Source organism: Rhodococcus sp. WS3 (genome assembly GCF_003797085.1).
GTDB classification, from domain to species: domain Bacteria; phylum Actinomycetota; class Actinomycetes; order Mycobacteriales; family Mycobacteriaceae; genus Rhodococcus_F; species Rhodococcus_F globerula.
This window is the reverse complement of record NZ_RKMA01000003.1, coordinates 1,030,707-1,215,000: the sequence shown is the minus strand read 5'-3', so window position 1 is coordinate 1,215,000 and position 184,294 is coordinate 1,030,707. Positions and strand designations below refer to the sequence as shown.

Here is a 184,294-nt window from a genome sequence, read left to right as displayed (position 1 = left end):
ATTATCGCCTTTAGGGGTTGGTGGTTTCGGTTGGTGTCTGCGTGAGGTGGTTGTTTGTGTGTTGTTTGAGAACTGCACAGTGGACGCGAGCATCTTTGTTGTAAGTAATGAAGAGCGTACGGTGGATGCCTTGGCACCAGGAGCCGATGAAGGACGTAGGAGGCTGCGATAAGCCTCGGGGAGCTGTCAACCGAGCTGTGATCCGAGGATGTCCGAATGGGGAAACCCAGCACGAGTGATGTCGTGTTACCCGCGCCTGAATATATAGGGCGTGTGGAGGGAACGTGGGGAAGTGAAACATCTCAGTACCCACAGGAAGAGAAAACAACCGTGATTCCGTGAGTAGTGGCGAGCGAAAGCGGAAGAGGCTAAACCATGGGTGTGTGATAGCCGGCAGGTGTTGCATTCGTGGGGTTGTGGGGTTCATTTTGTCAATACTGCCGTGTTGGCCAACAGTAAGAAATCATGAGGTTAGTGGAAGTGGTCTGGAACGGCCTGTCGTAGAGGGTGAGAATCCCGTACACGAAAACTTTGTGACTGTTGTAATGGAAACCCAAGTAGCACCGGGCCCGTGAAATCTGGTGTGAATCTGTCGGGACCACCCGATAAGCCTGAATACTCCCTGGTGACCGATAGCGGACTAGTACCGTGAGGGAAAGGTGAAAAGTACCCCGGGAGGGGAGTGAAATAGTACCTGAAACCGTGCGCTTACAATCCGTCAGAGCCTTCGAACAGACTTGTCTGTTGGGGGTGATGGCGTGCCTTTTGAAGAATGAGCCTGCGAGTTAGTGGCATGTCGCGAGGTTAACCCGTGTGGGGTAGCCGTAGCGAAAGCGAGTCCGAATAGGGCGATCATAGTGGCATGCTCTAGACCCGAAGCGGAGTGATCTACCCATGGCCAGGTTGAAGCGACGGTAAGACGTCGTGGAGGACCGAACCCACTTAGGTTGAAAACTGAGGGGATGAGTTGTGGGTAGGGGTGAAAGGCCAATCAAACTCCGTGATAGCTGGTTCTCCCCGAAATGCATTTAGGTGCAGCGTCGCGTGTTTCTCACCGGAGGTAGAGCTACTGGATGGTCTAGGGGGCCCACAAGCTTACCGAAATCAGCCAAACTCCGAATGCCGGTGAGTGAGAGCGCGGCAGTGAGACTGCGGGCGATAAGGTTCGTAGTCGAGAGGGAAACAGCCCAGATCGCCAGCTAAGGTCCCTAAGCGTGTACTAAGTGGAAAAGGATGTGGGGTCGCGAAGACAACCAGGAGGTTGGCTTAGAAGCAGCCACCCTTGAAAGAGTGCGTAATAGCTCACTGGTCAAGTGATCCTGCGCCGACAATGTAGCGGGGCTCAAGTACACCACCGAAGCTGCGGCATTCACGCAATAGCCCCCAGTTGATCCAAGGATTTTCTGGCAGGTGTGTGGATGGGTAGGGGAGCGTCGTGTGGCCATGGAAGCGGCAGGGTGACCTAGCCGTGGAGGCCACACGAGTGAGAATGCAGGCATGAGTAGCGAAAGACGAGTGAGAAACTCGTCCGCCGAATGACCAAGGGTTCCTGGGCCAGGTTAATCCGCCCAGGGTGAGTCGGGACCTAAGACGAGGCCGACAGGCGTAGCCGATGGACAACGGGTTGATATTCCCGTACCCGTGTGAACGCGCCCATGGTGAATCAGTGATACTAACCGTCCTGAAGCCACGAGAAGACCTTCGGGTCTCGAGTTGGTGGATGCACGGGACCTGATCTGGTAGTAGCCAAGCGATGGGGTGACGCAGGAAGGTAGCTGGGCCGGTCAGTGGTAATACCGGTGTAAGCGTGTAGGGCGTGACCTAGGCAAATCCGGGTCGCATTAAGCCTGAGACGTGATGCGTAGCCGATTGAGGCGAATTCAGTGATCCTATGCTGCCGAGAAAAGCCTCTAGCGAGCTTTCACACGGCCCGTACCCCAAACCGACACAGGTGGTCAGGTAGAGAATACTAAGGCGATCGAGATAACTATGGTTAAGGAACTCGGCAAAATGCCCCCGTAACTTCGGGAGAAGGGGGGCCCTGTCTGGTGACGACATTTACTGTCTGAGCTGGGTGGGGCCGCAGAGACCAGTGAGAAGCGACTGTTTACTAAAAACACAGGTCCGTGCGAAGTCGTAAGACGATGTATACGGACTGACGCCTGCCCGGTGCTGGAAGGTTAAGAGGACCGGTTAGTTCTTCGGAGCGAAGCTGAGAATTTAAGCCCCAGTAAACGGCGGTGGTAACTATAACCATCCTAAGGTAGCGAAATTCCTTGTCGGGTAAGTTCCGACCTGCACGAATGGCGTAACGACTTCTCAGCTGTCTCAACCGTAGACTCGGCGAAATTGCATTACGAGTAAAGATGCTCGTTACGCGCGGCAGGACGAAAAGACCCCGGGACCTTCACTACAGCTTGGTATTGGTGTTCGGTTCGGTTTGTGTAGGATAGGTGGGAGACTGTGAAACGGTGACGCCAGTTATCGTGGAGTCGTTGTTGAAATACCACTCTGATCGAATTGGACCTCTAACCTCGGACCATGATCTGGTTCAGGGACAGTGCCTGGTGGGTAGTTTAACTGGGGCGGTTGCCTCCCAAAATGTAACGGAGGCGCCCAAAGGTTCCCTCAGCCTGGTTGGCAATCAGGTGTCGAGTGCAAGTGCACAAGGGAGCTTGACTGTGAGACTGACAGGTCGAGCAGGGACGAAAGTCGGGACTAGTGATCCGGCACCGGCAAGTGGAAGCGGTGTCGCTCAACGGATAAAAGGTACCCCGGGGATAACAGGCTGATCTTCCCCAAGAGTCCATATCGACGGGATGGTTTGGCACCTCGATGTCGGCTCGTCGCATCCTGGGGCTGGAGTAGGTCCCAAGGGTTGGGCTGTTCGCCCATTAAAGCGGCACGCGAGCTGGGTTTAGAACGTCGTGAGACAGTTCGGTCTCTATCCGCCGCGCGCGTAAGAAACTTGAGGAAGGCTGTCCCTAGTACGAGAGGACCGGGACGGACGAACCTCTGGTGTGCCAGTTGTTCCGCCAGGAGCACCGCTGGTTAGCTACGTTCGGAAGGGATAACCGCTGAAAGCATCTAAGCGGGAAGCCTGTTCCAAGATGAGGTTTCTCACCCCCTCGAGGGGGTAAGGCCCCCGGCAGACCACCGGGTTGATAGGCCAGAACTGGAAGTACAGTAATGTATGCAGGTGACTGGTACTAATAGGCCGAGGACTTACCACAAAGAAGCTACGCGTCCACTGTGCGGTATCTGAAACAACACACAGATACCTTTTGAGAGAACCTTGTTTTCTCCATCCCCCAACACCAGAAACATTGGTGTTGACGGGTGGTGAAACACATGGTGATCGACAAGGTGAGGTTACTGTGACAGTTTCATAGAGTTACGGCGGTCATAGCGAAGGGGAAACGCCCGGTCCCATTCCGAACCCGGAAGCTAAGCCCTTCAGCGCCGATGGTACTGCACTCGACAGGGTGTGGGAGAGTAGGACACCGCCGAACACAACTTGAGAAAGCCCCCCAACATTGTTGGGGGGCTTTTTCGTGTCCCCGAAACACCCCCCCGGGATCGAGCGAACGGTACACCCGTCGCCTCGGATCGACCGAACGTACCGTTCGCACCATCACGGGCGGGGCAATCGAGGCGAACCGGACGCTGTTACAGCGCTGATTCCAATGTCTCGCAGAGCATTTCGAGTGCCCGAGGGTACTGGGACGGCGAGGGTGTGCTGTATCCGACAACGATGCCGTCAGAGCCGGCGGAAGACGCGTCGGGGTGCCGGAATGTTGACAGCCCTTCAAGGCCGAGGCCGCGCGAATTCGCGGCAGCCATTACTGCTTGTTCGCTGCCACGGGGCAATCGAACTACGGCATGAAGTCCCGCGGAGATCCCCTCGACCCGAACTTCGGGTACTCGCGCAGAGAGGATCGCAACCAGCTGATCGCGTCGTCGTCGGTAGGAAACCCGCATCTTCCGAATGTGAGTGTCGAACCGTCCTGACTCGATGAAGTCTGCCAGCGTCAGCTGATCGGTTGAACTGACCCAACGCTCGTACGGCCCTTTGACTGCGAGCACGGGTTCGATCAATCTGTCCGGCAACACCATCCAGCCGATACGAATGGCCGGCGAGAGCGTCTTGCTCGCGGTTCCGAGGTAGGCGACGTGTTGTGGGGCGATCCCCTGTAGTGCGCCGACGGGCTTTCTGTCGTAACGGAATTCACCGTCGTAGTCGTCTTCCAGTACTACTCCGCCAGTGCTCGACGCCCATTCGACGGCAGTTGCCCGTCGTGCGGGTGTGAGCGGTCCGCCGAGTGGAAACTGGTGCGTCGGCGTCAGAAGTGCGGCTCCGGCGGTAGTGGATGCCAATTCGTCTGTGCACGTGCCTGATTCGTCAACCGCGATAGGAACGGTTCGTACGCCCTCGTCGATCAGTAACTTCCGGTGTAGATGAAGACTGTAAGCATCCACTGCAAATGTTCCGCCGAGGGTGCGGGCTAGAAGCGCGATCCCGTGACCTGAACCGGCGCTGACCACTATTCGATTCGGGTCTACCCGCACCCCTCTGGTTCGGCCCAGGTATCCGGAGAGGGCGTTGCGAAGTTCGACGCGACCTCGGGGGTCGGTGGCGCCAAACGCGTCGTTAGGTGCTGCGGTTAAAGCCCGTCGGGCAGACGAAATCCAGGCAGAACGAGGAAAAGCTGATATGTCAGGCGATCCGGGCATCAAACTGTGTGTGAAGCGCACTGTCGATGGTGCGGGGGCCGCGTCATTGCGGGAGTCCGCGAGCGAGGCGACGACGGTGCCGGAGCCCTGACGTGTCGCGAGCCACCCGGCTGCGGCGAGTTCGGCGTAGCAATCGGCCACGGTGTTTCGCGCTATGCCGAGGTCGTGTGCAAGAGTGCGTGACGGCGGGAGTCTGGTGCCAGGCTTCAAGACACCGCCGTCGATCGCGTCGCGAAGTGCCTGCAGAAGCGCTGCTTTGACGCCGACGCCGTGCGGCAGTTCGATGTGCAGATCGAAACCGAGATTGGCCCACGAATTCACTCGCAAATTGAACCATGTTCGAGGGGCATTGCGAGATTATCGTTCTAGGTATGACAACAACAGGGCAACGACTCAACATCGCACAGCTGGCACCCGACGTTTACAAGGCCATGGTCGCGCTGGACAGTGCTGCACGTAAGGGCCTGGATCCGACACTGGTCGAGTTGATGCTGACGCGTGCGTCGCAGTTGAATCATTGTGCGTGGTGCTTGGACATGCACACACGTGATGCGCGCAAAGCCGGCGTGACGGAGCAGAAGCTGTACCTGCTGAACGCCTGGGAGGAAGCCCGGGATCTCTACTCCGACAAGGAGCGCGCAGCCCTCGCATTGACGGAGGCCGTCACAGTTCTCACCGACGGGTTTGTCCCCGACGCCGTGTACAACGAAGCGGCTGAGCACTTTGCCGACGCCGAGCTGGCTCAGCTCATCAGTGTCATCTTGACCATCAATGTATGGAACCGCATTGCCGTCACTTCGCGTATGGCACCGCCTGTCCGGGACTGATTCCCCTCGTGTGGATAGTCTCGCGGCATGGATCTTCGACTTTCGGGAAAACGCGCAATTGTTGCTGGTGGTAGCAAGGGGATCGGGCTTGCGATCGCCAGAGGTTTAGCCGAGGAAGGCGTCGATCTCGCGATACTTGCCCGAACAGAACAGTCAGTGACCGACACGGCCCGAGAACTGGCGTCGGAGTTCGGGATTCGAGCAATCGGTGTGGCCGCCGATACGCGAGACGACGACGCAATTCAGGCGGCGGTACGTGAGGTTGTCGCGACGTTGGGTGGCGTCGACATTCTGGTCAACTCTGCGGCAACCCCGTGGAGCGCTGGAAGGCCAACGGATTTCTGGTCGACGACCGATGATGTCGTGCGGGGAGAAGTCGAGGTGAAGGTTCTCGGCTATCTCCGTACGGCCCGGGCAGTCGCCCCGCACATGGTGGCGCAGGGCTGGGGCAGGATCATCAACATCAGTGGCCTGGGCGCGCGTACCGCCACCTCGATTGCGCATACGGTGCGCAACGTCAGTGTCTCGGCGCTGACGAAGAACTTGGCCGACGAGTTGGGCCCCAGTGGAATCAATGTAACGGTGGTTCATCCTGGAGTGACTCGAACCGAACGACTGAATGCACGGATCGAAGACGAGATAAATCTGACGGGGCAATCGCTCGCCGAGGTGGAAGCGGGGATTGCCACCAACTCGATTCGCAAGATCGTCGACGCCGCCGAGGTGGCCGACGTCGTCACGTTCCTGGCGTCGCCGCGCAGCGTCGCGATCACGGGTGACGCGGTTGCTGTCGGCGGCGGTATTCCGGGGCCGGTGTACTACTGACCTGCACGGAAGAGTATAAATACATCTTGTGTCTATGTTGCATTCCACTGCGGAGTCGGTATTCCGCGAAGTGAAGGAACTCATCCTGTCCGGGGAGTTACCCGGTGGTGAGCTCATCAGCGAGGGCGAGATCGCCAGTCGAATGGAGTGCAGTCGTACTCCCGTGCGTGAGGCGTTTCTGCGGCTCGAAGCCGAAGGGTGGATGCGCCTGTACCCGAAGAAGGGTGCATTGATCGTCCCCGTGGCGGACGGCGAGGCCGAGCATGTGGTCGCGGCGCGGCAACTGGTAGAGACGCAGAGTGTGCGTGTTGTAGCTGACCGACCGCAGGCTCGCAGCGGACTGATTGCAGCTTTGCAGGCGAGCATGGCCGAGCAGCGCGAGCTAGCCGACGGCGGCGACGTCGCAGCATTCAGCGCCGCCGACGCAGATTTCCATAAGATGATCGTTGCTGCGGGTGACAACCCTCTGCTCGATACCTTCTACGCCGGTCTGCGGGATCGACAGCGGCGCATGACGGCACGATCGATCTCGCTCGACCCCGGCAAGCTCCCCAGGATTCTCGAAGACCATGCCGAACTGGTCAGCCTTGTCGAGGCCGGCGATGCCGATGCATACAACGACGCGGTGCTGGCGCATATGCGTCGTGTTCATGGTCTCGGACTGCGCGGGGGCCTGTGATGAGCGTCGAAACCCTGTTGTCGAACAGGTCAACGGAAAACCGTTCTGCCCGAGCCTGGCTCATGGTTGCCGCCAGTATGTTCGCAGTTGCCTGGGGCGGCAACGAATTCACACCGCTGTTGGTGATGTACCGAATCGACCACGGCTATTCGCCCGTGATGGTCGACTTCTTCCTCTTTGCCTACGTAGTAGGGATCGTTCCTGCGCTCTTGCTCGGTGGCCCGCTGTCCGATCGGCTGGGTCGACGCCCGATCATGCTCCCGGCCCCGTTCATCGCGATCGCAGGCTCGACGCTGCTGGCTTTCGGAGCAGATTCCGCAGCCGTCCTGATTGTCGGACGTATTCTCTGCGGTATCGCGCTGGGAATCGGCATGGCCGTCGGCGGTTCCTGGGTGAAGGAACTATCTGCAGCTCCTTGGGATCCGGATGCCACCGAGGGCTCGGGTGCCAGGCGTGCCGCGATGAGTTTGACCGCCGGTTTTGCGTTGGGTGCGGGCTTCGCCGGCGTGTTGGCACAGTGGGCGCCACTGCCCAGCGCGTTGGCTTATGTCTTGCATATCGTGATCACTGTGCTTGCGGGAGTTGCCTTGTGGCGCGCACCTGAGACTCGCGCCGCGCAACCGAAGACCGAGCGTCGACGGTTGATCGACGACCTGAAGATTCCGTCGGCAGGTCATCGCCGATTCCTGTACGTAGTTGTTCCGTTGGCGCCGTGGGTGTTCGGAGCAGCAAGTGTCGGGTACGCAGTCATCCCCGCGCTGATGACCGGCCACAGTGGCAATGCGCCGGTCGCCTTCTCGGCGTTCCTCTGTGTTGTTGCCTTGGCCTGCGGATTTGCGATCCAGTCCCTCGGACGCAAGATCGACACGAACAGCAGTGCACGTGGCGCCGTCGTCGCGCTGGTGTTCCTGGTAATCGGAATGGCTGCAGCGGCCTTGGTGGCGTCGACGCTGACAGTTGCCGCCGCGATTGTCGCGGCTGCGATCCTGGGCTGCGGGTACGGAATGGCGTTGGTGTCCGGCCTGCTCGAGATTCAGCGCATAGCCGGGCCGGATGACCTCGCCGGCCTGACTGCGGTGTTCTACTCGATCACCTACATCGGGTTCGCGGTTCCGGCGGTCTTGGCGATGCTGTCGGAAAGCATTCCGGCGCTGAGCTATACGGCAACCCTGTTGTTCGGCTCTGCGGCAGCTGCGGCCTGCCTCGTACTCGTACTGTTCAAATCCCGGTCGCATCTCCCGGCGGATGAATCGGCTATGGTCAAGGCGGGCTGAGCCTGGCCCACGAATCAGGAGGAATACTCAATGGGGACTTGGGGTTCGGGACCGTTCGAAAACGACGCGGCCGGCGATTTGCTTGTGGCGGTTCGGGCCGGTGAGTTCGACATCGCCGATTTCACCAGCCATGTCGACGACGAGTACGTCGAGGTGGATGATTCGCAGGCAGCAATCGCGATCGCTGAGATTGTTGCGGTGGCACATGGACTCCTGCCGGCCCCTGAGCAACTCGACGGTATCGATGCCGTTGCCTACACCGCGTCCTTGACCCCGGAGCAGCGCGAATGGATTCTCGCGACACTCGAGCGCACGATTGCCGACCCCGAAACTTCCGAACTCTACGAGTTGTGGGCCGAGAACGGTCCGGAAGATGTCGAGGAATGGCGGGCGCCGATCCTGAAAAGGTTGGAGAGCCTCAAAACCCTGAGCTGAGGTGGACCGATCGATGACTCAGGTCCGGCGAGGTAGGGGTTTCTGATTGAGCCACGCGTCCCACAGTGGACGCAGCGGGATGTCGGTGAATCGTGATGCCAGATCTGTGAACTGCTCGGTGCTGACAGTGCTGTGGCGGTGCTTGGTAGTCCACTGACGGAGGAGCTCGAAGAACTTGTCGTCTCCCAGAACCCCGCGCAAAGTGTGCAGGGTAAGTGCGCCGCGTTTGTAGATTCGATCGTCGAACATCATGGCCGGCCCGGGATTGCCGAGGATGAGATCCTGAGGCTTGCGCATCAGTCCTTGATAAGCGTTGGCCGCAAGGGCTTCGGACGACGGGCCACCAGAGTTCTCGGACCAGATCCACTCCGCGTAACAGGCAAAACCTTCGTGTAGCCAGATGTCGCACCACGCGCCGATCGTGAGGCTGTTGCCGAACCACTGGTGTGCCAACTCGTGTGCGACAAGGCGTTCGGAGCCGCGTCGGCCGGTGCAGTGATTGGCGCCGAAAATCGAGAGCCCCTGTGCTTCGATGGGAATCTCGAGTTCGTCGTCGGTGACCACGGCGGTGTAGTCGGCAAAGGGGTACGGGCCGAACAGTTTGCCGAAGACGTCGAGCATTTGCGGCTGGCGTGAGAAGTCGACGTCGAACTCGTTGTGCAACCGGGGTGGATGAACCGCGAAGATCGGGACCCGGCCGGAGCTGACCTGCCGATGCTCGTACTGCCCGATCTGAATGGTCGCCAAGTAGGTGGCCATGGGCTCGGTCTGCTCGTACACCCAGGTGGTTGCGCTGGCGCGGGTTTGCTTGCGCACCAATGCGCCGTTGGCGAGTGCGTAGAACGGTGAATCGGTGGTGATCGAAATGCGGTACGACGCTTTGGAACTGGGGTGGTCGTCGCACGGGAACCACGACGCGGCCCCGTTGGGCTGGCTGGCGACGAGGGTTCCTTCGGTGAGTTCTTCCCAGCCGACTTCACCCCAGAGACCTTTGATGGGTTCGGGATTTCCGGTGTACTGAACGGTGACCGAGAGCGCTCCGCCGGCGGGAATCTTGGTGCCGGGCGTGACGATCAGCTTGTTGTTCTGGCGGGAGTACTTGGCGCCGCGGGCGCCGTTGACCGACACCTTGGACACCTGCAGGTTCTGGGCAAGATCGAAGCTGAACTTGGATCGGTTCTCGGTGGTGACGGCGGTGATGACGGCTTTGCCGGCCAGACGGTTACTGAAAACCTTGTAGGTCAGTTCCAATTCGTACCGGGATACGCGATATCCGCGGTTGCCGTTCTGCGGCAGGTACGGATCGATCGGCTCGTCGAGCATCTTGTTCGGCTTCACGAAGCCGCCCATGGGGCAATGGGGTTGCCCTGCCACCGGGTCGACGGCGGAACGGTGTCACCTCGCATGACCAATGATGCAGGTCCGACGGTTGCGCCTGCGCCGATTCCGGCTGCGGGTAGCGCGACACAGTGTGGTCCCAGCGTTGCTCCTGCTCCCAAGGTGACGGTGTCCATGGCCATAATCCGATCATGGAAGAGGTGAGTTTGCACGACGCACCCCCGTTCGACGGTTGCCCCGTCACCCAAAGTCACGAGATCTGCTTCGGGTAGCCAGTACGACTCGCACCAAACCCCTTTGCCTATTTTGGCGCCGAGTCCGCGCAAGAAAATGTTCAGTACGGCAGTGCCAGTTGCTGCTCGTGCGAACCAGGGAGCGGCAACAGTCTCGACAAAGGCGTCAGCAACCTCGTTGCGCCAGACGAAGGAACTCCAGAGTGGATGCTCCACCTTCTTGATCTTGCCGACGACAAGCCACTTGGCCGCGACGGTGATCGTCCCGGCAACGGCGCCCGCGATCAGCAGGACGACGCCGCTCAGCAGGGCGGCAAACCAGAATCCGACGGCTCCGGCGAGGGCTTCGAGTGCAAACAGCACGCCAAGGCCGATGCCGAAGGTGACCATGACGGGGATGAGTCGGCAGGTTTCCACGACGCCGCGGGCGATCTTGAGACGCGTCGGGGGATTGAAGGTGCGGGCAGCGTCGGTGTCTCCGACTGCACGACGCAGGCGCACGGGCGGGCTACCGAGCCAGGAGGATCCGGACTTCGCCTTCGACGGCGTCGCGGACAACACCGCAACAAGCCCGTTCTTGGGGACGCGTCGGCCGGGGGCGGTCATTCCGGAGTTGCCGAGGAATGCGCGCTTGCCGATCTTGGCGTGCTCGATGTGCATCCAGCCGCCGCCGAGCCCGTAGCTGGCGACCATGGTGTCGTCGGCGAGGAACGCGCCGTCTGCGACGGTCGTGAACTTGGGAAGGAGCAGGACGGTGGACGCTTCGACGTTCTTGCCGATCTTGGCGCCGAGAAGGCGCAACCAGCCGGGCGTGAGCAGGCTGGCGTACAGCGGGAAGAGGAAGGTGCGGGCGGAGTCGAGCAGACGCTCGGTGGCCCAGACCTGCCAGCCGATCCGGCTGCGGACGGGGTGGTATCCCTCGGTCAATCCGATCGACAACAGGCGTACTGAGACTAGCGTGATGACGGCAAAGACCAGCAGGCTCAGAATCGTCGCGAAGGGAAGCATGATGAGCGACTGGGCAATTGCGCTACCGAGGGTTTCGGTGTTGCGAATCCACCAACCGATCAACACGATTCCGGCCACGAGAGCAAAGATCGGGACACCGGCAAGGAAGACGGACGTGATGCCGTACACCGGAACCCAGCCGGGGGCGCGCTTCGGATGTTCCGACGGCCAAGGATGATTCGCTTTGCCGACCTTGGTGGCTGGCGAACCTGCCCACTGCTGATTGGCTTTCACCCGGCCGAACACAGCTGATCCGGGTTCGACGACGGCGCCGCGTCCGACACGGGCACCGGGCAGAAGTGTGGAACGCGATCCGATAGAAGCACCGGCCCCGATCTTGATCTCGCCGATATGAATGAGATCGCCGTCGATCCAGTGACCGGACAGGTCGACTTCGGGTTCGACGGAGCACCCGTCGCCGAGTTCGAGCATGCCGGTGACGGGCGGCAACGTGTGCAGGTCGACGCCGTGGCCGATGTCGGCTCCGAGGGCTCGCGCGTAGTACAACATCCACGGTGCGCCCGAAAGATTTGCTGCGCCACTGGCTTCGGTGAGTCGCTGGGCGATCCACAGTCGCATGTGTTCACTGCCGCCGCGCGGGTAGGTGCCCGGCTGTAGGTTGCGCAGCAGGGCTCGGGTGCCGATCACCGCGATGGTCATACGGCCGATCGGCGTGATGAAGACGAGGAACGCCAACAGAATCCACCACCACGAGACCGTCGGCGCCCAGCTGACGTCGACGAACCACGCGAGAACGTTGTTCGCGATCGCGATCCAGGTAACCCACTGGAGACCGGCGAGGGTCGTGATCGGAACCGTTGCCGCAACCTGAGCCAGTTGGGTTTTCAGAGGCGTGGGCGTGACGATACGTGGTTCGACGGTTTCCGTAGGAGCCAATTCGTCGAGGTATTCGGCCAGGGACCCCAACCGTGGATGATCGTAAAGCTGGGCGACGGTGACCTCGGGGAAGCGTTCGCGTAGTGCCGTCACCAGCTGGGCCGCGGAGAGTGATCCGCCGCCCACTTCGAAGAAATCGTTGTCGAGGCCGGTGATCTGGGCGCCGAGGATGGAACCCCACAGTCCCGCGACCCAGGCCGCGGTTCCGTCGAGTCCGAGTGCGGCTCCGGCATCTTCGCCGGCGCCGGGCAGGGGCCATGGGAGAGCGTTGCGGTCGACTTTGCCGGAGGTGCGTGTCGGGAGTTCGTCCATCAACGCCAGACGCGGGACGAGCGCTGCCGGCAACTGTTCGCTGAGCGTCGCGTGTGCGGCCTTGAGGTCGAAATCGGGGTCGGTACTCGCGATGTATCCCACGAGTATTTGGTTTCCGGCCGCAGTCTTCTTGACCGCGGCTGCGGCACCACTGACACCGGGAAGGTTCTGCAGCGCGTTGTCGACCTCGCCGAGTTCGATCCGTCGGCCACCGAGCTTGACCTGATCGTCGGCCCGGCCCTGGAACATGAGCCCCTCGAGCTCGAGTCGGACGAGGTCGCCACTGCGATAGGCACGCTCCCAACCGAGTGAGGGCATCGACGCGTACTTCTCGGCGTCTTTTGCCGGGTCGAGATAGCGGGCGAGGCCGACGCCACCGATCACCAGTTCGCCCACCTCCCCGACTGCGACGGGGTTGTTCTGAGCGTCGACGACTGCGAGGTCCCAGCCGTCGAGGGGGAGACCGATGCTGACGGGACTCTTGCCGTCCATCAAAGCCCCGCACGCAACAACCGTCGCTTCGGTCGGTCCGTACGTGTTCCACACCTCGCGGCCTTCGACGGCCAGGCGTTCGGCCAACTCGGGCGGGCAGGCTTCACCGCCGAAGATCAGGAGGCGGACAGCTTCGAGGGCCTCGGCCGGCCACAACGACGCCAACGTGGGAACAGTGGAGACGATGCTGACGTCGCGGGAGACCAGCCACGGCCCGAGGTCCATGCCACTGCGCACGAGTGATCGCGGTGCGGGAACCAGGCAGGCGGCATGACGCCACGCGAGCCACATTTCCTCACACGACGCGTCGAAGGCGACGGATAGTCCCGCGAGAACACGGTCACCGGGCCCGATCGGCTCGTCCTGAAGGAACATGCGGGCCTCGGCGTCGACAAATGCTGCGGCATTGAGGTGGGTGACGGCGACGCCCTTGGGTGTGCCGGTGGACCCGGAGGTGAAGATGATCCAGGCGTCGTCTTCGGGCAGGGGATCGCGCACGGGTGGGTGCTCCAGCCGCTTCGGTGCCGTGCCAGGCCCGATGCCGTCACCCGTGATGATCGCGGCTACCTGGGCTTCACCGAAAACGAGTTCGGCGCGCTCTTCCGGATCATCGGCGTCGACGGGTACGTAGGCGGCGCCGGCCGCGAGGATCGACAGGATTGCCACGTACAGCGAACGCGAACCGGACGGCATCCGGATGCCGACGCGATCACCCGCGCCGACTCCGGCATCGGCGAGCCAGCGCGCGCCCTGTTCGATTTCGCCCAGCAGTTCGGCGTACGACAGCGTCGTCTCACCGTCGTCGATGGCAGGTGCTTCGGGGTTGGCCTGCGCGGATGCCCGCACGATGTCGATGAGGGTGCGCGGCGCAGGTGCCTGCGTCGAGCGGAGAAATACGGACGGAATCCCGAAAGACGATTCCGTTTCCGCGTGCGGCTGGAGTGGCAAACCCGTTGATCCTGTTCTGCTCATGAATCTCAGTCGTGCGACCTGTCGAGTTGTTATCTCATGACAAGTTTGCGAGTTGGTGAACAGTTCTGCCTAATGCAACATGCCGACGCGGCGCTTATTCCGAGTTTGTGACGCTCTGCAGGTGCCCTTCAGCCGAATCGGCGAACTCCGGAGTGTCGAATACCTCGCCGCCCAGCGGATCGACGGCACGAGAATCTGCGGAGATGTCGACGACGCCGGTATCCGGGTTGATGTTGACCGCGTGCTGCGGGACTTCGTGGACTGCGACGAACATGTGGGTGTCACTCGGATCAGTGGTGATTCCTGATTGCGACGGCGTCAGCCCGGCGAAGCTCGACGAGATGTTCAGGTCGCGCAATCGCTTGGTCGACGGTTGTGGCACGTCGACCGAGCTGTTGGTGGTCGAGATCCGCAAGTACCGGGGAGCCGCGGCAACCTCGTATCGGAACGCCTTGAGCATCGACAGGCACGCCAGCACCATGATGATCGAGAACGGAACCGCCGTCGCGATAGCCACGGTTTGCAGGGCGGTCAGTGATCCACTGCCGCCGACCAGGAGCAGAACAGCTGCGGCGGCGCCGGACAGGAAGGTCCAGTAGACCCGGGTGATCTTGGATGTCTCGAGATTGCCGCCCGTCGCGAGAATGTCGATGACGATCGAACCCGAGTCGGCCGACGTCACGAAGAAGAACACGATGACAACGATCGCGAGAACACTCGAGATAGTGCCGAGCGGAAGACCGTCGAGCAGCGTGAACAGTGACGTGTTGGTATCGACGGCGCCGGACGCGTCGAGCATGGTGCCCTCGTTGCGCTGACGCAGGATGCCGGAGTTGCCGAAGATCGTGAACCACAGCGAACCGACGAGTGTGGGCGCGAGCAGAACACCGAACACAAATTCACGGATGGTGCGTCCACGCGAAATGCGGGCGATGAACATGCCGACAAACGGCGCCCAACTCATCCACCATCCCCAGTAGAAGATCGTCCACGCGCCGGCCCAGCCGTCGTCGGCAAACGGTGAGGTGCGCAGCATCAGTTCCGGAAGAGCCTGAACGTAGCCGCCGAGGTTCTGCACCCAGGACTGCAGGAGGAACAGCGTGGGGCCGAGGATCAGCACGAACAGAGCCAGAACCGCGGCCAGGATCATGTTGATGTTGGAGAGCCACTTCAGTCCCTTGGTGACGCCGGAGACCACGGAGAAGGTAGCCATACCCGTCACGATCACGATGATGGCGATGACCAACCAGTTGTCGGTCTCCACCCAGCCGAGGTAGTCGAGGCCGGCGGTAATCTGCTGAACACCGAATCCGAGCGAGGTAGCGACGCCGAACAGGGTGCCGACGATCGCGACGACGTCGATGGCGTGCCCGATCTTGCCCTCGATGCGGGCGCGTCCGAGTAGGGGTTCGAGGAGCCAGCGGATCGACAGCGGGCGACCCTTGCGGTAGGTCATGTACGCCAGTCCGAGGCCGACGACAACGTAGATTGCCCACGCGTGCAGGCCCCAGTGGAACATCGTCAGTTCCATTGCCTGATTTGCGGCCGCGTCGGTCGATCCTGCTACCCGGCCCGCGACCGGCGGGTCCACGTAGTGCGAAAGTGGTTCTGCCACTCCGTAAAACACCAGACCGATGCCCATGCCTGCACTGAAGAGCATGGCAAACCAGGACATCATGCCGAACTCGGGTTGTTCGTCGTCGCGGCCGAGTCTGATGTTGCCGATCCGGCTGATCGCGCAGTAGAGCGCAAAGACCACAAATCCGGTGGCAGACAGGATGTACCACCAGCCGACACCATCGGTGATGGCGTTGTTGAGGCTCTGGAAGGCGTCGGACGCGGTCCCGGAGTAGATCACAGCAAAGGCGATCAACCCGAAGATCACTATCGATGCCGGGACGAATACGGGTTTCCGTAGTCCCCTCCACGCGTTTTTGACCGCAGTCATCTCGCTCCTTCATACAGTTCAGCGTTCTTGTCGCACTCCGGCGACATCGTCGACGCGCTCAGCCCTCGTACGGCGGCCACAGGTCACGTAGGTGGGCATGCGCTCGCACCATCGCAGTAAAGACCGGGCTATTGCTTTGCAATTCAACGTAGCTGCGCAGTTCTGTCGACTCAAATGAATGAAAGATGGTGCAGTGTTGACGAATCTGCCGGTCTTGTTCGACTATCGATCTGTATTTTGTTGCTGTTTAAGGATTCTCGCAATCGTTTGCTCGAAATCTGTTCGAATCTCTCTGGAATACAAGGAATGAAGGGTCATTGCGAGATTCGGAACGAATCGTATTTGTCAAACTCGGTGAATGATTCTGTAGGTCAAGCGCTTATGGCCCGTGAATGCTCCTCGGAAGGTTGCGGTGCCACGGAGGCCGAAACGTTACCGTGATGGTGGTCACCACGAAGAGATGTCGGGCGATTTGTCGGAGTCGAGAGCGTGTTCCGCGTTGGGGTTGACAAGCCGGTTGACTCCTGCCATTCTCGTTTGCAGGTCACGAGTACCAGTGTTCAGCCCCGGCTTGCTGGTCGGCAACCCTCCTCCGCGGTGGGGTGCTCCGGGTGACGACCCGGCTGTATCCGAAAACGGATTCGGCAAGCGCGGACTCTTCCGGGGACATCACCCGAACGAATGAGTCCTTGAACGTGAGGATTGTCTTCGATGACTGCTGTTCTGAGTGCCGATACCTGCACCGCTCCCATTGCCAAGGTTTCTGGTGCCGACCTACAGGTTCCCCTGGTCCAGGGTGGCGAGTGTTCCTACGCGAACTTCGACTACGCAGCGAGCGCGCCGGCATTGGCCCAGGTCACCGACCGCATTGCAGAACTTCTTCCCACGTACGCCAGCGTCCACCGTGGTGCCGGATACGCCTCCCGCATCTCCACGCTGACCTACGAGAACGCTCGCGAATCGGTTGCTCGCTTCGTGAACTGCGCTGACGATCAGGTTGTCGTCTTCACCCGCAACACCACGGACTCGCTCAATCTTCTCGCTCAGTCCGTGCCGGGCAGCACCGTCGTTCTCGACGTCGAGCATCACGCAAACCTGTTGCCCTGGAACGACGCTCGCATCGTCACGGCCGCCGATACCGTCGAAGAGACCATCGAGCGCCTGATCGCGGAACTGTGCACCAAGCCCGCCGCGCTCCTCGCCATCACGGGAGCGTCCAACGTGACCGGCGAGATCCTGCCGATCGCACGCCTCGCGGACATTGCACATCGTTGTGGTGCACGCATCCTCGTCGACGCCGCTCAGTTGGCTCCCCATCGTCGTATCGATCTGCAGGAATGCGGAGTCGACTACCTCGCGTTCTCGGGTCACAAGCTGTACGCACCGTTCGGTGCCGGCGTCCTCGTCGGTCGCCGCGACTGGCTCGACGAGGCCAAGCCGTACCTCGCCGGTGGCGGCGCTGTCCGTGAGGTGACGCTGGAATCCACCGAGTGGGCCTGTGCTCCCGCCCGTCACGAGGCCGGTTCGCCCAACGTCCTCGGTGCTGCTGCAATCGCCGCAGCCTGCGACGCACTGACCGCGCTCGACTTCGACGCCATCTCGGAGCACGAGAAGGCGCTCACCGCTCAGCTGACCGACGGACTGGCCGCCATCGCCGGCGTCAACTTGCTCCGGTTGTGGGCCGATGCTCCCGACGCCGTCGGAATCGTCACCTTCACGGTCGACGGCTACGAGGCCGGCGAGGTTGCCGCATTCCTCTCCGCAGAACACGGCATCGGCGTCCGCGACGGACGCTTCTGCGCGCACCCGCTGCTCTCACGTCTCGGCCTGTCCGGCGGTGCCGTGCGCGCCAGCCTCGGGTTGGGCAGCAGCTCCGACGACGTCACCCGCCTGATCAACGCCGTGAGCATCCTGGTTTCGAATCAGCGTGATTGGAACTACGAAAAGACCGCCGGTGCATGGAATCCCGTGCCCGAGACCCGCACTTTCCTTGGTGGCACCGCAGGCGACGCCGGCGCGGCCGAATGCGTCTGAGCCCACATCCGGATGCACTGATCGAAATAGGCAACTAACATGGCAGACATGACAACTGCGACGTTTGGAATGTGTACGAGCTGACGATCGTCTCGCGCTCACCCCTCCCTCCATACTTTCGGAGAAACACATGTCTTCTATCGCATCTCATTCCCTGCATGTAGCTGTTGAACTCACCGGATTCGGCCACCACCCCGCTGCCGAAGGAGCTCCCGGAAACCTTCCGCTCATCGGCGCGGATTACTGGGTGGATCTCACCGAAGGTGACACCCTTCTCGATCTGACGGCCTTCCCTGTCAATGTCATTCGTATCCGGGCCAGCGACCTGCGCGATGCGCAGGCTCAGCGCGCCCAGATTCGTGCAGCGATCGCCGAGGACGGCCGCGATCCCGACTCTGTTGCAGTGTTGGTCGATCTCGAAGTTCTGATCGCTCCGGAAGCACGGGCCGCGCGTAAAGAGTTGGCGCAGTTGGACAGTGCGCTGAACGTCCCGCGAGTCCCGGCGTCGCTGCATTACGTCGGTACGCCGTCCGGGCTCGGCAGTTTGATTGCCGATATTCGAGCTGCCGACGTCGCAGACGGTGTGACTTTGCTCCCGTTGTCGTTGCCTCGAACCCTCGAACATCTTGTCGGCGAAACCATTCCGTGGCTGCAGTCGCGGGGATTGGTGACTCCGGCCACCGCTGTCGACGAAGTTCTCGGTCGCTTCGGATTGCCCCAGCGTCAGCGCACTCTCGCGTCCTGATCACCGATTGCATCTGCGTACAGGTGGAACAGCGAGGGTAGTTGGTCGGCGCCGTCCACCTGCGCCAGAAGTGTCCAGCACTGCGCAGTGATCGACCGCGCTCTCTTGCCGATCCAGTTGGTGGGCAGTAGTTCCGGTGGCAGGAGCGGATCGGGTTCCATTGCTCGCGTGAATTCAGCCGCGAGTTCGACGGTCATCGTGACGGCGTCGGTGGCAGTGAAGGCTGAGGTGTTCCGCAGTTTTTGCAGGCGCGAGGTCGCCACGTTCAGTAGCTGATCGTATCCGGCCACGATCTGATCCAGCGGCCACAATTGTGCGGCAATCTTCGACGGGTCTTCGAGGGTGCCCACTTTCAGATCGCGAGTGGTAAGCGAAGACAGATACTGTTCGACGTCGAGTTGGGCGGCCGCATCGAGAACATAGGGTTCCCACGCGTGCGGCGAGACGTACAAGCCGCCCTGCACCAGGGCTCCACCGAGATAGGTCACCCTGGTGCGCAGTGCATCTCGCGCTTTCCGCGACGACTCCGGAATTGCGAATCCCACCACATGCCAGCGCCCATCCCACGGCGCCTCGGTGCCTCGATCTTGTTGAAAGGCGAGCCGAACGAACTCGACGTCGGGTTCCATCTCCCGCACGGCTTTCGCGGTTGCCCGCAGCGTGGCCTTGCGCCCACGCCCCTCCTGTGTGAACTTTCCCTCGGCGACCAACCGCTTGATGCACAGTCGAACCTGCTGGTCCGTCATGTCGAGGGCGCCGGCGGTGGCATACAGGGTGTGCCCGTCGACAGTTCCGTCTGCGCGCAGAAGTCCCTCGATCAGAATCCGCGTGGGTACGTCGACAGCTGTGTCGGTCATTGCCCGGCCCTTTCTTTTCTTATCGACATCTTCGCCCCTAACTGTACTATCCAATTAGAAACGATCGTTTGACATTCGTACGTTAGGGCGGGGAGATGGCGGTGCAATCGGTGAGCGAGAGGACGAACATCCCACGTTTACGCAGGTGGGTGATCACTTCTCTGGGGGTGGTCGTTCTACTGATCATTGGTCTAGTCGGCTGGACCCTGTACCAAAACACCTACGACATCCGTGAGGAAAAAGTGACGATCACCGGGGGATTGGCGCCGCTTCAGGGAGTCCTGGCACTTCCCGATCGCGGTGACGGTCCCTTCGGGCTCGTGGTTTTTGTCCACGGAGACGGACCGATCGATGCAACACACGAGACCTTCTACCGGCCGCTCTGGGAGTCGTTCGCGCAGGCAGGCTACGCGTCACTTTCGTGGGACAAACCGGGGGTCAACGGGGCGCCGGGCAATTGGCTGGATCAGAGCATGGATGATCGAGCCGCGGAGACAGAAGCGGCGATCGAGTGGGCGCGGGGACGCTCGGATATCGATCCGGCTCGCATCGGCCTGTGGGGTGCAAGTCAGGCAGGCTGGGTGATGCCCAAGGTGGTAAACCTCGATTCGGACATCGCGTTCGTCATTGCTGTGGGTCCCGCGATCAACTGGCTAGAGCAAGGTGAATTCAATACTCGTGCAGAGCTTTCCGAACGGAATGCGTCGGCCGACGAGTTCGGGAAGGCCCGGGCCGACCGAGCGAAGAATTTGGAACAGTTGGCCAGGGACGCGTCGTTCGACGATCTCGTGGTGTCCGGTGAGGCTGACGGTCTCACCGAAGATCGCTGGAACTTCATCCGGAAAAACTATCGGTCTGATGCCCGAGCCGATCTCGAAACCGTGGATGTTCCGGTGCTCTTGATTCTCGGCGGACATGACGTGAACGTCGACGTGGCAGATACGGAATCGGTGTATCGCGAATTGCTCGACTCACCAGGGCAATTGGTGGTCAAGAAGTACCCTGAAGCGACTCATTCGCTGGTGGAAAAGAACCTCGAAGACTCCGAACTGATGTCGACCCTGGTGGCCGTCCTTGCTCCTCGTTCGCTCTTCGCGCCCGGGTATCTGGCGGATCAAACCGCATTCTTGGCGGGAATTCAGGGCTGAGTGAAGTGACGGACTGTGATGCCGTGCTCGTCGATCCGGACGGTTCCGTCCTCGTACATACGCTCAGATGACCATGTGGCAGTAGATGCGGTCGCCGCGGTGTAGTGCCCCGGTTGCCAGTTCGGCAAGCTCAGTGAGAAACGGCACGGAATCTTCGGAAGGTTCGATCGTCTCGTCGATTGCCCAGGCGCGAGCCGCTGCCATCACACCTTCGGCATCCAAACCGGCTAGCGCATCCCGTAGTTCGTCGGCGACGGTCAGGACGTAGGCGTCGCCGTCGTCGTTGACAGCAACCAACGATCCTCGCCTGGGTCCGGCTGTGATCTCGTCATATGCCTTGCCGGTGAGCACCGACTCGAGGCGACTGAGGGAGACGATCGGGTCGACACGCTTGGCTTGCACAGGGTCGATCGGCCCGTCGTCCAATGCGGTGGCTGCGGCGGCATCCGAGGGGGCTGCGAAGTAATCGGTGATGGCAGACATACGCCGCATATTCTCACATCTGTCTGACCGCCGGTGGGCCTGGAAACTAGGAAACCGTCGGCACCTGATGGTGTCGACGGCTTCGCAAGTGTCAGTGCCCGCCTTGCGCCTCTCGGCAAGTGGCCGCTCGAAGCGGCATTTCTGGGGTGGTACCCGGGGCAAAGAACCGAACACCGACAGCCAGTACAACGACCGGGTCCTGGAAGTTATTCCGCAGCCGTCACCTGCGGGTATTGATCATCCGAAGCGCAAAACGGAACAAGACCGCAGCGCCAAGGCCGACAGCGAGGCCCGCAAGAACGTCGGTGAGAAGGACTCCGATACCAACACCGAGGACCGTCGCGGCCGCGACGGCAAGGGCGACATCAGCGCGAGGAGCGGCTATCGCGAGGTCCTTTCCCGAGAATCGAACGAGTGCCGGTCCAGCGGAGCATGCCATAAATCCGTTCTCTGTGGGTGTGACGCGGCGGGCGAGGCCGACTCCGACTTCTCTGAGACAAACGCGAAGCGGGACGCAGTCCGAGTCGCGTAGGCGTCATTTGCTGTTTCGGCAAGGAACGTTGCACCAACCGTGGAGATTACTCATCCTGGAATGCATGAGCCACGAACACCATGACCCCGAACACCATGACCACGCACACCAGAACCACGACAACCACGCTGACGCGACCGAGAACCCGTATGCCAAGGCGGATGCCCAATTCTGGAACTCGCTGTATGAGGAACGCCCAGCACGGTGGAGCGGAAACCCCAACCCGCAGTTGATCGCCGAGGCTTCCGACCTCGCACCGGGTACCGCACTCGACGTCGGCTGCGGCGAGGGCGCCGACGCTCTGTGGTTGGCACGCCGCGGGTGGAAGGTCACGGGCACGGATATTTCGTCGGTGGCGCTCAGTCGCGCTAAGGCCCACGTCGAGGGCTCTGGCGTTGATATCGAGTGGCTGGAAGCAGACCTGACCAAGTGGGATCCGCAGGGCCGTTCGTTTGATCTGGTGTCCGCGCAGTTCTTCCACATGCTCGAACCCGCACGCGGGGAACTGTTCCGAGCTCTCGGTGAACTGGTTGCACCGGGTGGTCATCTGCTGATTGTCGGCCACTCGCCCCACGAGTCGCCGACGGAGCACCATCGAGCAATGCTGCATACCCCGGACTACGTGGAGTCGCTGTTCACGGATGGGTGGAAGGTGTTGGTCTCGGAGTCGCGGGAGCGCGATCTTCCCGCGAACCCCGAGATGCATCACACCACGGATACCGTTGTGCTGCTTCAGCGATTGAGTGCGAGTACCGACAGCAGCTCGTAAGCGACGTGAGCCGCTGCGATACCGGTGATCTCGGCGTGGTCGTATGCCGGCGCGACCTCGACGATGTCGGCGCCGACCACGTTGAGGCCTACCAAACCTCGCAGTGTGTTCAGCAATTCGCGCGACGTCATGCCGCCCGCTTCCGGTGTTCCGGTACCCGGAGCGTGGGCGGGATCGAGTACGTCGATGTCGACGGAGACGTACACCGGGCCACCGTCGAGGCGCTTACGCATGCGCTCGACGATGCTGGCGACGCCGTCGACCTCGTAATCGTCGCTGCGAATCACCTGGAAGCCGAGCACTCGGTCGTCCTCGAGGTCCTTCTCGCTGTAGAGCGGTCCGCGGATGCCGATGTGCTGTGAGCGCTCCATATCGATGAGGCCCTCTTCGCTGGCGCGGCGGAAAGGTGTTCCGTGCGTGAAGGGTTGGCCGAAATAGGTGTCCCACGTATCGAGGTGGGCATCGAAGTGCAGCACGGCGATGGGTCCGTGATCGCGTGCGAGTGATCGCAGGATCGGCAGCGCGATGGTGTGGTCGCCACCGAGCGTGAGCACCGAGGAGCCGTCGGCGCGCAGGTCGGTGACCGCGGATTGAATCGTCGTCAACGCTTCCTGGATGTCGAAGGGATTGACGCCGATGTCGCCGAAGTCGGCAACCTGCTGGTTGGCGAAGGGGGAGACCTTCAAAGCCGGGTTGTACGGACGCAACAACTTCGACGCAGCGCGGATGTGACCAGGGCCGAAGCGCGCGCCGGGACGGTAGCTGACCCCTGAGTCGAAGGGGATTCCCAGGATGGTCACGTCGGCGCGCGACACCTCGTCTAGGCGCGGCAGGCGCGCAAAGGTGGTTGGTTCGGCGTATCGGGGGACTCGAGTCGCGTCGACTGGTCCGATGAATGATCCGGCGTCGTTGGTGGCCATGTGTGGGGTCCCTGCTTGTGAACGGCACATCGGTGATGTAGCTCTCTGTGCAAGTATGGTTTCTTCAAGAAGCCTATTTGTCAACTCTTGTTTCCTATAGGGGACAGATTGTGTTGAAGGAGTTACCGCGTGGTGAAGATGAAGGACAGTTCGGAGCCTGGTGGGCCGCAGATCGGGGCCAGGCTCAAGGCTGCCCGTCAGTCGAAGCGGTTGACCCTCGACGACCTGGCCGCTTCGTGCGGAGTGACCAAGGGATATCTGTCGAAACTCGAGCGCGATCACGTCAACGCGTCGGTGGCGACCCTGATCAATGTGTGCGCTGCACTGGAGATCCCGGTCGGCTCGCTGTTCGAGAACGCGACAGCAGGCGAGGTGGTCCGCGCCGACGCTAGGCCACAGATCAGCTTTGGCGGCGAAAAGATGGCGGAATTCCTGCTCACGCCGTCGAATGAGCGTCGCATCCAGGTGCTGATGAGCGAAATCGAACCCGGTGGGGGAAGTGGGCGGGAGTACTACAGTCTGCCGGCCGATGTGAACTTCGTTCACGTCCTCGAAGGTGGTTTGCGGGTGTCGTTCGAGGGCGGGAGAACCGACCCGGAAAGTGAGTCCGTCGACGCGGAGGACGTGGTCCTCCAAGTGGGGGATTCGTTCACCTTTGCTCCGCGTCACAACCACAGTTTCTCGGCTGAGGGCACCGTGCAGGCCAAGGTTCTGTGGGTGTTGAATCCGGCTTTGCCTGAGGGTCCACGCGTTCCCGCCTGATTTCCCAGGTTGAATTTTAGGAAACTCTAGTTGACAGATTGGGCGTTGCCGATCACCCTTTGTAGTCGTCCCCGTCGCATACTGACGTCACGGAACTTCTCGAGGAGCGCACGATGAAGGTCGATTCCCTCCGCGTCGGACTGTTTCAAGGCCCGCTCACGTCGAAAGATGCCATTGCGTCGGTGGAGTGCAATGTGGAGGCGATCGGGGCCGCAGCACGCGCAGTGGCGGCGTCGGGGGCATCCATCCTGGTGACGCCGGAGATGTCCGCAACGGGATACAACATCGGTGGACTGGTCGGAACGCGCGCGGAACCGGCGGACGGACCGATCTTCGACGCGATTGCGGCGGTCGCGATCAGCACCGGAATCACCATTGTCTACGGCTATCCCGAACTCTCCGGCAGCGATGTCTACAACAGCGTGCAGGTAGTAGGGCGCAACGGCCTCTCGCTTGCCAACTACCGCAAGACGCATCTCTTCGGGGCGCTCGATCGTGAGAATTTTGTGCCAGGTGACACTTTGGTTATCGGATTCGATCTCGACGGAATCCGGTGTGGTCTGTTGATCTGTTACGACGTCGAATTCCCCGAAGCTGTTCGTGCCCATGCTGATGCCGGAACCCAGTGGTTGATCGTGCCCACCGGACTGATGGCTCCGTACGAACACATTGCACAGCAAGTTGTTCCGGCTCGTGCCTACGAGAGCCAGATGTTTGTGACCTACGTCAATCGCTGTGGTTCGGAGTCCGAACTCACCTATTGCGGGTTGTCGTGTGCGATCGATCCGACCGGTAGGGAACTGGCCCGAGCGGGTGCCGCGCAGGAACTGATTCTTACCGATATCTCCGCCGCGGTTGTCACTCGATCACGTTCGCTCAATACACATCTCGATGATCGTCGACTCGATCTGTATCCCGACTATCGCTCCCAGCGAGAGGGCCGCCGATGACCGTTCCCGTAGCTCCGGACAGTTCCTCCGAGCCGGGGCCGTTGCCTCCGCTGACGATGTTCGGCCCCGACTTCCCCTTTGCCTACGACGATTACGTTGCCGACCCGGCTGGGTTGGGATCGGTGCCCGACGTCGCGTTCGGTACCGAAATCGCGGTGATCGGCGGCGGGCTTGCCGGCATGATCGCGGCGTACGAGCTGCTCAGAATCGGACTCAAACCGGTTGTCTACGAGGCAGATCAGATTGGCGGCCGAATGCGCTCGGTCGAATTCGACGGCTACCCGGGCGTAGTCGCGGAGATGGGTGCGATGCGATTCCCGCCGTCGTCGACAACGCTCTTCCATTACCTCGACGAGATGGCGCTAGAGACCCAGGAGTTCGCCAACCCGCTGGCGGAGGTGACCCCGAGTACCGTCATCGACCTCAAGGGCGAAAGCCACTATGCGCACACACTCGAGGATTTGCCGCCGATCTTCACCGAGGTCGCACAGGCGTGGGCACGCACTCTGGAAGACTACGCCGATTTGATTCCCATGCAGCAGGCAATTCGGGACCGCGATACCGCTGAGATCAAGCGGATCTGGAACGAGTTGGTGGTGCGATACGACGACCAGACGTTCTACGGATTCCTCGCCGCGTCGAAGCACTTCAAGTCCTTTCATATGCGGGAAGTGTTCGGGCAGGTAGGATTTGGTACCGGCGGCTGGGATACGGATTATCCCAATTCGATCCTCGAGATCCTTCGTGTGGTCATCACAGCAGCCGATGACGATCACCGTGGCATCGTCGGTGGATCGCAGCAGTTGCCGTTGCGGCTGTGGGACCGAACCCCCGCGCAGATGAGGCACTGGCCGGCAGGCACAACGGTTTCTTCGCTGAATGGCGGGAAAACGCGGCCCCGTGTCACTGAACTGCGACGTACCGAACCGTGTCGGTTCACGGTTGTCGATGCCGAGGGTTTCATCCGAACATATGCGAGTGCCATTGTGACTGTGCAGAGCTGGATGCTTCTCAACAACATCCGCTGCGCCGACGATCTGTTCCCGATCGATCACTGGACTGCGATCGAGCGAACCCATTACATGGGCTCGACCAAGGTATTTGTTCTTGTCGATCGTCCGTTCTGGAAAGACAAGGATCCCGAGACCGGTCGCGATTCGGTGTCTATGACACTGACCGACCGCATGAGTCGCGGCACGTACCTCCTCGATCAAGGGGAAGGGAAACCCGGCCTGATCTGTCTGTCGTACACGTGGTCGGATGATTCGTTGAAGTTGTTGGCGCTGAACGCTACCGAGCGCATGGAGATCATGTTGCGCTCCTTGGAAGAGATCTACCCCGGCGTCGATTTCCGTAGTCACATCATCTCCAGTCCGGTCACGCTGTCCTGGGAAACCGAACGCGACTTCATGGGTGCCTTCAAGGCAAATCTGCCCGGGCATTACCGGTACCAGGAGCGGCTGTTCTCGCACTTCGTGCAAAGTGACCTGGAACCGCGTCATCGCGGAATCTTCCTCGCGGGCGATGACATCTCCTGGACGGCGGGCTGGGCCGAGGGAGCGATCCAGACGGCGATCAACGCAGTGTGGGGCGTCGTCCACCATCTGGGCGGTTCTACGCCGTCCGGGAATCCTGGTCCTGGGGACGTCTTTGCGGATCTGGCGCCGATCCGGCTGGGTGACTGACCCGAGATTTGCAACTGCCGGATTGTCGTGTCCGGGGAGGGTTTGTACTCCTATCGGGCACGAACTTTATTCGGTGATGCACGTAACACTGGAAAGTGTTCGGATCCAATACTTTCCAGGAGGGTGTTCAATGGCGAGCACATCAACGGCAACCAAGTCAGAATTCGCGGACTCAGCGGATCCAGCGTTGGGACTGGTTGCCGAGTTGGCAGCAGCAGGGCAACGACTGGTATTTCGTCAGGGCGACGAACTGACCGGCGTGGTTCTGTGGCCCTCCGGAGAGCCCTCCCTCTCCGATCTGTGCGAGAACTTCGAATCCCTCGGACTTCGAGTGTCGACGCACCGCCCGCTTCCGACAGTTCTCGGATCGGCGCATCATTTCACCTTCGAGCCCTGCGCCTTCGACGGCGGTGCACTCGAGAAGATGGCCTCGGCTTTCGAAGCTGTTGTTGCCGGTAGGACCCGGATGGACAACTTCTCCAGCCTGATCGGCCGAGCCGACATCACGTGGCGTGACGCAGAGTTGCTGCGCGCGGCGTGCCGGTTCCTCGCGCAGGCACGCATCGGGCTGTCCGAAGGCTACATCGTGGGAGTATTGCAAGCGAAACCCCTATTCGTTCGGGCGGCACTCGGACTGTTCACTGCGCGATTCGACCCGGCAGTGCCGAAGCGCAGTGTGGCGGTTGCCGCCGCGATCACCTTGATCGACGAGTTGGTCGACAGCGCAGACACTCTCGACGAAGATCGGGTTCTCCGCGGTGTTCGCTCGTTTCTCCAGGCAACATTGCGGACCAACTGGTACCTGCGCGACGGCGCCGGCAATCCGCTGTCGTATGCGTCGTTCAAGATCGACTCCCAGGTTCTGTCGACGCCGCAGAAAACCGTTCCGTTCCGCGAGATCTACGTCAGCGCACCCAACGTCGAGGGCGTTCACCTGCGTAGCTCGTCGGTGGCCCGTGGCGGCCTGCGATGGTCCGATCGCTTCGAGGACTTCCGCACCGAGGCCTTGAGCCTCATGAAAACCCAGAGTGTCAAGAACTCGCCCATCGTTCCGACCGGAGCCAAGGGCGCTTTTGTCGTGCGCGGAACATCCACGCCCACACCGGACCAGGTGCAGGAGTCGTACAGCACGTTCATTCGCGGACTGCTCGACGTGGTGGACAACATCGTCGACGGCTCGCCGGTACATCCGGCCGAAGTGATCGCCTACGACGGTGAAGACTCGTATCTTGTCGTGGCAGCGGACAAGGGAACCGCCCGGTTCTCCGACGTGGCGAACGGCATTGCGATCGAGCGTGGTTTCTGGCTGGGCGACGCCTTTGCGTCGGGTGGTTCGGCCGGCTACGACCACAAGGCCATGGGCATCACCGCCCGCGGCGCGTGGGTGGCTGTGCGACGCCATTTTGCCGAACGTGGTGTGGACGTCGACACTGATCCTTTCACCGTCGCGGGGATCGGCGACATGTCCGGCGACGTGTTCGGCAACGGAATGTTGCTCTCGCACAAGATTCGTCTGGTTGCGGCGTTCGACCACCGCCACATCTTCATCGACCCGAACCCTGACCTGGAGGCCACGCTGCGCGAACGCGCCCGACTCTTCACCGTGCCGCGCTCGTCCTGGGACGACTTCGATCGCACCGTGATATCGAGCGGCGGCGGCGTGTGGCCGCGCAGCGCAAAGTCCATCAGTCTTCCGCGCGAGGCCCGCGACGCACTCGGAATCACCGAGGAGAAGCTCACCCCGCAGGAATTGATCCGGGCGATCCTGTGTGCGCCGGTCGACCTGTTGTGGAACGGGGGCGTTGGCACCTACGTGAAGGCGTCGGGCGAGAGCAACGTCGACGCGGCCGATCCGTCCAACGACGGTGTTCGTGTGAGTGCGGACGAATTGCGTGCCGGCGTGGTGGGGGAGGGCGGCAATCTCGGTTTCACACAGCGCGCGCGGATCGAATACTCTGCCGGCGGTGGACGAATCAACGCCGACTTCATCGACAATGCGGCCGGTGTTGCGACGTCGGACCGAGAGGTCAACATCAAGATCGCTCTTGCAGGGTTGGATTCCGGCTCACGAAATGCGCTTCTGGCGTCGGCCCAGGACGAGGTAGCCGCGTCGGTACTGAAGGCCAGCGAGGATCAAACCCTTGCCATCAGCCTGGCCGAGCATCGGGCACCGGCACTTCTCGACCAGCACGAGCGGCTGATCGAGAATCTGATTGCGGCGGGCGCCATGAAACGCGTCGAAGAATCGCTGCCGGATGCCAAGTCGCTTGCCGTGCGGGCCCGGGCAGGTCAGGGGCTTCTTCGCCCCGAACTTGCTGTGCTGGTTGCTCAGTCGAAGAATGTGCTGACTGCCGAGTTGGGTGCTTCCGAGGCCCCTGACAACAAGATCTTTGCCGACCGGCTGACGCAGTACTTCCCGCCGTCGGTGGTCGAGGCAGCGCCAGAGGCTGTGCAGGCGCACCGACTCGGACGCGACATCATCATCACTTCGGTGGTCGACGAACTGGTCAACCGCGTAGGGCCGGGTGTGCTGTTCCGGCTGGAAGAGCACTTGGGTGTGCGCAGCCCGGAAGCGTCGTTGGCGTATGCGGTGGTCAGTGAGGTGCTCGGCACCGAGGGTCTGCGCCGCGACATTCTGAACTCCGATCTTGATGCTGCCGAACAACTTCAGGCACTTGATCGACTGCAACAGTTGCTTGAGTCCGAAATGAGCTGGGTGCTGCGACGGCCAGGAGCGGCCGGACGGTTTGCGGTGAACCCGCGGGCAGACATCGATCGATGGTCGGGGCCGGTGCGCGAACTCACGGCGGGGCTGAACTCGAGCGAACGTATCGAGGTGTCCTTCGGAGCTCTGGCGTTGGCCGACCTTGCACTGCAGGAGAATACGTCGGTCCAGGCGGCTGCGACCGTCTACCGTGAGCTCGCTGCAGAGCTTGATCTGGGTGACGTACTCGGCGGCGTCGACGTTGCCGTCGGAGCTTCACACTGGGAGGTCATGGGCAGCGCTGCCGTTCATGCTCGATTGACGACGCGATTCGCGGATCTGGTATCAGGTGCTCTCGACGACGATCGCGACGGTGTGGTGCAGCGGTGGTCGAGCGCCAATCTCGATGCTGTGCACCGATTTACGACGTTGATGTCCAGTGTTCGCCGCAGCGGTTCGCTCGACACTGCGCGACTGTGCACCGTCGACGCGGAACTCGAACTGCTGATCCGCGGCACATCGTCGTTCTTGTCAGCGGCTCTCCCAAGCGAGTAGCGACAGCAGCAGTTCAGCTCTGACCCTGGCCTCGCCGAGGTCGCATCGCAAGAGTTCTTCGACGCGGGTGATGCGACCTCGGAGAGTGTGCCGGTGGATACCGAGTTCGGAAGCGGCAGATTCCCATTGGCCGTTGGCCTCGAGGTAGGCGCGGAGCGAGATCGCGAGGGCTGTTCCGTGTTTGTCGTCGTGTTCGGTCAGCACGGGAATCGTGTCGGCGGCCATGGCAACAAGCGCTTCTCTTGCGGGTTCGGACGCAAGAATCGTCGAACCCGTCAGTGCATCGAATTCGAGAATGCGCGCTGTAGCCGTTGTGAGGTTGGCTGCAGCGCGGGCTTGGACAAGTGCGCGCGCAGCGTCGAGGATTGGGTGCGGCGTGCTGATCCCGGCGCGAACAGCTTTGGATTCGCTCGGAGACAGCTGCGCCAGAAGCGCTTGTGCGGTGTCGACGGTATCGGTGCCACGAAGCAGCACGGTGAGTGCGGTGTTCTCCACTTGGGCAAAAAGAGGTCTTCCTGCGCGTGCAAGTGCGCTGTCCAGCTCGCGTAGAGCAGGTCCCAGCGCTGATCCTCGGATGTGGACGACGCGTACCAATCCGTTGGTGTCGCTTGCTTCGCCGAGATACGACGGCACGGCGTCTTCGGCGATTCGTCCGTCGAGTAGCAGTCCGAATGCCATCGAGTTCAGCTTGGATCGTTCGGCCCGCAGGCGCACTGGCTTCTCGAGTTCCAGGGTCAACAGTGAAACAGCATGTCCGAGAAGCACTCTGTCGATGTTGCTCAGTGGTCCCGAACCGGCCAGTGCAAGGTAGCCGTGCCAACTGTCGGTCACACCGACCGGGGAGAGCGTAAGCGTCCGCTCGGGGGTGCTCTGCGAAATCGATGCCGGTGCATTGGGATCGCGAGTGGTCGTGGCCACGGCACGCACCTCGGCGATCAGCGACTTCTGATTTGCGGGATGTACGGCGGTAATGCGGTCGCCGACAAACGCAACCGAAGTTTTTGTCGCCGTGGCCAGTTCGCGCACGATCGCGGAGACACCGCCGCGCAGCGCAACCCGGGTGATGCGCGTCTGTACTTCTGCCGCGCGCAGGACGGACTCGTACTCCTGCTGACTCAGCCGGGTCATCACCGCGCGGGTGACTGCCGCGAACGGGGTGGTGAACGGAACGTCGAGCAGGGGAAGTCCGCGACCGCGGGCAGCCGCGAGAAGTTCCGGCGGGACCTCTTTGTGAGAAAGTCCCGTTCCGAACCCCAGTGCTGACACTTCCGCCGACGCCAAACGGTCGACGTAGTCGGCAAAATCAGCGGCAGTAGAGCCCACGAATGCAAGCCCGGTAGTGAGCACCAGTTCCCCGCCCGAGAGCCACGGAGTGGGGTCTGTCAGCTCTGTGGCCTGTGCAAACGTGACCGGCTGAGTGGATGACGACGGGTCGGTCAGCAATGTCAGCGACAGGTGCTTCTGACGCAGTAGCCAGGAGATCGGAACGGTCACGAGTTCAAGGCTAGCGGGAGCTGCCGATATGGAGTAGGCCTGAGTATGTAGATATCCATTTCGGCACTGCTCGATGGTGCTCGCGCGTCGCATACTCGAATGCAATACACAACCGAGAGGGTGGTCACATGAGTGCAATCGAATACCGGCTTCCGCAGGAACGTCGCATCGTCACGGAGTTCCCGGGCCCGCGCTCGGCTGCGCTCGCAGAGCGTCGTAAGAAGGTTGTCGGAGCAGGCGTCGCGTCCACCCTTCCGGTGTACGTCGCTGACGCGGACGGCGGAGTGATCGTCGATGTCGACGGCAACTCGCTCGTCGATCTCGGTGCCGGTATCGCCGTGACCAGCGTCGGTGCATCCAACCCGGCTGTTGTGGCCGCAGTTCAGGATCAGGTTGCACACTTCACCCACACCTGTTTCATGGTCGCTCCGTACGAGGGCTACATCGAGGTCGCCGAGCGCCTGGCCGAACTCACCCCCGGTGACCACGAGAAGCGTTCCGTTCTGTTCAACTCCGGCGCCGAAGCCGTCGAGAACGCCGTCAAGATCGCGCGTCACGCAACGGGTCGCGACGCCGTTGTGGTGTTCGATCACGCGTACCACGGCCGCACCAACCTCACGATGGCACTGACGGCAAAGTCCATGCCGTACAAGAGTGGCTTCGGTCCCTTTGCCCCCGAGGTCTACCGCGTTCCGATGTCCTACCCGTACCGCGAGGGCCTGAACGTCGACGGTTCGAAGATCACCGGTGAGCAGGCCGCACAGCGCGCCATCACGATGATCGAGAAGCAGATCGGCGCGTCGAACACGGCAGCCATCCTCATCGAGCCCATCCAGGGTGAGGGCGGATTCATCGTTCCCGCAGAAGGATTCCTCCCGACGCTCGTCGCGTGGGCCAAGGAAAACAGCGTCGTCTTCATCGCCGACGAGGTCCAGGCAGGCTTTGCTCGCACAGGTGCCTGGTTCGCCAGCGACCACGAGGGAATCGTCCCGGACCTGGTCACGCTTGCCAAGGGCATCGCCGGCGGTATGCCGCTCGCAGCTGTCACAGGCCGCGCCGACCTGATCGACGCAGTCCACCCGGGCGGCCTCGGCGGCACGTACGGCGGTAACCCCGTCGCCTGCGCCGCGGCGCTGGCATCCATCGACCAGATGCACGAGCTGGACCTCTGTGGTCGCGCCCGCACCATCGAGACCACCGTCGTCGGTCGAATGAACGCGCTGGCAAAGGAACTCGACGTCATCGGCGACGTTCGTGGACGCGGCGCCATGCTCGCCATCGAGCTGGTCAAGCCCGGCGGACAAGAGCCGGATGCCGACATCACGAAGGCCATCGCAGCTGCGTGCCTCGCGGCAGGCGTTGTGATCCTCACGTGCGGCACTTACGGTAACGTCATTCGTCTACTCCCTCCGTTGGTCATTTCCGAAGAGCTGCTCGACGACGCCCTGACCGTCCTCGAGTCTGCTATTCGCACTGCAGCACAGGAGAACTGACATGTCGAACGTCTCGGAACTTCTCGATTCCGTACCCCAAGGTCTCTGGCTGGGCGGCAAGCTCACGCCGGCCGAGAAGACCTTTGCGGTCTACAACCCGGCAACCGGCGAAGAGTTGGCTCAGGTAGCCGACGCCACTGCAGCTGACGGTATCCGTGCCCTCGATCTCGCTGCTGCGGCACAAGATGATTGGGCCGCGACGCCTGCTCGGAACCGTGGCGAGATCTTGCGTCGCGCGTTCGAGTTGTTGCACGCCCGCGCCGAGGACTTCGCGCTGATGATGACCCTGGAAATGGGTAAGTCGTTGGCCGAGAGTCGCGGTGAGGTCAACTACGGTGGCGAGTTCCTGCGTTGGTTCAGTGAGGAAGCCGTCCGCATCGGTGGACGTTTCACACAGGCTCCGGCCGGTAACGGTCGCATCCTTGTCACCAAAGAAGCCGTCGGACCGGTTCTGGCGATCACGCCGTGGAATTTCCCGTTGGCCATGGGAACCCGAAAGATCGGACCGGCACTTGCGGCCGGCTGCACCATCATCGTCAAGCCGGCCGAGGACACTCCGCTCACCATGCAGCTTCTCGGCCAGGTATTTGCCGACGCCGGCCTGCCTGACGGTGTGCTCTCGATCCTCCCGACCTCCGACGCCGCAGCTATCAGCGGACCGCTGATGGAAGACGCACGTCTGCGCAAGGTTACGTTCACCGGTTCCACCGGCGTCGGAAAGCTGTTGGTGCGCAATGCCGCTGACAAGCTTCTCCGCACGTCCATGGAACTGGGTGGCAACGCTCCGTTCATCGTCTTCGACGATGCCGACATCGATGCAGCTGTCGACGGTGCGATGCTTGCGAAGATGCGTAACGGCGGCGAGGCGTGCACCGCAGCTAACCGCATTTACGTTGCCAACTCGGTGCGCGAAGAATTCACCGACAAGTTCACCGCCAAGGTTGCGGCCTTGAAGGTGGGCGCAGGTGACGCCGAGGGTACCAACATCGGCCCGCTGATCAACACCAAGCAACTCGCCACCGTCACCGGACTCGTCGACGACGCCGTGTCCAAGGGTGCGCGCGTTCGCACCGGTGGATCGGCGCCCGAAGGCCCGGGGTTCTTCTTCACCCCGACCGTTCTCGACCAGGTGCCCGCCGACGCGCGCCTGCTGAAGGAAGAAATCTTCGGACCTGTTGCAGCCGTAGTCGGTTTCGACACCGAAGACGAAGCCATCGCCGCAGCGAACAACACCGAGTTCGGGCTTGTGGCGTACTTCTACACCCGTGACATCGATCGCGCGATGCGCGTCTCGGCGAAGCTGGACACCGGCATGGTCGGCGTCAACCGCGGCGCGATCTCCGATGCCGCAGCACCGTTCGGTGGTGTCAAGGAATCAGGCTTCGGTCGCGAAGGCGGAACCGAAGGTATCGACGAGTACCTCGACACCAAGTACGTAGCGCTGTAAGTTCTTCCGCGAACAACGAAGGCCTCGCCGGATTCCCGGCGAGGCCTTCGTTGTTCGAGGTTATTGTCCCAGCGGAGTGGGGCGGTAGTACTTGCCCTCGTGATAAAGAAGCGGCGCCGCGGCGGAATCATCGTCTTCGTCGGCGTGAACTCGGGTGACAAGCCCGACAACAAGGGTGTGGTCGCCCACCGGAATCAACTGATCGACCGTGACGCGCATCCAACTGGGCGTGCCGTGCAGAACCGGCTCGCCGGTATCGAGGACAGCCCAGAGTGATTGATCGGCAAAACGCTGATCGGCGCTGCGCGCAAAGCGCTGGGCCAAATGTTGTTGGTGTTCACCGAGAAGATGAATCACCAAGGACTTTGCGGCCTTCAGGGCGGTGATGCTCGACGACGTCTCCGCGATGTTGAACGACACGAGCGGCGGCTCGAGCGAGAGCGACGAGAACGAGGTCGCCGTGAACCCTACCGGTCCGGTGCCGGAGTCGAGGGTGACAACAGTGACTCCCGCGGGGTGACGGCCCAGTGCGGCCCGGTAGTCGGCGGCGCAGATGCCGGTGGACAACTCGGGCGCGGTGGTCGCGTCGGGTGTGGTTGGGTTGGAAATATCGTTCGGCGTGTCAGTCAACGGGGCTCTCCGGTGGGAAATTTGGTCTTTCGACCCACTATAAGCGCGCGTCTGACCGTCCTTAGTCCATATCCACGGCAAGGCCGGCCGTGATGCGCAGCAGTTCCGGATACGTCGTGCGGAAGACTGTGTTCGGATGGCCCGCCGCGGCCCACAGGATCGGATACTGCTCGAGCGCGGTGTCGACGTACGTCGGCAGGTTGGTGGGGTGCCCGAGCGGCGCCACTCCGCCGATGGGTTGACCCGTTGCGGCCTTGGCCATCTCCAGCGGAGCCCGGGTCAGTTTGCCTTCGAGGCGCTCACCCGTTGCCTGCAGATTCACCTGGTGCGCGCCTGAGACCAGCAACAACACTGGATCGTCGTCGAGTAGGAAGACGAGTGACTTGGTGATCGCGCCCACCTCCACCCCGACAGCTGCCGCTGCTTCTTCGGCAGTGTGCGTCGCGTCGGCTTGCGTGACGATGACGCCGTGATGACCGCGAGCGATCAGGGTTTCGGCGACGTGCGAGGCGTTGGGGTGGAGGAGGCTCGTCATGAATTCAAGAGTAGGACTAGTCGGCGATTGTCACAGCCGGAGTTGGCACTGTGTCGGCGGACTTTCGGTTCTTCCTGATTGTAAATCCGAACAACATGGCGGCGCCGACCACGGCGTACAGGAAAAGCGTCAGCACGGGCTGGCCGACTCCGACGTTGCCGAAGTACACGATGCTTCGAACACCCTCGGTGCCGGCGCCCGGAGTGATCCACCGGCCGATCGCGGCATAGAACGACGGGAGCACATTCGAGCCGAAAGCGCCTCCGGCACTGGGATTGCCGAGGATGACAAACACTGCGATCGCCAACGGGACGGCGAGAACGCCGATTGCCGCGCGGAGTCCGACCGTGAACATTGCCGTACCGAACACGACGGCACTTCCCAGCAGTGAGAGCGGGAGCCAGTGCCCGGCAAAGGTCCCGAGAACATGCGACGTGATGAGTGCGCCAAACGCCCCGGAAATCACCGAGTACACAGCGATCACACCGGTATGTGCAGCTGCCTGGCGAAGCGTCTTCGGTGCACCGATGAACAGGCCGATTGCTGCGGCAAAGAGGTAGCCGCCCACAACCCAGCCGATCGAGAGGTAGAAGCCGGACAGGCCGCGGTTGTCGTGAGTACCCACCGGGATCTCGTCGCGCACCACGAATTCACGGTTCTGGCTGCTCTCGACCTGGGTAAAGATCGATTCGAGTGACGTTGCAATGGAGCTACCGCCCGCACTGGCGGTGATCAGGGTGTCGGCTCCCGCCGGATTGATGACAAACGCACCCTGGATCTCGCGATCGTGGAGCATCCGACGCGCTGCGGCGGTGTTGTCGCCAACGCGCGCGTCGAGCGGGCTGCCGTCGATGGCGTTGAGCTTGTCGGCGATCTGCTGATCCATGCCGGCCGGTGTGCCCTGATCTGCGATGACCACAATCTCGATGTCACGTGGCGTCGGCTGATGGAACGCGGCGACATAGCTGAGGATGAAGCCCATCTGGAGCAGGATCATGCCGACGAACAGCGCGACCATGACTTTCGGGGCGCCGTATTTGGCCAGCAAGTTGTCGCTGGGGTGTTCGTGCGGAGGCGTGGGTGTTTCCGGTGCGGCGTGTGCCGGATGCGTTGTGGTCACGATGAGTCCTGATCTTGTCGAAAGTAAAGAGCTTGTCAATACCCGAGGTATTGAATACTCTAGGTATCGTGACCGAATCCCGTCAACCGGACTTCGTGCCGGTAACCCGCCCCGGACGCGACGTTGTGCGGCAAAGACTGCTCGACGCTGCAGCGGAAGAATTTGCGGAGCAAGGATTCAGTGCTGCACGTCTCACCGAAGTGGCCCGCCGAGCGGGCTTCACGAAGGGCGCCGTCTACTCCAACTTCGAGTCCAAGCAAGACCTGTTTGCCGAACTATTTGCGCAACGGTCACTCGAACTTGCCGGGAGGGTGCTCGCCGAGATCGCGGGCATGAGCCCCACCGATGCCGCCGGCAAAAGCGGCGAGGCAATCGCGTCGTGGATGGCGGGCAACCCCGGGTGGTTGCTGCTCGTCCTCGAATTCGGGGTCCTCGCCGGACGTGACCCCCAGATCGCCCAGGCATACCTCCGAGAGCGTCGGCACCTACGCAGTCAACTAGTGGAATTGATCGGTGCGCGAGCCCGGGAATGGGGCGTCGAGGATGCCTTCGATGTGCGGACTACCGCAATCTCGTTGATGGCCTTGATATCCGGATTGGTTCTCGAACACTCCGTGGACCCGGAAGAAGTCGATCAACAAGCAATGGGCGCCGCAGTGACCGCTCTATTTGCAGGCGCAGTCGCGCGGGCCGGTTTGCCCACCAGCTAACGCATCGGCGTCTGGTGGCGTCGCGGTCGTGGATATTCGGCGCCGCGCGCCAATTGTGCGCCCGCAGGGACAACTGGCCGCGCGGCTGAACATTAGCCGCGCGGCAACCACATCAATTCCGGCATATCAAACAAAACGCCCGCGACCGGAATCGGCCGCGGGCGTTCGAGCAAAGAAACTCAGACTGTTGCTGGAGTGTTCTCGTCGAGTTTCGGATCTTCGTTCGCGATCCGCTTGTTTCGGATAACGCTGCTGATAAAGGCCGCGCCGATCAAGAAGACACCAACAAGGCCGGTGATGATCTCGTTGATGTGAACACCGATGGACACCATCAGGATGACGGCCAGAGCGCCGATGGCCCAGTGAGCGCCGTGCTCGAGGTAGACGTAATCGGACAGCGTGCCCTTGCGGACGAGGAAGACGGTGATGGAGCGGACGAACATCGCGCCGACAAAGCCGAGGCCGAGAGCGATGATGATCGGGTCCGAGGTGATCGCAAACGCGCCGATGACGCCGTCGAAGGAGAAGGACGCGTCGAGGACCTCGAGGTACAGGAACAGGAAGAATCCGGCCTTACCTGTTGCCTTGGCCAGCTCGGTGGGTCCGCCGGACCTGACGGTCTCTTCGTCTTCGTCCTCTTCGGGAAGGTTGAAGAGTTCACCCAACCCGTTGACGGCGATGTACGTGATCATGCCGAGCACGCCGGAGATCATGACCGTCGTGACCTTGTCGTCTGCGGCGAGGAACGAACCTGCCAGAACCAGAGTGAGGCCGGCAACGACAACTGCGAGCTGATCCAGCTTGCCGATCCGCGCAAGGGGCTTCTCGAGCCAGGACAGCCAGGTGATCTCACGCTCTTCGAAGATGAAGCCGAGGAACAGCATCAGCAGGAACATGCCACCGAAGGCGGCGATGGTCGGGTGAGCGTCGGTGATCAGTGTTTCGTAGCTCGGATCGCCGTTGGGGAAGTAGGCGGCGTCGTCGGCCGGCGGGTTCAGCGCGAGGTCGAGTGCCGCGATCGGACCCAGGCCCGATGCCGCCCACACGATGACAAGCGGGAACACCAGACGCATACCGAACACCGCGATCACGATGCCGACGGTGAGGAAGATCTTCTGCCAGAAATCACTCATTCTTCGCAGAACGGTGGCATTGATGACGGCGTTGTCGAAGGAAAGCGAAATTTCCAGAATTGACAGGATGACAACGAGGAACAGAGCCTCGGGTCCGCCGTAGATGAACGCGACGATCATCGCGATGATCGAAATGCCGATCGATAAACCGAATATTCGCAGTACCACGGAGCGTGGCCCTTTCTAGTTGGTCAGTGCGCAGTGGTTACTGCAGCGGTTATCTCACCGCAATCGATACGAAGCCGGGGAGAGTTCCACAGCGTACTGCGGAACTCTCCCTTTGGTCAGCTCGACGGTAGGTCGACTATCAGACGTTGACGCCGTAGTCGCGTGCGATGCCCGCGAGGCCCGAGGCGTAGCCCTGGCCGATAGCGCGGAACTTCCACTCTGCGCCGTTGCGGTACAGCTCGCCGAAGACCATGGCGGTCTCGGTGGAGGCGTCCTCGGACAGGTCGTAGCGGGCAAGTTCGTTGCCGTTGGACTTGTCGACAACGCGGATGTACGCGTTGCGGACCTGGCCGAAGGACTGCGAGCGTGCTTCTGCGTCGTAGATCGAGACGGGGAAGACGACGCTCTCGATGTTGGCCGGAACAGCGGCGAGGTTCACGTCGATCTGCTCGTCGTCGCCTTCGCCTTCACCGTCGGTGTTGTCACCCTTGTGCTCGATCGAGCCGTCGGGCGAACGCAGGTTGTTGAAGAAGATGAAGTGCTGGTCGGAGACGACCTTCTTGTCTGCACCTGCGCCGATTGCGCTGGCGTCGAGGTCGAAGGCTGCGCCGGTGGTGGAACGTGCGTCCCAGCCCAGGCCGACAACCACTGCGGTCAGGTTCGGGGCCTCCTTCGTGAGAGAGACATTGCCGCCTTTGGTCAAGCTGACGCCCATTCAGGGGTCCTTTCAAGAGAAGAGACATGGCCCGCGACGACGATTGGCCGTCTTGGGAATGTGTTTACCTCCTCCACCCTAACGGCACTTCGGGTGTGGCTGCGGTAACAGTGGAAATCGAAACGGAAGCGCAAGCAGTCGGCCCCGTAGGATTCAATCGTGGTAGGCAGATGGTCGGAGCGCTTCAATCGGGGGGTGAGCGTGGAGGAGTCGATCAGTCGTGCGCGGGAGGCGCAGACTGCGATGGTCTCGGCGTTTCTCGACATGGACAAGCGTCAGACGATTGCTTCCGCTGCTGTCAAAGCGTCGACCGAGCTCTTCCCCGAGCGTGGTCTGGGCGAGGCCTGGAAACCGGTGAGGGACAAGTGCTACGTGGCGGTGTCGAACTACCTGTCCACGAGCGAGCAGTACGGGAACGACCAAGCTCTCCATCGTGATGCGCGCACTGCCACTGCGGCCTTCGAGAAGTCGGTGGCCGAACTGGTATCCGCAGCTCAAAGCATTGATGCCTTCTACAACGGCAATCGAAGCCACCTCGAGCAGGCCACGGCGACGATGTCCACGATTCCGGTTCTCGGTCAGCAGGCGCGCGCGGCTGCCGAAGCCGCTCGCCGCGCGTTGAGTGATACCGATCGGCGCTATTGCGAGTACCCGTCGGTGGTTGCGTCGTCGGAGCATCTGGACGCGTCCGTTGCCGCGCTCGCTCGGGCGGAACACGGTGAGCGGGCAGACGAAATCCGGGTCGAAGCCGAGCGGGTCAACGCCGCGGCAGCAGCACTCACGGAAGCATTGGCCCAGGCACCGTCCACACAGCGACATGCGCAGACGACGGTGTCGGCCGTGTCGACGAGGCTGGCTGCGGTGCGAACGCGGGTGGACCGCCTCGACCCTGCGTATTCGGCATTGCTCCGGGAGTTCAATGCCGCGAGTTCAGCAGATCTGGTCAACAACAGCAGTCGGAGTCGTGAACATATCGATAACGCCGCTGCCGATTTGAACGAGGCAATGCAGGCTTTGGATGTGGGCAATCCGGAGCATGCGTTGGCGTTGATGGCAGATGCGCGTCTTCATCTTGCCGAGGCGGAAGCCTGCGTCGATGCTGTGACGGATCGTTTGACAACACTTCGGGCAGTTCGGGCAGATCCGACAGAAAAAGAGCGTCAGGTCCGTTTTCGTTTGAAAGACGCGCAGATGTTTGCCGTCAATCACGGTTTGGTGGCGGAATGGGGGTCCGTGCTCGATGCGCAGTTGGCGCGGATCGAACGGGCGGCTGCGTCACTGACGGGAACTCATCCGGACTACTGGTCGTATGTCATGCAGTTGGATTCGGTTTCGGCGTTCATCGCCGAAGTCGTCGAAAAGATGCGGACGCAAGCAGGAAGACGCTGACCAAGAACTGAATATGCAGGTCGGGGCCGATCGGGGGATCGGGATGGACACCCGAAAAATCAAGTGGGGGATGAAACGTGGAATTGCCATCGGTCATAGAGAGAAGAGACATGCAGCACTTTCAACACCTCGAGGATGATGTGCGGGAGCAATTGTTCCTGCATGCTCCCCGGACCTTCAGCGACTCCGACGAGCGAGACCTGCTGGCGATCGCTTTGGGCGCGACTCTCTACGTTCCCGCCACGCGGGCAGGGTTGGCCGAGATCGTGGAGAAGCGCGCTGGCGAAGGTGTCAGTTCGATGGTTCTCGATCTCGAGGACGCCGTCGCGGACGACGAGGTGGAAACTGCGCGGGCCAATGCCGTGGCCGCGCTCGACAAGATCGCGGCAACGGATGCGGTCGGCATGTTGCTCTTCGTCCGGGTCCGTGAAGTGTCCGACATCGCGGACATTGCACAATCGCTGACGATTGGGCGCGCTGCGCTGACCGGATTTGTCATCCCGAAATTCGGGAGTGAATCCGGCGAGTCATTCCTCGATGCCATCGCTGACGCGTCGGAAGCGCTCGGAAAGCATCTGTACGCCATGCCCGTCCTCGAATCGCCGGAATTGGTACACCGTGATACCCGCGATCATGAATTGCGCAGTGTCCAAGAGCTTCTGACTCGTCATCGGGATCGCATTCTCGCGGTTCGCATCGGTGCCACCGACATGTGCAGCACGTTCGGTATCCGCCGTGACCGCGACTTGACGATCTACGACGTGCGTGTAGTTGTCGATGTCATCGCCGACATCGTCAATTACCTTGGCCGAGCCGATGGTTCGGGTTTTGTCATCACCGGGCCGGTGTGGGAGTACTTCGCGGACCACGAGCGTATGTTCCGCCCGATGCTGCGTGCGACGCCGTTCGAGGAGCACGACGCGGTGCGGTTCCGGCAGCACTTGGTGAGCCGCGACCTGGACGGTTTGTTGCGGGAAATCGCTTTGGATCGGGCCAACGGCATTCAAGGTAAGACGGTTATCCACCCGTCGCACGTTGCCGCGGTCAATGCGTTGTCCGCAGTCACCCATGAGGAGTACCACGACGCTCTCGACATTTTGGGCGTCGAGGTGGGTGGGGTGCAGGCGTCCGGCTACCGGAACAAGATGAACGAGATGAAGCCGCACCGCAACTGGGCTAGGCAGACAGCCTTGCGTGCACGTGTTTTCGGCGTGACCAACAAGGGGATCACGTTTGTCGAACTGCTGACGGCGTTGGTTGATCGATGACCAGCAGCGTGGGGTCGGTTCCCTGGGCCACAGAAGAATTCGGATTGGATCTTGTACACGGCGACTCCGCTGTCGGACGGACGGTGCCGGAGTTGGTGATTCCCGGACTGCGTCGCAATCCGCGCCGTGCGCACCTGTTGGTGTCGACGGTACTCGGCAAGCACATCCCGACGCCGCCATCGGTTGTCATCGGGGCCGCCGACGATCTGGGTGATCTGGTGCGCGAGCGCCTGGGCGTCGGCGTTGACGTTGTTGTGCTCGGATTTGCCGAAACTGCAACAGGTTTGGGCCATTGTGTTGCTGCCCGCCTGCATGCTCACTGCTACTTGCATTCGACGCGCCGCGACGTACCAGGGGCTACTACGTTGGCCGGGTTCGAGGAGGGGCACTCGCATGCGACAAGTCACCTGATGCAACCGACGTCGGCGGAACTGTTCGAGAACAATTTGCCCCTGGTGTTGGTAGACGACGAAATATCGACCGGTGCAACAGCTATCGATGCCATTCGCGCACTGCACGGCCAGTGCCCGCGCGAGCGGTACGTCGTGGCCTCGCTGGTGGACATGAGAACCGACGAGCATCGCGCGGCCAGTGAGGCTGCCGCGGCAGAATTGGGAGTGGCTATCGATTACGTCAGTCTCGCATCGGGTTCCACTGTTCTGCCGCTCGGTCTGACGGAACGAGTGACGGCGCTGGATGCTCCCACTCTCAATATTGCCGGTACCGATCGCGGTTCGGTCACCAGAGTGGACATTCCGTGGCCGGCGGCAGTACCGGACGGAGGCCGTCACGGATTCCTCGACGCGGATTCGGCAGGTTTCGACAGCGCGGTCGAAGCCGCTGTCAGGGTTCTGGATTCGACGGTGGCACCAGACCGTGCACTGATCGTGGTCGGTCACGAAGAGTTGATGTATCTCCCTCTTCGCATTGCGAGCGGTCTCGAACGCGGCGGCCGCCAGGTGCGGTACCAGACGACCACGCGGTCTCCGGCATACGTCATGGACCATGTGGGCTACCCGCTGCGTCGTGGATTCACCTTTGTCGCACCGGAATCCGGCGAGAACGAGCCGCGCTTTCTGTACAACGCGCAGTGGCCGGACGTGGCCGTCGACGCACTTGTCGTGCTGATCGTGGACGAACCTGCCGACACCGATCGCCTGATGGCGTCCGGCGGTGTCGTGGAGGCACTGAGAAATGCCGGGACCGATGTTGTCGTGGCAACGGTGCGCGGCGCAGACCCGTCGACGTTGCGGGATTCGAGAGAAGGTGAAGGCACATGACGGCGCCTCTGGTCGGACCGGAGTTCGGTTCGTATGCACCCGACGAAGTGACGTGGTTGCTCAAGGATCTGTCTCACGTGGACCTCGAAGCGGATGTTGCGCTGCGGGAGAAACGTATTCAGTCGGGTGAAGCACATTATGCCGAATCCCTTCCCATCGAGTACCAGCCCGATGCCGCGTATCGCGAACTGTTCGAAACCGTGTTGTCGGAGAGTGCGCCCAGGTTGGCGCGTGCGGTCGGAACGGTTACAGACCTGGTGCTGGCCGAGCGCGGCTCCGACGTCGTATTGGTCTCGCTGGCGCGTGCGGGTACTCCGGTCGGAATTTTGATGCGTCGGTGGGCGCAGCACGTTCACGGATTGACCTTGCCGCACTACGCCGTGTCCATCGTGCGAGGTAAGGGCATCGATTCTGTCGCGCTCGATTATCTTGCGCGCCATCATGATGCGTCGAACATCGTCTTTGTCGACGGCTGGACGGGCAAGGGTGCTATTGCCCGGGAACTCGAGGCCGCTCTCGCCGAATACCATGCGGAGGGCGGCGCCGAATTCAATCCGGACCTCGCTGTTCTCGCGGATCCCGGATACTGTGTTCGGACCTACGGCACCCGAGACGATTTCCTGATCGCGTCGGCGTGCCTCAATTCGACTGTGTCCGGTCTGGTCTCACGGACGGTTCTCAACGACACCCTCATCGGACCCGGGGACTTTCACGGCGCGAAGTTCTACGCCGATCTGGCCGACGTCGATGTGTCCAACCGTCTACTCGACGTCGTCTCGGCGGAATTCGACAACGTACGGAGTGATGTCGCGGATTCACTTGCCGCTGTGCGCGCTTCGGATCGGACACCGACCTGGGCAGGCTGGGAATCGGTGGAGAAGGTGCAGGCGGAATACGGGATTTCGACCGTGAACTTCGTGAAACCGGGTGTCGGCGAGACCACCCGCGTGCTGCTTCGCCGACTGCCCTGGAAGGTGCTCGTTCGCGAGAGCAGAGCACCCGAACACGCACACATCCGTCTGCTGGCCGAAGCTCGCGGCGTCCCGGTCGAGGAAGTACCCGATCTTGCGTACTCCTGCGTCGGATTGATCAAGGACATCACATGAGTGCGTCACCGGTACTGGTTGCGACCGATCTGGATCGCACGATGATCTATTCGAAAAACGCGATCGGCGGGGATCCCACCGGCACCGATCTGACCTCGGCACAGCACTACGTGTGCGTCGAGTACTACGACGGCGGTCCGCTGTCCCACATGAGCACCGAGACCATCGATCAGCTCCGGGCGCTCAGCGCGGCAACGCCGGTGATTCCCACGACCACCCGGACTATCGCGCAGTTCCAGCGCATCGACCTGCCGGGCGCTCCGTGGAAATACGCGATCACGAGCAACGGCGGCAACATCCTGGTGGACGGAAAGCCCGATCTCCGCTGGCGCAGCGAGATCGACCGATCGACCCGCACTGCCGGGATGGAGCTGGCGCACGTTCACAGTGAACTGGAAACCCGCATCGACGTCAGCTGGGTCAGTTCCATGCGGGTGGCAGACGAGCTGTTCCCGTACTTGGTAGTGGACTTGTCGACCATCCCGGCCGATTTCGAAGCGGACTGGAGTGCCTGGTGCACCTCACGCGGTTGGAACGTCTCGCGACAAGGCCGGAAGATCTACACGATGCCGGACGCGGTCTCGAAATCTCGAGCCCTCGCCGAGGTGCGAGCCCGCCTCGTCGACGCGGGCGAACTCACGCCGGACGCCACTGTCCTGTCGGCCGGAGACGGTGCACTCGATGCGGACATGCTCGAATATGCGGACTTCGCGATCCGGCCCCGGCACGGTGAGCTGGAAGAACTCAACTGGCAACGGCCGACCGTTACTGTGACAGAAGGATCCGGTATCGCGGCGAGTGCGGAGATTGTGCGTTGGTTCTCCGCCCACGTTGCCGCGATGACGGTCGGAACACCGCAAGAGTCCGAGCAGCTCTCTAAGTAATGCACGCTCTGAAATGAAGGAGATGTAGTTGTCTGTATCGCTTGCCAAAGGTCAGAACGGTCCGTTGGATGTGCCGGAGGTGATTGTCTCAGTGCAGTTGGCCGCCGCCGCTGACCTCTCCGCACTGCTCGTGGCCGGCAACGGCAAAGTGCGCTCCGACGCGGACTTCGTCTTCTTCAATCAGCCCACCGGGCCAGGCGTGCAGTTGGTTCCCAACCCGGGTGGCATCGCGTCGCTCAAGGTTTCGCTGGCCGGTGTGCCTGCCGACATCGAGCAGGTTCGTGCGGTGATCACTCTCGACGACACTTCCTCGAATTTCGGGCGCACCGCGGCGCCGACGGCTCGGGTATCGGATGCCGCCGGAAACGTGCTGTACGAGTACGTGATCGACGGGCTGTCCAGCGAGTCCATCGTCATCGCGCTCGAGGTGTACCGACGTCAGGGCGCGTGGAAGGTCCGCGCCGTCGGGCAGGGCTATGCCGGTGGATTTGCAGCGTTGGTGACGGATCACGGTGTCTCCGTCGACGACGCACCAGCACCCGCTGCCCAGGCCGCACCCCCGCAACCGGCCTACAGCCCGCCGCCGCAGCAGCAGCCGGTCTACAACCAGCCTCCCCAGCAGCAGCCGGCCTACAACCAGCCGCCGCAGCAGCAGCCGGTCTACAACCAGCCGCCGCAGCAGCAGCCGGTCTACAACCAGCCGCCGCAGCAGCAGCCGTCGTACAACGCGCCGCCGGCCCCGCCCGCGCCGCCGGTGTACAACCAGCCTCCTGCCGCACCGGCTGAGGTGAGCCTGGTGAAGGGTCGCCCCGTCAGCCTCACCAAGGGGCAGAAGGTCACGCTCCGCAAGGAGGGCGGCGTTGCACTCACTCTGATCCAGATGGGGTTGGGCTGGGACCCGATCAAGAAGAGCGGCATGTTCGGCAGCCGCACGGCCAATGTCGACCTCGATGCGTCGGCGCTCCTGTACGCCGACGGCAATCTGGTCGACGTCTGCTACTACGGACAGCTCACGTCGAAGGACGGGTCGGTGCGTCACATGGGTGACAACCTGACCGGCGACGGTGATGGTGACGACGAAGTGATGACGGTCGATCTCCAGCGCGTGCCTGCGCACGTCAACGCGGTGATCTTCACGGTTACGTCGTACCGCGGGCACACTTTCGAGCAGGTGCAGAATGCGTTCTGCCGTTTGGTCGACAGCACCACCAACTCCGAATTGGCTCGGTACACGATGCAGGGCGGTATGGCGTTCACCGGAATGGTGATGGCAAAGGTGTACCGGCAGAACGGTGAATGGAAGCTGCAGGCGATCGGCGAGGGCATCCAGGCAAAGCACGCCGGCGAAGCCGCACCACAGCTGGGCCGTTTCCTGATGGCGTAGTGAGTGAAATTCGGTTGGGGTGTGAAAGGGCTTGGCTCGGTAGATGATTAATCGTGGGATTCGGTTCGGTTCAGTTGCGGCCACCGTGGTGGGACTGGTTCTGACGTTGGCGGGTGCCGGCGCCGCACACGCGTCGGTTCCCGTGGACTCCGGAGAGAACGCAGGCATCAAGTACACCGCTCTCGGAGACTCCCGGGCGTCGGGACCACGCTTGGAACCGATGTACCCCGACGGGTGCTCGCGGTCGTACGAGAACTTTGCGGGCAAGATATCGCGCGAACTCGGAACCTCGGAGTTCGCGGACGTGTCATGCAGTGCTGCTCGTAGCGAGAACATCATCTCCACACCCCAACTGATTCCGACGCAGTGGCCGGTCCAATTGGATGCAGTACACCCGGACACAAATCTGATCACCCTCTCGGTCGGGGGCAACGACTCGAACACCCTGATCGTGGGGGCACTGTGTGCTGCTCCCGCACCGGGCGTCGATCGCGGATGTCGCAACGATCCGCTCACCGAGTCCCTTGCGCAGTCCGGCATCGATCAGGCTGCCGATTCGCTCGACAAGACTCTGGCTGCGCTGACGCAGCGGGCTCCGCAGGCGCGGATCTACATGGTCGGAGCAGGCGGGATGATCGGTGCCAGGGCGTGCTGGCCCAATGTTCCGTTCTCGGACGGTGACGCGGCGTGGTTCATGAACTACTACGCGCGTTTCAACACACAATTTGCCGCGATCGCCGGCCGGTACGGCGTTCACGTCATCGACATCGCCACGGACGCGGTAGCGGGTGGACACGACGCCTGTGCTGCGCCGGAGCAGCGGTGGTTCGAGGGCATGTTCTCGGAGTCGACGGCGCAACGACTGCACTTCACAGCGAGCGGAATGACCGAAGTTGCAGGCCGAATTGTGGCAGATCTGCGAGCGAACCCCATCGGCGTGGCATAGTTCTCGGCTGTGACTGTGGAGTTCGTTCCTGGACAGAATGCGCCGCTGCAAACATCCGTCGTGACGTTTCGTGCGTCCAGCCAGACGCCGTTCGACGTGTCTGCGATGGTGACGGATACGCGCCTGCAGGCCCTGTCGTCCGACGCTTTTGTCTTCTACAACCAGCCGTCGACGGCCGGCGTGCAGCTGACAGGCGACGTCGTCCGGGTCGATCTCGATCGTCTTCACCCCGATGCGGCAGCGGTGCTGTGCATCGTGAGCGTCGATCCGAGTGCCGCCACAGCCGGGGCCTTTCGGGTTGCCGGTTTGTCTGCGCGGCTGAGCGATGAATCCGGTTCGGTACTCGGCGAATTCGACATTCCCACCGCAGGTTCGGAGACCGCAGTCATCTGCTGGGAGTTGTACCGGCGAAACGGCGCGTGGAAGGTTCGAGCAGTCGGACAAGGCTATGCGGGCGGTTTGGCCGAACTCATCGGCGTTCACGGAGTCGAGGTAGACGACGCGCCGGCAAACGCGGGAAGCCCTACTGCGCCGGTGCGCGACGATCAGGTTGTGGAGCCCGTCGAAGAGGGCCGCGCACTCGAACGTATGTGGATGATCTTCGAAGACGCATCGAGGTCGGCGGCGTCGCTGATATCGAGCAGCGAATACGCGATGACGAGGTTGGACGAGGAACTGTCGGTAGCGGTAGCTGACGCGAGCACCCGCAACTCGCCGGCCGGTATTGCCGCCCGTGAAGCTGCGCAGAAGCGTCACGACGAACTGGTGGCGACAGCCCGCGAGAGCCATACGCGAGATTCCGCGCAATTGGCCCATGAGCTGACCGTCGTGGATTCGGTGATTCCGCGGGCGATGGCGTCCTGGGAATCACCGGTATGGGCGGCGGGTTCGGCGAGGGAATCTCTGACGTCGAGTGATGGTGTGCGACTTGGCATGTTGTCCGCACCCGACCGAAGTTCGCTGAGCGTGCCCTACTGCATGCCGCTCCCACTGCCACGGCCGATCTGGGTGGACAGCACCTCCGGGGCAGCGGCGGTCGCTGTGGTCAGTGCGTTGACGCTGCGAATCATGGCTGCCGGGCCGATGCCGTTGCTTGACGTCGTCGATCTGACCGGGTCGTACACGTTGCTGACGGATCGTTTGTCCGCGCAGTTGGCCGGCCCGGTGATTCGCACGCATCAGGAGATTTCTGCGCGGTTGACGGAGTTGGCCCAAGCTGTGGATTTGGCGGGGCTGGCAAGAAACAGCGGCCAGGAGTTTGCGATGTCTCACGACGCCGGCCCGAGCACTCCACGACTACTGATACTCGGCGACTTCCCGCACGGGTATTCGGCGCAGGACGCCGAGGCGATCATGTTTCTCGCCGAGCACGGACCGATGATCGGATTGTCGATACTGCTTGTCGGAGATGACGAGTCGAGCTCGACCGAGGAGAGCATCGTGGCCTTGGCACATGGGTGCCGCCACGTTCCGGCGGCCGGTGAGATCGACGTCCACGATCCGTGGACGGGCTCGCACTGGGTCTTGGTCCCGGACACCCTCAATCCGGCCACGCAACCGCAACTCTTTGCCGCGTTCGACAAACTCTGACTCGATCAGAGTTCGTCGAGCGTAATAATCCCGTCCTGCAATGCACGTGCAAGCAGGCTCATCTTCGTGGGGGCTCGCCGACCGACGGCCGCGTATTTCCCTCGAATTCGCATCAGATGTGTGTTGATTGTCCCGATCGAGATGAGCAGCTGCGCGGACACGACGGTCTTACTGTCGGATTTGAGCCAGTGCCGGAGCACTTCGATTTCGCGGCTGGAGAGACCGGGATCGCGTGGCGGCGCAGCGGGTTGTTCGGGCGACCCGGTCACGGAAGTGCTCCTCGATCTTGACTGATTGCAGGGCCGCAAGCATATAAGAACCTACCGGAAGGTTTTAATTGCAGGGGTGGATGGCAAAATTCGGGGCTCCCAGGCAAAGTGGTTGGTACGACTACGCGCGGTGCGTGGCGGCTCTACCCGAGGAGACTCATGGCATTCTGGGATCAGCTGAAGGCTAAGGCTCAGGAAATGAACAGCCAGCTCAAGACCAAGACGAGCCAGTTCCAGAACAAGGAGTTCAAGAACGCAAGTATGGCGATGTGCGCGTTGATCGCGGCCGCAGACGGCTCGATCGACCCGGCGGAGCGTCAGAAGACGTCGGCATTGATCATGAGCAACGAGTCGCTGGCGGTCTTCCCGCCGGCAGAGTTGAGTCAGCAGTTCGATTGGTACTGCAGCAAGCTGACGTCGGACTTCGAGTTCGGAAAGCTAGAGGCAACCGCGGCAATTTCCAAGCTCAAGTCCAAGCAGGATCAGGCTCGCGCGGTCATTCAGATCGGCATCATCATCGGCGGCGCCGACGGCAACTTCGATCAGCATGAGCGCGCAGTAGTGCGGGACATGTGTTTTGCGGTCGGAATTGCTCCCTCGGAATTCGATCTCTGATAGTTCCCTTGCAGAAAGCGGGTGCGGTGCCACTGGCACCGCACCCGCTTTTGTCTCGTCAGTACTCCGGGTAACCGTCCTCGGGGCCGAGCATGCGCTCGATCCGGGTACATGTGATCTTTGCCAACTCGTCGACGCAGATCTTGCGTTCCACGGATGCCGGATTAGTCAGGCGGACGCGGATGTTCTCGAGGAGATCCTGGGCATCGTGCCCGTGTGAGCACCAGATGTATCGGAACGCGAAGGTCGACTCGTATTCCTCACCGGCTCGGCGGATGGTGGCCATCAGTGACTCGTCGGAATCCCAGATCGCGCATTGTTCGAGGTGGGATGGCACACTTTGGGCGCGGACGCCGACGGGCGGATGGCAGTGCAGGGCATTTTCGACATCTGCGTCGGACAGGTTGAGCAGTGCGTTCTCCGCTCGGGCCAGGATCTCCGCGTAACTGGCAAACGGGCGACCGTCGCTGACCCATCCAGCCCACGTCATCGAGCAACAGCATTCGTACAGCGCATGGATTGCCTTCGGGCGGGGCAGTTCGTTGAAGCGTTCCAACCCGATCGACTGATGTAGCAGCATGTGCCCTCCCGGTCGGTTCCTGAGGCAGTGTTGGGCGTCCTGCCACGGGTTAGCCAGATGTGCGATCACCATCGATGATCCGACGTTTACCTGCGAATGGGAAGGTTTGCCAGCTCGAATTTTCAGGTTCTTAACACGTGGGAAATCCGTTCAACCGACGTGAACATGGGGCCGGCGGGAGCGTCGACGTTCGGCGCGGCGCAGCACTTCGCGGGTTACCGGAGCGGTTTCGCCTTCGCCGATGAACAGGAAACGAAGCAGGTTGGTCAGAGGATTTCCCTCGGACCATTCGAAGTAGACATCCGGGATCACGCCAGTGAGATCGCGAGCCTTCAGGAGAACGGCGGCGATGGTGTTCGGCACTGCCGGACTGTCCACTCGCAGGACTCGGTGTCTGCCGCGGCGTCGGCCGTGGACAACAAGATCGGTGCTGAAATCGGAGGAGTCGGTGACATTGACTTCCATGAAGATGATCGATTCACCTCTGGGGATGTTGCTGTGCACTCGTTGCTGGAGTTCCTTGACTCGATACTCCTTTTCGCTGAGGTGGGCGGCGTCGTGCGCGACAATTGCGAGATAGCCCCGGTGCGTGGCTTCGTTGATGAATTGCACAGCGGTGTCGTCGAATTCGACGGATTTAGCGCGCAGCTCGAACGCGCGTGTCACCCTCGACAGGAGGGATACGACCATGATCGCAGCGATGAAGAACGATGCAACTTTCACCCCGTCCGGTCGTTCGATGATATTGGCGATGGTTGTGTAGACAAAGAGAGCTGCAACAAAACTGAAGGCTACGAACAGTTTTCGATTTCCACGTCTGCGCACGGACAGGGTGACTGCCACCGCCGCGGAGGAGATGAGAACCAACACGCCGGTTGCGTACGCGGAACTCTGGGCGTCGACGCTTGCATCGAAGTAGAACGTCACGGTGATCGCGATGACGCTGAACACGAGCACGAGTGGGCGGACCGCGCGAGCCCACGACGGGGCCATTCCGTACCGGGGGAGATATCGGGGAACAAGATTGAGGAGACCGGCCATCGCGGAAGCGCCGGCAAACCACAGGATGAGGATCGTGCTGAGGTCGTAGACGGTGCCGAATATCTGCCCGAGATAGTCGTGAGCAAGAAACGCCAAGGCACGCCCATTTGCAGCGCCACCCGGCTGAAACTCGTTCTCCGGGATGAGAATTGTTGTCACCAGGCTCGACGTCAGCAAGAACCCACTCATGATCAAGGCGGCCGCGGTGAGTAGATGTTTAGTGCCGCGGATACGGCCCTCCGGCTGCGCTTCGGTATCGCGTGGCCCGCCTTCGATCTGCGGCATCACGGCAACACCGGTCTCGAAACCCGAAAGGCCCAGAGCAAGTTTCGGGAATACGATCAGAGCGATCAGGATCATCATCGCGGGATTGCCGTGTTCCGTCGACATGGCTCGGGTCCAATCGGTGACCAATGCGGGCGCGCTCACGATGTGCCACAGGCTCACGCCGATCACCACGAGATTCAGCGTCAGGTACACCGCGACGAGTCCGACCGCGATGCCGATGGCCTCGGTGAAACCGCGAAGGAACACCGCTGACAGCAGTGCCAGGAGAACCAGCGTGATGACAACGGTCTGTCCGGAGAGAAATGTTGGCGCAAAAGGATTTTCGACGAGGTGGGCGGTTGCATCCGCAGCCGAGAGCGTCATCGTGATCATGAAGTCCGTTGCGGCAAATCCCAGTAACACCAAGACGAATATCTTGCCGCGCCACTTCGGAAGCAGTCGTTCGAGCATGGCAATCGAACCTTCGCCGTGCGGACTTTCCCGCGCCACGCGTCGGTAGACGGGTAGTGCGCCGAACAGGGTGAGAAGGATGAGCACAACCGTGGCCAGCGGGGCCAAGGTGCCGGCTGCGAGGGCGGCGATCCCAGGTTGGTACCCGAGCGTCGAGAAGTAATCGACCCCGGTCAGGCACATGACTTTCCACCACGGGTGGCGATGTTCCTGCTTTGACGTGATGCGGTGTGGACCCAGGTGCCCGCCGGGTTCTTCGGTGATGTCTGCGAGCATCCACGACCTCAGCCGACGTCTAGGAGTGTTCGGTTCGGCGGTCGTCGCCATAGTGATCGCTCCTCGTGCGCAGGCTCGATCAACCGGGTACCCGTTTTCCGGTTCTCAGCATTTCCGGTTCTCAGCGGATTCGCAGGAATCTCGAGCTGAATTCTTCGGGAAGCGGGTCTACATTGAAGTAGTCGAACTTCGCCGCAGGCTTGACTTTTGGAACCTGCGACGAGAATGCGGAGTCGAGAGGATCGCGTAATGGCTACTACTGTGGAGACCAGGAATCCGAGAAGTTCGAGCGTGCGGACCGTCCCGCTGGCTCAGTACATCGAAGAGCACCCGACGGTGCGGGTTTTTCCTCCGACGAGCGAACGCGCCGCGCGGATCGCGATGCAGACGATGTGGGCGCTGATTGCCGTGTCGCTTGTGATCTTGGTGCTGGATGAGGCCGGGCTCTTCGGCTGATCGCAACTCGAGGTTACTCTTGAGTAATGAGCGAACAGAAGAGCTGGAATGCGTTCACCGTAGAGCGCGAAGACCACATTGCCCAGGTCACGTTGATCGGCCCTGGCAAGGGCAACGCGATGGGCCCGGATTTCTGGAGTGAACTTCCCGAGATCTTTGCGGACCTCGACGCCGATCCCGATGTGCGCGCTGTCGTCATCGCCGGTTCCGGCAAGCACTTCTCGTTCGGTCTTGATCTGCCGGCGATGAGCGGTGAATTCGGTGCTGTCCTCGCGGACAAGGCTCAGGCCGGTCCGCGAACCAAGTTCCACGACATGATCAAGCGCATGCAGTCCGGCATCAATGCAGTCGCGGATTGCCGCAAGCCGGTGATTGCCGCAGTTCAGGGTTGGTGCATCGGCGGCGGCGTCGACCTCATCACGGCAGCAGACATTCGCTACGCAAGTGCCGACGCCAAGTTCAGCATCCGTGAGGTCAAGGTCGCCATCGTTGCGGACATGGGCAGCCTCGCCCGTCTGCCTGCGATCATCGGCGACGGACACCTGCGCGAACTCGCGTTGACCGGAAAGGACATCGACGCTGCGCGCGCCGAGAAGATCGGCCTCGTCAACGACGTGTTCGACGACGCAGACGCCGTGCTTGCCGCAGCCCGCGCAACTGCCCAGGAAATTGCGCTCAACCCGCCGCTCGTCGTCCACGGCATCAAGGACGTGCTCGATCACTCGCGCAGCGCGAGCGTCGACGACAGCCTGCGCTACGTCGCAGCCTGGAACGCGGCGTTCCTGCCGTCGCAGGACCTGACGGAAGCCATCACCTCGGTCTTCCAGAAGCGCCCTCCGGTCTTCACCGGGGAGTAGGTCAACGGGGAGTAGGCAAACGAAAATCCCCGCGCACCGGAAGGTGAGCGGGGATTTTTTTGAGCGCAGATCTTTCAGTGACCGCCGTTGGCAGCGAGACGCTTGATCGAAGCCTCGACCTCGGCCTCTGCCTCGGCGCGGCCGACCCAGTTTGCAGCCTCGACGTGCTTGTTCGGCTCCAAGTCCTTGTAGTGGACGAAGAAGTGCTTGATCGCGTCAAGCTCGAACTGCGAAATGTCGCTGAGGTCCTGGATGTGATCCCAACGCGGATCACCTGCAGGAACGCACAGGACCTTGTCGTCTCCGCCGGCTTCGTCGACCATTTTGAACATGGCAACGGGACGAGCTTCGACGATTACGCCGGGGTACACCGACTCGGGCAGCAGAACCATGGCGTCCAGAGGATCGCCGTCCTCGCCGAGGGTGTTCTCGATGTATCCGTAGTCAGCCGGGTAGCCGAAGGCGGTGTAGAGGTAACGGTCCAGCTTGACGCGGCCGGTCACGTGGTCGACCTCGTACTTGTTGCGCTGACCCTTGGGGATCTCGATGGTGACGTCGAACTCCACGCCGATTCCTCGCTGTCGTGTCGGTAATGATTCGTCCGGAAGGATATCGGGTCAAGGATAAGGTTGGCTGACCACCCAGCAGGGCGAGCACAGACGGAGGGGCGTTGGCGGGCCAGGGAAAGAAAAAGATCGGCTCGTTGGAAGAGCGCAAACGACGCACAGTGCGCATTCTGCTGGCGGTGTGTGTGGTCGCGGTAGTCGCGATCGCGGCAGTGTTGGTTGTCGCACTGGGAACTTCCGAAGAACCCACGCAGAACGCGATTGTCACGACATCGCCACAACCGAGCCCGGTGACGCCGTCGCCGCAGGTAGTTCCTGTTCCGGCAGACGCGCCGATACCGTCGGAGGCTGGAATTGCCGCGGCCATCGGACCGGCTGTCGCGAACCCCGACCTGGGGAAATTCACCGGCGTTGTCGCTGATGCGCTCACCGGGCAGGTTCTGTGGAGCGCCGACCCGTCGACGCCCATGACACCGGCATCCACCACCAAAGTGCTGACGGCAGCTGCTGCGCTGCTGGCATTGCCGCTCGATCATCGACTGTCGACGACAGTGGTCCAGGGTGCTGCGCCGGGGCAGTTGGTGCTGGTCGGTGGCGGTGACCCGACATTGACCGCAACGCCGAAGGGGCAGAGCGGGTACTACGCAAACGCTGCGCATATTGCCGATCTTGTCGATCAGATCAAAGCGTCGGGAACGCCGGTGGACAGCATCGTCGTCGACAGCGGTCTGTTCAAAGGTGACACCATGGCGCAGGGATGGTTCCCGGCCGATATCGCTGCGGGATACATCACACCCATCGAATCGGTGATGATCGAGGGCGGTCGATTCGACGGCTCCATGGACGAATCACCGCGTTCGGAAACTCCCGCATTGGACGCGGGGAAGGTTCTGGCACAGGCACTGGGCGTCGACGTGGCCAAAGTCTCGGCAGGAACTGCGCCCGCCGGCGCCAAGGCGATCTCGAGCGTGCAGTCCGCACCGCTCAGTGACCGTCTGATCCAGATGATGGAACATTCCGACAATGTGCTTGCCGAGACCATCGGGCGCGAGGTGGCGATTGCGTCAGGCACCGAAGCGTCGTTCGCTGGGGCAGTGGAGGGAACCGCCAAGACTCTGCGCGCCGCCGGCTTCGATTACACCGGTGTGACGCTGTTCGACTCGAGTGGACTCTCCGTCGACGATCTCATTCCCGCGGAGGTTCTCGATCGAGTGATGACCGCCGCAGCGGGAGACGGCGACCCGAAGCTGCGGCCGTTGCTCGACTATCTGCCTGTTGCCGGTGGAACCGGCAGCTTGTCCGACCGATATGCGTCGGGCAACCGAACCGGCGCAGGCTGGGTGCGTGCCAAGACGGGAACTCTGTCGACGGCTAGTGCGTTGTCAGGTTTTGTGGTGGATCAAAACGGACGAGTGCTCACCTTTGCGCTCATGTCGAACGATCGGCCACCGGAAGTCAGCCGTCCGGCTTTGGACGCCATCGCCGGAGCATTGAGGAATTGCGGGTGCCAATAGTGGCAGCAGAGAACGACTCGACAACTCTGGGTGGAGCGGTCGACTGGAGTCTCGCGACCAAAGCCGGCATCAGATTGGCGCGCGGTGGTCCGGCCATGTCGCGCTACACCGCCGAAACCGCAACCGCGGAGCTGGCTGACGCGTCGAAGCGCGCCGAACTGCCGGTGCGCGATGTCACCGGTCTGGCCGACGGCCTGCCCGTCCCGGCAGCGGACGTTCTCGACCGAGCCGGCTGGATCACTGCGGCGTCGCGGTCGATGGCCCATCTCACCGGCGCCGATCCGGACGGCAACGGAAATCTGCTGGTCGGCAAACCCGCGGGTTTGCAGGCAGGTGCGATGCTCGCCTACCTGTCGTCGGCGATTCTCGGGCAGTACGACCCCTTCACCGGCGAAAACGGCACACTGCTTCTGGTCACGCCGAACATCGTGTCCGTCGAGCGTTCGCTCCGACTCAACCCGAGTGATTTCCGGCTATGGGTCTGCCTGCACGAGGTGACGCACCGCGTGCAATTCTCGTCGTCACCGTGGTTGGCGGATTACATGAAGGAATCCGTCGAAACATTGAGCGCGAGCGTCGACGAGTCGATGACGGATGTCGTTGGGCGTCTCACCGCCGAACTGCGGTCCAGGAAGAACCCTGCAGCCGACGGTGACGACGCCACCCCCGGCGGAATCATCGGGCTGCTGCGTGCGTCGCAGGCGGAGCCGCAACGCGAAGCACTTGATCGCATGCTGGTTCTCGGCACTCTGCTCGAAGGTCACGCCGATCATGTGATGGACGCGGTCGGGCCAGCTGTGGTGCCGTCCGTCGCTACGATTCGCGCCGCCTTCGACAAGCGCCGGCAACGCAAGTCCAATCCGGTCCAGCGCATCATCAAGATGCTGCTCGGCATGGACGCCAAGATGGCGCAGTACGTCCGAGGCAAGGCGTTTGTCGACGCCGTGGTTCTCAAAGTCGGGATGGAGCAGTTCAACACCATCTGGACCGGCCCGGAAACACTGCCGTTGCTCGACGAGATCGACCATCCCGACGCGTGGGTGACACGCGTGCTCGGTTAGACGGTGCTGCCTGAAACTGCGTCACTGCTGGAAATGCGGCTGGCGCTGCGGGGGTGGCTGCGTCGCTACCACTCCCACGGCCGGGTGTGTGTGGCGCTGTCCGGTGGTGCTGATTCCTTGGCGCTCACTGCCGCTGCGGTGGCCGAAGCGGAGTCGGTGGACGCGCTGATCGTCGACCATCGTCTGCAGGAGGGCTCGGACGTGGTCGCTCGTGCCGCCGCTGACCAGGCACTGGCTCTGGGAGTTCGCTCGGCGCGGGTACTCACTGTCGACGTCCACGGCAACGGCAGCCTGGAGGCCGCCGCCCGTGATGCGCGCTACGAGGCACTGGACGGCAGCCGGGGAGATGCACCGGTTCTGCTCGGACACACCCTCGACGACCAGGCCGAAACGGTTCTTCTCGGACTCGCCCGCGGATCCGGTGGTCGATCCATTCAGGGAATGCAGGCCTTCGACGATCCGTGGGGTCGGCCGCTGCTCGGCGTGCGACGCGGCGTGACCCGAGCCGCCTGTGAGGACCTGGCGATCACGCCGTGGGAGGACCCGCACAACACCAACGACGAGTTCACGAGGGTTCGATTGCGGCACGAGGCCTTGCCGCTACTCGAAGAAATTCTTGCGGGCGGAGTTGCCGAAGCACTGGCCCGCACTGCCACACAATTGCGTGAGGACGGGCAGGTTCTCGACGCGCTTGCCGGCGCCGTATTGCTTCGCGTTGTTGTCGACGGGGAAGTGGAAGTGGACACACTTGCCGAATCGGCCGGCGCGATCCGGCGACGCGTTCTTCGGAGCTGGCTTCTCGGCAGTGGTGCAAAAGCGTTGACGGACAAGCAGTTACGAGCCATCGATGCCTTGATTGCCGATTGGCGGGGGCAAGGTGGTGTCGCGATCGGTGGCGGAACCCCGGAGTCGAGGTTGGTGGTGGTTCGTCGACGTGGCAGGCTGACCGTCGGATTCGAAGACCGACGAAGGGTTTGACGCGTGTACGAGGGTGACATCGCATCGGTACTGATTACCGAGGAACAGATTCGTCAGCGAACGGCCGAACTCGCGGAGGAGATCGCGGCGCGTTATCCCGTCGGTGCACCCGAGGGTGACCTGCTTCTGATCGGTGTTCTCAAAGGCGCAGTCTTCTTCATGACGGACTTTGCCCGGGCTCTCCCGATTCCGTCTCAGATGGAGTTCATGGCCGTCAGCTCTTACGGGTCCTCGACCTCGTCTTCGGGCGTCGTCCGCATTCTCAAGGACCTCGACAAGGACATCGCCGGCCGTCACGTGCTGATCGTCGAGGACATCATCGACTCCGGTCTCACGCTTTCCTGGCTGATGCGCAACCTCAAGACCCGGAACCCCGCGTCGCTCGAGGTCGTCACGCTGCTCCGCAAGCCCGACGCCGTGAAGATCGACGTCGACGTTCGTGACGTGGGCTTCGACATTCCCAACGAGTTCGTCGTCGGTTACGGACTCGACTACGCCGAGCGTTACCGCGATCTGCCGTACATCGGATTGCTGGATCCCGAGGTTTACGGCGGCTGAACTCGCTGCCGCGCGTGAGGTAGGAGTGCGTGTTCGGTCGCTGAGCACGACTTTGGAGTGCGTGTTCGCTTACAGGGAACTATGCGCTGTGGTTGCTCGGGAACCTCGTGGTCCTGGTCGTCGTTGAAATTGCAGACGATCGTTTCGATCGACCTCGACGGCTGCTGACGGGCACAGACAGGACCGACCACGGTAACCTGCAGGTGTCCGGTTGACAGCCGGCGGCGACCGGCAGACCCGCACTCCCGAAAGGACCGGCCACTTCGGCCGACCTGTATGAACCGTAAGACTGTGTTCCGTAACGTGCTACTCGTAGCCGTCGTGCTGATGGTGATCTACGCCTTCAGCTACTTCGGTAACGACACCCGTGGCTTCAAGACCGTCGATACGTCGGTCGCGATCTCCCAGATAGACGCCAAAAACGTCACGTCTGCGCAGATCGACGACCGTGAGCAGCAGGTTCGCCTGTGGCTCAAGGAAGGTAACGACGCGACTGGTGGCCAGACGCAGATCTTGGCGAAGTACCCCGAGAGTGCGTCCCAGCAGATCTTCCAGGACATCGAGGGTGCCGGGCTCGAGAAGTTCAACACCACCGTCACCACTCAGAGTTGGCTGACGTCGATTCTGTTGTTCGTCCTGCCGATGATCATTCTGTTCGGCATCTTCTTCTTCGTCATGAACCGCATGCAGGGCGGCGGGGGACGCGGCGGTGTGATGGGCTTCGGTAAGTCGAAGGCCAAGCAGCTGTCCAAGGACATGCCCAAGACCACGTTCGCCGATGTCGCCGGTGCGGACGAAGCTGTCGAAGAGCTGTACGAAATCAAGGACTTCCTCCAGAACCCGACGCGCTACCAGGCCCTCGGTGCCAAGATCCCGCGCGGTGTCCTGCTGTACGGGCCTCCCGGTACCGGTAAGACGCTCCTCGCTCGCGCTGTTGCAGGCGAAGCCGGTGTCCCGTTCTTCACCATCTCCGGTTCCGATTTTGTCGAGATGTTTGTCGGTGTCGGCGCGTCGCGTGTTCGTGACATGTTCGAGCAGGCCAAGCAGAACAGCCCTTGCATCATCTTTGTCGACGAGATCGACGCCGTCGGTCGTCAGCGTGGCGCAGGCCTCGGCGGCGGGCACGACGAACGTGAACAGACTCTTAACCAGTTGCTCGTCGAGATGGACGGTTTCGGTGACCGCACCGGCATCATCCTGATCGCGGCGACCAACCGCCCCGACATTCTCGACCCGGCTCTGCTCCGTCCGGGCCGCTTCGACCGCCAGATTCCCGTGGGTGCCCCCGACCTCGCCGGCCGACGCGCCATCCTGCGTGTTCATTCGCAGGGCAAGCCGATCGATCCCAACGCAGACCTCGAGGGTCTCGCCAAGCGGACCGTCGGTATGTCGGGTGCAGATCTGGCCAACGTCATCAACGAGGCCGCACTGCTCACGGCGCGCGAGAACGGCACCGTCATCACGGAAGCCGCACTGGAGGAATCCGTCGACCGCGTTGTCGGTGGACCGCGGCGCAAGAGCCGCATCATCAGCGAGCACGAGAAGAAGATCACCGCGTACCACGAGGGTGGACACACACTCGCGGCGTGGGCGATGCCCGACATCGAGCCTGTCTACAAGGTCACCATTCTCGCTCGCGGTCGCACTGGCGGCCACGCGATGACGGTGCCAGAGGACGACAAGGGTTTGATGACGCGCTCCGAGATGATCGCTCGCCTCGTGATGGCGATGGGTGGACGCGCCGCGGAGGAATTGGTCTTCCACGAGCCCACCACCGGAGCGTCGTCCGATATCGACATGGCCACCAAGATCGCTCGCGCGATGGTCACCGAATACGGCATGAGCGCCAAGCTCGGTGCAGTCCGCTACGGGCAGGAGGGCGGCGATCCGTTCCTCGGCCGTTCGATGGGCGTGCAGTCCGACTACTCGCATGAGATCGCCCGCGAGATCGACGAGGAGGTGCGCAACCTCATCGAGGCCGCGCACACCGAAGCGTGGGCAATTCTCAGCGAGTACCGTGACGCCCTCGACCTCATTGCCAGCGAACTGCTCGAGCGTGAGACGTTGACCCGCAAGGATCTCGAGAAGATTCTTGCCGGCGTCGAAAAGCGTCCGCGCATCACGGCTTTCAATGATTTCGGCGGCCGCACGCCGTCGGATCGTCCGCCGGTCAAGACGCCTCGCGAATTGGCGATCGAGCGTGGCGAGACGTGGCCGGAGCCGGCTCCGGCGCCCGTGCTCGTGAAGTCGGGTGCGCCCGCTGCCTCGAGCATCGGCGGTTCCAACGGTTACGCGCAGCCCAATGCTCCGCAGCAGCAGCCTGCGGCCCCCCAGCAACCCGCACCCGCGCCGGGTACTCCCGACTACGGAGCACCGGCCGGTTGGTCGGCTCCGGGTTGGCCGCCGCGCGAGAACGAGACGCAGGCGTACCCCGGCCAGCAGACCGGCGGATACCAGGGCACGCCCAACCAGGGCGCTCCCAACCAGGCACAGCCTGCGCCGGGCCAGTACGGTCAGCCGGCACCGGGTCAGTACGGCCAGCCCGCACCGGGTCAGTACAGCCAGCCCGCACCCGGTCAGTACGGTCAGCCGCAGAGCCATCCGGGTGAGCAGGCCTATGGTCAGCAGAATTCGGGCCAGCAGCAGAATTCGGGCCAGCAGTACCAGGGCCAGCCTCAGTACCCGACCCAGCATTACACGGGTCAACAGGGTCAACCGAGCTACCCGGTGCAGTACCCGGACGGTGGGCCGTTTGCCGATCCGAACCGTGGAAATGCCGGTGGAAACACGGGCGTCGAGGGTCAGGATCAGTGGCTGGCGCCGGAGTCGGATCCCAACGCCGCGTCGAGCGACGACGGACCGAGCACCATGCGCTGGGACGGACCGGACGGATCTCGCTGACCAACCGCCGTTAGGCTCATGCGGCGGGGTATGAAACAAACTCTCGAGGAGCGTTCGGTTGTCGGTGAATGAAGTGGTCAGTGAACTGGTATCGGTTGAAACAGGGCGGCCGTTCGATCAGGCCCGTGCAGAAGCAGCGGTCCGTGAACTGTTGATCGCGGTGGGCGAGGATCCGGACCGTCCCGGTTTGCTCGATACACCCGCACGGGTGGCTCGGTCGTACAAGGAGATTTTTGCCGGGCTGTACTCCGAACCGGATCAGGCGCTGAACACCACGTTCGACGAAGGACACCAGGAACTGGTGCTCGTGCGAGACATTCCGATGTACTCGACCTGCGAGCACCACTTGGTCTCGTTCCACGGAGTGGCACATGTCGGCTATATCCCGGGTAAATCCGGCAAGGTCACCGGACTGTCCAAGTTGGCGCGAGTTGTCGATCTGTACGCGAAGCGGCCGCAGGTCCAAGAACGGCTGACAAGTCAGATCGCCGATGCGTTGATGCGCAAGCTCGATCCGCGCGGTGCCATCGTCGTCATCGAGGCCGAGCATCTGTGCATGGCGATGCGTGGTATCCGCAAGCCCGGTGCGAACACGACGACCTCGGCTGTTCGTGGGCTCCTGCAGTCCAGCGCGGCCTCGCGTTCCGAGGCTCTGGACCTCATTCTTCGTAAGTGAGCGCAGTGAACTCCGCGGGCGGCGTGTCGACGGATCCGGGTCGGACGCTGGTGATGGGGGTCCTCAACGTCACCGCTGATTCATTCTCGGACGGTGGCCAGTTCCTCGATCGAGATGCGGCGCTTGCCCGCGGACTGGAACTGAAAGCTCTGGGCGTAGACATCGTCGATGTCGGTGGCGAATCGACCCGGCCGGGAGCCTCGAGGGTTGATCCGAAAGTGGAAGCGGGACGGGTAGCGCCGGTCATCGAGGAGTTGGTGGCCGCGGGCATTCGCGTCAGCGTCGACACCATGCGCGCATCGGTTGCCGCTGCCGCGATCGAAGCCGGCGTCGACATCGTCAACGACGTATCCGGCGGTCGCGCAGATGCCGACATGGCGTCGGTGGTTGCCGATGCCGGGATTCCGTGGGTTCTGATGCACTGGCGTTCGGCGAGTGACTACGTTCACCGCGGCAGCGCCGATCACTACGACGACGTTGTCAGCGACGTTCGTGACGAACTGCTGACTCAGGTCGACCTCGCGCTGAAAGCGGGTGTCGATTCCTCTGCCATCATCCTCGATCCGGGCTTGGGGTTCGCGAAGAACGCCGACCACAACTGGGCACTGCTGCGGGCGTTGCCGGAGTTCACGGCGTTGGGATTTCCTGTTCTGGTGGGGGCGTCGCGTAAGCGTTTCCTCGGGTCGCTGCTCAGCGATTCCGGCGGGACGCCGCGGCCGCCGGCCGGCCGTGAAACTGCGACGGCGGTGGTCTCCGCGCTTGCCGCACGTGATGGCGCGTGGGGTGTTCGTGTTCACGACGCCCAGGCGTCACTCGACGCTATCGCTGTTGTGGAAGCGTGGTCTCGTGGACGGGAAAGGGACTGACATGGGCGATCGGATCGAGTTACGAGGATTGAAAGTCCGTGGCAATCATGGTGTTTTCGACCATGAGAAGCGTGACGGTCAGGACTTCTTCATCGACGTCACGGTGTGGATGGACTTGGCCCCGGCAGCCGCGTCGGACAATCTCGAACACACGCTGCACTACGGCGAGTTGGCCGAGGCTGCCGCAGCGATTGTCGGTGGACCGTCACGCGATCTCATCGAAACCGTTGCTGCCGAGATCGCCGACAACGTCATGACGGATACGCGGGTGCAGAGCGTCGAAGTTGTTGTCCACAAGCCGTCGGCACCGATCCCACTCGTGTTCGCAGACGTTGCTGTCGTTGCTCATCGGACGAGGCAGAAATGACTCGGGCCGTTCTGTCGATCGGCTCGAACATCGGCGATAGCCTGGCCCATTTGCAATCTGCGGTCGACGGTCTCGGAGACGCCGTAGTGGCTGTGTCACCGGTGTATTCGACCGCGCCGTGGGGTGGCGTCGAACAGCAGGATTTTCTCAACGCCGTCCTACTCGTGGATGATCCGACGGCCGGAAGCTACGACTGGCTGCTGCGGTCGCGCAAACTCGAGGAAGACGCCGATCGGGTGCGTGATCAGCGATGGGGTCCGCGGAGCTTGGACGTCGACGTGGTGGATTGTGAAGGAATTGTCAGTGCTGATCCGGAGCTGACGCTGCCGCACCCGCGGGCACATCTGCGGGCCTTTGTACTCATTCCCTGGCTTGACGTCGAACCAGGTGCAACCCTGATGGTCGATCAGGAGGTTCGGGCTGTTGCGCAGGTGCTCGCGAACCTCGATCGCTCGGAGCGCGACGGAGTGCGCGTCACGGATTCGGTTCTGATTCGGTGACCGAACAGGATCGGGGCATGAAACCGACAAAAATCAGCGAACTACTGGTTTTGACCGGAGTGGCCGCGGTTGCCACCTGGATTCTGATTCGTGTGTTCTACGGTTCGATGCCGCCCATCCCGGTGTACGCGGGCGCGTCGCTGTATCTGGCCGCGATCGCCGAGGTGATCCTCGCGTTTGTCATTCGGTCCCGGATCAAGGGAAGCCAGATCGGCGACGGTTATCGACAACTGCACCCAATCGCTGCTGCACGCGCCCTCGCGCTCGCAAAAGCGTCAGTACTGGTCGGTTCAGCTACCACCGGGGTGTGGATCGGAGCACTGGTGTATCTGATCCCACAACGATCCGTTTTGAAAGCTGCCGCCGAGGACACGCCGGGGGCGTGGGTCGGACTTGGTGCAGCAATTGCGCTGGTAGCAGCCGCGCTGTGGCTCGAACACTGTTGTAAGACGCCAGAAGATACACCTGACGAACCGGCGCACTGAGCGCTGCGGTAGGCGAATCGCATGGGTAAGGTCCATGGCACCTGCGCTCTCGACAAGTACCCTGGCAACCATGACGAATTCTGGTCGATCGAAGTCTGCGCGCCGTAGCAAGCGCAGCGCGAGCCAGATGATCGTTGCCGGTCTTCTTGCTCTCGCCGTCATCGCCTCACTGTTTCTGATCTTCAGTAACAGTGTTCAACTCCTTCGTGTCGGACTGGTGGTGGCGCTCTGGGCAGCCACGCTGGGTGCGATCGCGATGACGAAGTACCGCCGCGAATCGGCGCTCGACAAAGCAAAGGTCGCGGACTTGCAGACCGTGTACGAGCTGCAGCTGGAGCGTGAGATTTCCGCTCGACGCGAATACGAGTTGAGTGTCGAAAGTCGTATCCGCCGCGAAGTCGGCACCGACTCGGCAGAACTGTCGGCGCTTCGCGAAGAATTGGTGGCGCTGCGACGCAATCTCGAAGCGCTCTTCGACGGTGGATTACTCCCCGAACGCCCGGCTTTGAAGGCCGACTCGACGCGCGTTGGAGAACTCGGCGGCGGTTCCTACAGCGCATATCAACCCGCAGCATCGGGCCTGTACGTACCCGGTGCCGGTCAGAACGCCACCAATTCCCCGAGCCCTCAGGTAGGTGGGTTGGCGTCGCCGAACGACGGTCCGGTCACCGCCGAAACCACCGTCGTGTTCGAGGAAGTCGCGTGGCGCGAGGCAGCTGCGAAGAATGCGGCAGTGAAAGATGCTCAGGTCAAACGCAATTCGCAGCAAGCGCAAGGCGCGCAGCGCGGCGAAAACCGTGAGCCTGCTGTTGCCGCAGTGAAGCCTGTGGTTGTCACGCCGCCGATCGCGAAGCCTGCAGTTGTGAAGCCTGAGACCGTCAAGCCTGTCGCCAAGCCGGTCGCCAAGCCGGTCGTTGACGAGCCAGTAGTCGAAGAAGTGGTCGAGGTAGTCGCCGAAGTAGTCGAAGAGCCAGTGGTCGCCGAAGTTGTCGAAGAGCCAGTAGTCGCACCTGCAAGCAGTGCTCCTGAGCCAATCGTCACACCTGCAAGCAGTGCTCCTGAGCCAACATCCGAACCCACGGAGGAACCACGTCGTCGGCGTCGCGCAGTCCCGGACAGCGCCGACAGCGGTGCTCACTCCAACGGTTTGACGGTGGCCGAGATCATGGCAAATCTCAGTTCTGCGAATCCGGCGGAAGGCTCAGGGCGTCGTCGGCGCCGTGAAGATTGAGAGCCGTTGAGTCCTAGATCACTCGCTCGTCCATAGCGTCGCGTCTGGCGCGGGGGATATCCTCGTCGAAGAACGTCTGGTACCCGCAGAGCGGGACTGGAACGAACGAGAGGAATCCGGTGACTTCCTTCGGGATCACTAACGGACCTGTGCCTGCGCGATTGACGGTTGGAATTGTCTCGGCAGGGCGGGTCGGAACTGCTGTAGGCGCCGCACTCGAGCGCGCTGGACACATTGTCGGCGCATGCTCTGCTGTCTCTGCGGCATCAGTTGCGCGGGCGGCTAAACGACTGCCCGATTCCGAGATCCTGCCTGCCGCCGATGTTGCAGCTCGTTCGGAATTGTTGATCCTTGCAGTTCCGGACGATCAACTGGCGGATCTGGTCAAGGGCCTGGCAGCTACGAACGCAGTCAAGCCAGGGACACTTGTGGCCCACACATCCGGTGCCAACGGGATTTCGATCCTGGCTCCGTTGACGGAACTGGGCGCGCTGCCATTGGCTATCCATCCGGCGATGACGTTCACCGGGCATGACGAGGACACCGCACGGTTGTCGTCGGCGTGCTTCGGGATCACCGCTGCAGATGACATCGGGTACGCGATCGCTCAATCGCTGGTCCTCGAGATCGGCGGCGAACCGGTTCGGGTCCGCGAGGAGAACCGTGCGCTGTACCACGCTGCATTGGCGCACGGCAGTAATCACCTCGTCACGCTGGTGGTGGATGCCGTCGAGGCGCTGCGCGCGTCGTTGCAGGGAGATGAGTTGCTCGGTCAGCAGTTGATCGACGGCGATCCCGGAGGAGTTGCAGAGCGGGTTTTGCAGCCACTTCTCTCCGCTGCCTTGGACAACGCATTACGACGCGGCCCGTCGGCATTGACGGGTCCGGTGGCTCGCGGTGATGCCGCGGCTGTCGAGACACATTTACGAGTACTGACGGATCTCGACCCGGAGCTTGCAGCCGGATATCGAGCGATGTCCTTGCGATCGGCCCAGCGGGTGGGCGCCCCCACCACATTGTTCGACATCTTGACTGAAACGGGAGGTGACCGTCGTGAGTGATTTGCAGGGCGGATACAAGCGCGGCGAACTGACAGTGCACCACGAGCCGGACATGATTCGGCGTGTGTCGAAGGCCTTGCGCGGAGTGGGTCGCCAGGTGGCGTTGGTTCCGACGATGGGCGCTCTCCACGCGGGGCACATCGAGTTGGTTCGTCAGGCCAAGATCACCGGAGCGGTTGTCGTCGTCTCCATCTTCGTGAATCCGCTGCAGTTCAGTGCGGGCGAGGACCTGGACGCGTACCCGCGCACTCTCGACGCGGACCTCGATCTGCTTCGGGCCGAGGGCGTCGAGTTGGTATTCGCGCCGAGCGCGAAGACGATGTACCCGCGCGGTCAGCGCACGACAGTCATGCCGGGTCCGTTGGGCAGCGAACTCGAAGGCGGCGCCCGCCCGACGCACTTCGCAGGCATGCTGACGGTGGTGGCGAAGCTGCTGCAGATCGTGGCTCCCAACCACGCGTACTTCGGGGAAAAGGACTACCAGCAGCTGACGCTGATCCGTCAGATGGTGTGGGATCTCAACTTCGACGTGCAGATCATCGGTGTTCCGACGGTCCGCGAGTTCGACGGACTCGCATTGTCCTCCCGTAACCGGTACCTCGACGAGAGCCAGCGGACCGCGGCCGTGGCACTGTCGGCGGCGCTGATCGCCGGCGCTCATGCTGCCGCCGGTGGTGCAGAAGCGATCGTCGAGACTGCGCGCGCCGTTCTGGCCGCAGTCCCCGAGATCGAGGTCGATTACCTCGAAGTTCGTGGTGTTGATCTCGGACCCGCCCCGGAGCGCGGCGACGGCCGACTGTTGGTGGCCGCCAAGCTCGGCACCACCCGGTTGATCGACAACGTGGGAGTCGCGGTGGGAACCGGATTCCTCGAACGTGACACCGACCCTTCCGCCGACGCTGTTGACGACCTGCTGTCTCACTGAGCCCCCTCACGAGTAAAGGACCTTGGATATGTTTCGCACCATGATGAAGTCGAAGATCCACCGCGCGACGGTGACTCACGCCGATCTGCATTACGTCGGCTCGGTCACGGTCGACGAGGATCTGATGGATGCCGCCGATCTGCTCGAAGGTGAGCAGGTGTGCATCGTGGACATCGACAACGGTGCCCGCCTCGAGACCTACGTCATTGCGGGTGAGCGCGGCAGCGGTGTCATCGGAATCAACGGTGCGGCAGCGCATCTGGTCAAGCCGGGCGATCTCGTGATCCTCATTGCGTACGGCGTGATGAACGCGCAGGAAGTCAAGGAGTACAACCCGCGAGTCGTGTTCGTCGACGCCGACAACAACCAGGTGGAACTTGGTTCCGACCCGGCACACGCACCCGAAGGTTCCGGTCTGATCACTCCTCGTATGCTGTCGACCTTGGACGCCGAGCGTGAATCCAGTCTGGTCTAACCGTGCTGCTCACGGTCGACGTGCGGAACACCAACATCGTTCTGGGATTGTTCTCCGGGGTTGGTGAGTATTCGAAGTTGTTGCAGGACTGGCGGATGCGTACCGATCCGCGGATGACGGCTGATGAATTGGCGTTGACCTTCCGCGGGCTGCTGGGGCAGCATGTCGATCAGATCACCGGTGTTGCGGCGTTGTCGACGGTACCGTCGGTGCTGCGTGAGATTCGCGTGATGCTCGGGCGGTACTGGGGACATGTTCCGCACGTTGTGGTTGAACCAGGTGTGCGAACCGGAGTGCCGCTGCTGGTGGACAATCCCAAAGAGGTGGGCGCCGACAGGATCGTGAACAGCCTTGCGGCGCATTATCTTTACGAGAGCCCCTGCATCGTTGTCGATTTCGGAACGTCGACGTGTATCGACGTAGTGTCGGGCAAGGGTGAGTTTCTGGGCGGCTGTATTGCGCCGGGGCTCGAGATCTCGACCGACGCCTTGGCGTCGCAGTCTGCCGCACTGCGGAAAGTGGAATTGGTGCGTCCGCGTTCGGTGGTCGGAAAGAACACCGTGGAGTGCATGCAGTCCGGAGCGGTGTTCGGCTTTGCCGGTCTTGTAGACGGATTGGTACGACGCGTTCGTGAGGAGTTGCCGGAGTTCGGTGGCTTGGACGTCGCGGTGATCGCCACGGGAGACAGTGCACCGCTGATCATTCCGGAGTCCGCCACCATCGAGCACCTCGAACGGGATCTCACGCTCGAGGGGTTGCGGTTGGTGTTCGAGCGCAATCAGGCGCGTAGGGGATCGGGTCGACGGCCGATAGCGTGACCGTCCATGTGTGACGTAGGGAATTCTCTCCACAGGTTTCGCGATCGCAGAAGTTGTGCCACAATGGTCAACGTGAATCGCTGCATGAGTGCTCAGGAGTGTTGTCGAGGCTGACCGCTGCCTTGACCAATTCACATCTCCTTGGAGCTAGCTCGTGCTACCCACACATTCTGCAGATCTCTCTGTTTTGACCCCTACTCTTGCATCTGGTCGTGGTGTTTCCGCAGGTAACGGTGCTAATCGCGGTTCGTCCGGACGACGTCAGAACCGGGCTTCGTTGCCCACCCGCTTGCGTCCCGCTGATCTTCTGCGCCTCACTGACGAGGGTGCAAACGGTGTTCTCGACGGACGTTTCGATCACCTCATTCCCGAGGCGTTCCCGACCGTCGAGCGGTGGTCCACTCGCTTGTATGCCGACGACGACGTCGACGTCTGGCTCATCAGCTGGGTTCCGGAACGTAACACCGAATTACATGACCACGCAGGTTCTTTCGGGGCCCTCACGGTTCTCAGCGGTTCGCTCACCGAATATCGCTGGGCAGGTGAAGAATTGGTGGAGCGTCAGCTCGACGCCGGCGATCAGGCGGCATTCCAGCTCGGGTGGGTACACGACGTCGTATGGACACCGCCGCAGCCCGGATCGAAGATCGAAATAAGCTCTGATTCACCGACTTTGAGCGTCCATGCCTACTCGCCGCCATTGACGGCAATGTCCTACTACGAAGTCACGGACAACAACACACTTCGTCGCACACGTACCGAGCTGACCGACCAGCCCGAGGGAGTTTGAAAATGACTATCGACCAAATGCTCGACGACGCTCGCGCACAGATCGATCGTATGTACGTCTTCTCGCTCACCGAAGCCTTTCATCGCGGGGCGATCTTCGTCGACATTCGCCCGCAGGCGCAGCGCGCCATCGAGGGAACTCTTCCCGGCGCACTCGCGATCGAGCGGAACGTTCTCGAGTGGCGACTCGACCCCACCAGCAGCGCACACCTCGCGTTGGCCACCGACCACGACGTCGAGTGGGTGATCGTCTGCTCCGAGGGCTACACCTCCAGCCTGGCCGCTGCGTCGTTGCAGCAACTCGGCCTGCGTAACGCCACCGATCTGGTTGGCGGATACAAGGCGATCAAGGCTGCGGGCTTGCTCGGTGCGCTCAGCGGAGTGCGTCATTGCACCCGTGAGTTGGCGGCGGTTTCCGCCCACTGAGGCGGCCGGCGGGTTTGCCGGAACGCTTTCGGGCTCACCCCGTGATGTCGGGTGAAGGCGGTTGTGAGGGCAAAGGGGCTCGAGTAACCCACTTCTCGCGCGATCGACGACACCGTTCGTGCCGGGTCTGCGAGCAGATCTGCCGCCACCGACAAGCGCCACTCGGTCAGGTAGCCAACCGGTCCGATCCCCATGAGACCGGTGAACCGGCGCGCGAAGGCCGCTCGCGAACAGCCGGCCTCCTGGGCCAAAGCCGCGACCGTCCAGGGGTGTTCCGGCCGATTGTGTATGAGCCGCAAGGCATGTCCGATGATGGGATCCTCGTAGGCCTTGATCCATCGCGGTGATCGATCCGGGTTCGCCGCGAACCAGGTACGGACCGCCGAGATCAGAACCAGGTCGAGGAGCCTGTCCAACAACACTTCCTGTCCTGGCCCGTCCGCGGCGATTTGTTGTTCCAGAAGCGTCGTCATCGGCGTGGTTTCCATGCTGCGACGGACTACCGCGACGGGTGTCAGGCTGTCGAGAATCTGCCCGCTGACGTAAGAGTCCAAACGGTATGTGCCCGTGAGCATGATGGTTTGGCCGCTGGTCGAGTTGCCCCACGTGCGAACGCCGAGAACCGACATGTCCTCGAGTGGTGATCCGTCGACTGCGGCGCAGTTTTGTGCCTCGTCGATGAGTACGTGGATCGGGGTGCTTAGGTTATCGGCGACCGTATAGGGATCGGGGCCGCGCAGGAGTGCAATGTCGCCGGCCTCGAGGTTCTCGGTCTGTCCGGTGTCCGAGACGACGACTGCGGTGCCGCGAACCAGAATCAGCACGGTGACGGGTGCGTGGTCCTCGATACGTAATGACCAGGGCGGATCGAGCAGCGAGCGCAGCAGAAAAGCGCCCTCCGCCCGCGATCCGGCCAGCATCATCGACAATGCATCCATGTTTCGACGGTAGACGCTGACGTATGTTTTTGCGACCTTCAGCTATGGATCGTATTGCCGCCGCGCGATCGAATGAGTTCATGACTACAACAAGTGACATTCAATCGGCAGTAGTGATCGGTGGTACCGGCAAGACCGGTGCGCGCGTTGCGCAGAGGCTGACGGCGGTGGGAATCCGTACCCGAATCGCGTCGAGAACATCCGGGACGCTTTTCGACTGGAACGATCAGACGACGTGGCAGCCCGCAGTGTCCGGCGTCGAAGTGGCATACGTGACGTATGCGCCGGATCTGGCTGTTCCGGGATCGAGCACACACATCGAGGAGTTTGCGAATCTCGCGGATCGCGAAGGGGTCAGGCGCATGGTGCTCCTGTCCGGGCGCGGTGAACCTGCGGCGCAGAAAGCCGAGCAGGTTCTGGCCGACAGCGGTCTGGAATGGGCTGTGGTGCGGGCCAGTTGGTTTGCCCAGAACTTCAGCGAGGGGTATCTACTCGATCCGATTCGGGAAGGCCACCTGGAACTTCCGGTAGGCGAGGTGGGGGAGCCGTTCATCGACGTCGACGATCTCGCCGATGTGGCGGTGGCCGCATTGACTCGGACCGACCTCCTCGGCCGAGTTCTCGAGGTGACGGGTCCGGAGTTGCTCACCTTCGTGGAGGCCGTTGAGGCGATTTCGGCGGCGTCGGGGCGTGCGGTGTCATTCGAAAGAATTGGACTGCAACAGTTTTCCGACGGCATGGCGGAAGTCGGAGTCCCGAGTGATGTCGTGGAGTTGCTCACGTACCTGTTTGCCGAGGTTCTCGACGGACGAAATCAAAGTGTGACCGGCGTCGTCGAAGAGGTCCTGAAACGACCCGCTCGAGATTTCACCACTTTTGCCGCCGAGGCTGCTCGAACGGGGGTCTGGTCGTGAAGAAATCCGAGATCTTTCTGGAGTTGCTGGTCGGCGTGACTGCGTTCGGTGCACTGGTCGCCGGCGGTGCGCTGTTCGCATTCTCCGCCTTCGTGATGCCGGCCCTGCGCTCGGTGGATGCACATACCGCGATTACGTCGATGCAGGCGTTCAACGTGGAAGCACCGCGGAGTGCCTTGATGCTGCCCCTCGTCGGATCGGCGCTCACCGCGATCGCCGCCGGAATCTGGGCATCGATCTCGAGACCGGACGGTTGGGTGCTCGCTGTTGTCGGTTGCGGCGGGGTGCTCGCGTCCTTCGCGGTGACAGCGATCTACCACGTCCCACGCAACGACGCTTTTGCCTCGGTCAGGGCTACCGACGCAGGCGCATGGTCGTCATACGAGGCCGCTTGGACGATGTGGAATCACGTCAGGGTTGGGCTGTACCTCCTGTCGGGAATCGTGCTCGCGGTGGCCGCGGTGCTACCAGCAACAAACGCGGTGGACACGGCCCAGTAGTCTTGTACCCCGTGAGTGATGTAGAAGCCCAGCCAGTCGACGACACCCCCGAGCAGCTCCGTATCCGGCGCGAGAAGCGTGAGCGGATCCTGGCGCAGGGGCAGGAGGCGTACCCGGTCTCGGTTGATCGCACGCATACTTTGGCGCAGATCCGTGCCGAGTTCCCGGAACTCGAAGCTGACACCGCTACCGGCGTGATTGTCGGCGTCGTCGGCCGCGTCATCTTCATGCGCAACACCGGCAAGCTGTGCTTCGCGACTTTGCAGGAGGGCGACGGTACCCAGCTGCAGGCCATGATCAGCCTCGCCGGCGTCGGCGAAGAGGCATTGGCCGCCTGGAAGTCCGACGTCGACCTCGGCGACTTCGTCTTCATCCACGGTGAGGTCATCAGCTCCCGTCGGGGTGAGCTCAGCGTGATGGCCGACGCGTGGCAGATCGCGTCCAAGGCGCTGCGTCCCCTGCCGGTCGCTCACAAGGAAATGAGTGAAGAGTCCCGTGTGCGTCAGCGCTACGCGGACCTGATCGTTCGGCCCGAGGCTCGGGACAACGCCCGCAAGCGTGTCGCTGTTGTCCGTGCGCTGCGTAATGCGCTCGAGAGCCGCGGCTTCCTCGAGGTCGAGACGCCGATGCTGCAGACGCTGCACGGCGGCGCGGCAGCTCGCCCGTTCGTCACGCACTCCAACGCCCTCGACATCGACCTGTACCTGCGTATCGCGCCGGAACTGTTCCTCAAGCGTTGCGTCGTCGGCGGTATCGAGAAGGTCTTCGAGATCAACCGCAACTTCCGCAACGAGGGCGTCGACTCCACTCACTCGCCCGAGTTCGCGATGCTCGAGACGTACGAGGCCTACGGCACGTACGACGATTCCGCGAAGATGATTCGTGAGCTCGTCCAGGAAGTTGCGCAGGAAGCATTCGGCACGCAGGTCCTCACCCTCGCCGACGGTTCCGAGTACGACGTCAGTGGCGAGTGGCAGGTTCTCGAGATGTACCCGTCGCTGTCGGCTGCCATCGGCACCGAGGTCACGCCGGATACGACGGTCGACGAGCTTCTCGCCTTGGCGGAGAAGGTCGGCCTCGAGGTTCCCAAGGACAAGGGTTACGGCCACGGCAAGCTTGTCGAGGAGCTGTGGGAGCACCAGTGCGGCGATCAGCTGTACGTGCCGACGTTCGTGCGGGACTTCCCGGTCGAGACGTCGCCCCTGACTCGTGATCACCGCAGTAAGAAGGGTGTCACCGAGAAGTGGGACCTCTACATTCGCGGATTCGAGCTGGCGACAGGCTACTCCGAGCTGGTCGACCCGGTCATCCAGCGTGAGCGTTTTGTCGATCAGGCGCGCCTCGCGTCGGCCGGCGATGACGAAGCAATGGTGCTGGACGAGGAATTCCTTGCCGCCATGGAGCAGGGCATGCCGCCCACCACGGGAACCGGCATGGGTATCGATCGACTACTGATGGCGCTCACCGGCCTCGGAATCCGCGAGACGATCCTGTTCCCGATCGTGCGTCCTTCTGCTCGCTAGATTTTCCTGAAAAGGGTTCGACCGCACACTGTTGTGGTCGAACCCTTTTTCTGTTCCCCGACGGATTCGGGCCCGCCAGTTCAACGAACTGTTGCGTCCGTGGTCTCCGACTTTCGGATCGTCGAGATGATCTGGTCGATCGCTGCCTTGTCGAGGGACTCGGGGTGACCCTGATCTGACTGGATCAGGAAGATCATCACTTCCGCCGTGGCGTATCCAGGTGTGGCGACGATGTCGAATGTTGCTGATGACGGGTCGCATTCGTTGTCTGGGGGGATGTTGGTGGCGGTTACGGTGTATCGGACAGCGGGGCGTCCGGAAATGGTGAAGTGAGTTGGTTCTCTGTAGGCGATGGTGGCGTGGGTGCCGTGCTTGTCGGAAAAATGAGATCGGCTTTGTGGACCCATTCTTGTGCGACGGTGTCGATGTCGACGCCGTTGCGACCGGTTGTCCCCAAGTGCGCCAAAGATAATGGTGTCCTCAGTGGTGGTCCACCCGGCGACTGAGCCTGAGTTATTTCGCCAATCGGGTGGAATGTCATAGGTGAGACCGAATTTGGTGGCGATAGGCTGAGGTTGGCCGGGTTCCACATCGATCTTCGGTGGTGGCCGATCCAGAGGGTGGAATCAGCACATTGTGGGCGCGTTTTCCGAAAAGCGATTGATAACGCGTTCTAGTTTGTTAGCGTCTGCACGGTTTGTATCTGCCGTCAGAGGAGTCGATCGTGCGCAGAACTGGGATTTTCGGGGGAGTTGTACTCGCGGCGGCGATCCTCGTCGGGATGGGGTCGACGGCGTCGGCGCAGGCACCGTTGCCCGTTCCCAGCGCGTTTCTTGCCGGCGTTCCCCAGGAGTTGGGGAATCCTGGTGGTTCGGCTCCCGGATCCAACGACTTTTCGTGTAAGCCGACTGCTGAACATCCGAATCCCGTTGTGCTCGTGCATGGTACGGCCGGCAACAGGGCGACCAACTGGGCTACCTATTCGCCATTGCTCGCCAATGAGGGTTACTGCGTTTTCGCGCTGACCTACGGCAATTTTCCGGAACAGCCGTGGCCGCTGTCGGCGATCGGTGGAATGCAGGAAATACCTTCCAGTGCAGCGCAATTGTCGAGTTTTGTCGATCAGGTTCTTGGTGCTACCGGAGCGTCGTCTGTAGATCTGATCGGACATTCGCAGGGCACGATCATCAACGGGTATTACGCGAAGTTCCTCGGTGGCGCCGACAAAGTGGACAACATCATCTCGGTTGCGCCGCTGTGGAAGGGAACGCTCGGAAACGAGCAGGTCAGCATCGGGCGCACCATGCGTGATCTCGGGGTGTCCGAGGCAGCGCAGGCCGGATTCCCGATCTGTAAAGCCTGCTTGAACATGGGCGCGGGATCGGAGTTCATCGAGAATCTTCGTGCCGGTGGCGTCTACGCGTCGGGTGTTCACTACACGAACATCACGACGCGTTACGACGAGCTGGTTCTTCCGTACACAAATGGTCTCGAGCCTGGGCTGAACGCCACCAACATTGTTGTCCAGGACGGTTGTGAGCAAGACATCTCCGATCACCTCGCCATCGCGGCATCGCTGCGCGCTGCGACATTTGCTCTCAATGCGCTCGATCCATCGCACCCGCGACCGGTACCGTGTCATCCGGTGTGGCCCATCGTGGGTTGAGCAGAGCATGGAGGCGTGCGATGGGCATACGGGCAGTAGCCTGCGCGGCGGTTGCGGCAGCAGTACTGGGGGCTGCTGCCGCGCCGGAACGTGCGTCGGCGGATACGCCGCCCGTGACTACACCGTCTGTCACTTCAACACTGCCTGTTCCGTTCGGTTTCGCCAGCGGGATTGCGCTGGAAGCGCTCGACCCCGGGGGATCAGTGCCGGGAACCAACAACTACTCGTGCACGCCTTCGGTGGCGCATCCGGATCCCGTGGTCCTCGTCCACGGAACCGCGGCAAACCGTCAGACCAACTGGGCGGTACTTGCGCCGGTTCTCGCGAACGAGGGTTATTGCGTTTTTGCACTCACGTTCGGGAACCGATTCGACCTGCCATGGCCGTTGTCGGCTGCAGGTGGCCTCGCGCCGCTGCCGGAGAGTGCACAGCAGTTGTCGGACTTCGTCGACGGAGTATTGGAGGCGACGGGTGCCTCGAAAGTCGATCTCGTCGGACATTCGCAGGGGACGACCGTCAGTGGGTACTACGCCAAGTTCTCAGGCGGTGACGACAAGGTCTCGAAGATCGTGTCGATAGCCCCGCTGTGGAACGGTTCCGACGTCGGTCCGCCGAAAGGCGTCGGCGGTCCGGATTTCGACAACGTGAGCTTTGTGTCCGAGCTGCGTGACGCCGGCGTGTACGCGGACACCGTCGAGTACTCCAATATCGTGACTCGCTACGACCAAGTAGTGGTTCCGTACACCAGCGGAATACTCGCGGCGTCGAATGCGTCCAACATTGTGGTGCAGGATGGTTGCCCGCAGGACCGGTCGGACCACATTGCCGTGGTGGCGTCACAGAGAACGGCAGCGTTGACGCTGGCGGCACTCGATCCGTCGACGACCCGTGAAATCCCGTGTGATCGAGTGCTCCCGATTATCGGCTGATCTCAGCGCCGAACTCGATATACGTACCTGTTCGCTTCAGGCGTACAGGAAGTGGGAAACGATTGCCGGAGCTGCGACGTTGTGAGATGTAAGTAAGCCGGTATCCCCTGCCAATCGGGTGGAGGAGCAGCAGGTGGACTTCGCGCCCTCTAGAGTAATAAGTGGGGTCGTGCAACCTCAGTCGATTCGTAGACGCCATGTCTGCTGACCGGCGAGGCGATCAGTCTGTAGTGCCGGAGCGAAACGCGGCGACCAGGGACGAGACATCCGGTCTCGAACCTGCCCGCCGGAGAGTGTGAGGGAGAGCGATGTTCGAGAGGTTCACCGATCGCGCGCGGCGCGTTGTTGTCCTGGCTCAAGAAGAAGCCAGGATGCTCAACCACAACTACATCGGTACGGAGCACATCCTCCTCGGCCTCATTCACGAGGGCGAAGGTGTTGCCGCCAAGTCGTTGGAGTCGTTGGGTATCTCCCTCGAGGGAGTCCGCAGCCAGGTCGAGGAGATCATCGGCCAGGGCCAGCAGGCTCCGTCCGGTCACATCCCCTTCACACCGCGCGCCAAGAAAGTCCTCGAGCTGAGTCTGCGCGAAGCGCTGCAGCTCGGACACAACTACATCGGTACGGAGCACATCCTGCTCGGTCTCATCCGCGAGGGTGAGGGCGTTGCAGCCCAGGTTCTGGTCAAGCTCGGTGCCGATCTCAACCGTGTCCGCCAGCAGGTCATCCAGCTGCTGTCGGGCTACCAGGGCAAAGAGCCCACCGAAACCGGTGGCACTCGCGGAGAGGCCGGCACGCCGTCCACCTCGCTCGTGCTCGACCAGTTCGGTCGCAACCTGACGCAAGCTGCCCTCGAAGGCAAGCTGGACCCGGTCATCGGCCGCTCGAAGGAAATCGAGCGTGTCATGCAGGTTCTCTCGCGTCGTACCAAGAACAACCCGGTCCTCATCGGTGAACCCGGTGTCGGTAAGACCGCTGTTGTCGAGGGCCTGGCTCAGGCAATCGTCAACGGTGAGGTCCCCGAGACCCTCAAGGACAAGCAGCTGTACACGCTCGACCTCGGGTCGCTCGTGGCCGGCAGCCGTTACCGCGGTGACTTCGAAGAGCGCCTGAAGAAGGTTCTCAAGGAGATCAACACCCGCGGCGACATCATCCTGTTCATCGACGAGCTGCACACTCTCGTGGGTGCGGGCGCGGCTGAGGGCGCTATCGACGCGGCCTCCATCCTCAAGCCCAAGCTTGCCCGCGGTGAGCTGCAGACCATCGGTGCCACCACTCTCGACGAGTACCGCAAGTACATCGAGAAGGATGCCGCACTCGAGCGTCGTTTCCAGCCCGTTCAGGTGGGCGAGCCCACCGTCGAGCACACCATCGAGATCCTCAAGGGTCTTCGTGACCGCTACGAGGCTCACCACCGTGTGTCCATCACGGACGGTGCTCTCGTGGCAGCTGCGACGCTCGCCGACCGCTACATCAACGACCGCTTCTTGCCGGACAAGGCGATCGACCTCATCGACGAGGCGGGCGCGCGAATGCGCATCCGTCGGATGACTGCACCGCCGGACCTGCGCGAATTCGACGATCGCATCGCCGACGCGCGTCGCGAGAAGGAGTCCGCGATCGACGCGCAGGACTTCGAGAAGGCCGCGAACCTGCGTGACAAGGAAAAGACCCTCGTTGCTCAGCGCGCTGAGCGTGAGAAGCAGTGGCGTGCGGGCGACCTGGACGTCATCGCCGAGGTCGACGACGAGCAGATCGCCGAGGTTCTGGGCAACTGGACCGGCATCCCCGTCTTCAAGCTCACGGAGGAGGAGACCACTCGTCTGCTCCGTATGGAAGAGGAACTGCACAAGCGGATCATCGGCCAGGAAGAGGCAGTCAAGTCCGTCTCGAAGGCGATCCGTCGTACGCGTGCAGGTCTGAAGGATCCCAAGCGTCCCTCGGGCTCCTTCATCTTCGCCGGCCCGTCCGGTGTCGGTAAGACGGAGCTCGCGAAGTCGCTCGCCAACTTCCTGTTCGGCGACGACGACGCTCTGATCCAGATCGACATGGGCGAGTTCCACGACCGCTTCACCGCTTCGCGTCTGTTCGGTGCCCCTCCCGGGTACGTCGGATACGAAGAGGGTGGCCAGCTCACCGAGAAGGTCCGTCGCAAGCCGTTCAGCGTCGTGCTGTTCGACGAGATCGAGAAGGCACACCAGGAGATCTACAACACCCTCCTGCAGGTGCTCGAGGACGGCCGTCTCACCGACGGTCAGGGTCGTACCGTCGACTTCAAGAACACGGTGCTGATCTTCACGTCCAACCTCGGTACGTCGGATATCTCCAAGGCTGTCGGCCTGGGCTTCAGCTCGGGAACGGGCACCGGCTCGAACTACGAGCGGATGAAGCTCAAGGTGCACGATGAGCTGAAGAAGCACTTCCGCCCCGAGTTCTTGAACCGTATCGACGACATCGTCGTGTTCCATCAGCTCACGAACGAGCAGATCGTTCAGATGGTGGACCTGATGCTTGCTCGCGTCGAGAAGGCACTCAAGAACAAGGACATGGCCATGGAGGTCACCGACAAGGCCAAGTCGCTTCTGGCCAAGCGCGGATTCGATCCGGTACTGGGTGCGCGGCCGCTGCGTCGCACCATCCAGCGCGAGATCGAGGACCAGATGTCCGAGAAGATCCTCTTCGGAGAGATCGGACCGGGACACATCGTGCTCGTCGACGTCGAAGGCTGGGACGGCGAAGGCTCGGGCGAGGACGCGAAGTTCACGTTCACGCCTACGAAGAAGCCGATCGACGTGCCGGACGCACCGCCGATCGAACTGTCCAAGGCAGGCGAGAGCGAAAGCGCCGCAGAGTAAGTAGTACAGAGCTGTAAACGAAAACGGGCGGCACCCTTACCGGTGCCGCCCGTTTTGTGTATCACGGGGAGAGAGCATATTCATGAACGAGATCGAGATGGGCCATCTGCGACGTTGTGTCGAATTGGCGCGAGAGGCATTGGACGAAGGCGACGAACCGTTTGGATCGGTACTTGCTGCCGCTGACGGGACTTTCCTCGCGGAAGATCGAAACCGAATTGCGGGAGGCGACAGCACACGACATCCGGAATTCGAGTTGGCGCGGTGGGCCGCGCAGTATCTGACGACGGAAGAGCGCTCTACGGCAACGGTATTCACCTCCGGCGAGCATTGTCCGATGTGTTCGGCTGCTCATGCCTGGGTGGGATTGGGCCGGATCGTGTACGTGTGTTCGTCTGCGCAGTTGAGTGAATGGCTTACGGAGTGGGGAGTGGCCTCGGGGCCGGTACGATCCCTCCCGATCAACGAGGTTGCGCCGAATCTTCCGGTGGAAGGGCCGGTTCCGGAGCTGGTCGATGAGGTCCGCGAACTGCACCGCATGCTGCACTCACGCGGCGCCTGACGACACGCAAACGGGCGGCACCTCTCGATCGAGATGCCGCCCGCTCTATGACGTTCAGGACATGACGTTCAGGACACTACGTCTACAGCCCGAGCCTGTTCACGCAGTTCACCCTTGACTACCTTGCCACTTGCATTGCGCGGCAAGGCTTCCACGACGATGATGTCCTTAGGGTGCTTGTACCGTGCCAGGCGATCATTGAGGAAGGTGCTCAGCTCCTCGATGGTCAGGTCCACGGTTGAACCGGGGGTCATCGCGATGATCGCTACCGGAACCTCGCCCCACTTGGCGTCGGGACGCCCGACGACTGCGGCTTCGACTATCAATTCGTGTTCGTACAGAACGTTCTCGACCTCGGCGCAGTAGATGTTCTCACCGCCGGAGATGATCATGTCCTTCTTGCGGTCGACGACGTACACAAATCCTTCGTCGTCGACACGGACCAGGTCGCCGGAGTGAAACCACCCGCCGTGGAAGGCATCTGCGGTGGCCTGGGGGTTATTCCAGTACTCACTCATCATTGTGGGTCCGCGGTAGACAATTTCCCCGATTTCGCCGGGTGCCACGTCATCCATGTTCTCGTCGACGACGCGAGCCGAGATGGTGGGGATGACCCGGCCGACTGAACCGAGCTTACGGATGGCGTCATCGCCGTCGAGTACGCAAGTGATGGGAGACATTTCGGTTTGCCCGAAGACTGCGACGTTGAACGCATCAGGGAAGGTTTCGGCCATTGCCCGCAAGATCGTGTCCGACGACGGGGCGGCACCCCAGGAAATGTTCTTGAGCGAGAGGGCTCGAGGTTGGGCTTTCTGAACTGCACACACCGCCTGCCACTGCACGGGCACGAGGAACAAGCTGGTGACCTTCTCGGCTTCGAGGATATCGAGAAGCTGACCCGGGTCGAATGCGCCAACCGGGTGGATCACCGTGGTAGTGCCCAGTTGCAGGCTTGGGGCGATGGAACCGAGGGCAGCGATGTGGAACATCGGCGACGCACAGAAGCCGATGGAATCCTCGTTGAACAGGTGGAAGGCACGAATGCAGGTCAACGCTTGTGACGAGAGATTGGAATGCGAGAGCACGGAACCTTTGGGGCGTCCTGTGGTTCCCGAGGTGTACATGATGAGAGCCGGTGTGTCGTCCGGGATGTCGATCAATGCATGAGGTTCACCCGGTTCGCTGATCAAGTCCTCGTAGTTCAAGCTGTCGCCCTCAGCGGGTGCGCCCACCGTGATGGAGATGTCGATGCCCTCGGACGCTGCGCGGGCTGCGGCGGCCAACGGAGCCAACGGGCCCTCCGCGACAATGACTTTGGAGCCCGAGTCGTTGACAAGGTAGGCGACCTCAGGTGGGGTCAGTCGGAAGTTCACCGGGACAGCGATCGCGCCCAACGCATTGGTCGCGAGAACAATCTCGAGGTACTCGGGGCGGTTCAGCATCAGGATCAGAACGCGGTCACCAAAACTGACGCCGCGCCGGGAGAGCGCGTCTGCCAGTTTTTCGACGCGCTCGTTCAGCGTGCTCCAGGTGATGGAATCGCCCTGGAATCGCAGCGCGATGCGGTCCGGGATCATCTGCGCGTGGCGGGCAACCTGATTGTTCCAGTTGGTGCGTCGCAGGCGCTGTACCTCGGACGCTGTATCGGTGGAGGGCATCTACTGTTTCCTCTCAATCACTTGAAGTGGGGTGCGCGTTTCTGAAGCATTGCGGTCGCGCCTTCGGCGAAGTCGGCTCCGACAAGAAGTTCTGCTTGACCGGTCTTTTCGAGTTCCAGAGCGGAGTCGATGCGATCGAGTGTTGCGGCGTTCAGTGCGGCTTTGGTGAGTTGGAGAGCACGACGGGGCGCTGCGCTGGTGCGCTTCGCGACGGACTCGATGTGTGCAGCGAACTGATCGTCGGGAAGGGTTTTGGAGACGAGCCCGAATTGCGCTGCATCTGTAGCGGATAGACGCTCACCCAGCAGAAGCATCTCGGCTGCACGCGCCCGGCCGATCGCTGCCGGAATCAATGCGCTGGCGCCGCCGTCTGACATCAGTCCGATGTTGACGAAAGACATGAGGAAGTAGGCACTTTCGGCAGCATAGGTCAGGTCTGCGGCGAGGGCGATGGAGACGCCTACACCTGCGGCAGGTCCGTTGACTGCGGCGATCACGGGCACGGAGGTGCTGGTGATGGCGCGAATCACGGTGTTTGCGGTGTCCATGACGATCTGGGGATCTGTCGGATTGGTTGTGATAGCTGCGAGGTCTGCTCCCGTACAGAAGGCGCGGCCTGCTCCGGTGATGACGATGGTGCGCACATCCGGGTTGTCGCCGGCGTCGGTAACAGCGTCGATGAGACTTTTCATGGTCTCGAAGTCGGCTGCGTTCATGCGTTCGGGGCGGTTGAAGGTCAAACGCAGAATGCCGTTGTCGAGTTCCGTCAGGAGACCCGCTGTGGACGAGGTCATGACGAACTCGGGGAAACGGTACAACACATGCGAATCATCAGCACACAGCTTCCTTCTCACGGTTGATCTGGCGAAATGTGTTCCCTTGGCGTAGGCCGTAACTCGTGCCGCAGGAGGGTCTCTTCAGTGGTGAATCTATCTGCGAGATTGTGCGAATAGCGGTTAACATAACACCTCGAGTGGCAGTGTCAAGGGTGTTCGGAGAATCCGATACGGTAGCTGTGAAACGAATGGAGGGATTCATGCCCGGACGGACACGCGTCGTCGCACGTGGCGATGAATCCACTTCGCGCACGCGGCCGAAGAATCGCAAGGCTCAGATCGCGGCGGTTGCAGCCGAGGCGTTCAGTGAGCGCGGGTACCACGCGGTGGGTATCGACGACATAGCGTCTGCCGTCGGCGTGTCCGGTCCCGCGCTGTACCGCCATTTCCCCACCAAATACGCACTGTTCGTTCACGCGGTCGAAAACTTGTCTCGGGCACTGCTCGATGCGGCCGATTCCGCGCACTGCGAGAGCGACGATCCGCGGCAACAGTTGCAAGCCGTCATGGTCGCAGTCATCGGTGTCACTCTCGAGAATCGGCGTCGGGGCGGGCTCTATCGTTGGGAAGGCCGCTACCTCGAGAAGGTGGATCGCGAGAACCTGCGCCTGGACGTGGTGGCCTTGCGCCTGCGGGTGTCAGAGCCGTTGGCTGCGGTCCGCCCGGAGCTCGGTCGTGCCGATCTCGACCTCGTCACGGCAGCGATTCTGAGTGTGATCGGCAGTGTCACGGGGCATCGATCGACGTTGCCGCCCAAGCAGATCGAGTCCTTGATGCTCTCCGTCTGCTGGTCTGTGATCGATATGGAACTCCCGCGGCGAGTCTCGTCGGTAGCGCCTTTGCAAGGCGTCAATACGATTCCAGGACTCGAACGTACATCGAAACGTGAAGTGCTGCTTCACGAAGCGGTGCTGCTTTTCCATGAACGTGGGTATCACGAGGTCAGCATCGAGGAAATCGGAGCCGCCGCCGGGATCACCGCATCGAGTGTGTACCGGCATTTTCCGAGCAAGGCAGACCTACTGGCCGCAGCCTTTCATCGGGTGTCCGAACAATTGACCGTCACGTTGGGCTCCGCCCTGGCAGAATCCGAGACTCCGCGCCAGGCTGTGCACACACTTGCTGAGCTGTACGTTGCCGTCTTCTTCGCTCAGAGTGAGTTGCTTGCCGTCTATTTCGCGGAAGTCGGAAATCTCCCTGCCGATGCCGGCAAGGAGCTACGGAAGATTCAGCGACGCAATGTCGAGGAGTGGGCGCACCTGTGCGTCGACGCCCGGCCCGAACTCACTGTCGCGTCGGCTCGATTTCTTGTTCACGCGGCGCTGGGACTGGTTCTCGATGTCGGCCGCGTCGTCCGATTCGCGGAAGCCGAACGCGTCGCGGCACTTCTGTCGGCGACACTTCTCGGATAGTCGCGGGTAAGTTCGAGTGGCAAGGCGTTTCACACAATCCGCAGACGGAAGTAGGGACACCCAATGCCAACTCGTACCGCACGCACGGCCTGGAACGGCACCTTGGAAGCCGGATCGGGGCAGGTGGAACTCACCAGTTCCGGAGTCGCGACATTCGACGTGTCGTTCCCCAAACGAGCAGCTGAGGAAGCCGGCGGAACCACCAGCCCAGAAGAACTGATCGCCGCGGCACATTCGTCCTGCTACGCGATGCAATTGTCAGCGCTCATCGCCGAGGCCGGGGGAACTCCGCAGAGCCTCGACATCACGGCAGATGTCTCGTTGGGCCCCGACACGGTCGGCTTCAAGCTGACCGGAATCAAGCTCACCGTTCGCGCCGAGGTCGACGGCCTCGACGCCGACGGTTTTGCCAAGGTAGCCCAGGCCGCAAAGGAAACATGCCCGGTCAGTAAGGCTTTGACAGGCGTCGACATCACATTGGATGCAGCGCTGGACTGATCTTCTCGTGCTCGGGCGCCGTTTTCGGCGCTCGAGCACCTCTGATCACCAGGTAGCTCGCGAGCAGTATCGGGAGCACCCACAGATCCGAAGGATCGCGGACGACGAGGATCGGCAAGAGGTTTCCGCGTAATCCTGCTGCGGCCCAACGGAGAAATCCGATCACCCACTCGTACGCGTCGCCAACCGGCGCAACCATTTTCACGGCGGCAAAGCCTATTCCCGTGACTGCGATGGACCAGGCGATCGCTGCTCGCCCCACCAGGCTGCGTCTGGGCACCTCGAGAACCGAGAGCAGAAGCAGTGGAAACAGGAACACACCGGCTATGTCGGACAGCTTGCCCGTCATCGTGTTTCCGAAGGCGTCCTTGAGCACGTGGTCGTTGATCAGAATGATCGCCACCGAAACCAGGGCCCACGGACTCAGCAGCAGATCGCCCGGACGCCTCACGACAGGTTGATGGTTGCCGAGCCGGACGAGAACAGATCGCATTTGAACTGCAAACGCAGACCGGTGGCGGCTTCGGGGACCTCATACGACAATTCACCGCGCTTGGCCGCACCCGGCGCTAGCTCTCCGTCGACGCTCGACGTGTTGCTGTCGGTGAACGTGATGTTGTACGACTTGTTTGCCGAGTCCTGCAGTTCGAAGCACATCATCGACGACACCGCGGCGGGCTTGTCACTGTTGTTGGTGACCTCGGTGTCAACCACGACGTAGCGGTTTCCGGGATCAGCGGTGATGAACTGATTGGTCGAGACGTACGGATCGACAACGCCGTGTACCTGAACGCGCCAGTCACCGAGTTCGACGACGTCACCGATACCGAAAGCGGCAGCGGGTGCGGCGGACGAACCGTTGTCGTCGACCTTCTTCGCTTCATCGGTTTCGCCTGACGCGATGGTTGCGAACAGGGCTGCGCCGACGGCGAGGACGGCGAGGGGAGTGCGGAGTGATCGCATGATGGGTGCCTTTCGAGAGCGGGTATGGCACTAGTCAACGATGTCCGGGATGCCTTTCGCGTCAGCCGAAAGATCGGGTGATCTCCTCCTTTCGGTCGTTGTTTGCGCGCGTGGTGGTCCAATCGGCTGATTCGAGGAGTCGGTGGTGGTCTATACGCTTACTCGGTGATCACCACCCGAGGAACTGCAGTGCGACGACGCGTATGGACAACTGTCGCCGTCGCATTCAGCATTTTCTGCTCGATCATGACGGCGACTATCGCCGGCTCGTCGGGAAATGTGCCACCGGTGCTGGTCGGAATCGGCTTTGTTCTCGGCGCAGCTGGTGGGATATCGCTGGTGTGGCGGCGTCAACGTCCCTGGGCGGTTCTGGCGATCACGCTGGTCGGTCCTCTGTTCTTTCCGACAGATGCCACGGCGGCGCTCATCGCTTTGTTTGCAGTTGCTCGAATCGCGCGCGGAAATCAATTGGCGGTCGCGGGCGCGGCGGTGTACGTCGCATGCGGAATCTCGTTGACCTACGACGCCTTTCGGGATCGCGAGTTTTCGGTGCTGACGATCGGAACTGCTGCGCCGAAGGACGGCACAGAGCTCGCGCAGTACAACCTGGCGCTGTGGATTCCATGGCTGGTCGCAGCCGTCATGGTCGCCGTCGTGGTGGCGCTCTCGCTTCTCGTTCGTACCAAAACCGAACTCGTCGAGGCCGAGCACGTGCGGGATCTGGCGACGGAACAGACCGATGCGATGCGCGACGAAATGATTCGCACCGAGGAACGCACCCGGATCGCCCGCGACATGCACGACACAATCGCGGCCAGCTTGAGTCGAATTTCGTTGTTTGCCGGCGGGTTGCAAGTCAGTGCTGCAGACAATCCGGAGAAGGTCGTCAATACCGCAGCCATGATCCGAACTACCGCACACGAGGCTTTGGACGAATTGAAGGGCATCGTCGGAGTGCTCAGGGGAAGTGGTGATCGTCGTGAGCACGGTGGGCATCAGGGCATCGATGCGATCGGTGATCTGGTCAACGGTGCTCGTGCGGCCGGCATTCACTGCCGTCTGGAATCGGAACTGCTTCCGGGTGACGTGGGAATGTTGGCTGGTCACGTGTGTTATCGCGTAGTGCAGGAAGCGCTCACCAATGTTCAGAAATACGCGAGCGATCAAATGCTCGTCATTTCCGTCACTGGATCACCGCATGACGGAATTCGCATTCTGGCACGCAACAAGCTCAGCGATCTGCCTCCGATGACGTCGATCGGTTCGCGTTCGGGGCTCCGCGGATTGGCCGAGCAGGCACGCGAGATCGGCGGCAAGGTCGAGGCCGGCGCGCTGGGGGAGGACTTCCTCGTCAGTTGCTGGGTGCCCTGGTTCGCATAATTTTGTCGGTGGCACTCGGTAGTCTTGCGCCCACCATGAACACAGACTCGCGGGTGACGACGCTGATTGTCGACAACGACGCCTGGGTGAGGCGCGGGATGAAGGACATCCTCGAAGCCACACCCGACATCGTGGTGGTTGCAGAGGCCGAGGACGGCGACCAAGTGCCGGCCAAGGTCACTCGATTTCGTCCCCACGTCGTACTGATGGACCTCAAAATGGTCCGCGTCGGGGGCTTGGAAGCAACTCGCCAGTTGATGTTGATGCCCAACCCTCCCAAGGTCATCGCAATGACGGCTTTCGACGTCGACGGCCTGGTGATCGAGGCGGTCGAGGCCGGCGCACACAGCTTCATGCGGAAAGATGCTGCACCCGAAGCCTTTCAGCAGGCCGTGCGCGTCGTTGCATCCGACCATGCGCTGTTCAGCCGGGATTCTCTGCGGGCTATCGCCGAGTCCACTCCCCGTGAACCTGTTCGGGACCAGACGGCATTGGCGGTGCTCACCGACCGTGAGCGCGAAGTTCTGGTGCAGTTGGCCACAGGTCTGGGAAACGGTGAAATCGCGGAGCGTATGTACCTCGGTGAAACAACGATCAAATCGCACGTCTCGTCGTTGTTCTCGAAACTCGGAGTGAACAATCGGGTGCGTGCATCGCTGGTTGCGTACCGGTGCGGTCTCGTCGTGTGATGTAAGGACTAATCTCGCCGCTGCTGTTGTTGCACCTTCGGTGACTGATCAAATCGTGATTGACCAAGACGTGACCATCGAAGTGTGGTCGGACGTTGCTTGTCCGTGGTGCTACATCGGAAAGACCAGGTTCCTCTCGGCCCTGGATCGTTTCGAGAACAAGGACCGCGTCAACGTCATCTGGCGCTCGTACCAGCTTGCGCCGGAGACTCCGGTGGGAGAGGGCCGCACGGAACTCGACGCCTTGGTCGAGATGAAGGGAATGGCGCCTGATCAGGTACGCCAGATGTTCTCGCATGTGAGCGCGACGGCCGCCGAGGTCGGATTGACCCTGGACTTCGACACCGTGATCGCCGCCAACACTTTTGATGCGCACAGACTGCTACATCTCGCCGGTGAGCGACAGAACGAACTCCTCGAAGCACTGTTCAAGGCTCACTTCAGCGACGGAAAGGTGATCGACGATCGTGAGGTGCTGGTAGATCTGGCTGTGAGCGTCGGCCTCGACGCGGACACCGTGCGTGAGCAGCTCAACTCCGATGCCGCCGCCGAGTCAGTGCGCGAGGATCTGTCCATGGCCCGCCAGCTCCAGGTCAGCGGCGTTCCGTTCTTCGTCGCCAACCGTGCGGTCGCTGTGTCCGGCGCTCAGCCCGAAGAGGTGTTCCTGCAGCTGCTCACGCAGGCTTCCGAGCCGGCCTGACAGCGAACATCCCTGACAGCGCGTGCGCAGAGGCGCTGTCAGGGATGGGTCACGGCCGCAATACGCAGCGAGTTCCCCCGTAGATCGTGGTAATACATTTGTTGCAGTGAATACAGAGCGTCTGCCCGTGGCCTTCTTCCTCGATCGTCTTGATCAAGTTCGGGTCGCTGAGCAGTGCGCGGCCCATTTGGACGAACTCGAATCCCTCACGCATGGCGAGGTCGATCGATTCCTTGCCCGTGATTCCGCCGAGCAACACCAGCGGGAGGTCTACTGCGTCGCGGATCTGGCGCGCGTGATCGAGTAGGTAGGCGTCGGTGTACGGGTAGGTGCGCAGGAAGTGTTTTCCCACGAGTTTGATTCCCAGCTTCTGTGGCTGCGGCATGAGTGCCCCGAATTCCCGTAGCGGTGCGTCACCTCGGAACGTGTAGAGGGGGTTCTCGAGTGAGCTTCCGGCTGTGAGGACCACCCCGTCCAGGGTTCCGTCTTCTTCGAGCCAGCGCACAACTGTGATTGCCTCTTCGAGCCAGAATCCACCAGGCACGCCGTCATCCATGCTGACCTTGGCGATCACGGCGATTTTCGTACCGACCGCGTCTCGGACGGCGCGTGCGGTTCGACGCGCGAAGCGTGCTCGATTCTTCAGGCTTCCGCCGTAGGAATCGTTGCGGTGGTTCAGTTTTGGGCTCAGGAATGAACTGATGAGGTAACCGTGACCGAAATGCAGTTCGATGGCGTCGAACCCTGCTTCGGTGGCGGCTCTGGCAGCGTGGGCGTGGGCCTCGACGATCCGATCGATGTCGGCCTCGGAGGCGGCTTCGGCGAAGCTGAGGGTTGTCAGGTGAAAGTGTCTACTCGATGTAATTGCCTTGTGGCCGTTTGATTTCGGGTTTGCGACGGCACCCGCATGGCCGATCTGTGCTGAGACGGCCGCGCCTTCGGCGTGAATCGCGTCGGTCAGCCGACGTAACCCGGGTGCGGTTTCCTCGGTCCACTGGAGCTGCCCTGCGGAAGTACGACCCTCCGGTGCGACGGCGCAGTAGGCCACTGTTGTCATACCGACGCCGCCGGCAGCGAACTTGCGATGAAAGTCGATCAGTTCGTCGGTGACCACACCTTTGGGTGTCATTCCCTCGAACGTGGCCGATTTGATGATTCGGTTCCGGAGCGTCGCCGGTCCCAACTTCGCAGGCGCGAAGGCCTCTAGTGTGGTCATCGGCTCGTATCCAACTCTGCGACAGCTGCTTCGAGCTTCTTGATCTGGTGTGCCAGCCACCCGGATTCCCAGAAGTTCGCCTCGGTGGACGGCTGTGTCAGCAGTTCCCGGTGGCAGGCCAGGAGGACGCGGGTAGCAGGTCCGTTATCGGGCTCGAATGCGAGAGCAGCCTCGGACAGCGCGGTGGCCTCGACCACTGCTCCTTCGGCGAGTCTCGTTTCGGCGAGTTCGATTGCACGCTCCACTCCGGCCAGTTCGACGAGATCAGCCAGAGTCTTCGTTCGGGGCAGATCGTAGAGCGCTGTGGTGGAGTCGTGATGGAACCATCCCAGGTAGGTTTCCCAGATGGTCTTGACTCCCCACTTGACCTGACCGTAGCCCTGTCCAACGTAAAGGTGTGGCGGCAAGTTGATTTCGCGCATCAGCGATTCGACGGACTTACCCGCGTTGATTCCGGAGAGCGTCGTGCGGTGAACGTAGTCGACGGCGTCGTACATCCGTTTCAAGACGGCGTCGATGAGTTCTTCGCCCTCGATGGGCTCGCCGCGGCCGGTGATCAGGGTCTGCGGTCGCAGGTCGCGCAGCGTGCGAATTGTCTTCAGGTACGGCTCGACAAAGCGGTATCGCTGTCCGCGGACGGTATTGAGATTGGGGAAGTGGCCGAAGAGGGGGCCGAGCAGGTTGCTGATCATCGCGATGCGATGCTGTGGAAGCCACACCATTGCGCCGTCGACTGTTTCGCCGACACCGGAATGTAATTCGACATCCAGTCCGCCGACCGTGAGGTCGAGACAGTCTGTGAAAGTGAGATCCGGGACCGGCTCGTCCTGTGCATTGGACACGGATGGGAATTCGGCGGCAAAGCGGGCGACGGTGTCGGCGTCCCGGCCGAACCATACGGGTGCCCATTGACGCATCCGCTTGATGACACGAGCATCGTCGAGCTGAACGGACTGGTTCAGCTCGTTGGCCACGTAGACGGCACCCGGCTCACGAAAGGCGTGAACTCCACCGACGTGGTCGGTATGGCCTTGAGTGGTGATGATGTACCTGGTCGGCCCGGAGTAGATGTCGTCGAACAGCTTTCGATGATGCGGTCCTTCGAATCCGCAGCCGGTGTTGACGATGATCCGGCCGGCCGGCGTGACGATCATGTACGCCGAGCTGGTGCCGCCGCTGCGGTAGATGAAATCGTTGATCGTGATCGCTTCGTCGGTGTACTCAGGTTCGAGCAGGGTCTTTCCCGGTCGTTGTGCGATCAGAGCGTCGACTTGATCGGAGATGTGCTGGTTCACAGAACCTCTACTTTCACAGAGAAGGCGTCAAAATAGTTGGCAAATCGAGTGCGCAGTTCGGCCGGTTCTCGGCCGAAGTCTGCTCGCAGGTCGTACACAACCTGACCGTTGGAACCGCGTTTGTGACTGGACATGTACTCGCGGATCTCTCCTCGCGCCTGCTCGGTCATCTCGAGGCCGGCGCGGTTGTAGATGTGCTCGACAGTTCCGATGTCGTTCGCCATGAATTGGTCGAAGTACACATCCACTCGCCGCTCGTCGGGGATCAGGGCGAGATCGCGGGTTCCCGCATCGAGCAACCGGCTGACGCGGTCGATCCAGTAGTCGCACACCGCATCCAGGTCGAGCTCGTGAAAGTTCATCCGGGCACCGTAGCCGACCATCGTCGCTGCAGACTGGACTACCGACACCGGATCGCGGTGTGTCATGACGACGGTGGCGTCGGGGAAGGTGTCCATGAGTGGACCGAGTTGCTCGAGGTGCTGCGGGCACTTGAGAATCCAACGGTTCGGACCACGTTGCCACTGAAGGAGTTTGAGCATCGTCTTGATGAACTCGTAATGGGGGCGCTGATCGTGGGCGAGATAGTAATCGCGCCAGCGAGGTGCCATCGACGACATCCACTCGAAGTTGTAACTCGAGAAATCGAGGCTTTCGAGTTCGAGTTCCTCGTGAATATGTTCCGGGGTCATCGGATGCATTGCTGCCACCAGAGGGCTCTTGGCCTGCATCTGGTTCCAACGTTCTTGGCTCCGAAGCAATCTCGGGTCGACGCCGTCCACGCCGAGTTCGTCACCCGCGAAGGGGACGGGTTCCTGACTTTCCCAGAGTGGCAGCGACCGGAAACGGGAATCAGCCGACATGAGGTTCAGGAGATGCGTGGTACCCGAACGCGGCAGTCCCACAACGATGATGGGAGCCACGATCTCCTCGTCGTGAATCTCGGGGTGGCGACGCAGGACATCCAGTACTCGAAGTCGGTTGGCCGCGTAGCGGGTGCACGCTGCGTGAGTAGTCATCCGGGAGACCGGTGAACGGTTGGGATCGGCGTCGATCTCGTCGAGCCACAACGCCAGTCGCTCGCGGAAGTCGTCAGGACCGAAATCGCCGAGGCCTGTTTGTTCTCGCGCGGCGGAGAGAACGCTGTCCACGGACAGGGTTATCGGGTTCGCTTCGGCGTAGGCCCACGTCTGTTGCTGGGATTCGGTGAGTACGGGGTAACGGAGGTCGGTGATGCGCACGCGTTTCGGTGAGGTTGCTTCAGGTTGCGCAGTGGACGACGGCATCGAAGTCATCCTCTGATCGAGAATCCGCCGTCGACGGGCAAGGTCTGTCCGGTAACGAATTGTGCGGCCGGGCTGGCAAGGAACAGTACGACGGGAGCGACGTCCACGGACGGGTCTGCCCACCGGGCCATCGGTGTGCGATCGAGTGACGGTTTGCTGTGTTCAGGGCGCTGCTGGAGTCCTGCCGTCATTTTTGTTGCCGTCAGTCCAGGGGCTATGGCGTTGACTCGAATGCCGTCCTTGGCCCAATTCGATCCCATCGTCTTGGTCATCTGGACGACGGCGCCCTTCGATGCGCCGTATCCGGGCACGACGTCAACGGCGAAGTACGACGCCATCGATGCGACGTTGATGATAGAAGCGCCTCCGCTCTGCGTGCTTTCCTTGAGCAGTGGCAGGACAGCGGAAGACATTCGGAACCCACTCACGACGTTCACCGCGAGCGATTCCTCGAATACCTCCGGGTTCCATTCGCCTTTCTGGGTAAGCGTTTGACCTGCGTTGTTGACCAAGATGTCCAGCGTGGACAGTCCTGCGGCTACGTCGGCGATCTGTTCGCGATCAGTCATGACGCACTGCCGGTAGACGAATGCCGAGAGGTCGTGCTCGTAGTCGTCGGCCGACGCTTTGGTTCCGGTAATCGTCACGTGTGCGCCGGCGTCGACGAAGCGATGTGCAATCGCAAGTCCGAGGCCGTTGGACCCTCCGGTCACGAGAACTCGGGAGGAAGAAAAGTCGAATGCCACAACACTTTTCGCAATAGAATCAGTTGCGCTGTCTTCGGTGCTTGATGTCATGAGGTGTGACAGTAGCCAGTTTGTGAACAATGTTCAATAGCTGTTGAACATTGTTTAACGAGCAGCTAGTGTGTGTGGATGAACGCAACGAACACCACATCTGTCCGCGGAGATACGGAAGCACGGCGCCGAGGGATCCTCGATGCTGCAGCAGCCATCCTGGATGTGGGTGGCTACGCCGCACTGACGATTCGGAGCGTCGCCAAAGAAGCCGGTATGAGTCCCGGACTCATCTACCAGTACTTTGTCGACAAACGCGACATCTTTGCAGCTCTCCTCTTCGAGAGTCAGCAGGAGTTGACCGCGTTCATTGCCGAATTGCCACGCAATCAAGGCATATCGGCCCTGATCGCAGCTATCGTGCCTGAAACCACCAAGCAATGGGCCCGAGTCGGGCACGTGGCATCTGTGTGGCGAACGACCGAAGACGCTTCGAACTCCGACGGGCAAGCGGTCCAAGACTTACGACATTCCACCGAAGCGCAATTCGCCGAGTTGCGGACAGCTCTCGAAGACGCAGCGGGTGCACAGGGGCTTTCACTCCGTGAGGGACCTTCCCTGATCCCCTTCGTCTGGGCCGGCCTCATGGGGCTGGCCGACACCATCGTCAACAACTGGGCCCAAGACCTCGATCCGACGGAGTACATCACGTACTCGGCAGACGGGCTAGCGAGGGCAATTACACACTGACTGGAGCATCGATGACGCGAACTACCCCGCAGCATGACGACCCACCCGAAATGACGTGCGATACAACCGCTGCCATCGATATCAGCACTGCCGCAGGAGAACTGCTCCTCCGGTATCGCGAAGCGTTGACTTCCGACGACGTGGAGCCCGTCGCATTCCGAAAGGGTGCAGACCGAGTCAGTCAGGCATTCATCGCTGGGGAACTGGCTCGCCGATTCAGCGACGACGCGGTGCTCTCGGAAGAATCACCTGACAATGCTGTGCGGCTCAGTGCGTCGCGCGTCTGGATCGTCGACCCACTCGACGGAACCCGCGAGTTCGGTGAGATCGGCCGCAGTGACTGGGCTGTGCACGTTGCATTGTTCGAGAACGGCTCTCTTACAGCAGGAGCCGTGGCACTCCCAGGTCTGGGAATAACGCACTCGAGTAAAGACCCGATGCCGCAGTTCGGCGTTGTGCCGTCCAACCCCCGCGTTGTCGTGAGTCGCACCCGCAGGCCCGAGCCGGTGATGGCACTGGCGCGCGCGTTGGATGCCGAGTTGATCGAGATGGGTTCGGCCGGAGCCAAAGCCATGGCGGTGGTGCGCGGCGACGCGGACATCTACGCTCACTCCGGTGGACAGTACGAGTGGGATTCTGCCGCTCCTGTTTCCGTGTCTCAGGCTGCAGGCCTGCATGTTTCACGAATCGATGGCTCTGCTCTGCACTACAACCAAGAGAATCTCTGGTTGCCGGACTTGTTGATCTGCCGCCCCGAGCTCGCGGCTACCGCATTGGAGGTGCTCAACCGATGACTACCACGCTGACGCATCTCGAACGGCTCGAAGCCGAGAGTATCCATATCATGAGAGAAGCCGTCGCCGAGAGTGAAAACCCGGTGATGCTGTACTCGGTGGGTAAGGACAGTGCTGTCATGTTGCACTTGGCCCGCAAGGCTTTCTATCCGTCGAAACTGCCATTCCCGCTACTGCACGTCGACACGACGTGGAAGTTCCGCGAGATGTACAAACTCCGCGACGAGACTGCAGCCGCAACTGATCTCGATCTCCTCGTGTACAAGAATCCCGAATGCGTGGAGAAGGCAATCAACCCGTTCACTCACGGATCCGCGGTGCACACCGACATGTGGAAGACCGAGGGCCTCAAACAAGCTCTTGATCACTACAAGTTCGACGGGGCGTTCGGCGGCGCCCGGCGTGACGAGGAAAAGTCCCGGGCGAAGGAACGGATCTTCTCGATCCGATCAGCAGCGCACCGCTGGGATCCGAAACAGCAGCGGCCGGAGCTGTGGCGGATGTACAACGTCCGAAAATCGCCGGGAGAGAGCCTGCGCGTGTTCCCGCTCTCGAATTGGACCGAGCTGGATGTGTGGGAATACATACGCCAGGAACAGATTCCGATTGTTCCGCTGTACTTTGCTGACAAGCGCCCCGTCGTCGAACGCGACGGTGCACTGATCATGGTCGACGACGACCGGATGCCGTTGCTACCGGGAGAAACCCCGGAACTCAAGAGTGTTCGTTTCCGCACCCTCGGCTGCTATCCGCTGACCGGCGCTGTCGAATCGACCGCCACCAGCTTGACCGACATCATCCAGGAGATGTTGTTGACCACCACTTCTGAACGCCAGGGGAGAGTCATCGATCACGACTCGAGCGCGTCGATGGAGAAGAAGAAGCAAGAAGGGTACTTCTGATGACTCATCCATCCGAACTCATTGCCAACGACATCGAGCAGTATCTCGAGTTGCATGCCAACAAGACGATGCTGCGCTTCATTACGTGCGGTAGCGTCGACGACGGCAAGAGCACGCTCATCGGCCGGTTGCTCTATGAGTCGAAACTGGTGTTCGAAGACCAACTTTCAGCTCTGGAGAACGACTCGCGCAAGGTCGGCACCCAGGGCGAAGGACTCGATTTTGCCCTCTTGGTCGACGGTCTGGCGGCCGAACGTGAGCAGGGCATCACGATCGATGTCGCCTACCGTTACTTCGCGACCGAGCGTCGTAAGTTTGTTGTCGCCGATACTCCCGGCCATGAGCAGTACACCCGCAATATGGTCACCGGTGCGTCCACAGCCGATCTCGCGGTCATCCTCATCGACGCCCGCAAAGGTGTGCTCACTCAAACCCGCCGCCATTCGTACCTGGTCTCACTGCTCGGTATTCGACATGTAGTCATCGCCGTCAACAAACTCGATCTTGTCGACTACTCGCAGGAGGTATTCGACAACATTGTCGCCGAATGCCGTGCTTTTGCAGACGAAATCGGTTTGAAGAACGTCGTTCCGATTCCCATGTCGGCATATATGGGGGACAACCTCACCGAGCGCAGCGCGAATACCCCGTGGTACGACGGTCCGATACTTATCGATCACCTCGAAACCGTCGAGATCGACGATGATGTGCAGCAACGCCCGTTCCGTATGCCGGTGCAATGGGTCAACCGCCCCGACCTCGATTTCCGCGGCTTCTCCGGCCAGGTCACTTCCGGCATCATCCGCCCGGGTGATCGGATTCGAGCGCTTCCCAGCGGAAAGGAATCGACCGTCGCGCGCATCGTCACGATGGACGGTGATCTCATCGAAGCCATCGCTGGCCAATCCGTGACCATCACACTGACCGACGAGATCGACATCAGCCGCGGCGACATGCTCGCTTCATCGGATGCGCTGCCCCCGGTAGCCGATCAGTTCGAAGCCCACGTGGTGTGGATGGGTGAGCATGAGATGCTCCCGGAGCGGCCGTACCTCTGCCAGATCGGCACTATGACGGTCCAGGCTCGAATCACCAAGCCCAAGCACAAGATCAATGTCAATACTATGGAGAAGACGGCGACCGACACGCTTGCACTGAACGAAATCGGTGTCTGCAACCTGAGTTTCGACCGTCCGGTGCCATTCGACCCGTACGCCGACAACCGTGATACCGGTGGATTCATCCTCATCGACAGGTTGACGAACACCACCGTCGGCGCCGGACTCATCCAGCATTCTCTTCGGCGTTCGGACAACATTCACTGGCAGGCCGTCGATATCGACGAGAAGGCGCGCGAGACGCTCAACAGTCACAAACCGTGCGTAGTGTGGTTCACCGGGTTGTCCGGCTCGGGTAAGTCGGCGATTGCCAACGAGTTGGAGCGTAAACTCCATGCGCTCGGCTGCCATACCTATCTTCTCGACGGCGACAACGTTCGCCACGGACTCAACCGTGATCTCGGATTCACCGAAGCTGATCGTGTCGAAAACATCCGCCGTGTAACAGAAGTCGCTAAACTTATGGCCGATGCCGGACTGATCGTCCTCGCTTCGTTCATCTCACCGTTTCAGATCGAACGTCAATCGGCCAAGGAAACCATCGGCGCCGATCAGTTCTTCGAGGTGTTCGTCGACACCCCGCTGGCTGTCGCCGAAAAGCGAGATCCCAAGGGGTTGTACAAGAAGGCGCGCAGTGGTGCGTTGAAGAACTTTACCGGCATCGACTCACCGTACGAAACTCCGGTCTCGCCGGAAATTCGTATCGATACGACGTCATCGTCGACTCTCGATGCCGCTGATCAGATAATCCGGCATCTGCTCGAACGCGGAATCATTCATTGATTTCTCGATCTGCTGATAACTCAACCCTCAATTAAGGAGTCCTACATGCCTTCTCGTGACGAGATCTGCGCCGTTGTCGACAGCTACGTTAAGCTGCTCGGATCGCACCAGATCGATGAGTTGATGGAATTGTTCCATCAGGGTGCTGTGCAGCACGAGCCCGTCGGTGTTCGCACCAATCGGGGTTTTGACGAGATTCGGGCATTCTTCGCCGAGAGTGAGGACACGCCGTTCACCGTGAGTCTGCTGACCCCTGTCACTGTTGTGGGCAAGTTTGCTGCGATGCAAATGCGTGTCGAGCGCGAAGGTTTGGAGGATTTTGCGTCTACAGATCTCTTCGAGTTCGATGACAACTGCAAGATTCTCTCGATCACTGCAGTCCCCGACATCAAGGCCCTCATTCCCTGATTCGGGCGGCCCGGACGGCTGGAGCGTTCGAGAACGGGAGCAGATGTGCACCGATGTCGGGGCAGGAGAGCGTGACCTGCGCTGCATCGACAAACCGATACGGTTGTGCTGCAACTACTCCAGCAAGATTCTTGCGTAGGCGGGACATCTCGGCCCGTACGGTCACCGTGCGGGCTGGGTCGTCGAACAGGTCCTGAGCTAATTGCGACGCGGTGCGCCCTCTTCGCTCCGATCCCAGGAGAAACAGAATTTCCGCATGGCGCTGAGTGGGGGAGTATGTCCATTCGCCCAACTCCGAAGACACTGTTACCGACATGTTCTCGGAATCGCGCAGATCGACGTGCACTGTGGGAGCGGCGACGTTGCTACCGGTGGAGGTCGGCCTGATCAGCCAACCTCCTGGTAGTGGATCCAGTTCGCACACCCCGAGGGCCGGGAACCACGTCCGACCGGGAGCCAGCGCCGAGGGCAGCAGGATTCGAGTGCGATGTGGCAGAGAATCGACCGCCGCAACCCAGCCATGAGCGTCGGTGACCAGTGCGGGTGATCCGCCGCGTGCGAGCATCGGCGCTGCAACAGAACGTAATTGGTCGAGGTTGTCGCGGTGCTTGTCACGCAGGTGTGATTGGGCAAGACGTGCGACGGCGTCGACTAAGGCGAGTGTGGTGGGGTGAATGGTCTTGGCCGGCCCGCTGATGTCGACCACGCCGATTACCCGATCGTCTCGTGGATCTCGAATAGGTGCACCCGCGCAGGTCCACGGATGATGGCTGCGCGCATAGTGTTCCGCCGAAAAGATCTGAACGGCTTGATGCGAAACCAATGCGGTACCGATGGCATTGGTGCCGACAGAGTCCTCCGCCCAGTTTGCGCCCTCGATAAACCCGAGCCGCCCCGCCTGATCCAGTACCCGATTGGATCCGCTGCGCCACAGCACTGTTCCACGTATGTCCGCGACAACCATGATGTTCTCGCCGCTCGCAGTCACCGATTCGAGTCCGCGGGTCACGTCGTCGAGTACGTCGTACAGGCCCGATTCACGGCGACGTAGGTCGAGTTCTGCCACATCCATCGACGGTTCGATTCGGCTCTGTTCAGGATCGACTCCCAGCTCTCTCAGTCGTTGCCAGGACTTGCGGATCACGTCGCGGGGACGAGCGGGGGATCGATCACCGGCCATCGTGGCGTCGTACACCGCGGCGAGGGTCCTCGCGTAGTTGCGAGGATCCTCACCGGGTGGCATCGCGGGCTCGGGCAACCGTGTTGTGGGTGTGGCCATGTCAGCGATATACCAACCCTCCGTCGATGAGTCCGGCTTGGCCGGTCATGTAATCAGAATCCGGTCCGGCCAGATAGGAGACAAACCCCGCCACGTCGTCGGGAGTCTCGGCTCGACCCAGAGCAATGCCGCCGACAAACTTTTCGTAGGTCGCACCTTCCGGTGCCCCGGTGAGTTCGGAGAATCGCTTGTCGATGGTGACCCACATGTCGGTTCCCACAACTCCGGGGCAGTACGCGTTGACTGTGATGCCGTCTGATGCGTATTCCTTGGCCGCAGCTTGAGTGAGTGCCCGGACGGCGAATTTTGTTGCGCTGTACACACCCAACATGGCAAAACCGTCGTGGCCGGCAATGGACGATGCGTTGATGATTTTCCCGCGCTGACCGAGTTCCTTGAACTTCGCGGCCGCGGCTTGAATACCCCACACCACGCCGTCGACGTTGACGCTCCAAATCTTGGAGACTTCCTCGGGGGTGACGTCGGACAGGGGGCCTACCAGTGCAATTCCGGCATTGTTGACGATGATGTCGAAGCCGCCCAACGTTGAATGTGCGTGTTCAATGCTTGCCTGCACCTGGTCGCGGTCGCTGACATCCGCGATGAACGTGGTTGTCCGACGGCCGATTTCGCGAATCTTGTTGGCTACGGCGTCCAGCTTGGTCTGGTCGAGATCGACTAGCGCGATGTCTGCGCCGTCGTGGGCGAGCCGGAGTGCGATTCCACGTCCAATCCCTTGGCCTGCTCCGGTGACCAGTGCAACTTTGCCGGTGATGCTCATATTCAGTGTCTCCTCGTTGGCGGGTAAGCCGATGAGTGAGTTATATGTGATGACGACCACACTATAGAAGGGTTGCATCGCGTTGCAAACCCGAACAATCGGACATCGATTGCAACTGTCGGCAACTCTCCCTGTGTCCGGTTCGGCGCCTTCATAGTTGCGCGACCACTTCGCGAATTGCTTTGTGGCACAAACCGGGAGAAGAAGATATGACTGCAACAGTCGATGTTCCGAAGGGTTCGGCGACGCCGAGCCGTCGACCCTCGCGCCGCTGGATTCCGTTCGGTGCTGCAAATCTTGTGATCGTTCTGGTTCTGGCTCTGGCGAGTTGGTATCTTCTGGCCGATCCGGTGACCAGCCCCTGGAATTTCTATCCGTTGCCGTTCAATGCAGCGCTGTTCTGGGCCATACTTTTTGTGGTGTTCATCGGCTTCAACTGCGAGTTTGCTGGATTCGATCGACTGTCGCAGCCGGCCAGGGGCGTTGCAATCATGGCAGCGACAGCCGTGTTCGCGGTTGTGGTGACGTGGTTGCTCGCCAACGGAATCGGGAGTCTGTATCCGGACTTCGCGGCAGGCCGCGCCGGCGGTCTCGGCTACTTCGCCGGTGCGCTGTTTGTGCTGTTCGGGTTCGGAACCTGGGTGATGGTGGTGCTGAACTGGCAGCATTGGCCGTGGGTCTCCATCGGGATGAAGCAGCCGTTGGTGGGTCTGTGCGAGATCGCGTTTGTCGCGGTACCGACGCTTGCCCTGTATTTCGTTTTCGGGCTGCCGTCCGTATCGCTGTCCGCAACCAATCCATTGATGACCGTCGACACCGTGCTCGGGTGGTTCTACTGCGTTGTGGTGGTCGTGATCTTGACCGGTCAGACTCTGGAAAATTGGCCGTGGCGGCTGTTCGGTGGTGGACGGAAAACCGCACTCGCGGCTACGGTGGGCAATTTTGCACTGGGAACCGGGCTGTACTTCGTGGCACTGTCTGTTGTGAAGGTTCTGCTGGGAAGTGCTGCGGTTGCCGAGTTGGGTGGCGTCGTGAATCAGTTTCCGGCCCAACTCGGTGTGTGCTGGGCCTTCTGGATGATCTTCTGGGCCAATGCATTCGGAAACAGGCCGACTGGGTTCGCTGACGGGGTGAACCTGTTGATCCGCGCAGTGCTCACGTTGGGGCTGGCAGTGGTGACGTTCCTCTTCTACTACCGTTTTGCTGCCGAGCACATTCTTCACGAACCCGCAGTGGCCGACGGATTGCACGGCAATGCACTGGGTTTCGTGGACTGGGCGGTGCTGTGGACGTTGTTCTACGTTGTCGGTTTCCAGTCGCTGGGGCTTGGCCGATTGAAGCCTGAATCCGTGTGAACTGGTTGCCCGCAAATGTATGCGGGCAACCAATCGCGTAGGTCAGACTTTCGTGAGGGGTGCTGACTCTGCGGCAGTTTCCTTCTGCGCCGCGTTCTTTCGTGCGGGAATCAGCAGCGTGATTGCGCCGGCGATCAGTGCGGCACCGCAGGCGATGAGCAGACCTGTACGGAACCCGGCTTCCGTCGGGAGGGTGTGACCGGCGAAGTCCATACTCATCTGAGCCAGGACAACGCCAACGACAGCGGCGGAGATCGAGGTGCCGACGGACCGCATCAGGGTGTTGAAGCTGTTGGCCGACGCCGTGGCGGACGGAGGAACCGCGCCCATGATGAGGGCGGGCATCGAGCCGTAGGCAAGGCCGATTCCAGCGTTGCAGATGCAGGTCACGATCAGCAAGCCCCAGGTCGATCCCATGAGAAGCATCGAAGATCCGTAACCCAGTGCGATGACCAGGGTTCCGAGAAGCAGCGTTACCTTGGGGCCGCGGGCGGCGGAGAGCTTTGCCCCGGCGACGGAGACGGCCATCATGACAAACCCGCCGGGCGCCATCCACAGACCCATTGCGAGCATTGATTGACCCATGCCGTAGCCGGTCGCGGCGGGCAACTGAAGAAGCTGGGGCAGGATCAGTGCCTGGGCGTACATCGCAAAGCCGACGGCTACGGAGGCGGCATTAGTGAACAGCACCTGCGGCCTGGCGGTGACGCGGAGGTCCACCAGCGGATCGTCGGTCTCGAGTTCCCACCAACCCCACGCCGCGAGGACGATGACGGTAGTCGCGAAGAGGCCGAGCGTTGTTCCGCTGCCCCAGCCCCAGTCCGCGCCCTTGGACACAGCCAGCAGAAGCGAGACCAACCCGACTCCCAGTCCGAGTGCCCCGATCAGATCGAAGCGTCCGCCGGTGTTGTGTACCGGGGTGGCGGGAACGAAGAACCAGATCAGCACGGCGATGATCACGCTGAGAACGGCGGAACCCCAGAAGAGGACACGCCAGTTGGTGTGCTCGGCCACGGCAGCTGCCATTGGCAACCCGAGTGCGCCGCCGATGCCCATGGACGAACTCATCAGCGCAATGGCTGAATGCAGCTTCTCCGGCGGGAGAAGGTCGCGTAGGGCGCTGATGCCCAGCGGGATCATGCCGACGCCGATGCCCTGAAGTCCGCGGCCGATCACCATCGGCATCAGTGACGACGCGGTAGCGGCGACAACTGACCCGGCAATAAGCGGTATCGAGCAGATCAGGATCATCTGTCGCTTGCCGTACAGGTCGCCGAGGCGGCCGGTGATCGGTGTAGCAACAGCACCGGCCAGCAGTGTTGCGGTGATGACCCATGACGCGTTGGACGCCGTGGTGTTCAGCAATGCGGGGAGATCTGCGATGAGCGGTACGACGATCGTCTGCATGAGTGCAGCGACGATGCCCGCGAACGCGAGCACTCCGACAAGTCCGCCTGCGCGGACGTCGGGTTGTGGTGAATTTTCCACAACCTCCCCCTTCTACTAAAGTAAAGAATTGTTTACTAAACAAACGAGTTGCATCATGCAAGAGATGTGCAGCATACATATTTGTTGTTCGATGCATCTAGTCGTGCGTACCGTCGTGTCGAGATTCGGTGCGCGGATCGAGAACGGATCGGTAGAAGGACTGGCATGGACAAGCCCACGCATTTGATCGAGTTCGAAACCATGCTGCTCGGGCGATACGTCGGCCTCCATCCGCCGCAGTACAAGCATGGTGGCAATCACCTCGATCGAAGTGCGTACACGTTGCTCAGTCGCATTGACATGCAAGGCCCTATGTCGATCGGTGAACTCGGCGAGGCCTTCGGGCTGGATACATCGACACTCAGTCGCCAGACGTCCGCAATGGTGAATTCGGGTTTGGTTCAACGTATTTCCGACCCTGATGGCGGTATGGCGCGAAAGTTCCGCATCACCGACGAGGGGATGCGCCGACTCGGTGCGGATCGGGCTAGCAACGTGGACGGCCTGGATCGGGTCGTGGCCGATTGGGAACCTGAGGATGTGGCGACGTTTGCGATGTGGCTTCGGAGGTTCAATTCCGACGTCGAGAAACTAGCCGGACGTCCCTGGCCGCGAACGTAGCGGGGCACAGTCCGGGAGAACTTCAACGGCCCGGGGATTGCAACGGATTGCAACGCTTGTGACCCGGGCCACTTATGCGATGTGCTGTGTATCACATTCCCAAAGAAGGAGAAGTGATGACGCAAACCATCGATTCCGCAGTCGTAGCCGCGGAAAGCTCGACGGCTGTGACACCTCAGGAGCGCGTCGACGCCTGGCTGGCGGATTTCGAGTCGGCGCTCGCCGCTCGTGACATCGAGCGGGTCGCAGCAAAATTCGCCCTCGACAGCTTCTGGCGAGACTTGGTTTCGTTCACCTGGAACATCAAGACCGTCGAAGGTCGCGAGCAGATTGCCGACATGCTCTCCGAGCGTCTCGACGACACTGATCCTTCAGGATTCCGGACCACCGAGACCCCCGACGAAGCCGACGGCGTCACGTCGGCCTGGATCGAATTCGAGACCTCGACGGGCCGCGCGCACGGACACCTTCGGCTTAAGGACGAACTCGGCGATCCTGTTGCTTGGACACTGCTGACGTCATTGCAGGAACTCAAGGGACACGAAGAGGGCAAGGGCACCCGCCGGCCACGCGGCGCGAAGCACGGGGCAGACCCGGACCGCATCACCTGGGCCGAACAGAAGGAGATCGAGGACCGCGAACTCGGCTACACCACACAGCCTTACGTCGTGATCGTCGGCGGCGGCCAGGGCGGAATCGCGCTCGGAGCGCGCATGCGTCAGCTCGGAGTTCCGGCCATCGTGATCGACAGCCACGAGCGGCCGGGGGATCAGTGGCGCGGACGCTACAAGTCCCTGTGCCTGCACGATCCGGTTTGGTACGACCACCTGCCCTACATGCCGTTCCCCGACAACTGGCCGGTGTTCGCGCCCAAGGACAAGATCGGCGACTGGCTCGAGATGTACACCAAGGTCATGGAGGTTCCGTACTGGAGTTCCACGACCTGCACGTCGGCGTCATTCGACGAGAAGGCCCAGGAATGGACCGTCGAGGTCAACCGCAACGGCGAGAAGCTGACCCTGCGTCCCAAGCAGTTGGTGATGGCAACCGGGATGTCCGGCAAGGCAAACGTTCCGACGTTCCCCGGTCAGGACAAGTTCCTGGGCGATCAGCACCACTCGAGCAAGCACCCCGGCCCGGATCAGTACGTTGGCAAGAAGGTTGTGGTCATCGGGGCGAACAACTCCTCGCACGACATCTGCGGCGCTCTGTGGGAGAACGGCATCGACGTCACGATGGTGCAGCGCAGTTCGACGCACATCGTGAAGTCGGATTCGCTGATGGATTTGGGCTTGGGCGATCTGTACTCGGAGCGAGCACTGGCCGCGGGCATGACGACACACAAGGCAGACCTCACGTTCGGTTCGCTGCCGTACCGGATCATGCACGAGTTCCAGATCCCGGTGTACGACGCAATCCGTGAGCGCGACAAGGACTTCTACGATCGCCTCGAAAAGGCCGGCTTCGAGCACGACTGGGGCGACGACGGTTCTGGCCTGTTCATGAAGTACCTACGACGCGGCTCGGGCTACTACATCGACGTCGGTGCTGCCGAACTGGTCGCGAACGGGGACATCAAGCTTGCGCACGGCAACATTCGTGAGCTGACCGAGAACAGCGTGATTCTCGAAGACGGAACGGAACTACCGGCCGACGTGGTGGTCTACGCAACCGGCTACGGCTCGATGAACGGCTGGGTGGCCGATCTGATCGGTCAGGACACTGCCGACAAGGTGGGCAAGGTCTGGGGTCTTGGGTCGAACACCACCAAGGATCCAGGACCGTGGGAGGGCGAGCAGCGCAACATGTGGAAGCCGACGCAGCAGGAAGCGCTGTGGTTCCACGGCGGCAATCTGCATCAGTCTCGCCACTACTCGCTGTATCTGGCGCTGCAGTTGAAGGCGCGCTACGAGGGCATTCCGACGCCGGTGTACGGACTTCAGGAAGTGCATCATCTGAGCTGAAAACAAACTGCTGTGCGCCTTTGTTAACCGCCCGCGGTTAACAAAGGCGCACAGCAGGGTCAGCGCAGGGCGAACTTTTTCGCGACGTCGGCATCCTTGGTCGCGCGCTCGGTGAGGAAGGCAAATGCCAATCCGAGTGCAAGCCACAAGGTTGCCTGTGTAGCGAGGGACGAGAGGCGGAACTCCCACAGCAGAGTTGCCGGGAAGTCGTCGCCCACCTCGTTGATCGTGGGCAGCGAGAGGTAACCGATTGCCACGATGACAAGGAACGCAGCCACCGGAGCGGCGACGCGCACACTGAGGAACTCGTGGGCGGATACAGCTTTTGCCGCCGCGGCGGCCGCGGTGACGGCCAGCAGTCCGAGGATCACGGTCGCGAGCCACAGCCAGGTTCGCTGGTTGATCGTGTCGGGATCGCCGACGGCTGGTGGGTTGGCCGGGTACTTGAAGAAGGGCACCGCCTCGATGGCGAGCCAGCCTCCCAGTGCGATGGCCATCGCCAACAACGGTCCGGACATGGTGGTGATCCGCCGCGCGTAGTTGGCGACTACGGCGAAGATGGCACCGAGGGCCAAGCCCGCGAGCGACGTTGCGAGGAAGAGTCCAGCGCGTTGACCGTCACGACTGACGAGTGGAGCTTCTTCGTCGCCGTGCGAGTGTCCGGCAGTTTCGCCGGCGGCACTGTTGGCTTCTTCGATCGCGATGGCAGCGTTGACGTGCGGTTCACCCAGCACAAATGCAACTCCGCCGGCAAGGATGCCTGCGATCAAACCAGCCAACAAGCCACGAATCAGAAGCTTCGTGAAATTGTCGACTAGTGGCACGGGAGGCCCATCAAGTGGCGTCCGTCGTGCATCAGCTCATGCATGTACATGCCTGTGCGTGAGATTGCGCCCTGGTCGAATCCGACCAGGTAGAGAGCCAGCATCGCGAACAGCACAACAGCTGCGGCGAGGAAGGCAAGACGAGTCGAATCGATCGACGAGTCGGGAGAGTAGGCGAGTGCCATCGAAGCCTCCTGGGATTTTCGCGTCCCCTAGGTCAAATGCGATGGCCGGAGTGTCTGGCTGTCGAGGTGGTTTCACCTCGAATTACAGTGGCGCGACCGCTCCGGGCTTTCACCGGATTCCTGTCGACCATCGCGTGTACAGAGCGCACTTTAGCAGTGAACACACGAAAATCGTGAAGGGTTTTGTTCGCTAGGCGAGCAAAATCCTTCACGATCACGGATCAACTCTTGGCGGGGACGTCCAGAACGACCTCGAACTCGAGCAGCGACGCTCCCGAGGCGACGGGCTTGGCGCGCTCACCTGAGTGCGCTGCGCGAGCCGGGCCGTCACGCCAGTCGGCGAACGCCTCCTCGTTTTCCCACTGCGTGACCACGAAGTAGCGGTTCTCTCCGGCGGTGGGGCGCAGGAGCTGGAATCCGAGGAATCCGGGAGAGTTCTCCACGGCATGAGCGCGTGCTGCGAAGCGCTTTTCCAGTTCGGGGCCCGCGCCCTCGGGGATTTCGATTGCATTGATCTTCACGACTGCCATGTAAGCGACATTACCGCGCGGCTCCACCGCGTACGGTGACATTCGTGTTGCATGACGAAGGTGGTACCGGCCAGCCGATTCTGTTGTTGCACGGCCTCATGGGTAGTGCCGGGACGTGGCGCCGCCATGTGCCCTGGATTCGCGAGTTCGGCCACGTCTACACGTTCGACGCGGCTGGTCACGGACGGCCGGCGCCCGCAGAATTGACGACCGAGGCCTTTGTCGAAGACCTTGCGTCGGCCGTCACGATCATCGACGAGCCGATGATCGTGATCGGGCACTCGATGGGTGCCCTGCACGCGTGGTGTTTTGCCGCCGCACATCCGGACCGAGTGCGTGCGTTGGTTCTCGAGGACATGGCACCGGATTTCCGCGGGCGCACTGCGGAGGACTGGGCTCAGATGGTGTCGTCGTGGCCGCAGCCGTTTGCCACCGATGACGCGGTGAAGGAATTCTTCGGTCCGGTTGCGGGACAATACTTTCTGGATTCGTTCGACCGCCGCGACGACGGGTGGTACCTGCACGGTGACGTGTCGACCTTCCGCGATATCTCGGAAGAATGGGGCACGCGACATTTCTGGGATCAGTGGAGTGCAATCGAGGTGCCCACCCTTCTCGTCGAGGGTGAGTTCACGATTACCCCGCAAGGCCAGATGCGCGAGATGGCAGAGCGTCCGGGGACTCGGTATGTGCGCATTGCCGACGCCGGTCACCTTGTCCACGATGATCAACCAGACCGGTACCGCGACGAAGTGACGGCGTTCCTGGTTGATCAGAGCTGACTTCGGATCGACGCTCCCGCTTCTTCGAGTTCGACGGCTCGCCTCGCCAGGAGCCCGGCTGCGAACTTGGCTTTGTCTCCGCTGTGTCGCGGCACGACGTGCAGATGGGAGTGAAAGACGGTCTGACCGGCAGCACGACCGTCGTTGACCAGGATGTTGACGCCGTCTGCGGCGATGTCGCAGCTCCGCAGCGCGCCGGCGATGAGTGTGCCTACCCGGAACATCTCTGCGCCCTCGTGGTTTTCGAGTCCGTCGAGGTTGGTGGCGTGGCGTTTGGGCACAACAAGGGTGTGTCCGCGACTGACCGGGCGGGCGTCGAGAAAAGCGAGCACGGTTTCGGTTTCGAAAACACGAATTGCGGGCTCGTCTGCCGAGATGATGTTGCAGAAGACGCAGGAATGGCTCATGACTACAGAATGTATCCCGTCGGTGGATCAGAGCAGACGTAGCTCCCGTCCGCGTGCGAGTGCTTCGCGTCGATTGTGGACTTGAAGCTTTCGGTACAGCGTGCGCACCTGCGTCTTGACCGTGTTGACGGAGATGAAGAGTGCGTTTGCCATCTCCGTCAAACTGGCGTCGGACGCGATCAGATCAAGAACTTGTCTTTCTCGCTCGGTCAAGGTGACCAGGTTCAGTTCGTGTGGAAATGTCTCTCCTGGAGCAAGTTTCAGGAATTTGGCAAGTGCGCTCGATCCGGTACCCGCTATGGATTCAAGGTGATCGACGTCGTGTCGAGATATGGTCGAGAACGATCGGAGATTGCCGGTTTGGTCTGCGATGCTGCACGCATTCGACCAGGCTTCGGCGGCGCGTCGCGGCTCGCCACCTCGCGAATGCGCGACGGCTTGAATCAGGAGTGCCTCGATTTGTGGGCGTGGGTACGACTCTCGCGCCCAATCGAATTGGTGGCACAGCGCGATTGCAGATTCATTCTGACCGGCCCGCTGATACAGGCGCGCGACGGAAACCAGTGTCCAGGGGTTGGCGGCCGGCTCGGCAATGTCCGACGACAGTGCCATTGCCAAGTTTCCGTCCCCGAGCGCGAGGGCGAGATCGATTTTGGTGGAGCGCAACAACGGTAGCGCAAACGAATCGGGTTTCAGCTTTGTGGGGTTGTCGGAAATTGCCTTGCGCAGCAACGTGATAGCTGCGGCTTCTTCACGGCAGGCGAGTGCGTACTGGCAGTGCGTGTAGAGGACAAATGCCCACAGTTCCTCGTTGTTGTCGGGCTCTCCCAGGGTTGCGACGGCCTCACGTGCATCCTGGAGGTCGAGAGTGCACAGTGCAGTCAACGCACGGGCTACCAGTCCTGGCGTTCGTACCATCGAGTGGAGCCATCCATATGTGTTCGGATGTTTGCGCTCGAGCCGTGACCATCCCTGCGACAGAGTGGGTTCCCCGACAATCGCCCAATTCATGGCTACACCTCCCGCCGCATTGCGGGCGATGAAGTCGATGCCTTGTGATTCACCGCCCCAGTACGCCATGCGCATCTCGGTGGTGGATTCGGCGAACCGTCCGCTCAGTTGAAAGGTGATACCCCATTGCACGCGCATCAACGGGAGTTGCGGGCTGATGTCGTCGGGGTTCGTAGCGAGTGCGCTTCTGCTGATCTGGGCCAGGCGGCGGGTCGTTTCGGCTGCAGGCCCGTATTTTCCGGCGACGCGCAGCATGATCGAGTGAACACAGCCGACATTGAGTACGTCGCGGGCGTCCTTGCTTGCGCCGATCGCTCGGAGTTCTTCGGCAGAGCGAGGCAGCGCGGTGATCGGCTTGGGGATGTCGCCCGGCTGCATAGTGAACAGGTCGCGGCCCGCCAGAGCAATCGAACTCTTCTTCGCCGTTGCGGGCGGTATCTGTTGCAATGCGCGGCGTACGATATCAAAGCTTTCGGAAAGCATTGTTACCCAATTATTTTCGATAATATTGATGGCAAGATCCCAGTCACCGCCTTCGGTCGCGTACTTCAGCGCCGACGCGTGTCGGCCGGAATCGAGTCGAAAATGTGCCAGCGAGGACAATTGCTCTGTCGGATCAAGTCCGAGCTGTGGTTGCGTTGCCATCAGTGACGCGCGAACTGCCGCTGGAAGTTCCCAGCTTTCGTCAGTTCCGATTTCGATCCGGGAGAGTGTGCCGGCCGATTCCAGCTCGAGTAGACGTTCACGAATCCGGTCACGGGATTCGGGGGAGGCGAACAGGTGCGCTGCAGTACTCACATCGAGGGTTCGCGCTGTCGAACAGGATACGAGGAAGTCCCGATGGTCAGCGATGTCGGTGTTATCGAGGGTCGTGCGCCGGGTGTACTCGTCGATCGTCTGTTGCAGGTTCAGCTCGAGGAGTTGATCTCGATCATGTTGTGTGGGTAGTAATTCGACGACCGCGGCGCCGGCATGTACGAGAGTTGGTAGGCCGCCGGTCATAGTCGTGATCTTCTCGGCTTCGCCGGGAAGGGGATTCGACCCGATGAACGTCAGTAGGTTTGCCGTGTCGGCCGAGTTGAAGAGTAGTTCCTCGGCACGGATCAGTTCGTGATCTACCTCGAGGAAATATGGTTCGGCAAACAGGGTGAGTCCCGACAATGTCACGGCGATGTCCAACTGGTGGCAGCGGGTGACTAGTTCGACAAGTTGCTCTTCGAGTGCGTGGTTTGGGATGAGATCCGGCCGAATCAATACCAGGAGAACTGGATTGGTGACGGCGGAGAATGCGGCGGCGAGGTCGGTGAACGGATCGCCGGATACGTGTGGGGCAACAATGCCGGACTGCCTGCTCTGGCGGAGGATCGTGGTGAGGTATTCCGATGCGCTCGAATTGAGCGGTGGAGCCGGAACCCACACGAGATCGTGATCCGAGGTGTCGGAAGATTCGAGCCAGGATTTCAGGAGGTCGGATTTACCGTATCCGTTCGGGGCGCGCACAATTGTCAGGGGAGTCCGGCGATCCAACTTTGCAAAGAGCGCCTGACGGGGGAATGGTCTGGCGATGGCAGAGTGATTGACGCCCTCGACAGTTGCGTCCCCCTCCCGCCCCGACATCCTTGTGTTCCTAATCCCCGTTGTGCTCGTGCTTGCAATCTTCGGACCGACAGGCACAGAGAGATTGGGTGAAATGTCCAATTTTTCGTGTGCTTCCGAAATAGTAACTGGTACGGAGAATTGATGCCCTAATTAGGGCAATTCGGGCACAATTCTTCTCGGGGGAATCTGGTGTCCGGCCGATAATCCAGCCTCACCACGGGCTTTTGTGCCCAGAGAGTGAGGACGTAGGGCCATAGCTCGAGATTCGCCGGAGTGTTAGCGCTCAACCCGCTGTCAGCGGTTGCCCTCACCGGCCAGTGCAAACAGGCCGTCTTCGGTTTGTTCCACCAATCCGTCGACAAGCAGTGAATGCAGTGCGCGGTCGCGTTGACCGGGGTCGGTGAGCCAGACGATGTCGAGGCGCGCACGTTCGACGGGATGGTGGGTCTCTCGAAGAACAGCCATCAACTTGCCGCGGACCTGGCGATCGGTACCGGCGAATTTCTGCACTTTCTTCGGTGGACCGGTGTGTGCCGGTTTTCCGGAGGCAACCCAAGCGCAATTGGGCAGCGGGCAGTTGTCGCAGCTGGGTGTACGCGCCGTGCAGATCACGGCGCCGAGTTCCATCAGCGCAGCACTGTAGGTAGCCGCTCGTGCGCGGGTGCGGGGCAACAGTGCGGCGACGTCCGCGAGATCGCGCGTGTTCGACGGATTGCCCGGCTCTGCGTTGCCGTGCACGGCACGGGCAACAACGCGGCGAACGTTGGTGTCGACGACGGGAACTCGTTGTCCGTAAGCAAAGCACGCCACGGCACGCGCCGTATAGGAGCCGATACCCGGCAGTGACAGCAAAGTGTCCACGTCGCTGGGGACCACGTCGCCGTGTTCGGTGGCCAGGACGCCGGCACACTCGTGCAGGCGCAGTGCGCGTCGTGGGTAACCGAGCTTGCCCCACGCCCGCAGTACCTCAGCCTGGCTCGACGCCGCCATTGCCGACGGAACCGGCCAGCGCTGGACCCATTCCTCCCAGATCGGCGCGACCCGTACCACCGGCGTCTGCTGGAGCATGATCTCGCTCATCAGAATCTGCCAGGCACTGACTCCGTCGCGTCGCCACGGAAGATCACGGGCGCTATCGGCATACCACTTCAGCAGCACCGAAGATTCCACTGCCACCTTGACTGACACACTCCTAGGGCCTGGTTACGCGCTCGGCGACGTTCACCAAGACCCTATCGTTACGCTCCGACATCCAACATGCGCACCTGATGCAGAGAAAACGGTGGGTGGGCGGTATCAAGAACCGCCCACCCACCTCGTCGTTTCGATCAGGACGCGTACTGTGCATCCGTTCGTGTCGCGGTCGACGCGGGCATCGACGTTCCCGAGTACCGGCGAACGATGATGTAGAGGCAGATCAGTCCGATCGCTCCGGCAGCGGCAAGGAATGAACCGACCTTCCACGCATTGTCCGGATTACCGTTGATCAGCATCACCATGATCATCGGCGCAAAACCGCCGATGATGGCCGAGATCTGATAGCCGAGCGACGCTCCTGAGAATCGGATCTCCGGCGGGAACAATTCTGCGAAGAGTGTTCCCTGAGTGCCGGTTTGGAGCGACATCGCAACGACGCCGACGATCACGGCCACTGCGAACGGCCAGATCGTGTCCGGACTGGAGCCGCCGATCATCAGCCACATCGGAATGCCCCACAGCATCATCGCCGCGGTGCCGAGACCGAAGACGAGCTTGCGGCCGTACAGATCGGAGAGGTAACCGGCCAGCGGGACCAGGGGAATCTGAATGGCGCAGGCAATCAGGATGTACGTCAATACCGTCGACCGGGGGATCTCCAGATACGTCGTCGCGAACTGCACGGATCCGGTGATCATCGTGTAGAAGAAAATCACACCGATTGCATTGGCGCCTGCCGCGGCAAGAACCGTGCCCGGGTTCTTCTTGAGGACCTCGAGAATGGGGGACTTGCGGACAACCGGCGATTCTGCGAGCTTCGCGGCAATAGCCTTGAATTCAGGCGTCTCCTCGAGATAACGGTGAATGAGGAACGCGACCGGGAGCATCACCAAACTGATCCAGAACGGGATGCGCCAGCCCCAGGCGAGGAACGAATCCGCGGCGAGAGTGGCTGTAAGAATGAGGAAGACGATATTTCCGAGCACGACGCCAATCGGAACGCCCAGTTGCGCAAAGCTTCCGAACAATCCACGACGGTCGGCTGGGGCGTTCTCGGTTGCCAGCAGCACTGCGCCGCCCCACTGTGCGCCGACGGCCAAGCCCTGGCAGATTCGCAGAGTGACAAGGATAGCCGGGGCCAGCCAGATCACATTGGTGTTCGGGACGAAGCCGACCAGCGACGTGGCAATGGCCATCAGGACAACCGCGGCCACCAACACCGGCTTGCGGCCGTAGCGGTCACCAAAATGTCCCGCGAGCACGCCGCCGATGGGGCGAGCGATGAAACCGACTGCAACGGTGGCAAACGAACTCATTGCTGCAACCACCTCGCTGTCGGTGGCGAAGAACGTCGAGTTGAACACGAGTGCCGCAGCAGTCGCGTAGATGAAGAAGTCGTACCACTCCAGGGAAGTGGAGATGGCCGCTGCGAAGGACGCGCGCCGGGACCTACCCTGGCGCTGCACCGCTGATTCGGGGTTGTTGGTCATCACGATTCACTCTCTGTGGGATCGTTCACTTGGGTTCGTTGAGGACTGGAGTTGCGGCGAATTCGGCGCGAGCGAGCGAGCGACGGTGGACTTCGTCCGGGCCGTCCGCGATCTGCAGGAACCGTGCCTGCGCATACAGGACCGGAAGAATGGTGTCCTGCGACAGCCCGGCGCCGCCGAACACCTGAATGGCGTTGTCGATGATGTCCTTGACTGTCAGTGGAACCAGAACTTTGGCCGCTGCAATGTCATGGCGCGCAGCCTTGTTCCCCTCGACGTCCATCCGCCAGGCGGCGCGCAGAACGAGCAACCGGGCGGCGTCGAGCTTGATCCTGGAATCAGCAAGGTTGGCCTGTACAACACCGAGATCGGCGAGGGGAGACCCGAAAGCGACTCTGGTCCTAGCACGTTCGGTGAGCAGTGCGATTGCGCGCTCTGCCATACCGATCAACCGCATGCAGTGATGAATGCGTCCTGGACCCAAGCGTGCCTGAGCGACTGCAAAACCCCGACCGCGGGGACCGAGCAGGTTTTCCCTGGGGACACGAACACTGTCGAAGACGATTTCGCCGTGTCCACCCTCGTGGCGGTCGTCGAAGCCGAGAACCGTTGTGGAACGGACGATCTGCAGGCCGGGGGTGTCCATGGGTACCAGGACGATGCTATGGCGGCTACCGACCGGAGCATCGGAGTCGGTCACGCCCATGACCATCGCAACCTTGCAGTCTTCGCGAAGAGCGGCAGTGGACCACCACTTGCGTCCGGTCAGCACCCACTCGTCACCGTCCTCCGCGATATCGAGACACACGTTGTTTGCATCGGAACTCGCGACCTCGGGTTCGGTCATCGAGAAGCACGATCGGAAATCGCCGTCGAGAAGTGGGGTCAGCCACTCGGCCTTCTGCTGCTCGGTGCCGTAGAGATGGAGCAGTTCCATATTGCCGGTGTCCGGTGGATTGCAGTTGACGGCTTCGGGACCGATCAACGGACTCCAGCCAGTCAATTCCGCCAACGGTGCGTATTCGAGGTTGCTCAGGCCGGCGCCCTCGCGGGCCGGGAGGAAGAGGTTCCACAGGCCCGATTCCTTGGCCGTTGCCTTGAGTTCGGCCATGATCGGTGGTGCGCCCCAGTGGCTGGGGTCTGCCGCCAATTGCTGCGCTGCAACGGCTTCGGCGGGTAGGACGTGCTCTTGCATAAAAGTCGTCAGCTTCTGTTGCAGCTCTTTGACTTTCGGACTGTATTCGAAATCCACGTCGGTGGTTCCAATCTCGGGGCGCGTCGCACAAAAAGTCAGCGGCGCAGTTCGTGAACAGAGGAAGTGCGGGTCAGATCGAGCGCACGCTGTAGAAGCGGGCCGACCATGTCGGCGACGTCGTCGAATCCTTCGCCGACAGTGTCGCCCTTGGCGTGTCTGGCATTGATGCCCTCGAGGATGACGGCAATCTTGAAGTCGGCGAACACCGTGTACCAGTCGATATCCGGCAGATCGATGTTCCGGCGGTCGGCATATCGTTCGAGTAACGCAGCGCGACTGGGAAATCCGTCCAATCGAGCAAGTCCGCGAGTGATCGGGTTGTCTACGGCTCCGGGTTGATCCCAGAAGCTGAGCATGATGCCGACGTCGGCGAGTGTGTCTCCGAGTGTTGCCATCTCCCAGTCTAGAAGGGCAACAATCTTTCCGGGATCGGAGCGGGAGTAGAGAACATTGTCGAGTTTGACGTCCCCGTGCACGATCCCGGGTAGGGATGTGGTGGGAACGGCACGGCGAAGTTTGTCGAGGAGTGCCGCGACCTCGGGGCGATCAGTGGTTCGAGAGGCGTCCCATTGCCGCGACCATCGGTCCAGTTGTCGCTCCAGGTATCCGTTGGTTCGCCCGAAAGTGTTGAGTCCCACTGAATCAGGATCGACAGAGTGAAGATCGGCGAGGACATCGGCAAAGGCAAGTCCGGCGCGTTCTCGATCGACCGGCAACAGGGCGGCGGCGGATTCCGGGGTGCCGATGGAATTGCCGTCGATCAGTTCCATCAGATAGAACGTCGCGCCGAGTACATCTTCGTTCTCGCAGAGAAGGAACGCCTCAGGTACCGGCACCGACGTGGATGCGAGCGCGTCGATGACGGTGAATTCCCGAACCATGTCATGTGCGCTCGGAAGTACGTGACCGAACGGGGGACGGCGCAATACCCAGGTGTTCGACCCGTCTGCGACGCGATAGGTGGGGTTGGATCGCCCGCCGCTGATGAGTGACGCCGTGATCTCTCCGTCGATCCCGCCAGCGAGATGCGTCGACAGGTACGTGGAGAGTGCGTCGAGGTCGAGTCCGGAGACGACGCGGCCTGCGTCGGACGTCGTCGATGATGCCGCGGACATTCGATGCACGCTCCTTTCGATGGAAACACAGCCGAACGATCGTTCGGCTGTTGATCATCATCAATGGAACGATCGACAAATGTCAACCATGAAAAAATATCGAACTTCCTGCGAACATTGATGTGGGAGCAACGATGATCGAACCGCTTGCCAAACGATCGTTCGCCTGACATTATGGGAATTTAGTGACGCAGGTCTCACGGATGTTGGAGGTGTGGATTCCGGTGAAACGCGTGGAAAGGAAGGAGTGTTCGGGCCGGTCAGGCCGGTTCGACCATCGCGGTGGCCAAAGCGCAGTAGCGATCCGCAAGGTCCTGCGCGCTCAGTGGGCCGTCGGCACGCCACCACACGCAGACCTGCTGCCCCATGTTGATGATGGCGCGAACGGCATCACGCGGATACGCGGTGCGAAACGCGCCTTCTTCCACTCCGCGTTCGATGACATCCCGGAAGATGTTCTCCTGCTCGTCGCGCAGTGCGACTACCAGGCGGTGCCCCGGCTCATCGAGACTGCGCAGCTCGGTTGCTCCGACAAGAGCGTCTTCGCGCCGCGTCGTGTGGAACATGACCCAGGCGCGAACCAGCGCTTGCAGTTGGTCTTTCGGCTCTCCGCCCGAGCGGAGCAGCGCGCTACGCGTCATGCCGTGAGCGTCTCGCAGTGCCTGGAGCATTATTTCCTGCAGAATGTCCTGCTTGGATTTGAAGTGGTGATAGATGGATGCGACTGTCAGATCGGCGCCTGCAGCGATGTCGCGCATGGATGTGCCGTGGTAGCCGCGTTCGTTCATGTTTCGGACGGCGGAATCGAGAATGAGCTGCCGGACTGCGGCAGTTTTTGCCACGCTCATTTTTCGAACTCCTCGCGTTCTGCACGTCTTCCGGTATCCGGACACAGCGTAGTAGCCGAACGATCACAAGGTTCGACGGGCAGCAAATATCCGCCGTGAACTGTGAAGATCCACGTCCTGTGAGCTTATCGTTCGTTAACAAGAGGAGAATTGCCTGTGCAGCACATATCGCTGACCGTGGACGATGGCATTGCCGTCATTACTCTCGATCGACCGGACAAGCTGAACGCCTTCACCACAATCATGGAAAACGAGCTGATCGAGGCGTTCAACAACACCGATGCTGACGACTCCGTACGCGCCGTGATTCTGACCGGAGCAGGCCGAGCGTTCTGTGCCGGCGCCGATCTGTCCTCCGGGCCGGATACCTTCACCGCATGGAGCGCCGAGCAGAACGGCGCAGAGGAGAGTAGTGCCGGCGAACGGCGCGATGGCGGCGGTCGTGTGGTGTTACGGATGTTCGACTCGCTGAAGCCGATCATCGCGGCGATCAATGGTCCTGCGGTCGGCGTCGGTATCACCATGACTCTCGCAGCGGACTTCCGATTGGCGGCCGACGACGCCCGGATGGGGTTCGTCTTCAATCGCCGAGGCCTTGTGCCGGAATCTTGTTCCTCATGGCTGCTGCCGAAGTTGGTTCCGCTGCAACGAGCGCTCGACTGGATTTACTCCGGGCGCATCTTTCCGGCTACCGAAGCCCACGCCGCCGGATTGGTCTACCAACTCTATTCTGCCGACGATCTGCTTGGCGAGGCTATTGCCCTCGCGCGCAGCCTTACTCGCCACAGCGCTCCGGTTTCTGTTGCTCTCTCGCGTCAGATGGTCTGGCGCCTGCTGGGCGCCCCACATCCCATGGTGGCGCATCGGATCGAGAGCATCGGGATCAACGCCAGAGGGGCGCAAGAGGACGTCCGGGAAGGCATCAGCGCCTTCCTCGGCAAGCGTGACGCGAACTTCCCGGATCGGTGCAGCGACGCGATGCCTGACCTGTTCTCGGAACATCTCCCGCGACCGCAGTGGTGATGGAACCACAGTGGTGACGGAAACCCGTACCCGCCACCGGAATCGAGGATTCCGGTGGCGCATAGGGAACGGCTCAGCGGCCGGTCCAGACAGCCGGGCGCTTCTGTGCAAAGGCCAGCGGGCCTTCCTGTGCGTCGGCGCTGGTGAAGACCACCTTCATTGCAGCGGCGTTGGCTGCCCACACATCAGGCTCCCAATCCGATGCCGTTGCGGTTCGATGGATCATCGACTTCGACTCCCGCACCGACAGCGGCGCGTTTGCCGCAATCTGCTCCGCCAATTCGAGTGCAATGTCCAGTGCGGTTCCCGCCGGTGCCACTCGGTTGACCAGGCCGAGTTCCTTGCCCTGAGCGGCCGTGATCGGTTCGCCGGTCAGGGCAATTTCGAGCGCCACCTTCCGTGGGACTTGTTGCTGCAGCCGGATTACACCGCCGGCAGCGGCGAACAATCCGCGCTTGACCTCGGGCAGGCCGAGCTGCGCGTTCTCGTCGACCACTGCAAGGTCGCTCGCGAGCACCAGTTCGGTGCCACCGCCGAGTGCAAATCCGTTGACCGCGGCTATGGTCGGCTTGCTGATCCAGTGCTGTACGTAACCTGCGAAACCCCATTCGGGATGGCCGTCGGCGTCGGTGCTCTCTCCCGCCGACAGCGCCTTGAGGTCCGCGCCGGCGCAGAACGCGCGGCCGGAGCCGGTGATCACGACGACGCGCACGTCGGCGTCGGCTTCGGCCTGTTCCAGCAAGGTGCCGACCGCGGTCGACAGAGCCGCGTTCACCGCGTTCAGGGCCCGCGGCCGATTCAGGGTGATGATCGCAACCTGCCCACGAACCTCGTACAGTGCTGCTGCTTCGGATGTCTGGTGCTCGGGCGTGATTGCCATGGACTGCCTCTCGTCGTAAAGTCTTACCTAGCGCTCGTTAAACTGTTACCACGGGCGTGCCCGAACAGTCAAAGATGTCGGATCACCACGAGGAGCATGTATGCGCGCGGTCCAGCTAGCCGAATTGATCGGACCGGAAGGGTTGCGTTCGGTGGATATCGCCGAGCCGACAGACCCGACGCGGGTAGTGGTGGATCTGCATGCCGCCGGAGTGTGTTTTCCGGATCTTCTGCAGACCACCGGCAGTTATCAGATGGCGCGTGACTTGCCATGTGTTCTCGGATTGGAAGGCGCGGGAGTTGTTCGTAGTGTGCCGGCAGGGTCGGATCTGTCCCCGGGTGACCGCGTAGCTGTGTTGTCCACGGAGGACGGATCCTGGCAGCGTACTGTGGCCGTGAAGCCGTCCTCGGTCTTCCCGCTCCCTGATTCCGTTTCTCTCACAGCAGGATCCGGATTTCTGGTCAACTACCTGACTGTGCATTTCGCGCTCGACGAGCGAGCTCGGTATCGAGCTGGTGAGACGGTGTTGGTTCACGGCGCTGCTGGTGGAGTGGGTATTGCCGCATTGCATGTCGCTGCCGCGCTCGGGCTCGAAACCATTGCGGTCGTGAGCACGCCGGAGAAGGCCGCACTGGCTGCCGAGTCGGGAGCATCGCATGTCGTCTTGGTTGACGGCTGGAAAGATCAAGTTCGCGAGATCACGAACGGTCGCGGCGTCGATATCATTCTCGACCCCGTCGGTGGTGATCGTTTCACGGACAGCTTGCGCAGTCTCGCTCCCAACGGTCGCCTGATCGTCTTGGGCTTCACTGGCGGTGAGATACCGACTGTCAAGGTCAATCGACTTCTGCTGAACAATATTTCGGTGATGGGCGCCGGATGGGGTGAGTATCTGCGAACCGATCCCGGATACCTTGCCCGTCAATGGAATGTGCTTTACCCTTTGCTCGAGTCCGGAGTTCTGCGAGTGCCCGAACCGACTCTCTATCCGTCAGATCGTGCCGTGGATGCGTTGACATCCCTGAAAGACCGGTCTGCTGTCGGAAAAGTGGCTCTGTCCTTCGAATGAGCTGGAACCATTCATCTTCCGTGAACGAAACCTTGGAGTGAAAACCATGTACCCCGGAGCCTATGTCGCAACAACCCCGGACAAAGCTGCTGTCATCGTCGCGGAGACCGGTGCGGTGGTGACGTTTGCGGAGTTGGAAGCGAATTCGATTCGCATCGCGCGTGTTCTGCACGAATTGGGTTTGCGACGCGGCGACAATCTGGCGGTACTCGCGACCAACAACATTCAAGTTTTCGACATCTACTGGGCCGCCATGCGGTCGGGTGTTTATCTCACGATGGTGAACTGGCATTTGACCGCTCCCGAGGGTGCCTACATTGTCGAGGATTGTGACGCCAAGATTGTCATCGTCGATTCAGCGCTACCCGAATTGGCGGGAACATTGGCCGATCTCATTCCGGCGAATGTGATTCGGTTGTCCTTCGGCGGCGAGCTCGAGGGATATGCCTCGCTCGACGCGGCGGCGGCGCTCGAGTCCGATGTGCCGTTGCCGGATCAGCCTCGTGGTGCCGACATGTTGTACTCGTCGGGAACGACCGGTCGGCCCAAGGGGATCAAGCCGGCGTTGCCTGATCGTCAGATTCAGGATGCCGGTGATCAGATGACGGTGATGAATCAGACTGCTTGGGGCGTTACGGATTCCGATGTCTATCTTTCGCCGGCTCCGCTGTATCACGCTGCACCGCTTCGTACCTGTGCATCGGTACAGGCGTTGGGCGGAACCGTCGTGGTGATGAACAGGTTCAATGAAGAGAAGGCACTCGAGTACATCGAGAAGTACCGCGTGACGTACAGCCAGTGGGTTCCGACGATGTTTGTTCGGATGCTCAAACTTCCACAGGAAACGCGAGAGCGTTACGACATTTCGTCGTTGCGTCTGGCGGTGCATGCTGCGGCGCCGTGCCCGGTTGACGTGAAGCGTCGGATGATCGAGTGGTGGGGCCCGATTCTCGACGAGTACTACTCGTCGACGGAGTTGAACGGTATGACTATCGTCCATTCCGACGAATGGTTGCGGAAACCGGGAACGGTGGGCCGGGCGGCCTTGGGTGTTCTGCATATCTGCGGCGAGAACGGTGAGGATCTGCCTGTGGGAGAGGTGGGCACCCTGTACTTCGAACGTGATGCACTTCCCTTCAACTACCACAACGCACCTGAAAAGACCCGGGAGGCACAGCATCCCGAACATCCGACATGGACAACGACGGGTGATGTCGGATATGTCGACGAGGACGGCTATCTGTTCCTGACTGATCGTAAGTCGTTCATGATCATCTCCGGTGGTGTGAACATCTATCCGCAGGAAATCGAGAACGCGCTGATCGAACATCCGTCGGTGTTGGATGCGGCAGTGATCGGTGTTCCCGACGACGAGATGGGCGAGATCGTGATGGCAGTTGTGGAGCCTGTTCCCGGACTGGAAGCAGATGATGCGCTTCGCGACGAATTGCTCGATCATCTGCGGGGGCAGATTGCGAAGTACAAGCTGCCGAAGCGGCTCGTGTTCAGCACCGATCTTCCGCGCACCCCTACCGGAAAACTTGTCAAAGGCACACTGCGTGCTCGTTATTCAGACAATGCCGGCGCACGATGAGCGGCCCGTTGCATGGAGTGCGCGTACTGGAGTTCGCCGGCCTCGGGCCGGGACCGCACGCTGCGATGATGCTGGCCGATCTAGGAGCCGATGTCGTCCGCGTCGAACGTCCGTCGGGCGGGCTGGAAATCTCGCCCAAGGATCAGGACCAATTGTTGCGCGGTCGCCGCTCGATCGAGGCTGATCTCAAGACCGACGCGGGACGGGAACTCGTCAGGGCCCTCATTGCGAAAACCGATGTGTTGGTGGAAGGTTTCCGCCCCGGCGTTACTGAACGGCTGGGGTTCGGTCCGGACGACTGCAGGAAGATCAACGACCGACTGATCTACGCCCGCATGACGGGTTGGGGGCAGGACGGCCCACTCGCTCAGCGCGCGGGGCACGACATCACCTACCTTGCGCTGACCGGTGTCCTCCATACGATCGGCCCAGCCGACAAGCCCGTCGTCCCGTTGAATCTCGTGGGCGACTTCGGTGGTGGCTCGATGTTCTTGATCCTGGGAATCGTCTCCGCGCTGTACGAACGCGAGAAGTCCGGTAAAGGCCAGGTGATCGACGCGGCCATAGTCGACGGAACGTCAGTACTGGCACAGATGATCTGGTCGCTGCGGGGCAGCGGGCAGTGGAGTGATTCTCGCGCAACCAATCTGCTGGACGGTTCGACTCCGTTCTACGACACGTATCGCTGCTCGGACGGCAAGTTCGTTGCTGTCGGTGCACTCGAGCCGCAGTTCTACCGAGCGCTGCTCGACGGTCTGGGATTCGATCCCGCGTCATTGCCCGAACAGATGGATCAGGATGGCTGGCCTGAACTGCGCGAGCGATTCACAGAAGCGTTTGCCGCACGTACACGTGACGAGTGGACGGCGCTCTTCGAATCGACGGATGCGTGCGTTGCGCCGGTGCTGAGTCCGGCGGAAGCTGCAACTCACCCACACCTGGCGCACCGTGGAACTTTGGTCGAAGCCGACGGAATAGTGCAGTCGGCGCCGGCACCGCGATTCTCCCGGACAGCAACGACTCAGCCCGCGGGGGCGCCCAAACCCGGCGCGGATACAGCAGCCGTGTTGAGCGACTGGCTTGGGGCCTGAAGTGGCGGGCACCTGAAATGGGGGGGACCTGAAGGCAGGTTCCCCCCAGATCGTCAACGCCGCCGGTAGGTCGGAGCCCGCTTATCGAGAAATGCCGCAGTAGCTTCTGCAGCGTCCTCGGTGAGAGCGGTAATGACCTGCTGGCGGTTCTCGAACTCGATCGCCGCATGCAGGGTCGGGGTTTCCAGTGCCAACCACATGCCCTTCTTTGTCATCTCGACCGAGACCGGCGGATTGTTCAGGATCTCACCGGCGATTCGAAGTGCCTCGGTGAGAAGGTTTTCCGAGTCGACAACTTGGGAAACGAGCCCGATGGATCGCGCATGCGCGGCGTCGAATCGACGCCCGGTCAGCATCAGTTCGTGTGCATTGCCGGCCCCGACGATGCGTGGCAACAACCACGAGACGCCGATATCGCACGCCGAGTATCCGGCGGTGATGAACGAGACCGCAAAAACTGCCTCGGGTGCGGATATCCGGATGTCACTGGCGCAGACGAGTGCTAGTCCGCCACCCGCCGCCGGCCCGTTCACCGCGGCGATCACAGGCTGGGGGAGTGAATTGATTCGCTCGGTCAGATGTGCAATGTCCTGCTGTCGTCCGAACGCCGCAAGGGTTCTGCCTTCTGCCTCGTCTCGCTCGGAGTCGCCGTAGCCCTTGAGGTCGAGCCCAGCGCAGAACGCTCGTCCCGCACCGGTGATGACCACGACACGACATGTTCTATCCGACGCGATGTCGTCCAGCGCTGCAGTTAGTGCCGCGACCAGATGGACGTCGAGCGCGTTGAGTCGTTCGGGTCGATTGAGAGTGAGCAGGGCAATGCCCGGCGTCGGTGTACTGATTTCGAGTAGGTCGGACATAGTCTGTTTCTCCTTGTTACTTATCGCTCGCTAAGGTATGAATGTCAGTGAATCGCTTACTTCGGCAAGACCCTTCCGTCGCCGCTTCCTGCCCCGACCGGACGACTGCCTGAACGACAAGGACCCGACATGACTGCAACACGACCAGACGTCTACTCGACCCATGACAACGGCGTACTTCGTGTTGTGATCAACCGCCCGCATCGAATGAATGCGGTGAACACCGAAGCGTTGCAGAATCTCTCTACGATCTTCGACGATCACGCGCGTCGCGGCGACGTACGGGTAGCGGTACTCGAGGGAGCAGGCAGAGCATTCTGCACCGGGGCGGACCTGGCCGATGCAGTGTTGTCGGGTCCGCCCTCCGCGGACACCATCGATGCCGCCAACGACCTGGCGCGTGCCATCAGGTCGTTCCCCACCCCCGTGATCGCAGCGGTGCGAGGTCCCGCTGCAGGAGTGGGTGTTTCACTGGCATTGGCGTGTGATCTCACCCTAGCTGCGGAGTCCAGTTACCTCCTGCTCGCCTTCACCAAGGTGGGCTTGATGCCTGACGGCGGTGCAACAGCTCTTGTTGCGGCGTCGATCGGCCGGGCTCGGGCCATGCGAATGGCACTCTTAGCGGAAAAACTTTCGGCACGAGACGCTTTCGACAGTGGACTGATCTCGCAGGTCTGCCCGGACGACGCATTCGACGACGAGCTTGCGGAGCTGATTCGTCGCCTGGGTAGCGGGCCGGGCAAGGCATTCCAGCAGACCAAGGACGCGATCAACGACGCCACCCTGACCGAACTGGACTCTGCCTTCGAGCGTGAGCGTGCCGGACAGATCTCACTACTCGCCGGTGCTGATTTTGCGGAAGGTGTTGCGGCGTTCCAAGGCAAGCGGGCGGCGGTGTTCGGTGGGTAGCAGTAGGCCGGGTGAACTGAGCGACGGGTTGCCGTCCGTGAATATTTGCAATACATCTCAGCTTTGACGTGGCACACTGGGTGACTCACAGCCGACGCACACGATCAGGAAGGACGCTCGAATGCACGCCAGCTTGTACTCGTACCGCAAGTCGCAGTCGATGATTCGTTTCCTGGACCGGCTGGCCGAAAACTCCGGCACGGCCGCCGGATTCCGCATGTGCTGAAGCCCCACCACTCGGGGCGTGCGCGTCCCGATACCAGCTCACCCAACGGGTGACCTCACGGCCGACCTCGGCCACCCCGGACGTCACACCTCGAGAACCACCACTCCCTCTGTGAGAGAACAAGGTTGTCGATTGTCATGCCTCGCCCACCCATCGCCATCACCACCCGCACCTGGATGAACGCGCACGTGCGAGTCCTCAACGCCACCTACGAGGACTTCGACCTCGTACCAGCCGCTCGCGCGATCGTGCTGCTCGTCGAGGATCTTGCACTCACTCTGGTCGAGCACTCTCCGCGCTTCGTCGTGCGCTCCCAGCATGTGGCAATCCCGCTGCCGCGGACGATCCAGCTGTTCGAGTACGTGCACACCCCGCCACGTCCGACGATCGACGACGACACCCGCGCGAGTTTCGCCGGCGTTCTGGCGCGAGACCACTATCGGTGCGCGTATTGCGGCGCGGCGGGGGCGACGACGGTCGACCACGTGTACCCACGTAGCCGAGGCGGAAACAACAGCTGGTCGAACCTCGTAGCGTGCTGCCTGACCTGCAATAACGCCAAGTCCGATCAGACCCCGGAAGAGTCAGGCATGCCGCTCCTCTGGGTACCTCGAACGCCTCGCACCGACCGCAAACGCCAACACACGATCTGGCGCGAATTGACTCCTCATCTCTGAATCGCCTTGGAAGGAGGCACATCCCATGACTACGATGATGACCTTGGCTGACCTGCTGCCTGTCTCGGAGGAGGTCGGAGACTGGGCCGTCGCCGCCTGCCGAGGTGATCGGCACCCAGACCGGTGGTTCCCCCACCCGAGTGAGGCGTTCGACTACGCGGCCGAGACCTGCGCCCGGTGCCCCATCACCATTGCATGCGGCGCCTATGCGGCCGATACTGCGCAGACCGGGGTCTGGGGCGGCTGTGAGTACCGGCAGGGCAAGATTGTCCGCTGACTGCACGTCGGACCCATACCAGTGGTGGTGTGGGTCCGACGGTTTCGATCGTCTCAACGCCTGTCAGTTCTTGGCGATGTCCCGACCGATGATCTCCTTCATGATCTCGGTGGTCCCACCGTAGATCGTTTGAATTCGACTGTCGACGTAAGCTCGCCCAATCGGGTATTCCATCATGTAGCCGTACCCGCCGTGCAATTGGACGCATCGGTCCACGACACGCTTTTGTAGTTCACTTGCCCACCATTTTGCCTGCGCCGCTTCGACGGCGGAGAGTTCCCCGTCGTTGATCGCCAGGACTGCATTGTCGACGTAGGCCTGTGTCACGTCGATTTCGGTGAGCATCTCGGCAAGCGCAAATCGTGTGTTCTGGAAGTCGCCGATGGGCTTTCCGAAGGCACTGCGGTCGAAGGCATAGGCCTTGGTCCATTCGTAGGCTGCACGTGCCACGCAGATTGCGCTGACGGCAATCGAGAGTCGCTCGCGGGGAAGTCGTTCCATCAAATGGATGAGTCCGCCGCCCTCTGTGCCGAGTAGGTTGCTTGCCGGAACACGGACGTTCTCGAATGACAATTCGGCTGTGTCCTGGCCTGCAAGACCCACTTTGTGGAGCTTGCGACCGCGGGTGAACCCTTCCATCCCACGTTCGACGACCAGGAGGCTGAAGCCGCGCGATCCTGCGCTGGGATCGGTACGGGCAGCGACGATCACGATGTCGGCATGGATACCGCTCGTGATGAATGTCTTCTGGCCGTTCAAGATCCAGTCGTCTCCGTCACGAACGGCAGTGGTCTTGATGCCCTGCAGATCGCTACCGGTTCCCGGTTCGGTCATCGCAATGGCGCAGATGATCTCTCCGGCAGCCATTCCCGGAAGCCAGCGTTGTTTCTGCTCGTCGGTACCGAGATCGGCGATGTACGGGATGACGATATCGTCCTGGAGTCCGAGCCCGGCGCCGAACGAAGTGGTGGCGCTACGGGCGATCTCTTCGGCAACGATGTAACGGTAGCGGTAGTCGAGTTCTCCTGACCCGCCGTACTGTTCGGGTACGGCCAAGCCGACGATGCCCATCTTACCGGCGGCAAGCCATGCCGATCGGTCCACGAGACGGTTTTCTTCCCAGTCGTCGTAGTGTGGGCTCACCTCACGGGCGATGAACTCGCGGACGGAATCTCGATAGGCTTCGTGATCTTCGGTGAAGAGTGTGCGACGCATACTTCCCCTCCTGTCCTAGACGGAAACGCGTTCGGTCATCGAGCGCAGACGCGCTCCGATGATGTCCTCGGCTTCGGAGACCATGCGCTGCACCATGTCGTCGACGGTAGGGATGTCGTGGATCAGTCCCTGCGAGGTTCCGACGGTCCAGATGCCGGCGTCGGGATCGCCCTTCTCGTAGACGGTGCGTCCGCGGGCGCCGGCGACCAGTTCGCGGACGTCTTCGAATTGTCCTCCACGTGAGAGGATGTCGACCACCTCGCGGCTGACCGTGTTGCTGGCGACGCGAGCGGTGTTGCGCAGTGGCCGGAAGATGAGTTCGGTCTGGGTCTCGTCGGCGGCGACGATGGCTTCTTTGATGTTCTGATGAATCGGCGATTCGACGGTGCACATGAAGCGTGTGCCCATGTTGATGCCGTCGGCGCCGAGAGCCAGGGCGGCGACGAGTCCGCGGGCGTCGGCAAATCCGCCGGAGGCGATCATCGGAATCGAAATCTTCTCTGCCGCTGCGGGGATCAGAACCAACCCGGCTACGTCGTCTTCGCCGGGGTGACCGGCGCATTCGAAGCCGTCGATGCTGATGCCGTCGACACCGAGGTCCTGAGCCTTCACCGCGTGGCGCACGGTGGTGCACTTGTGGAGCAGCTTGATTCCGGCGTCGTGGAACATCGGCAGGTGCGGTCCGGGGTTGGAGCCGGCGGTCTCGACGATCTTCACGCCCGAATCGACGATCACCTGGCGGTACTCGTCATATGGCGGCGGTGTGATGGACGGCAGGATCGTGAGGTTGACGCCGAAGGGCTGATCGGTGAGGTCACGGCAGCGGGCGATTTCGTTGGCCAGGTCCGCGGGTGTCGGTTGTGTCAATGCGGTGATGAATCCGAGTGCGCCGGCATTGGCTACGGCAGCAACGAGTTCCGCTCGCCCTACCCACTGCATACCGCCCTGCACGATGGGATGGCGAACACCGAACGTTTCCGTGAATGCTGTTGAGATCATGAGGGTCCTTGCTGTTGCGTCGGAGTGGAAGTCGGTCAGAGGTGGCTGATTCCGGCCAGGTCGCTGACGTAGTTTCGTGCCTTCGTGGAATCGAAGGAGCGTGCGATCTGCAGTTTCTCGGCTTCTAGTGAGCCTTCTGCGTGGGTTGCGAGTACGGATTGGTATCCGCCGTAGTCGCGGGCGGTGAGGTCGGCGATGAAGTTGAGTAGCCTCAAACGCTTTTCGGCAGGAACTGCAGCAGCGTAATACTTTTCGAGTACTGCGCGAATGTCGGGGTTGTCCCAGTCTTCGCCTCCGGGACCGGTGGCGAGCAGGCCGCCCGAGAGGTCGGTGAGTATTGCGACCGCGTTGTGAAATCCGTGGGCGAAGTGGTATTTGGCCATGTTGACGGCGAGCGGATCGGGCTGCTGAACGCCGTGCGCACCCGGCTTGGACCGGACGGCGGCCAGTTGCGCCAGCCCACGGACGGTTTCGCTCCAGGTGATCAGTTCCGTGATCTTGCCTTTGACGTGGCCGGCTTTGCTGATGCCGTTGGCTTCGGCGATCAGCGATGCCGCGCCGACCATGATGTCGAGCAGTGGCAGTTTGTAGTTGATGGCGGTGAAGCGGTGGTAGTCGACGAAGGCCAGTGCGAGCGGTCCGGCGAGTTCGGGTTGGCGGTTGAGGAAGACCCGATTCTTCGGTACGCGTACGTCGTTGAAGACGGTGAGCGATTCGAGCAGCTTGTGCTTCGTGGAGATCGGGAACTCGAACGAGTTGCGTTCCCCGGCAGCGTACGGGGAGACGTACAGTTCGAGGCCCGGTGTGTCGATCGGGATGGCGAAGGAGACCGCGTAGTCGGCGTCGTCGGGTCCCATGGCGCGGGTGGGCAGCACGATGAGCTCGTCGGCGTTCGCAGAGAACGAGGTGTGGCATTTGGCGCCGCGCACGGTAATGGAGTCGGCGTCTTCGTCGACGATGTGCAGGTAGAGGTCGGGGTCGGCCTGTTGACGCGGCGCGAGTGAACGGTCGCCTTTGACGTCGGTTTGGGCGACGGCCAGGGACAGGTCGCCTTCGCACACCCGCTGGTAGAAGGCGCGGGCGTTGTCGAGCCCTTCGCCGGTGGTGGCGCGTAGGAGTGCAAACAATGCGTCGCTGCCGACCTCTTTGAGGACGATGGTTCCGCCGCCGCGTCGTGATACCTCTTCGATGAGTGCTCCGCGGCGCACGAGGTCTTCGGCGGAGTTCGGTGCGACGTAGAACGCGCTGACTGGTTCGCCATCCACTTCGGTGATCGCGAGGTCGGGTCGGTCGTCGGCGATGTCGTAGCACAGTGCCGAATGATCCACTGCAAGAGTCAGTTCAGGCTCCGCGTAGACGTCGGATATCTTCTTCCCTCGGTAGAAGACCCGACGGTCGTCGTTGAGGCCTTTTCGGTACTGGTCACTGGACCGTATGCCCACGGGATACTTCCTTGCTCTTCGGTCGCGGTTATTGCTCTGAACATAGCTTAGCGATCGCTATATAAGCTATGTTGCACGGTCTTCAGATGTCAATGGGTTGGGTGAACGGCCATGCATCAGCGTGGTGACCCGTTCGGCGGCTTCGCGCACAAGTACGCCGAGTTCGGTAATGCGTTCCCCGGTTACGGATGACGGTGCGTCGACCAGGCAGAGAATCAGTGCGGGTGATGTGTCTTGATCGAATGCGGTCGCGTTCACGGACAGCAGTTGGTAGTGCGCGTTCGGGTCGATTGTTCCCACGGCAACGTCCGCGGACAGCAGTCGACGTGCCTCTCTCAGTGCGAGCGCGGCCCGCTGTCCGCCAACCCCCGGTGTGCGCAACTCTGCGACCGCATCGGAGATCGAACGGTCCTGTTGCCAAAGGCATTCCACGGCAAATCCGCGCTCCCGGACAGTGTCGAGGATCGGTTCGTACTCTGCCTGTAAAAAGTCGGTCTCCGTGCTCAGGGCTTTTGTACCGAGTTGAAGCCACTCGTCGAGTTGATCCTGCCCGTACCAAGCTGCCAGTGCGGCGCCTAATGGTGGTGCCATCAACACCTTGTCGCCGACGCGTAGTCCGAGCGTTCCGCTGCGTCCGGAGATCGGTTGAACAACTTCTGCGACAACCAGATCGGCGCCTGACCGGATGAATCCCAGGCATGCCAGTTCTGACGTGTCGGCCAATTCGTGCATGACGGTTCGGGCGAGATCGACGACATCGGTTGCGCGAGAGGCGGCCTGACCGATCGGGACCAGGGCGGGGCCGAGTTGGTACGTCTTGCGAACGGGATGGCGGACGAGCCAGCCCGACTCCGCCAGCGCGACGACCATGGGATAGCAGGTTGCCTTTGCGACCCCTAGGTGCCGAGCAATGTCGGCGAGGCTTCGCCCAGTTTTGGGATCGGATGCCAACAGTTCGGTGAGCATGACGATGCGATCGGTCTGCGGTGAGTTACGTGCCATGTGTTCGCATAATGCCACTCTGGCGCCGCACTGTGACCCACGCTACTGTTCAGATACTTAGCGATCGTTAATCAAGCGCCATGATTTCCGGAAGGACAACACATGACTGTCAATGGTGGCGAACTACTTGCCAGAGCCCTGGCCGAAGCTGGAACTACCGAGGTATTCACCCTGCACGGAGGGCATTTGGATGCTTTCCTCGTTGCCTGTCGGCGAAACGGCATTCGCCTCACCGACACCCGTCACGAAGCCACTGCCGGACATGCCGCCGACGCCTACGCGCGGGTGACCGGGACGTACGGCGTTTGTGTCGTCACGTCCGGTCCTGGCTTTACCAACGTCTACACCGCGCTGACAAATGCGCTCCTCGATCGCACCCCGACCATCTTCGTTGTGGGCGCTCCGCCGATGCGCGAGACCGAGACAAATCCGCTGCAAGGTGGGTTCGATCAGATAGCAGCGGCCACACCGGTGACCAAGTGGGCCTATCGCATCACCGACCCCGCACGCGTGCCCGAAATCGTTGCACTGGCTATTCGTAAGGCTACGACCGGAATTCCGGGTCCGGTGCTGCTCGAAGTTCCGATCGACGTGATGTTCGGCGAGGCCGACGAAAACGCCGTGAGATTCCCCGCGAACTACACAGTCGACGCCCGGCCCGGTCCAACTGCCTCGGCCGTCGAAGCCGCACTCGATGTTCTTGGCGAAGCGAACAATCCTGCGATAGTCATCGGCGGTGGTGTCACGTTCTCCCGCGCCGGCGAGGCTCTGGTGGCATTCGCGGAAGCAGTGGATGTACCCGTGTTCTACCCGGGAAAGTCGGATGGAGCGATACCCGCAAGTCATCGTCTCGCCGGCGGTGGACTGTTGGCGATCGGGTCTTTGCCTGCGCTCGGACAGCCCACTCCCGACGTAGTGCTGATAGTCGGAGCCCGGGCCGGAATGTTCACCGGCGGGCGCACCAGCTTGTTCCCTGGCGCGCGATTGATACAGATCGACGTCGACGCGTCCGAAATCGGACGTATGCAGGATGTCGAGGTTCCGATCCTCGCCGACTGCCGCGAGGCGCTCGTTGCGTTGAAAACTGCTGCTGATCAACGTCAATGGCCCGACTGGAGGACCTGGGTCGAGGCCGCCACCAGTGCGAAGCACGCACATCGTCATGGATTCACGGATGAGCAGACGCAGACCGGCAAGGCGCATCCGTACTTTGCGGCGCGCGCGATCGTAGAGGCTTGCCCTCCCGGCACGACCTTTGTCATGGACGGTGCCGAGGCGCCGTCATGGGGTGAATTCTTCACGACGACAGAACAAGTGGGTGGCGTTCTGCGCCTCGGATATCTCGGTTGTCTGGGAGTCGGGCCGGGATTTGCCATCGGCGCACATCGTGCGCGCCCGGAATCGCCCGTCGTGCTGATCACCGGCGACGGTGCTGCAGGATTCCACATCCAGGAATTCGACACCATGGCCCGTCACGGAATACCCGTTGTGACAGTGGTATTCAACAACGCAGTGTGGGGGATGTCGATCCATGGTCAGGAAGCTGTGTACGGGGATGAAGGTATCGTCGTCTCAGAGCTCGCGGACAGCGCATATGAGAAGGTTGCCGAGGCCTTCGGCGGGTACGGCGAGCGAGTGAAGGATGTTGCATCTATCGCCGACGCGATGAAGCGTGCATTCGACGCTGGGGTGCCCGCATGCATCAACGTCGAGGTGGATCCACACGTCGTCCACCCCATTACGACAATGATGCTCGGCGACGTCACCAGCACGGACGAAATCGTGGTCCCCTACTACGAGAACATTCCTCGCTGATGTCGACACGTGTTGCGGGGAAAGTGGCGGTCGTCATCGGCGGAGCATCCGGCATCGGTTGGGCAACAGCACAATTGCTGGCGTCAGAAGGTGCAACTGTCGTGATCGGAGACATCGATGTCGAAGGTGGACGGTCCCGCGCCGTCGAACTCGGCAGGGGAGCCGAAGCCGTGTGCGTCGATGTTGTCGACGAGGAATCGGTTCGCACGGTCTTCGAAGAAACTCGGGCGAGGCTCGGTCGGGTGGACATTGCGGTCAACTGCGCCGGCTTGAATCTGCCCGGATTCATCACCGAGTTGGACGCCGATACGTGGAGGCGCACGGTGGATATCTGCCTGACCGGTGGGTTCTTCGTCATCAAACATGCTGCCCGAGCGATGGAGGCCGGGGGAGCGATCGTCTCGATCACCTCTCTGAACGCACGCCAGGCTGCCGCAGGGTTTGCGGGATACTGCTCCGCCAAAGCAGGTCTCGCCATGCTCACCGAGGTTGCAGCGCTCGAGCTCGGTGAGCGCGGAATCAGGGTTAACGCCGTCTCACCCGGTCTGGTCGAGACACCCCTTGTCGAGGGGCTGACATCTGTCCCGGTCATCCAGGCAGATTTCACGGAGAACACCCCGCTCGGACGTAACGGGTCGCCGCGCGATGTTGCGGAAGCTGTGCTCTACCTGGCCTCCGACGCGTCGTCGTGGACAACGGGGGAGGTTCTCGACGTCAATGGCGGTGCGCATTTGCGTCGGTACCCCGATGTCATGAAACACCTCGGGGCCCTGTCGTAGCGGCAAGCTTCGAGGCTGCCCTGCCGCAATGAATCCGCTCCTTCGAACTGAGAAAGATCTACTCACATGATTACGGAGTACCGCCTCGCCGACGAGAGTCGTCGTCATGCTCTTGCTCGCCCCGACGCCCTTGCTCTGACTGGCCGTGATGGTTCGATCACTTTCGCGGAGTTGGACATTCGAACAAACAGGCTTGCGAATGTCCTGATCGCGCTCGGTTGTGGTCCGGGCTCTCGGGTGGCGGTCGTGGACAGAAGTTCCACGCAGGTAGTCGAGGCAGTGCTGGCCGCGGCGAAGATCGGGGCAGTGACCATCCCGGTGAATTGGCGATTGTCCGGTGCGGAGGCCGCCGAGGTGCTCGCCGATTCGGAAGCGCAAGTGTTGTTCTTTCACAGTGAATTCGACGGGGTGGTCTCCGCAGTCCGGGAATCCGGAGCGCCGATGCAGCGGTGGGTTCAGATCGACGGCACCGGCCCATTGGACTACGAAGCTCGATTGGCTGGTGCGAGCGCGGTGGATCCCGGTTGGCGTGGAGGCTCGGATGACGTTGTTCTGCAACTCTATACGTCCGGTACGACGGCAAAGCCCAAAGGCGTTCTCACGTCGAACCGGAACCTCGGGGCGTGCACACAGACCGGTGGCCCGTGGGGATTCGACGAATCATCCGTCAGCTTGTGTGCGATGCCGCTGTTTCACATCGGTGGATTGGGTTGGGTCCTCGTCGGTCTCGCGAACGGCGCGCACAACGTGATTCTGTCGGAGTTCACGCCGCCTGACCTGCTGGACGTGTTGGAGACCATGAGCATCACGAATACATTCCTGGTGCCTTCCGTGATCGGGATGATGGTCGAAGTACCGGGCGCGCGAGACCGAGATTTTGCAGCGCTCAGATCTATCGCCTACGGGTCCTCGCCGATCACACCGGCAGTGTTGAGGCGAGCTCTCGACACATTCGACACCCCGCTGTTTCAGGTCTACGGTTTGACCGAAACGCACGGAGCTGTAACACAACTCGATGCGGCCGACCATTCAGTTGACGGAGAGAGAGTCTCGCTGTTGCGGTCGGTGGGCAAGCCGTACCCCTGGGTGGAGTTGAAGGTTGTGGGCGCGGGAACATCCGAAGGAATGCTTGGAGAGTCGGTAGCACTTGGAGAGTCGGGGGAGATCTGCATCAGATCCGAGCAGACTACGCAGGGCTACTACGAACGTCCGACTGAGACGGCGGCTGCGATCGATGCAGACGGTTGGTTTCACACCGGCGATGTCGGACGGATCGACGACGATGGATACGTCTACATCACCGATCGGATCAAGGACATGATCATCTCCGGTGGCGAGAACGTGTACCCCGTCGAGGTCGAATCGGTGATCGCCGAATATCCCGGCGTTTCACAGGTTGCCGTTGTCGGAGTGGAGGATCCGGTCTGGGGTGAGGCAGTCAAGGCGGTGGTGGTCGCTGCTGCAGATCACGAACTCGATGCCACCGCGATACTCGCATTCACGCGAGCACGTCTCGCCGGATACAAGTGCCCGAAATCGATCGACGTCGTTGCTGAACTTCCACTTGGCGCTACCGGAAAGATACTCAAGCGCGAACTTCGAGCGCAGTACGCAGCACTGTGAGAACTAGCGAGTCCGCTTGCGGCGAGGCTTGTATCCCACCGTGTTCAGGGCGATCTCTGCGTATTTCTTGGCGACTTCCTCCGGGCTGAGTTCGCCTTCCGCGTGGTACCACCGCGGAATGGACTGACACATGGCGAGTAGTGCGCGAGTGGTCTCGGCTGTATCGGCGACAGAGAACACTCCTCGTTCGACGCCATCGCTGACGATGCCGAGGGCGAGTTCCTCGATGCCCTTGCGGACAACGCGGTATCGCTGCCGGTTCTCGGGGCTGAGGTACCGCACCTCACCTTCGAGGGCAGCCAGGCGCGATCGGGTTGTCATGCGCAGCACGATTGCTTCGACGACATTCGTGAGCTGTTCGCACGGGTCGTCACCGCCGTCGGCCGATGCGGTGTGTGCACGCGCGAGCACGTCGCCGGTCGAGATCTCCAAGAGCGCGAGGAGGATCCCTTCCTTGCTCTGATGGTGGTAGTACAGCGCAGGAATCGTGACACCGACGCGACGCGCGATGTCTCGCACGGAGGTGCCGTGGAAGCCGTTGTCGTAGAATCCTTCGAGGGCAGCTTGGAGGATGGGGCTCAGTTCGAGTGGCTCGATCCGTCGCCAACTGGCCTCGGTGGTGGCGATTTTCGCCGAATTCTTCGTGACCATGACTTCTCCATTAGCTATCGTTCGATAAGGCCTGGGGGGATCGTACGCTGCGGAGGTCCATGCTCCTTCGTGCGCCGGACTACGGACAAGGCGGTTGGTTTCCGCGACCAGGCCCTTCCCGATGTGTCGGAAAATCGCGGCGGGTGCACAATATTGAAATGCCGAATTCAAGTCCTAAGTCCGCCTGGAAGTCCCTCCGTGAGGGAAACGAGCGATTTGTGGGCGGCGAGTCCATCCATCCCAGCCAGGGAATCGCGGATCGCGCGAAGCTGGTCAACGAACAGCACCCCACCGCCGTGCTGTTCGGTTGTGGTGATTCACGTGTTGCCGCCGAGATCATCTTCGATCAGGGGTTGGGTGACATGTTCGTCGTCCGCACTGCAGGTCACGTGCTCGACGATTCCGTTCTCGGCTCCATCGAGTACGCCGTCCATGTTCTCAACGTGCCTCTCATCGTTGTGCTCGGGCACGACGGCTGTGGCGCCGTCAAAGCCACGCTCGACGCTCTCGACAAGGGCGCAGTGCCAGACGGTTTCATTCGCAGTGTGATCGAACGCGTTGCGCCGTCCATTCTCATGGGACGCAACGAAGGCCTGAAGACTGTCGACGAACTCGAGGGCCGGCACGTTGTCGAGACGGGCTCGCTCATCATGCAGCGGTCACGAATCATTGCCGACAAGGTGGCCAAGGGAGAGTGCGCGATCGCAGGTGTCACCTACACGCTGTCCGACGGACACATGCGCCTGCAGGGCGTAGTAGGCGAAATCGGCGAGTAGGCCGGGATAATCCCCGCAGTCCTTCGTCACACGGTGCCGACACGCCGTCTCAGCTGACCGTTTGTGAGCCTTTCGCCAACTACCGTTGAGACCGTGTTGGAACCGAATGGACCACTGCCCCCTCAGATCTACTGGCGTCGCCGGGCTCTGGCCATCGGTGCTGCCGTTATCGCCCTGGTGTTGCTGATCTGGGCGATTTCGGCACTGGTCGGTGGGGGAGACGATCCTGCCGAAGCAGATGCCGCGGCCGTGACTTCCTCACTGACGTCGGAGGTGTCGTTCACGCCGAACCCGTCAGGAAGCAACAGCTCCGGCGGCAACGGTGGCGGCGGCAGTGGTGATTCCGGTTCGAATGGTTCTGCGACGTCCGCTGCTGCGAGTTCGACAACCTCGGCGACCAGTGCGGCTCCGGTGCCTGCTGGGCAGTGCGCCGACTCGTCCCTCGCAGTCAAGGCAACCGCAGACAAGCCGACCTTCGCCGGTGGTGAGGAACCGACCTTCACGATTGTCATCACGAACATCGGTTCCGCCGCGTGTGACCGCGACCTGGCCGGCGGACTCCAGCAGGTGCTTGTCTACAGCATCGACGGTAAGAACCGACTGTGGTCCAACGTCGACTGCTACCCGCAGCCTGCTCCGGATGTGCGCAACCTCGAACCGGGTGAGCAGGCCGCCTTCAAGGTTGCCTGGTCTGCCACGACGTCGACTCCGGACTGCGCCACTTCGCAGAATCCGCAGCGCAATCCCGTGGGTCCCGGCGCGTACACCGTCGTCGGCCAGCTCGGTGCACTACGTAGCGGCGCGGAGCCGTTCAATATCGCCTAGTAGCGGCGCGGAGCCGTTCAATATCGCCTAGTTGAACGAACCGGTGATCGAAGATTCGGCGAGCCGTGACAGACCTTCGCGGATGTGACGAGCCCACAGCCCACCGATACCTTCGACTGACTGAAGGTCGGCCGCAGTAGCAGCCAACAGAGCTTGCAAGGTGCCGAATGATCCGACCAATCGGTGGATCTGATGGAACTGAAGCCGCGGTACCCGCATGAGAACCCGGTATCCGCGGGGTGTCATCGGGGTATCGAGGGCTTCGATCGTGCCCGGGTAACCGAGCACTCGGGCGAGTGTTGTCAGGTCGAGGAGATCGGCATCGGTGACACGGTCCAGGGCAGCGAGCACATTGTCCATCGCGGCGGTTCCGACCGGCTCGGGGCCGGCAAGGTAGTCGCGAACGATGAGCTGACGCGCAATGTCGTTGTCGCCGACCAGTTCTTCGAGCTGAAGGGCGAGTTGGCGACCGTCGGTGCCGAGTTCGAGGACGTCTTGTTCGATTTCTAGCGATACGCGTCGAACCATCTCGAGTCTCTGCACCACCGTCAATGCGTCGCGCAGAGTTACGAAGTCCTCGATCTCGACGACGGACAGTGATCTGGTGACCTCGTCGAGACGCGCCTTGTATCGCTCGAGTGTCGCAACGGCCTGATTTGCCCGGGAAAGGATCGTGGCGGAACCTTCGATGACGTGTCTGATGCCACCGACATAGACGCTCACGATCGACATCGACTGACTTACCGACACGACCGGGTATCCGGTCTGGATTGCCGTGCGTTCCGCCGCCCGGTGCCGAGTGCCGGATTCGACGGTCGGGATCTTGTGGTCCGGAACGAGTTGAACGTTTGCGCGGACGATGTGCGAGCCGTCCGTGGACAGCACCACGGCACCGTCCATCTTCGAGAGTTCCCGAAGGCGGGTGGGCGCGAACTCGACGTCGAGGTTGAAACCACCGTCGCAGAGCGCTTCGATCTCGTCGTCGTAACCGAGGACGATCAGGGCGCCGGTGCGACCTCGAAGAATGCGTTCGAGGCCGTCGCGCAGCGCGGTCCCGGGGGCCAATCTGGCGATGGTTTCTCTCAACGCCGGCGACGACTGGGGATCCGCCATCGCACTGATCATTGAGAAACTCCCTGCTGAGGTCGATGTCACTAAGTCCGGGTCCGATAGCTGGTACTGGCAGATCCTTCGATTAGATTACCTATCCGTGAGTAGCACCTGGACTTTGCCTGACGACCTGACCGTGCCCGTGCCCGTCGAATTCTTCCCGGCGGCGGGTGAGAAGTTGCCTCAGCACTGGTCGAAGTGCTTCGGTTGCGGCGACGATCAGCCGGCCGGGATGGCGATGAGTTTCAAGGCGGGCGAGGGCCTCGAAGTGACCGGACGCCTCGAAGTCGCGAAGAAGTACCAGGGTGGACCCGGAGTCATTCACGGCGGAATTCTGTCCACCGCTTTCGACGAGGTGCAGGGCGTGGCATGCATGGTCCTCGGCACTCCGGTGGTGACCGGTCACCTCGAGATCGACTTTGCTCGGCCGATCCCGCTTGGTTCGGTTCTCGAGTTTCGGGCTCGCGTCGAGGGCACTGTCCGCCGCAAGGTCTACACCAGCGCAGAAGCTGTCATCGTCGAAGGTCCGGCGGCTGATCCGGACGTCATTGTCGGAACGTCGCGCGGACTGTTCCTGACCATCACGGCCGAGCATTTTGCCAAGACCCAGGAATTTGTGGACGGCGTTCCGACCTCGCCGTTCGGCACCTCGTCCGTCTGATTGCCCTGCGCTGATCACCTCCGTCATTTGACGGGGGTGAGCTTGGGGCGAGGCGCGCCCTGCTTGCCACCGAGCAAACCGGCGTAGGTCAATGCTTCGGCGATGTTCGTCACTTCGTTGACTCGCATGCCGGGAATGTTCGGCCCCGAGTCGACCGGCACTATTGCGCTCGTGAATCCCAATCGGGCAGCTTCGATCAGTCGTCGGTTGACGCCGGCAACTCGGCGAACCTCACCGGCGAGTCCGACCTCGCCGAGGATCACCATTCCCTTGGGAACTGGCTTTCCCTTCACCGCGGACGTCACGGCGATGGCGAGGGCCAAATCGGCACCCGGTTCCGTCATTCGCATGCCGCCCACCGTTGCCGCGTAGACGTCGGCTTTGGCGATCGACACTCCGGCGCGTCGCTCGAGTACCGCCAGAACCATGGCGACGCGCGCGGTGTCCAGGCCGCTCACAGCGCGGCGGGGAGTGGGGAGTGGGGTAGGCGCCACTAATGCCTGTACTTCGCCGAGCAGCGGGCGTTTGCCGTCCATCATCACGGTGACAGCAGTGCCCTCCACCATCTCTTCCCGATGGTGGAGGAACAATCCGGACGGATCGCTGATTTCGTTGATGCCTTGTTCGGTGAGTTCGAAACAACCCACCTCGTCGGCTGCTCCGAATCGGTTCTTCACGCCGCGGACCATGCGAAGCGTGGAGTGTTTGTCTCCTTCGAAATGTAGGACAACGTCGACGAGATGCTCGAGCGACCGTGGGCCGGCCACGGCTCCGTCCTTGGTGACGTGGCCGATAAGGAGTACAGGGATTCCGCTGGACTTCGCCAACGACGTGAGCGCGCTGGTGACCGCTTTGACCTGTGTGACGCCACCGACAACGCCGTCGACGTCGGCCGCGAGCATGGTCTGCACGGAGTCGACGATCACCAGGGTGGGTTTGACCTGCTCGACGTGGCCGAGGATGGTCGCGAGATCATTTTCCGCGGCCAGATACATCCGTTCGTGGACGGAATTGGTGCGATCGGCCCGGAGCCTGACCTGCCCGGCCGACTCCTCTCCGGTGACGTACAGCGCGCGGTCTTGCGGACTCCGCATCGCCCACCGGTAGACGACCTCGAGCAGCAGCGTGGATTTGCCGACGCCAGGTTCCCCGGCGAGCAGGACGACCGACCCGGGAACGACACCACCGCCGAGAACTCGATCGAGTTCACCGATCCCGGTGGGCTTGGCCTTGGTGCTCTGGCTGTCGATCTGGGTGAGCGGAGTGGCGGGTGTGGTGGGCAGGACAGCGGCCGATCCGGCCTTGGCGAGCGATGCTCCCGCGCGACTGGCGACCGGAGCGACGACGGACACTTCGGACATGGAGCCCCACGTGTCGCACTCGGGGCAGCGACCGACCCATTTGGGCACGACGGATTTGCATTCGGAGCACCGGTAGTTCGATTTCGCTTTGGCCACCGGAACAGACTAGAGGCGAGGTCCGACATGGACCCCGCCTCTAGTGTGGCAATTCGTGACCTTGGCGAAACGCAGTGTCCGCCTGAGGTTTACAAGCTCAGTGTCCTGAGCCCTCGACCGGTGACTTCTCGGATACGTCACGCTCGAGTTGTGGGCCCGCATCGACAGGAACCTGAACCGTGACGGGGCCGGCCTTCTCGAAGGTGAAGGTGATCGGGATGGTCAGGCCCGGGCGAACGCCGGCCTTGATGTCTTCGAGGACCACGAGCACGAGCGCTGCGGGAGCGTCTGTGTTCTGGTCCTTGTTCTCGATCTGCTTCTCGGCTTCGGCCTCAGCGGACTCGCCTGCGGGAAGCTCTCCGGCCTGCAGGGATGTCTGCGGCTTGAGCACCAATCCGGCGACCTCTTCACCGGCGACAACGCTTGCAGCGTAGTCAGTGGTGATGCTCACCAGCTTGTCGGTCGTCTCCGTGCTCTCGTTCACGATCGTGAAGGCCAGCACGGCCTTTCCGCCGGGTTCGATGCTGTATTCCTCGGACGAGGGGTAAGCGATATGCACGTTGCGCAGGGCGATGTCACCAACGGTGGCACTGTTGCCGTTCACGGCGGCCTGCTGGACGGCAGTCTGGCTCACCTGTCCCGAGCCGCATGCGGACAGCGCGATGGCTGCGCCTGCAGCCAGTGCAATGGCGGTAGCGACTCGGCGAGTCGGCTTGCGGATAGCAGTCACGGTTTGTCCTCCAGGGCGTCAGGTTCGCACTCCACTAGGCAGAGTAGTAGTCAGCTCTCGCGGGCCGGTCGCTGGGTAGCCACAACGGTTGTCCGCGTGGGCTTTCACGCCGCCGTGAACAGGCCGTCGACGCTGGTTGAATGCACGTCCAACAGGCACTGTCAACCCCTACGCTCAAGCAAGGATGCCCCTGACCTGCGCCGTTGATGCATGGCTGGTTCTTCGACGTGTTAAACTAGTGGAATCGAAAGGGGCACGGGACACATGATTTTCAAGGTCGGAGACACCGTCGTATACCCCCATCACGGTGCGGCGCTGATCGAAGCTATCGAAACCCGCACCATCAAGGGTGAGCAGAGGGAATATCTCGTTCTGAAGGTTGCTCAAGGCGATCTGACAGTTCGAGTTCCCGCAGACAACGCAGAATACGTCGGAGTTCGCGACGTCGTCGGCCAGGAAGGCCTCGACAAGGTTTTCCAGGTTCTGCGTGCACCGCACACCGAAGAGCCCACCAACTGGTCTCGTCGATACAAGGCGAACCTCGAGAAGCTTGCTTCAGGTGACGTGAACAAGGTCGCCGAGGTTGTTCGTGACTTGTGGCGTCGTGAGCAGGATCGTGGACTTTCTGCTGGTGAGAAGCGCATGCTTGCCAAGGCTCGTCAGATTCTCGTCGGGGAGCTCGCGCTCGCCGAGGGCACTGACAACGAAAAGGCCGAGATCATTCTCGACGAGGTCCTCGCGACCGCGTCCTGAATCAACACCACAACAAAGCTGACAGTGTCGGTAGTCGCACTGGTTCCTGCCGCAGGTCGGGGATTGCGCTTGGGTGAGCAAATACCCAAGGCATTCGTCGAACTCGGTGGGCGCACCATGCTTGCACGCGCGGTTGACGGGCTCCGGAAATCCGGAGCGGTCGACCGCGTTGTTGTGATTGTGCCGCCTGAACTTCTCGGATCAGTCAAGGCTGATCTCGGGCGTAGCGACGACGTCGACGTGGTTGCAGGTGGAGCAGAGCGCACGGATTCCGTGCGGGCCGGGCTCGAGGCGGCCGGAGACGCAGAGTTCGTACTCGTGCACGATGCTGCGCGAGCTTTGACTCCGCCGGCGATGATTGCGCGGGTTGTCGCAGAACTGAAGGCGGGTAGCGCTGCGGTCATTCCCGTGCTGCCGGTCACGGACACCATCAAGTCCGTCGATGTTGTCGGCATGGTTACCGGTACCCCGCTTCGCAGCGAACTTCGTGCGGTACAAACTCCCCAGGGCTTTTCCGCGCAGGTATTGCGCCAGGCCTACGATGCCGGTGATCTGGCGGCAACGGACGACGCGTCGTTGGTCGAGCGACTCGGCGTTTCCGTACAGACCATCGCCGGTGAAGCTCATGCCTTCAAGATCACGACGCCACTCGACCTGGTACTTGCCCGAGCACTTCTGGACGCGGATTCGTAAGGACGGAAACTAGATGCGGGTCGGTCTGGGGACGGATGTTCATCCCGTCGAGGTAGGACGGCCGTGTTGGATGGCCGGTTTGTTATTCGAGGATGCTGACGGCTGCTCCGGGCATTCCGACGGCGATGTTGCCGTTCACGCGTTGTGTGACGCTCTTCTCTCCGCGGCGGGATTGGGCGACCTCGGATCCGTCTTCGGTACCGGGAGGCCGGAATGGGACGGAGTGAGTGGCGTCCGGATGCTCGCCGAGGTTCGGCGGTTGCTCGAGGAAAACCAGTTCACGGTGGGCAATGCCGCAGTTCAGGTCATCGGGAATCGCCCCAAGATCGGTCCGCGTCGCGATGAGGCGCAGCGGGTCCTCTCCGAGGTTCTTGGTGCCCCGGTTTCGGTCTCCGCCACCACCACCGATGGACTCGGTTTGACCGGGCGCGGCGAGGGGATCGCCGCCATGGCCACCGCGTTGGTCATGACAACCGGCAACGACAGGTAAGATCGCTGGTCGTGACCCTGCGCCTATACGACACCGGTACGCGGGCCCTGCGGGATTTTGTTCCGTTGGTCCCCGGACATGCATCGGTGTACCTGTGTGGGGCGACAGTCCAGGGTGATCCTCACATCGGACACGTGCGTAGCGGCGTCGCATTCGACGTGCTGCGCCGGTGGTTGCTGGCGCACGACAACGACGTTGCATTCGTGCGCAATGTGACGGATATCGACGACAAGATATTGAACAAGGCTGCCGACGCCGGCCGTCCCTGGTGGGAGTGGGCCACGACGTTCGAGCGTTCCTTCACGTGGGCGTACGACCAGTTGGGTGTATTGCCGCCGTCGATCGAACCGCGGGCCACCGGTCACGTCACGCAGATGGTCACGATGATGGAGCGTCTCATCGCGAACGGTCATGCGTACGCCGCGGGCGGTGACGTCTACTTCGACGTGCAGAGCTACCCCGAATACGGCGCTCTCTCCGGGCACAAGCTCGACGACGTCCATCAGGGTGAGAGTGCTGCCGAGGGCAAGCGTGACCCGCGTGACTTCACGCTGTGGAAGACGGCCAAGCCTGGCGAACCCTCGTGGCCGACTCCGTGGGGACCCGGCCGTCCCGGTTGGCATCTCGAATGCTCGGCCATGGCGGAGTTCTATCTCGGCGCCGCATTCGATATTCACTGCGGTGGAAGGGATTTGGTCTTCCCTCATCACGAGAACGAGATTGCCCAGGCAAAATGCGTCGGCGACGATTTTGCTCAGTACTGGCTGCACAACGGCTGGGTCACGATGAGTGGCGAGAAGATGTCCAAGTCGCTCGGCAATGTGCTGTCGGTGCCGAATGTCTTGAAAAAGGTTCGCCCGCAAGAACTTAGGTACTACCTCGGTAGTGCTCACTACCGTTCGAATCTCGAGTACTCGGACGAAGCCCTCGAAGAGAGTGCCAAGTCGTACCAAGGACTCGAGGCGTTTGTCCTGCGTACGCACAAGCGCGCAGGTGGCGTCGAACTCGGGACGTGGACAGAAGGTTTCGCGGAAGCGCTCGACAACGACTTGTCGGTCCCGATCGCGTTGGCCGAGATTCACGGCAAGGCGAGTGCGGGCAATACCGCGCTCGCAGCGGGAGACCTGGGCGCGGCGCGCGTGGCGGCAGGTCAGGTGCGAGCGATGCTCGCCATCCTGGGCGTCGACCCCCTCGACGCGCATTGGTCGCAGTCCGGTGGCGACACCGAGGCGGCAATGGAAGCTTTGGACGTGTTGGTGCGCGCCGATCTCGATCGGCGGCAGCAGGCACGGACGGAAAAGAACTGGGCGGTGGCGGATGAAGTCCGTGATCGCCTCATCAAGGCGGGTATCGAAGTAACCGATACTCCCGACGGACCCGAATGGTCCCTGAAGGCAGGGCAGTAACAATGGCTGGAAACTCGAGCAGGCGCGGCGCAGTCCGTAAGGGCGGCACCAAGAAGGGCCAGGTTGCCGGTTCCGGCGGTAAGCACCGTCGCGGTCTCGAAGGGCGTGGCGCTACGCCACCCGCCGAGGCACGCACCAAGCATCCCGCGGCGAAGCGTGCAGCGCGCGCCGCACGGGCCGACGAGAAGCAGGGTCGTGGTGGCCGTCCGGGTCCGGGCCGCAAGGTTCTCGACGGTCCCGAGACAGTGCTCGGACGTAACCCGGTGGTCGAGTGCCTGCGCGCCGGCGTTCCGGCGACGGCGCTGTGGGTTGCCGTCGGCACCGAGAGCGACGATCGCCTGAAGGAATCCGTTCAGCTTGCCGCTGATGCCGGAATCTCCATTCTCGAAGTACCGCGCACCGATCTGGATCGCCTGAGTGCCAACGGTCTTCACCAGGGCATCGCGCTGCAGGTTCCGCCGTACCGCTACGCACATCCGGACGATCTCCTGTCCGAGGCGCGTAAGCACGCCGAGCCGCCGTTGCTCGTCGCGCTGGACAACATCACCGACCCCCGCAACCTGGGCGCCGTCGTGCGCTCGGTCGCGGCTTTCGGTGGCCACGGCGTCGTGATTCCGGAGCGTCGTAGTGCCAGTGTCAGTGCCGTCGCTTGGCGTACCAGCGCCGGTGCTGCTGCTCGTCTGCCGATTGCTCGCGCCACCAACCTCACTCGCACGCTCAAGGACTGGGCGTCCAAGGGTGTACAGGTTGTGGGCCTCGACGCCGGTGGCGACACCACTCTCGACGATTTCGACGGCAGCGGTCCAGTGGTGATCGTGGTCGGTTCGGAGGGCAAGGGACTCTCACGTCTCGTCCGCGAGAACTGTGACGCGATTCTGTCCATCCCCATGGCTGGACCGGTCGAGTCGCTCAACGCTTCGGTTGCTGCCGGAGTTGTGTTGGCCGACATCGCGCGTCGTCGCCGTAGCAGCTAGGGCCTTCGGCCCGGTGCGCGTTTCCGGTAGTGGGAACGACCAGAAACGCGCACGGGGGGCTTAGCCGAATTCGATTGACGTGTTGATTTCCTCGACCTGGTCGGAGAGCGCCATGTCTTCCTTATCGGTGAACTGATTCGCGAAGCTCACCAGGTACACGGGAGACGATTCGTCAGCCTGGTAGGCGATGACGGTCATGACCGCCAACAGGGGAACGTCAACGTTCGGCGGCGACCAGGTTCCGGCGATGCGGATCGCCTTCTGTCCGTCGATGTCGAGGTCGACCTTGTTCACCTCGGTCCATCCGTTGAGCATGCCGAGCGACGCCTGGGCGCCGGCAAGAACGTCGTCGGGGCTTGCGGTGCCCTGGCTTTCCACCGTCAATGTCGTGTTCGGCATGAAGCCGTTTGCATCGGCCTGGTTGCTGGACAGGATGTCCGTGACGCTTCCGGTGGTGACTTTCTGGGTCTGCGACCATCCGTCCGGAAGGCTGACGCTGATGGCCGGTGCGTCGGCGTCGGTGCCGGAGTTGAGGGTGACACGTTCGCCGCTGAAGCTGATGCTGTCATCCGACGTTGTTGCCGCGGCGGCCGAGGTAGTTGCGGAGGTCGCTACCGAGGTGGCCTCCGAGACAGCCTCGCCGTCGTCGGAGCTGCTGCATCCCGAGAGAACAAGTGCTGCGGTGATCAAACTGGCTGCGCTCAGAGCGATTGTGCTGCTCTTCATACTCATATGTCAGTTTCCTTCGGCTTATTCACGACGGCCGTGCGCCGACGCCAGCAGTGGCTGAGACTATCAGCGCCGCCTACGCCACCCGGAAGGTAACCGAACTTCCCGGTCTCATTTGCGCCAGCGTGGCGATTCCGGGGTCGGTGACCACTGCGATCACCGGATACCCGCCGGTTACGGGATGATCAGCCAGGAATATCACGGGGTGACCGTTCGGGGGCACTTGAACCGAGCCGGAGACGACGCCTTCGCTGGGCAATTCGCACGTACGTGAGCGATGCAGCGGTCCGGGGCCGCGTAGCCGAACGCCGACTCGATCGGTGTCTTCGGTGACGGTCCAGGCGTGGTGCAGCAATGCGTGGACGGAGGCGGGTGTGAACCAGTCGTCGCGCGGTCCGAGGGTGATGCCGAGCGGAACGGGGCATGGGGTGGGCGCCGGCGGTGGGATGAAATCCTCGATCGGCCACTCGGCTTCGCCAACTCCGACGAGCAGGTGATCGCCCGCGCGGACGGGCGCTGGGCCGAGTTCGGCGAGTGTGTCGGTGGAGCGAGAGCCGAGAGTTTCCGGGACGTCGATGCCGCCGCGGACAGCGAGATATGTGCGCAGTCCGGTTGTGCTGTAGCCGATTTCGAGGAGGTCGTCGCCATCGAGTCGGAGGGTCGAGTAGTCGGCAACGGGACGTGCGTTGACTGTCACCGGTGCCCTCGCGCCGGTGACTGCAACGGTCAGCGGCCCGACGGCCTGTGCGGCGAATCCACCTGTCGTGATTTCGAGCGTGGCGGCATGAGGTGCGTTTCCTACCAGCCTGTTTGCCGCGTCGTGGGAGATCAGATCAACCGCGCCGGAGCGGCCGACGCCGCTGGCCGCGCAACCTACCCGTCCATGGTCCTGGACGGTGGTCAACGGGCCGGGGCGAACGACATCGAGCCATGCCATGAAGCCATTGTCCCTCAGCGAGGAGTGCGGGCGCAGGAATCAGGTGAAGGGCGTGATCGTCACGTCGGACGCGGTGAGCAGTCTCCGGATTTCGGTGGCCATGTCGACGGCGGCCGGGGTATCACCGTGGACGCACACCGAGTCGGCGCGGACCGTCACGCGGCTGCCGTCAATGGCGTCTACGACGCCCTCGAGCACTATCCGGCGCACGCGTTCGGCAATGGCAAGAGGGTTGTGAAGCACTGCCCCTGGCTGGTTTCGGGGCACCAACGTCCCCTCCGGCGTGTACGCGCGGTCGGCAAAGGCCTCGGTCACAACTGTCAGACCGGCCGCTTCCGCTTCGGCCAGGAACACCGAACCCGGGAGCCCGAGAACGGGGAGGGACGCGTCGTAGCTACGAACGGCGTCGACAACGGCGCGCGCTTGTTCACGGTGATGCACTATCGCGTTGTAGAGCGCGCCGTGAGGTTTGACGTACGTGACGCGGGAGCCGGCGACACGGGCCAGTCCGTCGAGTGCCCCTATTTGATAAATGACATCGGCCGCGAGATCGGTGGGTGAGACGTCGATGAAGCGTCGGCCGAATCCCGAAAGATCGTTGTATCCGACCTGCGCGCCGATCCGTACGTTCTGCGCCACAGCGGAGCGGCAGGTCGCCAACAGTGTGGTCGGGTCACCGGCGTGAAACCCGCACGCGATATTGGCGCTGGTGACCACGGTCAGCATGGCGTTGTCGTCACCGAGCGTCCAGGCGCCGTATCCCTCGCCGAGGTCGCTGTTGAGGTCGACGCGGATCGTCATGCGTGCGCCGGAATCCGTCCGGCATTCTTGCGTCGCGCAGAACCGGTGAGGCGGCACACCAGGTAGATGACAAACGACACCGTGGTGACAAAGCTGGACACCGGAACTCCGGGTGCGAGGGAGAGCAGGATGCCGCCGACAGCGGCGAGTTCTGCGAAGACCACGGACAAGATGGTGGCCTTGAGCGGGCTCGCGGTGACGTAGGCGGCCGCAGCGGCGGGCGTGATGAGCAACGACATCACCAGCAGCGCGCCCACGATCTGCACACCCAGAGCGGCCGTGATGCCGACCAGAACCGCAAAGACGATGGACAGCGCGCGTACCGGAACACCGCGTGCCGCAGCCACTTCGGGATCGGTGCTGGCGAACAGCAAGGGGCGGTAGATGAATCCCAGCGTGCCGATCACGATGACTGCGCACAGAAGAAGCAGTTCGAGTCCGCTGTTGCCAGGTGCCACGATCTGACCGACCAACAACGAGAAGCTGGTTCCGGTGCGGCCGTCGTACGCCCAGAGGAACAGCACCGACAGTCCGAGCCCGAAGGCCATGATCACGCCGATCACCGAATCGCGGTCTCGCGCTTTGGCTCCCAGTAGTCCGAAGAGAACTGCCGCGACCACCGAACCCACAATTGCTCCGGCGCCGACACTCACTCCGACCAGCAGGGCGGCCGACGCGCCGGTCAGCGACAGTTCACTGGTTCCGTGAACGGAGAACGACATCTGCCGGCTCACGATCAGCGGGCCGATGATGCCGGCCAACAATCCGAGGATCGCGCCGGCAATCAATGCCTGCTGGACGAAGTCGTACTGCAGAAGGTCGACAGTGGCGGACACGTCGAACATCCGCGACATCGCATCGGTGAATTTGTTGCTCACGCGTGATCCTCATCGCTGTGGTGGACGCCTTCGCCCGGACGCAGGCCGCCCGCGCTGCCGAGAGCGTCGATGGCGTCGCCGGTGCCGACGACAACCAGGCGGCCACGAACCTGCAGTACCTCGACGTCGGTGTTGTACAGATCCGAGAGAACCTCGGACGTCATCACCTCGGCCGGCGTTCCGATGCGGAACTTGCCGTCGACGAGATACAGCACCCGATCGACCAGCGGAAGGATCGGATTGATCTCGTGGGTCACGAACAGTACGGCCGTGTTGTGGGTGCGTCGACGCTTGTCGATCAACGTGGACACCAGATGCTGGTTGGCGAGGTCGAGGCTGAGCAGCGGTTCGTCGCACAGCAGAATCTTCGGATCGCCGACCAGTGCCTGCGCAATACGCAATCTCTGTTGCTCACCGCCGGACATGGATCCGATGGGGGCGTCCGCGAACGCTTCGGCGCTGACCTGCGCGATGGCGTTGTCGACAATCGCGCGCCGACGCCCCCGCCGAAGCAGGCCGGTGCCCCACTGATGTCCGTCGACCCCGAGACCGACAAGGTCGCGCCCGCGCAGCGGAAGTCCGTCGTCGATGGATTTCTGCTGCGGGATGTACCCGACGTGCGAGTTTCCGGCGCGGGCCGGGGTTCCGGCGATTTCTGCGCTGCCGCCGCTGAGTTGTAGCTGCCCCAGCAGAATCTTCAGAAGTGAGGTCTTGCCGGAGCCGTTAGGGCCGAGCACTGCGATGAACTCGCCGGGCTGAACCTCGAGGTCGAGGCCGTCCCAGAGGGTGCGGGCGCCGAAGGACAATCGGGCGTCTTTCAGGGCGACTGCTGGCACGGCGTTTGTTGCCGGCGCCGTTGGATTCGCGGAGGTTTCTGTCACAAGCCGATCGGTTCTTCTCGGAATTGAGTGGGCAAGAAATTACTGGGCAGAGAGGGCGTTGGCTAGCGACTCCGCGGTCTGCGTCTGCCACTGAATGTAGTCCAGGCCTTCGGGGAGAGTCTCCGTAACCTCGACGACGGGCACGCCTGCTTTCTCGGCGGTGGAGCGCATGTCCTGCGTCACTTTGTCCTGCGTCTGAGTGTTGTAGACGAGGGCCCTTGCAGCCTTGTCCGACAGCAATTGGCGCGTTGCGGCGATCGCGGCCGGTGACGGATCGTTGCCGTCTTCGATCGCGCTGGTGAATTCCTCGGGGGTTGCGTCCTTCAGCTCGGCGGCAACCAACAGGTAGTGCGCGATGGGTTCGGTCTGCGCGACCGACTCGCCGCCGTGGGCAGCGGCAATCGAATCGGTGACGGCGGTGATGCCGGCCAGTTTCTGGCTGTATGCCTGTGCGTTTGCCTCGTACGTCGACGCATTGTCGGGGTCGAGTGCACTGAGTTGGTCGGCGACGGAGTGGGCCACTGCGTCGACGGTGGGGATGTCGAACCAGACGTGCTCGTTGACGGCGCCGTGCGTGTGACCGTCGTGCGATTCTCCCGAGGTCTCGCCTGCGTGGATTCCACCGTCGAGCAGGTCGTACGCGTTGACGGTCTTCTGGTCGCCCTTGCCTGCGTCGAGGATGTCGGTGACAAATTGGTCGTAGCCACCACCGTTGTAGACGACAAGGGAGGCGTCGGTGATCTTGGCAGCCTGAGCCGGGGTGGCTTCGAAGGAATGCGGATCCGCGGACGGCTCGTCGATGATGGAGGTGACGGTGAGAACGTCACCTGCGACGGCCTGCGCAACATTGCCCCACACGTTTGTGGAGGCGACGACGGAGATGCCATCGTCCCCGGTCTTTTCGGAGCCGCAGGCCGTCAGTGCCATGGCCGCTGCGACCGAGATGGTGGCGAGGGCGGCGATGCGGATTTTGGACGACGAGCGCACGAATTTTCTCCTGAACGAAGGGTGGGCTAAATGCTATTGGAAACCGTTACCGTTACACATTAGCGCATAGTCGCTGGTAGGTCATGTTCGGTTCAGCCCCGTCGTGCCGACTTTGAGGGGTACCGATAACGTCCGTCTATGCCCCGGTCCCGTCAGCCACGCCGTCAAGCCACTTTGGCGTCGCTCGCCGCCGAGCTCAATGTGTCGAGAACAACAGTCTCGAACGCGTACAACCGACCCGATCAGCTCTCCGTCGAGCTTCGGGATCGAGTGCTCCAAGCGGCCAAGCGACGCGGATATCCCGGACCCGATCCGGTCGCCCGTTCCCTACGTACCCGTAAAGCCGGTGCCGTGGGACTTCTCCTCACCGAAGCGCTCAGTTACAGCTTCCGTGACCCGGCTGCCATGAGCTTCCTGGCAGGCCTCTCGGAATCCTGCGAGGAAGCTGGGCAGGGGTTGCTCCTGATTCCTGCCGGACCAGGGCGAGACGACGTGGATGCCGCCGCGGTCGTGCAGCAAGCCGGCGTCGACGGTTTTGTCGTCTATTCGGTTGCCGACGACGACCCGTATCTTGCCGCCGTCCTCGAACGTCACATCCCGATCGTGGTGTGCGATCAGCCGCGCGAGATTCCCGGAGCGTCTCTCGTGGGCATCGATGACCGCGCTGCCATGCGCAAGGTTGCCGATTACCTCATCGGTCTGGGCCACACCGAGATCGGTGTGCTTTGCATGCGGCTGGGGCGAGACCGGATGGATGGTGTTGTCAGTCAGGAGCGCCTGAAGTCGCCGCATTTCCACGTTCAGCGTGAGCGGATCGAGGGAGTGCGCGACGCGATGTCGACGGCGCAGATTGATCCGTTTTCTCTGACTGTGATCGAGCGGTACGTCCACACCACGCAGTCCGGGCACTCCGCGGCGGCGGAAGCGCTCGCGACGAATCCGAAGATCACGGCATTGATCTGCACTACCGACGTACTTGCCCTCGGCGCTTTGGACTGGGCGCGCTGGCAGGGCATCGACGTGCCTGGTCAATTGTCGATCACCGGATTCGACGGCGTGGGCGAGGCGCTTCGTGAATCGCTGACCACCGTGCGCCAGCCTCAGGAGGAGAAGGGCCGGCGCGCGGGTGCACTGCTGATGTCACCGTCCGGCTCCGGTGTGCCGATCATCGAGATGCTCGAGACGGAACTACTGGTCGGCCGTACGTCGGGTCAGGCCAAGATCTGAGCGGGTAAGTCCAAGAGCTGAGCGCAGCGTAGTAGGCCGAGATGGCTGTAAGCCTGGGGATGGTTGCCAAGTGACCGTTCTGCGACCGGGTCGTACTCTTCCGCGAGAAGACCGGTAGGACCTGCTGCTGCGACCAGTTGGTCGAACAGCGCCTCTGCTTGCAGGCGTTGTCCGATCAGCAGGTACGCCTCGACCAACCAGGCCGCGCAGAGGTGGAATCCACCCTCGATGCCGGGCAGGCCGTCGTCGTGGTGATAGCGGTACACCGTTGAACCGCTACGCAATTCGGCTTCGGTGGCGACTACCGTCGCGGCAAATCGCGGGTCCTCCGGATCGATCAGCCCGGACAGTCCGATGTGCAGGGTTGCGGCGTCGAGATCTACGCCGTCGTATGCGGCGGTGTACGACTGGACGTCGTCCTTCCATCCCTTGTGGCGCACCTCGTCGGCAATCTGATCGCGCAATTCGGCCCACTCGGGCAGTGCCGTTCGGCCGAAGCGGTCGGCCAGTTTCACTGCGCGGTCGACGGTCACCCACCCCATCACCTTGGAGTAGACGTGATGGCGCGGGTTGTCGCGGATCTCCCAGATGCCGTGATCAGGTTCGAACCACCGTCGTTGCACGGCTTCGACCATTGCGCCTACTAGTTCCCAGTCGCGATCGCTCAAAGGCTCGGCAGCTCCGGCCTTTTCGCGGGCATCGGCAAGGTGGACGATCAGTTCGACGATGGGGCCGAAGACGTCGAGTTGGACTTGCTGATTGGCAGCGTTGCCAACCCGCACCGGGCGGGAGCCGGCGTACCCGGGCAGGGAGTCGATGACGGCCTCAGGCGGCAGTGACGTGCCGTTCAGCGTGTACAGCGGGTGTAGACGCTCGGGGCCCGGCAATGTTTCGAGGACACGGTGGACCCAGTCGAGGTACTCCTCGGCTTCGTGCGTCGACCCGACACTTACGAGAGCTGTTGCGGTGAGCGCGGCGTCACGCAACCAGCAGTAGCGGTAGTCCCAGTTTCGGACGCCGCCGATCTCTTCAGGCAGTGACGTGGTCGCCGCAGCCATGATGGAGCCTGAGTCGGCGTGGACGAGTCCACGCAGTGTGAGAGCGGAGCGTTTCATCAAGTCCGGCTTGAGTTTCGGCAGCTCGAGGGTTTTAGCCCAATCGGACCAGTAACTTTCCGACCTGGCGCGCCGGTCTGCTTCGGGCGCCGGTGACGGGTCCATATCTGTTGTGCCGCAGCGCAGTTCGAGAACGATATCGCCGGCTGACGGCGTGACGATTGCATGGGCGGTCTGCTGGTTGCCGTCGGTGGCGATATTCCACTGCACACCGGGGGATCGCAGCACGTACGGTTCGTTGGTGCCCAGGACGCGGATGCCGTCCTCCACGATCTCGAGGGTGACTTGAGCTTGGCCGAACTCCGGGCGCGGTGCAAACGAGACCACAGCGTCGGCTCTACCGGAGATGATGCGGGTGAAGTCGGTTCGGCCCTGTTGCACGTCGTGGGGGAGGTAGTCGGTGACAGACAGGCTGGCCCACCGAGTTTGAACGGTCATGGTGCCGTCGAGGTACTTCTGGCTCAGCGGTAGCGCAGTCCGCCGTGGCCCGACGCTGAAGTGCCCGGCGGCGGTCCCGCCGAGCAGGTGGGCGAATACCGCTGCGGAGTCGGGTTCGGGGTGACACAACCACGTCAGGGTGGCGTCGGGCGTCACGAGGGCAACCGTGCGGGGGCTGGCAAGCATGGACAGGCGCTCGATGGGCGGCGCGTCTGCACCTGAAAGCCACGTGCGGCGCTCTTCGAGCAGAAACGCCAACGCGGCCGCGACGTCCTCGGTGCTGTCGACGCGGAAGGCGGCCATGGTGTCGCCCGGGCCGACCTTGACGCCGATGTCCGGGCCGGACAGCCTGGCGAACGCCTTTTCATCGGTGACGTCGTCGCCGATGAACACGGCAGCGGTTGCGCCGTCCTGGTGCCGGATGAGATCAAGCGCTTGGCCTTTGTCGGTGGCGATGACAGCCAGTTCTACGACGGACTTGCCTTCCGTGACCTGCACCCCCGGCCAGAGCGCGGATTCCGTTCGCACCGCGATCAGGGCTTTTTCGGCGTCGTCTTCGGGGGAGTTTCGAACGTGTAGAGCGATGCTGGCAGGTTTCTTCTCGACGGTCGCACCGGGAGTGCGGGACGCGATCCGGGTCAGTTCGGTGCTGATCTCGCCGAGCAGTTTCTTGGCGTCGGCGTCGATGGCGTGAACAAATCCGATGTCGAATTCGGAGCCGTGACTACCGACCAGCTGTACTTCGGCGGGGAGTCGGGAGAGCGCGGCGAGGTCTTTGAGGGCACGTCCCGAGATGACGGCCGCTGTCGTGGAAGCCAGGCTGGCGAGCGAGCGAAGGGCGCGGACCGATTCCGCGCGTGGATACGCCTTCTCCGGATCCGCGACGATGGGCGCCATGGTCCCGTCGTAATCGGAGGCAACCAGCAACCGTGGCGTCTGCGCCACGGCTGAGAGGGCTCGACGGAGTTCGATGGGGAGATCCTGTGCGCTCACCTCTTCAAATCTAGGTGATTGCGAGCGTCCTGGCTCGGTACGTCGGCTCGACAGGTGCCCAGAACCGATTATCGATCCGGATTATCCCTATGCAGGTCTGCGGGATCCGTCGCCGAGCAACAGTTCAACGGTCAATTCGAGTCGATTGGCGACGTCGGTGGCCGATGATCGGCGTGTGAGCCAAGCCACGAGGTTGGACAGCCACACATCGGAGATGACGCGGGCGATAGCCAACTGTTCGTCGTTCGGTTCCTCTTCGGTCATCGCGCGTGCAAACAATCGGTCCATCAGTTGGCCCACGTGATCGACCTCGGCAGCAGCAGATGCGTCGGCGAACATGAATGCGCGGGTCATTGCTTCGGTGAGCAGTGGATCGCGTTGCATGGCTCGGGTGATCAAACTCAGGATCAGCTGCATGCGCTCGAGCGGGCTTGTTCCGGGCGGAATCTTGCCTCTGGAGTCGATCTTCTCGAACTCACGCGCCAGAGCGGAAACCAGGAGGTGCACCTTCGACGGAAAATATCGGTAGAGCGTTCCGACGGCAACATCCGCACGCTCGGCCACCGCGCGCATCTGAACGGCTTCGTATCCGCCCTTGGACGCCAATGTCAATGTGGCATCGAGAATCCGCTTGCGACGTTCGCGTTGCGCGTTGGAGCTGAGATCGTCCTCTCCGAGCGTCGCGGATGCGACGGCAGTGGAGCGGGATCGAGATGTTGCGGTCATCGACAAATTCCTTCGCGCCTTGACTCATGGCCAGGTGTCATATTAGAACACGTTCTAAACAATTGTGTCACTAATGGAGAGGTGGGAACCAGTTGTGACTATCGCCACGACCGATGAACAACGGGCAGTCCAGGAGTCGATCGAGGCGTGGGCGCGATCAGCAGCGCCGATGGACATGGTACGCCGTGGACCAGCGAATTCGTGGCGCCAGGGTTGGCCGGATTTTGCCTCGTTGGGGCTCTTTTCCGTTGCTGTGCCCGAGTCGGTTGGCGGTTCCGGAGCTGAGATCGTAGATCTGGCGGCGATGCTCGAGCAGGCTGCGATTGAACTCGTTCCGGGTCCTGTTCTCACTACGGCACTGGCCGCGTTGGTGGTCGGCCGCAGTGCAACTCCCGCGGCAAAGCGCTGGTCGGAGGCGCTTGCAGACGGTGCGATTCCCTGCGCCGTCGTATTGGACGAAAGACCAGTTGCCGCAACGGCTACCGAATCCGGCGGGCTCGAACTTCACGGTGACGGAGGTTTCGCGTGGGGCGCAGATGCCGGCGTGTCAGTACTGGTTTCCGCCGACAACGGCAATGGCGTCGTGTGGGTGCTCGTCGACGGTGAATCGAGTGGAGTCACGTATGACGCGCTCGACACGCTCGACAAGTCCCGTCCGTTGGCGAAGGTCTCCTTCGATCGTGTGGTCGTGGATGCTGATCGGATCATCGGCGACATAGCGATGGGATCGGTGGCTGATCTCGCTGCGACGCTCGCGTCGGCAGAGGCTGCCGGAATTGCCGCGTGGAGCCTGCGGACTGCGGTGGAGTACGCAAAGATTCGTGAGCAGTTCGGCAAACCGATCGGTTCCTTTCAAGCGATCAAGCATCTGTGTGCCGAGATGCTGTGCCGGGTTGAAAACGTCGGTGCAGTCGCCTGGGACGCTGCCGTGGCGGCAGAGTCGGGTGACGAACTTCCGATCGCCGCAGCAGTAGCCGCCGCGGTCTCCCTGGACGCGGCAGTCGACACGGCCAAGGACTGCATCCAAGTGCTCGGCGGCATCGGGTTCACCTGGGAGCACGAGGCGCATTTCTACCTTCGTCGCGCCGTGTCGCTGCGCCAGATGATGGGCGGCTCGTCTCGTTGGCGCGCCAGGGTGGCGGAGTTGACGCTCGCGGGATCGCGTCGTCACCTGCAGATCGATCTCAGTGCGTTGGAGTCCGATCGCGCCGAAATTCGCAGTGAAGTAGCACAACTGGTCGCTCTGCCGGAGTCCGAGCAGCGCACTGCCTTGGCTGAATCGGGTTACCTCGCGCCGCATTGGCCGGTGCCGTACGGCAAAGGGGCGAAGGCAGCTCAGCAGATTTTGATCGAGGAAGAGTTGGCCGCGGCAGGCGTCGGCCGACCTGACCTGGTCATCGGATGGTGGGCCGTGCCAACCATTCTCGAGCACGGTAGTGTCGAACAGATCGAACGGTTTGCCGTCCCCACTTTGAAGGGGGACATCACGTGGTGTCAGTTGTTCAGCGAGCCGGGAGCTGGATCCGACCTCGCCGCGCTGCGCACCACTGCCGAGAAGGTAGACGGTGGATGGAAGCTCAACGGGCAGAAGGTGTGGACTTCGCTTGCGCGTGAGGCTGATTGGGCGATCTGTCTGGCGCGTACCGATCGTGGTGTGCCCAAGCACAAGGGCATCACGTACTTTCTGCTCGATATGAGAACGCCGGGGATCAGGATTTCGCCGCTGCGGGAGATCACAGGCGATTCGCTGTTCAACGAGGTGTTCCTCGACGACGTGTTCGTCCCGGACGACTGTGTCGTCGGAGAGCTCGGTGGTGGTTGGAAACTGGCCAGAACCACACTCGCCAACGAGCGGGTCGCGATGAGCGGTGGCTCGTCACTTGGTGGTGCGATGGAGGAATTGCTTGTTCTGGCAGGAAGTCCCGATCCTGTAGTCGCGGACAAGCTGGGCGGTTTGATCGGCACCGCGATGGTGGGATCGCTTTTGGAGTTGCGAACCACATTGCGGCAGTTGGATGGCCAGGATCCAGGACCGGCGTCGAGCGTCCGCAAACTGGTCGGTGTTCGGCAGCGTCAGACCGTCGCGGAATTCGCGATGGAGTTGGGCGGTCCGGCTGGTTGGGTCGAGGGGCCGTTGTCCCGGGAGTTCCTCAATACGCGTTGTCTGTCCATCGCCGGTGGTACGACGCAGATCCTGCTGACCGTCGCGGCTGAGCGAATTCTGGGGCTACCGCGGGAGTAGTAGGTCTACAAATTTGGTCCCGTTGGTGATACAACTAGAACACGTTCTATATCGACGACGGGAATTTGCCAGCGTGGACTTCACCAGAGATGAAACCCAGGATGCGGTAGCCGAGGTGGCTACCGCACTCCTGGCCCGCGAACTACAGCCGGATGCCTTGTGGGCGGCCTTCGCCGAGGCGGATCTGCTCACGTTGGCGCTACCGGAGCGACTCGGAGGGGAGGGTCTGTCCGTCACCGACGTGGGCGCCTTGCTCACCGAAGTCGGCCGAGCGGCAGCGCCGATTCCAGCGCTGGCCACACTCGGATTCGGGGTGCTGCCCATAGTCGCGCTGGGCAGCGACGCACAGCAGGACGAACTTCTGGCCGGTGTTGCCGCGGGACGGGTGTTCACGGCTGCCTTGGCTGAGCCGGGCCGCCAGTTTCCCGAGCAGCCAGCCGTTACGGCAAGGAAGACCGGTGAGAAGACCGGTGATCGGTACCGCGTCAACGGGACTGTGCTCGCGGTCCCCTTCGCTGCGAGTGCGCACCGCGTATTGGTTCCGACAGACGTCGGTGTTGTGTTGATCGACCCGAACTCGGCAGGTGTGACGCTTACACCGACGCCGAGTTCGTCCGGCAGTCCCGAGTTTGCGATCGTTCTCGACGACGCCACAGGTGAGCTGCTGGGCGCCGGTACGGAAGCCCTGCAGACGCTCTATCGCATCGCGTTGGCGAGCATCGGAGCTGTGGTCGACGGATTGGTTTCCGGAGCCGTGGATCTCACTGCTGCCCACATCGGATCCCGCGAGCAATTCGGTAAGCCGCTCGCGACCTTCCAGGCCGTCGCACAACAGATCGCCGACGCCTACGTCACGTCCCGGACACTGCACGTTGTGTCGCTGTCGGCATCGTGGCGCGTGTCGGAAGGGCTTGACGCGCAGTCCGATCTGGATGTGATGGCGTACTGGATAGCTCAGGAAGTTCCTGCGACCATGCAGGTTCTCCATCATCTGCACGGCGGTTTGGGAGTGGATGTCACCTATCCGCTTCATCGCTATTACGGGGCAGCAAAAGACTTGGCGCGCCTGCTCGGTGGCGCTTCGCATCGACTCGACCTCGTGGGGGCCCGGTGTTCATCGATCTGACCGACAGTCAGCGCGCGTTGCAGGCTGAACTTCGTCGTTACTTCTCGACTCTGATCTCGCCAGACGAGGCGAAGATCATGCGTACCGAACGGCACGGACCCACCTACCGCGACGTGATCCGCCGAATGGGCAAGGACGGGTGGCTCGGTGTCGGCTGGCCGGTCGAATACGGCGGGCGAGGCTTCGGCGAGGTGGAGCAGCAGATCTTTGTCAACGAGGCTGTGCGAGCAGATGTTCCACTGCCGTCGGTTACGTTGCAGACGGTCGGACCGACGTTGCAGAAGTACGGTAGCGAGGAGCAGAAGCAGAAGTTTCTTCCCGCCATCCTGGCCGGCGAAGTGCATTTTGCCATCGGATACACCGAACCTGAGGCCGGAACCGACCTTGCGGCTTTGCGTACCGGTGCCGTCCGCGCGGGTGACGAGTACATAGTCAACGGTCAGAAAATCTTCACCACCGGTGGACATGATGCGGACTATGTGTGGCTGGCTGTGCGAACGGGAGCAGCAGACTCGCGGCACCGGGGTATCTCGATCCTGATCATGGACACGAAGGATCCTGGGTACACCTGGACGCCCATCATCACCTGCGACGGCGCCCATCACGTCAATGCCACCTACTACGAGGACGTTCGCGTTCCGGTGAACATGCTTGTGGGCGAGGAGAATCAGGGCTGGCGCCTCATTACCACCCAGCTCAATCACGAGAGAGTCATGCTCGGACCAGCAGGCCGCGTCGGTGGCATCTACGATCATGTCTTCGACTGGGCTCGCCGCGAGAATCTTCTCGATCACACCGACGTGCGACGCACGCTGGGGGAGATCCACGCAACCTACCGACTGAACGAACTCCTCAATTGGCAGGTGGCATCGAGTGATTCGGACTCGGTTGATGTTGCCGACGCCTCCGCGACCAAAGTATTCGCCACCGAGCGTATTCAGCGAGTCGGCCGACTGGCCGAGGAAATTGTCGGTCGATACGGCAACCCTCTCGATCCGGAGACGGCTGATCTCATGGAGTGGTTGGACATGCAGATCAAGCGCAATCTGGTGATTACCTTCGGCGGCGGGGTCAACGAGGTGATGCGTGAACTGATCGCGACCGCCGGCTTGAAGCTGCCAAGAGTTCCGAGATAGGAATTGACTGTGTCAGATCCCATTCTTACTGCTGCAGAGCAGGTTCGCGCCGCCGGACCGAGCGCGCCACGCACCGGCCGAGATCCCGTAAACGTGCCGATGGTCCGCAACTGGGTCGAGGCGATCGGCGACAAGAACCCGATCTATGTCGATGAATCCGCAGCACTCGCCGCCGGGCATGGCGGGCTGGTCGCTCCGCCGGCCATGGCGCAGGTGTGGACGATGCGAGGACTGGGCGCTGTACGCGAATCCGATGATCCACTCGGCCGTATGACGGAGATCCTCGACGAAGCCGGCTACACGTCGGTCGTTGCAACCAACTGCGATCAGACCTACCACCGCTACTTGCGACCGGGTGAGGACGTGACGATCTCGTCTGTCTTGGAAGACGTTGTGGGGCCCAAGAAGACGGGCCTCGGTGAGGGCTGGTTCTTCACAACTCGAAGCCTGTGGCACGTCGGTGACGAATTGGTGTCCGAGATGATGTTCCGGATCCTGAAGTTTGCTCCGGCGGCCGGTGAGACGGTTCCATCGGATGTGCCCGAAGATCTGGATTCTTCTCGAATGCTGCGCCCCACGCCGTCTCTGGACACACAGTTCTTCTGGGACGGAGTTGCCGCGCACGAGCTTCGGATTCAACTGCGCCCTGACGGTAGCGTTCAGCATCCACCGGTGCCCGCGATCTGGAAGGACAAGTCGGCGCAGACCGACTACCTCGTGGCTTCCGGGCGGGGAACCGTATTCAGCTTTGTCGTCCATCATGCGCCCGCAGTGCCCGGTCGCTCACTGCCGTTTGTGGTTGCACTCGTCGAACTACCGGAAGGCGTGCGTATGCTCGGCGAACTTCGAGGTGTCGCACCTGTCGATGTCTCGATCGGGATGTCCGTCGAAGCAACGTATCTCGATTTTCCGGGAGATGAAGAGACTGGCGGAACTCCGTGGACTCTGTATGCGTGGGTACCGGTTTCGCGGCAGGAGGAAGCTCGATGACTTCGGTTTCGGACATCACTGTGGGAGAGCAGCTTCCGGCGTTGGAGATCTACGGCGACCCGACGTTTGTCGTGTCCGCCGCTTTGGCAACGCGCGATTTCCAAGACGTGCATCACGATCGCGACCTGGCGCAACAGCGCGGCTCGAAGGACATCTTTGTCAATATCCTCACCGACACCGGGTTGGTGCAGCGATTTGTCACTGATTGGGCGGGGCCCCGTGCCGTCATCACCTCGATCAAGCTCCGCCTCGGGGTGCCGTGGTACGCGTACGACACTTTGTCGCTCAGCGGAACCGTCACCAGCTTCGACGAGGCGCTGGTGACGGTTGCCGTGGTGGGCAAGAACAGTCTGGGTGATCACATCACCGCCCAGGTCATGCTGACATTTACCCCGCTGACTTCCACGACGGCCGGAGATATCGAATGAGTGCATTGTCGGGGAAAGCCGCAATCGTCGGTATCGGCGCGACGGATTTTTCGAAGGACTCCGGCCGAAGTGAACTTCGCCTGGCGGCGGAGGCCGTCCAAGCAGCTTTGGACGACGCGGGCCTGACCCCTGCCGACGTCGACGGGCTCACCTCGTTCACGATGGATACCAATACCGAAGTAGCCGTGGCACGTTCGGTCGGAATCCCGAACCTGAAGTTCTTCAGTCGCATCCACTACGGCGGCGGGGCTGCTGCGGCTACGATCCAGCAGGCTGCAATGGCTGTCGCGACCGGAGTCGCTGACGTCGTTGTTGCCTACCGTGCTTTCAACGAACGCTCCGGTGCCCGGTTCGGCCAGGTGAACTCCGGTCTTGTGGCACAGGTCAATTCATCGGGAACGGACAACGCCTTCTCGTACCCGCACGGATTGGGAACTCCCGCTTCGTTTGTCGCGATGGTGGCGCAGCGGTACATGCACGTCTACGGTGCGTCGAGTGAGGACTTCGGCCGCGTTGCCGTTGCTGATCGCAGGCATGCTGCCACAAACCCGAAGGCCTTCTTCTACGGAAAGCCGATCACACTCGAGGACCACCAGAATTCCCGGTTCATTGCCGAACCGCTACATCTACTGGACTGCTGTCAGGAATCCGACGGCGGTGTTGCCATCGTGGTCACCTCAGCCGAACGGGCCAAAGATCTCAAGAACACCCCGGCCGTCATCGCGGCCGCAGCTCAGGGCAGCGGGGCCGATCAGTACATCATGACCAGCTATTACCGTGACGGTCTGACCGGACTGCCGGAAATGGGGCTTGTGGGTGATCAACTCTGGGCGCAGAGCGGTTTGCGGCCGGCGGATATGCAGACCGCGGTTCTGTACGACCACTTCACGCCCTATGTGCTGATGCAACTCGAAGAACTCGGCTTCTGCGGTAGGGGAGAAGCCAAGGACTTCATCGCCGGTGGCGCGATCGAACTCGGTGGGAAGCTTCCGATCAACACTCATGGCGGTCAACTGGGCGAGGCATACATTCACGGGATGAACGGCATAGCCGAGGGTGTCCGTCAGATCCGCGGGACTTCCGTGAACCAGGTCGACGCTGCCCAGAACGTATTGGTCACTGCCGGTACCGGCGTGCCGACGTCGGGACTGGTTCTCACTCGGTAGGCATAGTCTCTCTGCTGTGTCGTTGTCCATCGGGACAGGTGACCCGATCCGGTTGTGGTGCGATACTCGGAACATGTTCGAGAATGCCTTGCTGATCGACGCGGCGGGTCGGCAGACCCAGCGGCACCACCAGGCCTTTTCTCAGGACTGGGACCGCATCAAGGAGTGGTCCGACAACGTCTACATGCCGTATACGGTCACGCCCATCGGTAGTCGATTGCGTCCGGCGTCAGACATGTATTCGGCTACCGTCGGTCGGATCGACGTCACCCGGTTCTGCTACGGCATTCCGGTCACGGTGGGTGAGTGTTCGCCCGAAGCTGGGAACATTCTGGTTCTGACGACGATTCGCGGGAACGGGCGGCATGCCCTTGGTGGGGGTTCGTCCGTGAATACCGCTGTCGGAGAAACGTTTGTGGCGGACTGCAGTCGGACGGACTACTTCGTGGAGTTCGACGAGGATCATCTGCAGTTGAATCTGACTGTGCCGCATCAGCTTGTCGCCGATCACGCCCAACAGTGGTACGGCCGGGCGCCGGATGATCGTCTGTGGCAACACAAGTGCTCGATCGGTGGGCGCGGATCGAGCTGGCTGGCACTGATGGATTACGTGGTGCGGGCGGTCGCAGAGTCGCCCGAAGCCTTGTCGCGCGAGCGGTTGGGGGCGCGGGTGCAGGAACTGATCACTGCGCAACTGCTCGAGGAGTGGGCGGCGCAGGCCGGTATCGCACTCGGTGCGGGTATCGATTCTGCGGAGCCCGTGTATGTACGAGCGGCGGAGGAGTACATCGACACTTTCGCTCGTTCGGTTCCGACTGCCTCGGAGATCGCGGCTGCGGTCGGAGTCAGCGTTCGGGCACTCACCGCGGGCTTTCGCCGATACCGTGACACAACACCCGGCCAGTTGTTGCGAGAGCGTCGGCTTACCGGAGTGCGAAGTGAACTCCTGTTTTCGGACGGAAGAACAATTTCCGATATCGCCAACGCCTGGGGGTACGTCAACCTGGGCATTTTTGCTGCCGGATACCGGAAGCGATTTGGGGAATTGCCGTCGCAGACCAGGTCGCGAGTCTGAACGTGTGGTCTTGGGGAAGCCGTGACACCCCGTTTGCCTCTCCGAGGATCTAGGTCGATCCGTTGTTTCTTGTCGGAGCCTTCTGCAAGGATTGACGGTGAGAGTGACAGCAGGCCCGGAACATCAATCAGACCTCGCATTAGGAGCTCAGTCATGGCATCTCGACTCAATCCGTACATCAGTTTCAACGGCGACGCCCGTGAAGCGATGGAGTTCTACAAGAGCGTTTTCGGTGGCACGCTCGCGCTGAACACCTTCGGCGAATTCGGCCAAGAGGGCGCCGGCTCGGACAAGATCATGCACGCAATGCTCGAAACCGACGAGGGCTACACCGTGATGGGCTCGGATACTCCTCCCGGCATGCCGTACAACCCGGGTGACAACATCACGGTCAGCCTCAGCGGCGACAACGGCGATGTACTGCGCGGCTACTGGGAGAAGCTGTCTTCCAGCGGAAACGTGTCGATGCCGCTCGAAAAGCAGATGTGGGGCGACGAGTTCGGAGCCTGCGTCGACAAGTTCGGAATTAACTGGGTCGTCAATATCGGCACTCCGCAGAGCTGAGTGATCCGGTCCGGTTCTGCCGAAATCAGACGGAACTTCTGCCGTTTCGAGGCAGAGCCGGGCATGTGATCGTCGTTACATTCTCTCTGACAGAAGAGTTTTCAGTCGGATGGAGAAGTGTGATGACGATCGAAGATGTTGCAGGAAAGGCTTTTTCGAAGGAGCGTTTCGACGGTCTGTTGGCAGATGCCGTGCGCGGACCCGCTGGCGTCCCCGGTGTAGTTGCCATGATCACCGATCGTGACGGCAACGTCTACGAGGGTTCCGCAGGCGAGCGCGCTGCAGGCTTCGGAGACCCGATGTCCACGGATTCGGTCTTCGCCCTGTTCTCGACAACCAAGGCCATCACCGGAACTGCGGTACTGCAGTGCGTCGAGGAAGGTTTGCTCGATCTCGACGCGCCGGCGGCCATGTACGTTCCGGATATCGGTGAGCTGAAGGTTCTCGACGGATTCGGCGATCAGGGTGAGCCGATTTTGCGGGAACCGAAGCGAGAGATCACAACTCGCATGTTGATGCTTCACACAGCCGGATTCGGCTACGACTTCTTCAACGAGTCGTACAACCGCCTCTCGCAGGACCATGGTCAGCCCAGCGTGATCACCTGCACCAAAGCTGCGCTCACCACTCCGCTGCTGTTTGATCCGGGCGAGAAGTGGGAGTACGGAACCAACATGGACTGGGCCGGTCAGGTCGTGGAATCCATTCGTGGACAACGACTCGGCGACGTCATGCGAGAGCGGATCTTCGAACCGTTGGAGATGGCGGACACCGCATTTTCGATGACTCCGTCGATGAAGGACCGCCTTGCAACCATTCATCAGCGAGAATCCGACGGAACGCTCACTCCGCTCGTAGGATTCGAACTGCCCGCAGAGCCCGAGGTACACATGGGTGGACACGGGTTGCACGGCACCGTCGGTGACTACATGAAGTTCATCCGGATGTGGCTGAACGACGGTGCCGGCAATCAGGGGCGGGTGTTGTCGCAGGAAACGGTGGCAGCAGCAACCAAGAACGGCCTCGAAGGCCAACATGTCGGTCTTCTGCCTGGCGTCATCCCGACATTGTCCAACGACGCCGAGTTCTTCCCCGGAGTGCCCAAAGGATGGGCGTACTCGTTCATGACAAACGAGGAAGTGGCTCCCACCGGGCGACCAGCGGGTTCACTTGCCTGGGCGGGACTGGCCAACCTCTACTACTGGATTGATCGGCAGAGCGGCGTTGGTGGATTCTGGGCCACGCAGATCCTGCCGTTTGCAGATGCGGGTTCGGTTGGCGGGTACTTGGATTTCGAGTCGGCCGTGTATCGCTGACGGCAGAGCTCCCGCTGTTCGGGATCGGAGACGGGAACGCTTGGAGTTCGGAGTACTCATGCAGTAAGCGAATGTGTACAACGAACTAGGAGATGGCATGAACAGCCTCGAGGGTAGTTTCGAAGGCAAGGTTGCACTGATCACCGGTGCCGCTCGCGGGCAGGGACGAGCTCACGCAGTTGCGTTTGCCGAGCGCGGCGCCGACATCGTGATCTGCGATCGCTGCGAGAACAGTGACGCCGTCGCCTACCCTCTTGCGACCGAAGCTGATCTCGCCGAAACAGTGCGTCTCGTCGAGGCCACGGGGCGTCGTTGCATCGCGGTCAAGGCAGATACCGCCGACCGTGAGGCAATGGACGCCCTGGTGGCCCGCGCGGAAGCCGAGTTCGGCAAGGTCGATATCGCTGTCGCCAATGCCGGTGTATCCGTTCCAGCCCCCATTACGTCGATGACGTCGGCGCAGTGGAACGAAGTCATTTCCTCGAACCTCACGGGTGTTTTCAACACCGTCGCCGCCGTGTCCGGCGGAATGGCAAAGCGTGGTTACGGCCGTATCATCACGATCTCCTCGATGATGGGTCGATCCGGTGGCACTCAGATGGCCGCATACGGCGCCTCCAAGTGGGGTGTCATCGGACTGACCAAGAGCGTGTCCCTCGAGCTCGCGAATTCCGGCGTCACAGTCAATGCGATTGCGCCGGGCAATATTTCGACGCCGATGATCCACAACGACATGATGTACCACATGATGCGTCCGGATCTCGAAGAACCGACCATGGCTGACGTCGAACCGGTATTCGCGACATTGCACGCGCAGCCCGTGGGGTGGCTTGATCCGTTCGAGATTACGCGCGTCATTCTGTTCCTCGCGGCTGATGCCAGTGCCCACATGAGTGGCATCGTTGTTCCTGTCGACGCCGGAGTCGCTGCTCGTTCGAACGCTTGACCACAGTGTCGTCCCGCCGACATGTGCGGGCGTCGTGGGTTGTCGGAGTCTTGAGTCTGAGCGGTGTGGTGGTCGCACTGCAACAGACTTTGGTTGTTCCGCTTCTCCCTGAGTTCGCGACGGCATTGGGAGTCTCCAACTCGACTGCGTCGTGGTTGGTGACATCAACTTTGTTGACCGGTGCCGTCGCAACTCCACTTATCGGCCGGCTTGCCGATATGTACGGCAAGCGGGCCATGATGTTGCTGTGTCTCGGCGTCATGGTCGTGGGCTGCTTGATTGCCGCGACCAGTCAGAGCTTCCTCGTTCTTGTACTCGGTCGATCGATGCAAGGATTTGCCTCGGCGTTGTTGCCCGTGGGAATCAGCATCATGCGCGACGCACTGCCGCCCGAAAAGCTCAGTGGTGCAGTTGCTCTCATGAGTGCGACCGTGGGTATCGGCGGAATGGTCGGCATGCCGATGGCAGGGGTGCTCTCGGCGCATTGGGGCCTGTCCTCGCTCTTCTGGGTGACCGGTGCCGTCGGAATTGCTGTCGCAGTTGTACTGCCTTTTGTCGTACCGGAATCGGCGGTGAAAAGCCGCGGACGCTTCGACTTCCTTGGCGCAATAGTCTTCACGGCGGCTATGACCAGCCTGCTTCTTGCCATCTCCAAGGGCACGGAATGGGGTTGGGGAAGCCCGGTCATTCTCGTGCTCATTGCGGCGGGAATTGTGTTGCTGAGTTCGTGGGTACCGTGGGAACTGCGCGCGTCGGCGCCGCTCGTGGATCTACGAACATCGGTCCGCGCCCCGATCCTGGTATCGAATATCTGCGCGCTGCTGCTCGGATTTGCCATGTTCATCAGTTCCCTGGCTGCTACGCAGGAACTGCAGCTCCCCGCGGAATCCGGATTCGGACTCGGGCTGTCTGCGTCAGCAGCGGGACTGGCAATGTCGCCGGGTGGGCTCTTGATGGTCCTCCTCGCGACGGTTTCACCTAAGGTCACTCGCCGCTGGGGGGCCAAGACAACATTGGCGACCGGTGCCATCGTCATCGCTTTCGGCTATGCCCTGCGTGTATTCCTCGCTCCGACGCTGTTCACCATCATTCTCGGCACAGCGATTGTGTCTGCAGGCGTCGCATTTGCCTTGGCGGCGATGCCCACGTTGATCACCGAGTCGGCTCCGCTCGACCAGACTGCTTCCGCGAACAGCGTCAACAGCCTGCTCCGTTCCGTGGGTACTTCGACCGGAAGTGCAGTCGCTGCTGCGGTGTTGGCTAGCTCGACCGTGTTGATCGGCACTGCGGTTGTGCCGACGCTGCATTCGTTCGAGGTTCTCTACTCGATCGGTGCGGGAGCTGCGCTCCTTGCTGCGGTAGTGACAGTCGCGGTTCGTGTCGAACGGAAAGGCGATGTTCAGCGGGATCGCTCCGCAGAGAACGTTCAGTCCGGAGAAGCTGTCCGCGAGTAATTCCGTAGAAATCTGTCGGGGCTCTGCGTCACACTGGGGTCTCGGGTTGGATTCGTGCTGACGCGGGAGGACGCATGACCGGAGCGATTGTGGCCGAGGGACTGGTCAAGAAGTACGGCGAGCTGACGGCGTTGGGCGGCGTAGATCTGGAAGTGCGCGAAGGCTCGGTGATGGCACTTCTTGGACCCAATGGCGCGGGAAAGACTACAGCGGTTCGCATATTCACCACGCTGCTCACTCCTGACGCCGGCCGCGCCGAAGTCGCCGGGCTGGACGTCGTCCAGGATGCGCGGGCACTGCGATCCAAGATCGGGGCGTCAGGTCAGTACGCCGCAGTCGACGAATACCTCACCGGGTACGAGAACCTCGAGATGGTCGGACGGCTGTATCACCTGGGAGCAAAGAAGAGTAAGGCGAGGGCGCGCGAGCTACTTGACCAGTTCGACCTGGTCGAAGCCGGTGATCGCCCGGTCAAGGGCTATTCGGGCGGTATGCGCCGACGCCTCGACCTGGCCGGTGCCTTGGTGGCCCGGCCGCAGGTTCTTTTTCTCGACGAACCGACAACAGGACTCGATCCGCGAGCGAGGCTTGGCCTCTGGGATGTCATCGAAGGACTGGTGGCACAAGGCACGACACTGCTGCTCACGACGCAATACATGGAGGAAGCCGAAAGGTTGGCCGACCAGATTGCGGTGATCGACCGCGGTGTGGTGATCGCGCGTGGAACGTCCGATCAACTCAAGGCACGGGTTGGTGGCGAACGTATCGAACTGAGCGTGCACGAGAACGAACATCTCGACATCGTCCGGGAGGAATTGAGGGCACTGGCCGTCGGGGAGATCCAGATTCAGGAGAACGTCCGACGCATCACCGTGCCGGTCGACGACGGAACCGATGCATTGGTCACGGCCCTCAATCTGCTGTCGGCTCGCGGAATCAAAGTATTCGATGTCGGGTTGCGTCGGCCGACACTCGACGACGTTTTCCTCACGCTGACCGGGCACCAGGCTGAATTGGAGGACCAGAAATGACGGTGCAGATGGCACTCGAAGACGGCCTGACCATTGCCAAACGAAACCTGATCAAGATCAAGCGGGTTCCCGACCTTCTGGTGTTCACGACACTCTCGCCGATCATGTTCGTGTTGTTGTTCGCGTACGTGTTCGGCAGTGCGATCTCCGTTCCGGGGACGTCGTACCGCGAGTTTCTGATCGCCGGAATCTTCACGCAGACAGTTATATTCGGTTCCACCTGGACTGGTCTGGGTATGGTCGAGGATCTGCAGAAGGGGATCATCGACCGCTTCCGTTCCCTGCCCATGGCTCCTTCAGCGGTGCTGATCGGCCGCACGTCCAGCGATGTCCTGATCAACGTGATCAGCCTGGTGGTCATGTCGATCACCGGTCTGCTCGTGGGGTGGCGCATTCACTCCAGTTTCTTCGAAGCGCTGGCCGGATACCTACTTCTCTTGTTGTTCGCGTACGCGTTGTCCTGGGTCATGGCAGTGGTCGGCCTGTGGATCAGGACGCCGGAAGTGTTCAACAACGCCAGCTTCGTCGTCATTTTCCCGCTCTCCTTCATCGCGAATACATTTGTCGAAACCACCAACCTGCCAGGGCCTTTGAAGGTGATCGCGGAGTGGAATCCGGTGTCGGCCGTGACTCAGGCGGTGCGCGAGCTTTTTGGCAACACCAACCCCGCAATGACGGTTCCCGATGCATGGCCACTGCAGAATCCGATTCTCGCGTCGCTGTTGTGGACGGCCGGCTTGCTGATTGTCTTCGTGCCGTTTGCAATCCGTCGATATCAGAAAGCCGTCAGTAGGTGACTCGTGCTGCGGGTTTGGTGCCGGTCACCACTGTCGACGAGGTGGCATCGTGTGCGGAAATTTTCACGAGAAGTCCTCCGTGAGTGAATGATTCCACGGTGCGGTCCACCTGTTCGTTGCTTGTTTCGACAAGCAGGTGCCCGCCGGGTTTGAGCCACGTCGCTGCCTCGTCGGCAATCCTTCGTTGGATATCGAGTCCGTCGACACCGCCGTCGAGGGAGACACGGGGTTCGTGGAGTCGCGCTTCGGGTGGCATGAGACGGATCGAATCGGTGGGGACATACGGGGCGTTTGCCGCTATGACGTCGATCCGTCCGCGGAGTTGGGTGGGCAGCGGATCGTAGAGATCGCCAGCGAGAACCTGGCCAGGCGCGGCGATGTTGCGCCGTGCGCAATGAACCGCAGCGGGTTCGATGTCGATGGCGTACAACTCGATCGCCGGGACGTTCGCCTGCAGGACCGCCCCGACTGCACCCGAGCCGCAACAGAGATCCACGGCAACACCGCCAGGGGCAGTCAACGAACATGCCTGCCTGGCCAAGAACTCAGTGCGTCGGCGTGGCACGAATACCCCGGGTTCCAGCACTATTCGCAAGCCGCAGAATCCTGCCCAGCCGACAATGATCTCGAGTGGTTCGCCGGCCACCCGCCGAGCGATCATGACGTCAAGCTCGGCGGGGGATTGTGCGGCATTCAGTAGAATTCGCGCTTCGTCCTCGGCAAATACACATCCTGCGCGGCGCAGGACGTCGGTGGTGGATTTTTGCCGAGGACGAGAGTGCATCGGTGCGGACATAGGAGAGTGCCTTTCGGGAATTACCGTATGGGCGCTCTCGACCGCTACCGGAAGCTGAACGGAGGAGGCGGCGCCACTACTGACCTAGCGGTAATGGGACTCACCTCCTGAGTGTCTGCGTATCGACTGTGTCTGCATGTCGACCTGCGCGTATTGAACGTCGATACTCTATCGAATCATGGTCGTCTGCGCGCGCCATTAAGCGCATTCACTGTGAATTCGGCGGGGATTTCCGGGTTGTCGAGCGGCCGAACCATCTGTTCAGACGGGTATTCAACGCTGACTGTTCGTCTCCAACCCAGGCCACATGGCCGTCGGGACGAAGCAACACGGCGGGAGCATCCAATTCGGTACTGGTGTCGACGATGCGGTCGACGCGATCGTTCCATCCATCGACCGACAGTTGACCACCCTGGTCGATCAGCAATCCGCGGCCGGAGTGCATCAGGTCGTAGAGGTTGCCGCGGGTCAACGCGATGTTCTTCAGCCGCCGGCCGAGTAGGTCATGGTCGTCGCCGAAGTCGTAGCGAATCGAGATCGCCGTGATCTTCTCGGTCAGGTAGCGGTTGACGTCGTCGAAATCCATCAGCTCGGAGATCAAGCGCCGCACAGCTTGTGGGCCCGCGGCGGTGGAGATCAACTCCGCCTGTGCGCGCGTGTTGTCCAGTACGTCGGAGGCCACCGGACGCCGTTCGGATTCGTAGGTGTCGAGCAGGCTTTCCGGTGCCCATCCGTTGATCTCTGCGGCGAGCTTCCAGCCGAGGTTGAACGCGTCCTGGACGCCGAGGTTCAGACCTTGCCCGCCCATCGGCGGGTGGATATGGGCGGCGTCGCCCGCGAGAAATACCCGGCCACGGCGGTAGTGATCGGCCAAACGTGTGGCGTCACCGAAGCGCGAGAGCCAACGCGGCGAGTGCACCCCGAAGTCCGTGCCGGCGATGACACGTAGCTGTTGTTTGATGTCGTCGAGGGTGGTCGGGACGGCACGACCGTCGGCAATATCGGCTGCGGGCACCACGACGCGATGGGCACCATTGCCGGCCGGGCCGATTCCGAATCGCTTGTGAGTTTCGCGGATCTTGGCGACGACGGCTGCCAGTTCGTCCACCGGCATCGTCACGTCCATTTCGCCGATCAACGTGTCGGCCGTCGACGGCTCGCCGGGGAACCCGACGTCGATCAGCTTGCGCACGGTGCTGCGCCCACCGTCACAGCCGACTAGGTAGCGCGCCTGAAGTGTTGTGCCGTCGTCTAATTCGGCAGTTGCGCCGTTGTGGTCTTGCCGGACCGCGACGACGCGCTTCCCACGCCGAATGTCCGCGCCGACCTCGATGGCGTGTTCGGCAAGAATCCTGTCGATCTCGGGCTGGGGTATGCCCAGTACGTAACCGTGCTCGGTATCCAAGTAGGTAGGTGCGGGTTTGGAAATGCCCGCGAAGAATCCGCCGAGTGGATACTTTCGGCCGTGTGCGAGGAATCTGTCCAGCAGCCCGCGCTGCTCCATGATCTCGATACTGCGCACATGGATGCCGAGGGCGCGGACAAACGGGGCCGGTGCTTCGTCTTGGTCCAGCACCACGACGCCGACACCCTGAAGCCGGAGCTCACCCGCCAGCATCAATCCGGTTGGTCCGGCACCGACAACGATGACGTCACTCATGTAGACCCCTCCTGCGGGCAAGGCATGCGCTTGCTCGCAGCGGCGAGTCTGCACCATCACCCGGGCCTTGCCGCAAGCCCCGGGGTACGCGATATGGTGAAAGGGGCGGAGGTTCGAGGGCCCGGAAGTTCGACGATTCAGTGCCGAGCGGTTGCGGTGTCCTTTCCCGCGGTCCCTCGACTCATGGCCAGAACCGCGTCACGGCGGTCGATGCTTCCGAACGGTGACCCGCCGGTCGGGTTCTCACTTCCGAACAGCCAGGTGGGTCCGTCGGCCAGATGGTCGAGAGCTTCCCGGGCAACGTCGGCGGGATCGGCAAGGTCGGCACGCGATGTGGCCCGCGCGCCGAGCGCACGATGGAGAGATGGGGTGTCTGTTGCGCCAAGCACGAGGGACAGAACGTCGACGCCCTTCGAATGCCATTCCGCCCAGAGACTTTCGGCGAGAATGAGATCGAATGCCTTGGTGGCGCCGTACGTGGCGTATGTTGCGCCCCCGGCCCAGGCTGCTCCGGAGGTCAGTAACACCACGGCGCCCCGTCCTCGGGCGACCATCGGCGCGCCGAAGCGGTAGGTGGCCTCGAGCACGCTGGTGCAGTTCCGATGAACGAGAGACAGATGGTTGTTCAGATCCTTGTCGAGGAATTCGGTGCTGTAATCGTCGCTACCGGCGTTGTACACAAAGAGTCCGACCTCGAGATCGGCTGTTATCCGTTCCAGTTCGGAGATTGCGGCCGCTGCGCTGAGATCTAGTGCAACCGTGCGTACTTCGACATCGTGCTGTGCGCGGATGTCGTCGGCGAAAGATTCCAAGACGAGCGCTCGCCGGGCGACAAGAACGATGTTCACGCCGCGAGTGGCCAGTTCGTGAGCGAATGCGGCACCAACCCCGTCGGATCCGCCGGCAATGATCGCCCACGGTCCGTACTTCTGTGCGAGATGTGTTGGCATTGTGTGATTCCTTTCAATGTGGACTCTGTTCGACGTGTGTGGTCAAAGCGCGAATTGTCGTGCTGGTGCATCGCTCACGTCGAGGGCGCCAGCATGTTGCGGTGCTCGGGCGTCCCGTCCAGGTTGGCATTGATTCGCTCGACGGTTCGCCAACCCTCCGCGGTGCGCACCCACCGCCAGGTGTTGGCCGAGACGCGAGCCACCCAGAAGCGGTCCGCGTCACTGTCCCAACGGATGTTGAGTGCGTAGTTGCGTCCCGTCGCGTTGTCGCCGTCGATCTCGATGTGCGGTGCGGTCAATACATGACCGCACCCGTTGCGGATCAGACTCTGGTGACCGTCGCCGAGCACCATCTCGGCGATTTCTTCTCGACCCTTCATGTGACGTTGGGGGACGGCGTCGAAGGTGCCGTCTTCGGTCCAGAGTGCCGCAGCAGCCGCACCGGAACCACTGTCGACGGCCGGACCGTACTGCGCGACGAGTTGCATGATCTCGACCTGGTCTTCAAGAGCGCGAACTCGGTTCGTCAGATTCGTCACCGCGGTCCGAAGGTCTTCGTTCTCAACCATTTTCACTCCTTTCCAGGAACGACGACTATGCGTGCCGGACCGTTGGCGTCGCGCGACGCATCGAGTGCCTCCGCGACTTCGTGGAGCCCGACCGTCCGGCCGAGCATCGGGCTGATGTCGACCTCGCCGGAGCACACTGCATGGAATGCCTCGTCCCAGTGGGCAGGTAATGGGCCTCCGCCGAATTGGATGTTGAGGCCCTTGCGCTTTGCAGTGAGTGTATGGAGGTGATCGCCCTCCGGCGGTCCGCCGGAGGAGAATATCCTGGTTCCACGCTCGCATCCTTTGACGATCGAATCGAGAACACCTGGTATTCCGACACATTCGAAGATGACGCAGCCTGGTAGTGCGGCTATCGCCATCATGTCCTTCGTTGTATCCGGCGATCCGTGTGCCACATCTCGCCAGGCTTGGTACGGGGAGATTTCGGCGGGATCTATGACAGCGTCAGCCCCCATTGCCGTCGCGGTCTCGCGGCGAGACGCAATGAAATCCACGGCAATGATCGGGCCGATTCCGAGACGTTTGAGGTTCGCAATCGTAGAAAGGCCGATGGCACCGCAACCGATGACCAGGGGAACCTCGCGGGTACCCATCTGCGCGCGTGCTGCTGCAGACCATCCGACCGAGAGTGCGTCGGCAACGCAGATCACCTCGCTCGGAAGGTCCGAGCGCACCACGCGTGTAATCGATTCGTCGAGGAGTAAGAACTCGCCGAAACCGCCGGGCGATTCGGGATTCTGCCCGATGATCTTGCGGCCCATGGGGGTGGCGAGCACCGGGAGGGAACTTACTCGGGTGCCGATGGGGATTCGTCGGTCGGTGCCGGGTCCGTAGTCGACGACTTCGGCGCAGTATTCGTGGCCCATGACGATGTCGACGTTCTGATCGTAGGTGGACATCCCGCTGTCGTCGTCGATGCCGGCGTCCGGGTTGTCCATGTAGTGAAGGTCCGACGCACAGATTCCGCAGGCCAGCGAACGAACAAGTAATTGGCCGGGGCCGGGAACCGGATCGTCGACCACTCCGACTTCTACGGTGCCTTCTCGCAGTACTGCAGCGCGCATTCGATTCTCCTCCGTGAATATGTAGTTCTCATTCTGTGGGTGAACTGTATCCATGGATTGGCACTTACGGAAGACTCTCTCCTGTAAATCTAATAGAGCAATATCTCCTGTAAAGGCGCTGCGCACTTGCTGGTGGTCACTACACTCACTGGCATGTCAGAACCTCATCGCCGGCTGGGGCGACCCCGTGACATCAGCATTGACGAGCGAGCTCTCGAGGCGACGCGGGCACTCTTGATCGAACGAGGCTTCGAGGCGACGACGATTCACGCCGTTGCCAGTCGTTCGGGCGTGCATTCGTCGGCGATCTACCGCCGATGGTCGTCGCGGATCGAGTTGATCGAGGAAGCTGCGTTCCCTCGATTCACCTTTGCCGGCATCGTGCCGAGTGGGGATCTTCGACGCGACCTTCGCAGGTTCATCCGTGCGTACGTCGCGGCCTTCAGTGCGCCGGCGGCGCGAGCGGCCGCTGCGGGGCTTCTTGCTCATCACCAGAAGCCGGATCGCGATGCGCCATCGGAGGTATACCCGAGGATGTCGGTGCGGCCGCTGTTCGAGGACATTCTGCGCGCAGCAGCTCCCGGAAGTGTTGATCCCGCAGTCGATCCCGACGACGCCTTCGACATGCTTCTCGGTGCAATTCTCACTCGCACAGTGGTATTCACGCCGACGTCGAGGCAGCGTCCCATTGAGCGCACGGTCGAGATGATGGTGCGATTGTTACGCCCGGTCGACTGAAGGTCCCGTCGCTAGCGGGCGCCGCGCAGATATGCATCGATCGGGATCCTCAGTTGAAGAACTAATTCCGACGATTCGGCGTGATGGGTCGGGGTTGATCTCGCTCCGATGCATCGATCGAATAGCAGTCCTTCCAGCAAGCTGACAAGATCGGCTGCTGCGCACTCCGGATTCTTCACGCCGTGACGTACGGAGATCTCTTGCGCTCTGGCCGTGGAGAACAGGCTTTGCGCGAGGGCGTCATGCAATTCGCGATTGCTTCGCGTCTCGAGGAGAAGTGCGTACCGGGCGATCAACTCGTCGCGGCGACGGGACAGGAGATCGCCGAGATATCGGGCGATCAGAGTTGCCGGATCGGAGTTCGTCTCCAGCAGTTCGTCGAATGTCGATTGTGACCGTTCGACGATGTGTTGCACTGCAGCTGTCAGCAGCGCTTCTCGGGTTCGAAAGTAGTACGAGGTTGAACCCTGCGGGATACCCAGGGCGGCATCGACGGCGCGATGAGTCAATGTCCGCGGACCGTGTTCAGCGATGATCGTGACAGCGCACGCTCCGATGAGGTGTCTGCGATCTCCAGTCATGCCTATCCCGTTCTGCGTAGTGCGGATCACGTTGACTTGGCTCCGAGCCGGTCTCTAGCCTCAACTCTACAGATGTAGAGGAGGGTCATGCGACTGGACGAAGAGCAGTTGTCGGCACGTGCATCACTCGACGCCCTGCGGGCCCGGATTGCGATCGGCGGCATCGGGGGTGGGATCTACCTCTGGGGTGGTGTCGGACGTGGAAAGACCATGCTGATGGACGAGTTCTACAACAGTGTTCCAGTGGCGAAGCGGCGCATTCACTTTCACCAGTTCTTTGCCGATCTGCACACCCACGCGCACAGTCTCGGGTCGATGGGCGAGGCGCTGGATCAGGTGGTCGCCGGGATTCGGCTGCTGTGCTTCGACGAGTTCCACATCGACGACATCGCTGACGCACAGTTCATGGCGAGAGTTCTGGAGAACATTGTTGCGAAAGATGTGACTGTTGTTGTCACGTCCAATGTTCCGCCGTGCGATCTCCTTCCCAACCCACTTTTTCACGATCAGTTCGTGCCGTCCATCGAGTTGATCGAGAGGGTGTGGGAGGTGATCGAGTTGGGTGGAGCGGTTGACTACCGAATGGTGGGGGAACCGCGTCAGCAGGATCGACGGTTTGCGTCGGGAGTTTTCCACTCGAGTGCAGGCACCGTTGACGGTGAACCGGTCGAATTAACAGTGGGGTCACGCACATTGATGTGCTCTGCGCTTCGCGACGGAGCTGTCTGGTTCGATTTCGATGTGCTGTGCGGTGGTTCGACGTCGGCGGCCGACTACCTCGATCTTGTCACCCGCTTCGATGAATGGGTGATCCACGGTGTGCCGATCCTCAGCACCGCAACGGAATTCGCAGTGCGGCGTTTCGGGAACGTCGTCGATGTTCTCTATGACGCCGACGTGCGGTTGACATTGTTCGCCGAAGGAGGCCTCGAGGACGTAGCCGGCCACCTTCGTGGCGCCGCGGGGCTTGCCCGGCTGTTCAGTAGGTTGTCGCTGCTTCAGTCGATGGGCGTCATGGTGCGGTCAGAACAGTAGTCAGCGCGCTCGACAGTGCTGCCTTCACGTATGGCGTGAGGTTCTCGACGAGCCGCGACGCGATCGCAGTGGCTACCTCCGCCGGCTGTAGCGGAACAGCCGGTGATTCGGGAAGGCCAGGCTGCGGCGGCGGAGTGCTGTTGGTCATCATCGGTTGATACGTACCGTGTTTCGTGAAGTAGCCGAAAACCGAGTCCACAAACTCTTCCGGTGCATCGCGTGGTTTGGGCATGTTGCAGATGCCGTCTCCTTCGATACATACCTCCTGGACGGGTATGTCGCCGAAGCCGGCGCGCGTCCCGGACATCGTTGCACCGGGAACAACATTCGGGATCACGGTTTCGATGCCGCCGTGAGAGTTTCGCGGGTCTGAATACAGGACGCCGGTCACCTGGGATTGGGGAATTGACCCGTCGCGAGCGATGTCACCGAGAACGTCGCCAGCAATCCGTGCACCTTGGGAGTACCCGGTGATGACAACGTCGCTCCCGGGGCACTGGCTGTGAAAGGTATCAACTTCAGCATGAAGTGCTTGGACGCCCACAGCCACGCTGGCGTCGTAGGTCTGGTCGCCGAGAGGCCAGAAACTGGCGGGGTAGCTCACGGGTTTTGCGACGTATCCCTGGGCGGCATAGCGATCGGTGACGGGTTGTGTGGTCTGGCCGGTCGGGTCCCAGGTTCCACCAACTGCGAATACCGCGCCGGTCGGGCATGAGTTCGGTGATGCCGTCGCAGCATTGGCGGACAGCAGCGCGGTCCCCAGGGCGAATGTGCACACCACTGACAGCGAGTATTTCCTCATCGGGCCGTCCCAATCCATCTTTTGCTCTCGTAGCTCCACTGGGAAGCTCGCGGTCCGACGCGGGTTGTTCGGTACTGAGCGCAATGGTGACGGTGTGATGAGTCCTGGAGGTATTCCTCAGGTAAATACGACGTTGCCAGTCACAAGAATGGCAGTGACAGAGAAAACTCGATCTTACGGCCCTGGCACCTGCGGCGGGTTGTCCGGAACCATGACAGCACCGATGGTGTTGCTGATGGGGACAGCGTTGTTGCCGTTGGCGTTGGCTGTGGGGCCGAGAGTGGCATAGATGACAATGGTGGTTTCGGACTTCGGTTCGTAGAGTGCAACACCGTTGTATCCGCCGTACGACGGGTTCATGACAAGCCACCCGTCGAGGTGCGCCGTTCCGAACGTGAAGAACTTGTCGTCGGTCAGAGGTCCGAGACCTGCGGTTGTCGGGGCCATCTGTTCGTCGAAGACTGTGTCGGAGAGCAGCTCGCCGGTTCCGAGGGCGCGAACCCATTTCCCGACGTCGGTGACTGTCGAATTCATATTGCCGCTGTGTAGGAAGGCTGTGGGATTCCAGAACGTCGAGTCCTCGAAGACACCGCGTTCAGTGGTGTAGCCGTGCAGGACGGGATCCGGGATTTGCGGGTTGAGCGCAACCCGACTGTCGGTCATGCCGAGTGGGTCGAAAATACGCTGTTGCAGTAGGTCACTCAAAGATTGCCCGGCCGCCTTCTGGACAACTTCACCGAGCAGGGTCAGGTCGCTGTGTGAGTAGGCAAAACTCGTTCCGGGCGCGAACAGCGGTGGACGGGTGTTGGCGAGATCGAGGATTTCCTGTGCGGTCCACCCCAGGATCGGGTTGGCGTAGAAACGCTTCTCGAATTCGGGGTTGGTCACGTAGTCGGAGATTCCGGTGGTGCTGTTGGCGAGCATTCGCGGTGTGATCTGGTCGGAACGCGGAAAGCTCGGTTCCCACTTGGCAATCGGTTCGTCGAGTGGGAGAGTGCCGGACTCGTCGAGTTGGAGGAGGACGGTCGACAGCATCGGTTCCATGGGCTGTCCGACGCGTAGTTGCATATCGGTTGTTGCTGGCACGCCGAGTGGGGATTCGCCGACAGCGCCGGTGACCACGTTGGTGTCACCGCGCCACACCCCGTACACCGCGCCGCTGAGGCCGAGTTCGGTGACCTGGGTGCGGACAATGTCATCGATCTTCTGTGATTCGGGGCTGACGGTGCTGGACGCGGGACTACTCGTGCCAGTGGTGGTGTCCTCGTTGGATCCGCAGGAGGCAAGAGCTGTCACGGCGAGTGCAATCACGGCCAATCGAGTTCGTCGCTGTCGCGAGATGGACTTCATCGGTGGCGATCCCTTCGTGTCCTCAGCGGAAAAGGATGTCGCAATTGACTGAATCTACCGCGACCGAACAGTGCTCGTCGCTGAATTAAACGGGTGGAGTCAACAGAAAAGCCCGGCACCTTCGTAGAAGGTGCCGGGCAGTGCTGATCGAGGGCTTGTCGGCCGAAAATTACGGAAGTAGTTGGTCGAGGAAGGTGTTGCTGAAGACCTTGTGCGGGTCCAGTGCGTTGAAGGCGGCGTTGGCAGTGTCCCAGTTGTCGCTGGTGGGGACGCCGTCGCGGTAGGTCTGGGGGAGGGCGTTTTCGATGATCTGCGTGTCGGTGTACGGCTTGTCGGAGCTGAATGCCCAGCCCTTGGACCATTCAGGGCGGAAGGTGGCGTCGTTGTTGTTGTAGTGGCCGCGCATCCATTGCTCCATTTCGCGGTAGAACGCGAACATGCCGGGTGTTCCGGGGACTCCGAGGACGTTGAGCCAGATGGCGGTGTCCCATTCGGGGTGGTCCGGTCGCGGACGCATAGCGGAGATCGTGGGGGCGCCGGCGGATGCGACTTCGACGTCGGATGACTCGTCGAGGCCGCAGCATCGGATTTCGACGGGTCCGTTGAGAGGGAATTGCCCGATGGAGCGGTAGTACTCCATGCGGCCGTTGAACCACTGCGTGAAGTCGTGGATGACCTGGCCGATGTTGGCGCGGGACGTGATGACGGCGCCACCGCCTTCGGTCAGGCGCAAGGTGGTGGCCCGGATGTAGAACTGAACGTCCTTGGACCATCCCCATAGGTCGTTGGCGAAGGTCGCGGCAAGGCCGGCGACGGTGGTGGCGTACATAATCTGCCCGAATGCGGGTGCGATGCCCGGGTTTCCGGAGTTGATCTGTCCGATCATGTCGGTGATCGGTTCGGGGAGGTTGTCGGAGAAGATGTAGTTGTACGGTCCGGTGACTTCGCGGGAGAAGCGAGGCTTTTCAGGAGCGAGGGACCACACCTTCATCCACGGGCGTTCGGTGAAGGGGTACCAAATTGCCTCTGCGCGACCGTTTTCGCGGACGAACTTCTCGAAGGTACGTCCGGAAGCCCCGCGAGCGCCGAAGAGTTCCTGCCAACCGATGTCCGTGTGGCTGACGCAGCGCATGCGGTAGTTGGGCGCAGCCTGCAGTGTGACTGAGGTGAGGAAGGTGCGGCCGAGGTGAGTCAGGAGTGGCTTGATGGCGGTATCGGCCCGCGAGTACGTCTTCAGTGCGTATTCGTTGCCGTTCCAGACCACTGCGGTCAGGGAGGTGACGAGGTTGGAGAGTGAACCGAAAGTTTGTCCGGGAACGTGTGCTTCGCCTTCCGCGGGAAGGGCTGCGCCGTGGGCGTCGACGGCGAGGCAGCCTGCGATGGACAGGACGCCGGGCGCGGGGAGATTAGCGAAGCCAAGGCCCTGGGCCTGAAGTGCTGTGGTGATGGCGTCGAGGGTGGCACCTGGTCCCGCGGTGACCGTCGCCGGTGACCCGCCGGCGTCGACGTTGACCCAGTTCAGATGAACCATGGTGTCGGCGAGAATGACCTTGTCGATGGAAGCGCCGTTCACCACGGTCAGGGGTGTCCAGCCGTGCATGGCTCCGCGGGGCCGGATGGTGTAACCGTTGGCATGTCCCCAGTTGGCCAGGCGTACTACGTCTTCGGGTGTCTTGGGAGCGCAGGTCCAGATGGTGTCGAGCATGATCTCTTTGGACCAGTTCTGGTATGCCTGCTGGTAGAGCGCGATGCCTTCCGGGAAGGCCGGGGGTGCAGCGAGTGTGGGTACTTGTCCGCCACTGGATCCGAACGGAATTGCGTAGGCGGGGGTCCAGCTGCCGGCAAGGGCGGTGGCGGCGACTGCGCCGGCTCCGGCGGCGAGGAATCCTCGTCGGGACAGTCGGGTTGTTTCGTCTTGGGCCGTCATCTTCGGGCTGCTCCATCGGGGGTTGGGAACTGCAATGAGTTCGACAGGTGAATCTCAGGCAAGAGTGAGAACTACGTCAGCTAGGGCGGGGGCGTCGCGCTCTGCGACAGATGCGGAGATCAAGAGTTGCCCTTCGCCTTTCCAGATTCGGATGCTCAGGTTCTCACCCGGGAATACCACCCCGGCAAAGCGTGCACGGAACCCGGCCACCTGCGTGCTGTCGCCGTCGAGCATTGTGTCCACTGCGGCCTTGCAGACCATTCCGTAAGTACACAGTCCATGCAGGATAGGCGCTGGAAAGCCTGCAGCGGAGGCGAATTGCGGATCCGAGTGCAATGGATTGCGATCGCCGCACATGCGATACAGCAAGGCCTGCTGCGGAAGTACCGGTATCACGACCTCACCGTCGGGCCTGTGATCAGGCAACGGAATCGACTCCGACGGCCCGCGCTGCCCGCCGAATCCACCTTCGCCGCGCGCGAAGATCGACGAACGGGCAGTCCACAACGGGTTGCCCTCCACGTCGACGGTGACTGATTCCTGCACGATGACTGCAGCTTTGCCCTTGTCCCAGATCTCGGCGATCCGAGTTGTGGTTCGTCCGGTGCCGCTGGCCGGAATCGGCTGATGGACCGTGACTTCCTGGCTTCCGTGAACAACTTTCGCGAGATCGATCTCGACACCGGGGAACGAGACCTTCGGTGCTTGGGTGGCGTGAAAGTTGGCCGCGACGGTGGCGAAGGTGGGCAGCACTTGTGGCTTCTCGTCGTCGAGGTATCGCAGTTCGTTCGGATCGAGCGGACGAGCCCCAGCGCCGAGCGCCAGGTGGTAGTGCTGCACGTCCGACGGCGTCCACGAGAACTCCTGTGGCGCAAGCTCTGCGCCGAGTGCGACAGAAGGATCAATTGGCATGATCGACCGCCGTGTTTGCAGCCTCGGAGGCCTCAGGGGTCTCAGGGGTCTCGGCGGCCGTTGCGGTTTCTGTGACCTCGGCGGTCTTCACGCGCTCTGCGATGTCCAGCACTGCCAGGTAGCCGAAAGTCATTGCGGGACCGATGGTCGCGCCTGGTCCGGCGTACGTGTGACCCATGACCGGTGCGCTGGCATTGCCTGCGGCGTAGAGACCCTCGATGACGCTGCCGTCTTCACGCAGTGCTCGGCCGTTGACGTCGGTGCAGATTCCGCCCTTGGTACCGAGGTCGCCCGGAACCATCTTGATGGCGTAGAACGGGGCCTTGCTGATTTCGGCGAGGCTCGGGTTCTTCAGTCTCGGATCGCCGTAGTACGCGTCGTAGCCGCTGTCGCCGCGCCCGAAGTCCTCGTCCTTGCCGTTGCGCGCGAAGCCGTTGAACCGCTCCACCGTTTCGGTCAGGGAAGCGACGGGAAGTCCTGTCTTCTCGGCCAATTCGGCGATCGTTCCCGCCTTGACCACGATGCCGGCCTTGAGCCAGCGGCTGGGGAAGGGGGACCGGGGAGTGATGCCGGCAAACGTGTAGCGGTTGCGGTAGCGCTGATCGAGGATCATCCAGGTCGGGATGTTCTCGCCGGGGCCTTTGCCCTGGCCGTACTCGCCGCCGTACATCGCATGCGTTGCCTCGACGTACGGCGCCGCCTCGTTGCCGAAGCGCTTGCCCGACAGGTTCACCATCATGCAGCCGGGAAGAGTGCGCTCGGACAGGGCGAACCACGGTCCACCGGTGAGTGGGATGGACGGGCCCCACCAGGCGTCGTCCATGAAATCGACTGCGGCGCCGATCTCTTGGCCCGCTCGGATGCCGTCGCCGGTGTTTGCCTTCGCGCCGACGGTCCATTCGGTGCCGATGGGCCCGCGCTGGTACTTCTCACGCATTTCCTTGTTGTGCTCGAATCCGCCGGAGCCCAACACGACTCCGTGGCGAGCACGGATGACCTGAGCTTCGCCGTCGACGAGAACATTGACGCCGCGAACCACGCCGTCTTCGGTGTAGAGGGACGTCAGGGGTGTGTTCAGCAAGATGGGAACACCGGCGGACTGAAGGCCGAGTCGAATGCCGGCGACGAGTGCCTGGCCGCGAACCAGCAGATCCTTCTTGGTGGCCTTGGCTGCGAGGAATCGCATGCCTACCTTCATGGCGCGCAGAGGTCCGCGAGGATTGCGCATCAGCAGGTTGAGCCACTTGTAGTCGGCCTGGGTGATGACAAAGTTCTTGGGTGCCTTGACGTAGTCGGGTTCGAGATTCTTGCGATCGGCACCCAACTTGTTGCCGTCGAAAGGGGTGGGCTCGACACTGCGTCCACCGAGGCGTCCACCGGGAGCTTCCGGGTAGTAGTCGGAGTAGCCGGGTACCCACTGCAGTTGGAGCGGAGTGTTCTTCAGAACGAACGAGAGCATCTCGGGCCCACGCTCGAGGTAGGTGTCGATGCGCTCGGGAGCGACGACGTCGCCGATGATGCTGTGCAGGTAGGAACGTGCGGCATCGGGTGTGTCGGTGACACCGTCTGCCTGCAGTGCCTCGTTGTTGGGGATCCAGACTCCGCCACCGGAACGGGCGGTCGATCCGCCGTAGTGGGCGGCTTTCTCCACGATGACCACACTCAAGCCCTGATGGGCTGCGGTCAAGGCCGCTGTCATACCTGCGGCACCACTGCCGACGACGACGATGTCGTATTCCTGCTTGCTCATGTAGAACACGTTATAGAATGATGGGGGTGTCAGTCCATGCTTTCTGCCAGGAAGTATTTACGAACGTTGCCTTCGATAACGAAACGCGTTGCAGTAAAATTGAGGATGGTGCAGTGTGACCTGGGATACTTCGGTTGATGTCCTCGTTGTCGGATTCGGCGTGGCGGGGGCAAGCGCCGCACTCGAAGCGGTGGCGGCCGGTTCATCGGTGATGGCGATCGACCGGGCATTGGGAGGTGGCGCCAGCACCATTTCCGGTGGAATCTTCTATGCCGGTGGCGGCACCGCGATTCAGAAAGAAGCCGGTATCGAGGACACTCCGGAAGCCATGCTCGCGTACCTGAACCGCGAGGTCGGTGATGCGGTGACGCCCCAGACCTTGCGTCGGTTCGTGGAGGAGAGTCCGGCGACAATCGACTGGCTGCGCGGTCACGGTGTGCCGTTCGAGGCGTCGCTGTGCCCGTACAAGACCTCGTATCCGAGCAACAAGCACTACCTGTACTTCTCGGGCAGCGAATCGGCCGGCGGGTTCCGGGACATCGCCAAACCTGCTCCGCGTGGGCACCGTGCCAAAGGCCGAGGAACGTCGGGGAAGATGCTCTACGGCCCGCTTGCGAAGTCGGCCCAGGCCAAAGGTGTGCGGTTTCTCGGTCAGACCCGAGCAGATCGGTTGATCATCGAGGACGGCCGGGTGATCGGCGTCGAGGCGCTGACGCTTCGGGATGCACCCGCCGGGGTCCGGCGGCGTCACGCTGCGCTCAGTTCGATTTCCGCCAAACCGGGTGTGTATGCGCCCCAACTGCGTTCGATTGTCGACGCCCAAATCAGCAAGATCGAGAAGAAGTACGCCAAGAAAATCCGCATAAAGGCGCGTGGCGGCGTGATCCTCAGCGCGGGTGGATTTGTATCCAACCGCGAGATGATGCGCACTCACGCACCCGCGTACAAGGGTGGGATCCCGCTCGGCACGTCGGGCGACGACGGCAAGGGAATCAACCTCGGAATCGAGGCGGGCGGCGCCACCGACAAGCTCGGTAACGTTTCCGCATGGCGGTTCATCGTCCCGCCCAGCGCTTTTCTCGGTTCGATACTGGTGGGCGAATCCGGAGCGCGAATCGTCGACGAATCGCGTTACGGTGCGGCGCTGGGGCAAGCAATGGTCGAGAAGAGCAACGGAATCGGTTGGCTGCTGGCGGATTCCGACCTCGTTCGTGAAGCGAAAGCGCAAATCCCCGATCAGTCCATGTGGTTTCAGCGGGTGCAGACCGCCGGCATGATGCGTACCGCAGTACACGGCAACACGATTGCCGAAGTGGCGCACAAGGCGGGAATCGATGCAGCCGGCCTGTATGAAACGGTCGATGCGCACAATACTGCTGCGGCGAACGGTCAATCCGATCCGATGGGCAAGCCGTCCGACTTCATCAGACCGATACTCAACGCCCCGTTCACGCTGTACGACGTCTCGATCAAGCCCAACATGATGAATCCGTGTCCCATGCTCACACTTGGTGGATTGGTGGTCGACGAATCGACCGGCCTGGTGAAAAATGAAGCCGGGGAACCAATCCTGGGACTCTATGCAGCCGGACGCACAGCCGTCGGTATTTGTTCCAATTCGTATGTGAGTGGCTTGTCGCTCGCTGACTGTGTGTTCTCCGGCCGTCGCGCCGGACTTCATGCGGCCA

171 protein-coding genes, 2 rRNA genes and 2 riboswitches (1 of these 175 running past the window's edge) are annotated in these 184,294 nt (G+C 61.7%); of the genes, 102 read left to right on the top strand and 71 right to left on the bottom strand.

The genetic code is table 11. From position 1 onward, the window contains the following. The first annotated feature begins 98 nt into the window (after positions 1–98). Both EEB13_RS26860 and rrf read left to right on the top strand, forming a co-directional pair. A 23S ribosomal RNA gene (locus tag EEB13_RS26860) occupies positions 99–3,233 on the top strand. A gap of 162 nt (positions 3,234–3,395) precedes the next feature. After that, a 5S ribosomal RNA gene (gene rrf / locus EEB13_RS26855) occupies positions 3,396–3,512 on the top strand. A 157-nt stretch (positions 3,513–3,669) separates the two neighbouring features. Here rrf and EEB13_RS26850 read toward each other — a convergent pair. After that, entirely contained in the window at positions 3,670–5,055 is a 1,386-nt protein-coding gene (locus EEB13_RS26850; RefSeq protein WP_141486604.1) for a PLP-dependent aminotransferase family protein, read from the bottom strand. A gap of 50 nt (positions 5,056–5,105) precedes the next feature. Here EEB13_RS26850 and EEB13_RS26845 point away from each other — a divergent pair, with 50 nt between their 5' ends. Genes EEB13_RS26845 through EEB13_RS26825 form a run of 5 tightly spaced genes read left to right on the top strand, consistent with a single transcriptional unit; the run spans position 5,106 to position 8,774 of the window. Next, entirely contained in the window at positions 5,106–5,561 is a 456-nt protein-coding gene (locus EEB13_RS26845) for a carboxymuconolactone decarboxylase family protein (RefSeq protein WP_141486603.1), read from the top strand. Positions 5,562–5,588: 27 nt separating this feature from the next. Beyond that, a complete protein-coding gene (locus EEB13_RS26840; RefSeq protein WP_033236277.1) occupies positions 5,589–6,386 on the top strand; it encodes an SDR family NAD(P)-dependent oxidoreductase in 798 nt (265 codons plus the stop codon). Between the two features lie 34 nt (positions 6,387–6,420). Further along, complete coding sequence (locus tag EEB13_RS26835; protein WP_092805972.1) at positions 6,421–7,065, top strand: GntR family transcriptional regulator; 645 nt, start codon at positions 6,421–6,423, stop codon at positions 7,063–7,065. Further along, on the top strand, positions 7,065–8,339 hold the full coding sequence (locus tag EEB13_RS26830; RefSeq protein ID WP_045068247.1) for an MFS transporter: 1,275 nt from the start codon (positions 7,065–7,067) through the stop codon (positions 8,337–8,339). Before EEB13_RS26835 ends, EEB13_RS26830 begins: the two co-directional genes overlap by 1 nt. A 30-nt stretch (positions 8,340–8,369) precedes the next feature. After that, positions 8,370–8,774 carry a DUF4259 domain-containing protein gene (locus EEB13_RS26825; protein WP_141486602.1) on the top strand — a complete coding sequence of 135 codons (405 nt, stop codon included), beginning with the start codon at positions 8,370–8,372 and terminating at the stop codon, positions 8,772–8,774. A gap of 18 nt (positions 8,775–8,792) precedes the next feature. Here the strand turns inward: EEB13_RS26825 and EEB13_RS26820 are convergent, their stop codons facing one another. The 3 genes from EEB13_RS26820 to EEB13_RS26810 form a co-directional block, all read right to left on the bottom strand. Then, positions 8,793–10,124 (bottom strand): M1 family metallopeptidase, encoded by a 1,332-nt coding sequence (locus EEB13_RS26820; RefSeq protein WP_095888122.1) that lies wholly within the window; start codon positions 10,122–10,124, stop codon positions 8,793–8,795. Next, positions 10,109–14,026 carry a Pls/PosA family non-ribosomal peptide synthetase gene (locus EEB13_RS26815; protein WP_116538774.1) on the bottom strand — a complete coding sequence of 1,306 codons (3,918 nt, stop codon included), beginning with the start codon at positions 14,024–14,026 and terminating at the stop codon, positions 10,109–10,111. Before EEB13_RS26815 ends, EEB13_RS26820 begins: the two co-directional genes overlap by 16 nt. Positions 14,027–14,120: 94 nt before the next feature. Then, positions 14,121–15,974 (bottom strand): BCCT family transporter, encoded by a 1,854-nt coding sequence (locus tag EEB13_RS26810; RefSeq protein WP_095888124.1) that lies wholly within the window; start codon positions 15,972–15,974, stop codon positions 14,121–14,123. 542 nt (positions 15,975–16,516) lie between these two features. Continuing rightward, positions 16,517–16,631: riboswitch (SAM riboswitch) on the top strand. 54 nt (positions 16,632–16,685) lie between these two features. Between EEB13_RS26810 and EEB13_RS26805 the strand changes: the two genes are divergently transcribed. Together EEB13_RS26805 and EEB13_RS26800 are read left to right on the top strand one after the other, a co-directional pair. Next, positions 16,686–18,008: an aminotransferase class V-fold PLP-dependent enzyme gene (locus EEB13_RS26805; protein ID WP_033236282.1), complete on the top strand. Its 1,323-nt coding sequence runs from the start codon at positions 16,686–16,688 to the stop codon at positions 18,006–18,008. A gap of 130 nt (positions 18,009–18,138) precedes the next feature. Beyond that, a complete protein-coding gene (locus EEB13_RS26800; protein ID WP_033236283.1) occupies positions 18,139–18,753 on the top strand; it encodes an LLM class flavin-dependent oxidoreductase in 615 nt (204 codons plus the stop codon). Here EEB13_RS26800 and EEB13_RS26795 read toward each other — a convergent pair. After that, positions 18,732–19,610 (bottom strand): PaaX family transcriptional regulator C-terminal domain-containing protein, encoded by an 879-nt coding sequence (locus EEB13_RS26795; RefSeq protein ID WP_141486601.1) that lies wholly within the window; start codon positions 19,608–19,610, stop codon positions 18,732–18,734. The genes EEB13_RS26800 and EEB13_RS26795 overlap by 22 nt on opposite strands. A 149-nt stretch (positions 19,611–19,759) precedes the next feature. Here EEB13_RS26795 and EEB13_RS26790 point away from each other — a divergent pair, with 149 nt between their 5' ends. Then, positions 19,760–20,758 (top strand): alpha/beta hydrolase family protein, encoded by a 999-nt coding sequence (locus EEB13_RS26790; protein WP_410055784.1) that lies wholly within the window; start codon positions 19,760–19,762, stop codon positions 20,756–20,758. 63 nt (positions 20,759–20,821) lie between these two features. Here the strand turns inward: EEB13_RS26790 and EEB13_RS26785 are convergent, their stop codons facing one another. Both EEB13_RS26785 and EEB13_RS26780 read right to left on the bottom strand, forming a co-directional pair. Then, the gene (locus tag EEB13_RS26785) at positions 20,822–21,241 is read right to left on the bottom strand and encodes a hypothetical protein (protein WP_045068261.1); all 420 of its coding nucleotides are present in this window, start codon (positions 21,239–21,241) and stop codon (positions 20,822–20,824) included. A gap of 220 nt (positions 21,242–21,461) precedes the next feature. Further along, complete coding sequence (locus EEB13_RS26780) at positions 21,462–21,680, bottom strand: hypothetical protein (RefSeq protein ID WP_033236287.1); 219 nt, start codon at positions 21,678–21,680, stop codon at positions 21,462–21,464. Between the two features lie 157 nt (positions 21,681–21,837). Here EEB13_RS26780 and EEB13_RS26775 point away from each other — a divergent pair, with 157 nt between their 5' ends. Then, positions 21,838–22,542, top strand: coding sequence for a class I SAM-dependent methyltransferase (locus tag EEB13_RS26775; protein WP_052683568.1), 705 nt, complete (start codon positions 21,838–21,840; stop codon positions 22,540–22,542). Here EEB13_RS26775 and speB read toward each other — a convergent pair. After that, positions 22,506–23,462 carry an agmatinase gene (speB, locus tag EEB13_RS26770; protein ID WP_033236289.1) on the bottom strand — a complete coding sequence of 319 codons (957 nt, stop codon included), beginning with the start codon at positions 23,460–23,462 and terminating at the stop codon, positions 22,506–22,508. The two genes, EEB13_RS26775 and speB, sit on opposite strands and share 37 nt — an antisense overlap. A gap of 138 nt (positions 23,463–23,600) precedes the next feature. On the opposite strand from speB, the gene EEB13_RS26765 reads away from it, so the two are divergent. From EEB13_RS26765 to EEB13_RS26750, 4 genes are all read left to right on the top strand, one after another. After that, entirely contained in the window at positions 23,601–24,224 is a 624-nt protein-coding gene (locus EEB13_RS26765) for a helix-turn-helix domain-containing protein (protein ID WP_045069599.1), read from the top strand. A 113-nt stretch (positions 24,225–24,337) separates the two neighbouring features. Next, complete coding sequence (locus EEB13_RS26760) at positions 24,338–25,174, top strand: carbon-nitrogen hydrolase family protein (protein WP_141486599.1); 837 nt, start codon at positions 24,338–24,340, stop codon at positions 25,172–25,174. Then, positions 25,171–26,859, top strand: a complete 1,689-nt coding sequence (locus tag EEB13_RS26755; RefSeq protein ID WP_045068264.1) for a flavin monoamine oxidase family protein — start codon at positions 25,171–25,173, stop codon at positions 26,857–26,859. Before EEB13_RS26760 ends, EEB13_RS26755 begins: the two co-directional genes overlap by 4 nt. A 130-nt stretch (positions 26,860–26,989) precedes the next feature. Beyond that, a complete protein-coding gene (locus tag EEB13_RS26750) occupies positions 26,990–30,118 on the top strand; it encodes an NAD-glutamate dehydrogenase domain-containing protein (protein WP_141486598.1) in 3,129 nt (1,042 codons plus the stop codon). On the opposite strand, the gene EEB13_RS26745 is transcribed toward EEB13_RS26750, so the two are convergent. Then, entirely contained in the window at positions 30,095–31,612 is a 1,518-nt protein-coding gene (locus EEB13_RS26745) for a PucR family transcriptional regulator (RefSeq protein WP_141486597.1), read from the bottom strand. The genes EEB13_RS26750 and EEB13_RS26745 overlap by 24 nt on opposite strands. Before the next feature lie 128 nt (positions 31,613–31,740). On the opposite strand from EEB13_RS26745, the gene gabT reads away from it, so the two are divergent. Together gabT and EEB13_RS26735 are read left to right on the top strand one after the other, a co-directional pair. Further along, complete coding sequence (gene gabT / locus EEB13_RS26740) at positions 31,741–33,105, top strand: 4-aminobutyrate--2-oxoglutarate transaminase (protein WP_116104175.1); 1,365 nt, start codon at positions 31,741–31,743, stop codon at positions 33,103–33,105. Position 33,106: 1 nt separating this feature from the next. After that, on the top strand, positions 33,107–34,552 hold the full coding sequence (locus tag EEB13_RS26735) for an NAD-dependent succinate-semialdehyde dehydrogenase (RefSeq protein ID WP_033236295.1): 1,446 nt from the start codon (positions 33,107–33,109) through the stop codon (positions 34,550–34,552). A 60-nt stretch (positions 34,553–34,612) separates the two neighbouring features. On the opposite strand, the gene dszD is transcribed toward EEB13_RS26735, so the two are convergent. From dszD to EEB13_RS26720, 3 genes are all read right to left on the bottom strand, one after another. Further along, positions 34,613–35,182: an NADH:FMN oxidoreductase DszD gene (dszD, locus tag EEB13_RS26730; protein ID WP_033236296.1), complete on the bottom strand. Its 570-nt coding sequence runs from the start codon at positions 35,180–35,182 to the stop codon at positions 34,613–34,615. A 61-nt stretch (positions 35,183–35,243) separates the two neighbouring features. Further along, complete coding sequence (locus EEB13_RS26725; protein WP_033236297.1) at positions 35,244–35,717, bottom strand: YbaK/EbsC family protein; 474 nt, start codon at positions 35,715–35,717, stop codon at positions 35,244–35,246. A gap of 16 nt (positions 35,718–35,733) precedes the next feature. After that, positions 35,734–36,837 (bottom strand): hypothetical protein, encoded by a 1,104-nt coding sequence (locus EEB13_RS26720; protein ID WP_116104173.1) that lies wholly within the window; start codon positions 36,835–36,837, stop codon positions 35,734–35,736. A gap of 68 nt (positions 36,838–36,905) precedes the next feature. Between EEB13_RS26720 and EEB13_RS26715 the strand changes: the two genes are divergently transcribed. Further along, positions 36,906–37,547: a TetR/AcrR family transcriptional regulator gene (locus EEB13_RS26715; protein ID WP_116104172.1), complete on the top strand. Its 642-nt coding sequence runs from the start codon at positions 36,906–36,908 to the stop codon at positions 37,545–37,547. A 179-nt stretch (positions 37,548–37,726) separates the two neighbouring features. Here the strand turns inward: EEB13_RS26715 and EEB13_RS26710 are convergent, their stop codons facing one another. Beyond that, entirely contained in the window at positions 37,727–38,848 is a 1,122-nt protein-coding gene (locus EEB13_RS26710) for a DUF475 domain-containing protein (protein ID WP_033236299.1), read from the bottom strand. A gap of 139 nt (positions 38,849–38,987) precedes the next feature. Beyond that, on the bottom strand, positions 38,988–39,563 hold the full coding sequence (locus EEB13_RS26705; protein ID WP_033236300.1) for a TerD family protein: 576 nt from the start codon (positions 39,561–39,563) through the stop codon (positions 38,988–38,990). A 243-nt stretch (positions 39,564–39,806) separates the two neighbouring features. On the opposite strand from EEB13_RS26705, the gene EEB13_RS26700 reads away from it, so the two are divergent. From EEB13_RS26700 to EEB13_RS26665, 8 genes are all read left to right on the top strand, one after another. Next, a complete protein-coding gene (locus EEB13_RS26700; protein ID WP_141486721.1) occupies positions 39,807–40,952 on the top strand; it encodes a hypothetical protein in 1,146 nt (381 codons plus the stop codon). Positions 40,953–41,062: 110 nt separating this feature from the next. Continuing rightward, complete coding sequence (locus EEB13_RS26695) at positions 41,063–42,220, top strand: HpcH/HpaI aldolase/citrate lyase family protein (RefSeq protein ID WP_141486596.1); 1,158 nt, start codon at positions 41,063–41,065, stop codon at positions 42,218–42,220. Beyond that, a complete protein-coding gene (locus EEB13_RS26690) occupies positions 42,217–43,500 on the top strand; it encodes a phosphoribosyltransferase family protein (protein WP_141486595.1) in 1,284 nt (427 codons plus the stop codon). Before EEB13_RS26695 ends, EEB13_RS26690 begins: the two co-directional genes overlap by 4 nt. Beyond that, complete coding sequence (locus tag EEB13_RS26685; protein WP_141486594.1) at positions 43,497–44,606, top strand: cysteine protease StiP family protein; 1,110 nt, start codon at positions 43,497–43,499, stop codon at positions 44,604–44,606. The genes EEB13_RS26690 and EEB13_RS26685 overlap by 4 nt, the downstream gene beginning before the upstream one ends. Beyond that, a complete protein-coding gene (locus EEB13_RS26680; RefSeq protein ID WP_033236304.1) occupies positions 44,603–45,490 on the top strand; it encodes a haloacid dehalogenase in 888 nt (295 codons plus the stop codon). The genes EEB13_RS26685 and EEB13_RS26680 overlap by 4 nt, the downstream gene beginning before the upstream one ends. A 28-nt stretch (positions 45,491–45,518) precedes the next feature. Next, complete coding sequence (locus EEB13_RS26675; protein WP_141486593.1) at positions 45,519–46,874, top strand: TerD family protein; 1,356 nt, start codon at positions 45,519–45,521, stop codon at positions 46,872–46,874. A gap of 43 nt (positions 46,875–46,917) precedes the next feature. Then, positions 46,918–47,820 (top strand): SGNH/GDSL hydrolase family protein, encoded by a 903-nt coding sequence (locus EEB13_RS26670; RefSeq protein ID WP_033236306.1) that lies wholly within the window; start codon positions 46,918–46,920, stop codon positions 47,818–47,820. Positions 47,821–47,829: 9 nt separating this feature from the next. Further along, on the top strand, positions 47,830–49,410 hold the full coding sequence (locus tag EEB13_RS26665; RefSeq protein WP_261984650.1) for a TerD family protein: 1,581 nt from the start codon (positions 47,830–47,832) through the stop codon (positions 49,408–49,410). Positions 49,411–49,415: 5 nt separating this feature from the next. Here the strand turns inward: EEB13_RS26665 and EEB13_RS26660 are convergent, their stop codons facing one another. Further along, positions 49,416–49,679 (bottom strand): helix-turn-helix transcriptional regulator, encoded by a 264-nt coding sequence (locus tag EEB13_RS26660; protein ID WP_033236308.1) that lies wholly within the window; start codon positions 49,677–49,679, stop codon positions 49,416–49,418. 159 nt (positions 49,680–49,838) lie between these two features. Between EEB13_RS26660 and EEB13_RS26655 the strand changes: the two genes are divergently transcribed. Continuing rightward, positions 49,839–50,294 carry a tellurite resistance TerB family protein gene (locus EEB13_RS26655; RefSeq protein WP_033236309.1) on the top strand — a complete coding sequence of 152 codons (456 nt, stop codon included), beginning with the start codon at positions 49,839–49,841 and terminating at the stop codon, positions 50,292–50,294. A 58-nt stretch (positions 50,295–50,352) separates the two neighbouring features. Here EEB13_RS26655 and EEB13_RS26650 read toward each other — a convergent pair whose 3' ends face one another. Then, positions 50,353–50,874 (bottom strand): 2-oxo-4-hydroxy-4-carboxy-5-ureidoimidazoline decarboxylase, encoded by a 522-nt coding sequence (locus tag EEB13_RS26650; RefSeq protein WP_045068284.1) that lies wholly within the window; start codon positions 50,872–50,874, stop codon positions 50,353–50,355. 150 nt (positions 50,875–51,024) lie between these two features. After that, complete coding sequence (locus tag EEB13_RS26645; RefSeq protein WP_045068286.1) at positions 51,025–52,980, bottom strand: amino acid permease; 1,956 nt, start codon at positions 52,978–52,980, stop codon at positions 51,025–51,027. 198 nt (positions 52,981–53,178) lie between these two features. Here EEB13_RS26645 and EEB13_RS26640 point away from each other — a divergent pair, with 198 nt between their 5' ends. Together EEB13_RS26640 and EEB13_RS26635 are read left to right on the top strand one after the other, a co-directional pair. Beyond that, on the top strand, positions 53,179–53,385 hold the full coding sequence (locus tag EEB13_RS26640) for a hypothetical protein (protein WP_092806021.1): 207 nt from the start codon (positions 53,179–53,181) through the stop codon (positions 53,383–53,385). Between the two features lie 26 nt (positions 53,386–53,411). Continuing rightward, positions 53,412–54,242, top strand: a complete 831-nt coding sequence (locus tag EEB13_RS26635) for a crotonase/enoyl-CoA hydratase family protein (RefSeq protein WP_095888142.1) — start codon at positions 53,412–53,414, stop codon at positions 54,240–54,242. 74 nt (positions 54,243–54,316) lie between these two features. On the opposite strand, the gene EEB13_RS26630 is transcribed toward EEB13_RS26635, so the two are convergent. Continuing rightward, entirely contained in the window at positions 54,317–54,808 is a 492-nt protein-coding gene (locus EEB13_RS26630) for an inorganic diphosphatase (protein ID WP_033236312.1), read from the bottom strand. A 104-nt stretch (positions 54,809–54,912) separates the two neighbouring features. Here EEB13_RS26630 and dacB point away from each other — a divergent pair, with 104 nt between their 5' ends. The 11 genes from dacB to EEB13_RS26575 all read left to right on the top strand — a co-directional run bounded on the left by dacB (position 54,913) and on the right by EEB13_RS26575 (position 65,945). Continuing rightward, a complete protein-coding gene (gene dacB / locus EEB13_RS26625) occupies positions 54,913–56,322 on the top strand; it encodes a D-alanyl-D-alanine carboxypeptidase/D-alanyl-D-alanine-endopeptidase (RefSeq protein WP_141486592.1) in 1,410 nt (469 codons plus the stop codon). After that, complete coding sequence (locus EEB13_RS26620) at positions 56,313–57,383, top strand: zinc-dependent metalloprotease (protein WP_371851354.1); 1,071 nt, start codon at positions 56,313–56,315, stop codon at positions 57,381–57,383. The genes dacB and EEB13_RS26620 overlap by 10 nt, the downstream gene beginning before the upstream one ends. A gap of 33 nt (positions 57,384–57,416) precedes the next feature. Further along, the gene (gene tilS / locus EEB13_RS26615) at positions 57,417–58,361 is read left to right on the top strand and encodes a tRNA lysidine(34) synthetase TilS (RefSeq protein ID WP_141486720.1); all 945 of its coding nucleotides are present in this window, start codon (positions 57,417–57,419) and stop codon (positions 58,359–58,361) included. 3 nt (positions 58,362–58,364) lie between these two features. Next, on the top strand, positions 58,365–58,919 hold the full coding sequence (hpt, locus tag EEB13_RS26610; RefSeq protein ID WP_033236316.1) for a hypoxanthine phosphoribosyltransferase: 555 nt from the start codon (positions 58,365–58,367) through the stop codon (positions 58,917–58,919). A gap of 276 nt (positions 58,920–59,195) precedes the next feature. Beyond that, positions 59,196–61,820: an ATP-dependent zinc metalloprotease FtsH gene (gene ftsH, locus EEB13_RS26605; protein WP_095888144.1), complete on the top strand. Its 2,625-nt coding sequence runs from the start codon at positions 59,196–59,198 to the stop codon at positions 61,818–61,820. Positions 61,821–61,878: 58 nt separating this feature from the next. Next, entirely contained in the window at positions 61,879–62,496 is a 618-nt protein-coding gene (gene folE / locus EEB13_RS26600) for a GTP cyclohydrolase I FolE (RefSeq protein ID WP_033236318.1), read from the top strand. Between the two features lie 53 nt (positions 62,497–62,549). After that, the gene (gene folP / locus EEB13_RS26595) at positions 62,550–63,362 is read left to right on the top strand and encodes a dihydropteroate synthase (protein ID WP_141486719.1); all 813 of its coding nucleotides are present in this window, start codon (positions 62,550–62,552) and stop codon (positions 63,360–63,362) included. A 1-nt stretch (position 63,363) separates the two neighbouring features. Next, positions 63,364–63,729 carry a dihydroneopterin aldolase gene (gene folB / locus EEB13_RS26590; protein WP_095888145.1) on the top strand — a complete coding sequence of 122 codons (366 nt, stop codon included), beginning with the start codon at positions 63,364–63,366 and terminating at the stop codon, positions 63,727–63,729. Continuing rightward, positions 63,726–64,229 (top strand): 2-amino-4-hydroxy-6-hydroxymethyldihydropteridine diphosphokinase, encoded by a 504-nt coding sequence (gene folK, locus EEB13_RS26585; protein ID WP_033236320.1) that lies wholly within the window; start codon positions 63,726–63,728, stop codon positions 64,227–64,229. Before folB ends, folK begins: the two co-directional genes overlap by 4 nt. Positions 64,230–64,246: 17 nt before the next feature. After that, a complete protein-coding gene (locus EEB13_RS26580; RefSeq protein WP_033236378.1) occupies positions 64,247–64,714 on the top strand; it encodes a DUF3180 domain-containing protein in 468 nt (155 codons plus the stop codon). A 70-nt stretch (positions 64,715–64,784) separates the two neighbouring features. Beyond that, complete coding sequence (locus EEB13_RS26575; protein ID WP_187328625.1) at positions 64,785–65,945, top strand: DUF6779 domain-containing protein; 1,161 nt, start codon at positions 64,785–64,787, stop codon at positions 65,943–65,945. Positions 65,946–65,958: 13 nt separating this feature from the next. Here the strand turns inward: EEB13_RS26575 and EEB13_RS32125 are convergent, their stop codons facing one another. Then, positions 65,959–66,084, bottom strand: a complete 126-nt coding sequence (locus EEB13_RS32125) for a hypothetical protein (protein WP_255285245.1) — start codon at positions 66,082–66,084, stop codon at positions 65,959–65,961. Here EEB13_RS32125 and EEB13_RS26570 point away from each other — a divergent pair. The 6 genes from EEB13_RS26570 to EEB13_RS26545 all read left to right on the top strand — a co-directional run bounded on the left by EEB13_RS26570 (position 66,065) and on the right by EEB13_RS26545 (position 70,439). Next, positions 66,065–67,006, top strand: coding sequence for a Rossmann-like and DUF2520 domain-containing protein (locus tag EEB13_RS26570; protein WP_033236322.1), 942 nt, complete (start codon positions 66,065–66,067; stop codon positions 67,004–67,006). The genes EEB13_RS32125 and EEB13_RS26570 overlap by 20 nt on opposite strands. Beyond that, positions 66,999–67,931: a pantoate--beta-alanine ligase gene (panC, locus tag EEB13_RS26565; protein WP_187328624.1), complete on the top strand. Its 933-nt coding sequence runs from the start codon at positions 66,999–67,001 to the stop codon at positions 67,929–67,931. Before EEB13_RS26570 ends, panC begins: the two co-directional genes overlap by 8 nt. A 28-nt stretch (positions 67,932–67,959) precedes the next feature. Continuing rightward, entirely contained in the window at positions 67,960–68,406 is a 447-nt protein-coding gene (panD, locus tag EEB13_RS26560) for an aspartate 1-decarboxylase (protein ID WP_033236324.1), read from the top strand. 2 nt (positions 68,407–68,408) lie between these two features. Next, positions 68,409–69,224, top strand: a complete 816-nt coding sequence (locus EEB13_RS26555; protein WP_033236325.1) for a type III pantothenate kinase — start codon at positions 68,409–68,411, stop codon at positions 69,222–69,224. Between the two features lie 277 nt (positions 69,225–69,501). After that, positions 69,502–70,014, top strand: a complete 513-nt coding sequence (locus EEB13_RS26550) for a cysteine dioxygenase (RefSeq protein ID WP_033236326.1) — start codon at positions 69,502–69,504, stop codon at positions 70,012–70,014. A 2-nt stretch (positions 70,015–70,016) separates the two neighbouring features. Continuing rightward, complete coding sequence (locus EEB13_RS26545; RefSeq protein WP_033236327.1) at positions 70,017–70,439, top strand: rhodanese-like domain-containing protein; 423 nt, start codon at positions 70,017–70,019, stop codon at positions 70,437–70,439. Here the strand turns inward: EEB13_RS26545 and EEB13_RS26540 are convergent. Beyond that, complete coding sequence (locus tag EEB13_RS26540; protein ID WP_141486590.1) at positions 70,400–71,377, bottom strand: AraC family transcriptional regulator; 978 nt, start codon at positions 71,375–71,377, stop codon at positions 70,400–70,402. The two genes, EEB13_RS26545 and EEB13_RS26540, sit on opposite strands and share 40 nt — an antisense overlap. Before the next feature lie 80 nt (positions 71,378–71,457). On the opposite strand from EEB13_RS26540, the gene EEB13_RS26535 reads away from it, so the two are divergent. From EEB13_RS26535 to lysS, 3 genes are read left to right on the top strand one after another with little or no spacing between them, the layout of a single operon-like run. Further along, on the top strand, positions 71,458–72,291 hold the full coding sequence (locus EEB13_RS26535; protein ID WP_045069603.1) for an NAD(P)H-binding protein: 834 nt from the start codon (positions 71,458–71,460) through the stop codon (positions 72,289–72,291). Then, on the top strand, positions 72,288–72,791 hold the full coding sequence (locus EEB13_RS26530; protein WP_141486589.1) for a DUF1772 domain-containing protein: 504 nt from the start codon (positions 72,288–72,290) through the stop codon (positions 72,789–72,791). The genes EEB13_RS26535 and EEB13_RS26530 overlap by 4 nt, the downstream gene beginning before the upstream one ends. An 11-nt stretch (positions 72,792–72,802) precedes the next feature. Next, positions 72,803–74,314 (top strand): lysine--tRNA ligase, encoded by a 1,512-nt coding sequence (gene lysS, locus EEB13_RS26525; RefSeq protein WP_033236329.1) that lies wholly within the window; start codon positions 72,803–72,805, stop codon positions 74,312–74,314. 80 nt (positions 74,315–74,394) lie between these two features. Here the strand turns inward: lysS and EEB13_RS26520 are convergent, their stop codons facing one another. Then, on the bottom strand, positions 74,395–74,721 hold the full coding sequence (locus EEB13_RS26520) for a hypothetical protein (RefSeq protein WP_141486588.1): 327 nt from the start codon (positions 74,719–74,721) through the stop codon (positions 74,395–74,397). Positions 74,722–75,038: 317 nt separating this feature from the next. Here EEB13_RS26520 and EEB13_RS26515 point away from each other — a divergent pair, with 317 nt between their 5' ends. The 4 genes from EEB13_RS26515 (at position 75,039) to EEB13_RS26500 (ending at position 80,323) form a co-directional block, all read left to right on the top strand. After that, entirely contained in the window at positions 75,039–75,980 is a 942-nt protein-coding gene (locus EEB13_RS26515) for an esterase/lipase family protein (protein WP_045069608.1), read from the top strand. A gap of 20 nt (positions 75,981–76,000) precedes the next feature. Then, on the top strand, positions 76,001–76,909 hold the full coding sequence (locus EEB13_RS26510) for an esterase/lipase family protein (protein ID WP_141486587.1): 909 nt from the start codon (positions 76,001–76,003) through the stop codon (positions 76,907–76,909). Between the two features lie 308 nt (positions 76,910–77,217). Next, positions 77,218–79,761, top strand: coding sequence for an ATP-dependent Clp protease ATP-binding subunit (locus EEB13_RS26505; protein ID WP_033236331.1), 2,544 nt, complete (start codon positions 77,218–77,220; stop codon positions 79,759–79,761). Positions 79,762–79,843: 82 nt separating this feature from the next. Next, positions 79,844–80,323: a nucleoside deaminase gene (locus tag EEB13_RS26500; protein WP_033236332.1), complete on the top strand. Its 480-nt coding sequence runs from the start codon at positions 79,844–79,846 to the stop codon at positions 80,321–80,323. Positions 80,324–80,391: 68 nt separating this feature from the next. Here the strand turns inward: EEB13_RS26500 and fadD5 are convergent, their stop codons facing one another. Then, on the bottom strand, positions 80,392–81,981 hold the full coding sequence (gene fadD5, locus EEB13_RS26495) for a fatty-acid--CoA ligase FadD5 (protein WP_141486586.1): 1,590 nt from the start codon (positions 81,979–81,981) through the stop codon (positions 80,392–80,394). 17 nt (positions 81,982–81,998) lie between these two features. Continuing rightward, positions 81,999–82,775 (bottom strand): enoyl-CoA hydratase, encoded by a 777-nt coding sequence (locus tag EEB13_RS26490; RefSeq protein WP_033236383.1) that lies wholly within the window; start codon positions 82,773–82,775, stop codon positions 81,999–82,001. 242 nt (positions 82,776–83,017) lie between these two features. On the opposite strand from EEB13_RS26490, the gene EEB13_RS26485 reads away from it, so the two are divergent. Then, the gene (locus EEB13_RS26485) at positions 83,018–84,229 is read left to right on the top strand and encodes a TetR/AcrR family transcriptional regulator (protein WP_141486585.1); all 1,212 of its coding nucleotides are present in this window, start codon (positions 83,018–83,020) and stop codon (positions 84,227–84,229) included. Between the two features lie 63 nt (positions 84,230–84,292). Continuing rightward, positions 84,293–84,727 carry an OsmC family protein gene (locus tag EEB13_RS26480; protein ID WP_007726950.1) on the top strand — a complete coding sequence of 145 codons (435 nt, stop codon included), beginning with the start codon at positions 84,293–84,295 and terminating at the stop codon, positions 84,725–84,727. On the opposite strand, the gene EEB13_RS26475 is transcribed toward EEB13_RS26480, so the two are convergent. Together EEB13_RS26475 and EEB13_RS26470 are read right to left on the bottom strand one after the other, a co-directional pair. Continuing rightward, a complete protein-coding gene (locus EEB13_RS26475; protein WP_045068321.1) occupies positions 84,702–85,178 on the bottom strand; it encodes a hypothetical protein in 477 nt (158 codons plus the stop codon). The two genes, EEB13_RS26480 and EEB13_RS26475, sit on opposite strands and share 26 nt — an antisense overlap. After that, the gene (locus EEB13_RS26470) at positions 85,175–85,690 is read right to left on the bottom strand and encodes a DUF4352 domain-containing protein (RefSeq protein ID WP_141486584.1); all 516 of its coding nucleotides are present in this window, start codon (positions 85,688–85,690) and stop codon (positions 85,175–85,177) included. Before EEB13_RS26470 ends, EEB13_RS26475 begins: the two co-directional genes overlap by 4 nt. A 165-nt stretch (positions 85,691–85,855) precedes the next feature. Between EEB13_RS26470 and EEB13_RS26465 the strand changes: the two genes are divergently transcribed. From EEB13_RS26465 to EEB13_RS26455, 3 genes are all read left to right on the top strand, one after another. Continuing rightward, complete coding sequence (locus EEB13_RS26465) at positions 85,856–87,070, top strand: sensor histidine kinase (protein WP_045068327.1); 1,215 nt, start codon at positions 85,856–85,858, stop codon at positions 87,068–87,070. Positions 87,071–87,105: 35 nt separating this feature from the next. Continuing rightward, entirely contained in the window at positions 87,106–87,759 is a 654-nt protein-coding gene (locus tag EEB13_RS26460; RefSeq protein ID WP_033236385.1) for a response regulator, read from the top strand. A 70-nt stretch (positions 87,760–87,829) separates the two neighbouring features. Beyond that, the gene (locus tag EEB13_RS26455; protein ID WP_245005902.1) at positions 87,830–88,459 is read left to right on the top strand and encodes a DsbA family protein; all 630 of its coding nucleotides are present in this window, start codon (positions 87,830–87,832) and stop codon (positions 88,457–88,459) included. Positions 88,460–88,508: 49 nt separating this feature from the next. Here EEB13_RS26455 and EEB13_RS26450 read toward each other — a convergent pair whose 3' ends face one another. From EEB13_RS26450 to EEB13_RS26435, 4 genes are read right to left on the bottom strand one after another with little or no spacing between them, the layout of a single operon-like run. After that, positions 88,509–89,675, bottom strand: a complete 1,167-nt coding sequence (locus EEB13_RS26450) for an NADH:flavin oxidoreductase (protein ID WP_045068329.1) — start codon at positions 89,673–89,675, stop codon at positions 88,509–88,511. After that, positions 89,672–90,970 (bottom strand): alkyl sulfatase dimerization domain-containing protein, encoded by a 1,299-nt coding sequence (locus tag EEB13_RS26445; RefSeq protein ID WP_141486583.1) that lies wholly within the window; start codon positions 90,968–90,970, stop codon positions 89,672–89,674. The genes EEB13_RS26450 and EEB13_RS26445 overlap by 4 nt, the downstream gene beginning before the upstream one ends. After that, positions 90,967–92,256 carry a sulfotransferase family protein gene (locus tag EEB13_RS26440; RefSeq protein ID WP_045069616.1) on the bottom strand — a complete coding sequence of 430 codons (1,290 nt, stop codon included), beginning with the start codon at positions 92,254–92,256 and terminating at the stop codon, positions 90,967–90,969. The genes EEB13_RS26445 and EEB13_RS26440 overlap by 4 nt, the downstream gene beginning before the upstream one ends. A 5-nt stretch (positions 92,257–92,261) precedes the next feature. Continuing rightward, on the bottom strand, positions 92,262–93,053 hold the full coding sequence (locus EEB13_RS26435; protein ID WP_045068331.1) for an SDR family NAD(P)-dependent oxidoreductase: 792 nt from the start codon (positions 93,051–93,053) through the stop codon (positions 92,262–92,264). Between the two features lie 78 nt (positions 93,054–93,131). Between EEB13_RS26435 and EEB13_RS26430 the strand changes: the two genes are divergently transcribed. The 5 genes from EEB13_RS26430 to EEB13_RS26410 are packed head-to-tail and all read left to right on the top strand — an operon-like array spanning position 93,132 to position 97,748. After that, positions 93,132–93,743: a TetR/AcrR family transcriptional regulator gene (locus tag EEB13_RS26430; RefSeq protein ID WP_045068334.1), complete on the top strand. Its 612-nt coding sequence runs from the start codon at positions 93,132–93,134 to the stop codon at positions 93,741–93,743. A gap of 11 nt (positions 93,744–93,754) precedes the next feature. Beyond that, positions 93,755–94,537 carry a 3'(2'),5'-bisphosphate nucleotidase CysQ gene (locus tag EEB13_RS26425; protein ID WP_410055781.1) on the top strand — a complete coding sequence of 261 codons (783 nt, stop codon included), beginning with the start codon at positions 93,755–93,757 and terminating at the stop codon, positions 94,535–94,537. Continuing rightward, a complete protein-coding gene (cysD, locus tag EEB13_RS26420) occupies positions 94,534–95,439 on the top strand; it encodes a sulfate adenylyltransferase subunit CysD (RefSeq protein ID WP_141486582.1) in 906 nt (301 codons plus the stop codon). Before EEB13_RS26425 ends, cysD begins: the two co-directional genes overlap by 4 nt. Continuing rightward, a complete protein-coding gene (gene cysN, locus EEB13_RS26415) occupies positions 95,439–97,340 on the top strand; it encodes a sulfate adenylyltransferase subunit CysN (protein ID WP_141486581.1) in 1,902 nt (633 codons plus the stop codon). The genes cysD and cysN overlap by 1 nt, the downstream gene beginning before the upstream one ends. Positions 97,341–97,385: 45 nt before the next feature. Next, the gene (locus EEB13_RS26410; protein ID WP_033236342.1) at positions 97,386–97,748 is read left to right on the top strand and encodes a nuclear transport factor 2 family protein; all 363 of its coding nucleotides are present in this window, start codon (positions 97,386–97,388) and stop codon (positions 97,746–97,748) included. Here EEB13_RS26410 and EEB13_RS26405 read toward each other — a convergent pair. Next, positions 97,738–98,991: a GAF domain-containing protein gene (locus EEB13_RS26405; protein ID WP_095888653.1), complete on the bottom strand. Its 1,254-nt coding sequence runs from the start codon at positions 98,989–98,991 to the stop codon at positions 97,738–97,740. The two genes, EEB13_RS26410 and EEB13_RS26405, sit on opposite strands and share 11 nt — an antisense overlap. A gap of 37 nt (positions 98,992–99,028) precedes the next feature. Then, positions 99,029–99,808 carry an acetoin reductase gene (locus EEB13_RS26400; protein WP_141486580.1) on the bottom strand — a complete coding sequence of 260 codons (780 nt, stop codon included), beginning with the start codon at positions 99,806–99,808 and terminating at the stop codon, positions 99,029–99,031. 209 nt (positions 99,809–100,017) lie between these two features. Between EEB13_RS26400 and EEB13_RS26395 the strand changes: the two genes are divergently transcribed. Next, positions 100,018–101,163, top strand: coding sequence for a hypothetical protein (locus EEB13_RS26395; RefSeq protein ID WP_141486579.1), 1,146 nt, complete (start codon positions 100,018–100,020; stop codon positions 101,161–101,163). A 42-nt stretch (positions 101,164–101,205) separates the two neighbouring features. Here EEB13_RS26395 and EEB13_RS26390 read toward each other — a convergent pair whose 3' ends face one another. Continuing rightward, positions 101,206–102,651, bottom strand: coding sequence for an MFS transporter (locus tag EEB13_RS26390; RefSeq protein WP_141486578.1), 1,446 nt, complete (start codon positions 102,649–102,651; stop codon positions 101,206–101,208). Between the two features lie 165 nt (positions 102,652–102,816). On the opposite strand from EEB13_RS26390, the gene EEB13_RS26385 reads away from it, so the two are divergent. Both EEB13_RS26385 and EEB13_RS26380 read left to right on the top strand, forming a co-directional pair. Continuing rightward, positions 102,817–103,272: a MarR family winged helix-turn-helix transcriptional regulator gene (locus EEB13_RS26385; protein WP_141486577.1), complete on the top strand. Its 456-nt coding sequence runs from the start codon at positions 102,817–102,819 to the stop codon at positions 103,270–103,272. A gap of 116 nt (positions 103,273–103,388) precedes the next feature. Beyond that, positions 103,389–105,236 carry a flavin-containing monooxygenase gene (locus EEB13_RS26380; protein WP_116104149.1) on the top strand — a complete coding sequence of 616 codons (1,848 nt, stop codon included), beginning with the start codon at positions 103,389–103,391 and terminating at the stop codon, positions 105,234–105,236. Between the two features lie 59 nt (positions 105,237–105,295). On the opposite strand, the gene EEB13_RS26375 is transcribed toward EEB13_RS26380, so the two are convergent. The 3 genes from EEB13_RS26375 to mhuD all read right to left on the bottom strand — a co-directional run bounded on the left by EEB13_RS26375 (position 105,296) and on the right by mhuD (position 106,775). Further along, positions 105,296–106,060: a CbtA family protein gene (locus tag EEB13_RS26375; RefSeq protein WP_141486576.1), complete on the bottom strand. Its 765-nt coding sequence runs from the start codon at positions 106,058–106,060 to the stop codon at positions 105,296–105,298. Next, entirely contained in the window at positions 106,051–106,245 is a 195-nt protein-coding gene (locus tag EEB13_RS26370) for a CbtB domain-containing protein (protein WP_033236349.1), read from the bottom strand. Before EEB13_RS26370 ends, EEB13_RS26375 begins: the two co-directional genes overlap by 10 nt. Positions 106,246–106,270: 25 nt before the next feature. Next, positions 106,271–106,392: riboswitch (cobalamin riboswitch) on the bottom strand. Between the two features lie 74 nt (positions 106,393–106,466). Continuing rightward, on the bottom strand, positions 106,467–106,775 hold the full coding sequence (mhuD, locus tag EEB13_RS26365; protein WP_033236389.1) for a mycobilin-forming heme oxygenase MhuD: 309 nt from the start codon (positions 106,773–106,775) through the stop codon (positions 106,467–106,469). A 44-nt stretch (positions 106,776–106,819) separates the two neighbouring features. On the opposite strand from mhuD, the gene EEB13_RS26360 reads away from it, so the two are divergent. Further along, on the top strand, positions 106,820–107,557 hold the full coding sequence (locus tag EEB13_RS26360) for an alpha/beta fold hydrolase (RefSeq protein WP_141486575.1): 738 nt from the start codon (positions 106,820–106,822) through the stop codon (positions 107,555–107,557). Here the strand turns inward: EEB13_RS26360 and EEB13_RS26355 are convergent. The 7 genes from EEB13_RS26355 to EEB13_RS26325 all read right to left on the bottom strand — a co-directional run bounded on the left by EEB13_RS26355 (position 107,548) and on the right by EEB13_RS26325 (position 116,479). Then, positions 107,548–107,964, bottom strand: a complete 417-nt coding sequence (locus tag EEB13_RS26355) for an HIT family protein (protein ID WP_141486574.1) — start codon at positions 107,962–107,964, stop codon at positions 107,548–107,550. The two genes, EEB13_RS26360 and EEB13_RS26355, sit on opposite strands and share 10 nt — an antisense overlap. A 27-nt stretch (positions 107,965–107,991) precedes the next feature. Next, complete coding sequence (locus EEB13_RS26350) at positions 107,992–110,592, bottom strand: helix-turn-helix transcriptional regulator (protein WP_141486573.1); 2,601 nt, start codon at positions 110,590–110,592, stop codon at positions 107,992–107,994. Positions 110,593–110,868: 276 nt separating this feature from the next. Further along, a complete protein-coding gene (locus EEB13_RS26345) occupies positions 110,869–111,750 on the bottom strand; it encodes an A/G-specific adenine glycosylase (RefSeq protein ID WP_033236392.1) in 882 nt (293 codons plus the stop codon). Positions 111,751–111,902: 152 nt separating this feature from the next. Beyond that, complete coding sequence (locus EEB13_RS26340; RefSeq protein WP_141486572.1) at positions 111,903–113,261, bottom strand: MFS transporter; 1,359 nt, start codon at positions 113,259–113,261, stop codon at positions 111,903–111,905. Between the two features lie 25 nt (positions 113,262–113,286). Then, positions 113,287–114,513: an acyl-CoA dehydrogenase family protein gene (locus EEB13_RS26335; RefSeq protein ID WP_033236352.1), complete on the bottom strand. Its 1,227-nt coding sequence runs from the start codon at positions 114,511–114,513 to the stop codon at positions 113,287–113,289. Positions 114,514–114,551: 38 nt separating this feature from the next. Next, positions 114,552–115,631, bottom strand: a complete 1,080-nt coding sequence (locus EEB13_RS26330) for a phosphotransferase family protein (protein ID WP_141486571.1) — start codon at positions 115,629–115,631, stop codon at positions 114,552–114,554. Between the two features lie 260 nt (positions 115,632–115,891). Beyond that, positions 115,892–116,479, bottom strand: a complete 588-nt coding sequence (locus tag EEB13_RS26325; protein WP_141486570.1) for a TetR/AcrR family transcriptional regulator — start codon at positions 116,477–116,479, stop codon at positions 115,892–115,894. A gap of 156 nt (positions 116,480–116,635) precedes the next feature. Between EEB13_RS26325 and EEB13_RS26320 the strand changes: the two genes are divergently transcribed. Further along, positions 116,636–117,502, top strand: coding sequence for a crotonase/enoyl-CoA hydratase family protein (locus EEB13_RS26320; RefSeq protein WP_141486569.1), 867 nt, complete (start codon positions 116,636–116,638; stop codon positions 117,500–117,502). Between the two features lie 73 nt (positions 117,503–117,575). On the opposite strand, the gene EEB13_RS26315 is transcribed toward EEB13_RS26320, so the two are convergent. Next, complete coding sequence (locus EEB13_RS26315; protein ID WP_141486568.1) at positions 117,576–118,382, bottom strand: crotonase/enoyl-CoA hydratase family protein; 807 nt, start codon at positions 118,380–118,382, stop codon at positions 117,576–117,578. Between the two features lie 100 nt (positions 118,383–118,482). Here EEB13_RS26315 and EEB13_RS26310 point away from each other — a divergent pair, with 100 nt between their 5' ends. From EEB13_RS26310 to EEB13_RS26300, 3 genes are read left to right on the top strand one after another with little or no spacing between them, the layout of a single operon-like run. Further along, complete coding sequence (locus EEB13_RS26310) at positions 118,483–119,451, top strand: NADPH:quinone oxidoreductase family protein (protein WP_141486567.1); 969 nt, start codon at positions 118,483–118,485, stop codon at positions 119,449–119,451. A 46-nt stretch (positions 119,452–119,497) separates the two neighbouring features. Continuing rightward, the gene (locus EEB13_RS26305; RefSeq protein ID WP_095888164.1) at positions 119,498–121,045 is read left to right on the top strand and encodes an acyl-CoA synthetase; all 1,548 of its coding nucleotides are present in this window, start codon (positions 119,498–119,500) and stop codon (positions 121,043–121,045) included. Continuing rightward, a complete protein-coding gene (locus EEB13_RS26300) occupies positions 121,042–122,136 on the top strand; it encodes a CaiB/BaiF CoA transferase family protein (RefSeq protein WP_045068371.1) in 1,095 nt (364 codons plus the stop codon). Before EEB13_RS26305 ends, EEB13_RS26300 begins: the two co-directional genes overlap by 4 nt. A gap of 53 nt (positions 122,137–122,189) precedes the next feature. Here the strand turns inward: EEB13_RS26300 and EEB13_RS26295 are convergent, their stop codons facing one another. Next, a complete protein-coding gene (locus EEB13_RS26295; RefSeq protein WP_033236360.1) occupies positions 122,190–122,996 on the bottom strand; it encodes an enoyl-CoA hydratase/isomerase family protein in 807 nt (268 codons plus the stop codon). 129 nt (positions 122,997–123,125) lie between these two features. Here EEB13_RS26295 and EEB13_RS26290 point away from each other — a divergent pair, with 129 nt between their 5' ends. From EEB13_RS26290 to EEB13_RS26280, 3 genes are all read left to right on the top strand, one after another. After that, on the top strand, positions 123,126–123,905 hold the full coding sequence (locus EEB13_RS26290; RefSeq protein ID WP_033236361.1) for an enoyl-CoA hydratase: 780 nt from the start codon (positions 123,126–123,128) through the stop codon (positions 123,903–123,905). A 363-nt stretch (positions 123,906–124,268) separates the two neighbouring features. Continuing rightward, the gene (locus EEB13_RS26285; protein ID WP_033236362.1) at positions 124,269–124,808 is read left to right on the top strand and encodes an HNH endonuclease; all 540 of its coding nucleotides are present in this window, start codon (positions 124,269–124,271) and stop codon (positions 124,806–124,808) included. Between the two features lie 25 nt (positions 124,809–124,833). Continuing rightward, positions 124,834–125,085 (top strand): WhiB family transcriptional regulator, encoded by a 252-nt coding sequence (locus tag EEB13_RS26280; protein WP_033236363.1) that lies wholly within the window; start codon positions 124,834–124,836, stop codon positions 125,083–125,085. A gap of 63 nt (positions 125,086–125,148) precedes the next feature. On the opposite strand, the gene EEB13_RS26275 is transcribed toward EEB13_RS26280, so the two are convergent. From EEB13_RS26275 to EEB13_RS26260, 4 genes are all read right to left on the bottom strand, one after another. Further along, the gene (locus EEB13_RS26275) at positions 125,149–126,300 is read right to left on the bottom strand and encodes an acyl-CoA dehydrogenase family protein (protein WP_045068381.1); all 1,152 of its coding nucleotides are present in this window, start codon (positions 126,298–126,300) and stop codon (positions 125,149–125,151) included. 15 nt (positions 126,301–126,315) lie between these two features. Continuing rightward, a complete protein-coding gene (locus tag EEB13_RS26270; protein WP_141486566.1) occupies positions 126,316–127,299 on the bottom strand; it encodes an NAD(P)H-dependent flavin oxidoreductase in 984 nt (327 codons plus the stop codon). Positions 127,300–127,334: 35 nt separating this feature from the next. After that, a complete protein-coding gene (locus tag EEB13_RS26265; protein WP_033236366.1) occupies positions 127,335–128,741 on the bottom strand; it encodes a 4-hydroxyphenylacetate 3-hydroxylase N-terminal domain-containing protein in 1,407 nt (468 codons plus the stop codon). Between the two features lie 66 nt (positions 128,742–128,807). After that, positions 128,808–129,743 carry an IclR family transcriptional regulator gene (locus EEB13_RS26260; RefSeq protein ID WP_045068383.1) on the bottom strand — a complete coding sequence of 312 codons (936 nt, stop codon included), beginning with the start codon at positions 129,741–129,743 and terminating at the stop codon, positions 128,808–128,810. 102 nt (positions 129,744–129,845) lie between these two features. Between EEB13_RS26260 and EEB13_RS26255 the strand changes: the two genes are divergently transcribed. The 3 genes from EEB13_RS26255 to EEB13_RS26245 all read left to right on the top strand — a co-directional run bounded on the left by EEB13_RS26255 (position 129,846) and on the right by EEB13_RS26245 (position 133,960). Continuing rightward, positions 129,846–131,558 carry a thiamine pyrophosphate-binding protein gene (locus EEB13_RS26255; RefSeq protein WP_045068385.1) on the top strand — a complete coding sequence of 571 codons (1,713 nt, stop codon included), beginning with the start codon at positions 129,846–129,848 and terminating at the stop codon, positions 131,556–131,558. Continuing rightward, positions 131,558–132,337, top strand: coding sequence for an SDR family NAD(P)-dependent oxidoreductase (locus EEB13_RS26250; RefSeq protein ID WP_033236369.1), 780 nt, complete (start codon positions 131,558–131,560; stop codon positions 132,335–132,337). The genes EEB13_RS26255 and EEB13_RS26250 overlap by 1 nt, the downstream gene beginning before the upstream one ends. A 66-nt stretch (positions 132,338–132,403) precedes the next feature. Continuing rightward, positions 132,404–133,960 (top strand): long-chain-fatty-acid--CoA ligase, encoded by a 1,557-nt coding sequence (locus EEB13_RS26245; protein ID WP_141486565.1) that lies wholly within the window; start codon positions 132,404–132,406, stop codon positions 133,958–133,960. 3 nt (positions 133,961–133,963) lie between these two features. Here EEB13_RS26245 and EEB13_RS26240 read toward each other — a convergent pair whose 3' ends face one another. Next, positions 133,964–134,611: a TetR/AcrR family transcriptional regulator gene (locus EEB13_RS26240; protein WP_141486564.1), complete on the bottom strand. Its 648-nt coding sequence runs from the start codon at positions 134,609–134,611 to the stop codon at positions 133,964–133,966. A gap of 158 nt (positions 134,612–134,769) precedes the next feature. On the opposite strand from EEB13_RS26240, the gene EEB13_RS26235 reads away from it, so the two are divergent. Together EEB13_RS26235 and EEB13_RS26230 are read left to right on the top strand one after the other, a co-directional pair. Further along, a complete protein-coding gene (locus EEB13_RS26235; protein WP_033232570.1) occupies positions 134,770–135,387 on the top strand; it encodes a carbonic anhydrase in 618 nt (205 codons plus the stop codon). A gap of 93 nt (positions 135,388–135,480) precedes the next feature. Then, entirely contained in the window at positions 135,481–136,212 is a 732-nt protein-coding gene (locus tag EEB13_RS26230; RefSeq protein WP_045068394.1) for a DUF4232 domain-containing protein, read from the top strand. 27 nt (positions 136,213–136,239) lie between these two features. Here EEB13_RS26230 and disA read toward each other — a convergent pair whose 3' ends face one another. Continuing rightward, positions 136,240–137,325: a DNA integrity scanning diadenylate cyclase DisA gene (gene disA, locus EEB13_RS26225; protein ID WP_033232701.1), complete on the bottom strand. Its 1,086-nt coding sequence runs from the start codon at positions 137,323–137,325 to the stop codon at positions 136,240–136,242. Between the two features lie 97 nt (positions 137,326–137,422). Between disA and EEB13_RS26220 the strand changes: the two genes are divergently transcribed. After that, on the top strand, positions 137,423–137,983 hold the full coding sequence (locus EEB13_RS26220) for a PaaI family thioesterase (RefSeq protein WP_141486563.1): 561 nt from the start codon (positions 137,423–137,425) through the stop codon (positions 137,981–137,983). A gap of 23 nt (positions 137,984–138,006) precedes the next feature. On the opposite strand, the gene radA is transcribed toward EEB13_RS26220, so the two are convergent. Then, positions 138,007–139,440, bottom strand: a complete 1,434-nt coding sequence (gene radA / locus EEB13_RS26215) for a DNA repair protein RadA (protein ID WP_033232563.1) — start codon at positions 139,438–139,440, stop codon at positions 138,007–138,009. Between the two features lie 97 nt (positions 139,441–139,537). Next, a complete protein-coding gene (locus tag EEB13_RS26210; protein ID WP_033232562.1) occupies positions 139,538–140,170 on the bottom strand; it encodes an LpqE protein in 633 nt (210 codons plus the stop codon). Positions 140,171–140,434: 264 nt separating this feature from the next. On the opposite strand from EEB13_RS26210, the gene EEB13_RS26205 reads away from it, so the two are divergent. From EEB13_RS26205 to rlmB, 5 genes are read left to right on the top strand one after another with little or no spacing between them, the layout of a single operon-like run. Beyond that, positions 140,435–140,923 carry a CarD family transcriptional regulator gene (locus EEB13_RS26205; protein ID WP_033232561.1) on the top strand — a complete coding sequence of 163 codons (489 nt, stop codon included), beginning with the start codon at positions 140,435–140,437 and terminating at the stop codon, positions 140,921–140,923. A 24-nt stretch (positions 140,924–140,947) separates the two neighbouring features. After that, positions 140,948–141,616, top strand: a complete 669-nt coding sequence (gene ispD, locus EEB13_RS26200; RefSeq protein WP_116104129.1) for a 2-C-methyl-D-erythritol 4-phosphate cytidylyltransferase — start codon at positions 140,948–140,950, stop codon at positions 141,614–141,616. Between the two features lie 13 nt (positions 141,617–141,629). Then, the gene (gene ispF / locus EEB13_RS26195) at positions 141,630–142,106 is read left to right on the top strand and encodes a 2-C-methyl-D-erythritol 2,4-cyclodiphosphate synthase (protein WP_095888172.1); all 477 of its coding nucleotides are present in this window, start codon (positions 141,630–141,632) and stop codon (positions 142,104–142,106) included. Positions 142,107–142,117: 11 nt separating this feature from the next. Then, positions 142,118–143,512, top strand: coding sequence for a cysteine--tRNA ligase (gene cysS / locus EEB13_RS26190; RefSeq protein WP_033232556.1), 1,395 nt, complete (start codon positions 142,118–142,120; stop codon positions 143,510–143,512). A gap of 2 nt (positions 143,513–143,514) precedes the next feature. Next, positions 143,515–144,486, top strand: a complete 972-nt coding sequence (gene rlmB, locus EEB13_RS26185; protein ID WP_033232555.1) for a 23S rRNA (guanosine(2251)-2'-O)-methyltransferase RlmB — start codon at positions 143,515–143,517, stop codon at positions 144,484–144,486. A gap of 60 nt (positions 144,487–144,546) precedes the next feature. Here the strand turns inward: rlmB and EEB13_RS26180 are convergent, their stop codons facing one another. The 6 genes from EEB13_RS26180 to EEB13_RS26155 form a co-directional block, all read right to left on the bottom strand. Continuing rightward, positions 144,547–145,218, bottom strand: coding sequence for an LpqN/LpqT family lipoprotein (locus EEB13_RS26180; protein ID WP_033232551.1), 672 nt, complete (start codon positions 145,216–145,218; stop codon positions 144,547–144,549). Between the two features lie 73 nt (positions 145,219–145,291). Then, on the bottom strand, positions 145,292–146,152 hold the full coding sequence (locus tag EEB13_RS26175; protein ID WP_141486562.1) for a biotin-dependent carboxyltransferase family protein: 861 nt from the start codon (positions 146,150–146,152) through the stop codon (positions 145,292–145,294). Between the two features lie 39 nt (positions 146,153–146,191). Then, positions 146,192–146,953 (bottom strand): LamB/YcsF family protein, encoded by a 762-nt coding sequence (locus tag EEB13_RS26170; RefSeq protein WP_095888175.1) that lies wholly within the window; start codon positions 146,951–146,953, stop codon positions 146,192–146,194. After that, positions 146,950–147,831, bottom strand: coding sequence for a metal ABC transporter permease (locus EEB13_RS26165; RefSeq protein WP_033232545.1), 882 nt, complete (start codon positions 147,829–147,831; stop codon positions 146,950–146,952). The genes EEB13_RS26170 and EEB13_RS26165 overlap by 4 nt, the downstream gene beginning before the upstream one ends. After that, on the bottom strand, positions 147,828–148,712 hold the full coding sequence (locus EEB13_RS26160) for a metal ABC transporter ATP-binding protein (protein ID WP_261984649.1): 885 nt from the start codon (positions 148,710–148,712) through the stop codon (positions 147,828–147,830). The genes EEB13_RS26165 and EEB13_RS26160 overlap by 4 nt, the downstream gene beginning before the upstream one ends. 39 nt (positions 148,713–148,751) lie before the next feature. After that, the gene (locus tag EEB13_RS26155; RefSeq protein WP_033232543.1) at positions 148,752–149,699 is read right to left on the bottom strand and encodes a metal ABC transporter solute-binding protein, Zn/Mn family; all 948 of its coding nucleotides are present in this window, start codon (positions 149,697–149,699) and stop codon (positions 148,752–148,754) included. A gap of 138 nt (positions 149,700–149,837) precedes the next feature. Between EEB13_RS26155 and EEB13_RS26150 the strand changes: the two genes are divergently transcribed. Further along, on the top strand, positions 149,838–150,926 hold the full coding sequence (locus tag EEB13_RS26150; protein WP_033232541.1) for a LacI family DNA-binding transcriptional regulator: 1,089 nt from the start codon (positions 149,838–149,840) through the stop codon (positions 150,924–150,926). On the opposite strand, the gene otsB is transcribed toward EEB13_RS26150, so the two are convergent. After that, a complete protein-coding gene (gene otsB, locus EEB13_RS26145; RefSeq protein ID WP_045068411.1) occupies positions 150,911–153,472 on the bottom strand; it encodes a trehalose-phosphatase in 2,562 nt (853 codons plus the stop codon). The two genes, EEB13_RS26150 and otsB, sit on opposite strands and share 16 nt — an antisense overlap. Positions 153,473–153,559: 87 nt before the next feature. After that, on the bottom strand, positions 153,560–154,198 hold the full coding sequence (kstR, locus tag EEB13_RS26140) for a cholesterol catabolism transcriptional regulator KstR (RefSeq protein ID WP_033232537.1): 639 nt from the start codon (positions 154,196–154,198) through the stop codon (positions 153,560–153,562). Positions 154,199–154,292: 94 nt separating this feature from the next. On the opposite strand from kstR, the gene EEB13_RS26135 reads away from it, so the two are divergent. The 13 genes from EEB13_RS26135 (at position 154,293) to EEB13_RS26075 (ending at position 168,469) form a co-directional block, all read left to right on the top strand. Then, positions 154,293–156,440: an acyl-CoA dehydrogenase gene (locus tag EEB13_RS26135; RefSeq protein ID WP_141486561.1), complete on the top strand. Its 2,148-nt coding sequence runs from the start codon at positions 154,293–154,295 to the stop codon at positions 156,438–156,440. A gap of 73 nt (positions 156,441–156,513) precedes the next feature. Beyond that, complete coding sequence (locus tag EEB13_RS26130; RefSeq protein ID WP_045068413.1) at positions 156,514–157,566, top strand: acyl-CoA dehydrogenase family protein; 1,053 nt, start codon at positions 156,514–156,516, stop codon at positions 157,564–157,566. Further along, complete coding sequence (locus EEB13_RS26125) at positions 157,551–158,702, top strand: acyl-CoA dehydrogenase family protein (RefSeq protein ID WP_045068414.1); 1,152 nt, start codon at positions 157,551–157,553, stop codon at positions 158,700–158,702. The genes EEB13_RS26130 and EEB13_RS26125 overlap by 16 nt, the downstream gene beginning before the upstream one ends. Positions 158,703–158,711: 9 nt before the next feature. After that, positions 158,712–159,692: a bifunctional MaoC family dehydratase N-terminal/OB-fold nucleic acid binding domain-containing protein gene (locus tag EEB13_RS26120; protein ID WP_095888178.1), complete on the top strand. Its 981-nt coding sequence runs from the start codon at positions 158,712–158,714 to the stop codon at positions 159,690–159,692. Continuing rightward, a complete protein-coding gene (locus EEB13_RS26115; RefSeq protein WP_045068418.1) occupies positions 159,689–160,120 on the top strand; it encodes a MaoC family dehydratase in 432 nt (143 codons plus the stop codon). Before EEB13_RS26120 ends, EEB13_RS26115 begins: the two co-directional genes overlap by 4 nt. Continuing rightward, a complete protein-coding gene (locus EEB13_RS26110) occupies positions 160,117–161,286 on the top strand; it encodes a lipid-transfer protein (RefSeq protein WP_045068420.1) in 1,170 nt (389 codons plus the stop codon). Before EEB13_RS26115 ends, EEB13_RS26110 begins: the two co-directional genes overlap by 4 nt. 73 nt (positions 161,287–161,359) lie before the next feature. Beyond that, positions 161,360–162,361, top strand: coding sequence for an AraC family transcriptional regulator (locus EEB13_RS26105; RefSeq protein WP_116104115.1), 1,002 nt, complete (start codon positions 161,360–161,362; stop codon positions 162,359–162,361). 153 nt (positions 162,362–162,514) lie between these two features. Continuing rightward, entirely contained in the window at positions 162,515–162,925 is a 411-nt protein-coding gene (locus EEB13_RS26100; protein ID WP_033232525.1) for a VOC family protein, read from the top strand. A gap of 122 nt (positions 162,926–163,047) precedes the next feature. After that, positions 163,048–164,241 carry a serine hydrolase domain-containing protein gene (locus EEB13_RS26095; protein WP_051730367.1) on the top strand — a complete coding sequence of 398 codons (1,194 nt, stop codon included), beginning with the start codon at positions 163,048–163,050 and terminating at the stop codon, positions 164,239–164,241. 97 nt (positions 164,242–164,338) lie between these two features. Next, the gene (locus EEB13_RS26090) at positions 164,339–165,187 is read left to right on the top strand and encodes a mycofactocin-coupled SDR family oxidoreductase (RefSeq protein ID WP_033232524.1); all 849 of its coding nucleotides are present in this window, start codon (positions 164,339–164,341) and stop codon (positions 165,185–165,187) included. Positions 165,188–165,192: 5 nt separating this feature from the next. Then, the gene (locus tag EEB13_RS26085; protein WP_230590049.1) at positions 165,193–166,641 is read left to right on the top strand and encodes an MFS transporter; all 1,449 of its coding nucleotides are present in this window, start codon (positions 165,193–165,195) and stop codon (positions 166,639–166,641) included. A gap of 74 nt (positions 166,642–166,715) precedes the next feature. Next, positions 166,716–167,672 carry a daunorubicin resistance protein DrrA family ABC transporter ATP-binding protein gene (locus tag EEB13_RS26080; protein ID WP_033232523.1) on the top strand — a complete coding sequence of 319 codons (957 nt, stop codon included), beginning with the start codon at positions 166,716–166,718 and terminating at the stop codon, positions 167,670–167,672. Then, positions 167,669–168,469, top strand: coding sequence for an ABC transporter permease (locus EEB13_RS26075; protein WP_033232521.1), 801 nt, complete (start codon positions 167,669–167,671; stop codon positions 168,467–168,469). Before EEB13_RS26080 ends, EEB13_RS26075 begins: the two co-directional genes overlap by 4 nt. Here EEB13_RS26075 and EEB13_RS26070 read toward each other — a convergent pair. The 5 genes from EEB13_RS26070 to EEB13_RS26050 form a co-directional block, all read right to left on the bottom strand. Beyond that, a complete protein-coding gene (locus EEB13_RS26070; RefSeq protein WP_033232519.1) occupies positions 168,459–169,265 on the bottom strand; it encodes a putative protein N(5)-glutamine methyltransferase in 807 nt (268 codons plus the stop codon). The two genes, EEB13_RS26075 and EEB13_RS26070, sit on opposite strands and share 11 nt — an antisense overlap. A 208-nt stretch (positions 169,266–169,473) precedes the next feature. Continuing rightward, a complete protein-coding gene (gene iri, locus EEB13_RS26065) occupies positions 169,474–170,925 on the bottom strand; it encodes a rifampin monooxygenase Iri (protein WP_141486560.1) in 1,452 nt (483 codons plus the stop codon). Between the two features lie 137 nt (positions 170,926–171,062). Continuing rightward, positions 171,063–171,875 (bottom strand): SDR family NAD(P)-dependent oxidoreductase, encoded by an 813-nt coding sequence (locus EEB13_RS26060; RefSeq protein ID WP_141486559.1) that lies wholly within the window; start codon positions 171,873–171,875, stop codon positions 171,063–171,065. Between the two features lie 74 nt (positions 171,876–171,949). Then, the gene (locus EEB13_RS26055; RefSeq protein WP_045068426.1) at positions 171,950–172,444 is read right to left on the bottom strand and encodes a nuclear transport factor 2 family protein; all 495 of its coding nucleotides are present in this window, start codon (positions 172,442–172,444) and stop codon (positions 171,950–171,952) included. Between the two features lie 2 nt (positions 172,445–172,446). Further along, a complete protein-coding gene (locus EEB13_RS26050; protein ID WP_141486558.1) occupies positions 172,447–173,511 on the bottom strand; it encodes a zinc-binding dehydrogenase in 1,065 nt (354 codons plus the stop codon). A 153-nt stretch (positions 173,512–173,664) separates the two neighbouring features. Here EEB13_RS26050 and EEB13_RS26045 point away from each other — a divergent pair, with 153 nt between their 5' ends. Further along, positions 173,665–174,249 carry a TetR/AcrR family transcriptional regulator gene (locus EEB13_RS26045; RefSeq protein WP_141486557.1) on the top strand — a complete coding sequence of 195 codons (585 nt, stop codon included), beginning with the start codon at positions 173,665–173,667 and terminating at the stop codon, positions 174,247–174,249. A gap of 11 nt (positions 174,250–174,260) precedes the next feature. Here EEB13_RS26045 and EEB13_RS26040 read toward each other — a convergent pair whose 3' ends face one another. Beyond that, complete coding sequence (locus EEB13_RS26040; RefSeq protein ID WP_141486556.1) at positions 174,261–174,830, bottom strand: TetR/AcrR family transcriptional regulator; 570 nt, start codon at positions 174,828–174,830, stop codon at positions 174,261–174,263. Between the two features lie 87 nt (positions 174,831–174,917). On the opposite strand from EEB13_RS26040, the gene zapE reads away from it, so the two are divergent. Further along, the gene (zapE, locus tag EEB13_RS26035; RefSeq protein ID WP_116104106.1) at positions 174,918–175,865 is read left to right on the top strand and encodes a cell division protein ZapE; all 948 of its coding nucleotides are present in this window, start codon (positions 174,918–174,920) and stop codon (positions 175,863–175,865) included. Here the strand turns inward: zapE and EEB13_RS26030 are convergent. The 5 genes from EEB13_RS26030 to kstD form a co-directional block, all read right to left on the bottom strand. After that, entirely contained in the window at positions 175,843–176,667 is an 825-nt protein-coding gene (locus tag EEB13_RS26030; RefSeq protein WP_230590048.1) for a PE-PPE domain-containing protein, read from the bottom strand. The two genes, zapE and EEB13_RS26030, sit on opposite strands and share 23 nt — an antisense overlap. Before the next feature lie 174 nt (positions 176,668–176,841). After that, a complete protein-coding gene (locus tag EEB13_RS26025; protein WP_045068437.1) occupies positions 176,842–178,017 on the bottom strand; it encodes a serine hydrolase domain-containing protein in 1,176 nt (391 codons plus the stop codon). A gap of 169 nt (positions 178,018–178,186) precedes the next feature. After that, on the bottom strand, positions 178,187–179,944 hold the full coding sequence (locus tag EEB13_RS26020) for a cholesterol oxidase substrate-binding domain-containing protein (RefSeq protein WP_045068439.1): 1,758 nt from the start codon (positions 179,942–179,944) through the stop codon (positions 178,187–178,189). 54 nt (positions 179,945–179,998) lie between these two features. Beyond that, complete coding sequence (locus EEB13_RS26015) at positions 179,999–180,856, bottom strand: MaoC/PaaZ C-terminal domain-containing protein (RefSeq protein WP_045068442.1); 858 nt, start codon at positions 180,854–180,856, stop codon at positions 179,999–180,001. Further along, positions 180,846–182,606, bottom strand: coding sequence for a 3-oxosteroid 1-dehydrogenase (gene kstD, locus EEB13_RS26010; RefSeq protein WP_181317512.1), 1,761 nt, complete (start codon positions 182,604–182,606; stop codon positions 180,846–180,848). The genes EEB13_RS26015 and kstD overlap by 11 nt, the downstream gene beginning before the upstream one ends. 115 nt (positions 182,607–182,721) lie before the next feature. Here kstD and EEB13_RS26005 point away from each other — a divergent pair, with 115 nt between their 5' ends. Next, positions 182,722–184,294, top strand: partial view of an FAD-binding protein gene (locus EEB13_RS26005; protein WP_051730364.1) — the 5' portion only. The gene runs 59 nt beyond the window's last position; only the first 1,573 of its 1,632 coding nucleotides appear in the window; its start codon is at positions 182,722–182,724; its stop codon lies beyond the right edge, outside the window.

Coding starts and splice junctions, on each gene's coding strand:
- EEB13_RS26845 (WP_141486603.1), top strand. CDS start 5,106: ATGACAACAACAGGGCAACGACTCAACATCGCACAGCTGGCACCCGAC.
- EEB13_RS26840 (WP_033236277.1), top strand. CDS start 5,589: ATGGATCTTCGACTTTCGGGAAAACGCGCAATTGTTGCTGGTGGTAGC.
- EEB13_RS26835 (WP_092805972.1), top strand. CDS start 6,421: ATGTTGCATTCCACTGCGGAGTCGGTATTCCGCGAAGTGAAGGAACTC.
- EEB13_RS26830 (WP_045068247.1), top strand. CDS start 7,065: ATGAGCGTCGAAACCCTGTTGTCGAACAGGTCAACGGAAAACCGTTCT.
- EEB13_RS26825 (WP_141486602.1), top strand. CDS start 8,370: ATGGGGACTTGGGGTTCGGGACCGTTCGAAAACGACGCGGCCGGCGAT.
- EEB13_RS26820 (WP_095888122.1), bottom strand. CDS start 10,124: ATGGGCGGCTTCGTGAAGCCGAACAAGATGCTCGACGAGCCGATCGAT.
- EEB13_RS26815 (WP_116538774.1), bottom strand. CDS start 14,026: ATGAGCAGAACAGGATCAACGGGTTTGCCACTCCAGCCGCACGCGGAA.
- EEB13_RS26810 (WP_095888124.1), bottom strand. CDS start 15,974: ATGACTGCGGTCAAAAACGCGTGGAGGGGACTACGGAAACCCGTATTC.
- EEB13_RS26805 (WP_033236282.1), top strand. CDS start 16,686: ATGACTGCTGTTCTGAGTGCCGATACCTGCACCGCTCCCATTGCCAAG.
- EEB13_RS26800 (WP_033236283.1), top strand. CDS start 18,139: ATGTCTTCTATCGCATCTCATTCCCTGCATGTAGCTGTTGAACTCACC.
- EEB13_RS26795 (WP_141486601.1), bottom strand. CDS start 19,610: ATGACCGACACAGCTGTCGACGTACCCACGCGGATTCTGATCGAGGGA.
- EEB13_RS26785 (WP_045068261.1), bottom strand. CDS start 21,241: ATGTCTGCCATCACCGATTACTTCGCAGCCCCCTCGGATGCCGCCGCA.
- EEB13_RS26780 (WP_033236287.1), bottom strand. CDS start 21,680: ATGGCATGCTCCGCTGGACCGGCACTCGTTCGATTCTCGGGAAAGGAC.
- EEB13_RS26775 (WP_052683568.1), top strand. CDS start 21,838: ATGAGCCACGAACACCATGACCCCGAACACCATGACCACGCACACCAG.
- speB (WP_033236289.1), bottom strand. CDS start 23,462: ATGGCCACCAACGACGCCGGATCATTCATCGGACCAGTCGACGCGACT.
- EEB13_RS26765 (WP_045069599.1), top strand. CDS start 23,601: ATGAAGGACAGTTCGGAGCCTGGTGGGCCGCAGATCGGGGCCAGGCTC.
- EEB13_RS26760 (WP_141486599.1), top strand. CDS start 24,338: ATGAAGGTCGATTCCCTCCGCGTCGGACTGTTTCAAGGCCCGCTCACG.
- EEB13_RS26755 (WP_045068264.1), top strand. CDS start 25,171: ATGACCGTTCCCGTAGCTCCGGACAGTTCCTCCGAGCCGGGGCCGTTG.
- EEB13_RS26750 (WP_141486598.1), top strand. CDS start 26,990: ATGGCGAGCACATCAACGGCAACCAAGTCAGAATTCGCGGACTCAGCG.
- gabT (WP_116104175.1), top strand. CDS start 31,741: ATGAGTGCAATCGAATACCGGCTTCCGCAGGAACGTCGCATCGTCACG.
- EEB13_RS26735 (WP_033236295.1), top strand. CDS start 33,107: ATGTCGAACGTCTCGGAACTTCTCGATTCCGTACCCCAAGGTCTCTGG.
- EEB13_RS26725 (WP_033236297.1), bottom strand. CDS start 35,717: ATGACGAGCCTCCTCCACCCCAACGCCTCGCACGTCGCCGAAACCCTG.
- EEB13_RS26705 (WP_033236300.1), bottom strand. CDS start 39,563: ATGGGCGTCAGCTTGACCAAAGGCGGCAATGTCTCTCTCACGAAGGAG.
- EEB13_RS26700 (WP_141486721.1), top strand. CDS start 39,807: ATGGTCTCGGCGTTTCTCGACATGGACAAGCGTCAGACGATTGCTTCC.
- EEB13_RS26695 (WP_141486596.1), top strand. CDS start 41,063: ATGCAGCACTTTCAACACCTCGAGGATGATGTGCGGGAGCAATTGTTC.
- EEB13_RS26690 (WP_141486595.1), top strand. CDS start 42,217: ATGACCAGCAGCGTGGGGTCGGTTCCCTGGGCCACAGAAGAATTCGGA.
- EEB13_RS26685 (WP_141486594.1), top strand. CDS start 43,497: ATGACGGCGCCTCTGGTCGGACCGGAGTTCGGTTCGTATGCACCCGAC.
- EEB13_RS26680 (WP_033236304.1), top strand. CDS start 44,603: ATGAGTGCGTCACCGGTACTGGTTGCGACCGATCTGGATCGCACGATG.
- EEB13_RS26670 (WP_033236306.1), top strand. CDS start 46,918: ATGATTAATCGTGGGATTCGGTTCGGTTCAGTTGCGGCCACCGTGGTG.
- EEB13_RS26655 (WP_033236309.1), top strand. CDS start 49,839: ATGGCATTCTGGGATCAGCTGAAGGCTAAGGCTCAGGAAATGAACAGC.
- EEB13_RS26650 (WP_045068284.1), bottom strand. CDS start 50,874: ATGCTGCTACATCAGTCGATCGGGTTGGAACGCTTCAACGAACTGCCC.
- EEB13_RS26645 (WP_045068286.1), bottom strand. CDS start 52,980: ATGGCGACGACCGCCGAACCGAACACTCCTAGACGTCGGCTGAGGTCG.
- EEB13_RS26640 (WP_092806021.1), top strand. CDS start 53,179: ATGGCTACTACTGTGGAGACCAGGAATCCGAGAAGTTCGAGCGTGCGG.
- EEB13_RS26635 (WP_095888142.1), top strand. CDS start 53,412: ATGAGCGAACAGAAGAGCTGGAATGCGTTCACCGTAGAGCGCGAAGAC.
- tilS (WP_141486720.1), top strand. CDS start 57,417: ATGCGGCTGGCGCTGCGGGGGTGGCTGCGTCGCTACCACTCCCACGGC.
- ftsH (WP_095888144.1), top strand. CDS start 59,196: ATGAACCGTAAGACTGTGTTCCGTAACGTGCTACTCGTAGCCGTCGTG.
- folP (WP_141486719.1), top strand. CDS start 62,550: ATGGGGGTCCTCAACGTCACCGCTGATTCATTCTCGGACGGTGGCCAG.
- folB (WP_095888145.1), top strand. CDS start 63,364: ATGGGCGATCGGATCGAGTTACGAGGATTGAAAGTCCGTGGCAATCAT.
- folK (WP_033236320.1), top strand. CDS start 63,726: ATGACTCGGGCCGTTCTGTCGATCGGCTCGAACATCGGCGATAGCCTG.
- EEB13_RS26580 (WP_033236378.1), top strand. CDS start 64,247: ATGAAACCGACAAAAATCAGCGAACTACTGGTTTTGACCGGAGTGGCC.
- EEB13_RS26575 (WP_187328625.1), top strand. CDS start 64,785: ATGACGAATTCTGGTCGATCGAAGTCTGCGCGCCGTAGCAAGCGCAGC.
- panD (WP_033236324.1), top strand. CDS start 67,960: ATGTTTCGCACCATGATGAAGTCGAAGATCCACCGCGCGACGGTGACT.
- EEB13_RS26545 (WP_033236327.1), top strand. CDS start 70,017: ATGACTATCGACCAAATGCTCGACGACGCTCGCGCACAGATCGATCGT.
- EEB13_RS26540 (WP_141486590.1), bottom strand. CDS start 71,377: ATGGATGCATTGTCGATGATGCTGGCCGGATCGCGGGCGGAGGGCGCT.
- EEB13_RS26535 (WP_045069603.1), top strand. CDS start 71,458: ATGACTACAACAAGTGACATTCAATCGGCAGTAGTGATCGGTGGTACC.
- EEB13_RS26520 (WP_141486588.1), bottom strand. CDS start 74,721: ATGGGTCCACAAAGCCGATCTCATTTTTCCGACAAGCACGGCACCCAC.
- EEB13_RS26510 (WP_141486587.1), top strand. CDS start 76,001: ATGGGCATACGGGCAGTAGCCTGCGCGGCGGTTGCGGCAGCAGTACTG.
- EEB13_RS26505 (WP_033236331.1), top strand. CDS start 77,218: ATGTTCGAGAGGTTCACCGATCGCGCGCGGCGCGTTGTTGTCCTGGCT.
- EEB13_RS26500 (WP_033236332.1), top strand. CDS start 79,844: ATGAACGAGATCGAGATGGGCCATCTGCGACGTTGTGTCGAATTGGCG.
- fadD5 (WP_141486586.1), bottom strand. CDS start 81,981: ATGCCCTCCACCGATACAGCGTCCGAGGTACAGCGCCTGCGACGCACC.
- EEB13_RS26490 (WP_033236383.1), bottom strand. CDS start 82,775: ATGACCTCGTCCACAGCGGGTCTCCTGACGGAACTCGACAACGGCATT.
- EEB13_RS26485 (WP_141486585.1), top strand. CDS start 83,018: ATGCCCGGACGGACACGCGTCGTCGCACGTGGCGATGAATCCACTTCG.
- EEB13_RS26480 (WP_007726950.1), top strand. CDS start 84,293: ATGCCAACTCGTACCGCACGCACGGCCTGGAACGGCACCTTGGAAGCC.
- EEB13_RS26470 (WP_141486584.1), bottom strand. CDS start 85,690: ATGCGATCACTCCGCACTCCCCTCGCCGTCCTCGCCGTCGGCGCAGCC.
- EEB13_RS26460 (WP_033236385.1), top strand. CDS start 87,106: ATGAACACAGACTCGCGGGTGACGACGCTGATTGTCGACAACGACGCC.
- EEB13_RS26450 (WP_045068329.1), bottom strand. CDS start 89,675: ATGACCACACTAGAGGCCTTCGCGCCTGCGAAGTTGGGACCGGCGACG.
- EEB13_RS26440 (WP_045069616.1), bottom strand. CDS start 92,256: ATGCCGTCGTCCACTGCGCAACCTGAAGCAACCTCACCGAAACGCGTG.
- EEB13_RS26435 (WP_045068331.1), bottom strand. CDS start 93,053: ATGACATCAAGCACCGAAGACAGCGCAACTGATTCTATTGCGAAAAGT.
- EEB13_RS26430 (WP_045068334.1), top strand. CDS start 93,132: ATGAACGCAACGAACACCACATCTGTCCGCGGAGATACGGAAGCACGG.
- EEB13_RS26425 (WP_410055781.1), top strand. CDS start 93,755: ATGACGCGAACTACCCCGCAGCATGACGACCCACCCGAAATGACGTGC.
- cysD (WP_141486582.1), top strand. CDS start 94,534: ATGACTACCACGCTGACGCATCTCGAACGGCTCGAAGCCGAGAGTATC.
- cysN (WP_141486581.1), top strand. CDS start 95,439: ATGACTCATCCATCCGAACTCATTGCCAACGACATCGAGCAGTATCTC.
- EEB13_RS26410 (WP_033236342.1), top strand. CDS start 97,386: ATGCCTTCTCGTGACGAGATCTGCGCCGTTGTCGACAGCTACGTTAAG.
- EEB13_RS26405 (WP_095888653.1), bottom strand. CDS start 98,991: ATGCCACCCGGTGAGGATCCTCGCAACTACGCGAGGACCCTCGCCGCG.
- EEB13_RS26400 (WP_141486580.1), bottom strand. CDS start 99,808: ATGAGCATCACCGGCAAAGTTGCACTGGTCACCGGAGCAGGCCAAGGG.
- EEB13_RS26395 (WP_141486579.1), top strand. CDS start 100,018: ATGACTGCAACAGTCGATGTTCCGAAGGGTTCGGCGACGCCGAGCCGT.
- EEB13_RS26385 (WP_141486577.1), top strand. CDS start 102,817: ATGGACAAGCCCACGCATTTGATCGAGTTCGAAACCATGCTGCTCGGG.
- EEB13_RS26380 (WP_116104149.1), top strand. CDS start 103,389: ATGACGCAAACCATCGATTCCGCAGTCGTAGCCGCGGAAAGCTCGACG.
- EEB13_RS26370 (WP_033236349.1), bottom strand. CDS start 106,245: ATGGCACTCGCCTACTCTCCCGACTCGTCGATCGATTCGACTCGTCTT.
- mhuD (WP_033236389.1), bottom strand. CDS start 106,775: ATGGCAGTCGTGAAGATCAATGCAATCGAAATCCCCGAGGGCGCGGGC.
- EEB13_RS26355 (WP_141486574.1), bottom strand. CDS start 107,964: ATGAGCCATTCCTGCGTCTTCTGCAACATCATCTCGGCAGACGAGCCC.
- EEB13_RS26350 (WP_141486573.1), bottom strand. CDS start 110,592: ATGTCGGGGCGGGAGGGGGACGCAACTGTCGAGGGCGTCAATCACTCT.
- EEB13_RS26340 (WP_141486572.1), bottom strand. CDS start 113,261: ATGACCAACAACCCCGAATCAGCGGTGCAGCGCCAGGGTAGGTCCCGG.
- EEB13_RS26330 (WP_141486571.1), bottom strand. CDS start 115,631: ATGTCCGCGGCATCATCGACGACGTCCGACGCAGGCCGCGTCGTCTCC.
- EEB13_RS26325 (WP_141486570.1), bottom strand. CDS start 116,479: ATGAGCGTGGCAAAAACTGCCGCAGTCCGGCAGCTCATTCTCGATTCC.
- EEB13_RS26315 (WP_141486568.1), bottom strand. CDS start 118,382: ATGGCAATCACGCCCGAGCACCAGACATCCGAAGCAGCAGCACTGTAC.
- EEB13_RS26310 (WP_141486567.1), top strand. CDS start 118,483: ATGCGCGCGGTCCAGCTAGCCGAATTGATCGGACCGGAAGGGTTGCGT.
- EEB13_RS26305 (WP_095888164.1), top strand. CDS start 119,498: ATGTACCCCGGAGCCTATGTCGCAACAACCCCGGACAAAGCTGCTGTC.
- EEB13_RS26300 (WP_045068371.1), top strand. CDS start 121,042: ATGAGCGGCCCGTTGCATGGAGTGCGCGTACTGGAGTTCGCCGGCCTC.
- EEB13_RS26295 (WP_033236360.1), bottom strand. CDS start 122,996: ATGTCCGACCTACTCGAAATCAGTACACCGACGCCGGGCATTGCCCTG.
- EEB13_RS26290 (WP_033236361.1), top strand. CDS start 123,126: ATGACTGCAACACGACCAGACGTCTACTCGACCCATGACAACGGCGTA.
- EEB13_RS26285 (WP_033236362.1), top strand. CDS start 124,269: ATGCCTCGCCCACCCATCGCCATCACCACCCGCACCTGGATGAACGCG.
- EEB13_RS26280 (WP_033236363.1), top strand. CDS start 124,834: ATGACTACGATGATGACCTTGGCTGACCTGCTGCCTGTCTCGGAGGAG.
- EEB13_RS26275 (WP_045068381.1), bottom strand. CDS start 126,300: ATGCGTCGCACACTCTTCACCGAAGATCACGAAGCCTATCGAGATTCC.
- EEB13_RS26270 (WP_141486566.1), bottom strand. CDS start 127,299: ATGATCTCAACAGCATTCACGGAAACGTTCGGTGTTCGCCATCCCATC.
- EEB13_RS26260 (WP_045068383.1), bottom strand. CDS start 129,743: ATGGCACGTAACTCACCGCAGACCGATCGCATCGTCATGCTCACCGAA.
- EEB13_RS26255 (WP_045068385.1), top strand. CDS start 129,846: ATGACTGTCAATGGTGGCGAACTACTTGCCAGAGCCCTGGCCGAAGCT.
- EEB13_RS26250 (WP_033236369.1), top strand. CDS start 131,558: ATGTCGACACGTGTTGCGGGGAAAGTGGCGGTCGTCATCGGCGGAGCA.
- EEB13_RS26245 (WP_141486565.1), top strand. CDS start 132,404: ATGATTACGGAGTACCGCCTCGCCGACGAGAGTCGTCGTCATGCTCTT.
- EEB13_RS26240 (WP_141486564.1), bottom strand. CDS start 134,611: ATGGTCACGAAGAATTCGGCGAAAATCGCCACCACCGAGGCCAGTTGG.
- EEB13_RS26235 (WP_033232570.1), top strand. CDS start 134,770: ATGCCGAATTCAAGTCCTAAGTCCGCCTGGAAGTCCCTCCGTGAGGGA.
- disA (WP_033232701.1), bottom strand. CDS start 137,325: ATGGCGGATCCCCAGTCGTCGCCGGCGTTGAGAGAAACCATCGCCAGA.
- EEB13_RS26205 (WP_033232561.1), top strand. CDS start 140,435: ATGATTTTCAAGGTCGGAGACACCGTCGTATACCCCCATCACGGTGCG.
- ispF (WP_095888172.1), top strand. CDS start 141,630: ATGCGGGTCGGTCTGGGGACGGATGTTCATCCCGTCGAGGTAGGACGG.
- rlmB (WP_033232555.1), top strand. CDS start 143,515: ATGGCTGGAAACTCGAGCAGGCGCGGCGCAGTCCGTAAGGGCGGCACC.
- EEB13_RS26180 (WP_033232551.1), bottom strand. CDS start 145,218: ATGAGTATGAAGAGCAGCACAATCGCTCTGAGCGCAGCCAGTTTGATC.
- EEB13_RS26175 (WP_141486562.1), bottom strand. CDS start 146,152: ATGGCATGGCTCGATGTCGTTCGCCCCGGCCCGTTGACCACCGTCCAG.
- EEB13_RS26170 (WP_095888175.1), bottom strand. CDS start 146,953: ATGACGATCCGCGTCGACCTCAACAGCGACCTCGGCGAGGGATACGGC.
- EEB13_RS26150 (WP_033232541.1), top strand. CDS start 149,838: ATGCCCCGGTCCCGTCAGCCACGCCGTCAAGCCACTTTGGCGTCGCTC.
- kstR (WP_033232537.1), bottom strand. CDS start 154,198: ATGACCGCAACATCTCGATCCCGCTCCACTGCCGTCGCATCCGCGACG.
- EEB13_RS26115 (WP_045068418.1), top strand. CDS start 159,689: ATGACTTCGGTTTCGGACATCACTGTGGGAGAGCAGCTTCCGGCGTTG.
- EEB13_RS26110 (WP_045068420.1), top strand. CDS start 160,117: ATGAGTGCATTGTCGGGGAAAGCCGCAATCGTCGGTATCGGCGCGACG.
- EEB13_RS26105 (WP_116104115.1), top strand. CDS start 161,360: ATGTTCGAGAATGCCTTGCTGATCGACGCGGCGGGTCGGCAGACCCAG.
- EEB13_RS26100 (WP_033232525.1), top strand. CDS start 162,515: ATGGCATCTCGACTCAATCCGTACATCAGTTTCAACGGCGACGCCCGT.
- EEB13_RS26095 (WP_051730367.1), top strand. CDS start 163,048: ATGACGATCGAAGATGTTGCAGGAAAGGCTTTTTCGAAGGAGCGTTTC.
- EEB13_RS26090 (WP_033232524.1), top strand. CDS start 164,339: ATGAACAGCCTCGAGGGTAGTTTCGAAGGCAAGGTTGCACTGATCACC.
- EEB13_RS26080 (WP_033232523.1), top strand. CDS start 166,716: ATGACCGGAGCGATTGTGGCCGAGGGACTGGTCAAGAAGTACGGCGAG.
- EEB13_RS26075 (WP_033232521.1), top strand. CDS start 167,669: ATGACGGTGCAGATGGCACTCGAAGACGGCCTGACCATTGCCAAACGA.
- EEB13_RS26070 (WP_033232519.1), bottom strand. CDS start 169,265: ATGTCCGCACCGATGCACTCTCGTCCTCGGCAAAAATCCACCACCGAC.
- iri (WP_141486560.1), bottom strand. CDS start 170,925: ATGAGTGACGTCATCGTTGTCGGTGCCGGACCAACCGGATTGATGCTG.
- EEB13_RS26060 (WP_141486559.1), bottom strand. CDS start 171,875: ATGCCAACACATCTCGCACAGAAGTACGGACCGTGGGCGATCATTGCC.
- EEB13_RS26055 (WP_045068426.1), bottom strand. CDS start 172,444: ATGGTTGAGAACGAAGACCTTCGGACCGCGGTGACGAATCTGACGAAC.
- EEB13_RS26050 (WP_141486558.1), bottom strand. CDS start 173,511: ATGCGCGCTGCAGTACTGCGAGAAGGCACCGTAGAAGTCGGAGTGGTC.
- EEB13_RS26045 (WP_141486557.1), top strand. CDS start 173,665: ATGTCAGAACCTCATCGCCGGCTGGGGCGACCCCGTGACATCAGCATT.
- EEB13_RS26040 (WP_141486556.1), bottom strand. CDS start 174,830: ATGACTGGAGATCGCAGACACCTCATCGGAGCGTGCGCTGTCACGATC.
- zapE (WP_116104106.1), top strand. CDS start 174,918: ATGCGACTGGACGAAGAGCAGTTGTCGGCACGTGCATCACTCGACGCC.
- EEB13_RS26030 (WP_230590048.1), bottom strand. CDS start 176,667: ATGAGGAAATACTCGCTGTCAGTGGTGTGCACATTCGCCCTGGGGACC.
- EEB13_RS26025 (WP_045068437.1), bottom strand. CDS start 178,017: ATGAAGTCCATCTCGCGACAGCGACGAACTCGATTGGCCGTGATTGCA.
- EEB13_RS26020 (WP_045068439.1), bottom strand. CDS start 179,944: ATGACGGCCCAAGACGAAACAACCCGACTGTCCCGACGAGGATTCCTC.
- EEB13_RS26015 (WP_045068442.1), bottom strand. CDS start 180,856: ATGCCAATTGATCCTTCTGTCGCACTCGGCGCAGAGCTTGCGCCACAG.
- kstD (WP_181317512.1), bottom strand. CDS start 182,606: ATGAGCAAGCAGGAATACGACATCGTCGTCGTCGGCAGTGGTGCCGCA.